This is a genomic window from Xanthomonas sp. 3058, from assembly GCF_014199765.1.
GTDB lineage: Bacteria > Pseudomonadota > Gammaproteobacteria > Xanthomonadales > Xanthomonadaceae > Xanthomonas > Xanthomonas campestris_B.
Genome location: NZ_JACHOF010000002.1, coordinates 173,015 through 389,896 on the forward strand (window position 1 = coordinate 173,015; position 216,882 = coordinate 389,896).

At 64.9% G+C, this 216,882-nt stretch carries 177 protein-coding genes, 2 tRNA genes and 1 pseudogene (1 of these 180 running past the window's edge); 85 read left to right on the plus strand and 95 right to left on the minus strand.

The window, feature by feature from the left end:
• The 3 genes in view from GGR61_RS04715 to GGR61_RS04725 are tightly spaced (at most 4 nt apart) and all read left to right on the plus strand, a layout consistent with a single transcriptional unit that may run on beyond the window.
• Positions 1-782, plus strand: partial view of a carbon-nitrogen hydrolase gene (locus GGR61_RS04715; protein ID WP_184408135.1) — the 3' portion only. Its footprint begins 103 nt before the window's first position; the window shows 782 of its 885 coding nt (coding positions 104-885); its start codon lies off the left edge, out of view; the stop codon is at positions 780-782.
• Positions 783-786: 4 nt separating this feature from the next.
• Positions 787-1,314 (plus strand): GNAT family N-acetyltransferase, encoded by a 528-nt coding sequence (locus tag GGR61_RS04720; protein ID WP_184408134.1) that lies wholly within the window; start codon positions 787-789, stop codon positions 1,312-1,314.
• 4 nt (positions 1,315-1,318) lie between these two features.
• Positions 1,319-2,539, plus strand: a complete 1,221-nt coding sequence (locus tag GGR61_RS04725) for a TraB/GumN family protein (protein WP_184620611.1) — start codon at positions 1,319-1,321, stop codon at positions 2,537-2,539.
• A gap of 140 nt (positions 2,540-2,679) precedes the next feature.
• On the opposite strand, the gene GGR61_RS04730 is transcribed toward GGR61_RS04725, so the two are convergent.
• From GGR61_RS04730 to GGR61_RS04775, 10 genes are all read right to left on the minus strand, one after another.
• The gene (locus tag GGR61_RS04730; RefSeq protein ID WP_184620612.1) at positions 2,680-3,570 is read right to left on the minus strand and encodes an endonuclease/exonuclease/phosphatase family protein; all 891 of its coding nucleotides are present in this window, start codon (positions 3,568-3,570) and stop codon (positions 2,680-2,682) included.
• On the minus strand, positions 3,567-6,707 hold the full coding sequence (locus tag GGR61_RS04735; RefSeq protein ID WP_184620613.1) for a discoidin domain-containing protein: 3,141 nt from the start codon (positions 6,705-6,707) through the stop codon (positions 3,567-3,569). The genes GGR61_RS04730 and GGR61_RS04735 overlap by 4 nt, the downstream gene beginning before the upstream one ends.
• A 26-nt stretch (positions 6,708-6,733) precedes the next feature.
• Positions 6,734-7,570: a carbohydrate ABC transporter permease gene (locus tag GGR61_RS04740; RefSeq protein ID WP_184620614.1), complete on the minus strand. Its 837-nt coding sequence runs from the start codon at positions 7,568-7,570 to the stop codon at positions 6,734-6,736.
• Entirely contained in the window at positions 7,567-8,451 is an 885-nt protein-coding gene (locus tag GGR61_RS04745; protein ID WP_184408130.1) for a sugar ABC transporter permease, read from the minus strand. Before GGR61_RS04745 ends, GGR61_RS04740 begins: the two co-directional genes overlap by 4 nt.
• Positions 8,448-9,788, minus strand: a complete 1,341-nt coding sequence (locus tag GGR61_RS04750) for a sugar ABC transporter substrate-binding protein (RefSeq protein WP_184620615.1) — start codon at positions 9,786-9,788, stop codon at positions 8,448-8,450. The genes GGR61_RS04745 and GGR61_RS04750 overlap by 4 nt, the downstream gene beginning before the upstream one ends.
• Before the next feature lie 3 nt (positions 9,789-9,791).
• Positions 9,792-11,429, minus strand: a complete 1,638-nt coding sequence (locus tag GGR61_RS04755; protein WP_184408128.1) for a glucoamylase family protein — start codon at positions 11,427-11,429, stop codon at positions 9,792-9,794.
• A 101-nt stretch (positions 11,430-11,530) separates the two neighbouring features.
• Positions 11,531-14,518 carry a TonB-dependent receptor gene (locus GGR61_RS04760; RefSeq protein WP_184620616.1) on the minus strand — a complete coding sequence of 996 codons (2,988 nt, stop codon included), beginning with the start codon at positions 14,516-14,518 and terminating at the stop codon, positions 11,531-11,533.
• 121 nt (positions 14,519-14,639) lie between these two features.
• Entirely contained in the window at positions 14,640-15,662 is a 1,023-nt protein-coding gene (locus tag GGR61_RS04765; RefSeq protein ID WP_184620617.1) for a LacI family DNA-binding transcriptional regulator, read from the minus strand.
• A 347-nt stretch (positions 15,663-16,009) separates the two neighbouring features.
• Positions 16,010-16,279 carry a BolA family protein gene (locus GGR61_RS04770; protein ID WP_184408125.1) on the minus strand — a complete coding sequence of 90 codons (270 nt, stop codon included), beginning with the start codon at positions 16,277-16,279 and terminating at the stop codon, positions 16,010-16,012.
• Complete coding sequence (locus tag GGR61_RS04775) at positions 16,276-16,575, minus strand: YciI family protein (protein WP_184620618.1); 300 nt, start codon at positions 16,573-16,575, stop codon at positions 16,276-16,278. The genes GGR61_RS04770 and GGR61_RS04775 overlap by 4 nt, the downstream gene beginning before the upstream one ends.
• Positions 16,576-16,939: 364 nt before the next feature.
• Here GGR61_RS04775 and GGR61_RS04780 point away from each other — a divergent pair, with 364 nt between their 5' ends.
• From GGR61_RS04780 to GGR61_RS04790, 3 genes are read left to right on the plus strand one after another with little or no spacing between them, the layout of a single operon-like run.
• Positions 16,940-17,845 carry a ScpA family protein gene (locus GGR61_RS04780; protein WP_184408123.1) on the plus strand — a complete coding sequence of 302 codons (906 nt, stop codon included), beginning with the start codon at positions 16,940-16,942 and terminating at the stop codon, positions 17,843-17,845.
• Positions 17,823-19,067, plus strand: a complete 1,245-nt coding sequence (gene scpB, locus GGR61_RS04785; protein ID WP_260286884.1) for an SMC-Scp complex subunit ScpB — start codon at positions 17,823-17,825, stop codon at positions 19,065-19,067. Before GGR61_RS04780 ends, scpB begins: the two co-directional genes overlap by 23 nt.
• Positions 19,060-20,709 carry a pseudouridine synthase gene (locus GGR61_RS04790; protein ID WP_184620620.1) on the plus strand — a complete coding sequence of 550 codons (1,650 nt, stop codon included), beginning with the start codon at positions 19,060-19,062 and terminating at the stop codon, positions 20,707-20,709. Before scpB ends, GGR61_RS04790 begins: the two co-directional genes overlap by 8 nt.
• Positions 20,710-21,037: 328 nt before the next feature.
• Here GGR61_RS04790 and GGR61_RS04795 read toward each other — a convergent pair whose 3' ends face one another.
• Complete coding sequence (locus GGR61_RS04795; protein ID WP_184408120.1) at positions 21,038-21,475, minus strand: hypothetical protein; 438 nt, start codon at positions 21,473-21,475, stop codon at positions 21,038-21,040.
• A 163-nt stretch (positions 21,476-21,638) separates the two neighbouring features.
• Here GGR61_RS04795 and GGR61_RS04800 point away from each other — a divergent pair, with 163 nt between their 5' ends.
• A complete protein-coding gene (locus GGR61_RS04800; protein ID WP_184620621.1) occupies positions 21,639-22,409 on the plus strand; it encodes a glutaminyl-peptide cyclotransferase in 771 nt (256 codons plus the stop codon).
• A 93-nt stretch (positions 22,410-22,502) separates the two neighbouring features.
• Here GGR61_RS04800 and GGR61_RS04805 read toward each other — a convergent pair whose 3' ends face one another.
• Positions 22,503-23,303 (minus strand): amidohydrolase, encoded by an 801-nt coding sequence (locus GGR61_RS04805; RefSeq protein ID WP_184620622.1) that lies wholly within the window; start codon positions 23,301-23,303, stop codon positions 22,503-22,505.
• A gap of 156 nt (positions 23,304-23,459) precedes the next feature.
• The gene (locus GGR61_RS04810; RefSeq protein ID WP_184620623.1) at positions 23,460-24,608 is read right to left on the minus strand and encodes a pyridoxal phosphate-dependent aminotransferase; all 1,149 of its coding nucleotides are present in this window, start codon (positions 24,606-24,608) and stop codon (positions 23,460-23,462) included.
• A gap of 227 nt (positions 24,609-24,835) precedes the next feature.
• On the opposite strand from GGR61_RS04810, the gene ccmA reads away from it, so the two are divergent.
• The 11 genes from ccmA (at position 24,836) to GGR61_RS04865 (ending at position 33,632) form a co-directional block, all read left to right on the plus strand.
• Positions 24,836-25,480: a heme ABC exporter ATP-binding protein CcmA gene (gene ccmA, locus GGR61_RS04815; RefSeq protein WP_184620624.1), complete on the plus strand. Its 645-nt coding sequence runs from the start codon at positions 24,836-24,838 to the stop codon at positions 25,478-25,480.
• Complete coding sequence (ccmB, locus tag GGR61_RS04820; RefSeq protein WP_184408115.1) at positions 25,477-26,172, plus strand: heme exporter protein CcmB; 696 nt, start codon at positions 25,477-25,479, stop codon at positions 26,170-26,172. Before ccmA ends, ccmB begins: the two co-directional genes overlap by 4 nt.
• A gap of 113 nt (positions 26,173-26,285) precedes the next feature.
• Complete coding sequence (gene ccmC / locus GGR61_RS04825; RefSeq protein WP_184620625.1) at positions 26,286-27,038, plus strand: heme ABC transporter permease CcmC; 753 nt, start codon at positions 26,286-26,288, stop codon at positions 27,036-27,038.
• Positions 27,035-27,205, plus strand: a complete 171-nt coding sequence (ccmD, locus tag GGR61_RS21050; RefSeq protein ID WP_184620626.1) for a heme exporter protein CcmD — start codon at positions 27,035-27,037, stop codon at positions 27,203-27,205. Before ccmC ends, ccmD begins: the two co-directional genes overlap by 4 nt.
• On the plus strand, positions 27,202-27,672 hold the full coding sequence (gene ccmE, locus GGR61_RS04835; protein WP_184620627.1) for a cytochrome c maturation protein CcmE: 471 nt from the start codon (positions 27,202-27,204) through the stop codon (positions 27,670-27,672). Before ccmD ends, ccmE begins: the two co-directional genes overlap by 4 nt.
• 165 nt (positions 27,673-27,837) lie before the next feature.
• Positions 27,838-29,775 carry a heme lyase CcmF/NrfE family subunit gene (locus GGR61_RS04840; protein ID WP_184620628.1) on the plus strand — a complete coding sequence of 646 codons (1,938 nt, stop codon included), beginning with the start codon at positions 27,838-27,840 and terminating at the stop codon, positions 29,773-29,775.
• Positions 29,768-30,370 (plus strand): DsbE family thiol:disulfide interchange protein, encoded by a 603-nt coding sequence (locus tag GGR61_RS04845; protein ID WP_184620629.1) that lies wholly within the window; start codon positions 29,768-29,770, stop codon positions 30,368-30,370. Before GGR61_RS04840 ends, GGR61_RS04845 begins: the two co-directional genes overlap by 8 nt.
• A complete protein-coding gene (locus GGR61_RS04850) occupies positions 30,367-30,801 on the plus strand; it encodes a cytochrome c-type biogenesis protein (protein WP_184408109.1) in 435 nt (144 codons plus the stop codon). The genes GGR61_RS04845 and GGR61_RS04850 overlap by 4 nt, the downstream gene beginning before the upstream one ends.
• On the plus strand, positions 30,801-31,802 hold the full coding sequence (locus GGR61_RS04855) for a tetratricopeptide repeat protein (protein ID WP_184620630.1): 1,002 nt from the start codon (positions 30,801-30,803) through the stop codon (positions 31,800-31,802). Before GGR61_RS04850 ends, GGR61_RS04855 begins: the two co-directional genes overlap by 1 nt.
• Positions 31,803-32,013: 211 nt before the next feature.
• Entirely contained in the window at positions 32,014-33,216 is a 1,203-nt protein-coding gene (locus GGR61_RS04860; RefSeq protein WP_184620631.1) for a homoserine O-acetyltransferase, read from the plus strand.
• A gap of 155 nt (positions 33,217-33,371) precedes the next feature.
• Positions 33,372-33,632, plus strand: a complete 261-nt coding sequence (locus GGR61_RS04865) for a DUF1294 domain-containing protein (RefSeq protein WP_260286885.1) — start codon at positions 33,372-33,374, stop codon at positions 33,630-33,632.
• Between the two features lie 55 nt (positions 33,633-33,687).
• On the opposite strand, the gene cydC is transcribed toward GGR61_RS04865, so the two are convergent.
• Both cydC and cydD read right to left on the minus strand, forming a co-directional pair.
• On the minus strand, positions 33,688-35,364 hold the full coding sequence (gene cydC / locus GGR61_RS04870) for a thiol reductant ABC exporter subunit CydC (RefSeq protein ID WP_184620633.1): 1,677 nt from the start codon (positions 35,362-35,364) through the stop codon (positions 33,688-33,690).
• A complete protein-coding gene (gene cydD / locus GGR61_RS04875; RefSeq protein WP_184620738.1) occupies positions 35,361-37,103 on the minus strand; it encodes a thiol reductant ABC exporter subunit CydD in 1,743 nt (580 codons plus the stop codon). Before cydD ends, cydC begins: the two co-directional genes overlap by 4 nt.
• A 148-nt stretch (positions 37,104-37,251) precedes the next feature.
• Here cydD and GGR61_RS04880 point away from each other — a divergent pair, with 148 nt between their 5' ends.
• The 5 genes from GGR61_RS04880 (at position 37,252) to GGR61_RS04900 (ending at position 41,716) form a co-directional block, all read left to right on the plus strand.
• On the plus strand, positions 37,252-38,859 hold the full coding sequence (locus GGR61_RS04880) for a cytochrome ubiquinol oxidase subunit I (protein ID WP_184620634.1): 1,608 nt from the start codon (positions 37,252-37,254) through the stop codon (positions 38,857-38,859).
• A gap of 15 nt (positions 38,860-38,874) precedes the next feature.
• Complete coding sequence (gene cydB / locus GGR61_RS04885; RefSeq protein WP_184620635.1) at positions 38,875-40,026, plus strand: cytochrome d ubiquinol oxidase subunit II; 1,152 nt, start codon at positions 38,875-38,877, stop codon at positions 40,024-40,026.
• 94 nt (positions 40,027-40,120) lie between these two features.
• Complete coding sequence (gene cydX / locus GGR61_RS04890; protein WP_184620636.1) at positions 40,121-40,231, plus strand: cytochrome bd-I oxidase subunit CydX; 111 nt, start codon at positions 40,121-40,123, stop codon at positions 40,229-40,231.
• Between the two features lie 59 nt (positions 40,232-40,290).
• Positions 40,291-40,367 (plus strand) — tRNA-Pro (locus GGR61_RS04895).
• An 83-nt stretch (positions 40,368-40,450) separates the two neighbouring features.
• Entirely contained in the window at positions 40,451-41,716 is a 1,266-nt protein-coding gene (locus GGR61_RS04900; protein ID WP_184620637.1) for an MFS transporter, read from the plus strand.
• On the opposite strand, the gene GGR61_RS04905 is transcribed toward GGR61_RS04900, so the two are convergent.
• The 13 genes from GGR61_RS04905 to GGR61_RS04965 form a co-directional block, all read right to left on the minus strand.
• On the minus strand, positions 41,697-43,610 hold the full coding sequence (locus tag GGR61_RS04905) for a CocE/NonD family hydrolase (RefSeq protein WP_184620638.1): 1,914 nt from the start codon (positions 43,608-43,610) through the stop codon (positions 41,697-41,699). The two genes, GGR61_RS04900 and GGR61_RS04905, sit on opposite strands and share 20 nt — an antisense overlap.
• Before the next feature lie 356 nt (positions 43,611-43,966).
• Positions 43,967-45,211: a glutamate-5-semialdehyde dehydrogenase gene (locus GGR61_RS04910; RefSeq protein ID WP_184620639.1), complete on the minus strand. Its 1,245-nt coding sequence runs from the start codon at positions 45,209-45,211 to the stop codon at positions 43,967-43,969.
• A gap of 159 nt (positions 45,212-45,370) precedes the next feature.
• Positions 45,371-46,525: a glutamate 5-kinase gene (proB, locus tag GGR61_RS04915; RefSeq protein WP_184620640.1), complete on the minus strand. Its 1,155-nt coding sequence runs from the start codon at positions 46,523-46,525 to the stop codon at positions 45,371-45,373.
• Between the two features lie 13 nt (positions 46,526-46,538).
• Complete coding sequence (locus GGR61_RS04920; RefSeq protein ID WP_184408097.1) at positions 46,539-46,799, minus strand: YciI family protein; 261 nt, start codon at positions 46,797-46,799, stop codon at positions 46,539-46,541.
• The gene (locus GGR61_RS04925; protein ID WP_184408096.1) at positions 46,799-47,161 is read right to left on the minus strand and encodes a cupin domain-containing protein; all 363 of its coding nucleotides are present in this window, start codon (positions 47,159-47,161) and stop codon (positions 46,799-46,801) included. Before GGR61_RS04925 ends, GGR61_RS04920 begins: the two co-directional genes overlap by 1 nt.
• Positions 47,161-48,456: an argininosuccinate lyase gene (locus GGR61_RS04930; RefSeq protein WP_184620641.1), complete on the minus strand. Its 1,296-nt coding sequence runs from the start codon at positions 48,454-48,456 to the stop codon at positions 47,161-47,163. The genes GGR61_RS04925 and GGR61_RS04930 overlap by 1 nt, the downstream gene beginning before the upstream one ends.
• A 148-nt stretch (positions 48,457-48,604) precedes the next feature.
• Positions 48,605-49,558, minus strand: a complete 954-nt coding sequence (argC, locus tag GGR61_RS04935) for an N-acetyl-gamma-glutamyl-phosphate reductase (RefSeq protein WP_184620642.1) — start codon at positions 49,556-49,558, stop codon at positions 48,605-48,607.
• Positions 49,555-50,166 (minus strand): GNAT family N-acetyltransferase, encoded by a 612-nt coding sequence (locus tag GGR61_RS04940; protein WP_184408093.1) that lies wholly within the window; start codon positions 50,164-50,166, stop codon positions 49,555-49,557. The genes argC and GGR61_RS04940 overlap by 4 nt, the downstream gene beginning before the upstream one ends.
• Positions 50,167-50,171: 5 nt before the next feature.
• Complete coding sequence (locus GGR61_RS04945; protein WP_184620643.1) at positions 50,172-51,515, minus strand: acetylglutamate kinase; 1,344 nt, start codon at positions 51,513-51,515, stop codon at positions 50,172-50,174.
• A gap of 48 nt (positions 51,516-51,563) precedes the next feature.
• Positions 51,564-52,664 (minus strand): acetylornithine deacetylase, encoded by a 1,101-nt coding sequence (locus GGR61_RS04950; RefSeq protein WP_184408091.1) that lies wholly within the window; start codon positions 52,662-52,664, stop codon positions 51,564-51,566.
• Between the two features lie 196 nt (positions 52,665-52,860).
• Complete coding sequence (locus tag GGR61_RS04955) at positions 52,861-54,102, minus strand: argininosuccinate synthase (RefSeq protein WP_184620644.1); 1,242 nt, start codon at positions 54,100-54,102, stop codon at positions 52,861-52,863.
• Between the two features lie 71 nt (positions 54,103-54,173).
• The gene (locus tag GGR61_RS04960; RefSeq protein WP_184620645.1) at positions 54,174-55,199 is read right to left on the minus strand and encodes an N-acetylornithine carbamoyltransferase; all 1,026 of its coding nucleotides are present in this window, start codon (positions 55,197-55,199) and stop codon (positions 54,174-54,176) included.
• A gap of 312 nt (positions 55,200-55,511) precedes the next feature.
• Complete coding sequence (locus GGR61_RS04965; protein WP_184408205.1) at positions 55,512-56,009, minus strand: hypothetical protein; 498 nt, start codon at positions 56,007-56,009, stop codon at positions 55,512-55,514.
• 178 nt (positions 56,010-56,187) lie between these two features.
• Between GGR61_RS04965 and cysS the strand changes: the two genes are divergently transcribed.
• From cysS to GGR61_RS04985, 3 genes are all read left to right on the plus strand, one after another.
• On the plus strand, positions 56,188-57,735 hold the full coding sequence (gene cysS, locus GGR61_RS04970; RefSeq protein WP_260286887.1) for a cysteine--tRNA ligase: 1,548 nt from the start codon (positions 56,188-56,190) through the stop codon (positions 57,733-57,735).
• Between the two features lie 300 nt (positions 57,736-58,035).
• Positions 58,036-58,473, plus strand: coding sequence for a SufE family protein (locus GGR61_RS04980; protein WP_184408087.1), 438 nt, complete (start codon positions 58,036-58,038; stop codon positions 58,471-58,473).
• Positions 58,470-59,720 carry an MFS transporter gene (locus GGR61_RS04985; protein ID WP_184620646.1) on the plus strand — a complete coding sequence of 417 codons (1,251 nt, stop codon included), beginning with the start codon at positions 58,470-58,472 and terminating at the stop codon, positions 59,718-59,720. Before GGR61_RS04980 ends, GGR61_RS04985 begins: the two co-directional genes overlap by 4 nt.
• 371 nt (positions 59,721-60,091) lie before the next feature.
• On the opposite strand, the gene dksA is transcribed toward GGR61_RS04985, so the two are convergent.
• Complete coding sequence (gene dksA / locus GGR61_RS21320) at positions 60,092-61,117, minus strand: RNA polymerase-binding protein DksA (protein ID WP_184620647.1); 1,026 nt, start codon at positions 61,115-61,117, stop codon at positions 60,092-60,094.
• Between the two features lie 89 nt (positions 61,118-61,206).
• Between dksA and yidD the strand changes: the two genes are divergently transcribed.
• The 6 genes from yidD to eutC all read left to right on the plus strand — a co-directional run bounded on the left by yidD (position 61,207) and on the right by eutC (position 67,990).
• Positions 61,207-61,500, plus strand: coding sequence for a membrane protein insertion efficiency factor YidD (yidD, locus tag GGR61_RS04995; RefSeq protein ID WP_184408084.1), 294 nt, complete (start codon positions 61,207-61,209; stop codon positions 61,498-61,500).
• Positions 61,497-62,846 (plus strand): dihydroorotase, encoded by a 1,350-nt coding sequence (locus tag GGR61_RS05000; RefSeq protein ID WP_184408083.1) that lies wholly within the window; start codon positions 61,497-61,499, stop codon positions 62,844-62,846. Before yidD ends, GGR61_RS05000 begins: the two co-directional genes overlap by 4 nt.
• Positions 62,846-63,691 carry a M23 family metallopeptidase gene (locus GGR61_RS05005; RefSeq protein WP_184620648.1) on the plus strand — a complete coding sequence of 282 codons (846 nt, stop codon included), beginning with the start codon at positions 62,846-62,848 and terminating at the stop codon, positions 63,689-63,691. The genes GGR61_RS05000 and GGR61_RS05005 overlap by 1 nt, the downstream gene beginning before the upstream one ends.
• Positions 63,692-64,401: 710 nt before the next feature.
• The gene (gene eat, locus GGR61_RS05010; protein WP_184620649.1) at positions 64,402-65,766 is read left to right on the plus strand and encodes an ethanolamine permease; all 1,365 of its coding nucleotides are present in this window, start codon (positions 64,402-64,404) and stop codon (positions 65,764-65,766) included.
• A complete protein-coding gene (locus GGR61_RS05015; protein WP_184620650.1) occupies positions 65,763-67,172 on the plus strand; it encodes an ethanolamine ammonia-lyase subunit EutB in 1,410 nt (469 codons plus the stop codon). Before eat ends, GGR61_RS05015 begins: the two co-directional genes overlap by 4 nt.
• Positions 67,169-67,990: an ethanolamine ammonia-lyase subunit EutC gene (gene eutC / locus GGR61_RS05020; RefSeq protein ID WP_184620651.1), complete on the plus strand. Its 822-nt coding sequence runs from the start codon at positions 67,169-67,171 to the stop codon at positions 67,988-67,990. Before GGR61_RS05015 ends, eutC begins: the two co-directional genes overlap by 4 nt.
• Positions 67,991-68,210: 220 nt before the next feature.
• On the opposite strand, the gene GGR61_RS05025 is transcribed toward eutC, so the two are convergent.
• The 3 genes from GGR61_RS05025 to GGR61_RS05035 form a co-directional block, all read right to left on the minus strand.
• A complete protein-coding gene (locus GGR61_RS05025) occupies positions 68,211-68,975 on the minus strand; it encodes a DUF4440 domain-containing protein (RefSeq protein ID WP_184620652.1) in 765 nt (254 codons plus the stop codon).
• Positions 68,976-69,265: 290 nt separating this feature from the next.
• Complete coding sequence (locus GGR61_RS05030; RefSeq protein ID WP_184620653.1) at positions 69,266-69,556, minus strand: hypothetical protein; 291 nt, start codon at positions 69,554-69,556, stop codon at positions 69,266-69,268.
• Between the two features lie 255 nt (positions 69,557-69,811).
• Positions 69,812-70,315, minus strand: a complete 504-nt coding sequence (locus GGR61_RS05035; RefSeq protein WP_184620739.1) for a pyridoxamine 5'-phosphate oxidase family protein — start codon at positions 70,313-70,315, stop codon at positions 69,812-69,814.
• Between the two features lie 452 nt (positions 70,316-70,767).
• Here GGR61_RS05035 and GGR61_RS05040 point away from each other — a divergent pair, with 452 nt between their 5' ends.
• Entirely contained in the window at positions 70,768-71,907 is a 1,140-nt protein-coding gene (locus GGR61_RS05040) for a putative acyl-CoA thioester hydrolase (protein ID WP_260286959.1), read from the plus strand.
• Between the two features lie 384 nt (positions 71,908-72,291).
• On the opposite strand, the gene GGR61_RS05045 is transcribed toward GGR61_RS05040, so the two are convergent.
• The 6 genes from GGR61_RS05045 to efp form a co-directional block, all read right to left on the minus strand.
• A complete protein-coding gene (locus GGR61_RS05045; protein WP_184408076.1) occupies positions 72,292-72,981 on the minus strand; it encodes a phytoene/squalene synthase family protein in 690 nt (229 codons plus the stop codon).
• Positions 72,982-73,006: 25 nt separating this feature from the next.
• A complete protein-coding gene (locus tag GGR61_RS05050; RefSeq protein WP_221237293.1) occupies positions 73,007-73,699 on the minus strand; it encodes a phosphoglycolate phosphatase in 693 nt (230 codons plus the stop codon).
• Between the two features lie 85 nt (positions 73,700-73,784).
• On the minus strand, positions 73,785-74,504 hold the full coding sequence (gene ubiG / locus GGR61_RS05055; RefSeq protein WP_184408074.1) for a bifunctional 2-polyprenyl-6-hydroxyphenol methylase/3-demethylubiquinol 3-O-methyltransferase UbiG: 720 nt from the start codon (positions 74,502-74,504) through the stop codon (positions 73,785-73,787).
• Between the two features lie 30 nt (positions 74,505-74,534).
• Complete coding sequence (locus GGR61_RS05060) at positions 74,535-75,872, minus strand: TRZ/ATZ family hydrolase (RefSeq protein ID WP_184620656.1); 1,338 nt, start codon at positions 75,870-75,872, stop codon at positions 74,535-74,537.
• A gap of 18 nt (positions 75,873-75,890) precedes the next feature.
• A complete protein-coding gene (locus GGR61_RS05065; RefSeq protein ID WP_184620740.1) occupies positions 75,891-76,694 on the minus strand; it encodes a hypothetical protein in 804 nt (267 codons plus the stop codon).
• 50 nt (positions 76,695-76,744) lie between these two features.
• Positions 76,745-77,311, minus strand: coding sequence for an elongation factor P (gene efp, locus GGR61_RS05070; RefSeq protein WP_002802373.1), 567 nt, complete (start codon positions 77,309-77,311; stop codon positions 76,745-76,747).
• Positions 77,312-77,414: 103 nt separating this feature from the next.
• Here efp and epmB point away from each other — a divergent pair, with 103 nt between their 5' ends.
• On the plus strand, positions 77,415-78,443 hold the full coding sequence (epmB, locus tag GGR61_RS05075; protein WP_184620657.1) for an EF-P beta-lysylation protein EpmB: 1,029 nt from the start codon (positions 77,415-77,417) through the stop codon (positions 78,441-78,443).
• Between the two features lie 19 nt (positions 78,444-78,462).
• Here the strand turns inward: epmB and GGR61_RS05080 are convergent, their stop codons facing one another.
• From GGR61_RS05080 to GGR61_RS05090, 3 genes are read right to left on the minus strand one after another with little or no spacing between them, the layout of a single operon-like run.
• Complete coding sequence (locus GGR61_RS05080; RefSeq protein WP_184408071.1) at positions 78,463-80,580, minus strand: GGDEF domain-containing phosphodiesterase; 2,118 nt, start codon at positions 80,578-80,580, stop codon at positions 78,463-78,465.
• Positions 80,577-81,506, minus strand: coding sequence for a phosphate/phosphite/phosphonate ABC transporter substrate-binding protein (locus tag GGR61_RS05085; protein ID WP_184620658.1), 930 nt, complete (start codon positions 81,504-81,506; stop codon positions 80,577-80,579). Before GGR61_RS05085 ends, GGR61_RS05080 begins: the two co-directional genes overlap by 4 nt.
• Positions 81,507-81,557: 51 nt before the next feature.
• The gene (locus tag GGR61_RS05090) at positions 81,558-82,325 is read right to left on the minus strand and encodes an RNA methyltransferase (RefSeq protein ID WP_184620659.1); all 768 of its coding nucleotides are present in this window, start codon (positions 82,323-82,325) and stop codon (positions 81,558-81,560) included.
• 117 nt (positions 82,326-82,442) lie between these two features.
• Between GGR61_RS05090 and GGR61_RS05095 the strand changes: the two genes are divergently transcribed.
• The gene (locus tag GGR61_RS05095) at positions 82,443-83,276 is read left to right on the plus strand and encodes an inositol monophosphatase family protein (RefSeq protein WP_184408068.1); all 834 of its coding nucleotides are present in this window, start codon (positions 82,443-82,445) and stop codon (positions 83,274-83,276) included.
• A gap of 150 nt (positions 83,277-83,426) precedes the next feature.
• On the opposite strand, the gene GGR61_RS05100 is transcribed toward GGR61_RS05095, so the two are convergent.
• Positions 83,427-84,038: a superoxide dismutase gene (locus GGR61_RS05100; RefSeq protein ID WP_184408067.1), complete on the minus strand. Its 612-nt coding sequence runs from the start codon at positions 84,036-84,038 to the stop codon at positions 83,427-83,429.
• Positions 84,039-84,297: 259 nt separating this feature from the next.
• Between GGR61_RS05100 and GGR61_RS05105 the strand changes: the two genes are divergently transcribed.
• Together GGR61_RS05105 and GGR61_RS05110 are read left to right on the plus strand one after the other, a co-directional pair.
• On the plus strand, positions 84,298-84,747 hold the full coding sequence (locus tag GGR61_RS05105) for a ribonuclease (protein WP_184620660.1): 450 nt from the start codon (positions 84,298-84,300) through the stop codon (positions 84,745-84,747).
• Entirely contained in the window at positions 84,744-85,169 is a 426-nt protein-coding gene (locus GGR61_RS05110; protein ID WP_184620661.1) for a barstar family protein, read from the plus strand. The genes GGR61_RS05105 and GGR61_RS05110 overlap by 4 nt, the downstream gene beginning before the upstream one ends.
• A 492-nt stretch (positions 85,170-85,661) precedes the next feature.
• On the opposite strand, the gene GGR61_RS05115 is transcribed toward GGR61_RS05110, so the two are convergent.
• Entirely contained in the window at positions 85,662-87,557 is a 1,896-nt protein-coding gene (locus tag GGR61_RS05115) for an ATP-binding cassette domain-containing protein (RefSeq protein WP_184620662.1), read from the minus strand.
• Between the two features lie 110 nt (positions 87,558-87,667).
• On the opposite strand from GGR61_RS05115, the gene dbpA reads away from it, so the two are divergent.
• A complete protein-coding gene (gene dbpA / locus GGR61_RS05120) occupies positions 87,668-89,044 on the plus strand; it encodes an ATP-dependent RNA helicase DbpA (RefSeq protein ID WP_184620663.1) in 1,377 nt (458 codons plus the stop codon).
• Here the strand turns inward: dbpA and GGR61_RS21065 are convergent.
• The 3 genes from GGR61_RS21065 to GGR61_RS05130 form a co-directional block, all read right to left on the minus strand.
• A complete protein-coding gene (locus GGR61_RS21065; RefSeq protein ID WP_260286903.1) occupies positions 89,031-89,159 on the minus strand; it encodes a hypothetical protein in 129 nt (42 codons plus the stop codon). The genes dbpA and GGR61_RS21065 overlap by 14 nt on opposite strands.
• A 26-nt stretch (positions 89,160-89,185) precedes the next feature.
• Entirely contained in the window at positions 89,186-89,746 is a 561-nt protein-coding gene (locus tag GGR61_RS05125; protein WP_184409246.1) for an adenine phosphoribosyltransferase, read from the minus strand.
• Positions 89,747-89,840: 94 nt separating this feature from the next.
• Positions 89,841-91,397 carry a YdiU family protein gene (locus GGR61_RS05130; RefSeq protein WP_184620664.1) on the minus strand — a complete coding sequence of 519 codons (1,557 nt, stop codon included), beginning with the start codon at positions 91,395-91,397 and terminating at the stop codon, positions 89,841-89,843.
• A 167-nt stretch (positions 91,398-91,564) separates the two neighbouring features.
• Here GGR61_RS05130 and GGR61_RS05135 point away from each other — a divergent pair, with 167 nt between their 5' ends.
• Positions 91,565-92,440 (plus strand): alpha/beta hydrolase, encoded by an 876-nt coding sequence (locus GGR61_RS05135; RefSeq protein ID WP_184620665.1) that lies wholly within the window; start codon positions 91,565-91,567, stop codon positions 92,438-92,440.
• 130 nt (positions 92,441-92,570) lie between these two features.
• Here GGR61_RS05135 and GGR61_RS05140 read toward each other — a convergent pair whose 3' ends face one another.
• Together GGR61_RS05140 and GGR61_RS05145 are read right to left on the minus strand one after the other, a co-directional pair.
• Positions 92,571-93,269, minus strand: a complete 699-nt coding sequence (locus tag GGR61_RS05140; RefSeq protein WP_184409243.1) for a glutathione S-transferase — start codon at positions 93,267-93,269, stop codon at positions 92,571-92,573.
• Positions 93,270-93,448: 179 nt separating this feature from the next.
• Positions 93,449-93,661, minus strand: a complete 213-nt coding sequence (locus GGR61_RS05145) for a cold-shock protein (RefSeq protein WP_184409242.1) — start codon at positions 93,659-93,661, stop codon at positions 93,449-93,451.
• A gap of 268 nt (positions 93,662-93,929) precedes the next feature.
• Between GGR61_RS05145 and GGR61_RS05150 the strand changes: the two genes are divergently transcribed.
• From GGR61_RS05150 to GGR61_RS05165, 4 genes are all read left to right on the plus strand, one after another.
• The gene (locus GGR61_RS05150) at positions 93,930-94,406 is read left to right on the plus strand and encodes a YaiI/YqxD family protein (protein ID WP_184620666.1); all 477 of its coding nucleotides are present in this window, start codon (positions 93,930-93,932) and stop codon (positions 94,404-94,406) included.
• 55 nt (positions 94,407-94,461) lie between these two features.
• On the plus strand, positions 94,462-95,010 hold the full coding sequence (locus GGR61_RS05155; RefSeq protein WP_184620667.1) for a YaeQ family protein: 549 nt from the start codon (positions 94,462-94,464) through the stop codon (positions 95,008-95,010).
• Positions 95,007-96,188, plus strand: coding sequence for an NAD(P)/FAD-dependent oxidoreductase (locus tag GGR61_RS05160; RefSeq protein WP_184409239.1), 1,182 nt, complete (start codon positions 95,007-95,009; stop codon positions 96,186-96,188). The genes GGR61_RS05155 and GGR61_RS05160 overlap by 4 nt, the downstream gene beginning before the upstream one ends.
• An 82-nt stretch (positions 96,189-96,270) precedes the next feature.
• Entirely contained in the window at positions 96,271-98,340 is a 2,070-nt protein-coding gene (locus GGR61_RS05165) for an EAL domain-containing protein (protein WP_184620668.1), read from the plus strand.
• 100 nt (positions 98,341-98,440) lie between these two features.
• On the opposite strand, the gene htpX is transcribed toward GGR61_RS05165, so the two are convergent.
• Entirely contained in the window at positions 98,441-99,319 is an 879-nt protein-coding gene (htpX, locus tag GGR61_RS05170) for a protease HtpX (RefSeq protein ID WP_184620669.1), read from the minus strand.
• A 97-nt stretch (positions 99,320-99,416) separates the two neighbouring features.
• Here htpX and gluQRS point away from each other — a divergent pair, with 97 nt between their 5' ends.
• From gluQRS to phaR, 3 genes are all read left to right on the plus strand, one after another.
• Positions 99,417-100,316, plus strand: a complete 900-nt coding sequence (gene gluQRS, locus GGR61_RS05175) for a tRNA glutamyl-Q(34) synthetase GluQRS (RefSeq protein WP_184620670.1) — start codon at positions 99,417-99,419, stop codon at positions 100,314-100,316.
• Positions 100,317-100,401: 85 nt separating this feature from the next.
• Complete coding sequence (locus GGR61_RS05180; protein ID WP_184409235.1) at positions 100,402-101,142, plus strand: beta-ketoacyl-ACP reductase; 741 nt, start codon at positions 100,402-100,404, stop codon at positions 101,140-101,142.
• Positions 101,143-101,301: 159 nt separating this feature from the next.
• Positions 101,302-101,868 (plus strand): polyhydroxyalkanoate synthesis repressor PhaR, encoded by a 567-nt coding sequence (gene phaR / locus GGR61_RS05185; protein WP_184409234.1) that lies wholly within the window; start codon positions 101,302-101,304, stop codon positions 101,866-101,868.
• 46 nt (positions 101,869-101,914) lie between these two features.
• Here phaR and GGR61_RS05190 read toward each other — a convergent pair whose 3' ends face one another.
• The 6 genes from GGR61_RS05190 to GGR61_RS05215 form a co-directional block, all read right to left on the minus strand.
• Positions 101,915-102,880, minus strand: coding sequence for a TraB/GumN family protein (locus GGR61_RS05190; protein ID WP_184620671.1), 966 nt, complete (start codon positions 102,878-102,880; stop codon positions 101,915-101,917).
• 31 nt (positions 102,881-102,911) lie between these two features.
• Positions 102,912-103,847 carry a DUF1684 domain-containing protein gene (locus GGR61_RS05195; protein WP_184409232.1) on the minus strand — a complete coding sequence of 312 codons (936 nt, stop codon included), beginning with the start codon at positions 103,845-103,847 and terminating at the stop codon, positions 102,912-102,914.
• A complete protein-coding gene (mutL, locus tag GGR61_RS05200; RefSeq protein WP_184620672.1) occupies positions 103,847-105,715 on the minus strand; it encodes a DNA mismatch repair endonuclease MutL in 1,869 nt (622 codons plus the stop codon). The genes GGR61_RS05195 and mutL overlap by 1 nt, the downstream gene beginning before the upstream one ends.
• 138 nt (positions 105,716-105,853) lie before the next feature.
• On the minus strand, positions 105,854-107,563 hold the full coding sequence (locus tag GGR61_RS05205; protein ID WP_184409230.1) for an N-acetylmuramoyl-L-alanine amidase: 1,710 nt from the start codon (positions 107,561-107,563) through the stop codon (positions 105,854-105,856).
• Positions 107,564-107,633: 70 nt separating this feature from the next.
• Positions 107,634-108,134: a tRNA (adenosine(37)-N6)-threonylcarbamoyltransferase complex ATPase subunit type 1 TsaE gene (tsaE, locus tag GGR61_RS05210; protein WP_184620673.1), complete on the minus strand. Its 501-nt coding sequence runs from the start codon at positions 108,132-108,134 to the stop codon at positions 107,634-107,636.
• Positions 108,131-109,618, minus strand: a complete 1,488-nt coding sequence (locus tag GGR61_RS05215) for an NAD(P)H-hydrate dehydratase (protein WP_184620674.1) — start codon at positions 109,616-109,618, stop codon at positions 108,131-108,133. The genes tsaE and GGR61_RS05215 overlap by 4 nt, the downstream gene beginning before the upstream one ends.
• A gap of 24 nt (positions 109,619-109,642) precedes the next feature.
• On the opposite strand from GGR61_RS05215, the gene queG reads away from it, so the two are divergent.
• On the plus strand, positions 109,643-110,719 hold the full coding sequence (gene queG, locus GGR61_RS05220) for a tRNA epoxyqueuosine(34) reductase QueG (protein ID WP_184620675.1): 1,077 nt from the start codon (positions 109,643-109,645) through the stop codon (positions 110,717-110,719).
• A 54-nt stretch (positions 110,720-110,773) separates the two neighbouring features.
• Entirely contained in the window at positions 110,774-112,111 is a 1,338-nt protein-coding gene (gene xseA, locus GGR61_RS05225) for an exodeoxyribonuclease VII large subunit (protein ID WP_184620676.1), read from the plus strand.
• Positions 112,112-112,424: 313 nt separating this feature from the next.
• On the opposite strand, the gene GGR61_RS05230 is transcribed toward xseA, so the two are convergent.
• Positions 112,425-113,672 (minus strand): AcvB/VirJ family lysyl-phosphatidylglycerol hydrolase, encoded by a 1,248-nt coding sequence (locus GGR61_RS05230; RefSeq protein WP_184620677.1) that lies wholly within the window; start codon positions 113,670-113,672, stop codon positions 112,425-112,427.
• Between the two features lie 327 nt (positions 113,673-113,999).
• Positions 114,000-115,814: a formylglycine-generating enzyme family protein gene (locus tag GGR61_RS05235; RefSeq protein WP_260286918.1), complete on the minus strand. Its 1,815-nt coding sequence runs from the start codon at positions 115,812-115,814 to the stop codon at positions 114,000-114,002.
• 148 nt (positions 115,815-115,962) lie between these two features.
• Here GGR61_RS05235 and rnd point away from each other — a divergent pair, with 148 nt between their 5' ends.
• The 5 genes from rnd to GGR61_RS05260 all read left to right on the plus strand — a co-directional run bounded on the left by rnd (position 115,963) and on the right by GGR61_RS05260 (position 119,642).
• The gene (gene rnd / locus GGR61_RS05240) at positions 115,963-117,054 is read left to right on the plus strand and encodes a ribonuclease D (RefSeq protein WP_184409223.1); all 1,092 of its coding nucleotides are present in this window, start codon (positions 115,963-115,965) and stop codon (positions 117,052-117,054) included.
• A gap of 396 nt (positions 117,055-117,450) precedes the next feature.
• A complete protein-coding gene (locus tag GGR61_RS05245) occupies positions 117,451-117,852 on the plus strand; it encodes an H-NS family nucleoid-associated regulatory protein (protein ID WP_184409222.1) in 402 nt (133 codons plus the stop codon).
• Positions 117,853-117,942: 90 nt separating this feature from the next.
• Positions 117,943-118,018, plus strand: a tRNA-Ala gene (locus tag GGR61_RS05250).
• A gap of 150 nt (positions 118,019-118,168) precedes the next feature.
• Positions 118,169-118,345: a hypothetical protein gene (locus GGR61_RS05255; protein ID WP_184620679.1), complete on the plus strand. Its 177-nt coding sequence runs from the start codon at positions 118,169-118,171 to the stop codon at positions 118,343-118,345.
• Positions 118,346-118,556: 211 nt separating this feature from the next.
• Positions 118,557-119,642, plus strand: a complete 1,086-nt coding sequence (locus GGR61_RS05260; protein ID WP_184620680.1) for a sensor domain-containing diguanylate cyclase — start codon at positions 118,557-118,559, stop codon at positions 119,640-119,642.
• 174 nt (positions 119,643-119,816) lie between these two features.
• Here the strand turns inward: GGR61_RS05260 and GGR61_RS05265 are convergent, their stop codons facing one another.
• Both GGR61_RS05265 and GGR61_RS05270 read right to left on the minus strand, forming a co-directional pair.
• Positions 119,817-120,326: a chemotaxis protein CheW gene (locus tag GGR61_RS05265; RefSeq protein WP_184409219.1), complete on the minus strand. Its 510-nt coding sequence runs from the start codon at positions 120,324-120,326 to the stop codon at positions 119,817-119,819.
• A gap of 11 nt (positions 120,327-120,337) precedes the next feature.
• Positions 120,338-121,996: a methyl-accepting chemotaxis protein gene (locus GGR61_RS05270; RefSeq protein ID WP_184409218.1), complete on the minus strand. Its 1,659-nt coding sequence runs from the start codon at positions 121,994-121,996 to the stop codon at positions 120,338-120,340.
• Between the two features lie 299 nt (positions 121,997-122,295).
• On the opposite strand from GGR61_RS05270, the pseudogene GGR61_RS05275 reads away from it, so the two are divergent.
• A pseudogene (locus GGR61_RS05275) lies at positions 122,296-122,895 on the plus strand (DNA-3-methyladenine glycosylase).
• Here the strand turns inward: GGR61_RS05275 and GGR61_RS05280 are convergent.
• Positions 122,835-127,247 (minus strand): DEAD/DEAH box helicase, encoded by a 4,413-nt coding sequence (locus GGR61_RS05280; protein WP_184620681.1) that lies wholly within the window; start codon positions 127,245-127,247, stop codon positions 122,835-122,837. The pseudogene GGR61_RS05275 and the gene GGR61_RS05280 overlap by 61 nt on opposite strands.
• A gap of 477 nt (positions 127,248-127,724) precedes the next feature.
• On the opposite strand from GGR61_RS05280, the gene GGR61_RS05285 reads away from it, so the two are divergent.
• Positions 127,725-128,105 (plus strand): DUF3301 domain-containing protein, encoded by a 381-nt coding sequence (locus GGR61_RS05285; RefSeq protein WP_184620682.1) that lies wholly within the window; start codon positions 127,725-127,727, stop codon positions 128,103-128,105.
• A 260-nt stretch (positions 128,106-128,365) separates the two neighbouring features.
• Here the strand turns inward: GGR61_RS05285 and GGR61_RS05290 are convergent, their stop codons facing one another.
• From GGR61_RS05290 to GGR61_RS05320, 7 genes are all read right to left on the minus strand, one after another.
• The gene (locus GGR61_RS05290; RefSeq protein WP_184620683.1) at positions 128,366-128,806 is read right to left on the minus strand and encodes a ClpXP protease specificity-enhancing factor; all 441 of its coding nucleotides are present in this window, start codon (positions 128,804-128,806) and stop codon (positions 128,366-128,368) included.
• A gap of 78 nt (positions 128,807-128,884) precedes the next feature.
• Entirely contained in the window at positions 128,885-129,520 is a 636-nt protein-coding gene (locus GGR61_RS05295) for a glutathione S-transferase N-terminal domain-containing protein (RefSeq protein ID WP_184409215.1), read from the minus strand.
• 564 nt (positions 129,521-130,084) lie between these two features.
• Positions 130,085-130,843 (minus strand): cytochrome c1, encoded by a 759-nt coding sequence (locus GGR61_RS05300; RefSeq protein ID WP_184620684.1) that lies wholly within the window; start codon positions 130,841-130,843, stop codon positions 130,085-130,087.
• Positions 130,836-132,095, minus strand: a complete 1,260-nt coding sequence (locus tag GGR61_RS05305) for a cytochrome bc complex cytochrome b subunit (RefSeq protein WP_184409213.1) — start codon at positions 132,093-132,095, stop codon at positions 130,836-130,838. The genes GGR61_RS05300 and GGR61_RS05305 overlap by 8 nt, the downstream gene beginning before the upstream one ends.
• Positions 132,095-132,739 carry a ubiquinol-cytochrome c reductase iron-sulfur subunit gene (gene petA / locus GGR61_RS05310; protein ID WP_184409212.1) on the minus strand — a complete coding sequence of 215 codons (645 nt, stop codon included), beginning with the start codon at positions 132,737-132,739 and terminating at the stop codon, positions 132,095-132,097. Before petA ends, GGR61_RS05305 begins: the two co-directional genes overlap by 1 nt.
• 368 nt (positions 132,740-133,107) lie before the next feature.
• Complete coding sequence (locus GGR61_RS05315) at positions 133,108-134,097, minus strand: lytic transglycosylase domain-containing protein (protein WP_184620685.1); 990 nt, start codon at positions 134,095-134,097, stop codon at positions 133,108-133,110.
• A gap of 49 nt (positions 134,098-134,146) precedes the next feature.
• Complete coding sequence (locus tag GGR61_RS05320; RefSeq protein ID WP_184620741.1) at positions 134,147-135,112, minus strand: WYL domain-containing protein; 966 nt, start codon at positions 135,110-135,112, stop codon at positions 134,147-134,149.
• Positions 135,113-135,207: 95 nt separating this feature from the next.
• Here GGR61_RS05320 and GGR61_RS05325 point away from each other — a divergent pair, with 95 nt between their 5' ends.
• The 9 genes from GGR61_RS05325 (at position 135,208) to GGR61_RS05365 (ending at position 143,997) form a co-directional block, all read left to right on the plus strand.
• Positions 135,208-135,819: a glutathione S-transferase family protein gene (locus tag GGR61_RS05325; protein WP_184620686.1), complete on the plus strand. Its 612-nt coding sequence runs from the start codon at positions 135,208-135,210 to the stop codon at positions 135,817-135,819.
• Positions 135,820-135,887: 68 nt separating this feature from the next.
• On the plus strand, positions 135,888-137,357 hold the full coding sequence (miaB, locus tag GGR61_RS05330) for a tRNA (N6-isopentenyl adenosine(37)-C2)-methylthiotransferase MiaB (RefSeq protein ID WP_184409208.1): 1,470 nt from the start codon (positions 135,888-135,890) through the stop codon (positions 137,355-137,357).
• Positions 137,358-138,082: 725 nt separating this feature from the next.
• Complete coding sequence (locus GGR61_RS05335; RefSeq protein ID WP_184620687.1) at positions 138,083-139,066, plus strand: PhoH family protein; 984 nt, start codon at positions 138,083-138,085, stop codon at positions 139,064-139,066.
• A gap of 2 nt (positions 139,067-139,068) precedes the next feature.
• Positions 139,069-139,614, plus strand: a complete 546-nt coding sequence (locus GGR61_RS05340; protein ID WP_184620688.1) for a hypothetical protein — start codon at positions 139,069-139,071, stop codon at positions 139,612-139,614.
• Between the two features lie 100 nt (positions 139,615-139,714).
• Positions 139,715-140,200 (plus strand): rRNA maturation RNase YbeY, encoded by a 486-nt coding sequence (gene ybeY / locus GGR61_RS05345; RefSeq protein ID WP_184620689.1) that lies wholly within the window; start codon positions 139,715-139,717, stop codon positions 140,198-140,200.
• Positions 140,200-140,736, plus strand: a complete 537-nt coding sequence (locus GGR61_RS05350; RefSeq protein ID WP_260286929.1) for a hypothetical protein — start codon at positions 140,200-140,202, stop codon at positions 140,734-140,736. Before ybeY ends, GGR61_RS05350 begins: the two co-directional genes overlap by 1 nt.
• Positions 140,737-140,834: 98 nt before the next feature.
• The gene (locus tag GGR61_RS05355; RefSeq protein WP_184409249.1) at positions 140,835-141,713 is read left to right on the plus strand and encodes a transporter associated domain-containing protein; all 879 of its coding nucleotides are present in this window, start codon (positions 140,835-140,837) and stop codon (positions 141,711-141,713) included.
• A complete protein-coding gene (locus tag GGR61_RS05360; protein ID WP_184620690.1) occupies positions 141,710-142,981 on the plus strand; it encodes a DUF4105 domain-containing protein in 1,272 nt (423 codons plus the stop codon). Before GGR61_RS05355 ends, GGR61_RS05360 begins: the two co-directional genes overlap by 4 nt.
• Positions 142,982-142,995: 14 nt before the next feature.
• Complete coding sequence (locus GGR61_RS05365) at positions 142,996-143,997, plus strand: magnesium and cobalt transport protein CorA (RefSeq protein WP_184409203.1); 1,002 nt, start codon at positions 142,996-142,998, stop codon at positions 143,995-143,997.
• Positions 143,998-144,264: 267 nt separating this feature from the next.
• Here GGR61_RS05365 and GGR61_RS05370 read toward each other — a convergent pair whose 3' ends face one another.
• Complete coding sequence (locus GGR61_RS05370; RefSeq protein WP_184620691.1) at positions 144,265-145,629, minus strand: NAD-dependent succinate-semialdehyde dehydrogenase; 1,365 nt, start codon at positions 145,627-145,629, stop codon at positions 144,265-144,267.
• 265 nt (positions 145,630-145,894) lie between these two features.
• On the opposite strand from GGR61_RS05370, the gene GGR61_RS05375 reads away from it, so the two are divergent.
• Positions 145,895-146,317 carry a hypothetical protein gene (locus GGR61_RS05375; RefSeq protein ID WP_184620692.1) on the plus strand — a complete coding sequence of 141 codons (423 nt, stop codon included), beginning with the start codon at positions 145,895-145,897 and terminating at the stop codon, positions 146,315-146,317.
• Positions 146,318-146,475: 158 nt separating this feature from the next.
• On the opposite strand, the gene GGR61_RS05380 is transcribed toward GGR61_RS05375, so the two are convergent.
• The 8 genes from GGR61_RS05380 to GGR61_RS05415 form a co-directional block, all read right to left on the minus strand.
• Positions 146,476-147,324, minus strand: a complete 849-nt coding sequence (locus GGR61_RS05380) for an ABC transporter permease subunit (protein ID WP_184620693.1) — start codon at positions 147,322-147,324, stop codon at positions 146,476-146,478.
• Complete coding sequence (locus GGR61_RS05385) at positions 147,321-148,232, minus strand: ABC transporter permease subunit (RefSeq protein ID WP_184620694.1); 912 nt, start codon at positions 148,230-148,232, stop codon at positions 147,321-147,323. The genes GGR61_RS05380 and GGR61_RS05385 overlap by 4 nt, the downstream gene beginning before the upstream one ends.
• Positions 148,229-149,362: a polyamine ABC transporter ATP-binding protein gene (potA, locus tag GGR61_RS05390; RefSeq protein WP_184620695.1), complete on the minus strand. Its 1,134-nt coding sequence runs from the start codon at positions 149,360-149,362 to the stop codon at positions 148,229-148,231. The genes GGR61_RS05385 and potA overlap by 4 nt, the downstream gene beginning before the upstream one ends.
• 106 nt (positions 149,363-149,468) lie before the next feature.
• The gene (locus GGR61_RS05395) at positions 149,469-150,959 is read right to left on the minus strand and encodes an efflux transporter outer membrane subunit (protein ID WP_184620696.1); all 1,491 of its coding nucleotides are present in this window, start codon (positions 150,957-150,959) and stop codon (positions 149,469-149,471) included.
• 4 nt (positions 150,960-150,963) lie between these two features.
• Positions 150,964-152,550: an MDR family MFS transporter gene (locus GGR61_RS05400; protein WP_184620697.1), complete on the minus strand. Its 1,587-nt coding sequence runs from the start codon at positions 152,548-152,550 to the stop codon at positions 150,964-150,966.
• Entirely contained in the window at positions 152,547-153,752 is a 1,206-nt protein-coding gene (locus tag GGR61_RS05405) for an HlyD family secretion protein (protein WP_184620698.1), read from the minus strand. Before GGR61_RS05405 ends, GGR61_RS05400 begins: the two co-directional genes overlap by 4 nt.
• A gap of 259 nt (positions 153,753-154,011) precedes the next feature.
• Positions 154,012-155,127 carry a polyamine ABC transporter substrate-binding protein gene (locus tag GGR61_RS05410; RefSeq protein ID WP_184409194.1) on the minus strand — a complete coding sequence of 372 codons (1,116 nt, stop codon included), beginning with the start codon at positions 155,125-155,127 and terminating at the stop codon, positions 154,012-154,014.
• 278 nt (positions 155,128-155,405) lie between these two features.
• Positions 155,406-156,782, minus strand: a complete 1,377-nt coding sequence (locus GGR61_RS05415) for an aspartate aminotransferase family protein (RefSeq protein WP_184620699.1) — start codon at positions 156,780-156,782, stop codon at positions 155,406-155,408.
• Positions 156,783-157,126: 344 nt separating this feature from the next.
• Between GGR61_RS05415 and GGR61_RS05420 the strand changes: the two genes are divergently transcribed.
• From GGR61_RS05420 to GGR61_RS05430, 3 genes are read left to right on the plus strand one after another with little or no spacing between them, the layout of a single operon-like run.
• A complete protein-coding gene (locus tag GGR61_RS05420; protein WP_184620700.1) occupies positions 157,127-158,218 on the plus strand; it encodes a hypothetical protein in 1,092 nt (363 codons plus the stop codon).
• Between the two features lie 25 nt (positions 158,219-158,243).
• Positions 158,244-158,654 carry a phosphate ABC transporter substrate-binding protein gene (locus GGR61_RS05425; RefSeq protein ID WP_184409408.1) on the plus strand — a complete coding sequence of 137 codons (411 nt, stop codon included), beginning with the start codon at positions 158,244-158,246 and terminating at the stop codon, positions 158,652-158,654.
• A gap of 57 nt (positions 158,655-158,711) precedes the next feature.
• Positions 158,712-160,922, plus strand: a complete 2,211-nt coding sequence (locus GGR61_RS05430) for a methyl-accepting chemotaxis protein (RefSeq protein WP_184409409.1) — start codon at positions 158,712-158,714, stop codon at positions 160,920-160,922.
• A gap of 138 nt (positions 160,923-161,060) precedes the next feature.
• Here the strand turns inward: GGR61_RS05430 and GGR61_RS05435 are convergent, their stop codons facing one another.
• Both GGR61_RS05435 and GGR61_RS05440 read right to left on the minus strand, forming a co-directional pair.
• Entirely contained in the window at positions 161,061-162,446 is a 1,386-nt protein-coding gene (locus GGR61_RS05435) for a glutamine synthetase family protein (RefSeq protein ID WP_184409410.1), read from the minus strand.
• A gap of 6 nt (positions 162,447-162,452) precedes the next feature.
• Complete coding sequence (locus GGR61_RS05440) at positions 162,453-163,208, minus strand: gamma-glutamyl-gamma-aminobutyrate hydrolase family protein (RefSeq protein WP_184620701.1); 756 nt, start codon at positions 163,206-163,208, stop codon at positions 162,453-162,455.
• A gap of 152 nt (positions 163,209-163,360) precedes the next feature.
• Between GGR61_RS05440 and GGR61_RS05445 the strand changes: the two genes are divergently transcribed.
• From GGR61_RS05445 to GGR61_RS05455, 3 genes are all read left to right on the plus strand, one after another.
• Positions 163,361-164,740 carry a glutamine synthetase family protein gene (locus GGR61_RS05445; protein WP_184620702.1) on the plus strand — a complete coding sequence of 460 codons (1,380 nt, stop codon included), beginning with the start codon at positions 163,361-163,363 and terminating at the stop codon, positions 164,738-164,740.
• A complete protein-coding gene (locus tag GGR61_RS05450; RefSeq protein ID WP_184620703.1) occupies positions 164,740-166,056 on the plus strand; it encodes an FAD-binding oxidoreductase in 1,317 nt (438 codons plus the stop codon). Before GGR61_RS05445 ends, GGR61_RS05450 begins: the two co-directional genes overlap by 1 nt.
• A 95-nt stretch (positions 166,057-166,151) precedes the next feature.
• Entirely contained in the window at positions 166,152-167,450 is a 1,299-nt protein-coding gene (locus tag GGR61_RS05455) for a diguanylate cyclase (RefSeq protein ID WP_184620704.1), read from the plus strand.
• A 109-nt stretch (positions 167,451-167,559) separates the two neighbouring features.
• Here GGR61_RS05455 and GGR61_RS05460 read toward each other — a convergent pair whose 3' ends face one another.
• The 5 genes from GGR61_RS05460 to GGR61_RS05480 all read right to left on the minus strand — a co-directional run bounded on the left by GGR61_RS05460 (position 167,560) and on the right by GGR61_RS05480 (position 174,870).
• Complete coding sequence (locus GGR61_RS05460; protein ID WP_184620705.1) at positions 167,560-168,870, minus strand: MFS transporter; 1,311 nt, start codon at positions 168,868-168,870, stop codon at positions 167,560-167,562.
• Between the two features lie 855 nt (positions 168,871-169,725).
• Positions 169,726-170,004, minus strand: a complete 279-nt coding sequence (locus tag GGR61_RS05465; RefSeq protein WP_184620706.1) for a hypothetical protein — start codon at positions 170,002-170,004, stop codon at positions 169,726-169,728.
• The gene (locus GGR61_RS05470) at positions 169,994-172,342 is read right to left on the minus strand and encodes an FdhF/YdeP family oxidoreductase (protein ID WP_184620707.1); all 2,349 of its coding nucleotides are present in this window, start codon (positions 172,340-172,342) and stop codon (positions 169,994-169,996) included. The genes GGR61_RS05465 and GGR61_RS05470 overlap by 11 nt, the downstream gene beginning before the upstream one ends.
• Complete coding sequence (gene fdhD, locus GGR61_RS05475) at positions 172,339-173,184, minus strand: formate dehydrogenase accessory sulfurtransferase FdhD (RefSeq protein ID WP_184620708.1); 846 nt, start codon at positions 173,182-173,184, stop codon at positions 172,339-172,341. Before fdhD ends, GGR61_RS05470 begins: the two co-directional genes overlap by 4 nt.
• A gap of 6 nt (positions 173,185-173,190) precedes the next feature.
• Positions 173,191-174,870: an OFA family MFS transporter gene (locus GGR61_RS05480; protein ID WP_184620709.1), complete on the minus strand. Its 1,680-nt coding sequence runs from the start codon at positions 174,868-174,870 to the stop codon at positions 173,191-173,193.
• Between the two features lie 362 nt (positions 174,871-175,232).
• On the opposite strand from GGR61_RS05480, the gene GGR61_RS05485 reads away from it, so the two are divergent.
• The 7 genes from GGR61_RS05485 to GGR61_RS05515 all read left to right on the plus strand — a co-directional run bounded on the left by GGR61_RS05485 (position 175,233) and on the right by GGR61_RS05515 (position 187,158).
• Positions 175,233-176,585: an aspartate aminotransferase family protein gene (locus GGR61_RS05485; RefSeq protein WP_184620710.1), complete on the plus strand. Its 1,353-nt coding sequence runs from the start codon at positions 175,233-175,235 to the stop codon at positions 176,583-176,585.
• A gap of 239 nt (positions 176,586-176,824) precedes the next feature.
• Positions 176,825-177,676 carry a plasmid replication/partition related protein gene (locus GGR61_RS05490; protein WP_184620711.1) on the plus strand — a complete coding sequence of 284 codons (852 nt, stop codon included), beginning with the start codon at positions 176,825-176,827 and terminating at the stop codon, positions 177,674-177,676.
• Between the two features lie 488 nt (positions 177,677-178,164).
• A complete protein-coding gene (locus tag GGR61_RS05495; protein ID WP_184409422.1) occupies positions 178,165-179,469 on the plus strand; it encodes a DUF445 family protein in 1,305 nt (434 codons plus the stop codon).
• A gap of 146 nt (positions 179,470-179,615) precedes the next feature.
• The gene (locus tag GGR61_RS05500; RefSeq protein ID WP_184620712.1) at positions 179,616-183,707 is read left to right on the plus strand and encodes a CHASE domain-containing protein; all 4,092 of its coding nucleotides are present in this window, start codon (positions 179,616-179,618) and stop codon (positions 183,705-183,707) included.
• Positions 183,708-183,738: 31 nt separating this feature from the next.
• The gene (locus GGR61_RS05505; RefSeq protein ID WP_184620713.1) at positions 183,739-184,725 is read left to right on the plus strand and encodes an HD domain-containing phosphohydrolase; all 987 of its coding nucleotides are present in this window, start codon (positions 183,739-183,741) and stop codon (positions 184,723-184,725) included.
• Positions 184,726-185,115: 390 nt separating this feature from the next.
• Positions 185,116-186,543 carry an MFS transporter gene (locus GGR61_RS05510; protein ID WP_184620714.1) on the plus strand — a complete coding sequence of 476 codons (1,428 nt, stop codon included), beginning with the start codon at positions 185,116-185,118 and terminating at the stop codon, positions 186,541-186,543.
• Positions 186,544-186,621: 78 nt separating this feature from the next.
• Positions 186,622-187,158: a hypothetical protein gene (locus tag GGR61_RS05515; protein ID WP_184620715.1), complete on the plus strand. Its 537-nt coding sequence runs from the start codon at positions 186,622-186,624 to the stop codon at positions 187,156-187,158.
• Between the two features lie 166 nt (positions 187,159-187,324).
• Here GGR61_RS05515 and GGR61_RS05520 read toward each other — a convergent pair whose 3' ends face one another.
• Positions 187,325-192,334 (minus strand): NAD-glutamate dehydrogenase domain-containing protein, encoded by a 5,010-nt coding sequence (locus tag GGR61_RS05520; RefSeq protein WP_184620716.1) that lies wholly within the window; start codon positions 192,332-192,334, stop codon positions 187,325-187,327.
• A 277-nt stretch (positions 192,335-192,611) separates the two neighbouring features.
• On the opposite strand from GGR61_RS05520, the gene GGR61_RS05525 reads away from it, so the two are divergent.
• Genes GGR61_RS05525 through GGR61_RS05535 form a run of 3 tightly spaced genes read left to right on the plus strand, consistent with a single transcriptional unit; the run spans position 192,612 to position 197,776 of the window.
• Positions 192,612-193,271: a TetR/AcrR family transcriptional regulator gene (locus tag GGR61_RS05525; protein WP_184620717.1), complete on the plus strand. Its 660-nt coding sequence runs from the start codon at positions 192,612-192,614 to the stop codon at positions 193,269-193,271.
• Between the two features lie 14 nt (positions 193,272-193,285).
• Positions 193,286-194,593: an efflux RND transporter periplasmic adaptor subunit gene (locus GGR61_RS05530; protein WP_184409431.1), complete on the plus strand. Its 1,308-nt coding sequence runs from the start codon at positions 193,286-193,288 to the stop codon at positions 194,591-194,593.
• A 12-nt stretch (positions 194,594-194,605) separates the two neighbouring features.
• A complete protein-coding gene (locus tag GGR61_RS05535) occupies positions 194,606-197,776 on the plus strand; it encodes a multidrug efflux RND transporter permease subunit (RefSeq protein WP_184409432.1) in 3,171 nt (1,056 codons plus the stop codon).
• A gap of 120 nt (positions 197,777-197,896) precedes the next feature.
• Here GGR61_RS05535 and GGR61_RS05540 read toward each other — a convergent pair whose 3' ends face one another.
• Positions 197,897-198,886, minus strand: coding sequence for a LacI family DNA-binding transcriptional regulator (locus tag GGR61_RS05540; RefSeq protein ID WP_184409433.1), 990 nt, complete (start codon positions 198,884-198,886; stop codon positions 197,897-197,899).
• Between the two features lie 160 nt (positions 198,887-199,046).
• Here GGR61_RS05540 and ptsP point away from each other — a divergent pair, with 160 nt between their 5' ends.
• From ptsP to GGR61_RS05560, 4 genes are all read left to right on the plus strand, one after another.
• Positions 199,047-201,563: a phosphoenolpyruvate--protein phosphotransferase gene (gene ptsP, locus GGR61_RS05545; RefSeq protein ID WP_184620718.1), complete on the plus strand. Its 2,517-nt coding sequence runs from the start codon at positions 199,047-199,049 to the stop codon at positions 201,561-201,563.
• Positions 201,560-202,516 (plus strand): 1-phosphofructokinase, encoded by a 957-nt coding sequence (gene pfkB, locus GGR61_RS05550; protein WP_184620719.1) that lies wholly within the window; start codon positions 201,560-201,562, stop codon positions 202,514-202,516. The genes ptsP and pfkB overlap by 4 nt, the downstream gene beginning before the upstream one ends.
• A 108-nt stretch (positions 202,517-202,624) precedes the next feature.
• The gene (locus tag GGR61_RS05555; protein ID WP_184620720.1) at positions 202,625-204,370 is read left to right on the plus strand and encodes a fructose-specific PTS transporter subunit EIIC; all 1,746 of its coding nucleotides are present in this window, start codon (positions 202,625-202,627) and stop codon (positions 204,368-204,370) included.
• A gap of 188 nt (positions 204,371-204,558) precedes the next feature.
• Positions 204,559-205,836 carry a carbohydrate porin gene (locus tag GGR61_RS05560; RefSeq protein ID WP_184620721.1) on the plus strand — a complete coding sequence of 426 codons (1,278 nt, stop codon included), beginning with the start codon at positions 204,559-204,561 and terminating at the stop codon, positions 205,834-205,836.
• 327 nt (positions 205,837-206,163) lie between these two features.
• Here the strand turns inward: GGR61_RS05560 and GGR61_RS05565 are convergent, their stop codons facing one another.
• The 10 genes from GGR61_RS05565 to GGR61_RS05610 all read right to left on the minus strand — a co-directional run bounded on the left by GGR61_RS05565 (position 206,164) and on the right by GGR61_RS05610 (position 214,603).
• On the minus strand, positions 206,164-206,907 hold the full coding sequence (locus tag GGR61_RS05565) for an abortive infection family protein (RefSeq protein ID WP_184620722.1): 744 nt from the start codon (positions 206,905-206,907) through the stop codon (positions 206,164-206,166).
• A gap of 404 nt (positions 206,908-207,311) precedes the next feature.
• On the minus strand, positions 207,312-207,533 hold the full coding sequence (locus GGR61_RS05570; RefSeq protein ID WP_184620723.1) for a hypothetical protein: 222 nt from the start codon (positions 207,531-207,533) through the stop codon (positions 207,312-207,314).
• A 1,326-nt stretch (positions 207,534-208,859) separates the two neighbouring features.
• A complete protein-coding gene (locus GGR61_RS05575) occupies positions 208,860-209,399 on the minus strand; it encodes an HAD family hydrolase (protein ID WP_184620724.1) in 540 nt (179 codons plus the stop codon).
• A gap of 120 nt (positions 209,400-209,519) precedes the next feature.
• Positions 209,520-209,897: a hypothetical protein gene (locus tag GGR61_RS05580; protein ID WP_184620725.1), complete on the minus strand. Its 378-nt coding sequence runs from the start codon at positions 209,895-209,897 to the stop codon at positions 209,520-209,522.
• 411 nt (positions 209,898-210,308) lie between these two features.
• Complete coding sequence (locus GGR61_RS05585; protein WP_184620726.1) at positions 210,309-210,848, minus strand: hypothetical protein; 540 nt, start codon at positions 210,846-210,848, stop codon at positions 210,309-210,311.
• Positions 210,849-210,905: 57 nt separating this feature from the next.
• Positions 210,906-211,169 carry a hypothetical protein gene (locus GGR61_RS05590; RefSeq protein ID WP_184620727.1) on the minus strand — a complete coding sequence of 88 codons (264 nt, stop codon included), beginning with the start codon at positions 211,167-211,169 and terminating at the stop codon, positions 210,906-210,908.
• Between the two features lie 73 nt (positions 211,170-211,242).
• Positions 211,243-211,887: a DUF6680 family protein gene (locus GGR61_RS05595; RefSeq protein WP_184620728.1), complete on the minus strand. Its 645-nt coding sequence runs from the start codon at positions 211,885-211,887 to the stop codon at positions 211,243-211,245.
• A gap of 443 nt (positions 211,888-212,330) precedes the next feature.
• Positions 212,331-212,693: a hypothetical protein gene (locus GGR61_RS05600; protein ID WP_184620729.1), complete on the minus strand. Its 363-nt coding sequence runs from the start codon at positions 212,691-212,693 to the stop codon at positions 212,331-212,333.
• A 407-nt stretch (positions 212,694-213,100) separates the two neighbouring features.
• Positions 213,101-213,484 carry a hypothetical protein gene (locus GGR61_RS05605; RefSeq protein WP_184620730.1) on the minus strand — a complete coding sequence of 128 codons (384 nt, stop codon included), beginning with the start codon at positions 213,482-213,484 and terminating at the stop codon, positions 213,101-213,103.
• A gap of 789 nt (positions 213,485-214,273) precedes the next feature.
• Positions 214,274-214,603 carry a hypothetical protein gene (locus GGR61_RS05610; RefSeq protein ID WP_184620731.1) on the minus strand — a complete coding sequence of 110 codons (330 nt, stop codon included), beginning with the start codon at positions 214,601-214,603 and terminating at the stop codon, positions 214,274-214,276.
• Positions 214,604-216,882 lie beyond the last annotated feature (2,279 nt).

Below are 216,882 nucleotides of genomic sequence, written 5' to 3' on the forward strand. Positions count from 1 at the left end.
CGCAGGGCGCCAAGCTGGTGCTGCTGCAGGAACTGCACAACGGTGCGTATTTCTGCCAGCACGAATCGGTGGACGAATTCGATCTGGCCGAGCCGATTCCCGGCCCCAGCACCGAGCGCCTGGGCGCGCTGGCCAAGCAGCATGGCGTGGTGCTGGTGGCCTCGTTGTTCGAGCGCCGCGCGGCCGGGCTGTATCACAACACCGCAGTGGTGTTCGAGAAGGACGGCCGCCTGCTCGGCAAGTACCGCAAGATGCATATACCGGACGATCCGGGCTTCTACGAGAAGTTCTATTTCACCCCGGGCGATCTGGGATTCACGCCGATCGACACCTCGGTGGGTCGTCTCGGCGTACTGGTGTGCTGGGACCAGTGGTACCCCGAGGCTGCGCGCCTGATGGCGCTGGCCGGTGCGGAACTGCTGCTCTACCCCACCGCGATCGGCTGGGATCCGGACGACCAGCAACCCGAGCAGGAACGCCAGCGCGATGCGTGGGTGCTCAGCCATCGCGGCCATGCGGTCGCCAATGGCGTGCCGGTGCTGTCGTGCAACCGCATCGGCCATGAGCCCTCGCCGCTGGGCGCTTCCGGCATCCAGTTCTGGGGCAACAGCCATGTGCTGGGACCGCAGGGCGAGTTCATCGCCGAGGCCGGACAGGATCCGACCGTGCTGGTGTGCGACGTCGACCTGCAGCGCAGCGAACACGTGCGCCGCATCTGGCCGTTCCTGCGCGACCGTCGCATCGATGCGTACGGCGACCTGCTCAAGCGTTACATCGACTGACCGCATGCCCGTCGAGCTGCGTGCAGTCCGCGATGCGGACATCCCGGCGATCACCGCGATTTATGCGGAGCAGATCGCCGGGTTCAACACTTACGAATACAGCGCGCCATCGAGCGCGGAACTGCACGCGCGCATGCGCGCGATCGTGGATGCCGGCTATCCGTATCTGGTGGCAGAACATGACGGCGCCGTTGTCGGCTACGCCTACGCCAGTGCCTATCGCGCACGTGCCGGCTACCGCTGGACGGTGGAGAATTCGATCTATCTCGCTGCCGACATGCAGGGCCGCGGGATCGGCAAGGCGCTGCTGGGCGAGCTGATCGCACGCTGCGAGCAGCGCGGTGATCGACAAATGATTGCGGTGATCGGCGATGCCAGTAACCAGGCATCGCTGCGACTGCATGAACGTTTTGGTTTTCGCACGGTCGGAGTGTTCACCGGTATCGGCCGCAAGCATGGTCGCTGGCTGGACGGCGTGCAGATGCAACGCGCGCTCGGCTCCGGCGACACCGCCCCTCCTTCTGATGAATGACCCCATGACCGAGCAGACTCCCCACCTTCTGGACGATGCATTGTCCGGCCAGCCGCACCGCATCGTCGAACGCGATGGCGTGCGCTACACCTTGCTCGGCACCGCGCACGTCTCGCTGGCGAGTGTGACCGCCGTGCAGCGGGCGATCGGCAGCGGTCGCTACGACGCGGTGGCGGTGGAACTGGACGCGCAACGGCTGCAGGCGCTCAGCGACCCCGACGCCCTCGCCCGCCTGGATCTGGTGCAGGTGATTCGCAAGGGGCGGGTGGCGTTGTTCGCGGCGAACCTGGCACTGGCGGCCTATCAGCGCCGGCTGGCCAAGCAGCTCGGCATCGAGCCGGGCGCGGAGTTGAAGGAGGCGGTGAATCTGGCGCGTGCGCAAGGTTTGCCGGTGCATCTGATCGATCGCGAGGTCGGCCTGACCTTCAAGCGCGCCTCCGGGCGGCTGGGATTCTTCGGCAAGATGAAGCTGGCGGGCGGCTTGCTGAGCGGCCTGTTCGCCGCCGATGAGGTGGGCGAAGAGGAAATCGAAAAGCTCAAGCAAGGCGACATGCTGGAGGCGAGCTTCGGCGATTTCGCCAGCGAAAGCCCGGAGCTGTACGAGACCGTGATTGCCGAGCGCGATCAATACATGGCCACGCGCCTGCGCGAGGAAGCCACGACAGAGCAGCGCGAGATATTGGCAGTGGTCGGTGCAGGACATCTGGCCGGTCTTGCGCGCCACCTCGAACAGGACACCGCCGCACCCGGCCCGTTGCGCGAGTCGCTGGAATACGTGCAGCAGCGCAAGCGCGTTCCGTGGATCACGCTTGGCATCCTGGCGATCATCATCGCCGGCATTGGGATCGGGTTCTGGCGCGGCGGCCTGAGCATGGGCGCCGACCTGTTGCTGCAGTGGGCGATGTATACCGGAGGAATGGCGGCACTGGGGTGTCTGCTGGCCGGCAGCCACCCGCTGAGCATTCTCACTGCAGCAGTGGTGGCGCCGTTCAAGCCGTTCCGTCTGAGCGTGCCGACCGGCGCGTTCGCTGCACTGGTCGAAGTGCACATGCGCAAGCCGGCCTACGGCGATTTCCTGACGCTACGCGACGATGCGCAGACCTTGCGCGGCTGGTATCGCAATCGCGTCTCAAGGGTGGTGCTGACCTTCCTGCTGACCAACTTCGGCAGCATGGCTGGTGTGTGGCTGGCCGGTGTGCAGATCTTCAATCGTCTGCATGGCTGAGCGGCGACGCCGGGGCGCGTTGTAACGCAGGTTGCGAACGACTGTTGAAGCGGTAGCGCTTGCTTGGGCAGCCTCATTGCGCTTGAAAACAGGCTCTCACGCTTCAATCGACGGACTGAGGCGGTCAAGCCTGCGCGCGGCTATGGGGCAGACGGTAGGTCCGGTGCCAATTGCAGGCGTACCCAGACACCGTAGTGGTCCGATGCCCAGCGGCCTTCGGCGTAAGGCGTGTCGAACAGGATGCGCGCCTCGCGAGCAAGCAAACGGCTCTGCTGGAAGAACACGTGATCGATGCGCGCGGGCTTGTCGAACACATGCAGATTCAAGGTGCTGACAGTGGCGTCGCTGTTGCGGTGCACGCTTCCGTAGCTATCGCCATAGCCCTTGCGTAGCGCTTCCAGATCGAGTGCATCGGCGGCGGTATTGAAGTCGCCGGCAATCACGACCGGCGCCTGATGGCTGTTGGAGGAAATGAAATCCAACAGGTCCGCGACCTGACGCGTGCGTGTGGCAGTGCCGCGTGCGTCGGCACGTTCGTTGAGATGAGTGACGTAAACGTTGATCGGCTGGCCGTCGAGCTCGACCTGTAGATGCGCAGCGACGCGGTAATCGTCCAACGGCTGCAGCAAGCGCTGGTGCTTGGCCAGCACCTTGCGCCGGCTCAGCAGCGCATTGCCGTAACGCTTGGGCGCACCCGCAGGATCGACCGAAGCAAAGGTGTAGTCATAGCCGAGCGTGCGCGCCAGCCAGGCGGCCTGATTTTCCAGGCTGTCGCGGCGTTCGATCACCTCCTGTAGCGCGATCACATCCGGCGACAGCTGCTTGAGCTCCTTGGCGATATGGATGCGACGTGTTGGCCAGTCTTCGCGGTCGTGATGCAGGTTGAGCGTGACCAGGGTCATCTCATGCCCAGGCACAGGCGATGCGGGTGTCTGCGCTGGCTGCGCCACTGCCCTGCAGGACAGCGCAAGCACCACCACATAGGCCAGCGCGCAACACGTCGCGTGGACGGTGGCGCGCTGGCCGCTCATTGGGTGGCGCGTTCGGCTCGCCGTACGGCGCTGGGCACATCGATCTGCACGTTGGCCGGGATCTGCTGGATGCGCAGCTCGCCGTCCTGCCATTGGACCGATTCGCCGTTGATGCTGGCCTTGCCAGGCGTGCCCTGATAAGGCCAGCGAAACACCACCCCGCCCGGCGGCAGGATCAGGCCGGGCTGCAACTGCAACAGCAATTGCTTGTCGGTGCGCTGCAAGGTGTAGTTGAGGCGCCCGTACGGGGTGCGCAGTTCGGCGATGCCGATGCCCTTGCCTTCGAACCAGCGCGTCGGCGTGCCGGCAGCGATGACCAGGCTGGCGTCGGATTCGCGCCCATAGGCGAACATGTCCAGTACCGAGCGCACGAAATCCGAGGCGACCCAGGCATGCGGCAGATCGCCGACGAAGAACGGCGTGCGCGGCGTGCGCGAGACCACTTCGGCCCATTGGTTCCAGGGTTGCGGCGCACGGTCCTTGAAGAAGAACGCAGTGGCATCCCAGGCGCGGTCGCGCCAGCCCAGGCGTACGAACGCGGCCACGTTGCGCCATTCGTACGGCGTGTAGTCCTTCCAGTCGCGCTTGCCGTCGCGGCGGTCGGAGAACTCTTTCCAATAGCGCTCGAAGGTATTGGCCAGCAGATCCTGCGGCAAGCGTTGCTGCTCGCCACCCGGTGCCAGTGCGATGGTGGTGGAGGTCGCATCGAAGTCGCCGAGCTCGGCCGAGCCAGGCAGGAAATCGAGATTGTGCTGGCGCACCGCCGCACCCAGCGACGCACTCAGGTCACCACTGAATTCATCGCGGGCAGCACTGAAGCGGGCGACCTCGTCCGGCTTGTCGAGCGCGCCGGCCAGCATCACCGCATCCTTGTAGCCCCGCAGCGCCCAGAAGTTGTCCCAGTACGAATGCACCGGCTTGGCCGAATAGCCTTCGTGGCTGATCGACACCGGCATCATTCCGTAGAAGGCCGGGTTGCGCATGAAGTTGTCTTCGGTGCGCTCGCTGGCGCGCAGCGTTTCCATGTAGTCATAGGCGCCGGTCACGTGCGGCCACATCTTTTCCAGGAACGCCTTGTCACCGGTGTAGCGGTAGTACTCGGCGATATTGAAGATCAGCTCGCCATGGCTGTCGTTCTCCGGCACCGGGTCGCTGCCGCGATCGTCCACACAGCACGGCACCATGCCGTTGTCGAATTGATACGGCGCGAACCAGTCGACGTACTCGCGCACCACGTCTTCGCGGCCGAGCCGCAACAGACCTTCGGAAATCATCGCGCCGTCGCGGATCCAGCTGCGCGAATACGAGCGCGTGCCCGGCTGCAGGCGCGGGCCGATGCGCGAGATCAACATATGCGCCAGCGCAGTGCGCAAGGTGTCCACCACCGGCTTGCCCTCGGCCGGCACGCTGATGCGCACGCGATCGAGCTTGCTGCGCCACTGTTGGGCCATCTGCTGCTGCGCCTGGTCGGCATCGAAACCGGCCGGCAGCTGCGCCGTGCCGGTCTGCGGAATCACCAGCGCCACTTCGCGGCGTTGGCCGGGTTCGAGCTTCCAGCGATACAGCAGCACACCCGATGCAAGGCCAGTCTCGTCCTTCTTCACCTGGGTGATCGTCGGCGGCGTTGCGGCGGTGAGATGACTCACATCCATGCCGCTGTCGAAGGCACTGGCAAAGCCGGCATCCGGCCGTTGCACGGCAAATACGCGCGGCTTGCCGTTGACGCTGACCTGCGCGCCGTCCACCGCGAGTTGCTCGATCCGGCTGACACCGCCCAGCGTGTTGAGGAACTGCGCCGGCGGGTTGACCTGGAACGGGCGCACCGCCAGTGCCAATGTGAACTCACGCGCCTCCTTGCCGGTGTTGTGCAGCTGATAACGCGCCACCAGTTGCGCCTGGTCGGGCGTGCCCTGCACGAATGCGGTGACACGCAGATTCATCAGGTCGTGGTGCCAATCGACGCTGGGAATCGGCAGATAATCGTCCTGCAGGCTCTGCTCGCTGCTGACGTCGGACCAATGCAGCACCTTGCCGCCGGTGACCACGAACGGCTCGATGCTGAAACCGCCCTTGCCCACTTCCACTGCGCCGTCTTCGCCGATCAGGCCCTGTTCGGTGCCGCCATCCAGACCCAGGATGGTCCAGTAGGGTTGCTCGCCGGAAAAGCCGCGCGGGTAGCTACCGCGCGGCATCTGCGCGGCCAGCGATTTGATGAAGTCATTGGGGGTGGCCGCAAACGCCAGTGGCTGCAGTTGCACTTCCTTGATGCCATAGCGCCAGTTGGGGCCGTCCTTGAGATCGAAACGCAGATAGCGCGCCTCGGTGTCCGGCAGTGCCAGCCAATCGGTGCCGCCGGCACCGGCGGTGACGGTGCGCAGATCGCGCCAGCCACGTCCGTCGCTCGATGCCCGCACGAGGTACTGCGAGGCCTGCAAACCCGGCACCCACTGCACCACCGCACCACCGAATTCGCGCACCTTGCCCAGATCCAGCGTCACCGTCTGTTGCTTGACCGCGCCGCTGAGCCAGAAGGTGTCCGGCTTGCCGTCGGCCAGCCGTTGTTCCAGCGCCGGCGCGGTGTCGGTGATGGCTTCGGCCTTCAACGGCGAGGTGTCTTCCGGCGGCAGCGGGGTCAGCGTCAGGCGGTCGAAGCAGACCGAGCCCTTGCCGCCCACCTTGTTGTAGATGGTGAATTCCACATCCGCACTGCTATGCAGTTGCTTGTCCTGGCCCGGGCCCCAGGCCTTTTCGATGTTGCGTTTGCGATAGCTGAAGGTGGTCCAGTTCTTCGGAAAATTGAAGCCCGGCCGGTTGACCCACCACACATTGTCGCCACTGGCATCGATCAGCTTGACCTGCAGATCGTTGGATGGCGAGTCGCCGCGCACCGCGACGCCGAGACGGTAATTGTCCGGATACTGGATCGGCAGATTGCGGCGGATGCCGACATACCCGGACACACCATTGAAGTTGTAGTCCAGGCACAGCGCATTCCCACCAGACGAGGTGGCCACCGGGCGCAGCGAACCGCTGACCTGGTTGGACACCACCAACCGCCAGGCGCCGATGTCGTTGAAGCCGTCGAGCACACGCTCCTGCGCCTGTGCCGCGCCCGCAGACGTGACGACAGCGGCCATGGCAAACAGTCGCAGGAACAGGAATCTCACCCCTTCACACTCCCCAGCAGAAGACCTTGGATGTAGTAGCGCTGCAGCGCCACGAACAATAGCAGCACCGGAATCACTGTCACCACCGCGCCGGCCATCATCAACTCCACGTCCATGATGTGCTCGCGTGACAACGCTGCCAGCGCCACCGGCAAGGTGTACTGCTCCTGGTCGGTCAGCACGATCAGCGGCCACATGAAGTCGTTCCACGAACCCATGAAGGTGAAGATGGTCAAGGTGACCAGCACCGGCTTGAGCATCGGCAGCACGATCTGGAAGAAGATCCGCATCTCGCTGGCGCCATCGATGCGCGCGGCTTCGATCAGCTCATCGGGAATGCTGCGCGCGTACTGGCGCACCAGGAAGATGCCGAACACCGTCGCCAGCGCCGGCACCACCACCCCGCCGATGTTGTTGACCAGATGCAGCTGCTTCATCAGCAGGAACAATGGCAGCATCGCCACCTGCGCCGGGATCACCAGCGCGGCCATCAGGATCTTGAAGATGCGCTCGCGGCCGACGAACTGCAGCTTGGCGAACGCATAGCCGGCCATGGTGTTGATCAGCAGCGAACCGAGCGTGATCAGCCCGGACACCATCAGGCTATTGGCGAAATTACGCGCCATGCCGGTGCGCGCGAACAGCTCGTGGTAGTTGGCCAGGGTGAACGCCGAGGGCAGCATCGGCGGCGGAAAACGACTGGCCTCGCCGGTGGGCATGAACGACACCGACAGCATCCACAGCAACGGTGCCAGGCTGACCAAGGCCAGCACCAGCAAGCCGCCGTTGATCAGCACGTCATTCCAGCGCGATTGGCCGACATCACGACTCATATCAAATCTCTCTTGCGGCCGAAGCGCAGCATCACGGTGGTCACCGCCAGGATGATCAGGAACAGCAGGAACGCCACCGCCGACGCGCGGCCGAGGTTCCACCACTTGAAGCCTTCCTCGAACATGAAATACAGCACGCTCACGGTGCTTTGCAGCGGGTCGCCGCGGGTCATCACGTACGGTTCGGCAAACAGCTGGAAATAGCCGGAGATGGTGATGACACCGACCACCATCAGTACCGGGCCGAGCATCGGCAAGGTGATGTGCAGGAACTGCTTCCAGCGCGAGGCGCCGTCGATGCGCGCGGCCTCGTAGAGATCTTGCGGAATCGCCTGCAGACCGGCCAGGAAGATCACCATGTTGTAGCCGAAGTTCTTCCACACCGCGAACAGCATGATGGTCGGCATCGCCCAGCGCGGATCGCCCAGCCAGTCGATCGGGGCGATGCCCAGATGGCTCAGGCCGAAGTTCACCAAGCCGTATTTGATATGGAACAGATAGCGCCAGATCACCGCCACCGCCACCAGCGTGGTCACCACCGGGGCGAACAAGGCGGTGCGGAACAACGCCTTGAAGCGCGAGGCCTTGGCGTTGAGCAGCAGTGCGGCGCCCAGCGACACACCGATCGACATCGGCACGCCCAGCAGCACGAAATACGTGGTGTTCCACAACGACTTCCAGAACAGCGGCGTCTGCAGCAACTCGATGTAATTGCCCAGGCCGACGAAACGCAGATGGCTGCTGTCGGCCAGCGCGTACAGGTCGAAGTCGGTGACGCTGAGCACCAGCGCGGCGAACACCGGCACGCCGAAGAACATGCCCAGCACCATGATCGACGGCGCGGCGAACACCCAGCCGGCGACGGAATTGCGCTTCATCATCGTGCCGCTCCCTTGCCATCAACTGGCGCTGCGGTCGGCGTCACCGCTTCGGCTGCCGGAACGACATGCCCCCCCTCCTGCTCGAAGATCCAGCGGCGCTTGGCCAGAATATCGTCCACGCGTTTATCCAGTTCCTGCACGGCGGCCTCGTGCGATTGCCCGCCACGCACCACGCGCTCGGTCACCAGGCGCATTTCCTGCACGATGCGCTCCCACTCCAGCACCTTGGGCGTGGCCTTGACCCGCTCCAACTGGTCGCCGAAGGCATGCGCCAGTTCGTCGTTGGCCAGCGACGGCAATTTCCAGGTACTGCGACGCGGCGGCAGGTCGCCGATGATGGCGTGGAAGCGCGCCTGCACCTGCGGCTGCGACAGGTACTCGATCAACTTCCAGCTGGCATCCTTGTGCTGCGACGCCTTGAAGATCACCAGGCTGGAACCGCCGGCGATGCCGGCACCCAGGCCGTTGGGCCCGGGTAACGCTGCGGTGCCCCACTTGCCCTCCATGCCCGGCGGCTGGCGCAGCTTGAACTCGCGTACGTTCCACGGGCCGGACAGATAGAACGCGTAAGAGCCGTTGAAGAATTCGTACCAGACGTTGGACACCTGGGTCTCGGAGACCTTCGGCGCCCAGCCTTGTTGAAACATGTTGTCGTAGAAGCCCAGCGCCTTGCGGAAGCCTTCGCCACGGAAGTTGCCGTAATTGTCGTGGTCGCGCAGCAGGCGGTCGTCCTGTTGCAGCGCGAACGACAGCTGCTGCTCGAACTCGTTGAGCGGCATCAAGATGGCGAAGCGGTCCGGGCCGACCTTGCGCTTGATCGCCGCCATCACCTGATCCATCTCGGCCCAGGTCTTGGGCATCTCGTTATAGCCGGCTTCGCGCAACAGATCCTTGCGATAGAACAGCAGCCGCGTGTCCACGTACCACGGCACCCCGTACAACGTGCCGTCGACCACATTGGTGTCCCACACGCCGGGGAAATAATCCTGCGGATCGACGATCTTGGAGCGCGCCACGTACGGCTGCATCGGCTCCAGCGTGTCGAGCAAGGCGAATTCCGGCAGCCAGGTGTTGCCGAGCTGGCACACGTCCGGCAGGCCGTCGGCGGCGAAGGCGGTCAACAGTTTCTCGTGCGCCGCGGTCATCGGGATGTTCTGCACATCGACCCGGATATCGGGGTTCTGCTTCTCGAACTCGGTCACCAACTCGGCGACCACTTCGGCTTCCTTGCCCATCGCCCAAAAGCGCACGGTGGTCTTGCCGGGGTCGGCGCGTTCGCATCCCGCCGCACCCATGCACAGGGCGGCGGCCACTATCAACAGTTTCAAAAGGCGCACGGATTACTCGGGTTTGGGGCGTTGCGTGGAGTTTTGCCGCTGCGACGGATCTTGCTGAGCCTGGGCAGCAGCGGCACGCGATTCGGCCATGCCCAGCGAGCGCGCGGCGGCGGCCTGCTCGTCCTTCTTCGGCAACGGCTGCGGCTCGCCTTCGGGGGTGAGCCAGCCGCCGGTGAAGCCGGCGCGTTCGAGACCGGCACGGATGTAGGGGTTCTTCTTCATCACGTTCCAGACGAATTCGTTCTGATAGTTGGAGATCATCGCCAGGATCGGGCCTTGATCGATGGCGATATAGTCGCTGGCCACCCAGCCGCGATCGGGCACCATGCGCCCGGTCTTGAGCGGGATGTCGTAGTTGAAGCTGGGGTTGAACGAATCCAGAAACCCGTAGCTCGAATACAGGAAGTCGCCGTAGCGCTTGTGCATTTCCTCGGTGGCGGGGATCACCACTTCCGGTGCGAACACGATCGAGGAGATCGCCGCGGTCGGGGCGATGGTGCCGTCGTCGAAATTTTCGCGCAGGCCGGCGCCACGCGAGGAGTAGTGCCGGAACTGGCGCTGCTCGCCGCGGTATTCCTGGCTGGTGTTCTGCGGGCCGTCGCCGGCGGTCAGGCCCCAGACGTTCTCGCCGTAGTCCTTCCACTTCATCGGGTTGTCGATGGCGTAGTCGCGCTGGGCCAGCGTGGCGCGGCGGCTGTTGAGGAAATAGTCGATGCCGCGTTCGCGCATGTACTGGTCCTGGATATCGCGGAAGTCGATCCAGACATGGCTGTATTGATGACCGAACATCGGGCCGAAGGACAGGTATTCCTGGCCCTGGTAGACGCCCCAGTCGTTGTTGTAAGTACGGGTCCAGCTTGTCCATGCATCCGCATCGACGCCGTGGGTGGGCGAACCGAGCGCAAGGATGTACAGCATCATCGCCTCGTTGTAGCCCATCCAGTCGTGGTCGATGAAGCCGCTCTCCGGGAACCAGCCCATCGAGATCAGCGGCGCACGCTGTTGCAACCAGCGCCAGTCCACGCGCTTGTACAGCATATCGGCAATCTGGCGGATCTCTTTTTCGCGCGGGTCGTCGCCGTCGTAATACGACTGGGTGAACAACACGCCCATCATCAGCAGCGCGGTATCCACGCTCGACAGCTCGACCCAGCTGTCGTACCGGTTGCCCTGCTGCATGTCCAGAAAGTGATAGTAGAAGCCCTTGTAGCCGGCCCTACCGGTCCGCTGCGGCCCCATTGGCGCATCGCGGAAGAATTTCAGTGTGGTCAAGGTGCGGTCGATCGCCTGATTGCGACTGACCCAGCCATTCTCTATCCCGATCGGGTACGCAGTCAGCGCAAACCCGACCGACGCGATGCTGGCGAACGGGCGCGACGGAAATCGATCCGGCGCCAGTCCATTGAGTTCGTTGGTGGTGTCCCAGAAAAACTGGAAAGTGCGCCGTTCGATATCCGAAAACAGCGGCGGTAATGGCGGTTTGACCGGCTTGGGCGGTAGTTGTGCTTCGATCAAGATCACTTTCACCGGGGCCTTCTTTTCAGCCACCTTGGGCTCCTCGGCCTGTTTACAGGATGACAGCGCCAGGACGCCTGCCATGAGTGAAATTACCAGCCAACGCGATGTCAGACCCCTATTCATCCGCCCCCCCACTTGTGTAATCGATTACATCCCGCACGCAAACCTACTCCATCTGCGCGCCAAGTACGACCGCCCTGGCAGCTGCCAGGGCGGTCGGTTGCTTACCAGTTCAAGCCGAAGGCCAGACGGAAGGTACGCATCGGCGACGCCAACACGCCGGTCGGCGTGCCGTACGCCGTATTCAAGTCTCCGAGTGTCCCAGTCTCGCCGTTAAAGTTGGCGTAGTTCACCCAATTGAAGACGTTGAGGATATCCGCACGCACATTGAATTTGACACCGCCACCGGTATCCCATTCTTTGTTGGCCGCGATGCTGAATTCCTTGTAGCCCAGCGTGCCGTCCGGCTTGAACTGGACGATGTAGCACTGGTCGTTGCCGGCCACGCAGTTCTGGCCGTAGCGCGCGGTCTGGCTGGCCAGCGACAGCTTGCCGGACAGCTTGACCTCGTAGGGCAGCTCGTAGATGCCGGTGACCACCAGGCGGTTCTTCGGAATGCCGCCGGCCTCACGCCAGCCGTAGTCCTGGACGCGTTCGCGATCCAGCGCGTAATGCTCGCCGAACTGGCGGTTTTCCTTGGCATCGGAATAGGTGTAGGCCACGGTCAGGCCCCAGCCGGATTCCTCGTCGAACGGCTTTTCCACCTGCAACGCGAGCTGGTTATTGCGTGTTTCCACACCATTGGTGCCGAGCACGATCGCGCTATAGCCGTCCGGGCCGTCGGTCGGCGAGCCGGAGGTGGTGCCCGGCTGGAAGAACGAGCCGTCCGGCAGACGGTTGCCGCGCACGAACGCGAAGCCATCGTGGCTTGCGATGCGGCTCAGGGTCACGTCGGTGAACCAGTCCTGGCCCCACAGCGGCACCATGTTGCGCATGCCGATGCTGAACTGGTCCGAGTACGGGGTCTTGATGTTGTTGTCGATCAGGTAGACCTCACGACCGCCGCCGCCACTGCTGCTCGCCGCCAGCGCGTCGAGACCTTCCTGGGTGTTGTAGGCCGGATTCCATGCCACGCACGGGTCGCCCAGGCAGGCCTGGCCGTTCTGGGTATTGGGGTTGCTGAAGTAGTAACTGTAGGACTTGAACGAGTTGTTGAGCTGTTCGAGTGCCAGGTAATCGAAGATGTTGCGGTCGTACGCACGGCCGGCGCCACCATAGATCACGTGGGCCTGGTCGCCGAACAGGTCGTAGGAGGCACCCAGGCGCGGCTGCCAGGCGTTCTTGAACGCCTTGCGGTTGTTACCGGTGCTGATGAAGTTGTTGATGTCGTAGTTGGCGTTCTGCAGGTTCGGCCAGTTCTGCAACGCACCGGCCACGTCGGACGGCGTGACGAAGTCCAGGAACGCCGGGGTTTCTTCGTAGTCGTAGCGCACGCCCAGGTTCAGGGTCCAGTGCTCGTTGACCTCCCAGTCGTCCTGCAGATAGATGCCGTACTGCTTGTTCTTGGACACCACCGACCCGCCGCCTTCGACCAGCGGCGCACCGAAGCGCACCCGGTACGGCGTTCCGAGATCGCCGAGGATGTTGTAGTAATACTGCGGATTGGCGGGGTTGAACTGGGTGGAATCCAGATCGATGCTCTTGAACTTCACGCCCATCTTGACGGTGTGCGCGCCGTGCCATTCCAGGCTGTTCAAGGTCAAATCGTCCTGGAAGGTCCAGCCCTTCTGGCCCTTGCGCTGGAAGCTGCCGCCGGCACCGGCGGAGAGCACTTCGTCCTCGATGCCGCGTACCGGCGCATAACTGAGCACGTAGCCGGTGCCGTTGTTGATCGGCGCCTGGTTCCAGAATGCACTTTCGTAGCTGAAGTTGGCTTCGTTGAGGAAGCTTTCACCGCTGTACTGCCAGCGCAGGTTGGCGCGCTTTTCTTCCTGGCCGTTGATGCTGCCGTGCTCGTAGGTCGAGGTGCCGCCGACGTCGTTGAGCTCGTCTTCCTTGCGGTACTTGCCGCTCAGCTCGAACAGGTTGTTGTCGCCGATGGTCCAGTCGATCTTGGCGAAGTACAGGTCTTCCTTGAACGGGGTGCTGTAGGTGGCCACCAGCGGCTGCAGCTGCGCAGGCAACTGGTCGACACGATCCGAGTAGATCGAGCCGGGAATCACCACGTTCGGGGTGGTGTATTCCTTGGCTTCATAGGCGACGAAGAAATGTGCCTTGTCCTTGAGGATCGGGCCGCTGAAGGTCGCGCCGTACTGGGTTTCCTCGAAGTCGTCGCGCACGCCGGCCTTCTTCTCCAGCGGGCTCTCCTCGCGCCATCCGTCGTTGCTGGTGTCCCAGAAGAAGCTGCCATGGAAATCGTTGGTGCCGGACTTGGACGAGGCCACGATGGCTGCGCCGCTGACCTGGTCGAACTCGGCCTTGTAGTTGGAGGTGATGACCTTGTATTCGCCGATCGCCGACTGCGGGAACGGGTTGCCGCGGCTGGAATCCTGGCCGCTGACGCCGCCGGTCAGCACATAGTTCTTCTGGCTCACGCCGTCGATGTAGACGTTGGTGCCTTCGGCCGAGGTGGCGCCGGTGCGCACCTTGGTGGTGCCGTTGGCTTCACGGGTGAACTGCACGTTCGGTACGGTGTCGGCCAGTTCCAGGAAGTTGCGCGTGGCACGCGGCAGGTTCTGGATCTGGACGTTGGAAATGTACGTGGCGTTTTCGGAGGTGCGGGTTTCCACCAGCACCGGCGGCGCCTTGACCTGCACTGCGTCCAGCGTGGTGGCGTTGCCACCGGCGGCCGTGGCCGGTTCGCCGCCGACGCCCAGGTTCAGGGTCGCGGTCTGGCCGACCTGCACGGTGACGTTCTGCGAGGTGGTCTGGCCGTTGGCAGTCACGTCCAGGCGATACGAACCCGGCGGCAGGCCGCCGAGCGAATAGCCGCCGTTGCTGACCTGCACGGTGCGGGTCAGGCCGGTGGCGAGGTTGGTCGCGGTGACCTGGGCCTGGCTGGCAGGTGCCGAATCGACGGTGACCTGGCCACGGATGGTCGCAGCAGCACTCTGCGCGAAGGCCGGTGCGGCGCCCAGCAGCAGGCAACTGGCCAGGGCGCAGCTGAGCAGCTTGCGCGCCGGACTGGCGGAATGGGGGTAGTGGTGGCGCATTGGTCCCTCCAGGGATCGGTACAGATTGTTGTTGTGGCGTTGCGACTTGCAGGAACGACCGCTGCGGGGGGCAGCGGGAGCGGACAGAACGTCCGCGAAAAAGGTCAGGGCGTTCGAACGATCAGGAGGCCAGCTCGGCGGCACCGCAGGACGCGCGGATCACCAATTCCGGCGTGAGCAGCTGGCGCATGCCGTCGTCGTGGCCGGGCTGCTCGACCAGCCGCATCAGCCGGGTCATCGCCTGCTCGCCCAGGCGCGCGATGCTGACCCGCATCGTGGTCAGCGCCGGGTGGACGAAACGGGCCAGCGGGATATCGTCGAAGCCAGCCAGCGCCACCTCGCCGGGCACCGATACGTCGGCCTGGACAAACGCGTACAGGCAGCCCAGCGCGGTCATGTCGTTGGCGGCAAACACCGCATCGGGCAAGGCCCCATCGGCCAGCATCGCCAGCCCGGCGCGATGGCCGGAGGCTTCATCGAAGTCGCCCGCGTATTCGATGCCCTGCGCCTGGGTGCCGTGCGCGGCAATCGCATCACGGAATCCGCGCAGGCGTTCGCGCGCATCGAAATTGAGCGCCGGTCCACCAATGAAGGCGATGCGCCGATGTCCGGCCGCCAACAGATGCTCGGTCATGGCCATGGCGCCGGCATGGTCGTCGATGCTCAGTACCGGGTAGTCGGCGCCCGGCAGGTGCGCGTTGATCAAGACCGTCGGCAGCGCCTGCGGCAGGTTGTCGGTGAGGAATCCCGGCTGTTCGGCATACGGCGACAGCACCAGCAGGCCATCCACGCGCCCGCGCATCGCGCGCAGTGCCCTGCCCTGCGCTTCCGGATCGCCGTGGTAACTGGACACCAACAGATGCTGGCCGGCCGCGCGCGCGGCGCCGTCGATGCCACGGATCAGCTCGGAAAAGAATTCGCCATACAGGTCGGGCAACACCACGCCCAGGGTCTGGGTGCGACGGCTGCTCAAGCTGCGCGCCGCTGCATGCGGGCTGTAGCGCAGGCGTTGCGCTACCTCCAGCACCTGCTGGCGCACCGGGCCGGCAACGTTCTCGTGCCCATTGAGCGCACGCGACACCGTTGCAACAGAGACCTGTGCTTCTCGAGCGACATCTTTGATGGTGACCGCACCATTGGCCATTCGTGTCGCCCTCCGCGACCGAGTTCCCAAAACTGGCGCGGACTGTAAGCGTTTTCATACAAGGGCGTAAACCCCTGTGAGAACGGCTGTGAAAACGCTTACAGATCAAGCATCTACGAATGATGGCGAAGTGAAATATTCTGCTGCGTCGCAACAATCACGCACGACTGCGTCCACAAACGAAGTACCACGGCGGTCACGCTTGATGCGGCGCCTGGCTCGTACGATGGCCGGCAGACACACAGGGACATCGGTATCGCGTCAGGTGCGGCGCCTGCTGGATGCCCACGCCGACCGTGGCGGTCGGCACGGTTGTGGTCGCAGCCCGCTCCGCGACATCGGCCGGCCTACCCCGCTTCGCCCGGCGCGAAGGCTTCGATCGACAACGCATGGATATCGGTCTGCATCATCTCGCCGACTGCGGCGTAGACCGCGCGGTGACGGGCCAACGGGGCTTTGCCGGCAAACGCGGCGCTGACCACGCGCACATTGAAGTGACCACGCCCATCGCGCGCGCCGGCATGCCCGGCATGCCGATGGCTATCGTCCACCACGTCCAGCTCGGTCGGCGCCAGCGCAGACTGCAGCGCGGTGCGGATCCGCTCGACCCGGCTCATGGCAGCACCTTGCGGAACGGGCGAACCTCGGTGCGCCCATACACGCCGGCTGCCACGTAGGGATCGGCATCGGCCCAGGCGCGCGCGTCTTCCAGGGCGTCGAATTCGGCGATGACCACACTGCCGCTGAAACCGGCCGGGCCCGGATCTTCGGCATTGATGGCCGGACATGGGCCGGCCACCAGCAACCGCCCGGCCGCCGCAAGCGCCTGCAAACGCGCCAGATGCGCCGGTCGCGCCTGCTGCCGCGCCGCCAACGCGTCGGCCCGGTCATACCCTTCGATTACGTACCACACATGCCACCTCGCCAAGACTTGAAGATCACTGCAGGGATTCTAGCCGCGTCAGCGCTGGACACCGCCCCCGCGCACGCATTACCCTTGACACCTACTGCACACGCAACCGGACGCAGCGGCGCGTCGGACCAGGCACACGCCTCACCCGACGACTGATTCGCTGCCCACCGCCGGCCCGCGTAGACGACCTCCTCGCTGTTCCGTCGCCGCATGCCACGTGGCGCCTGTTTTATGTGGATTGGCGTATGTGGATTTGTAAGATCGTGCCGGCACGGGCACGACATTGATCGCAATAACTCAAGGCAAAGCCCTGCAGGCGCGGCTCAGATCGCGGCCGGCGACCGTAACACCCGATGTCGACCTGATGAATTCCGAACTCGCGCACGACGCGAATCCGCCAGCCACGAGCGCGCCGCCACAACAGCAGGAAATGCCGCTGGCGGTGGTGCATGGGCAACCGGTGCTGCAGATCCCACAGGATCTGTATATCCCGCCGGATGCGCTGGAAGTCATCCTGGACGCCTTCGAAGGTCCGCTGGACCTGCTGCTGTATCTGATCCGCCGCCAGAACCTGGACATTCTGGATATCCCCGTCGCCGAAATCACCCGGCAGTACGTGGACTACATCAATGTGATGCAGGAGCTGCGCTTCGAACTGGCCGCTGAATATCTGGTGATGGCCGCGATCCTGGCCGAGATCAAATCGCGCATGCTGTTGCCGCGCCCCCCGAGCCAGGACGGCGAAGAGGACGACCCGCGCGCCGAGCTGGTGCGCCGGCTGCAGGAGTACGAGCGCTTCAAGCAGGCGGCCGAGGATCTGGACACCCTCCCCCGCATGGGCCGCGACAGTGCGCCGGTGCAGGCACATCTGCCCGAGCGCGCCGCAGTCAAGCTGCCGCCGCCGGTGGAATTGAAAGAAATGCTGATGGCGCTGTACGACGTGCTCAAGCGCGCCGAACTGTTCACCGGCCATGCGATCAAGCGCGAGGCGCTGAGTGTGCGCCAGCGCATGGGCGATGTGCTGAGCCGTCTGGACGATGGCAAGTTCTACCGTTTCGAATCGCTGTTCACTGCCGAAGAAGGCAAGCTCGGCGTGCTGGTCACCTTCCTGGCGCTGCTCGAATTGGCCAAGGAGCAGTTGCTGGACATCGTGCAGGAAGCGCCGCTGGCGCCGATCTATGTGAAGTCCCTGGCCTTGGGCAATACCAATGCGCCGTTGCAATTCTCCAGCGAATTCGACGACAGCGATGCCGCCAACGAACCTATCTGAAGCCGATCACCGAATGGATCAAGCGTTGATCACCCGCATTATCGAAGCCGCCCTGTTGGCCAGCAGCCAGCCGCTGACGCTGGCGCAGCTGCAGGGGCTGTTTCCCGAAGAAGAGCCGGCGCCGCCAGGCAGCGTCGAGCGCGCGCTGGAACTGCTGCGCGAGGGCTGCGCCGAACGCGGGGTGGAACTGGTCGAGGTGGCCTCGGGCTTCCGCTTCCAGGTCAAGGCCGACGTGCATGGCTGGGTCGCCCGGCTGTGGACCGAGCGCCGCACCAAGTACACCCGCGCCACGCTGGAGACCCTGGCGCTGATCGCATACCGCCAGCCGATCACCCGTGGCGAGATCGAACAGGTGCGCGGGGTGGCGGTCAGCAGCAACATCATCCAGGCGCTGGAAGAACGCGAGTGGATCCGCGTGGTCGGCCACCGCGACGTGCCCGGCAAGCCGGCGCTGTTCGGTACCACCAAGGGCTTTCTGGATTACTTCGGGCTCAAGCGATTGGACGAGCTGCCGCCATTGTCTGAGTTGAAGGACATCGCCGAGCTCGAACCGCAGCTGCCGCTGGACCGCGACGGGCAACTGGATGGCGCGGTGCCGGCATCGGCGGCGATGGATGCAGCAAGCGATGAAGCCGGCGCGGATTCGGACGCAGGTCCGCAGACGGCCGATGCAGACGGCGCCAATGCCGATGCAGCGGCGGCTGCGGCGACCGGCGCGAATACGGAGGCGAATGTTGGCGCTGACGCAGACGCTGACCAGGGCGACGATGCGCCGGAACACCGCGACGCCGACGCCTTGCCAGACCCGGACAGCACGACCGAAGCAACCAGCGACACCGATGACGAAACGCACGTCGATCCTGCTGTTGGAACGACTGTTGATGCCACTGCCGATGCTGACGATCACGCAGCCAGCACCGCGGCCGCATTGCGTGACCAACAAGACCACGATGACGGCCAGGTCGATGACCACGCCAGCGCCGATGCGTTGAGTAACGACACACCGCAGCACCCCGAGCATGCCTCGGCGCAGGACCCGAATACGTTGGACCCAGATGACGCCCGTGAGGGCGACCCCGACACCGCGCCGGGAACGCGCGCGGATGCAGTGAACGAAGACGAAGACAACGCCGTCGCGACGACGACCGTGGCTGTTGACGAAGCCGATTCCGACCCAGAGGCCGACCCAGAACGCGTCGGCCGGAGCCAGACACATGAGTGACACCCCCCGCAAGCTGTCGTTGAACAAGCTTTCCCTCAAGCGCGACAGCGCGCCCGAAGCGCCCAAGCTGGAAGAGCGCCTGCACAAGGTGCTGGCCCAGGCCGGCCTGGGCTCGCGCCGCGCGCTGGAACAGCGCATTGCCGATGGCCTGATCAAGGTCAATGGCGCCGTCGCGCAGACCGGCATGTCGGTGCGCAGTGGCGACAAGATCGAACTGGATGGCCGCAGCTTCGTGGCCAGCGCGCTGACCGAACCGGCGCGCGTGCTGATCTACAACAAGCCCGAAGGCGAAGTGACCACCCGCGAAGATCCCGAAGGCCGCCCGACCGTGTTCGAGTCGCTGCCGGCATTGAAGGGCTCGCGCTGGATCGCCATCGGCCGGCTGGACATCAACACCACCGGCCTGCTGCTGCTGACCACCGACGGTGAGTTGGCCAACGCGATGATGCATCCCTCCTACGAGGTCGAACGCGAATACGTGGTGCGCGTGCGTGCCCCGGAAGGCGAAGAAAAAGTGTCCGACGCCATTATCGAGCGGCTGTCGCGCGGCGTGCTGCTGGAAGACGGCGGTGCCAAGTTCGACGAGATCGAACGCATCGGCGGCACCGACTCGCACGACTGGTTCCGCGTGGTGGTCAAGGAAGGCCGCAACCGCGAAGTGCGTCGCCTGTGGGAATCGCAGGGCTGCCAGGTCAGTCGCCTCAAGCGCAGCCGCTACGGCAAGATCTCGCTGCCGCGCGAACTGCTGCGCGGGCAGTCGGTGGAAGTGGCGCAGGACAAGGTCGACGCCCTGCGCGCCGAACTGAAGCTGGAAGAAGGCGCGCCGTCGGCGCTGACGCTGCAGCCGGTGATCGGCCAGCGTCGCGCCGCCAAGTCCACCGTGCACGTCTCGCGCGATGGCCGCAGCAATGCCTACGTCAACGGCCAGACCTCCGGCGCCGACGAAGGCCGCGAACTGCGTCGCTTCGACAACCTGCGCGAAGACCGCGGCGGCCGTGGCCGTGGCAAGCCGGGCGGTTTCCGTGGCGGCCTGACCGTCAGCGGCGAAGCTGCGGCCAAGCAGTCGCAGCAGCGCCCGTTCAAGCCGCGCGCTCCCGGCAAGGGCGACCGTGCGCTGCCCGATGGCAACCCGGCCGCGTTCCGCAGCTGGTACGTGCCCGATGGCGTGAGCACCGGCCCCAGCGGCCACCGCAATGCCGGCCCCAGCGGTCCCGGCACCGGCCAGGCGCGTCCTTACGCCAAGAAGGGTCCAGGCGGTGCGCGTCCAGGTGCCGGTGGCCCGAGCAATGGCCGTCCCGGTGCAGGCGGCCCAGGGCGTGGCGGCGCCGGTGGCGGACAGGGTCAGTCGCAGGGTCAAAGCCAGGGTCAGCGCAAGCACCCGTATGGCCATCCGGGCAATGCACCGAGCTTTCCGTCCGATCATGCCAACCCGGGCTTCAGCCCGTATGGTGCGGCACGTCCGGCGGCCGGGCGCCCGACCGGCGCACGTGCAGGCGGCCCCGGTGGCAACCGTGCTCCGGGCGGTAATCGCGGTCCCGGTGGTCCGGGCGGCGCGCCGCGTGGTCCTGGCGGCCCCGGTGGTCGTCCCCCGGGCGGCGGCAATCGTCGCCCGCCAGGTGGCGGCGGTAATCGCGGCCGCTGAGGTGCGGCACGCGCAATAAAAAAACGGCCCTGCAAAGGGCCGTTTTTATGTGTGCAGCAAATCGCGTATGACGTGGCGGTTGGTTGCAGCGACGACGACGTTGTACACCACACCCATGCGATCAAACTCTCTGCGCGCATCGCGTCGAGGCACGCATCACGTGTCCGCAACGCGCCACGAACCCGCTGTTACGACTTGAAGCGGCCAACCGCACATGGCGGGCAATCGGTCGATGGGCGCAGACGGCGCAAAGAACCGCAGATCCATGCAGATTCCGTGCAGCTACCGCGCCTGCCTGCCAATGCGCGCAGTCGTGGTTCGGCTGCGCTTACTTGCGGCGTTCGATGACGAAGTTGCCGACGTTGACGCCCAGATCCACGCCCTCGCCCGTGCCGGCCAACGCCAGCGAAATATCGCCCTTGGTGACCACCTGAGCGGTGCTGGACTTGACCACGCCGGCATGCGCTTCGGCAGCCGCGTAAGTGCCCAACAGGTCGTTGAGGCTGTAAGCGCCGGAGAAGGTGCCGCGACCGCCGGTGATCTTGGACTTGCCGACCGTCAGACCGCCACCCTTGCTGGAAATCTTGACCGGAATCACCGCGCCGTTATCGCAGGTGATGGTGCCGGTGCCGCTGGCAGTCTTGTAGAACACCGACCAGCCCGACAGATTGAACGACAGCTTGCAGTCGATATTGCCTGCAGCCTGAGCCTGCGGAGCGAGGGTGGCGACGCCCAGCAGCGCGAGAAGAGAGAGCGACTTGATCATGTGAGCATTCCAGTGGTGAACGTGGCGCCGAGCCTAGCAGCGCCGCTGTGGCAGCCGCGACAATGTTTCGGCACCACCCAGGCGATCGTTCAGCCAATCATGGCCGACTGCGCCGACCCTCATCGAGACTGCAGCCAGGGCTTTGGCATGGGATGATCGCAGCATGCTACGTACCGCCCACGCCCTGCTCCTTGCCGCCCTGTTGCTGCCGTCCGCCGCCCACTGCCGCGAGACGATTCCGACCCAGGGCTATACCGTCGTTCGGACCTATCCACACGACACCGCCGCCTTCACCGAAGGCCTGTTCTATCGCGACGGACACCTGTACGAAAGTACCGGCGAACTGGGCCAATCCAGCGTGCGCAAGGTCGATCTGGACAGTGGTCGGGTGCTGCAACAGGTCGATATCCCACCGCCTTATTACGGCGAAGGCATCGTGGCCTGGCACGACCGCTTGATCCAGCTGACCTGGCGCAACCAGCGGGGATTCGTCTACGACCTGGCGACGCTGACGCCGCGCACGCAGTTCAGCTATCCCGGTGAGGGTTGGGCGCTGACCAGCGACGACACCAGCCTGTACATGAGCGATGGCACCGCCAGCATCCGCCGGCTGGACCCGCAGACACTGCAGCAGGTCGGCAGCATCCAGGTCACCGCGCGCGGCAAGCCGCTGGAGAACCTCAACGAACTGGAATGGGTCAAAGGCGAGCTATTGGCAAACGTCTGGCTGACCACCCGCATCGCACGCATCGACCCGGCCAGCGGCAAGGTGATCGCCTGGATCGACTTGAAGGCGCTGGTACCCGATGCCGACACGCTCACCGACTCCACCAACGATGTGCTCAACGGCATTGCCTACGACGCCAAGCGCGATCGGCTGTTTGTCACCGGCAAGCGCTGGCCGAAGATCTACGAGATCAAGCTGGCTGAGTAGCCGGGATTGGGGATTTGGGAGTGGGGATTCGCAACGGCGGGCGAGCGGACAGCTGGGGCTTTCCTGCTTGCACCAATCCCTAATCTCTAATCGCTAATCCCTGATTAAAAAGGCATCGGCATCCAGCATCGCCGGGAAGCGCGCGCGGTGTTCGGCCAGGGCCGAAGCCATGAGGGTGGTGGTGACCACTTGCGGCTGCTCGCGGATTTCCACCTGCGGCTGGCCAAGAAAATCGATCACCGCGCTGTCGCCGGCATAGTGCAACTGATTGCCATCGACACCGACGCGGTTGACCGCCGCCACAAAGCACAGGTTTTCGATCGCGCGTGCGCGCAGCAGCGTCTTCCACGCGTATGCGCGTGCGGACGGCCAGTTGGCGACGAACAGTTGCAGATCGAAATCCAGCTGGCCCGGCCGCTCGACATCGAAGCGGTTGCGGCAGAACACCGGAAAGCGCAGGTCGTAGCAGACCTGCGGATTGATCCGCCAGCCCTTCCATTCCACGCACAGGCGATCGCGCCCGGCCGCGTAACGCAGATGCTCGTTGCCGAAGCGGAACAGATGGCGCTTGTCGTAGTACTGCAGCGCGCCATCGGGCGTGGCCCACAGCAGGCGGTTGAACACGCCCTGTTCGGTGCGCACCTGCACGCTGCCGGTGATGGCGGCCCCGAGCGTTGCTGCCTGTGCACGGATCCACGCCACCGTGGGGCCGTCCATGCCTTCCGCCTTGAAGATGGCATCGTTGGAGAACCCACTGGTAAAGGTCTCCGGCAGGATCACCAGATCGGTCTGCCCGGCCAACGGCTCCAGCAACGCGCCGTAGTAATCGCGGTTGCCGGCCGGGTCATGCCAGCGGGTGTCGCCCTGGATGAGCGAGATGCGGAGGTCGTGCATATGGGACTCGGGAATGGGGAATGGAGAATCGGGATTCGGGAATCGGACGGCGAGTTTTCGTGCGGCTTCATGGCATCAGGCTTTCTGCGGATTCAGATCGAAAAGCGACCAACCGCCTTTTCGATTCCCGAATCCCCATTCCCGAATCCCAGCTCCTCAAAGCTGCTGCAAGCGCTCGATCGCCGCATCCAGCGTCGCATCGTTCTTGGCAAAGCACAGCCGCGCCAAACGTTGGCCGGCAGGTGCAGTCTCATAGAACGGCGACAGTGGAATCGCAGCCACGCCCTTCTCCACCGTCAGCCACTTCACGAACTCGGTGTCGGGCAGATCACTGATCGCCGAATAATCCACCAGCTGGAAATAGCCGCCGGGCACCGGCAGCGGTACCAGCCGCGTGGTCAACAGTTGCTCGCGGAAACGGTCGCGCTTGGCTTGATAGAACGCGCCCAGTTGCTCGTCGTGCTCGGGTTCGTCGCGGATCATCGCGGCGAAGGCGTGCTGGGCCGGGCCGAAGCTGGTGAAGGTGTTGTACTGGTGCACCTTGCGGAATTCGGCGCTCAATGCAGGCGGCGCGATCGCGTAGCCGATCTTCCAGCCGGTGCAGTGATAGGTCTTGCCGAAGCTGGAAATCACGAAGGCGCGCTCGCGCAGTTCCGGCCAGCGTAATACCGATTCGTGACGGTGGCCGTCGAACACGATGTGCTCGTAGACCTCGTCCGACAACAGCAAGATATCGGTGCCGCGCAGCAGCTCGGTCAGCGCCTGCATGTCGGCCGCCGACAGCATCGCCCCGGAGGGGTTATGCGGCGAGTTGATCATCAGCAGGCGCGTCTTCGGCGTGATCGCCGCGCGCAGCGCCTGCCAATCGACCGCGAAGGTCTGCGGATCCAGCGCCACGTGCACCGCACGCGCGCCAGCCAGGTCGATGGCCGGTTCGTAGCAATCGTAGGCCGGGTCGAGCACGATGACTTCCTCGCCGGCCCGCACCACCGCGTGGATGGCGTTGAAGATCGCCTCGGTAGCGCCGCTGGTGACGGTGATCTCGCTGTCGGCATCGACCTGCGCGCCATAGCAGCGCTGCGCCTTGCCGGCGATGGCCAGGCGCAACGCCGCCACGCCGGTCATCGGCGGGTACTGATTGTGGCCGGCGCGCATGGCGCGCTCGAGCTCGTCGACCAGCCGCGATGGCACTGCGAAATCGGGAAAACCCTGGCCCAGATTCACCGCGCCGTGTTCGGCCGCCAGCTGCGACATGACGGTGAAGATGGTGGTGCCCACCTTGGGCAGCTTGGTCGTGAGGGGCATCAGGCCTGTCCGGGCAACAAACGGGGGGACCGCGAGTGTACGCAAAGCCGCCAGGCGGTTGCGCCCGGCCGATGCAAAACAGCGTTCCCGGACACATCACGCCGCCTGCAACGCCGACGCACCCGCCCCGGCGTGCCACCATCGTCGCTACAATGCGCGCCCTGTCCGGGGCGTGTGCCGCCCTGGTCCTTCCCCATGCCGTCCGACGACGGGAGCCCGCTGCGCCGATGATCGATCCGCTGCACACTGCGCCACCGCTGCTGGCGGCCCGCGCGCTGGCCTTCAGCCGCAACGAGGAGCCGGTGTTCGGTCCGCTGGATTTCCACGTCGACGCCGGCGAGGCGCTGCTGGTGCAAGGCGACAACGGCGCCGGCAAGACCACGCTGCTGCGCGTACTGGCCGGGCTGCTGCATGTGGAGCATGGGCAGATCCAGATCGATGGCAAGACCGCCCGACGCGGCGACCGTAGCCGTTTCATGGCCTATCTGGGCCACCTGCCGGGCCTGAAGGCCGACCTCAGCACGTTGGAAAACCTGCATTTTCTGTGCGGCCTGCATGGCCGCCGCGCCAAGCAGATGCCTGGCAGCGCGCTGGCCATCGTCGGCCTGGCCGGCTACGAAGATGCGCTGGTGCGGCAACTGTCGGCCGGGCAGCGCAAGCGTCTGGCGCTGGCGCGGCTGTGGTTGTCGCCGGCTCCGCTGTGGCTGCTGGACGAGCCCTACGCCAACCTGGATCTGGACGGCATCACGTTGGTCAACCGGATGATCTCCGCGCATCTGCGCGGCGGCGGTGCGGCGCTGGTGACCACCCACGGCGCCTACGCGGCGCCGCCGGTGCGCACGCGCATGCTCACGCTGGAGGTGGCGGCATGAGCCTGGATTCGCCACAGCCCTCTCTTCTGCAGGCAAGTCGCGCCCTGCTGCGTCGCGACCTGCAACTGCTGTGGCGCCGCCGCAGCGATGCGCTGCAACCGGCATTATTCGCGCTCTTGATCGTGGTGCTGTTCGCGCTCGGCCTGGGCGGACGCCCGGACCTGCTGGCGCAGGCCGCGCCGGCGGTGCTGTGGCTGGCGGTATTGCTGGCCGGCTTGCTATCGCTGGATGCATTGTTCCGCAGCGATGTGGAAGACGGCTCGATGGAGCAATGGCTGCTGGCGCCGGTGCCGCTGGCATGGCTGATCGCGGTACGTGTCGTGCTGCATTGGGCGACCAGCGCCTTGCCGTTGATCGCAGTGACGCCGCTGCTGGGCGAATTGCTGCACCTGCCGCATGACCAACTCCCGGTATTGCTGGCATCGTTGGCGCTGGGAACACCGTTACTGAGCTTGCTCGGCGCCGTGGTTGCGGCGCTGACGGTGACGATGAAACGCTCTGGTATTCTCGTGGCGTTGCTGGCGTTGCCGCTGTATGTCCCGGTGCTGGTGTTCGGGGCCGGCAGCGTGGCGGCAAGCGGGCAAGGCCAGGATGCGGTGGGTGCGTTGTTGTTGTTGGGCGCCGGATTGGTGATCGGCATGGTGCTGGCACCGCTGGCTGCGGCTGCCGCGATCCGTATTTCGTTGAGTTGAGTCGTGCAGTCGATGCGCTGTCGGTAAGCCGCTCCCCTCACTGCGTTGTTGCTGTTTCGCTGCGTTGTTGCTGTTTCGAGAGCCAATGCCATTCCAAAGGCTACTGCCATCGCATGAACGTCGTCGTCCGCTGGTTCCATCAACTCGCCTCGCCTCCGATCTTCGACCGTTTCACCGCGCGCTGGGCGCCGTGGTGCTACGCGCTGGCTGCGGTGTTGCTGGGCGTGGGCATCTGGCAGGCCTTGTTCGCGGTGCCGGCCGATTACCAGCAGGGCGACAGTTTCCGCATTCTGTATATCCACGTGCCGAGCGCGTGGATGAGCCTGTTCGTGTTCGGCCTGATGGCGTTGTATGCGGCGATTGCGCTGATCTGGCGGATCAAGATCTGCGAGATTCTGGCAATGGCCTGCGCGCCGATCGGCGCCGCGTTCACCGTCATCACCTTGCTGACCGGCAGCATCTGGGGCAAGCCGATGTGGGGCGCCTGGTGGGATTGGGACCCGCGCCTGACCACCGAGCTGATCCTGTTGTTTCTGTATCTGGGTGTGATCGGGCTGTACCAGGCCATCGATGACCGCCGTCAGGCCGCACGCGCGGCCGCGTTGCTGGCGATTGTGGGCGTGGCGCTGCTGCCGGTGATCCGCTATTCGGTGGTGTGGTGGAACTCGCTGCATCAAGGCCAGAGCATTCGCCTGCTTGGCCCGTCGAGCATCGATGCGAGCATGTTGCTGCCGTTATGGCTGATGGTGATCGGCACCAAGTTCTGGTTCGCCGGATCGCTGCTGATGCGCGCGCGCGCCGACAACCTGCGCCGCGAGGCCGGCAAGGCCTGGATCGTGCGCGATGCGCAGGAGCGCGCGGCATGAACTACCTACCCTATGTCATCGCCGCCTACGCCGTGTTCGCGCTGGTGCTGCTGTGGGATCTGATCGCCGCCCGCTGGCAGGTGCGCCGTGCCTTGAAGATCGCGCAGGCACGCCGGTTACGCGAGCGCAAGCGCGCAGTGCCCAGCGATGCGGAGCTGATCCGGTGAACCCGCAACGGCGCCGCCGGATGTGGTTGGTGATCGCACTGGTGCTGGCCGGCGGCCTGGCGACTACGCTGGTGGCGATGGCCTTGCAGCGCAACGTCGCCTATCTGTACACACCGTCGGAAGTGCTGCGCGGCGACGCGGGCGAGCACGCGCGCTTCCGGCTCGGCGGCATGGTCGAAAAAGGCTCGTTCCGCCGTGCGTCCGGCTCGCTGGAAGCGCAGTTCCGCGTGACCGATGGCGACGCCCAGTTGCCGGTACGCTACGACCGCATCCTGCCGGACCTGTTCCGCGAAGGTCAGGCCGTGGTCGCCACCGGCCGCATGCAGCAAGGCGTGTTCGTGGCCGAGGATGTGCTGGCCAAACACGACGAAACCTATATGCCCAAGGAAGTCGCCGACAAGATGGGCAGCGCGCACCGCAAGCACGACGTGCCGGCTGCAGCCGATCAACCGGGAGAGCTGCGTTGATCGCAACTGCGGGTGCACGGCCGAGGTGGCAGCAGAGGCGTGGGTTAGCCGACGACAGCGCGGTGCGTCCCCCCTGCTCCACCGCAGTTGCACCGAGCGCGCATCGTCATCGCGTCATCGATCCCGGCACCGGGGCATCGCTGCCCCCCCATACGCCCCTCCCCGATGCTGCCTGAGCTCGGTACTTTCCTGCTGGTGCTGGCCTTGCTGGTGGCGTTGGTGCAGGCCGCGCTGCCGCTGGCCGGCGCGCAGCGTGCACGTGCCAGCTGGATGGCGGTCGCGCGGCCGGCCGCATTGGTGCAACTCGGGCTGATCGCGGCGGCCTTCGCGCTGCTGACGCATGCGTTTTTGGTGCAGGACTTTTCGGTGCGCTATGTCGCCGAGAATTCCAACAGTCTGTTGCCGGTGATCTACCGCTACTCGGCGGTGTGGGGCGCGCACGAGGGCTCGTTGCTGCTGTGGACGTTGGTGCTGGCGCTATGGACCGGTGCGGTCGCAGTGTGGTCGCGGCAGTTGCCGGCGCAGGTCATCGCACGCGTGCTCGGGGTGATGGCGCTGGTGAGCATTGGGTTCCTGGCGTTTCTGCTGTTCACCTCCAACCCGTTTGCGCGCGTGTTCCCGGTGCCGCTGGAAGGTGCCGATCTCAATCCGCTACTGCAGGACCCGGGGCTGATCATCCATCCGCCGATGTTGTATTGCGGCTACGTCGGCTTTGCGGTGCCGTTCGCCTTCGCCATCGCGGCGCTGCTGGAAGGCCGGATGGATGCGCGCTGGCTGCGCTGGACGCGGCCGTGGACGAATGTGGCGTGGTCGATGCTCACCGTGGGGATCGCGCTGGGCAGCTGGTGGGCGTATTACGAACTGGGCTGGGGCGGTTGGTGGTTCTGGGACCCGGTGGAAAACGCCAGTTTCATGCCGTGGCTGGTGGGTACCGCGTTGCTGCATTCGCAGGCGGTCACCGAAAAACGCGGCAGCTTTGCCAGCTGGACCTTGCTGCTGGCCATTGCCGCATTTGCGTTGTCGTTGCTGGGGACCTTTCTGGTGCGCTCGGGCGTGCTGACCAGCGTGCATTCGTTTGCCGCCGACCCGTCGCGTGGACTGTTCATCCTGGTATTCCTGCTGGTGGTGGTGGGCGGCGCGTTGCTGCTGTACGCGCTCCGCGCACCGGGCATGTCTGCCAGCAACGACCCGCGCCGCGCCTTTGCCGGCAGCTCGCGCGAAACCTTGCTGCTGTTGAACAACCTGCTGCTCACCTGCGCCTGCGCGATGGTGCTGCTGGGTACGCTGTATCCGTTGCTGGCCGACGCGCTGGGTCTGGGCAAGCTGTCGGTCGGCCCGCCCTACTTCGGCACCTTGTTCGTGGTGTTGATGGCGCCGCTGGTGGCGCTGCTGCCGTTCGGCCCGCTCACGCGCTGGCAGCGCGAACAGGCATCGCGGCCGCTGGCGCTGCTGGCACCGTGGGCAGGACTGGCACTTGCCGCAGGCGTGCTGGCCTGGTTCATAGCGCCGCAGGGCCAGCTGAAAGCCGCCGTCGGCGTGGCCGGCGCGGCATGGGTGCTGCTTGGCACGGCGCGCTTCCTGTGGACCCGCCGCGCAGCCAAGGGGCGCAAATTCACTGCCGAAATGCTGGGCATGGTGCTGGCGCATCTGGGTGTTGCGGTGTTTCTGGCCGGTGCCTTGCTGGTGGAGTCGCTGAGCCTGCAACGCGAAGTCGCGTTGGCACCGGGCCAGCAGGTGCAGATCGGCCGCTACGCACTGCACTTCGATACCGTGCAAGAACTGCGCGGCCCCAATTACGTCTCCGATCGTGCCAACCTGCAGGTATTCAAGGACGATGCGCCGGTGGGCGTGCTGCATGCAGAAAAACGGCGCTATGCCAGCGGCGGACAGACCTTGACCGAGGCGGCGATCCGCCCCGGTCCGTTCGGCGACCTGTATGTCGCGCTTGGCGAGCCGCTGGGCAATCAGGCCTGGGCGGTGCGCGTCCACCTCAAACCGTTCGTCCGCTGGATCTGGCTGGGGGCGTTGCTGATGGCGCTCGGCGGCATTGTCACTGCGGCCGACCGGCGTTTTCGTCGTTCTCCGGAGATCCAAGATGGTTGAGTCACGTTCGCCCCGCCTACCCACTGCCGTACTCGTGGGTGCCATCGTGCTGCTGCTCGCACTTGCAGCGCTGCTGGTCTACGCGGTGGTGCGCTCCGGTCAGGACGATCGCGATGCCCTGCCCTCTGCGCTGATCGGCAAGCCGGCGCCGGAGTTCGCGCTGCCATTGCTGCACGACCCGAGCATCGTGGTGCATGCGCGCGAGCTACGCGGCGCGCCGTACATCATCAACGTGTGGGGCAGCTGGTGCCCGGCCTGCCGCGAAGAACACCCGGTACTGAGCCGCTTTGCGCTGACCAAGCGCGTGCGCGTGATCGGCTACAACTGGAAGGACGAGCGCGCCGATGCCTTGCGCTGGCTCGAACAACTGGGCAATCCGTATCTGCTGGTCGTGGCGGACAAGGACGGGCGCACCGCCATCGACTTCGGCATCGCTGCCGCGCCGGAGACCTTTCTGGTCGATGGGCGCGGCGTGGTGCGCTGGAAATACAGCGGCATGCTCACGCAATCGATCATCGACACCCAGTTGATTCCGATGCTGAGCAAGATCGAGCGCTCGCCCAGCGCCGCACCGGATCTGCACACCAGCCGATGATGCGTGCCTGGCTGCTGACGCTGTTGCTGTTGCCCTGGCTGGCTCTGGCCCAGCCGGTCGGCGACCCGTCGCCGCTGCACTACCGCTCGGCGGCCGAAGAAGCGCGCTTTCATGCGCTGACCGCCGAGCTGCGTTGCGTGCAGTGTCAGAACCAGTCGCTGGCCGATTCCAATGCGCAGATTGCGCAGGACCTGCGCCGCGAGGTCTTGGCGTTGATGCACGAAGGCCGCAGCGATGCGCAGATCCGCCAGTTTCTGGTCGCCCGCTATGGCGAGTTCGTGCTGTATCGCCCGCGCGTCGAATCACGTACCTGGCTGTTGTGGTTCGGTCCGCTGCTGGTGTTGTTACTCGGTGGTGCCGCGGTTGCGTTGGTGGTGCGCCGACGCAGCGTTGCAGCGCCCGCCCTGCCCGCCGATGAGCAGGAGTGGTGATGGTCGGCTTCGTGGTTGCGGTGGTGGTGCTGGCCTTGCTCGCGTTCGCCGTGGCGCTGCGGCCGCTGTGGCGAGAGGCACGCGGCCTTACCGCCAGCGTCGCGGTGTTGCTGCTGGCCGCGAGTGCGGCACTGTATTGGTTGGTCGGCACGCCGAGCGCGATCGAGCAACCGGCCAATCGACCAGCCGCGCCACGCTCGTTGGACGAAGCCATCGTGCAACTGCGCGCGGCACTGGCGCGCAATCCCGAGCAAGCCGAAGGCTGGGTATTGCTGGGGCGCTCGTTGTCCAGCCAACAGAAATTTGCCGAAGCGCGTGATGCATTTGCGCGCGCGGTTGCGTTGCGTCCGGATGAGCCGGACGTGCTGGTGGCTGCCGCGCAATCGCGCATGCTGGCCGATGACAGCGGGCGCCCGGATCCTGAAGCCACGCGTCTGCTCGAACATGCGCTGGCGCTGCAACCGAATCATCAACGCGCACGCTGGTTTCTGGGCGTGGTGCAGCGCCAGGCGGGTCAGCCGGCAAAGGCCAGCGAGACCTGGACGCCGTTGCTGCGCGTGGTCGATGCCAACACCCGTCCGGGCTTGCTCGAACAGATCAACGCCGCACGTCGTGAGGCCAAGCTGGAACCGATCCAGGCACCGGCAGCAACGGCCAACGGAAAACGGATCCAGGTGCGCGTGACGCTGGACGCCGAATTCGCCAAACGCACCGGTTTGCCTGGCGACGCCAGTGTCTTCGTGATTGCGCGCGCCGCAGACACGCCGATGCCGGTAGCGGTGGAAAAACATGCGCTGAGCGCATTGCCGTTGACCATCACCCTGGACGACGACGACAGCCCGATGCCGACGCGCACGCTGTCGTCGCTGGACAAGGTGCAGGTGCTTGCCAGGGTGTCGCGCAGCGGCAATGCGATGCGCCAGGCCGACGACGTCGAGAGCGTGCCGGTGATGGTGGAACTGCCTGCCGCCGTGCCGGTGGAGCTGGTGATCGGCCGCTGATTGTCCGCCACCTGTCGTTGCTCGCCAGGGGCCAATGGACTAAGCGCGGCCAACAACACGCAGCGCCTAATCGCACGTCGGTGATGGACGGCGCGGCGGAGCCGCAGATACGCGGATCCGCGGCGGTAGCATCACACAGCACAAGGGCTCACACCGACGCCCCAGTCCCATCCTTGCACCCGGCGCATGCCATGGCAGATAGAATTGCCACATGACTGAATTCATTCCTCCCGGCACGCGCTTCCACGCCCTGCCCTCGCCGTTTCCGATGAAGCGCGGCGGCGTGCTGCATAACGCGCGTGTCGCCTATGAAACCTGGGGAACCTTGGCCGCCGATTGCAGCAACGCCGTATTGATCGTCACTGGCCTGTCTCCCAACGCGCACGCGGCGGCCAACCACGCCAATCCAGAGCCGGGTTGGTGGGAAGCAATGGTCGGGCCGGGCAAGCCGATCGATACCGATCGCTGGTTCGTGGTCTGCGTCAATTCGCTGGGCAGCTGCAAGGGCTCGACCGGCCCGGCGTCGATCGACCCTGCCACCGGCGCGCTGTATCGCCTCACTTTTCCAGAGTTATCGATCGAAGATGTGGCCGATGCCGCAGCCGACGTGGTGCGCGCGTTGGGCATCGAACAACTGGCGTGCCTGATCGGTAACTCGATGGGCGGCATGACTGCGTTGGCATTGCTGCTGCGCCACCCCGGCATCGCGCGCAGCCATATCAACATCTCCGGCAGCGCGCAGGCGTTGCCGTTCTCGATCGCCATCCGCTCGCTGCAGCGCGAAGCCATCCGCCTGGATCCGCACTGGAACGGCGGCCATTACGACGACACGCGTTACCCGGAATCGGGCATGCGCATGGCACGCAAGCTCGGCGTGATCACCTACCGCTCGGCACTGGAATGGGACGGCCGTTTCGGCCGGGTGCGGCTGGATTCGGAACAGGCTGCCGACGATCCGTTCGGGCTGGAATTCCAGGTCGAAAGCTATCTGGAAGGCCATGCGCGCCGCTTCGTGCGCTTCTTCGATCCCAATTGCTATCTGTATCTGAGCCGCTCGATGGATTGGTTCGATCTGGCCGAGTATGTCAACGACAGGCCGGCTATCGAGGCCCGTGTCGATGGCCGGCAAGCCGACGGCTCGCATATTGCCGCGCCCCCGGACACAGATGCTTCGACAGACGCCACGGTGCTGGCCGGCCTGGCGCAGATCCGCATCGCGCGTGCGTTGGCGATCGGTGCCAATACCGACATCCTGTTCCCGGTGCAGCAACAGGAACAGATCGCCGAAGGCCTGCGCGCCGGCGGCGCCGATGCGCAGTTCCTTGGACTGGATTCGCCCCAAGGCCATGATGCGTTTCTAGTCGATTTTGCCCGCTTCGGACCTGCGGTGCGCGACTTTCTGGACGCTAGCTGATTTCCAGAACCGCACAAAAGCGTCGTGACCTGTCGCAGCGTCGTGGCCCGCCGCGCAAGACGCTGGCCGCGCTGTTTCTGATCGGCATGGCAGCGATGGTGGTTGCAGGCGAACTGCCAGCGCTGCTGGCGCTGTGGTACGCAGTTGCAAGCGTGATGGCGATGATCGCCTACCGGGGCGACAAGCGGGCAGCCCAACGCGGCCGACAACGCACACCGGAAGCGACCCTGCACCTCATCGCGCTGCTCGGCGGGTGGCCGGGGGCGTTGCTGGCGCAGCAGCTGTTCCGACACAAATCCAGCAAGGCTACCTTCCAGCTACGATTCTGGATCACTGTCGTGTTGAACATCATTGCATTGTGTTGGTCATGCCAGCAGCCTGCGGTAATGGCTGCACTACGCGCATTGCTGGAGTGAGCGGCGGACCCGCGATGCACGCACCAACCAACGCGAACATCCAGAGCAGCAGGCTTCAGGCCAACGACTCCAGCACACCTGCGCGCATGCGATAACGCCGCTGCACCACGCCGTCGGGCACGCGGTCGTGGGTGATCATCACCAGGCTGCGGTCGCCCAGCGCAGCGGAGAGATCGAGCAACAATGCGTGCGCGGTATCCACATCCAGGCCGTCGGTGGGTTCGTCCAGCAACACGATCGCTGCGTCGCGCAGCAATGCGCGCGCCAATGCCAGCCGGCGCGCCTGGCCGGCCGAGAGCGTGGCGCCGTTTTCGCCCACCCAGGTGTCCAGGCCGTTCTGCGCGGTGGCCCATGCGCGCAAGCGCACCTGATCCAGCACGGTCCACAGGGCCGCATCGCTTGCGGCGGTATCGCCGATGAGCAGGTTATCGCGCACCGTGCCGGCAAACACCGGGGCGTTCTGCGGCAGCCAGGCAATGCGCTGATGCCATTGCGTCTGCGCAAAGTGGCGCAGATCGATATCGGCATACGTCACCTGCCCCGCCTGCGGATCCCATAAACGCAGCAGCAGTGCGGACAAGGTGCTCTTGCCACTGCCGCTGTCGCCGCTGATGGCGATACGCTCGCCAGGCGCCAGCGTCAGATCCAGCGCGTGCAGCACCGGACGTGCACTGCCCGGCCAGGCAAAGCCGACCTGATGCAGTTGCAGCGTGCCGCTGCGTGGTGCATCCGTGGCCTGCGCCGGATCGGCGACCGACGGTGCCTGATCGACGATGGCCTGCAAGCGCGTGGCCGCAACGCGCGCGCCCTGCAGCGCCTGCAACGCAAGCCCGGCGCCGGCCCACACCTCGAGCAGCGCCATGGTCAAAAATACCAAGCCGGCCGCCGTTTCAGCCGCAATCCATCCGTGTCCTGCGGCACCCAGTGCCAGCCAAAGCATACAAACCAGGCCGATACCGCCGCAGAGCGCGTGCAACAGATTGCCGCCGATCAGCCGACGGCGCTGGATGCGATCGCCATCGACCACCGCAGCAGCCGCCGCATCGACCTGGTGCAGCCAGGCACCTTGCGCATCGACGGCGGCGAGATCGGCAGCACCTTCCAGTCCCTCGAACGCCTGCGTACGCAATGCGGTGCGTTGCTGCGCGCGCACTTGTTCGCGTTGCGCACCGCCGCGCGCCACCTGCCACGGCACAAGCCCGCCGATGACCACGCCGAGCACCGCCAGCAACCACGCCGCAGGCGGATACATCAACGCGGCCGCAACCATACCCGCAAGCCAGATCCCCACCAGGGCGGTCAACGGCGCCAGTGCGCGCACGCTCAGGCCATCGACTTCGCCGATGTCCGACATCAGGCGCGCCAGCAGATCGCCGGTGCGCGTGGCCGATAACCGACCCGGCGCCAGCGGCAACGCGCGGCGGAAGAACCACACACGCAGATCGCGGGCGATGCGCAGCGTGGCATCGTGGCCGATCAACTTTTCGCCATAGCGCGAGACGATGCGCGCAAAGGTCAATGCGCGAATGCCGGCCGAGGGCGAGAAGAAATTGAAGCCGGTGCCCATGCCCACGACGCCGGCCAGCGCCGCAGCGGTCAAAAAGCTGCCGGACAGGCCGAGCAGGCCCACCCCGGCGAGCATCGTGACCAGCACCAGCAATGCGGACAGCAGCAGGCGCCAGGCATGCCGGCGAAAGACATCACGCAAGCGATCGGCCGGAGCGATATTCATCGCGCCTCCATTGCGACAGTTGCGCCACGCAGGTCGATCACCGTATCGGCCCAGCGCATCACCGCGGGGCTGTGCGTCGCCAGTACCACCGCACGACCGCGCGCAAATACCCCAAGCGTGCGCAACAGGTCCGCTTCGGTGTCCGGGTCGAGAAAGGCGGTCGGTTCGTCCAGCAGCAACAGGTCCGGCTCACGCAACAGCAGCCGTGCCAACGCCACCCGCCGCGCTTCGCCACCGGACAGGCCAAAGCCGCGCTCGCCGATCACCGTATCCAGGCCCGCAGGCAACTGCGCAGCAAAGCGCAGTACCTGCGCGGCGTCGGCCACCGCGTGCAGGCGCGCGTCGCTGGCCTGCGGATCGGCCAGGCGCAGGTTGTCGGCGATGCTGCCGTGAAACAGATACGGCCGCTGCGTGGCATAGCCGATGCGTGCACCCGGACGCAGCGCCACGCTGCCCGCCTCGGCTGCAAGCCAGCCGGCCAGACCTTCCAGCAAGGTGCTCTTGCCGCTACCGCTGGCACCGATCACGGCCACACGTTGCCCAGGCTGCAAGACCAGCGAAAAATGTTCGACCACCGTGTATGGAGCGCCTGGCGGCCGTAGCGCAAGATCGCGTGCCTGCAACAGCGGTCCGTGCGCCTGCGCAGGCTCTAGCGCGCGCGCCGGCACGGTCACCCGCACCGTTGCCGATGGCGGCTCGAATCCCTCCAACAGGCGTTCGGCTTCAGCCACCGCAGCCAATGCGTTGGCACGGTCGTGGTAATGCGCGGCCAGCCGCCGCAGTGGCGCAAAGAATTCCGGTGCCAGCAGCAGGCAGAACATGCCCGCGCCCAGGGTCGGCAAGCCATGCAGATCGAGCATACCCAGATAGCTCAGGCCGAAGTACAGCGCCACGATCGCCACGCTCACCGAAGCGAAGAACTCGAGCACCGTGGACGACAGGAAGGCGATCCGCAGCACCTTGAGCGATCGCTCGCGTACGCCTTCGGCGGCAGCGGCAATGCCGCTCAACTCTGCATCGCCGCGTCCGTACACGCGCAGCAACCCGAGGCCTTTCAAGCGATCGGCAAAGTGCCCGCCCATGCGTGCCAGTTCGCCCAGCTGATCGCGCCCGGCGGCTTCGGCGCCCCAGCCCACCAGCATCATGAAAAACGGGATCAGCGGCGCAGTCAGCAACAGCACCAGGCCCACCACCCAATCGACCGAAAACACCGCAATCAGGATCAGCGGCGGCACCAACGTCATCTCGGTGCGGGCGAGCTGGTAGCCGACGAAGTAGCCCTCCAGCGCATCGGTATGCGCCAGGCTCAATTCGCCCAGTTCGCCGCTGCGTTGCCGGCGCAACCACACCGGCCCGTGCTGCACCAGGCGGCGCGCGATGCGGGCACGCAATTCGCGCTTGGCCACATCGGCCACCTCGCCGGTCAACGACTGTGCCCAGGCGTTGAGCAGGGCGCGGCCCACCAGCGCACAGACCAGCCCCGCCCCCACCTCGCGCAACTGCGTCAGCGCCAGATGCTGCACCAGCACGGCCTGCAGCAACCAGGCGATCGCCGCCGATTGTGCGAGCAACAGCAGACCGGACAGCGCCACCGCCACGCCGGCCAGGCGCCGCGCGCGCCTGGCCGGGGCAGCCAGCGCATCCAGCCATTGGCCGCGTTGACGGCGCTGGGCTGGCGTTTCGCTGGCTCGCACGCTGGGCTGGCTCACATCGCTCTCTGGGAAGACATCGTGTTGCAGGCGATTGTAAGTCGCCACTTGCCGCTACGGGCTGCGCATTGTGCCGCACCCGCTCGCCACGGCATTGATTTGGATCAACGCGCATGTCGCGGCAAGCGCAGATGATCGGACGCATTCCTTCATCGACACCCAACCAGGCCCACCCGCCATGATCGACTCGACAGTTGTCGAACTGTCGCGGCTGCAGTTTGCAGTCACCGCGATGTACCACTTCATCTTCCCACCGCTCACCATGGGCCTGTCGTTCCTGCTCGGCATCATGGAGAGCGTCTATGTGATGACCGGCAAGGACATCTGGCGGCGCATGACGATGTTCTGGGGCGTGCTGTTCGGCATCAACTTCGCCATGGGCGTGGGCACCGGCATCGTGATGGAGTTCGAGTTCGGCATGAACTGGTCGTACTACAGCCATTACGTGGGCGATATCTTCGGCGCACCGCTGGCAATCGAGGGCCTGATGGCGTTCTTCCTGGAAGCGACCTTCCTGGGCCTGTTCTTCCTCGGCTGGAACCGGCTGAGCAAGGTGCAGCATCTGGCCACCACCTGGCTGGTGGCGCTGGGCAGCAACTTCTCGGCGTTGTGGATTTTGATCGCCAACGGCTGGATGCAGAATCCGACCGGCGCGGTGTTCAACCCGGACACCATGCGCATGGAAGTAGTCGACTTCATGGCGGTGCTGTTCAACCCGGTGGCGCAGGCCAAGTTCGTGCACACCGTCAGCGCGGGATATGTGCTCGGTGCGGTGTTCGTGATGTCGATCAGCGCGTTCTACCTGCTGCGCGGCAAGCATGTGGAGATGGCGCGGCGTTCGTTCGCGGTGGCTGCCGCGTTCGGCCTGCTGTCGTCGCTGTCGGTGGTGGTGCTCGGCGATGAGAGCGGCTATGCCGCCAACGAACATCAAAAAATGAAACTGGCGGCGATCGAAGCGATGTGGGAAACCGAAGCCGCGCCGGCCGACTTCACCGCCTTCGGCATTCCCAACCAGCAGACTCATACCAACGACTACGCGATCAAGATTCCGTATCTGATGGGGTTGATCGCCACGCGCTCGCTGGACCAGCCAATCCCCGGCATCCTGGAACTGGTCGGACGCGCCGAACACCGCATCCGCGGCGGTCAGATCGCCTACGGCGCGCTGCAGCGTATCCGCGCCAACAAGGACGACGCCGACGCGCGCAAGATCTTCGATGCGCATTGGCAGGATCTGGGCCACGGCCTGCTGCTCAAGCGCTATCGCGACGATATCGGCAATGCCACGCCGCAGCAGATCGCCCAGGCCGCCATGGACACGGTGCCGCGCGTGCTGCCGCTGTTCTGGACCTTCCGCATCATGGCCGCCATCGGCATCTATCTGATCGCCTTTTTCGCCGTCGCGTTCTGGTTCGCCTGCAAGCACAGCTTCCAGGAAAAGCGCTGGTTTCTGACCGTGGCGCTGTGGACCCTGCCGCTGCCGTGGATCGCGATCGAGTGCGGTTGGTTCGTGGCCGAATACGGCCGCCAGCCGTGGGCGGTGGAAGGCGTGCTGCCGACTTTCTATGCGGCATCGGGCCTGGATCTGTACGAAATCGTGTTGACCCTGGTCGGCTTCACCGCGCTGTACACCACGCTGCTGGTGATCGCGGTCAGGTTGTCGTTGAAGACGATCGGCAAAGGCCCGGACCTGCTGTTTCCGCCGAGCAACACCATCCCGTCACCGAACACCAGCTCGCCCCACGCGTCCACACCCAACGCCCCATTGCGCACCGGCGCACCGTAAGCCAGGAGAGACACCATGGATTTCATCTTGCTCGACTACACCACGCTGCGCCTGATCTGGTGGCTGCTGCTGGGCGTGTTGCTGTCCGGTTACGCGGTGATGGGCGGCTTCGATCTGGGCGTCAGCACGTTGTTGCCGCTGGTCGCCCGCAACGATACCGAACGGCGCCTGGTGATCAACACCATCGGCCCGGTCTGGGAAGGCAGCCAGGTGTGGCTGATCCTGGGAGGCGGTGCGATCTTCGCTGCATTCCCGCCGTTGTATGCGGTGAGTTTTCCCGGGTTCTATCTGGCGATGTTCCTGATCCTGTTCGCGCTGATCCTGCGCCCGGTCGGCTTCAAGTTCCGCAGCAAGCTGGCCGGGCCGCGCTGGCGCAACAACTGGGATTGGGCGTTGTTTGTCGGCGGCTGCATTCCGGCGCTGATCATGGGCGTGGCGGTCGGCAACGTGGTGCTCGGTGTGCCGTTCCACTTCGACGACAGCATGCGCACGTTCTACACCGGCAACCTGTTCGGGCTGCTGACGCCGTTCGCGCTGCTCGCCGGGCTGCTCAGCGTGGCGATGCTGATGGCGCACGGCGCGGCGATGCTGGTGCTCAAGACCGACGGACCGGTGGCCGCACGTGCGGCGCGGTTCGGCAGCATCGCCGCGCTCTGTGCAGTGGCAGTGTTTGTGGCCGCCGGCGCCTGGGTGTCACTGGGATTGCCAGGCTATGCGGTGACCTCGGCTCTGGCCACCGATGCACCCACCAATCCGCTGGCCAAGACCGTAGCACTCACGGCCGCCGGCGGTTGGTTGCACAACTACACCCGCATGCCGGCCACGTTGATCGCGCCGCTGGTGGGCCTGGTCGGGCTGGCGATGAATGCGCTGCTGTTGCGTGTACGTCGCGGCGGCCTGGCGTTCATCGCCTCGGGCTGCGCCATCGTCGGCATCATCTTCACTGTCGGCTTTGCGTTGTTTCCGTTTCTGCTGCCCTCTTCCACCGCACCCAGCGCAAGCCTGACGTTGTGGGATGCCTCCAGCAGCCGTTTGACGCTATGGATCATGTTGCTGGCAACCAGCGTGTTCCTGCCGATCGTGCTGGTCTACACGAGCTGGGTTTATCGCGTGCTCAAGGGCAAGGTCACTGCCGACGAAATGGCGGTCAATCCAAACGCATATTGAGTTCGTCTCGTCTCGTCGCCGCTGCGATGCGCATCGCAGCCGCAATGCCGCTTCACCCTTTCACGCTGATCGACGTCACTTGAGGAGAACACCGATGTGGTATTTCGCATGGATCCTGGGCACCGGCCTGGCGGCCTTGGCTGGCGTGCTCAACGGCATGTGGTTTGAAGCCCGCGAGCCCGGGCGTGGCCAATCGCAGCAGTAAAAATATTTCGCTGAATGCTTGCCGATTCCGCATTCCCTATGTAACATACGCGGCTCCTTCGGGGTGTAGCTCAGTCTGGTAGAGCGCTACGTTCGGGACGTAGAGGTCGCAGGTTCGAATCCTGTCTCCCCGACCAGTTTCAAAACACAAACCGGCCTCGTGCCGGTTTTGTGTTTTCAGGCGCCGTCGCACGGATGTGCACGGTGCGGATGGTCTGTCATGTCTGTTGTCACTGCCGCTGCATCCTCGTCCGCCCGCCTGCGTGGTCGCGGGTTGGTGCTGGCTGCGATCCTGTTGTCCGCGTTCAATCTACGCACTGCAGTGACGTCGCTGACGCCGCTGCTGGAACGCATCGCCGACGAGTACGCATTCGGCGCGCCCACCATGGGCGCGCTCGGCATGTTGCCGACCGCTGCGTTCGCACTCACCGGGGTTGCCACGCCTGCGCTGCTGCGCCGTTTCGGCCTGCCGCGCATCGCGCTGGTGTCGATGGCCCTGGCAACGCTCGGCTTGCTCTTGCGTCCGCTGCTGCCGGGCACTGCCGGGCTGCTGGTCGGATCGTTGGTCGCGCTGGCCGGCATGGGCATGGGCAATGTGGTGTTGCCGCCCTTGGTCAAACGCTACTTCGGCGACCGCGTCGGCGGTGTCAGCACGCTGTACATCACCGTGCTGCAGGTCGGCACCTTGCTGCCGGCGTTGCTGGCGGTACCGGTGGCCGATGCGCTCGGCTGGCGCAGCTCGATGGTGGTGTGGGTCCTGCCGGCGTTGCTGGCGTTGGCGGCGTGGGCGCTGGTGCAGGCCAACCATCGCCGTCTGCGCGCCACCGGGCCGGCGCCGGTCACGCCCACCCCGGAGGCCGAAGGCCGCGTGGCGCGTACCGCCTTGGGCTGGAGCATGGCGCTGACCTTCGGCATGACCTCGCTGATCACCTATTCGATGTTCACCTGGTTGCCGACGCTGCTGCGCGAAGCCGGCGCATCGCCTGCGTTCGGCGGGACCATGGTGGCGCTGTTCGCGGCACTGGGCATGATCGGCGCGTTGACGATGCCGGCACTGGCAGTGCGCATGCGCAACCCGTTTCCGATCGTGCTGCTATGCGCGGCCTGCGATGTGGCCGCATTCGCCGGCCTGTGGTGGGCACCGCTGGCCGCGCCGGTGCTGTGGGTGACGCTGCTCGGCCTGGGGCCGAGCACGTTTCCGCTGGCGCTGGTGCTGGTCAACCAGCGTTGCCGCACGGCCGCCGGCTCGGCGGCGCTGTCCGGGTTTTCGCAGGGTGTGGGCTACGCGGTGAGCTGTCTGGGGCCGTTCCTGTTCGGCTGGCTGCATGCGCACAATGGCGGCTGGACCGCGCCGTTCGGCTTTCTGCTGATCTGCCTGCTGGTGAAGCTGGCAAGCGCCTGGGTGGCCTGCCGCCCGCAGTTGCTGGAAGACGTGTGGGCGCCGCCAGCACGCGGCGCCCGCGCGGTCAACGGACCGGCAGACTGATGTAGCTGGGCTGCTCCGGGCTCACGTAGACCCGCTGGGTGGCCTTTTGATAATCCCCCGGCTTGGCGAAGAAGATGTTGTCCACGTAGGTCTGCGGATTGCGGTCGTACAGCGGGAACAGGCTGGACTGCACCTGCACCATCACCCGGTGGCCGGGCTGGAAGGTGTGGTTGGCGGTCGGCAAGCCGAACTGGAACGCCAGCGGTTGATTGGATGCCAGCGGCTTGGGCGCGCTGAAACTTTCGCGATAACGGCCGCGGAAGATCGCCAGCGACACCGGCAGCTCGTAGCCGCCCAGCTTGGGATTGGACGCCATCTCGTCCGGATAGACGTCGATCAGCTTCACCACCCAGTCGCTGTCGCTGCCGCTGGTGGACGCCTGCAGATGCACTTGCGGTGCGCCGGCGATCTGCAACGGTTCGGTCAGCGGCTCGGTGACGAAGGTCAGCACGTCCGGGCGGCCATCGACGAAGCGCTGGTCCTGCACCAGCCAGGTGGTCCACATGCTGCGATCGGCAAAATCCACCGGGCGCGGCACGAACGGCACCGGCTTGGCCGGATCGGCCACGTATTCCTCGAAACCCGGCTGCCCCACCGCCGGCCGCTGGAACGACAGCTTGCCGCCAGCCTGCAGATACAGCGGCTTGCTGGTCGACGCGCAGCCCTTGGCGCAGCTGCGCGGCCACGTCTGCAGACGGTCCCAGTGATTCTCGCCGGTGTTGTAGATGAACACCGGCGGCGTGCTCGCCTTGGGCGCGCCATCGACCAGGTATTGATCGAAGAACGGGCGCAGCACGTCGTGGCGGAACTGGCGCGCGGTATCGCCGTCGAACGTCAGTGCGCCCAACGCGCTGCCGTCGTAGTTCACCTGACTATGCCGCCACGGTCCCATCACCAGATAGTTGAGCGTGTTGCTCTTGTCGCGCGGTTCCATCGCCGCGTAGCTATGGATCGCACCCCACATGTCCTCCTGGTCCCACAGGCCCTGCAGCCACATGGTGGGCACTTTCAGCGGCGTGCGCGCCATGACGGTGTCCAGCGCCTGGTCCTGCCAGAACGCATCGTAGGCGGCGTGTTCGGTGAGCTTGTGCCACCACGGCAATTGCTCCAGACCCGCGGCCTTGGCAAAGTCGCCTGCCGAGCCGGCGCGCAGGAAATTGCTGTAGTCGTCATGCCCCTGGCGCGCGATGCCGGTGCCCTTGCCGCGCTGGGTGAGCTGACCGGTGAAGTAATCGAAATTGACCTGACGGAACGCGCCGTAATTGAACCAGTCGTCGCCCATCCAGCCATCGATCATCGGACTTTCCGGCACCGCGACCTTGAGCGCCGGATGCGGATTGGTCAGCGCCATCACCACGGTGAAGCCCTCGTAGGACGAGCCGATCATGCCGACCTTGCCGTTGGACTCCTTCACGTTTTTCACCAGCCAGTCGATGGTGTCCCAGGCATCGGTGGCATGGTCGACCTCGCTGGGATTGAGCATACCGCGCAACGGCCGGGTCATCACGTAATCGCCTTCCGAGCCGTACTTGCCGCGCACGTCCTGGATCACGCGGATATAGCCGCCCTCCACGAACACATCGTCGCCCTGCGCGAGCAGATCCTTCATATGCGGCGAGGCCATGCGCTCGGTGCGCCCGCTGGCGTTGTACGGCGTGCGCGTGAGCACCATCGGCGCGCTGCGCGCGCCCTTGGGCAGCACGATCACCGTATGCAGCTTGACCCCGTCGCGCATCGGGATCATCACCTCGCGCTTGATGTAGTCGTTGGCGGCGTCGGCCGCCAAGAACGGCTTGCCGGTGATATCCGGCGTCATCGGCGAGGTTTGCGCAATTGCGCTGCCGGTGGCGGCGGCAATGGCGGTGGCGAGCAGGCAGGCGGCAAAACGGCGCATGGAATCTCCGGCAACGACGGGGGGGGGCAGGATGGACAACCGCAGCAGGGTAGGGACAGGCGCCCCGCCTGCGGGAGTGTCGAAGGTACCGGGTAGGTCGCGCTGCGGTGCGGATTGGCTAAGAGGCATCGGCGCTTGCGATGTCGCGAAATGACCACGCCATGCTGCCTGCATGTTGCGAGTCGGTCTTCGCTTGGTCAGCGTAAGCCAGCCCGAAGCCAAGCAAACGTCAGTTGGCAGACCTGGAACCCTCACGCTTCCGCAGGAACTGCAGATGCCTTGCAACATTCGATCGCACGGTTACAGCGACTGAGCGCCTGCGAGATATCCGCTTCAGTGGCACGGCAGCGCCGGCTTCAGTGCCGTACCTGACCTTCGCCACGCACCACAAAACGCTCCACCGTGAGCGCTTCCAGCCCCATCGGGCCGTAGGAATGCAGCCGCGTGGTCGAGATGCCGATCTCGGCACCCAGGCCCAGCTCGCCGCCATCGGAAAACCGCGACGACGCGTTGACCATCACCACCGCCGAGCGCAGCGCCTGTACGAAGCGCTCCGCATTGGCGGCGTCCTGCGTGGCGATCACTTCGGTGTGGTCCGAGCCGTACTGGCGGATATGCGTCAGCGCCGTGTCCAGGTCCGGCACCACGCCGATCGCCAGGATCAGATCGAGGAATTCGGCGGCGTAATCGTCGTCGCTGGCAGGGGCGATATCCGGCAGCACGGCGCGCGTTGCCGCATCGCCACGCAGTTCCACGTTGCGCGCGCGCAAGGCCTGCGCAGCAAGCGGAAGAAACTGCGCGGCGATGTCCGCATGCACCAGCAAGGTCTCCAGCGCATTGCAGGCCGACGGCCGCGTTGCCTTGCCGTCGATCAGCAGGCGCACGGCAAGATCCACATCGGCCGACGCATCCACGAACAGGTGGCACACCCCCTTGTAATGCTTGATCACCGGCACGCGCGCGTGCTCGGCGACAAAACGGATCAGGCCTTCGCCACCACGCGGAATGGCCAGGTCGATAATGTCGCTGAGCTGCAGCAGTTCCAGCATGGTGTCGCGGCGCAGATCCTCCACCAGCGTCAATGCCGCCTCCGGCACCCCTGCCGCGCGCAAGGCGCGCTGCAGCGCACGCGCAATGGCGGTATTGGAATGGATCGCCTCCGAACCGCCGCGCAGAATCACCCCGTTGCCGGCCTTGATGCACAGCGCTGCCGCATCGGCGGTCACGTTGGGCCGCGCTTCGTAAATCATTGCGATCACGCCCAGCGGCACGCGCACCTTCTGCACGACGATGCCATTGGGACGCATGTCCTCGCGCGTGATCTGCCCGACCGGATCGGGCAACTGCGCAACCTCGCGCAACGCGGCCGCAATGCCGGCCAGACGCTGCGGATCGAGCGCCAACCGATCGAGCATCGCACTGCCCACCCCCTTCTCGCGCGCCGCCCCAAGATCCCGCGCATTTGCGGCGAGGATCAACGCGGCATCCTGCTCCAACGCAGCGGCCATGGCATCGAGCAACGCCTGCTTGGCGGACGAGGACAGTTGCGACAGCACTTGCGCGGCATCGCGGCATTGCAGGGCGAGAGTTTTGATGGTCATTGGGGGGCCGGGATTGGGGAGTCGGGATTGGGGATTGGCAAAAGCGGGCGATACCGTTTTATCACCACAGGGAATCAGGCGTTGAGACACAGAGGCAACGTTTGAGAGATGCAATGCACATGCTGTTACGAATCCCCAATCCCGAATCCCCAATCCCCGCTACAACAGCACCAAATCATCGCGATGCACCACATTCTCGCCATAACTGTAGCCGAGCACATGCTCGATCTCGCGCGAGTGGCGACCGGCGATGCGGCGGATATCGACGGCCGAATACTGGCTGACGCCGCGTGCCAGGCAACGCTCGCCATCGCCATCGCGCAGGCGGATTTCCACCATGTCGCCACGGCGGAAATCGCCTTCCGCGCCGGCCACGCCGCCGGGCAATAGCGAGGCGCCCTTGTCGATGAGCGCCGCCGCAGCGCCACCATCGACCAGGATCGCGCCCGCCTCCACAGGCGCGTGACGCAGCCAGTACTTGCGGGCGGCAACCCGCGTGCGCGCGGCGTGGATGCGCGTGCCACGCAGGCGATCCTGCGCCAGTGCGCGGACCACCTCGCCACTGCGGCCGTTGAACAGATAGGTTTCGATGCCGGCCGCGCCGGCCTTGGCCGCCGCCTCCAGCTTGGTGCGCATGCCGCCGGTACCCACGCCGCTGCCGCTGCCACCGGCCATCGCCAACACCTCTGCGGTGAGGTCGGGCACCACGTCGAGCGCACGCGCCATCGGATTGCTGCGCGGATCGGCGCTGTACAGTCCATCGATATCGGTGGCGATGAACAACGCATCGGCATCGACCAGTGCCGCCACGATCGCAGCGAGATTGTCGTTGTCGCCCAGCTTGAGCTCGTCCACCGACACGGTGTCGTTCTCGTTGATGACCGGCAACGCGCCCAGCCGCAACAACTCGCCCAGGGTGGCGCGCGCGTTGAGATAACGGCGACGGTTACGCAGGTCGTCGTGGGTGAGCAATACCTGCGCGACCGGTCGCTCGAAAAAGCGCTGCCACAGCGCGATCAACTGCGCCTGCCCCAGCGCCGCCAGCGCCTGCCGCGCGGCAATCGGAGCGCCCACAGCGGCGGCCTTGGGCAGGATCGCGCGACCCGCCGCCACCGCACCGGACGACACGATCACCAGCTCGCGCCCGACCGCCAGATTGGCCGAGACGAACTGCGCCAGCCCCAGTGCAAAGCGCGGCGACAAGCCACCGCCATCGGCGGCAAGCAGGCTGCTGCCGACCTTGAGCACCGCACGCCGCCACGGCGGCAGCGGCTGTTCGGTGAAGGGCGATGCCGTGCCGGTGGGCGTGCTCATGGCGGCGAGGTACTCAGAACGTGTTCCATTCGTAGACGCTCAGCGTGGACGCATCGCGCAGGACCAGAGGGTCGCGCGCGACGATCTGTTTGGCCTGGTCCAGGCTACTGACGTTGACCAGCACATACGCCCCACCCGAGCGATCGCTGAAACCACCGGTCAGCTCGAGCTGCCCTGCAGCTCGCAGTTCCTCCAGGAACGCCAGATGCGGCTCCACCACATCGGCGGGAAACTCGGCATTGCGGATCGCCACAACCAGGTAGCGCGTCTTCATCAGCCTACGTCCTTTGCGCGTGCGGCCGCTGGCGTGCGTTCGCGGCCATGCGGTGCAGAGATCACCAGAAAGCGCGCTTCGCCCTCCGACAGATTGTGCATTTGGTGGGTCGAACCCGGTGGCACGTGCAGGCCCTGCCCCACACGCAACACATGCTGGGTGCCATCGACCTGCAGCATCACTTCCCCGGCCAGCACGTAGAAGAAATGGCGTGCGCGGCTATGCCGATGGCGCAGCTCGGCAACGCCTGGTGGCATGTGTTCTTCGAGTACGCTCAGGGTTGGATCGCGCAACAGGTGCCAGCCTTCGCAGGACTCGCCCCAGGGATAGTGTTCTGCGGTGTCGGTACTGATCACGGCCATCAGCGCAGGGCCTCCCAGCGGGCACGCAGGACATCCAGCTGCAGATCCGCAGCGGCGCCCGGCGACACGCGTGCGGCGAGACTGCCTTCGGGCGTGCGTCCCTGCCCGGCGGTGTCGGCCGATTCCGCTGCAGCCTGGTAGGCCTCGCGGAACGGCACACCGGCCACGGCCGCTTCCACCGCCACATCGGTGGCGTACATGCCCGAATCGATCGCCGCACGCAACTTGTCCGGGCGCCATTCCAGATTGGCCAGCAAGGCCGGCAGCAATTCGAGCGCCGCCAATCCACGCCCGAAACCGTGCACGATCGCGCCCTTGCTGCTCTGCAGATCGCGGTGGTAACCGGACGGCAGCGACAGCAGCTGTTCGATCTCGGTACGCGCTGCCGCCACGCTGGCGTGGGTGGCACGCATCAGTTCGATCACGTCGGGGTTGCGCTTGTTGGGCATGATCGAACTGCCGGTGGTGTATTGCGCCGGCAACGCGACAAAGGCGAACTCGCCACTGGTGAACAACGATAGATCCCAGGCAATGCGGCGCAGGTCCAGGGTGGCGCTGCCCAGCGCTTCGAGCGCGGCCAGTTCGAATTTTCCGCGCGAGAGTTGCGCGTAGATCGGCGAGACCTGTAGCCGTGCGAAGCCCAGTTCGGCAGTGGTGTGCGCACGGTCCAGCGGCAGGTTGACGCCATAGCCGGCGGCGGTTCCCAGCGGATTGCTATCGACCAACCGGAAGGTGTCGTTGGCACGCACCGCATTGTCGATGAACGCCTCTGCCCAGCCCGCCCACCACATGCCAGCCGAGGACACCACCGCGCGTTGGATATGCGTATAGCCCGGCACCGGCAGCTCGGCTTCTGCGTGCGCGCGGTCCAATGCCACCTTGGCGATCTCCGTACTGAGCGCGGCCACGCGTTGCAGCTTGTCCTTCAACCACAGGCGCGTGGCAACCAGGATCTGGTCGTTGCGGCTGCGCCCGGTATGGATCTTGCGGCCGGCATCGCCCAACCGTTCGGTCAGGCGTGCTTCGATCGCCGAATGGCAATCCTCGTAGCGCTCGTCCAGCACGAACGCGCCGCTGCGGAAGTCCTCTGCCAGCAGATCGAGTTGTTCGCTCAGCCCGCCCAGTTCCTGCAACGACAGGATGCCGATGTGCTGCAAGCCCTGCGCATGCGCCTTGCTGGCCGCGATGTCGTGCAGGAAGAACTCGCGATCCAGGATCACGTCGTCGCCAGCCAGGAAAGACTGGATCTTGGCGTCCACCGCCACGCCGGGTTTTTGCCACAACAGATTGGTCATCGTGCAGATCCTTCAAAAAAATCCGCATGCAGCGCAGGCGGAGTCAAGCAATCGCATGTACGCGCCAGGCGCACCCAGCAAGCATTAGCACGTTTGCGCGACGCGCAGCGTGCGCGCTGCACGCAGCGCAGCGACGCAAGCCAGCCGATCAACGCGCAACTGCAGTCAATTCGTCCCAGCCAAACGCCCGATTGAGATTCTGCATCGCCTGCGTCGCCGCGCCCTTGAGCAGATTATCCAGCGTCGCCACCACCACCACGCGCTTGTTGCCCGGCGCCAGGGTCACGCCGCCGATCTGCACGCCGTGTTTGCCGGCAATGCGGCTCACCCACGGCGCCTCGTCGACAAGCTCGATCAGCGCCTCGTCGGCGTAGCGCTGCGCGTAACGCGCCTGGATCTGCTCGCGCGTGAGCGGTTGCTGCAACCACAGGTTGACGGTCATGGTGATGCCGCGAAAATGCGGCGCCACATGCGGCATGAATTCCACCGGCACACCGAGCTGCGCAGACACTTCGCGCTCGTGCATGTGGTTGGTCAGCGCATACGGCATCAGGTTATCGGCGAGCAGCTCGGGGTTGTTCTTGTCCGAGGGCGTGGTGCCGGCGCCAGAATAACCGGACACGCCAAAGCACTGCGGCGGGCCGGCCAGCTGATCGAGCAGCGGCGCGATCGTCAGCTGCATCGCGGTGGCGTAGCACCCCGGGTTGCTGATGCGCTTCTGCCCGGCGTAGCTGCCGCGGGTCAGTTCCGGCAGCCCGTAATACCAGGCCGGATCGAAGCGGTAATCGGCCGACAGATCGATCAACACCGTCTGCGGCCTGGCCGCATCGATCGCAGCGACGAAGGGTTCGGCCTTGCCGTTGGGCAACGCCAGGATCACCACGTCGGCGGCCTTGGCCGCCACTGCATCGGCATCCAGGCTCTCGTAGCACAACTCGCCCCGATAGGCAGCGTTGTGGTCGGCAACCGCTTGGCCAGCCAGTTCGCGCGAAGACACGAAACTCAGCTGCAGATGCGGATGTGCCATCACCAGCTTGATCAATTCCGATCCGGTATGCCCGCGCGCACCGACGATGCCGATGGTCGTTGTTTGAACAGTCATGCGTTTGCTTCCAGGCGGAACTGCAGGTGGCGTTTGACCCCGGCCCATTCCGTATCGATGATGGAGAACACCACGGTATCGCGCGGCGTGCCGTCAGGGTGGCGGGTGTGATTGCGCAGCACGCCGTCCTGTTTTGCACCGAGCCGCGCAATCGCCGCACGCGAGGTGTGGTTGAACCAGCTGGTCTCGAACACCACGCTCAAACAGCCCAGGGTTTCGAAGGCGTGCTGCAACAGCATCCGCTTGGTATCGGTATTGACGCCGCTGCGCTGCACGCGCGGCGCGTACCAGGTGTAGCCGATCGACAGCTTGGGCACTGTCGCATCCAGTCCGTAATAGCGCGTGCAACCGACGATCGCACCTGTCGTATCGCGCACCACGAACGGCAACATCGCTCCATCGGCCTGCGCGGTCAGCGCAGCGGCCACATACTCGTCGACCTGCGCAGGCTGTGGCACACCGGTGTACCACAGCCGCGACAGCGCGCCGTCGCCCAGCGCAGCACGCAGACCATCGGCATGCGCGGCCTGCAGCGGCTCCAGCGTCGCGTGCTGTCCGCGCAACGTCGGCGGCTCGCGCCAGTGCGATGGCAAGGCGATGGGCGTCATCGTGCTCAGCCCAGCAGCGTCGGCTGACGCGTGGCGCAATGCGCCACGCAGTGCTGGATCTGCTCGAAATTTTCCAGCCCGTACCAGAACACCTTCCACTTTTCCTGCTTGATGCAGCCGTCGGATTCGGCGTAGTAGAAGATGTTGACCTGGTTGTTGTGACGCGAGCGCCAGAACAGCTGCGGCGTCTCTTCGCGCATCACGTTCCACACTGCACGCCCCAGGCCTTCGCCCTGCGCATCGTCGAGCACGGCGAACTTGTCCAGATAGGTCAGCCTGCCTGCACCGAACTGGCCTTCGTCGGTGAGAATCACCGCAGCACGATAGTTCTCGCTGACGTAAGCGCGCAGCAACGTGGTGGTGGCGAAGTACTCCGGCACCAGGGTGCGGCCGAAGCTGGATTCGATCAGGGTCTTGAGCCGTGGCAGATCCAGTTCGTCCCACGAGGTCGCACGCAATACGCGCTCGCCGCGCCGCACCAGCGTGCCCGACCCCTTGTGCGTGAACAGTTCCTTGGCCAGATCCGCCGGCCGGGTGATCGACACCGACGATTCCAGCGGCAGGCGATCGAGCAAATCCTTGATCTGCTCGATCTTGACCCGCATGCCGCCGTTGATCCACGGCTGCTGCATCAGATGGTCGAACTCGGTGGACAGGTTGATCGAATCGATCAGCTTGCCATCGGCGTCCAGCAGCCCGCCGGTGCCGGTGAGGAAAATGATCTTGTACGGCTGCAGCTCCTGCACCAGCTCGTTGGCGGCAAAATCCGCGTTGACGTTGAGGATCTGTCCGCTCGGCGTCTCGCCCAGACTGGTGATCACCGGGATCGAGCCGGCCTGCAGGCTGGCTTCGATCGGCGCCAGATTCACCGCCTTGACCTCACCGACCAGGCCATAGGTGTCGCGGTCCAGATACTCTGCTTCGAACACGCCGCCGGTGATCGAGGTCGCACGCGCGCCGTTCTGTTGCAGCGCTTCGACCAGCTTGAGGTTGGAGGCCTGAAAGACCTTGCGCACGATCGCCAGCGCTTCCGGCGAAGTCACCCGCAGCCCGTTGACGGTGCGCTTTTCGATGCCCGCCGCAGCCAACTCTGCGTCCAGCTGCGGACCGGCGCCATGCAGCACGATCGGAGTCAACCCCACTTCCTGCAGGAACGACAGCGACGAGGTCAGCGCGTCCAGGTCGTCGCGCAGCACCGCGCCGCCCACCTTGACCACCGCAAAGCGCTTGGCATCGAGCTGCGAGAAACGCTTGAGGTACTGGCTGATTTCCTTGGCGCTGGCCATGCTCGAAAGCAGGCGCACGATGGTCTGGCGGGTCTGTTTGTGGGGCTGTGCGGAGAGGGACATTGCCGTGATCGAAAAGAGGAATGGCCGCGCCAGGCGCGGAACGCTTTTTTAGAGGGAGCCGTTGATGATGCGATGGACCGACGCGGCGTAACGCTGCAATTGCGCCAGCGTCACGAACTCGTCGGCGGTATGCGCTTGCGCGATGTCGCCAGGGCCATAGACCAGCGCGGTATAGCCACCGGCCGAAAACAACGAGGCCTCGGTCCAGAAATCCACCGCATTGCCGATCGGCAGGTCCAGCGCATCGGCCACGTCGCGTGCGGCCAGGCGGCGTTCTTCGGCACGCGCGATGTCTCCGGACGGCAGGCTCGGCCCACGGAAGGTTTCTTCGAAATGCGCTGCGTGTGGATCGGCAAACCCGGCGAAGGTTGCCAGCAATCCATCCACGTCCATCGACGGCAACGGCCGGAAACCAAAGCGCAGTTCCGCCGCCGGCGCGATCATGTTGGCCTTGATGCCACCGTCGACGCGACCGATGTTGAAGCGCAATCCGGTCAGGCCGCCGAAGCGCGCATGCGCCAGCGATTCGACATGATCCAGCGCCTTGCCGCCCCAGCGCATCGCCTGGTGCAACGCGCTTGCGGAAGGATCCTGCTTGCCCGACGCATGCCCGGCTCGGCCGGCAAAGCGCATCAACACCGAGCTGATGCCGCGATGCGCCAACACGGCTTCGCTCATCGTCGGCTCGGCAACCAGCACAGCGTCGTACGGCAATCCACGCGCCAGGAACGCGGCGATGCAGCGTGGGTCGTTGGCTTCTTCGTCGGAGGAAAACAGAAACGCCGCATCGCCCTGCCCGGCATTGGCCGCTGCCACCAAGGCCGCTGCCGCGCCCTTGATATCGCACACGCCCAGACCGATCACGCGATCGTCGGTGCGCCGCATCAGGTGCGGATCGGCACTCCACTGCGGCGAATCCGGCACCGTGTCCAGATGCACGTTGAACAGATACTTGGGCGTGCCGCGTACCGCGTACAAGCTCACCGCCCCGGCACCGTGATCGATCACCTCGACCTGGAACCCCGGCAGCTGCGCACGCAGATAATCGAAGATGCCGCCTTCGGCAGCGATCGCACGCGGCGGATTGCGGGTGTCGAAGGACACCAGCTCCTGTAGATGCGTCAGTGTGTTGTCGAGCAGTGTGGTCATTGATCGCGTCTTGATTGCGTCGGGCAGCATATGGTTGGTCGTTCTAACGCGCATCTAGCCCTTCCCCCGCCTGCGGGGGAAGGTGCCCGACAGGGCGGATGGGGGCACGCAGCAGGTCACCCTCATCCGGCGCTATGCGCCACCTTCTCCCGCACGCGGGAGAAGGAAGATGCGGGCTGCCTGCGGGACGCCCGCCTCAGCGGTTGACCTGCGCGTAGAGCGTCGAGCTCATCCCGAACAGCTTGATGAAGCCCTCGGCCTCTTCCACGCCCCAGTCGGCCGACTGCGCGTAAGTCGCGCCCTTGGTGTTGAGCAGGTGCGGAGAACGCACGGCCACCGCATCGACGCGGCCGCCACGGGTTTCCAGCGTCACTTCGCCGTTGACCTTGGACTGCGAGGACTTCAGGAACGCCTCGATGTCGGTCTTGAGCGGGTCGTGATAGAAGCCTTCGTACACCAGCTCCACCCACTTGCGCGCCACGTCCGGCTTGAAGCGGTTCTGCTGCTTGGTCAGCACCGCATCTTCCAGCGCACGGTGCGCGGTGAGCAGCGAGATCAGGCCCGGCGCTTCGAACACGATGCGGCCCTTCAGCCCGATCACGGTGTCGCCGGTATAGACGCCGCGGCCCACGCCGTATTGCGCGAACAAGGTATTGAGCTTGGCCAGGATCTTCGCGCCCGGCAGCGGCTTGCCATCCAGCTCCACCGCTTCGCCTTCGACGAACTTCAAGGTCACCGTCAACGCTTCGGTCGGCCAGGCGCTGCGCGGCGCGCACCAGCCACGCGCACCCTCGCCCGGTGCCTCCCACCGGTCGATCTCGCCGCCGGACATGGTCAGGCCCAGCAGGTTTTCGTTGATGGTGTAGGCCTGCTGCTTGGCACGCACGCCGAAGCCGCGCGCTTCCAGATACTTCTGCTCGTAGGCGCGGGTCTGAGTGTGTTCTTTCTGGATTTCGCGGATCGGCGCAACGATCTGGTAGTCGCCCAACGCCTTGACCGCCAGGTCGAAACGCACCTGGTCGTTGCCCATGCCGGTGCAGCCATGCGCGATGATGCGCGTGCCCAGTTCCTCGGCGCGCTTGAGCGCGGCATCGACGATCAGATAACGGTCCGACACCAGCAACGGATACTGGCCCTGATAGCCCTCGCCGGCCCATACGAACGGCTTGACGAAGCCTTCCCAGATCGCCGGACCGCCATCGACGGTGACATGGCTGGCCGCGCCCAACTCGGCGGCGCGCTTCTCGATGAAGTCGCGCTCTTCGGCGTCCACGCCACCGGTGTCGGCAAACACCGTGTGCACGGCGTAGCCGCGCTCCTGCAGATACGGAATGCAGAAGCTGGTGTCGAGGCCACCGGAGAAAGCGAGGACGATGTCCTTAGTGCCGGGATTGGAGCGTGGGGATTCGGGATTGGTGGAAGCGGTCTGCTGCGACATGGGGGTCTCTTTAGAAGTTGACTAAATTAGGTCGGGAGCGGAGTTCGCCGTTGCGAATCTCCAATCCCCAATCACGAATCCCGGCGGCCCTGGCCCACCAGGGCAGCCATGATCGCCTTCTGCACATGCAGGCGATTTTCCGCCTCGTCGATGGCGATGCAGTTGGGCGAATCCATCACCGCATCGGTGGCCTTGACGTTGCGACGCAGCGGCAAGCAGTGCGAGAACACGCCGTTGTTGGTCAGCGCCATCTTGGCTTCGTCGACGATGAAATGCTGGTACTGGTCGCGGATCGGCTTTTCCGGTTCCCAGTTGCCGAAGAACGGCAGCGCGCCCCAGCTCTTGGCGTAGACGACATCGGCACCGCTGTAGGCGCTGCGGATATCGTGGCTCACCTGCAGCGAGCCGCCGCTTTCGGCCACGTTCTGCGCCGCCCAGTCCATGTAGCGCTGATCCAGGATGTAGTCCGGCGTCGGGCACAACAAGGTCACGTCCATGCCCATGCGGGTGGCGATGGTGAGCGCGGAATTGGCCACCGCGGTGTTCAACGGCTTGGGGTGATAGGTCCAGGTCAGCACGTACTTCTTGCCGCGCAGATCCTGGGTGCCGAAGTGTTCCTGCAACGCCATGGCGTGCGCCAACTCCTGGCACGGGTGGGTGATCGTCTCCATGTTGATCACCGGCACCGGCGAATACTTGGCGAAGCTCTTGAGCACCTGGTCCTCGCGGTCCTTGGACCAGTCGACGAACTTCGGGAACGCGCGCACGCCGATCAGATCGACATAGCGGCCGAGCACGCGCGCCACTTCGGCGATGTGCTCTTCGGTATCGCCATCCATCACCGTGCCCAGATTGAACTCGATCGGCCAGGCGTCCTTGCCCGGCTGCAACACCACCGCATGCCCGCCCAGCTGAAACGCGCCCAGCTCGAAGCTGGTGCGGGTGCGCATGGACGGGTTGAAAAACACCAGCGCGATCGACTTGCCCTTCAGCTCGCTTCCCAGCTTGTTGCGTTTGAACAACGCGGCCTGGGTCAACAGCGCGTCCAGTTCGGCGCGGCTCCAGTCCTGGGTGTTCAAGAAGTGCTTCAGTGACATCGATCGATCCTTGTGCTGCGTGCTTCTGCTGCGTGGTCCGCCAGGAGCGACGGGGTGCGCGACATGCGCGTTTCTTGCGGTTGAAACTTTTGTGACACCGAAACGAAAAAACCCAGCCGGAAGGCTGGGTTTTCAACAACCGAACAGCAACGCGCTCCGGTTACCCAGCGAAAATGTGGGATTCCGGTCGGCGGGCACGCGAGGTCATGCCGGAGGCCATCCGGGCGGCGCTGGTGTCGTGCTGAAAGGGGTTTGCTTGCATAGGGCGCGAATCCTCGCATGCATGCGGGCACGGCGCAACCGATATGCGCCTCATCGCGGCGGCGCGACGATGGCGTCGGGAATATACGGGGTCACCGACACCCGGATCCGCAGCCGGTTGCCCGGGTCTTCCGGCAGCCGCGAGCGGTACTTGGTGCCCTTGTAGACGTAGTCCACGTCGAAGGCGATCGGGCGCCGGAACTCGCGCGGCACCTCCACCACCCGGCAGTTGCGCCGTGTACTGGTCGGCGGCACCGCGACTGGCGCAGTGGCCGGCTCGGGACGCCGCGAGAACATCTCCTTGACCGAATCCACCATCCGGTTGATGCGGCCTTCGTCATCGACCGGCGTGGCGACCACCGGTACCGCCTGCTCGGCCTCGCACTGCTCTTCGATCCGCGTGGCGCGCAAGGTCTGGTAGACCGGCTCCACGTTGAGCACCTGTGCATAGTCCAGTTTCACGTTCTCGATCACCACCACCCGGTTCTTGGGATCGGCTTCTGCCGCGTGCGCTGACGATGCCTGCCAGGCGCACACACACAGCAGCAGGAAGAACGGGAAAGGTCGCATCAGTACCGGAACGGCGCAGCTAGGCAGTACGTAAGTGTATGGAGCTTGCGAGCACCTGGGCTGAACGCAGCCCATCCGCTCGCGCTCATCTACAGATCGGTTCGCCATCCAGCCGCGAGGGGCTAGAATCGTGCGGTTACCCTTTATCCAGATGCCGATGAGCCTGCGCCTGCACAACAACCTGACGCGGCGGATCGAGCCGTTCGCGCCGCTCGATCCGTCCAGCCCCACCCTGTATGTGTGCGGCCCCACCGTCTACAACTACGCGCATATCGGCAACGCCCGCGGCCCGGTGGTGTTCGATGTGCTGGCCGCGCTGCTGCGGCGGCGCTTTGGGGCGCTGCGCTACGCGCGCAACATCACCGACGTGGACGACAAGATCAACGCCGCCGCGCAGGCGCAGGGCGTGCCGATTTCGACCATCACCGACCGCTTCGCCGCGATCTACCGCCAGGACATGGCCGCGCTCGGTGTGGTGCCGCCGGATATCGAACCGGCAGCCACCGCACATATCCCGCAGATCGTGGCGATGATCGAACAGCTGATCGCCAACGGGCATGCCTATGCCGCCGAGGGCCATGTGCTGTTTGCGGTGGCCAGCTTCGAGCACTACGGCAAGCTCTCGCGCCGCGACCCCGACGAAATGCTGGCCGGCGCACGCGTGGACGTGGCCCCGTACAAGCGCGACCCGGGCGACTTCGTGCTGTGGAAGCCATCCAGCGACGAGCTGCCCGGCTGGGAGTCGCCGTGGGGACGTGGCCGCCCTGGCTGGCATATCGAATGCTCGGCAATGGCCGCCGCGCACCTGGGCCCGACCATCGACATCCATGCCGGCGGCGTGGACCTGCAGTTCCCGCACCACGAGAACGAGATCGCGCAAAGCGAGTGCGCGCATGGCGGCGCCACCTTCGCGCGGTTCTGGCTGCACAACGGCATGCTCAATTTCAGCGGCGCCAAGATGAGCAAGTCGCTGGGCAATATCGAGACCGTGCACGACCTGATTGCCAGGCATCCGCCCGAAGCGCTGCGCTACGCCTTGCTGAGCGCGCACTACCGTCAGCCGCTGGATTGGTCGGACGGCTTGATCGAGCAGGCCAAGAACACGCTGGACCGGTTGTATGGCACCTTGCGCGATTTGCACGATGTGACGGCAACCGCGACGATACCTGCAGCGATTGAAGCAGCACTGGACGACGACCTCAACACGCCGCAAGCGCTGGCAGAAGTTGCGCACATCAATAGCTCGATTAGTTTCCTGAGAGCGCAACGCAATAGTGCTTCAAACTTGCGCACGAGGATTGGAAAACTGACAAGAAATGATGCAGAAGCGCTCGCTTCCCAGTGCCTGCCGCCCGAACTGGAAAATCCGTTCAGTCCACAGCGTTGGATTTTCGAAAAGGAAGTTACAGATAGAGACTGTTTTGAAGATTTCACAAGATTTATCAATCCGTTGATTAGTCCATTGAAGTCACAACTGCTTGGAGCGGGATTGGCGCTTGGACTGCTACAGCAAGACCCGGCCGCCTGGTTCTCGCGAGGCACCGATGCCGGCGACGATGCGCGCATCACCGCGCTGGTCGAAGAGCGCAATGCCGCCAAGAAAGCCAAGGACTTCGCCCGCGCCGACGCCATCCGCACGCAACTGGCCGACGAAGGCATCGTGCTGGAAGACACCCCGCAGGGCGTGCGCTGGAAACGCGCCTGACCGCCGCTTCTTCCCTGCCGGGGAGCCTGAGATCGTTTCCTTCTCCCCTGCAAGGAGAGAAGGTGCCCCGAAGGGGCGGATGAAGGCGCACCGCAGGGATGCATCGTCGTTCACGGCAAACGCGTCGCCACGCGTCCGCCAAGGCAAACCGCTACCAACTCGCCACCGATGTTCCGCGCCGTTGCATGGCGACAGCTTCACAGGCTGCAAGCGCTCACGTCGCTCGCGGCACACTCTCAGCCCGCCCCCTCGCCCGAGGGGAGGGGGCTTTCACCAAATGATTGGGATTCTGGATTTTCGATGACCACCACCCCCTTCCCGCTCGAACCCACCGCCGCCGACGCGCAAGCCGCCATCGCCGAAGAATTTGCCTTCTTCGGCGACTGGTCCGAGCGCTACCAGTACCTGATCGACCTGGGCCGCAAGCTGCCCAGCTTCCCCGAACAGTGGAAAACCGAAGAACACCGCCTGCTCGGTTGCCAATCGATGGTGTGGATCGTGCCGGACGGCAATGCGCAGCGGCTGGATTTCCACGCCGTCAGCGACTCGGCGATCGTCTCCGGGCTGATCTACCTCGCCTTGCGCGTGTACTCTGGGCGTAGCGCGCAGGAGATCCTGGCCACCGAGCCGGACTATATCGCCGGCATCGGGCTGGCCAAGCATCTGTCGCCGACCCGCAGCAACGGCGTGGCCGCGATGCTGGCCTTCATCCGCGACACCGCCCGCGCGCAGCAGTGAGCACCCCGACGCCTTCGCCTTCCGCGTCGCTGCGCACGCTGTTCGCCCATCCCGGCTTCGGCCTGGTGCTGCTGTATCGCGTGGCGGCGATGCTGTCGTACCAGATCGTCGCGGTCACGGTCGGCTGGCATATCTACGAAATCACCCGCAATCCGCTCTCGCTCGGGCTGATCGGCCTGGCGGAGATCCTGCCGTTCTTCTGCATCGCCCCGTTCGCCGGCTACCTGGTCGATCACCTGCCGCGCCGACGCTTAGGGATGGTCGCAGTGCTGGGCCTGGTCGCTACCGCGCTGCTGCTGTTGGCGATCACCCACGGCTGGCTGCCGGTGCAGGGCGTGTGGCCGATCTATGCGGCCATCGCGCTGACCGGTGCGGCGCGCTCGTTCCTGTCGCCGGTCTATAACGCGCTGTTCGCGCGTGCGTTACCGCGTGAAGCCTTCGCACGCGGCGCCAGCATCGGCAGCGTCACCTTCCAGGCCGGCATGGTGATCGGCCCGGCACTGGGCGGCGTGCTGGTCGGCTGGGGCGGCAAGGGTCTGGCCTACGGCGTGGCCGCGAGCGTGGCGTTGGTGGCGATCCTGGCGCTGGCCTTGTTGCGCGTCAGCGAGCCGGTTGCCGAAGGCCAGCGCGCACCGATCTTCCGCAGCATCGCCGAAGGCGCGCAGTTCGTACTGTCCAACCAGATCATGCTGGGCGCGATGGCGCTGGACATGTTTTCGGTGCTGCTGGGCGGCGCGGTGTCGATGCTGCCGGCCTTCATCCACGACATCCTGCACTACGGCCCGGAAGGCCTGGGCATCCTGCGCGGCGCGCCTGCGCTGGGCTCGATCGTGGTCGGGGTGTGGCTGGCGCGGCACCCGCTGCAGCGCAATGCCGGACGCATCCTGATGCTGTCGGTGGCCGGCTTCGGGCTGTGCACGATCGCGTTCGGGCTGTCGCGGCATTTCTGGCTGTCGGCGGCAATCCTGCTGGTGTACGGCATGTGCGACGGCGTGTCGGTGGTGGTGCGCCAGACCATCCTGCAGCTGGCCACGCCCGATGCGATGCGCGGCCGGGTGTCGTCGATCAACGGCATCTTCATCGGCTCGTCCAACGAGCTGGGCGCGTTCTACGACGGGGTGATGGCGCGCCTGGTCGGGCTGGTGCCGGCAGTGGTGATCGGCGGCTGCGTGACCCTGGGCGTGGTGGCCACGACGGCGTGGAAGGCGCCCAAGCTGCGCACGCTGGATCTGCGCGATTTGCAGTGAGGTCTGCGACGGCAACCTGCCGCTTGCGAACGCAACCGGAACCTGGTCCCGCTTCGAGTGCTGGCCTCAATGCGAACTCGACGCTGCCCGCGCGTCAGGGCGACTGCCCGACGCGCACAGCTGATGGGTCAAGTGCCTGAGGTACGAGCGCCTTTGTGGGATTGCATCGCGTTCCACACGCGTCGCACCGAACATCGCAGCTGACTTGCGCAGGTCTGATCGCGCATCGCTTAGCTGCGCCTGCCTGACCACACGACACGCACCAAGTGTATGCATAAACGCCTCGTCCACGTCCGCGACACGCACAAAAAACCCCGCACATGGCGGGGTTTTTTCAATCGACTGCTTACGATTCGACCTGCGTTGAACGATCAGTCGCCCTGCTGCTTCTGCAGGTGCTCCCAACGCTCCTGGGCGTCGATGGTGCGTTCGGCGGTCAGACGCGCATCCAGGCGGTCGATGCCGATCTCTTCGCCGGTGTCCACGCAATAGCCGTAGTCGCCGTCTTCCAGACGCTTGAGGGTGCTGTCGATCTTGCCGATCAGCTTGCGGTGACGGTCGCGGGTGCGCAGTTCCAGCGAGTTCTCGGTTTCACGCGTGGCACGCTCGGCTTCATCGCCGATATCGCGCACTTCTTCGCGCAGGTTTTCGATGGTCTGCTTGGATTCTTCGACCAGGTCGTTGCGCCAGCTCTGCAGACGCTGACGGAAGTACTCCTGCTGCAGCTTGCTCATGTACTCCTCATCGGCTGCAGGCTTGTAGCCCTGCGGCAGGATCGGACGACCGGTTGCTTCATCGGTCTTGTACTCGACCACCTTGTACTTGGTCTTGGGGGTCGGGCTGGACGGCTTGGAGGTCACGGCCACGGCCACCTTGCCGACCGGACGGGTCGCGGCGGGCTTGGCGGGGGATTCGGTTTTGGTTGGCGTTTTTGCTGAAGATTTCGAAACGGGCACGGGATTCTTAAGTGACGGGGTCGCAGGCTTTGCCGGCTTCGCAGGGACGGCCTTGGGGGCCGGTGCGGGCGCGGGCTTTTCAGCCTTGACCGGGACTGACTTGGCCGGAGCCGGCTTGGCGGCCGGCTTCGGTACGGACTTGGGCGCCGCCGGCTTGGTTGCCGGTTTGGCGGCAGCCAGAGCTGCCTTGTTCGCCGCCGGCTTGGCAGCACTCTTGGCGACGGGTTTCACCGACTTGGGGGTTGCAGCCTTGGAGGCCGGCGCCGGCTTGGCAGCGGTCTTGGTCGCAGGTGCCTTCTTGGCAGCGGGTTGCTTGACGGCCGGCGTTGCCTTCTTGGCGGCCGGTTTTGCAGCAGCAGGCGCCGCTGCCTTTTTCGCAACGGGTTTGGCGGACTTCTTGGCGGCCTCTACGGCCTTTTTTGCAGGTTTTTTAGCAGCCACGAAACGCTCATCCTTGGTTCCCCCGGGGCCCGGGAAAGCGGGCCTTTATAGCTTACCCCACGGACCCCGGCAACCACCTATTAATCTAAGTGGCATATCATTGGCAAGTGATCGGACGCCTGCTCATCGCGCTGCTGCGCTTCTACAAGCTGTTCATCAGCCCGCTGCTCGGGCCGCGCTGCCGTTTTGCGCCCAGTTGCTCGGAGTACGCGATGACCGCCATCGGCCGCTTCGGTCCGCTTCGCGGCTGCTGGCTGGCCGCGCGTCGGCTCGGCCGTTGCCATCCGTTTCATCCGGGCGGGTTCGACCCCGTCCCCGACGCACCCCCATCCGCGTCGTCCCCCTCTTCCACTTCCTGCAGTTGCAAAGGACCTCATCCATGAGCCGAACCCTCATCGTCAACGCCCGCCTGGTCAACGAAGGCAAGGAATTCGATGCCGATCTCCTGATCGAAGGTGGCCGCATCGCCAAGATTGCCGACAAGATCGCTCCCGGCGCCGGTGATACGGTGGTGGACGCGGCCGGGCGCTGGGTGCTGCCGGGCATGATCGACGACCAGGTGCACTTCCGCGAGCCGGGCCTGACCCACAAGGGCGATATCGCCACCGAATCCGGCGCTGCGGTAGCCGGCGGCCTGACCAGCTTCATGGACATGCCCAACACCAATCCGCCGACCCTGGATGCAGCCGCGCTGCAGTCCAAATACGACGCTGCGGCCGGGCGCGCCTGGGCCAACTATGGCTTCTATATGGGCGCCAGCAACGACAACCTGGCCGCGATCCAGACGCTGGATCCGAAGACCGCACCGGGCATCAAGGTGTTCATGGGCGCCTCCACCGGCAACATGCTGGTCGACAACCCCGAGACGCTGGACGCGATCTTCCGCGATGCGCCCACGCCGATCATCACCCACTGCGAAGACACCCCGACCATCGATGCGACGCTGGCGCAGTACAAGGAAAAATACGGCGACGCGTTGACCCCGGAGATGCATCCGGACATCCGTTCGCGCGAGGCGTGCCTGAAGTCCTCGCAGCTGGCGGTGTCGCTGGCGCGCAAGCACAACACCCGCCTGCATGTGCTGCACATCTCCACCGCCAACGAGTTGGCGTTGTTCGAAGCCGGCCCGTTGGTCGATGCCGATGGCAAGGTGCGCAAGCGCATCACGGCCGAGACCTGCATCCACTTCTTGCGCTTCGACCGCAGCGATTACGCGCGGCTGGGCAACCTCATCAAATGCAACCCTGCGATCAAGGACGCCGACGACCGCCTGGCGCTGATCGAGGCGCTGGCCGAAGACGTCATCGACGTGCTCGCCACCGACCACGCCCCGCATACCTGGGAAGAAAAACAAAAGCCCTACGCGCAGGCGCCATCGGGCCTGCCGCTGGTGCAGTACGCGCTGGTCGCTGCGCTGGAGCTGGTGCACGAAGGCAAGCTGCCGATCACCCGCATCGTGCAGAAGTTCGCGCATGCGCCGGCGCAGTTGTTCGATGTGGAAGAACGCGGCTTCCTGCGCGAAGGCTATTTCGCCGACCTGGTGATGATCGACAACACCCCGTTCACCGTGAAGCGCGAGCAGGTGCTGTCCAAGTGCGGCTGGTCGCCGTTCGAAGGCACCACGTTCCGCTCGCGCATCGCCGCGACCTGGGTCAACGGCCAGCAGGTATGGGATGGCGAACAGTTGCTCGGCAGTGCCGCCGGTCAGCGCCTGACCTTCGACCGCTGATGCGTGCAGCCCTGTTTGGCGCCTGGCTTGCGCTGGCGCCGCTCGCGTTCGCTGTCGCTGTCGGCAGTGCCGCTGCGCAATCTGCGGCCACTGCAGAGGTGGTGTTTCCGCAAAGCGCCTCGCAAGGCGCATTGGTGATCGGTAAGGTACCGGCCGGCAGCCAGGTGCAGTACGCCGGCCGCACGTTGCGCGTGAGCGGTTATGGCAGCGTGGTGTTCGGCATCGGCCGCGATGCCACCGGCCCGTTGCAGGTGCAGATCATCCGGCCCGATGGCAGCAAACAGACCGTCAGCATCGCGGTGACGCCACGCGATTGGCCGGTGGAACGCGTCAATGGCGTGCCTCCCAAGACAGTCAATCCGCCTGCGGCGATCGCCGAGCGGATCAAGCGCGAACAGGCGCAGGTCACCGCCGCGCGCGACCGCGACGATGCGCGCACCGATTTTGCGCAGCCCTTCATCTGGCCGGTGCAGGGCCGCATCAGCGGACGTTTCGGCAATGCGCGCGTCTACAACGGCCAGCCCGGCGCCGGCCATTCGGGCATGGACATCGCCGTGCCCACCGGCACGCCGGTCAAGGCACCGGCGGCCGGCGTGGTGACCTTCGCCGCACCGGACCTGTATCTGACCGGCGGCACCGTGCTGCTGGATCATGGCTTCGGGGTGAGCTCGAATTTCCTGCACCTGTCACGCATCGATGTGAAGGTAGGCGACCGGGTGGAGCAAGGCCAGGTAATTGCGGCGGTGGGTGCCACCGGGCGCGCGACTGGGCCGCATCTGCATTGGGGGATGAATTGGTTCGACGTGCGCATCGACCCACTGTTGGTGCTTGAGCGCAAACAATAGAGCGCGGGGGATCGATCGGGCCGGCGCGCGGCGGTGCGGGAACACTCCGGTTGCCCATCTTCACTGCGGCGCGGTTCGACGTGCGCATCGACCCACTGTTGGTGCTTGAGCGCAAACAATAGAGCACGAGGGATCGATCGGGGCCGGCGCGCGGCGGCGCGGGAACACTCCGGTTGCCCATCTTCACTGCGGCGCGGTTCGACGTGCGCATCGATCCGCTGTTGGTGCTTGGGCGCAAACAATAGAGCACGGGGGATCGATCGGGCCGGCGCGCGGCGGCGCGGGAACACTCCGGTTGCCCATCTTCACTGCGGCGCGGTTCGACGTGCGCATCGATCCGCTGTTGGTGCTTGAGCGCAAACAATAGAGCGCGGGGGATCGATCGGGCCGGCGCGCGGCGGCGCGGGGGACACTCCGGTTGCCCATCTTCACTGCGGCGCGGTTCGACATGCGCATCGACCCACTGTTGGTGCTTGAGCGCAAACAGTAGAGCGTGCTGGGTTTCGCCAGGGCCGCCGTGCAGTCAGGGTAGCGCGGCGCGCCGGTTCTGTTCGGCCCACCCGTCGCGCTTGTGTTCGCCGCAAAGGTTTGCGGTATAACCGGAACGGCCGTCGGCGGTTGCCCTGCATTCGCGCACGATCAGCCACAGACGGTCTGTCCAGCGCTGCGGCGTCGGACGTGCTTCATCTCCCCTCCCCCGACCGCAGGAGATGTGCGACATGCGCAACGAGCAACTCAAACCCACCCTGGGCACCTGGCAGCTGTGGGGGATCGCCGTAGGCCTGGTGATTTCCGGCGAGTATTTCGGCTGGAGCTACGGTTGGGGCACCGCCGGCACGCTGGGCTTTCTGGTGACCACCGTGTTGGTCGCGGTGATGTACACCTGCTTCATCTTCAGCTTCACCGAACTGACCACCGCCATCCCCAACGCGGGTGGGCCGTTCGCCTACAGCCTGCGCGCGTTCGGCACTTACGGCGGCATGCTGGCGGGCCTGGCCACGCTGATCGAGTTCGTGTTCGCGCCACCGGCCATTGCGATGGCGATCGGCGCCTATCTCAACGTGCAATTCCCGACCCTGGACCCGCGCATCGCCGCAATCGGGGCGTATGTCATTTTTATGAGCCTGAACATCGTCGGCGTAGCGATCGCTGCCACCTTCGAGTTGATCGTGACCTTGCTGGCGGTGATCGAGCTGCTGGTCTTCATGGGCGTGGTGGCGCCGGGTTTCAGCGTGGCGCGCTTCGCCGCCAATGGCTGGGCCGGCAGCGATGTATTCGGCCCGGCTGCGATTTCCGGCATTTTTGCCGCGATTCCGTTTGCGATCTGGTTCTTTCTGGCGATCGAGGGCGCGGCAATGGCGGCCGAAGAAGCCAAGGACCCCAAGCGCACGATTCCGCGCGCCTACATCGCCGGCATCCTCACCCTGGTGGTGCTGGCATTGGGAGTCATGGTGTTTGCCGGCGGGGTCGGCGACTGGCGTCAGCTCTCCAACATCAACGACCCGTTGCCGCAGGCGATGAAGGCGGTGGTCGGCAACAGTTCGACCTGGCTGCACATGCTGGTATGGATCGGCCTGTTCGGCCTGGTGGCCAGTTTCCACGGCATCATCCTGGGCTATTCGCGCCAGTTCTTTGCATTGGCGCGTGCCGGTTTCCTGCCGCACGGCCTGGCCAGGCTGTCGCGCTTTCGCACGCCGCATCGCGCGATTCTTGCCGGTGGCGCGATCGGCATCGCGGCGATCTGCAGCGACAGCGTGGTCAAGATCCAGGGCATGTCGCTGACCGCGGCGATGATCACCATGTCGGTGTTCGGTGCGATCGTGATGTATGTGATGAGCATGCTCAGCCTGTTCAAGTTGCGCCGCGCCGAGCCCGGACTTGAACGCAGTTTTCGCGCACCGGGTTATCCGGTGGTGCCGGCAATCGCGCTGCTGCTGGCGCTGGTGTGTCTGGTGGCGATGGTCTGGTTCAACCCGATCGTGGCGTTGATCTTCCTGGGGCTGCTGGGCGTCGGCGCGCTGTGTTGCGTGCTGAGTCTGCGTGGCCAGGGCGGCTACACGGCCAGCGTCAGATGAGCGGGTTTGCGTTCACTGCCGGCGGCGAACGCTTCCAGTTCGCCGATCTCAAGCAGTTGCTGGCCAAGGCCACTCCAGCACGCTCGGGCGATCAACTGGCCGGACTCGGCGCCGACTCCGGTTTGCAGCGGGTGGCGGCGCAGATGGCGCTGGCCGACCTGCCGCTGCGTCATTTCCTGGATGAAGCGGTAGTGCCGTACGAATCGGACGAAGTCACCCGCCTGATTGTCGACCAGCACGATGCGGCCGCATTCGCCGCCGTCGCGCATCTCACCGTCGGCGGCTTTCGCGACTGGCTGTTGAGTGCGCAGGCCGATGAAACAACGCTGGCGGCGCTGGCGCCCGGACTGACGCCCGAGATGGTGGCGGCAGTCTCGAAGTTGATGCGCGTACAGGACCTGGTCCTGGTCGCGCAGAAGACCCGCGTGGTCACGCGCTTTCGCAATACGCTGGGCTTGCGTGGACGTCTGTCCACGCGCCTGCAGCCCAACCACCCCACCGACGATGCCACCGGCATCGCCGCCAGCGTGCTAGACGGCTTGTTGTACGGCAACGGCGATGCGGTGATCGGCATCAACCCGGCCAGCGACAGCCTGGCCGCCACCACCGCGTTGCTGCGCATGCTGGATGCGGTGATCACCGGCTACCAGATCCCCACGCAGTCCTGCGTGCTGGCACACATCACCACCACCATCGAAGCGATCAACCGCGGCGTGCCGGTGGATCTGGTGTTCCAGTCCATCGCCGGCACCGAAGCAGCCAATGCCAGCTTCGGCATCAATCTGGCGCTCTTGCAGGAAGGCCATGACGCCGGGGTGGCGTTGCGGCGTGGCAGCGTCGGCGACAACGTAATGTATTTCGAGACCGGCCAGGGCAGCGCGTTGTCGGCCAATGCGCACCATGGCGTGGATCAGCAGACCTGCGAAGTGCGCGCCTATGCCGTGGCGCGGCAGTTCAAGCCGCTGCTGGTGAACACGGTGGTGGGCTTTATCGGCCCGGAATATCTCTACGACGGCAAGCAGATCATCCGTGCCGGGCTGGAGGATCATTTCTGCGGCAAGCTGCTCGGCGTTCCGATGGGTTGCGACATCTGCTACACCAACCATGCCGAGGCCGACCAGGACGACATGGACGTGCTGCTGACCCTGCTCGGCACCGCCGGCATCAACTTCATCATGGGCATTCCCGGCTCCGACGATGTGATGCTCAATTACCAGACCACCTCGTTCCACGATGCGCTGTATGCGCGCCAGGCGTTGGGCCTGCGCGCTGCGCCCGAGTTCGAGCATTGGCTGGAACAACAAGGCATCCTGCGCCTGCGCGACGGCCGCTTCGAACTCGGCAACGAGCTTCCGGCACCGTTCCGGCGTGCGCTGGAGCAGTTGAACACCGGCAGCGCGCCATGAGCAGCCCGACGACACCGCCACGCGATGCCTGGGCACAACTGCGCCAGCTCACGCCGGCGCGTATCGCGCTGGGGCGCGTCGGCACCAGCCTGCCGACAGGCGCGCATCTGGATTTCCAGCTTGCGCATGCGCAGGCACGCGATGCGGTACATCTGGCCTTCGATCCGCAGCCGCTGCAGGCAGCACTGCAACAACGCGGGCGGGAAAGCATCGTGTTGCACAGCGCGGCGGTGGATCGGCATACCTATCTGCAACGTCCGGATCTGGGCCGACGCCTGAGCGAAGACGCTGCCGCTCATTTGCGCGGGTTGACCGCCGTACATGGCGGCGGGCATGACGTGGCAGTCGTGGTCGCCGACGGGCTTTCTGCATTGGCCGTGCATCGGCATGCAACGCAGATGCTGGAGCATATCGATGCCCTGGCCGCGCACGAACACTGGTCGTTGGCGCCGGTGGTATTGATCGCGCAAGGCCGCGTCGCCATCGGAGACGAAGTCGGCGAACTGCTCGGGGCCAAAATGGTGATTGTCCTGATCGGCGAGCGCCCCGGCCTGAGCTCGCCCGATAGCCTGGGTCTGTATCTGACATACACCCCGCGCGTCGGCCTGACCGACGTTGCGCGTAACTGCATTTCCAATATCCGCACCGAGGGGCTGAGTTACGCAGAGGCAACTCACACGCTGGCTTACCTGCTGCGTGAATCGTTTCGCCGCAAGTTGTCCGGCGTACAACTCAAGGACGAAGCGGAGCAACCGGCACTGCCGTCGGCGGGCCCGCCTAATGCTGCGCCTCGCAACTTTTTGCTGCCCGATAGGTAGAGCCACTGCTCGCACCTGCTGCCTTGCCGCGAAGGCATTCAGCGCCATCTGAGACGAGGCCCGGGATCCGCGGCCCAATCGCAGCTGGATCCACACCGTGCGCGTCAAAGGACACCTCGCGTTGCCGTCACAGACCGTGACCACGCTGCGCATCGCATCCTGGCCGAGCGAATCGAACGCACGAATGCACGGCACACGGTGGCCACCAGCATCCATTTACCTAATCTTGGCGCGACGCGCGTTCACTGAGCACGCCATTCTCATACACCGCCAGCGATCCAGGCGCAGCGTGATCGCCACCTTCAAAATCGAACTGGAGATCGCGCTCCAAGGCAAAAAAGCGCCTGACCGATTGCGGCCGAAGCGTGGCCACGAAACTGCCTGCGGTAAGCACCAGATGGTCGCCGTCCACCGCGATCAGTATCATGCCGACGCGAGGCGCACGATAGCGGCCTGCGTAACGCGCAAGCGTGGCGGCGGGGAGTGTGATCACCTGGGTTGGCGGCGTATAGGACGCAGGCCCATGCGCATAACTGAAGACGCGATGCATGCGCCAGCGCCCATCCGCGAACTTCCACACGGTGGTGAAGTCGGCCTGCCCATCCAGGCGCTCGGCCGCATTGCGCTCGCGCACATAAAAGCGGTGGCGGCCCGACAAGATGGCGTAGCCGCCCTGAAGCGGATGAAACACAAACGTTTCGCCTAGCGCCTCGCGTCGAAGATGTAATGCGGCGTCACCGCAGGGACCGTTTTTCAACGACGCCACGACCGCTTCGCGCGGGGTCGTCAGGCCAGTCTTGTCGTGATAGAACTCGACGTCTGCAGTGAACGCCTCGGCAATGGCCTTCATATCGCAGGCGTTATAGGCGTTCCAGAAAGCCGCATCGGCAGAGCGAACCTGATCTTCGTCCTGTTGCGCAACTGCTCCGAAGGCGTTGCCCGCGACACACATCGATAACGCAACGATCAGCTTGGCGAATCTCATACCGCACCCCACTGTGTTGAATTGCACAGTAGAAGATCGGCAACCAAGCAACACGCCCCAAAGGTCACCCTGCCGCATGGCGGTGTCGACTAACAGATGCATGCAGAAACGCAGCCCGCGTTACCTAGACCTACCCCGCACTGATCGCGTTTGATAGTAGGAACATCGCGGCAGAATCACTGCGCAGCGGGCAGATGCATGCCCGCGCATCCCTGACCCAATGCGCGCGCACGCTGCGCGGGCGGTTCAGATCCGCTTGCCGGTCGCGCACGGCATGTTATCGGCCAAGATCAGCTGAGCGCCCCGTCCCGGGGATTACTGGCCGCATACGTGCTGGTACGCAACTCGTTGTCGTGCGGATGGCGCAACGCATCGCGTACGGCTTCAGGCAATGTATCGACATCCAGCATCACCTTGCACAAGTGCACATCACGCACGACCGAAGCCGGCAGGATGAAATCACCTCCGTTTTCGATATTGATGACGAGCTCGGCGCCATCGTTGCGAATATCACGGATTGCGCCCACGCCCACTTCGCCGTCGCGCAGGAACACCATTTGACCGATTTCGATCCGTTGCATGTCTTGCTCTCCTCGACAAAACCGTCGGTGTATCAGAGTACGCGGCACTGCACACCAGCTGACAAGCGCGCCACACATCAGCGCCTCAGGCGCGCACATCGCTGCGTGCATCACCCGCTGGAAATCCACTGATCCCGGGTTGCAAGCTGATGCCAGGGCAGCGAGCCATCCAGCGACCGACTCGCCGCATCCCAAAGCCAACCGCGGCCGCCAGCACGCAATACGCGCCGGTGAGCTCGCTCACCACATGCCGGTTTATCGCAGCGGAACGTCGGCCACTTTGTCTTGATAATCCTTCTTCGGATCCACACCGAACAGCACCTTGATACCGGCCAACAGGCTCGACCCATTGAGCCAGATCTGTGCGTGATCGGCGTCCAGACGCAGCAGCGCCAACTTGGGATCGTCCTTGCCGCCTTCGTACCAGGCAGCGACATGCGGATTCCACAAGCGCTCGACCACTGCCGGGTCAGTGTCCTCGCGCAATGAACCGCTGATGCTGGCGAACAGATCGTGGCCCTTGCTGCTGAAGGCGCCAATGACGCGACGGCCCTGCCCCAGCATCGCAATCAGCGCATTGTCCTTGGAGGTGAAAAACCAGATCGGCCCGCCGCTGTCGCCTTCAATCTGCGCGGTCATCGGGCGCGCATGACCATCCTCCACACCATCCAGTCCCAGCATCACGGTGCGATCGGATTTGAGCGCCTTCCAGAATTTGTCCTGCAGCTCTTTGGGGTCTGCCATTTCGATTCCTGCCATGCGTAGGTCTACGCGGGTAACCCAAGTGTGGAAGCCAGGCCGGCCACGACACGTGACGATGCGCACCGTTATCTGCACACGCCCGCAACACGCAGTGCGATTGCCAATGCTGCAAAAGCATGTGGCATCGCAGCACGCAACCCGCGTACACGACGAAAAGTTGGCGAAAACCGTGATGACACCGATGATCTCGAACATTGCACCGGCCTGGCTGATCAGAACAGGCGAACCCGGCAATACCATCGCGTCGATTCCTGCTCGATCATCCAAACGCCTTACCCCAAACGCAGCCGGCATTGCTGCCTGTGCCGTGCCGTGCCGTGTCGTCGCATGCCGTCTGTATCGCCTTACCTCCCGTGTCCAGCACGTATCCAACGATACGCACCCACTCCAAGAGAGAGCGTCATCCCATGTCCGCACTGTATCTCCGCACGACCTGCATCGCCGCTGCGCTGCTGAGCCTGGTCAGCATCGATGCCGTCGCATTGACCGGCACGGCCACCCGGCCTCAGCTCACCAGCAGCGAGGCAGGCACTTATACGATCACCAAGGCATTGGCCAAGGCGGGACCACTCAACGCATTGGTAACCGACAACTGGAATCCCACCGCTGGTGTCGCCCTGCTCAGCGCAGACTATGCGGTCGCCGCCGATGGCTCCACGCGCTATCGCACCGTGCAGTCGGCGATCAATGCAGCCGTGGCTGCAGGCGGCAGCACGCGTCGCTACATCAGCATCAAGGCAGGCACGTATACCGAGCTGGTCTGCGTCCCGCTCGAGGCTCCGCCGCTGACGGTCTTCGGCCTGGGTACCAATGCAGGTGACACCATCATTCGCTTCAACAACGCCAACCCCACCCCAAAGCCGGCGGGCACCGCAAGCCACCCGTGTGCCAGCAACGCATCCGCCACCACCGTTGGCACCTCCAACAGCGCGACGCTGACCGTCCAAGCAGCGGGCTTCCAGGCACGTCATCTGCGCGTGGACAACAATTATGTCGAAGGCACCTACGCCAATAACAACCAGTCGGCCGTAGCGCTGGCGGTGCGCGGCGACAAGGCCAGCTTCGAAGACGTCCTGTTGACCGGCAATCAGGACACCTTGCTGATCAGTGCCATCAGCGCAACCAGCCTGATCCGCGCCTATTTCAAAAGCAGCACGATCGAGGGCGATGTCGATTTCATCTTCGGCTCAGGCGTCGGCGTGTTCGACGGCGCCACCATTCGCTCGACCGGCGCGCGTCTGGGCAGCAGCCGTGGCGGCTACATCTTCGCGCCCAGCACACGGCCCGCCAGCAGCTACGGGTTTCTGGCGATCAACAGCAGCTTCGTCGGCGTGTCCGGTTCTCCCGACAACGCCACCTATCTTGGACGTGCCTGGGATGAGGGTGTGGGCAGCCTGAGCGCCTACGTCAACGGGACCTCGCCCAATGGGCAGGTGACGGTGCGCAACTCGACCCTCGGAAGCCATATCCGCAAGACCGCACCGTGGAATGCATCCACCGTCAGCCGTCCGTATTGCAGCAGCAACTGCGCCAATTCGCCAAACCGTTTTTATGAGTACAGCAATACCGGTGCCGGTAGTGCCGACTGAAGACGACGACGCAGTCAGAAGTCCAGATCAAACACTGAGTGGGTCGAATGCGCGGTGCCCTCACCGCTCGCGGGACACGCCGTGAATCCATCCCTGGAGGCTCGGTGGCGGCATCCATGCCGCCACACGGTCCCGGAAGCGGCGAGGACACCGCACCAGAGACTCCGCTGGTTGCTGTGTTTAAACCCATGCATGCCGGCCATCTCGACTGGCCCTTGCCCGCCCAGCGTCGCGGGACCTTACGCGGCATGGATGCCGCGTAAGCGCTTACAAGGACGTACTTGCAGCGTGTCCCGCGACGCTGGACGGGCAAGGGCCCTGCAGCCAGGCCGCAGATCAGCCGGCCTGCAGTAGGCTGACGCGAAGTCGTTTTGTTAGCCGCTCTTAATCCGCGCCGCTGGCCGCACGCCAGCTATGCCATAGCTGTTGCACTGGCGGCGGATAGGCCGACTTGCCACTGAGTTCGCGCTGCAGGCGCAACCGCGCCAGTCGCGACCACACCCGATGCGGCCGCGCCAACGCCGGCTTGCGCGGCCAGGCACGCAGCAATTGCGTACGCCACGCAGCGGTCGTCATGCCGCCCGGGGCCGCGCTGTCGCCGGCCACACGCTGCCGTGCATCCAGCCATTGCACTGCCACCACGGTGGCATCGCCAGGCTGGTTGCGTGCAAACAGTACCGCTTCGACTGCGAGCACGGCCTCGGCAAAGGCACGCAATGTCGCCAACGCCTGCTGCAGCGACTGCGGCTGCGCGCGGGCGTCCTGCATTGCCGGCAAGGTGTCGGCCAGTTGCGCCCACGGCGCACGCACCGGTTCGAGCACGCGCCCCAGCGGATGGCGCGAGCGCTGCTGTGACCAATCGCGCAGTTCCTGCTGCCACCAGGCCAGCTTGGCATCGGCCGGCAACGGGTCGCCGGCGATGTTCATGATGTCTTCCCACTCCTGCAGCAGCGCAAACCAGGCTGCGGTGAGGTGTCGCTGCGGTTCGGAAATGAAAGGCTCGGCAACCGACCATTCCGGCCAGCGGGTTCGCCACTTGTCGAGAAAACTGTCGAGGGCGCTGGATTGGCTCATGGCGGGTCCAGAAAAAGAAAGAAGATCAGGTGCGCGGCCACGCCGCCGCATCCCACAGCGTCTGCGGCTGTTCGACCAGCACGTCGGCCTGCCAGCTCGACGGCTCGTCGTCGTGCAGGCGATAGCCCCACAACACCGCCACCGATGGCATCGCCGCCGCGCGCGCGGCAAGAATGTCGCGCTCGTCGTCGCCGACGTAGACGCACTGGGCCGGCGCAACGCCGATGCGCTCGGCAGCTGCCAGCAACGGCAGCGGATGCGGCTTGCGCTCGGCCAGCGTATCGCCGCCGATCAACACCGCGCAGCGCTGCTGCCAGCCCAGTTGCGGCAGGATCAGCCGCCCCAGGTATTCGGGCTTGTTGGTGACGATGCCCCACACGCGGCCGGCGCGCTCCAGGCGCAACAGCAGTTCCTCGACACCGTCGAACAGCGTCGACTCGGTCCCGATCAAGCCTTCGTAGCGACGCAGGAATTCGGGGACCAAGGCGGTGCGCGCAGCATCATCGAGCTCGGCAAAGGCCACGCCGACCATCGCACGCGCCCCTTTCGACACCACCGGCCGCAACTGCTCCAGCGCAATCGGCGCGCGCGCGCGCGCGGCCAGCATTGCGTTGACCGTGGCCAGCATATCCGGCGCGCTGTCCAGCAAGGTGCCGTCCAGATCGAACAACACCGCACGCGGAAAACTCACGGACCCACCAACAGCGACCAACGACAAGCAGCGCGGCAGGAATCGGAAGACATCGAGATCGCAGCCAACGGATGTTGCCAATCCCGAATCCCGACTCCCAACTCCTCGCCCTTCATGGCCTCACCGCATACGCCAGATAATTGACCTCGGTGCGCGAGGACAACCGCGCACGATTGCGCCACGGCTCGTACAGCATGCCGCTGACGTCTTGCAGCTGCAGTTCGGCGCTACGCAACCAGGCCGCAAGCTCTGCCGGCTTGATGAAATCCTTGTAGTGATGCGTGCCCTTGGGCAGCAGCCGCGCGATGTATTCGGCGCCGACCACCGCCAGCGCGAACGCAGCCGGAGTGCGATTGAGCGTGGACAGGAACAGCTTGCCGCCCGGCTTGAGCAGGCTTGCGCAAGCGCGGATGATCGCGGTCGGGTCCGGCACGTGCTCGAGCATTTCCATGCAGGTCACCGCATCGAAACTGCCCGGTTGTTCGGCGGCCAGGTCTTCCACCGACTGCACGCGGTAATCCACCTGCACGCCCGATTCCAGGCTATGCAGGCGCGCCACCTTGACCAGCTCCGGCGCCAGATCGATCGCGGTGACCTGCGCGCCCAGACGCGCCATCGATTCGCTGAGCAAACCGCCGCCGCAACCGACGTCGAGCACGCGCGCACCGGCAAGATCCAGCCGCGCGGACACATAGTCCAGACGCACCGGATTGAGCGCATGCAGCGGCTTTTGCGGGCCGTCGGCATCCCACCAGCGGTTGGCCAGTGCAGCGAACTTGTCCAGCTCGCTCTGATGGAAGTTGCTGGAAGTGGATTGCGTATTCGGATTCATGCGGGGGCTCCGTGATGCGATGACGCGCGATCAGGCGCGGACGGTGCGGATGCGTTCGCGCCATTGCCGCGCATTGGCGACCAGGGCAGCGGTATCCATGTCGATCAGCTCGCGCTGCACCAGTTTGGGTTTGCCGGCGATCCACACATCGGTGACCTGATGACGGCCGGCGGCGTAGATCAATTGCGACAACACATGATGCAACGGCTGGGTCTCCAGCGCAGACAGGTCCACGCAGACCAGATCGGCCTGCTTGCCGATTTCGATCGAGCCGATCTTGTCGCCGAAGCCCAATGCGCGCGCGCCGCCCAGCGTGGCCGCGCGCAGCGTGGTGGCCGCATCCAGCGCGGTGGCGTCGTTGGCCACGGCCTTGGCCAGGATCGCGGCGGTACGGTTTTCGCTGAACATGTCCAGATCGTTGTTGCTGGCGCAGCCGTCGGTGCCGATGGCCAGGTTCACGCCCGCACGCTGCAAGGCGCAGGCCGGGCAGAAGCCCGACGCCAGCTTGAGGTTGGACTCGGGGCAATGCACCACGCTGACGCCGCGTTCGGCGCACAGATGGATTTCCGCCTCGGTGAGCTGGGTCATGTGCACGGCGATCAGGCGGTCGTTGACCAGGCCCAACCGATCCAGACGCGCCAGCGGGCGCTGGCCATATTGCTTGACCGAATCGGCCACTTCCTGCGCGGTTTCATGCGTATGCAGATGCACCGGCAGGTCCAGCTGGTCGGCAAGCATGCGTACGCGCTCGAAATTCGCGTCATTCACCGTATACGGCGCATGCGGTGCGAATGCGGTGCCGATCAACGGGTCGTCGCGCCATTGGTCGTGCAGCTCGCCGGCCCGCGCAAAGTATTCGTCGTCCGACGATGCCCAGGCGGTGGGGAAATCGATGATCACCGCGCCGACCAACGCACGGAAACCGTGCTGCTTGTAGACCGCCGCTTGCACGTCGGCGAAGAAGTAGTTTTCGTTGACGCAGGTGGTGCCGCCGCGCAGCATTTCGGCGATGGCGAGCGTGGTGCCGTCGGCCACGAACTCCGGCCCGATCACCGCCGCTTCCACCGGCCAGATGTGCTGCTGCAGCCACACCATCAGCGGCAGATCGTCGGCAATGCCGCGTAGCAGGGTCATCGGGTTATGCGTATGCGCATTGACCAGACCCGGCATCAGCGCCGCTTCCGGCCGCGAGACGGTCTGCTTCGGCGCAAACCGTGCGCGTGCTTCGGCAGTCGGCAGGATCGCCACGATGACGCCGTTGCTGACCGCCACCGCGTGGTTTTCCAGCACCACCGCATGCGGTTCGATCGGCACCACGTAACCGGCTTCGATCAACAGGTCGCACGCTTCGGGAGGGGCATTGGTCATCAGCGGATCCATAAGAGGTTAGTTGTCGAACGGCCAGCTGGCATCGCCACCGGCCACAGGCACATAGCGCTGGCCGTTGTAGCGCAGCACCTGGCGCACGCGACGGGACCGTTCGGTATCGGTGTCGCTGCCAGCTACGCTTTCCACGGTAGACACGTTGGCTGTCAGCACGATGTCCGCATAGCCGGCATGTCCCTGCGGCGCCATGCTCAGGTTCAGATTGGCGACTTCGGTGATCACATCGCCCTTCCCCACATTGCACGGCTCGCCTTTCACGCGTTGCCACGCATAGAGATCGCGTTGCAGTACCGGGCGCAAGCTGCGCCCTTCGCGCACCAGCAAGGTCAATGCCTGATTGCTGTAAAAATCCGGGCAGCTGGGCCCGCGCGCGGCGCTATGCACCACCACGCCGATCGCGCGCACGCCCTTGGCCAGGTCGTAGCGCGCGGTATCCAGACGCAGGCTGTCGGCCGCGAGTTCGAAGGCGGCGTCCTCACCCATGTCCTGCGCGTAAAACGCCAGCACCTTGCCGCTGGCGGCATCGAGCATGGCCACGCGCAACTCAATGTCGCGCTCGCCCGGCGCGGTCTGGGCGTCGCCAGCAAATGCGATTGCCGCCAGCCGGATCGCCGCATCGTTCGGCCACGGCTTGCAGGTCTGGGCCACCGCACGCTCGACCGGCACCGTAGCTGCAGCGCCGCCCACGACCCCGGAGGTTGCAATGGCTGCAACGGCGGCCACGTCACCGGCACCGCAGGTTGCGGCAGCCGATTGCGCAACGGCCGGGCACGCTGCGAGCGCCGCCCACAGCCCCACCACCACACCGGCACTGCGTAGCGTTCGACCAGGCCAGCGTCCCGGGCGCATCCGGCTTACTTGACGCGCGCCGAGTATTCGCCCGAACGCGTATCGACCTTGATGATTTCATCCTGGTTGACGAACAGCGGCACGCGCACCACCGCACCGGTTTCCAGCGTCGCCGGCTTGCCGCCGCCGCCGGAGGTATCGCCGCGCACGCCCGGGTCGGTCTCGGTGATCTTGAGCTCGACGAAATTCGGCGGCTGCACCCAGATCGGCGCGCCGTTCCACAACGTCACGATGCAGTCTTCCTCGCCCTTGAGCCACTTGTCGGCGCCGCCCATGCCGGCCTTGTCGGTCTGCACCTGCTCGAAGGTTTCCGGGTCCATGAAGTGCCAGTACTCGCCATCGCTGTACAGGTAACGCATGTCGGTATCGACCACGTCGGCCACTTCCACGTCGTCGGTCGCCTTCATGGTCATTTCGACCACGCGGCCGGACTTGATGAAGCGGTACTTCATGCGGGTGAAGGCCTGGCCCTTGCCCGGCTTGACGTATTCGGTCTCGGTGATGACCGCCGGCTCGTTGTTGACCAGGATCTTCATGCCGTTCTTGACGTCGTTCATGCCAACAGTGGCCATGGTGCAGCTCCTCGATAAGACCACGACCCGCCACAGGCCGTGGCGGGTCGGATTAGAATGGGGCGCCCGCCGCAACCGGCGGGCATTGGTTTTGTGACCGCATATGATACCCGCAGCCTCCCTCGCCTTACAGCCATCGCCGCCCCCCGCCCTGCAGCCGCCGCGCTGGCAGCAGCAGTGGCGTGATGCCGTGCGCGATGCGCGCACGCTGCTGACGCTGCTGGGCCTGGACGCGCAGGCGGACGGGATCAGCGATGCCGCCGCCGCCCAGTTCCCGCTGCGGGTGCCGCACGCGTTCGTCGCGCGCATGCGGCGCGGCGACCCGCACGACCCGTTGCTGCGCCAGGTGCTGCCGCTGGACGAAGAGATGCGGCCGGTGCCCGGCTTCGACCTGGATGCGGTCGGCGATGCCGCGGCCAAGACTGCAGAGGGGGTGATCCAGAAATACCGCGGACGCGCCCTGCTGATCGCCACCGGCAGCTGTGCGGTGCACTGCCGCTACTGCTTCCGCCGCCACTTTCCCTATGCCGAGGAAACCGCCGCGCGCGACGGCTGGCGCGCCGCAGTCGCCGCGATCGCGGCAGACCCCAGCATCGACGAAGTGCTGCTGTCCGGCGGCGACCCGCTATCGCTGGCCACCCCCAAGCTGGCCGAACTGACCGATGCACTCGCCGGCATCGGGCACATCAAGCGCCTTCGCATCCACAGCCGCCTTCCGGTGGTGCTGCCCGAACGCGTCGATGCGCCGCTGCTGGCGTGGCTAGGCGCCCTGCCCTGGCCGGTGGCCTTCGTGATCCATGCCAACCATGCCAACGAGTTCGATGCCGGCGTGGACACCGCCATGCGCGACCTGCGCGAGGCCGGTGCGCAACTGCTCAATCAGGCCGTGCTGCTGCGCGGCGTCAACGACAGCGTCGATGCGCTGGCGGCGCTGAGCGAGCGCAGCTTCGCCGCCGGCGTGTTGCCGTATTACCTGCATCAGCTCGACCGGGTTGCCGGGGTGGCGCATTTCGACGTGGACGATGCCCGCGCGCGCGCGCTGCATGCCGAACTGGCCACGCGTCTGTCCGGGTATCTGGTACCGCGTCTGGTGCGCGAAATCCCCGGCGATACCGGCAAGCGGCTGCTATGACGCTGCGCGATCCCGCCGCTCAGCCGGCCGCAATCAGCTTGACCATATCGGCCGCACTCAACGGGCGGCTGAACCAGTACCCCTGACCGAGGTCGCAGCCGCGCTCACGCAGCAGGTTGAACTGCGCTTCCTGCTCGATCCCCTCGGCCACCACGGTGATCCCCAACGAGTGGGCCATATTGATGATGGCGGTGGTCAACGCCAGATCGTCCGGGTCGCGCTGCAGATCGGCAATGAAACTCTTGTCGATCTTGACCCCGTCCACCGGCACCTGGCGCAGATGGCTCAGGCCGGAGAAGCCGGTACCGAAGTCGTCCAGCCACACCTTCACCCCGGTGCGGTGCAGCTGATCGAGCAGGCTTGCCGCCATCATCTCGTCGCCGATCACTGCCGTTTCGGTCAGTTCCAGATGCAGACGCGCGGCCGGCAGCCCGGACTCGGCCAGACACCGGGCCACGGTGTCGATCAGGGCGCCGCTGCGCAACTGGCGCGGCGAGACGTTGACCGACACGAACAGGCCCTCGCCCACCACCGGCCATTGCGCCGCTTCCAGGCAGGCCGCGCGCAGCACCTTGGGACCGATCACTTCGATCAGCCCGCTCTGCTCGGCGATGTCGATAAAGGTGGAGGGCGCAATCGTGCCCAGCGCCGGATGTTGCCAGCGCAGCAGCACTTCCACGCCGACCAGCATGCGGTCGCTGGTGCGATAGATCGGTTGGTAGACCAGCCGCAACTCATCGCGCTCCCAGGCACCGCGTAACTCGTGCTCCATGTGCACGCGGCGCTCGACCGCGTGATCGGCCGCGCGGCTGTAGAAGCGATAGCAGTTCTTGCCGGCCACCTTGGCCTGATACATGGCGATGTCGCCGTTCTTCAACAACGCAGTGGAATCACTGGCGTCGTCGGGAAACAGCGTGATGCCGATCGAGGTGCCCAGGAACACCTCGCGCCCCTGCACATTCAACGGGCCGCTCAACTCGTGCACCAGCCGGTCCGCCAGTTGCGCAGCCAGCAGGCTGATATCGCCGCTCTGCAGCAGGATCACGAACTCGTCGCCGCCGAAGCGCGCCAATATCGCGTCGTCGCCGCCCAACACCGCCACCGTGCGACTGATGCGGCTGGCGAACTGCAGCAGCGCTTCGTCGCCGGCCTCATGGCCGAGGGTGTCGTTGACGCGCTTGAAGTCGTCGATATCGGCAAACAGCAGCGCCAACTTGCTGCCGGAACTGCGCGCGGCGTTGATCTGGCAATCCAGACCTTCGCGAAAACCGAGCCGGTTGGTCAGCCCGGTCAAGGCGTCGGTGTAGGCCATGTGGCGCACTTCCCGATCATGCCGGGCGATGGCCTCGCTCATGCGGCCGAATGCGGACATCAACTCGCCGATCTCGTCGTTGCGCGGATGCGGCGGCAGCTGCACCGTGTAGTCGCCGCGCTCGATCTGCCGCGCTGCCGCTGCCAGCAGACGCACCGGCGCCACCAGCGTGCGCTGCACGTAGATGGCCAGCAACACCCCCAGCGCGACCAACGCCGCCAGCAACACCAGTAGCCAGCCCAGATCGCGCTTGCCGATCGCGTTGAGGTTTTCCACCAGGATCAGATTCGCCCCGGACTCCAGCTTGCGCGCGCGTTCGCGCGACAAGCCAACCCGCACGCCGCCGATGTACTGGTCGCCGATCTTGATCGGCATCGTCACATCCAGCACTTCGGACGATGACTGCAACAGCAAGGCCTGCGCGGCCACCGCCCTGGCCGCCAGCGGGTCGGTCATCGCTTGACCGTAGCGCTGCAGATTCACGCTGCCGTCGTGCACCAGACGGCCGTGTCGATCGAACACCAGCACATAGCTCACTACCTGCTGGCGCGTGACATTGCGCACCAGTGCGCCCACGGTGCCCAGATCGGCGTAATACAGCGGATTGGCCAGGCCAGTCGCCAGTTCGGTTGCCAGGGTTTCGCCGCGGTTACGCAGGCTGCGGTCGAACAGCTCGTGCAGGATCTGCGCGCTCAGCCCGCGCACTTCGCGCTGCATCGTGCTCTGGCGTTGCAGCAGCGAGGCCAGAATCGCACCGACCAGCAGCAACGTCAGTGCCATGACCAGCAGGAAGCGTGCCTGCAAACCGAAGCGTACCTGCGTCATTCCACTCGGCTCCTGACACGTTGCACCTCGGCGCTCAGCGCCTGCAGGCGCTGGCGACTGGCGTCATCCAACGGGTGGAACGCGGTGGTGTCGAAGAAGCGTTTCAACGCCGGGGCCGCCTTCGGATCGGAGGCGGCTTGCAACAGCACCGCGCGCAGGCGCCGCTCCACCGCCGGATCCATGCCCTCGCGCACCATCTCCACCGCGCGCGGCACCGACGCACTGCGGTGCACAATACGGAAATCGCGCTTGAACGCTGCCGGCAGATGACGCTCGTCGTCCCAATCCAGATTGCTGAAAGCACCGGCATCGATCATCCGCTTGTGCACGAGCGAGGCGATGTTCAATGTCGAACCGACCATCAGATAGCCCACAGAGCCGAGCACCCGGGTGTCGTCCGGCGACAGCAGCACGTCACAGGAGATGCCGCTGCGCATCAGTTCCAGCATTGGCATCAGATAGCCGGTGGTGGACGAAGCGTCCTGCAGCGCCAAGGTGTGCCCACGCAGCTGCCTGAGCGACTGAATCGGGCTGTCGCGGCGGACGAAGAACACGGTGTTGACCTCGCGCACACCGCCACGCTCGCTCATCACCAGCGGCCGCGCACTCCCGCGTTGCTCAAGCAACATCGCCGCTCCGGTGGTTTCGCTGACCCAATCGACCCGACCACGCCGCAAATAGCTGGACATCTGCCGCGCATCCGGCGCCATCAGGATTTCGCCCCGCCGGATACCGACCTCGCGCATGCGCGGGACCACATAATCCAGCAAAGGCTTGAGTTGGTCGTAATGTGTGGCAGGATCATCGCTGATCCGCCCGAGTACCAATACCGAGGAAGGTGCCTCAGCGGCCGTTGCGGCCAAGCTTGCCCCGGCCACCAGCCAGAGGGCAATCAGACACCAATGTAGACCGCGCAAAACGGACACTCCCCTAGAGCCGCCGACAGCCTAGCCGAATCTGTTCAGATGTGACAGACGTCAGCTTGCGTCGCGTTTTGCCAGCATTGCCATACGCTGCGCATCGGACAGGATGCCGCGAATCAGCCGCACCTCCTGCTCGGTCATCTCCGCACGCAGCAGCAGGCGTCGCAGTTTGCGCATCGCCGACTCAGGCGCCCGGCCCTTGTGGAAGTCGATATCGTCCAGGGTCTCGCCCAACTGGCCGAACATCCCTTCCAGTTGCGCATGGCTGGCCGGGCCCTCGCGCAGCCCGCCGGTGGCCGCGGCGGGCGAAGGGTCGCCCGCGCCCGCCGCCAGCTGCGCCAGCCGCACCTCATAGGCCAGCACCTGTACCGCCGCCGCCAGATTGAGCGAACTGAACGCCGGGTCGGACGGGATATGCACGGCGGCATGACAGAGCTGCAGCTCGTCGTTGGTCAACCCGGTGCGCTCGCGGCCGAACACGAACGCCACCTCGGCCGGCTCGCCGGCCTTGGCCCAGGCGCGCTGCGCACCCTCGTCCGGCGACAACTCTTCCAGCGCCACCCGCCGCGCACGCGCGGTGCAGCCGATCACCAAGGTGCAATCGGCCACCGCCTCGGCCAGGGTGGCGAAGATCGGCGCCTCGCCGAGCACGTCTTCGGCACCGGCCGAGCGCCGGTAGGCGTCTTCGTCGAGCGCGCGCTCGGGCGCCACCAACACCAGCCGCGACACGCCCATCGTCTTCATCGCGCGCGCGGCGGCGCCGATGTTGCCTGGATGCTGGGTGCCGACGAGAACAAAACGGATGCGCTGACTGACGGACATGAACAGAGAATTGGAGAGCGGCTTGGCCGTAGATGGTAAACTGCGCGGCCGGCTTTCGCGCCGGACCGCTCTTTTACCTTCGCCATTTCCGATTCTGCCTTCACGGGAGCTTTAACCATGCAGAAACCCGCCGTCACCGTCATGGTCAAAGCCGCCCGCCTCGCCGGCAATGTGCTGTTGCGCGGCATCAACAAGCTCGATTCGCTCAATGTGGTGCAGAAGGGCCGCATGGACTACGCCAGCGAAGTCGATGCCGACGCCGAGAAGGTCATCATCAAGGAACTCAAGCGCGGCTACCCCGAGTACGCCGTGTTCGGCGAAGAAGGTGGCGTGCAAGGCGGCAAGAGTGGCCGCTACACCTGGGTCATCGACCCGCTGGACGGCACCAGCAACTATCTGCGCGGGTTTCCGCACTACTGCGTGTCGATCGCGCTGGTGGAAAACGGCGAACCCACCGACGCGGTGATCTTCGACCCGTTGCGCAACGAGCTGTTCACTGCCAGCCGGGGCGCCGGTGCAGTGCTCAACGACCGTCGCATCCGCATCGCCGAACGCAAGGATCTGGAAGGCGCAATGGTCCACACCGGCTTCCCGCCGCGCGAGCGCGCACGCATCAGCGCGCAGCTGAAGTGCGTCGACGCGCTGCTGGTCCAGGCCGAAGATGTGCGTCGCACCGGCTCTGCCGCGCTGGATCTGGCCTATGTGGCCTGCGGCCGCGCCGACGCGTACTTCGAAGCCGGCGTCAAAGCCTGGGATATCGCTGCCGGCGTGTTGCTGGTGCGCGAAGCCGGTGGCCGCGTCTGCGACTACAAGGGCGCCACCCCGCCGCGCATGGACAACATGGGCCCGGAAACCCAGCAGATCGTCGCCGGCAACATCAAGATCAGCGACGCGCTGCAGAAGGTCATCGTCAATACCGGTTACGCGCGCGAGTTCGACGCCAAGCTCTGATCGACGGCGCGGGCGGACACGAGCCTGCGTGCTGGAGCTGAGTTTCGGCGCAGACCTGGCGACCGAGATCACTCAGTGCCACTGGCTCATGCAAACGAAGAAGGCCGGGATCGCTCCCGGCCTTCTTGCGTTACAGCGTCAGCTCAAGATTCAGGCGATCGCAGCGTGGTAGCGGCGCTCGACTTCTTCCCAGTTCACTGCGTTGTAGAACGCGCCGATGTATTCCGGGCGACGGTTCTGATATTTCAGGTAGTACGCGTGTTCCCACACGTCCAGGCCCAGGATCGGGGTGTTGCCCTCGAACAGCGGGCTGTCCTGGTTGGCAGTGCTTTCCACCACCAGCTTCTTGTCCGGGGTCACGCTCAACCAGGCCCAGCCGGAGCCGAAACGGCTGATGGCGGCCTTGGTGAAGGCTTCCTTGAATTTGTCGAAACCACCGATGTCCTTGTCGATCGCCTTGGCGACCTCGCCCTTGGGCTCGCCGCCGCCATTGGGCGAGAGCACGGTCCAGAACAGCGAATGGTTGGCATGGCCACCCCCGTTGTTGCGCACCGGGCCCTGCAGGTTTTCCGGCAGGCTCTTCAGCTTGGACACCAGCTCTTCCACGGGCAGGTCGGCGTATTCCGTTCCTTCCAGCGCCGCGTTGACGTTGTTGATGTAGGTCTGGTGATGCTTGGTGTGATGGATTTCCATCGTCTGCGCATCGATGTTCGGTTCCAGCGCGTCGTAGGCGTAGGGCAACTGCGGAAGGGTATAAGCCATGCGTGTCTCCTGGACTTGTCACCCGGCGAAGACCGGGCGTTGCGGATAGATGGTAGGGACGACGGGGGCGCTTCCCAAGGGTCTTGGTAGGGAAATTTCATTCCATCGCACGCCGTGCCCTGTGCGCTGCACACCTTGCACCATGCCCCGGTTACTTGGGCGTGAACCGTGCCCTCGCCCGGCCGCGTTCAAGCGCGACACAGTCGCGCAACGGCATACTTGCTCTGCCGTTTCCATGCCTTGTTTTTCGGACACCCTCATGCGCAAACCCGCTCTGCTGATCGTCGCCATCGTGCTGCTCGTCACCGGGTTATGGGGCATACGTGTGATGCAGACGCCCAAGCCGCAATTCGCGCCACAGCTCAACGCGCCGATCGCTGCCACGGCCCCGGTCGGACAGGTGCGTCAGCTACCGCGGCTGCCAGCCTTTTTGCCGACCGAAGCGCTGGCCACGATCGTGTTGATCCAGCGCGGCGGACCGTTCCCGCATCCGCAAGACGGTGGTGTGTTCGGCAATCGCGAGCAGCGTTTGCCGGAGCGTCCGCGCGGCTATTACCGCGAATACACCGTCGACACACCCGGCAGCGCCGATCGCGGCGCACGCCGCATCGTTACCGGCGGCACGCCGCCCGAAGCCTGGTATTACAGCGACGATCATTACGCCAGCTTCAAATCGTTCCAGGGTCCGACCCCAGAGCAGGCACCATGAACGCAGGCGACTTCGCACTGGATCTGTCCGACCCGCAGCAGTCCGGGGTGTATCAATCCGATACCGACGATCTGGACACCATGGCCGCGCTCGCCCGCGACGCCGGCCTGCGCATCCTGCGGGTGGATCTGGCCAGCTGCAGCGACAAGCACATGTTGCTGATGCGCCTGGCCATCCAACTGGATTTCCCGGCCAGCTTCGGTCGCAACTGGGACGCGCTCTCCGATGCCTTGCGCGACCTGGCCTGGCTGCCCGCATCACATGGCTATGCGCTGTTGATCAACGGCGCAGACGCACTCGCGCGCACTGCACCGAACGATCGCAACACCTTGCTGGATATTCTTGATGAAGCCGCAACCGCCTGGGCCGCTCGCGGGCTCACATTTGCGGCATTTGTGGCGCCTGCAAGTGCTTGCGACTGAGAGCGGCTAACAAAACCTCTCGAACGCTGTAGCGATGGCAGCAACGTCTTGGCCACAAATGACGCGATGTGGGAAATGGCAGCGACATTCAGATGCGATCAAAAGCGTGGTTAGTCGAGTGCGCGGTGCACTCACCGCACCAGAACGTTCGTAGGTCGCTTCGTTGAAAGCCTGCCTGTTATTCGCTCGCGTTGCGACGCTGATCGGACGCACCGTCATCCAAAAAACGCGCTGATTGCACTGCTTGCAACCATGCACACCGACGCTCTCGATTGGTCCTTGCCCGCCTACCGTCGCGGGACCTTACGCGGCATGGATGCCGCGTAAGAGCCTACAAGGACGTACTTGCGGCGTGTCCCGCGATGGTGGGCGGGCAAGGACCCTGCAACCAAGCCGCAGAGCAGCCGCTCTACAAGTCATCTATCAGCTCGCAATGCTTGTTTGCCGCGCCTAAAAAAAAGACCGGCACGCAGTCGTACGCCGGTTGAGCTATCAACTATCCAGTTCGCTCCAGCGCGCGAACGCCGCATCCAGCTGCGCCTGTGCATCGCCCAGCGCGGCGGTATGCGCGGCCATCGCGGCGCTGTCGCGCTGATAGAAGGCCGGGTCGTTCATCGCATTGGTGAGCGCTGCAACCTGCTGCTCCAGGCTGTCGATCAAGGCCGGCAACTGCTCCAGCTCGCGCGCCTCCTTGTAACTGAGCTTGCGCTTGGGCGCAGCTTCCGCCGGTGCGGCAGCAGGCGCCGCTGGCGTAGTCGCAGCCGCCGTCGCCGATGCCTTGGCCACCGCCATCGCGTTGGGCGCCGGGGTGCGACGCTGACGCAGCGAATCACTGTAACCACCGACGTAATCACCGACCAAGCCCTCGCCTTCCATCACCAGCGTGGAGGTCACCACGTTGTCGAGGAAGTCGCGGTCATGGCTGACCAGCAGCAAGGTGCCGGTGTATTCGCCGAGCAACTCTTCCAACAGTTCCAGCGTTTCCACGTCCAGATCGTTGGTGGGTTCGTCCATCACCAACAGGTTGGACGGCTGTGCGAACAGCCGCGCCAGCAGCAGACGATTGCGCTCGCCACCGGACAGCCGGGTGATCGGTGCGCGTGCGCGTTCGGGCGTAAACAGGAAGTCCTGCAGATACGCATGCACATGCTTGCGCTTGCCGTTGATCTCGAGGAAATCGCGGCCTTCGGCCACGTTTTCGATCGCACTCCAGTCCTCGCGCAGCGTGGAACGGTACTGGTCGAAGTAGGCGATCTGCAGATTGGTGCCGATGCGGATCTCGCCCTGCTGCGCCTGCAGGTCGCCCAGCAGCAACTTGAGCAAGGTGGTCTTGCCGCTGCCGTTGGGACCGATCAGGCCGATGCGGTCGCCACGCTGGATGATGGTCGAAAAGTCCTTGACCATCGTGCGTGCGCCGAATGCGAAGCCGACCTCCTTGGCTTCGATCACCTTCTTGCCGGAGGACTCGCCTTGCGAGACTTCCATACGTACATTGCCGGTCAGGTCGCGGCGCTGCACGCGCTCGTTGCGCATCGATTCCAGACGCCGCACACGGCCTTCGTCGCGGGTCCGTCGCGCCTTGATGCCCTGCCGGATCCAGATTTCTTCCTGCGCCAGCATCTTGTCAAAGCGCGCATTCTCCTGCGCCTGCGCATTGAGTCGTTCTTCGCGACGCCGCTCATAATTGGCCCAGTCGCCCGGCCAGCTGGTGACCTGACCACGGTCGATTTCGACGATGCGCGTCGCCAACGCACGCAAAAAACGCCGGTCATGGGTCACGAACAGCACGCTGCCGCTCCAGCCTTTCAGGAACGACTCCAGCCAGTCGATCGCCTCGATGTCCAGATGGTTGGTCGGCTCGTCCAGCAGCAGCACATCCGGCGAGGACACCAGCGAGCGCGCCAGCAGCACGCGGCGCTTCATCCCGCCGGACAGCCGCGCAAACTCCGCATCGCCGTCCAGTTCCAGCTTGGTCAGGGTCTCGGTGACGCGCTGATCCAGCGCCCACCCATCGGCCGCGTCGATCTTGGCCTGCACCTTGCCGAACGCATCGGCATCGAACACCTCGGCGTGGCTGAGCTGATGGAACTCGGCCAACCAGTGGCCCAGTTCGCCCAGGCCATCGGCCACCACGTCGAACACGCTGCCGCCGGTGCCCTGCGGCACCTCCTGCTCCAGCCGTGCAATGCGCACGCCCTGCTGCACGCGCACTTCGCCGTCATCGGGCCTGAGCTCGCCGGCGATCAGTTTCATCAAGGTCGATTTGCCGGCGCCGTTGCGGCCGATCAGGGCGATACGCTCGCCCGGCTCGATCGTGAGGTCGGTTTTTTCCAGCAACAGGGGGCCGCCGACGCTGTAGTCGACGCTTTGCAGAGTGATTAAAGGCATGGCGCAATTGTACGGGATTGGGGATTCGGGATTCGGGATTGGTACAAGCGCGGGCTGTCGCGGTGACGAATCCCGAATCCCCAATGCCCAATCCCGGGCTAAAATGCGCCATGAACGAATTCTCCGCGCTGCCGCTGTCGCCGGCCCTGGCCCCCGGCATCGACGCCCTTGGCTACACCGTCCTTACTCCCATCCAGGCGCAGAGCCTGCCGCCGATCCTGCAGGGGCTGGACGTCATCGCCCAGGCACCCACCGGCAGCGGCAAGACTGCCGCGTTCGGGCTGGGCCTGCTGCAGAAGCTCGACCCGGCGCTGACCCGCGCGCAGGCGCTGGTGCTGTGCCCCACCCGCGAACTGGCCGACCAGGTCGGCAAGCAGCTGCGCAAGCTGGCCACCGGCATTCCCAACATGAAGCTGGTGGTGCTCACCGGCGGCATGCCGCTGGGTCCGCAACTGGCCTCGCTGGAAGCGCACGACCCGCAAGTGGTGGTCGGCACGCCCGGCCGTATCCAGGAACTCGCCCGCAAGCGCGCCCTGCATCTGGGCGGCGTGCGCACGCTGGTGCTGGACGAGGCCGACCGCATGCTCGACATGGGCTTCGAAGAACCCATCCGCGAGATCGCCAGCCGCTGCGACAAACACCGTCAGAGCCTGCTGTTCTCGGCCACCTTCCCGGCCATCATCCGCACGCTGGCGCGCGAGATCCTGAAGGACCCTATCGAAATCACCGTCGAAGGCGCCGACAACGCGCCGGAAATCGACCAGCAGTTCTTCGAAGTCGACCCGACTTATCGACAGAAAGCCGTCGCCGGGCTGCTGCTGCGCTTCAATCCCGAATCCAGCGTGGTGTTCTGCAATACCCGCAAGGAAGTAGACGAAGTGGCCGGCTCGCTGCAGGAGTTCGGCTTCTCCGCGCTGGCCTTGCATGGCGACATGGAACAGCGCGACCGCGACGAGGTGCTGGTGCGCTTCGTCAATCGCAGCTGCAACGTGCTGGTGGCCAGCGACGTGGCCGCGCGCGGGCTGGACGTGGAAGACCTGTCGGCGGTGGTCAATTACGAGCTGCCCACCGACACCGAAACCTACCGCCACCGCATCGGCCGCACCGCGCGCGCCGGCAAGCGCGGCTTGGCACTCAGCCTGGTGGCCTCACGCGAGACGGGTCGCGCACAGGCACTGGAAGCCGAACAAGGCCAGCCGCTGAAGTGGTCGCGCGCACCATTGGCCACCGCCCGCCCCGCGCAGCTGCCGCAGGCGGCCATGACCACCTTGCGCATCGACGGCGGCAAGACCGACAAACTACGTGCCGGCGACATCCTCGGCGCGCTGACCGGCGAAGCCGGACTTTCCGGCGCGGCGATCGGCAAGATCGCGATCTACCCCACCCGCTCCTATGTCGCCATCGCCAACGCGCATGTCGCCAAGGCGCTGGCGCATCTGCACGCGGGCAAGATCAAGGGACGCCGGTTCCGGGTCAGCAAGCTGTAACCAGCAAGCGGTAGAGGCCGACGATCCGGTCGAGCGGCGGCTGCAACGCCTGCCGCTCGATCCACATGGATGCGGATTTTCGCGCATCCATGTCGCCAGAACGCTGGCTCGGCATGACGCTCGCTCAACCAGACGCCTGGATCAGTAGCTCAACGTCGCCAGCAACGGTACGTCATCGGCCCACTTCTCGCGGCCCTTCAGCGTCAGCAGCTCCACCAGCACCGCCGCGCCGACCACTTCCAGCTCCAGCTGTGCGGCCAGGCTCAACGCCGCGCGCAAGGTGCCGCCGGTGGCGAGTACGTCATCGACAATCAATACACGGGCACCGCGCGGCAAAGCGTCTTCGTGCATTTCGATGCGATCGGTACCGTATTCCAGTGCATATTCCTGCACCAGCGTGCGCCCGGGCAGCTTGCCCGGCTTGCGCACCGGCACGAAGCCTGTGCGCAGCTCGCGCGCCAGCGCAGCACCCAGGATGAAACCACGCGCCTCGATGCCCAACACCGCGTCCAGCGGCGTGGTCCGCCAGGGCTGCGCCATTTCGTCCAATGCGGAAGCGAAGTCCGGGCCATCGGACAGCAGCGGCGTGATGTCCTTGAAGACGATGCCCGGCTTGGGAAAATCGGCGATATCGCGGATCCGGCCTGCCCAGTGGTTGGGTCCGGAAGAAGTGGTGCCGGCGCAGCGGCTGCAATCGGTCATGGTGATGGTGGCGTCGTAGCCGGTGGGGACCCGGCTATTCTAGGCTGCGTAGGCGTGGCCCGCCGCGTTTACGACATACCTGCATCTGAGCGCGTCAGGAACTGCAGGACAGCATCGAGCAGCCGGCGCGATCGCGCGCCCAGTCCGGCCGCCGCGCGGCAAACGCCTCGCGGCCCGGCTGGTCGTCGTACGGATGACGCATGACCTCCAGCAACTCCTGCACCCCGGACGGATCGCCCTGCTCGGCCAGATCGATCGCCTGCTGCGCCAGATAGTTGCGCAGTACGTAGCGCGGATTGGCCAGGCGCATGCGTTCGCGCCGCAGGTCAGCCGGCAGGCTGTCGTGCAGCAACCGCACCGCGTAGCGCTGCAGCCATTCCTGCAGCTGCGCTGCGTGCGCGAGGCGCTTGGCCTCGTCGTAGAACGCTTCGCGCAACAGCTCCGGGGCGGGATGCTCTGGCGACAGATCGATCAGCCCGCGGAAGGTCAACGTCATATCCATCTCGGCGTCGTGCATCAGCGCGCGCAGGGAGTCGATCAACGCCAGATCCTCGTCACGGCACTCGGCAAGGCCCAGCTTGGCCGCAGTATCGCGGCGGTCGCAGGCCAGGTAGGTATCGCGGAAGCGGTCCAGCCCCTGCTGCAACAGCGCCTGGTCGGCGAACAGCGGCGCCAGCGCCTGCGCCAAACGGCCCAGGTTCCAATACGCCACCTGCGGCTGGGTGCCGAAACGGTAGCGACGGCCCTGGGCGTCGGTGGTGTTCGGCGTCCAGTCCGGGTCGTAATCGTCGACCCAGCCATACGGGCCGTAATCGATGGTCAGGCCCAGGATCGACATGTTGTCGGTGTTCATCACCCCATGCACGAACCCCACCCGCATCCAGTGCGCCACCATCACCGCGGTGCGTTCGCAGACCTGCGCAAACCAGGCGGCGTACACCTCCTCGCCGGCACCTTCCAGCTCCGGGAAATCGCGTGCAGTGGTGAAATCCGCCCACTGCCGCAACAGCGCGAGATCGCCGCGCGCATTGGGCAACTCGAAGTTGCCGAAGCGGATGAACGACGGTGCCACCCGGCACACGATCGCACCCGGCTCGCGTTGCGGGCGGCCGTCGTAGAACATGTCGCGCACCACCGCATCGCCGGTGGTCACCAGGCTCAGCGCGCGCGTGGTCGGCACGCCCAGATGGTGCATCGCTTCGCTGCATAGAAATTCGCGTATCGACGAGCGCAACACCGCACGACCATCGGCACCACGAGAGTAAGGCGTCGGGCCGGCGCCCTTGAGCTGCAGCTCGTAGCGACCGCCATCGACCCCGATCGCCTCGCCCAGCGAAATCGCCCGGCCATCGCCCAACTGGCCTGCCCAATGTCCGAACTGGTGCCCGCCATAGTTGACCGCCCACGGCTGCATGCCTGGATACAGCGCATTGCCGCCAACGACCTGGGCAAAGCGTGAACTGGCGATCTCCGCGGCGTCCAGCCCGAGCAGCTGGGCCACCTCCGCCGAATGCGCAAGCAGGCGCGGTGCGGCGACCGGCGTTGGCACGACCGTGGACCAGGCAGCGCGCACCTCGCGGCGTCGCGGACCTTCTTCGGCATCGCCGGGCAACTGCTGGCGCAGCCGGTTATCAAATCGCAACGTTGTCATGGCACAAGCCTAGGCCACCGGCAGTGAACCCGGCATGGTCCGGCCGCATCTGCAGTGGCGCCCGCACCGTATCCTTACTCGTTTTGCGCTGCCAAGCAGGCGCGTCCTGCACACCGTGGCGACGTACAAGCCGTTATCACTCCCTGCCCTCCGACCCGACATCGCCTATGCCCTCGCGCGTCTCTCGCTGGTTTCGTCCCGCCATTGTGCTACTCGGCTCGCTGACGCTGAGCGCCTGCAGCAGCGTGTTCTTCGGCGGCATCAATGCCGCGTCCAGCCGCGACGGCATGGTCGAACACCGCAACCAGGTCTTCGACCCGGCGCATGGGCTGGCGCTGGACGTGTATCAGCCACGTGGCGCGGTGAATGCGCCGGTCGTGGTGTTCTTCTATGGCGGCACCTGGAAGCACGGAACGCGCAGCAACTATCGCTGGGTCGGACGCGCGCTTGCCCGCCAGGGCGTGGTGGCGATGGTGGCGGACTATCGCAAGTTTCCGCAGGTCGGCCTGCAGGGCTTCATGTCCGACGCCGCCAGCGCCACCGCCTGGAGCTATCGGCATGCGCACACTTATGGCGGCGACCCCGGGCGACTGGCAGTGATGGGGCACTCGGCCGGCGCGCATATCGCGGCGCTGTTGGGCACCGACGCGCGCTGGTTGCAACGGCAGGACATGAAGCCACGCCAGCTTTGCGGCGTGGTGGGATTGGCCGGTCCGTACGACTTTCTGCCGATAGACGACCCGGAACTGATCGAAATCTTCGGCCAGGCGCCGGACGCGCAGCGGCAATCGCAGCCGGTGCACTACGTCGGCGGCGATGAGCCGCCGATGCTGCTGCTGCACGGCGACGCCGACCGCGTGGTCGAACTGCAGAACAGCATCTCGCTGCAGCATGCCTTGCAACGCAAGGGCGGCACGGCCGAGTTGAAGGTCTACCCGGGCATGGGCCATCTCGGCATCGTGCTGGCGCTGCGCAAATCGCCCGAGCGCTCGCCGGTGCTGCGCGACACGCTGCAGTTTCTGCGGCAGTGCCGGGCGCCTTAATGGCTGGGTGATGCAGTGCCGGGATTAGAGTGTCTGGATTGGGGAGTCGCCAATACAACGCTCAATGCCGGCGGCAGGTGGAGCGACCTGCGCCGGACTCGGCCTCACCCGCGCTCACCCGCCGCCGGCATCACGCGGCCGGTTTGCTACCCAACAGCTCGAACGGGCCACCCTTCTTCAGCGCCGCCTGGTATGCAGGGCGCGCCTGGATTTTCTCCAGGAAGCCGCGCAGACGCGGGTAGCTCTCCAACCCGCCTCCTCGCGCCGCCGCAGCCTGCACCGGAAAGCTCATCTGGATATCGGCAGCGGTAAAGCGCTCTCCGGCAAACCACTCGCGCGCCTGCAGCGACTGTTCCATCCAGTCCAGGTGCAGCTTGAGTTGCGGACCGACAAAACTCGACATCGCCTTGTCCACGATTGCGCGGGCAATGGGCTTGGCGAAGAACGGCATCGGCGCACTGCGGATGCGCCCGAAGATCAGCGTCATCAACAACGGCGGCATCGCCGAGCCCTCGGCATAGTGCATCCAGTAACGGAACTGCAAACGCTCGGGCGACTCCAACGGACGCGGCGGTGGCGACAGCGCGCATTCGGTGTCGTAGCGCTCGGTCAGGTAGTCCAGGATCGCGCCCGACTCGGCCACGGTCAGTTCGCCATCGACAATGACAGGAGATTTACCGAGCGGGTGGATGGCACGCAACGCGGCCGGCGCCAGCATGGTCTTGGGATCGCGCTCATGGCGCACCAGCTGGTAAGGCAATGCCAACTCTTCGAGCAGCCACAGCACGCGCTGGGAACGGGAATTGTTGAGATGGTGAACAGTGATCATGGCAGGGCTGCGCGCGTAAAGCGCTTATCCTACCTATTCAAGCGGCGATGCCGCACGCGCTTGCGACCGACACACCTCCACTTACGCCGACACCCACGGGTGGAAAAAATCCCACCCAATGAAAAAGGCCGGTCGCTTGCGCGACCGGCCTTTTTGGCAACCTTAAGGTTGCAGACGGATTAGACCGCCTGCACCTGGTCAGCCTGCATGCCCTTCTGGCCCTGCACGGCGACGAAGGTGACCTTCTGGCCTTCCTGCAGCGACTTGAAGCCGGTGCCCTGGATGGCACGGAAGTGCACAAACAGGTCCGGGCCGCTTTCCGGGGTGATGAAGCCGAAGCCCTTGGCATCGTTGAACCACTTCACGGTACCGGTCTGGCGTATTTCTGACATTTTACAAACTCCTGAACTATAGATGGATAAATCGCAGCGTCCGAAAAGCCGGAGCTGAGACTGAGTTGCAGGCGTTGGTAAAGCGGAACGATGAAGCGAGATCTGTAACGATCCGGCTGCACCAGGCCACGATTCACGGTGACCCTTGCAAACACAGTGCGTGCACAGTACTCGTGTTTTCACCAAAAAGCGACACCTAACGTCAAATCTTTTGCTGTCGGGCCGATTCCGACGGTCTGTCAGGCTCTTTCCCAGTCACAATTGCTGCATGAATAGGCCTCAAGACCAAACGCGACCGCAGATCTGGGTGGATGCCGATGCCTGCCCCACCGTCATCCGCGACATCCTTTTCCGTGCAGCTGCGCGCACCGGGGTCGCGGTGACACTGGTCGCCAACCACCATTTGCAGGCACCGGCCCTGCCGCACGTGCGCAATGTGCAGGTTCCCGGTGGACCGGACGTGGCCGACGATGCGATTGCCGAGCGGGTCGCCGCCGGCGACCTGGTCGTGACCCAGGACATCCCGCTGGCCGCGCGCGTGTTGCAAGCAGGCGCTAGCGCGGTCAGCCCGCGCGGCGAACCATTCACCAGCAACAGCATCAACGAGCGCCTGTCGGTGCGCAGTTTTCTGGAAGAGCTGCGCGGCGCAGGCGTTGCCACTGGCGGGCCGCCGGCTCTGCATGCACGCGACCGTCAGGCCTTCGCCGCCCAACTCGACCGCTGGCTGGCCCTGCAGTCCATGTAACTGACTGCGTGTGGACGGGGGCGTATCATAAGCGCCCTTTGCAATCGGCATCCTGATGGCTCTTACCGCCACCGTCCGCAGGGCGGAACTTCAGATCAGCGACATGGACCGCGGCTATTACGCCAACCATTCGCTGACTCTGGCCCAGCACCCCTCCGAAACCGACGAGCGCCTGATGGTGCGGCTGCTCGCGTTCGCGCTGTTTGCCGACGACCGCCTGGAATTCGGCCGCGGCCTCAGCAACGAGGACGAGCCCGACCTGTGGCGACGCGACTACACCGGCGACCCGGATCTGTGGATCGACCTCGGCCAGCCCGACGAGAGCCGCGTGCGCAAGGCCTGCAACCGCTCGCGCGAGGCGGTGGTCATCGGCTACGGCGGCCAGGCCACCGAAACCTGGTGGAAGAAGCAGGCCAATGCACTCGGCCGCCAGCGCAACCTGCGCGTGATCGAGCTCGACGCTCAGGCCACCGAGGCGCTGGGCGCGCTGATCCAGCGCGGCATGCGCTTCGATGTGATCATCCAGGACGGCGAGGTCCAGATGCTGGCCGACCAGGGCAACGTGACCCTGACTCCGATGGTGCGGCAAGCGCCGGCCGAATGAACACGCGTTGCGACGTGCTGGTCGTCGGCGCCGGCGCGGCAGGCCTGATGAGCGCCCTGACCGCCGGCCGGCGCGGCCGCCAGGTGCTGGTGATCGACCACGCCAACAAGGTCGGCAAGAAGATCCTGATGTCCGGCGGAGGGCGCTGCAACTTCACCAACACCGGCACCACGCCGGGCAACTTCCTGTCGGCCAACCGGCACTTCTGCAAGTCCGCCCTCGCCCGCTACAGCCCGGCCGATTTCGTGGAGATGGTCGAGCGCCACGGCATCGCCTATCACGAGAAAGAGCTGGGCCAGCTGTTCTGCGACATCTCGTCCAAGCAGATCGTGCGCATGTTGCTGGACGAATGCGACGCGGCGGGCGTGCAGATCCGCACCGACTGCAAGGTGCAATCGGTACAGCGCGGCAGCGACGGCTTCGCCGTGGAGACCAGCCAGGGACACGTGCAGGCGCAGTCACTGATCGTGGCGAGCGGCGGGCTGTCGATTCCGAGCATGGGCGCGAGCGGCTTCGGCTATACGCTGGCCCAGCAGTTCGGCCACACGCTGTTGCCGACGCGCGCCGGGCTGGTGCCGCTCACGCTGAGCGGCAAGCACCAGGAGCGGCTGCAGGATCTGTCCGGACTGGCGTTGCCGGTTGAGGCCAGCTGCAACGGGGTCAGCTTCCGCAACTTCATGCTGCTGACCCATCGCGGGGTCAGTGGCCCGGCGATTTTGCAGATTTCGTCGTACTGGCAACCGGGCGACGACCTGCGCCTGGATCTGCTGCCCGGCCACGATGCGACCGCTTGGTTGCGCGAACAGAAAACCCAACGCGGCGCCACCGAGTTGCGCAACGTGCTGGCCGATGTGCTGCCGCGTCGCCTTGCGCAGCGCCTGTGCGAGGTGTGGCTGCCGGACAAGCCGGTGCGCCAGCTGGACCCACCGCAATTGCAGAGCGCGGCCGAACTGCTCGGCGCCTTCTCGCTGATCGCCAGCGGAACCGAAGGCTACCGAACGGCTGAAGTAACCCTTGGCGGGGTCGATACTAACCAGGTCTCAAGTGCGACCATGGAGTCGCGTCTGGTGGCCGGGCTGTACTTCGTGGGCGAGGTACTGGATGTGACCGGATGGTTGGGCGGCTATAACTTCCAGTGGGCGTGGGCGTCCGGACATGCCGCCGGAAGCGTCGCCTAGTCTCCACCGTACATGCGTCCAATCCACTCTGGACGCAACCGGCTTTTAGTCGTTACAAAACGCAGTCTCCAGGAAGTAGCGCATGCAAAAAAGCAAAGATCTCACCCTCCGCTTGATGATCGTCGACGACAGTGTCGAAGGCGCGGAGGCGATCGTGACCGCGTTGCGCAACGGCGGCATTGCAGTGCGTCCGTCACGACCGCAAACACCAGAAGAACTGGTCGGCATGCTCTCCGGCCAGATCGACCTGGCCCTGCACGGACAGGCGCTGCAGATTCCGATGCCGGTGCTGCAGCAGCATATCGCCGGCAGCGGCAAGGACATCCCGATCATCCTGCTGGCCGAGCGGCTCGAAGAGAACGCGTTGATCGAAGCCGCTGCGCACGGCATCCGCGCGATCGCGCTGCGCCATCGCCCAGAACACCTGCTGGCGCTGGTGCGCTCGGAATGGGCCGACCTGCGTGCGCGGCGCGGATTGCGCCGCATCGAGGCACAGATGCGCGAGACCGAGCGCCGTTGCGACGCCTTGATCGCCTCCTCGCGCGACCCGATCGCCTACGTGCACGAAGGCATGCATATCCGTGCCAACGAGGCGTACCTGGAGATGTTCGGCTTCGAGTCGTTCGACGATGTCGAGGGCGTGTCGCTGCTGGACATGATCGCCGCGCAGTACGTCGACGATTTCAAGCAATTGCTCAAGTCCATGTCCAAGGGCGAGCCGCCACCGGCCCAGTACAAGGTGGATGCGCGCCGGCTGGAAGGCGACACCTTCCCGGCGACGCTGGAATTCGCCACGGCCACCTACGAAGGCGAGCCTTGCATCCAGGTGGTGTTCCGACGCCGCGAAGAGTTCGACCCGGAACTGGCGCGCGAGGTCGAAGACCTGCGTCAGCGTGACCAGGTCACTGGCCTGCTTAACCGACCCACCTTCATGGTGGCGCTGGAACAGGCGGTGGCACGGGCCGGTCGTAGCGAGGGCCAGTCCGGCTTTTTGCTGATCGAGCCGGATCATTACGCGCGCATCCTGCCCGAGATCGGACTGGATTCGGCCGACACCTTGATTGCTGCCCTGGCCACCCACTTGGCCAGCGTGCTGGATGCCAGCGTCGTTGCCGCCCGTTTCGGCGAGCACAGCTTTGCGCTGTTGATGGATGGCAATTACGCGCGTACGCATGCGTTGGCAGAGTTGCTGCGCGATGCCTTTGCCCAGCACGTCTTCAGCATCGGCGTGCGCTCGGCAACGGTCACGGTGAGTATTGGCGGGGTGCAGATCGGCGAAAAGATCGCCAGCATCGGCCAGGTGCTCAACCGCGGCACCGAGGCGGTGCGCACCATCACCGAACTCGGCGGCAACGCGATCAGCATCTACGACCCGGCCGCAGCCGACCGTGCCGAGGAAGAGCGTATCGAGCGCTGGGTGGAGCAATTACGCGAAGCGCTAGCGGGCGATGGTTTCGTGCTGCATTACCAGCCGGTGCTCAATCTGCAGGGCGAGCCGCTGGAGTTGTATCAGGCGTTCCTGCGCCTGGAACGCAACGGCGAGATGATGTCGCCGAACGCTTTCATGGCCATTGCCGAAGAGCACGACCTGATCACCGAGATCGATCGCTGGGTGGTCGCGCGCGCGATCCGCCAGCTGGGCGAGCGGCAACGCGCCGGGCACACGACCCACTTGCTGGTGCGGATCGGGCCCAACTCGTTCTCCGACCCGCAGATGATCGATACCATCCGCGAGCAGTTGGCGGTGTACGGCGTGCCTGGCGAACGGCTATGGCTGCAGACGCCCGAATCGAAGGTGTTCACGCATCTGCGCAATGCCCAGCAGTTCCTGGCGGCGGTGTCGGCGATGGGCTGCAAGGTCGGGCTGGAACAATTCGGCTCGGGCCTGGACTCGTTCCAGTTGCTGGCGCATTTCCAGCCGGCGTTCCTCAAGCTCGATCGCGGCATCACCGGCGAGGCTGGCTCGGCCCGCGAGAGCCAGGAAAAGATCCGCGAAATCACCTCACGCGCGCAGCCGGCCGGCATTCTGACCGTGGCCGAATTCGTGGCCGATGCGCAGTCGATGAGCAGTTTCTTCAGTGCCGGGGTGGACTATGTGCAGGGCGACTTCGTCGCGCCGACCGGCTTGGCGATGAACTACGAGTTCGGCTGAGGCCGCACTGGCAGGCAGTGAAGACCGGATGGAGTGAGCAACAAAAAACCCGCACGCAGCGGGTTTTTTGTTGCGATCGCGCATCGAGCAGGCAGCCGACTTACATCGCAGCACCGTTGCCCGCACGCAGCGCGGCGATACGCTCGGGCAACGGTGGGTGGCTCAGAAACAGCCGGCGCAAACCATCGCCCACACCACCTGAAATCCCGAAGGCCTGCACCTGCGAAGGCAAGGTGTTCTGGCCGTAATTGAGAGACAGCCGCTCCAGCGCCGCGATCATCTTGCTGCGCCCAGCCAGGTGCGCGCCACCGGCATCGGCGCGGAATTCGCGGTGACGCGAGAACCACATCGCGATCATCGTCGCAAACAGGCCGAACACCATCTCCAGCACGAACACGATGACGTAGTACGCGAAGCCGCGCCCGCCCTCACGGTTGCCCGACAGCGCGGCATCGATCACCCCGCCGACCACGCGCGCCAGCACGATGACGAAGGTATTGAGCACGCCCTGCAGCAACGCCATGGTCACCATGTCGCCATTGGCAATGTGCGCGACCTCGTGGCCCAGCACCGCCTCGGCCTCGTCCTGGCTCATGTTCTGCAGCAAACCGGTGGAGACCGCCACCAGTGCGTTGTTGCGGTTGGCACCGGTAGCGAAGGCGTTGATCTCCGGGCCCTCGTAGACCGCCACTTCCGGCATGCCGATACCGGCGGCCTGGGCCTGACGACGCACGGTGTCCAGCAGCCAGCGCTCGGTCGGCGTGCGTGGCTCGGTAATCACCTGCGCGCCGGTGCTGCGCTTGGCCAGGAACTTGGACAGCAGCAGCGAAATGAGCGAGCCGCCGAAACCGAAGATGGCGGCCATCACCAACAGGCCGGTCATCTGCGCGGGATTGACGCCCAGCACCGACATGACGACGCTGGCGAGCATCAACACCGCAAAGTTGGTCAACAGAAACAGGAAAATGCGGTTGAACATGGCGCACTGGCTCCACTGATGTGCAATCAACTGCAACGGATTTGCGGCCGTTGGCGCTTGAAATCAAGCAAGCACCTGACCGACGATTCAGTTGCCCATGCCATCGCCCACCTACCGCGGCCGCTTCGCGCCCTCCCCCACCGGCCCCCTGCACTTCGGCTCCCTGCTGGCAGCCTTCGGCAGCTGGCTGCTTGCCCGGCATGCCGGCGGGCAGTGGTGCGTGCGCATCGAGGATATCGACCCGCCCCGCGCCGAAGCGGGCGCCTCCGACCATCAACTGCGCACCCTGGCCGCATTCGGGCTGACCTCGGACCTTCCGGTCATCCGGCAGTCCGATCGGCACGCGCACTACACCGCCGCGCTCACCCAGCTGCTGGACGCAGGGCTGGCCTTCGAATGCAGTTGCAGCCGTGCCGACCTGGCAGGCATGGGCGGCATCCACCACGCCTGCGTGGCACCGCTCAGCGCCCGTCGCGCGGTGCGCCTGCGGGTGTCGCCACAGGCGCCGGTCGGCTTCGACGACGGGCTGCAAGGCCGCGTGGTGCAGGACGTCTACGCGCAGGTGGGCGACGTGGTGCTGCGCCGCGCCGATGGCTACTGGGCGTACCAGCTGGCGGTGGTGGTGGACGACGCCGCGCAGGCCGTCACCGATGTGGTGCGCGGCGCCGACCTGCTCGACTCCACGCCACGCCAGCTGGTGCTGCAGCGTGCGCTGGGCCTGCCGCAGCCGCACTACCTGCACCTGCCGCTGATCCTGGATGAGGAGGGCCGCAAGCTGTCCAAGTCGCACGCTGCGCCTGCGCTGGACCCTGCCGACCCGCTGCCGGCGCTGCACGCGGCCTGGGCCGCACTGGGCCAGCTGCCAGCCGCGCTGCCACGGCACGCCGGCATCGACACGGTGCTGCAGCATGCCGTGCAGCATTTTTCGCCCCAGCGGCTGCCGCGCAGGCACAGTCAGGACGCGAGCGGACGCGCATCACAGCGCGCGCGTGACTAGAATTGCCTCCCAGAACCGGCATCCGGGACGGCGCGTGCGCCAGCGCCCGGCGTGCTCCCAGGCTTTCTTTCGATTTGGAGTCGTCATGACATCTCGCGTCGCATTGGTCACCGGCGGCACCGGCGGTATCGGCACCGCCATCTGCAAGCGTCTGGCCGACCAGGGTCATCGGGTCGCCAGCAACTTCCGCAGCGAAGAAAAAGCGCAGGCGTGGCAGCAGCGCATGCAGGCGCAGGGCTATGAATTCGCCTTGTTTCGTGGCGATGTGGCCTCGTCGGACCATGCGCGCGCGCTGGTCGACGACGTCGAAGCCTCGCTGGGGCCGATCGAAGTGCTGGTCAACAACGCCGGCATCACCCGCGACACCACCTTCCACCGCATGACCGCCGAGCAGTGGCACGAGGTCATCAACACCAACCTCAATTCGGTGTTCAACGTCACCCGCCCGGTGATCGAAGGCATGCGCAAGCGCGGCTGGGGCCGGGTGATCCAGATCAGCTCCATCAACGGGCTCAAGGGGCAGTACGGCCAGGCCAACTACGCCGCAGCCAAGGCCGGCATGCATGGCTTCACCATTTCCCTGGCGCGCGAAAATGCAGCGTTCGGGGTGACCGTCAATACGGTCTCGCCCGGTTACGTGGCCACCGACATGGTGATGGCGGTGCCGGAGGAAGTCCGCGCCAAGATCGTCGCCGACATCCCCACCGGCCGGCTGGGGCGGCCGGAAGAGATCGCCTATGCGGTGGCGTTTCTGGTCGCCGAAGAGGCCGCCTGGATCACCGGCTCCAATCTGGATATCAACGGCGGCCATCACATGGGATGGTAGCGTTTGCTGCAACTTTGCATCGCAGCATGAAATTTCCTTAAAAATCATGCTGCGCAGCATTTTTTTGATGTCTGCTTAAGAAAATAAGGCCTTCTGGCTGTTGCAAGGGCTGCTGCGGTGCGCCATCCTGCGCGCACTATCGTTGTGAGTGAACGCTCCATGGCCGGACTTCGCATCATCAAGAAGTACCCCAACCGCCGTCTCTATGACACGGAAATTTCCAGCTACATCACCATCGAAGACGTGCGGCAACTGATCATCGACGGCGAAGAATTCGAAGTGCGCGACGCCAAGAGTGGCGAAGACCTCAGTCGCGCGGTGCTGCTCCAGATCATTGCCGACCGCGAACAGGACGGCGAGCCGATGCTGTCGACCCAGTTGCTGAGTCAGATCATCCGCTTCTACGGCGACTCGCTGCAGGGCTTCATGGGCAACTACCTGGAGCGCAGCATGCAGGTGTTCCTGGACCAGCAGCAACAGTTCCGCCAGCAGATGGGCAACCTGCTCGGGCAGACCCCCTGGGCGATGATGAACCAGCTGACCGAGCGCAACCTGGAGCTGTGGCAGGAATTCCAGCGCAATTTCGGTGCCGGCTTCGGACGTCCGGGCGGCCCCGGTACGCCACCGACCCCGCCGGGTTCGGGCGGCATGGGCAGCGGCCCGATGGGCACCGGCACGCATGGAACCTCTGGCAGCACCACCGGAAAGGCCCGCAATCGCGGATGAGCGACCGCTGCGCCCGGAGCGTGACGCGCTTCGGGCATGGCAGACCTCAGCGGCGGGCCGGTTTCTCGCAGGCCGAGCAGATACGCTCCACGTGGTAACCACGTGCACGCAGGCGCTCCACCACACCATCGCGCCCCAATAGATGCAGCGCACCGACCACCACCAGCGTGGTCCCGCTGCCCTTGCCGAGCCGTTGCTCAAGACGTGGAACCCAGCGCGCATTGCGCTCGACGTTGATGTCCTGATACAGCGCCGGATAGTGTCGCCGCATGTCCTCGGCCATCTGCGTGGACAGCGTCTGCACATCGCCGTTGCGCCACGCCGCATGCAGTTGGCGGAGCTGATCGCCGGCATCGGCCTCGTCCAGCGACTCTTCCAGCAGCTGATGCTGCTCGGTCGGCGACATGCCATCGAGCAAGGCGATCTGCTCGTCGGCACGCTCCAGCCCATCGGCCGGCTTGCCCCGGGCCTGTGCCTGATCCATCAGGTAATGGTCCAGCCCTGCGTTCGGATCCATGCCCTGCCGGCTCATCTGCGCCAGGCTGATGGTCAACGCCACAAACCAGGGTTCAAGCGGCTGCAGGTGGTCGATCGACATGCCGTATTTGCGCGCATACCTCGTCAAGGCCTGCCAGGTCTTCGCATCCAGCACGTCCTGCAGCCGGCGTCCGTCGGTGCGTCGCGCCGCCTGCAGCATGCGGCTGCCCAGTTCCGGCGACTGCGCGTCGGCTGGCGGCAATTCGAACACCAGCCGATCTGCCTTGGCGAAGGCCTGCATCACCTCCGGCGACAGCGGGTAATCACTGGGCTTGAGCAGATGGAACGAGCCGAGCAGATAGACCGTGCCACCCTTGCCATCGACCTTCCACAACAGCGGCACCGGCGGTCCGATGCCCGCGTCGCCGGCGCCACGTGCCCAGGCTGGCGCACTCGCCCCGCTCCATAACACCACGGCGATCAGTGCGCCGCTGCACCAGGTGGCAAAACGGGCGCGCCTCGTTGCATTCACCATGTCGGTTCTCAACCGTGTCGGTCCGGTCACGTCAGTGCGGCGCCTTGTAGGCTTTTTCGCCTGCGGTCACTGCCAGATCGATGCGGTTTTCCGGCGGCGGCAATGGGCAGGTCGCAAAAGGGGTGAACGCGCACGGTGGGTTGTAGGCGCGATTGAAATCGACCACCACCTGCCCCGCTGCATCGGCCACATCCAGGTCGAGAAAGCGCCCAGCAGGATAGCTGCCATGCCCGCTGGTGCGATCGGCGAAGACCACGAACATCGGCTGCCCCGGTGCGCCGATGGTTTCCAGCCGATACGACTTGCCGTCGCGCTCGAATACGATCGCTCCGGCATTGGCCTGCTCGCTGCTGATGCCGACGATGTCCACGATCGGAATGGTCTTTCCGACCGCGTTAGGCACATAGCGCGCCGTGATGCGCCAGGATGGATCGGCCGGCCAGTACTCCAGGCCGGCAAAGCGAGTCCGCGATGGCGCGTCGGCATGCTTGACCCGCAGCGCGTCACGATCGCCACGATGAATCAGGCTCAGCACACCGTTGCCGTCATCGAAACGGATGAAGGTCGGTTGCGGGTCGAGATCGGAGTGGAAACGGATCCTGCCGGTCAGCGGTTTGCCATCGACGGTCAGCGCAGCGCCACGCTCGGGCACGAACCACACCACGCCACCCTCGCTGGACACCATCCCCATCTTCGGCGGACCGACCGCCAGCCTGATGCCGCTATCGGCACTGCTGCCGATGTAATGCGCCTTCAACGACAACCAGTGCAGGCCGACCAGGCTGGTCCAGCCATCGGGCGCACGCAGTTCTTGCAGACGGCCATCGCGCCAGGCGGTGTTGTCGGCCAGGAATGTCTTGTCCGGCACGACCGGCGCGGCAGGCGGCGGCGCGTCGCGTCCGCACCCGGCCAGCGCCGTTGCCACCAGCATGCCAAGCAGCCACCACCGTTCCCTGCGCACGGCCATCAACGTCCCCTCAGGAACCAACGATCGATGTCGCTCAGCGTAAACCGTGCCCAGGTCGGCCGGCCATGGTTGCATTGACCCGAACGCTCGGTGATTTCCATATCGCGCAGCAACGCGTTCATTTCCGGCACGGTGAGGCGGCGATTTGCGCGCACCGCACCGTGACAGGCCATGGTGGAAAGCAGTTCGTCGCGCGCACTGGCGATGCGGCGGCTCTGGCCATGCTCGTGCAGATCGCCGAGCACATCGCGCAACAGCGCCTCCGGTTCGGCATTGGCGAGCAGCGCGGGAATGCTGCGCACATGCAGCGATTGCGGACCGGCGCGGGTGATCTCGAAGCCCAGGCTGGCCAGCGTGTCGGCTTCGCGCTCGGCGGTGTCGGCCTCGCGCTCGCCCACTGCCAGCGTCATCGGCACCAACAGCGGTTGCGCGTGCAGACCGATGCTGTCGTGCGCGTTCTTGAGCCGTTCGTAGCCGATCCGTTCGTGTGCGGCGTGCATGTCCACCACGATCAGGCCTTCGGCGTTCTCGGCCAGGATGTAGATGCCGTGCAATTGCGCGACCGCGTAGCCGAGCGGCGGCACACCACTGTCTGCAGCGGTCTGCGGCAGGCCGGTGCCGGAACCGTTGGGCATCGCTGTGGACTGCTGCTGCGCATCGCTGGACGAGGGCGCGTATAGCGCGCTGTAGGCGGCACGCGCTTCATCCACGCGCAGGCCCAGCGGGGTCTGCGATGGTGTCCAGGCTGCATAACCGCTCGCACCGCCTGCATGACCCCTTGCGGCGCCGTAGCCCGGGCTGTTGTTGCCCATGCCGATCTGCGGCGCTGTCGCATATCCCGCGCTTTCACTGCCAATGGCGTTCGGCGTCGCGCCGGCACGCGTGTGCGCCAGCGCGTCCTGCAAGGTGCGGTACACGAAGTCGTGGATCAGCCGCGCCTCACGGAAGCGCACCTCGTGCTTGGCCGGATGGACGTTGACGTCCACGCGCGCCGGGTCCAGTTCCAGAAACAGCACGTAGGCCGGCTGACGACCATGGAACAGCACATCGCCATAGGCCATCTTGACCGCATGCGCGACGCTGCGATCGCGCACCGAGCGGCCATTGACGTAGAGATACTGCTGGTCGGTGCTGGCGCGCGAATAATGCGGCTGCGCGACCCAGCCATGCAGACGCAGACCGGCGCCGCTGTGATCCACGCGCAAGGCCTGCCGCGCGAAGTCCTCGCCCAGCGTTTCGCCCAGTCGCGCATCCGAATACAGATCCCCCGGCTTGTAGCGACGCGAGGGTTTGCCGTTGTGCGAAACCCGCAACTCCACATCCGGCCGCGCCAGCGCCAACGAACGCAGCCACTCTTCGATATGCCCGAGTTCGGTGCGCTCGGCACGCAGGAACTTGCGCCGCGCCGGCACATTGAAGAACAACTCGCGTACTTCGACGGTGGTGCCGGGCGCGTGCGCACGTGGCATCACCTCGCCCAGGCGCCCGCCTTCGATCTCCAGCGCGGAGCCATGCTCGGCATCGTGGCGACGCGAGATCAGGGTGAAGCGGCTGACCGAAGCGATCGACGGCAGGGCTTCGCCACGAAAACCGAGCGTGGCGACGGTCTCCAGATCGTCCAGCGACGCGATCTTGCTGGTGGCATGCCGCGACACTGCCAGTGGCAATTCGTCCGGGGTGATGCCGCCACCGTTGTCGCGGATGCGGATCAGCCGCACGCCGCCTTCTTCCAGCTCGATATCCACGCGCGTGGCGCCGGCATCGAGTGCATTTTCGACCAGTTCCTTGACCACGGAAGCGGGCCGCTCGACGACTTCGCCGGCGGCAATCTGGTTGATCAGAATCTCGGGCAGCTGGCGGATCGCCATCAGCGCAGGCTCGCGCGGTGGACGCACAACATGCGACAGAGCGAGGGTGTAACAGGCAAGACAGACGTCGGCACGGCAATCCGGCGGCGCGCGAGCGCCGTCATCCAGGGAATCAATACGGAATGATAGCCGAGCGGCTTAGCGGCTGCCGCCGGCCACGGTGCCGGCGGCAGCATCGGCTTCGGCCTGCGCACGCGCGGCAAACAAGGTGCCCGGCGGCGGCTGGCGGGTGAAGAAGGTATCGATGCCATCCAGCACCGCCGAGGCGATCTTGCGCTGGTAGGCCGGATCGATCAGACGGCGTTCTTCATCCGGATTGGAGATAAACGCCGTTTCCACCAGCATCGCCGGCATGTCGGAGGTACGCAGCACCGCGAAGTTGGCGCGTTCCAGCTGCGGCTTGTGATTGTTGCCGATCCGCTTGAGGCCGCCGAGCACATGCCCTGCCGCGTCTTCGGACGCCTTCATGTGGCCGCTCTGCGCCAGATCGAGCAGCACATTGGCCAGCGTGCTTTCGGTCTGCTGCAAACGCACGCCGCCGACCAGGTCGGCGGCATTTTCCTTGTCGGCCAACCAACGTGCGCGCTGCGAGGAGGCGCCCTTGGTCGACAGCACATAGACCGACGAGCCGGTCGCGCTGCGATTCTCGGCTGCGTCGGCGTGGATGGAGATGAAGATATCGGCCTTGGCGGCGCGTGCCTTCTGCGCACGCATCGGCAGCGGAATGAACACGTCGCTGTCGCGGGTCAGGTAGGCCTTCATGCCGGGTGTGGCGTTGATCTGGCGCGCCAGCTCACGACCGACCGCCAGGGTCACGTCCTTTTCGCGCTTGCCGGTGGGGCCCATGGCGCCCGGATCCTGGCCGCCGTGACCGGGATCGATCGCCACGATCAGCGGCCGCATGCCAGCTGCCATCTTGACCCGCGCAGCCTCGCTGGGCAGCACCGGACGCGGCGGAATGTCGTCATCGTCCGCAGCGGCGATGTTTCCGGACGCGGTCGTCGGCGCAGCGGCGATCGGGGTTCCGTACGCAGCGCGAGACGGCGCATTGCCGCCATTCAAGATGGCCGCGGGCGATGCGGCATTGCCCGCCATCGCGGTGCCTGCCGAGGCGTTAGCCGTGGAGACGGTGACGCGATTCGGCGTGTTGCCGGCGGTGCTTGCCGGTGCGGCCGTGCTGGTCGTCACCGCAGTGGTCGCGGTACCCGGACGCGGTGTCGGCACGCCGGTGGCGACCGTGGTCGGCACCGCTGCCGGCGTGACGCTGGGCATTGCCGATGCGGGCACGTAAGGCGGTGGGGTCGGTGCAGGCGGCGCTGCGGATGCACGTTGCGCGGAAGCGGCCAGCGCGGCAGTGGCGCGCGCCGCTTCGGCTTGCGCATCCACCGGACGCGGTGCGGGCATCGCAGGTGCCATCGTGGTGGTGGCGATGCCATTGGAGGCGGGCGTCGGGTCGCCCGGCCACTCGATCACCAAGGTCGAGGCGCTACCCAGCGTCTGCATCTGCGGCTTCAGCGGCGTGACCGGCGTTGCCAACTCGAAGACCACCCGGAAGGTGCCGGGGACCGGTTGACCGGTACGCACCGATGTCACCAGACCAGCGGCAGCCGGCAGCTTGAGCCCACGCATCCCCGACGAATCGGGAAAATCCACCACCAATCGGTTGGGATTGGCGAGCGACAGTGTCTTGAAACCACCGCTGCCGGCGAGTTGAATTTCCGCACGCGTCCCGGTGGCACCGGTACTGACGCCAACGCCCTTGATTTCCCCGGCCCATGCAGCAAAAACCGCCAGGCTCAAGCTGGCGGTCAGGGCGGAAACACAAACTTGGCGGATCCCCGGTGTCATGGCGCTGGATTCAATCATCCAACAGCGTGAATTGCAAGGCAATTTCCCTTAATAATCCATAACCTGGCGTTCATTCCTCCTGTTGGCTCGCAAAAAGGGATCGCAACTGAGGCAGGCGCGACATGCGCGTCAGCCAGTCGCGGCCGGTGTCGCTGCGTCCCAGCAGTTGTACGCTGCGGCCATCGCCTTCGACGGCCAGTTCGATGTCCAGATCCGCCGGCGGCAGTGCGCCTGCGCCGCGTTCCGGCCATTCGACCAACCACAGGCTCGCGCTGCCTTCGTCCAGGCCGAGAAAATCCAGCTCGCCAGCGTGGCCGATGCGGTACAGGTCCAGATGCCAGGCTTCATCGCCGGTGCTGAGCGGATAACGCTCGACCAAGGTGTAGGTGGGGCTACGAATCGGCCCGGTGACCCCGAGTGCGCGCAACAGCGCGCGCGCCAGCGTGGATTTGCCCGCACCCAGATCACCGTGCAGTTGCACGACCGCACTGCCAGGCCGCACTGCAGCCAACGCCTGGCCGAGGGTTTCAGTGGCCTGCGCGTCGGCCAGGTGTGCGGCGAGTTGATTCATGCAATGGCTCCGGCGTTGGCGAGGCGACGTAATTCGGGCAGTAAATCGGTCGGCAGCAGGCCGCGCTCGCCCTCGCGCGCAGCCGCATCGCCGGCGCAGCCATGCAACAACGCGCCGAGGCTGGCGGCATCGAAGGGCGACCAGCCCTGCGCCAGCAGGGCCGCGATCACCCCTGTCAGCAGATCGCCCATACCGCCGACCGCCATGCCCGGATTGCCGGCGCCGATGATCCGCGGCAGCGCGTGCGGCGCAGCGACAACGCTGCCGGCGCCCTTCAGGACGACTACCGCGTCGAAGCGCTTGGCTAATGCATCTGCGGCGGCCAGGCGATCGCGCTGGACCTGTGCGGTGGACAGACCAAGCAGACGAGCGGCCTCGCCGGGGTGCGGAGTCAGGACGCGCGGGCCGCGCGTCGGCAGCGCGTTGGCGGCCAGCAGATTCAGGCCATCGGCATCGATGACAACGGCGGTGTCCGACGCCAACACGGCGCGCCACACCCCTTCCGCCCAGGCATCCTGCCCCAGGCCCGGCCCCAGTGCGACCACGTCGGCCTTATCGGCCCATGCAGTGATGTCGTCGTCGGCCTGCACCGCGCGCACCATCGCTTCCGGGCAGCGCGCCAGCAGCGGCGCCACGTGTTCGGCGCGGGTGGCGACCTGCACCAACCCTGCCCCGCTGCGCAACGCGGCTTCCGCGGCGAGCATGATTGCGCCGCCGCTGCCGACATTGCCACCGACACACAGCACACGCCCGGATTCGCCTTTATGCGTATTGCGCCGACGCGGGCGCAGCTGCGCGGCCAGGGCGTCGATGTCCCACCGCTGCGCAGCCGGCGCAAGCCCATCGAATGCGGCATCGGGGACATCCAGCGATGCGAGTGCGAGCGTGCCTGCATGCTCCAGCGCATCGCCGGTAGACAAGCCGACATGCGCCACGATGAACTGCAAGGTGGCGTCGGCACGTATCGCGGCGCCGAATGCCACACCGTGATCGGCATCGATCCCGCTGGGCACGTCCAGCGCGAACACCGGAACGCCGGCCGCATTGATGGCCTCGATCAGCCCGGAGGTCTCGCTATCCGGTGCGCGGTTGAGACCGATACCGAACAGCGCATCGACAATGACATCGGCCTGCGCCAGCGGATCCGGAAACAGCGCGATCGTCCCGCCTACAGCCAGATAATCGGTACAGGCGCGCTGCGCCAGGTCCGAGCCCGGGCCATGCTCGGGCAGATGCACCACGCGCACCTGACGCCCGGCCCGCTGCGCCAGGCGCGCCAGCACGTAGCCATCGCCACCGTTGTTACCAGTGCCGCAGACCACCACGATGCGGCGCGCCTGCGGCCAGCGTTGCAACAGGTCATGCCAGGCGGCCTGCCCGGCGCGTTGCATCAGGGTGTAGCCATCGCCACCGAGCAGCGTGGTGGCCTGCGCATCGAGCCTGCGCGCGGCGGCGGTGTCGTAAAGATCGAGCGGTGCATACATGCCGGGAATTCTATACTTGTCGCCATGTCTGCCGTTTCCGTCCGACCCGACCCCACCGACCCCACCGACGCCGCCGCGCGCATCCGTGCGCTTGCGCGCGAGGCCGGCTTTCAACGCTGCGGCATCACCGGCATCGAGCTGGGCGAGGACGAGGCGCATCTGCGCAGCTGGCTGGAAGAAGGTCTGTACGGAACCATGCACTGGATGGCCCAGCACGGCGACAAGCGTTCGCGCCCGCAGGAGCTGGTGCCCGGCACCTTGCGCGTGCTGTCGGTAGGCATGGATTACGGCCGCAAGGACGACAACGAAGCCTGGAACACCTTGCACGATGGTCGTCGCGCTTATGTGGCGCGGTATGCACTGGGGCGCGACTACCACAAGCTGATGCGCAACCGGCTGCAGAAACTGGCCGAGCGTATCCAGGGCGAGATCGGCGCATTCGGCTATCGGGTGTTCGTCGATTCCGCGCCGGTGCTGGAGCGCGCATTGGCGCGCAATGCCGGGTTGGGCTGGATCGGCAAACACACCTGCCTGATCGATCGCAATGGCGGCTCGTGGTTCTTTCTGGGCGAGATCTATCTTGATCTGCCGCTGCCCATCGACACTCCGGCCACCGCGCATTGCGGCAGCTGCACGCGCTGCATCGACATCTGCCCGACCCAGGCCATCATCGCCCCGTACCGGCTGGACGCACGTCGCTGCATCGCCTATCTCACCATCGAACACGAGGGTGCGATTCCCGAACAGATGCGCAAGCCGATCGGCAACCGCATCTTCGGCTGCGACGACTGCCAGTTGATCTGCCCCTGGAACAAGTTCGCCCAGCGCACCGACGAAGCCGACTTCCGCGCCCGCAACGACCTGGACGTGGCCACACTGCCGCAGCTGTTCGCCTGGGACCAGGACGAGTTCCTGCGCCGCACCGAAGGCAGCCCGATCCGTCGCAGCGGCCATCAGCGGTGGTTGCGCAATATCGCAGTGGGCCTGGGCAATGCGCCCGGCACGCCGGACGTCTTGGCGGCACTGGAAGCACGTCGCCACGATGCATCGGAGCTGGTGCGCGAGCATGTGGGCTGGGCGCTGGCGCAACACGGCCTGTGAGTTCCCGACCGATGCGCTCACGCACGCGCATCGCCGCTGCGGGATAATGCGGCGATGGCAGACCGCAACGAACAGATCCTCACCCCCAGCCAGCTCAACACGCTGGCGCGCGACCTGCTGGAGGGCAGTTTTCCGTTGGTCTGGGTGGAAGCGGAGTTGAGCAGTGTCACCCGCCCGTCCTCGGGCCACCTGTACTTCACGCTCAAGGACGCCCGCGCGCAGATCCGTTGCGCGATGTTCAAGCCCAAGAGCACCTGGCTGAAGTTCCAGCCGCGCGAAGGCTTGCGCGTGCTCGCGCGCGGACGCCTCACCCTGTATGAGGCACGCGGCGACTACCAGCTGGTGCTCGATCACATGGAAGAGGCCGGCGAAGGCGCCCTGCGTCGCGCCTTTGACGAACTGCGGGCGCGCCTGGCCGCCGAAGGGCTGTTCGATAGCGAACGCAAGCAGCCGTTACCGGCGCATGTGCGCCGCCTGGCCGTGATCACTTCGCCCAGCGGTGCGGCGGTGCGTGACGTGCTCAGTGTCCTGGCACGCCGCTTTCCGTTGCTGGAGGTGGACCTGCTGCCGTCGTTGGTGCAAGGCGACAGCGCAGCCGCGCAGATCACCTCGCTGCTGCAGCGTGCCGATGCATCCGGGCGCTACGACGTCATCCTGCTCACGCGCGGTGGCGGCTCGCTGGAAGATCTTTGGGCATTCAACGACGAGCGGCTGGCCCGCGCGATTGCCGCCGCGCAGACGCCGGTGGTGTCGGCAGTCGGGCACGAGACCGACGTCAGCCTCAGCGATTTCGTCGCCGACGTGCGTGCGCCCACGCCGTCGGTGGCAGCGGAACTGCTGGTGCCCGATCAGCGCGAGCTGGTCGCGCGCGTGCAGCGCGCGCATGCACGCATTGCCCAGCTGCAACAACACAGCTTGGGCAACGCGATGCAGCGCGCCGACCGGCTCGCCTTGCGCCTGCGTGCGCATCGCCCGCAGGCGCGGCTGCAGCTGCTGCACCGTCGTCAGGAAGATGCCGCCCGCCAGTTGCGTGCGCGCATGACCCAGGTGCTGGAGCGGCTGCAGGCACGCGTGCAGCGTGGGCAGGGCCAGCTGCAGGCGCATAACCCGCAGCGCAACCTGGCCAACTTTCAGCAGCGACTACGCGCACTGCATCCGCAGGCAGCGATGCAGCGGCGCCTGCAGCATGACCAGCTGCGTCTGCGCAGCGTGGCGCGCTCGCTGGAAGCGGTCAGCCCGCTGGCCACGGTGGCGCGTGGTTATGCCATCGTCACCCGCCCCGGCGATGGATGCGTGGTGCGCAGCGCCACCGATGTGGTGGCAGGCGAGCGCCTGCACGCGCAGCTGGCCGAAGGCAGCATCGACGTGCGAGTCGAACCAAGCGACGACTGACGGCGACGAATCACGTCTACACGGGTTTGCTGCGGACTACCGGACAAGAACACACCTGCGCGTTGCCGCGATGACAGCGGCACCGTATCGGGTCGCCATCGCCGCCACGCAGCTGTATCGGTGATCGACTTTGCGTTGTTCCCGCTGTATCGCAGTGAGAACTCCGACTGCGGCCGCCCGACGATCGCCGCGTGGCGTGACAGATGGCGCGCCGACGCTCCATTCAACGCCTCGCCCAGGCGGCCCGCCCGGGCGAGGGTTCAACAGACCGCGCGCACCGCTCAAGGTGCGTCAAAGGTGCATCACACGCGCTTTAGCCGTGACTGGGCGTCTGCGCCGCACGTTCCCAGCCCTGCATCAGCAGGCCTGCCAACGCCACTGGATCATGGTCGAAATGATGCCCGCCAGGACGCACTACCACCTCCACGCCACGCACACGTAGCTCCGGGCACAGCGTGTCTTTCTCCTGATCGCCATAGATGCATTGCAGACGATGCGGATCCAGCGACTGGATCGCCGGCTCCACGTCGCGCTCGGCATCGTTATGCCAGCCCAGCCAGCCACCGACGCGGACCTTGAAATCCGCCTCGTGGCCGAGGCCGAGCAAGCTCACGAACTGCACCGATGCGCGCTGTCGCGGTGACAGGTCCGGGTAGGCAAACGGCAGCACATCGGCACCGAACGAGTAGCCGACCAGCGCCACATGATGGATGTGCCAACGCTGCTGGTAGGTTGCGATCACCCGATCCAGATCCGCACCGACCTGCTGCGGCGTGCGGCTGGCCCAGAAGTAGCGCAGGCTGTTCCAGCCCACCACCGACACGCCCTGCTGCTGCAATTGCGCGGCAATGCCTTTATCCAGTTCACGCCAGCCACCATCACCGGACAGCATCACCACCAGCCGGTCGCTGCCCGGCGCGTGCAATTCGACCAGCGGTAGATCGCCCAAGCCTTCCGCCTGCGCTGCCAGGAAGTGGTCCCGGGTGGCGGCGGCGATCTGCATCGGGCTGGCATCGTCGACCAGATCATCGAGGAAGCCCTGATTGGCGTCGTGCACGTCGCGCGAGCAGGCCAGCCCGGGATCGTTGGTACCCGCATCGGCGACGACGGCACCACCCAGCACGTCGGGCGCCGCCGACGCCAACGCCTGGCGTGCCAGCACCGCACCATCGCCCTGCCCCACCAGCACCGGCGGCATGAACGCATCCACATGCTCGGCCCGCAGCAGCTTCTTGCCGAGCCGCTCGGCGTCGTCGGCCAGCGAACTGCACGCGGCGTGGTGGGAACGCACACGTTCGCGATACCTCGCGGTATCGACCACCGCCACCAACGCACCGTCGTTGCTGAGCATCTCGGCAAGCCGCTGGCCATCCTGGGCATGGCCGCTGTCGGGCAACAACACGACCATCGCCTTGGGCACGCCTTCCGGGCGAATCACCTCCACCGAACGATAATGCCCGGCGGTATTGCCGTCCTGCATATGCCGCGCCACCGCGTAGCCGCTGCCGCCAATGAGCAGCGCCGCCATCACCCAACGAAACATCTTGATCCCCAAGCCCATCGCGGCAGTCCTGTCAGAAGCGCACAAGCTTAGACCTGCGCACCCTCACCCGGTTCGGCCGCCTGTCAGCACGTGTTCGCTGCGGTTAAGCCTGCCGGCGCCGGTGGATCGGACCAGGCAGGTCCATGCGCGGCACATCGCAGGCAACATCGCTCAAGGCGCCGCACGCTGCCGACCGAACAGGCGCGGGCATTCACTGACTGACCAGCATTGCCGGTCACGCCCTGCCCGCACCCGGGGTGAGCACAGCGATAGATGGGCAGCACCGTCGGTCGCATCGCTGCCGGCGTCCGCGCCCGCCCCGTGCCTGGTCGCTTGATGGCTGCTTTAGATGCCGCGCGCCAGGCGAAAGCCGATGCGTGCGCTGGTGGTATCCGAATCCTGCGACTGCCGCCATGCCGCGCGCGTCTGCTGCGGGGAGTTGGCCCAGCTGCCGCCACGGATCATGCGCTGCCGGCAGCCGGGGTTGAACCACGCCGCACCGTCGGCGGGCGCGCGGCGGTAGCTGGCATGCCAGCAGTCGGCCACCCACTCGCTCAGGTTGCCGCCCATGTCGTGCAGGCCCCAGGCGTTGGCGCGGAAACTGCCAACCGGCGCCGGCCCCCAGAAGCCGTCGCCGTATCCGACGAAACCGTTGTTCCAGTGCCGGCCGCTGCGCGAGATATCGTTGCCACCGGTGAAGTTGCCCGCATTCAACGGCGGCGAGCCCGCATTGCCCCACGGATAGCGACCGGTGGTGCCGGCGCGCACCGCATATTCGAACTCGGCCTCGCTGGGCACGTGGTAATGGCGGCCGGTCTGTTCCGACAACCAGCTCGCATAGGCCTCGGCGTCGCGAACGCTGACGTGCATCACCGGGCTGTTGGGCGCGGCCTGCGCGCCGTTGTAGTCCGATTGCCAATCCACCCCACTGCGTCGGATGAAGTTACCGCTGCGCTCGTCGTACACCACCGAATGCCCGCGCCGGGTGGCACGCGGACGGGCGCCGGTGGCGCGGACGAATTGACGAAATTCATCGACTGTCACTTCGGTGATCGACAACGCGAAGCCGCGCGCGAAGCGCACGTAATGCGCGGGGCGCTCGTTGTCCGAAGCACCCGGTTCGGCGTCGCCTGCGCCCATCTGAAACGCACCGTGCGGCACCACGATCATCTGCGGCCCGCGACCGCCGACTTTCAGCCCATCGGTGAATACCTGCCCGGGCCGGAAGCTGCCGTAATGCGTGGCCAGCTCCAGGCGACGGCGCAGGTCGCCCGCCACCGGATCGCCCGGATCGGCGATACGCAGTACCTCGGCCAGTTTTTCGCCGGCAGCCTTGAGTCCACGCGGCGAATTCAGATCGTGCAGCCCGGCGTCGTGCAATGCGGTGATTTGCGCCCGACGCATGCGTTCGATGCGCGTGCGCGCATCGGCCATGGTGGGCGCGCGCTCGCGCACCTGGCCGGCCATCTGCAACCAATACCGCGCACCGATGAAGTCGCCCACCTCGGCCGCACGTTCGGCGCGCGCCAACAAGCCACTTTCCACTGCCGCCAGCCCCTGACGCGTGCGCGGGTTATCCGGATCCAGCTGCGCGGCATCGCGAAAATTCGCCAACGCGCCATTACCGTCTTCGCCCAGGCGCCCGGCGCGCAGGTCGTCCTCGCCGGCGCGATTGAACCCGAGCACGCGCTGCGCAGTTTCCACCTCGCGTTGCAGCCCACGCACCTTCGGATCCTGTGGGGCGAGCGCCAACGCCACGATCGCCAGTTCGCGCGCCTGTTCCAGCGCATCGTCCTGGCGCTCGGTCTGCGCGATCAAGGCATCGCCACGCTCGATCAACCGGCGCCGCGCCTGCTCCAGGCCGCGACGGCTGGCCGCATCCTGGCCACCGGCACGTTGCTGGATCGCCAGATACAGCGGAATCGCATCGTCGGCGTTGCGAAACAGCCGATTTTCCTTCAGCGCCTGGTCAGCACGTTTGCGCGCCTGCGCGAGCGACTCATCGCCAAGCTCTACCGCAGGCGGTTGCCATTGCGCCACGGTTTCGGCCGATTCTTCGCCGCCGATGGATACATTCGGCTTGCTTGGTGCAGCCTCCACTGCCGCCGGTTTTGGCGCAGCGGCAGGCGCAGGCGCCGGTGCGCGCGAACAGCCGCACATGCTGAGCGCGACCAAGGTCCACGCTGCGATCCGGTTACCGCACTCACCCACCACCTGCTCCTTCCAGTGCTCTGCCGCACGACAGGCGATCGCGACGTTAGGCTATTCTGCGCGTTCTGCGCAAACCCCTGCTGTCGACGGAAATCACGTGCCCCACTGGATCACCCACCCCTCCGAGCTCACTGAACGCCTGCAAGCGTCGCGTCCGGCCCGCATTGGCCTGGATACGGAATTCATCCGCGAACGCACCTACTGGCCACAACTGGCGCTGGTGCAGATGGCCATCGGCGAGGAGATCCTGCTGATCGACCCGTTGATTCCCGGCATGAACGAGGCACTCGGGGAGTGGTTGACCGCCACCGATATCGTCAAGGTGATGCACAGCGCCAGCGAAGACCTGGTGACCTTCAAGTGCGCCTGCGGCGTATTGCCTCGGCCGTTGTTCGACACCCAGATCGCTGCCGCACTGGCCGGCGTGGGCGGTGGCATGGGCTATCAGAAACTGGTGCAGGAAGTGACCGGCACCTTGCTGACCAAGGGCGAGACGCGCTCGGACTGGATGCGTCGTCCGCTGTCGCCGGCGCAGCTGGAATACGCCGCCGACGATGTGCGTTACCTGTTCGCCATCCACGACGAACTCACCCGCCGCCTGACGGAGCAGGATCGCCTGGGCTGGTTGGCCGAAGATGCCGAGCGCCTGCTCGCGACGGTCGAACACGACGATGGCGAGCGTTGGCCGCATGTGAGCCTGCGCACCGCACAGTTCCTGGAGCCTGCCGCGCAACGTCGGCTGCTGCGGCTGCTGCGTTGGCGCGACCTGCAGGCGCGTCAGAGCGATCGTCCGCGCAGCTGGATCCTGGACAACGAACTGGCCAGCCAGCTGGCGCGCTTTCCGCCCGCCGATCTGGACGCCTTGCTGCGCCAGTTCGACAAGTTCCCCAAGGCGCCGCGCAAGCTGGCCGCTGCGGTATGGGACGCACTCAACACGCCACTGCCCGACGAAGACAAGGCGCCGCTGGCGCAGGCCGCCACCGACGGCAACAAGGCCACGCTCAAGCGCCTGCAGGATGCGGTGGCCCAGCGCAGCCGCGAGCTGGAATTGCCCGACGGCATCCTGGCCTCGCGCCGACACCTGGAAACCCTGATCGAACAACGCAGCTGGCCTGCCGCACTCGGCCAATGGCGCCGCGAGGTGCTCGAAGCGCAGCTGACGCCTCTGCTGGACGACGCGACGGCGTAATGCCGGCAGATAGTCCGCGATCGAAGCGCGCAGCAATGCGGGCATTGGCGTCGCTGGTGCATACCGCCGATCCTGCGACGCCCGGCCCACGAAAGGCTGAAAGAGATTGATAGCGTCGGTGCGGCGCCGACGCCGGACTTGCAGCGACATACATCACCGGATGTCTGGCATCGCGTCCCTGCTGCTCCTGTATCGTTGCAGCAAGGATCGCGGCATGCCCAACCGGCGTTGCCGCCTCCGGCAGGACAATGCGACAGTGCGCCACCGGGCCTTGCAAAAGACCTGTTCGCCGCATGTGCAAGCAGTGCACACGCAGCGGTCGCCCCCGGACCGCATGCCATAATGACGCGCGCCCATTGGGCAGCGTCTCCACCCTTATTCCGAGGCCATACCTCTGTGAGCAATACTTCTTCGAAACTGGACTCCATCGCGCAAGCCAAAGCCAAGCTGCTGGACGAGCTGCAGAAGCTGGAAGAACAGGAGAAAACCGAGCGCGCGAGCGAGGCATCCTCTGCGCATGCCACCATCGTCTCGCTGCTTGAGCAGTTTGCCGGCCATTTCAACACCAAGCAGCGCAACGACATTGCCGCCTACCTGGGCACCACCGGTGCACGCAAGGAAGTGGTCAAGAGCGGCCGCAGCGAAGTGAAGCCCAAGTACGAACTGCCGCACACCGGCGAGACCTGGTCCGGCCGTGGCCGCACCCCGAAGGCCTTTGCGGCCTGGGAAGGCTCGGTGTCGTACAAGGAATGGAAGGCCAAGAACCCGGACCTCAAGTTCCCGCTGGTTCGCGAGTAACGTCTGCAGGGCCGCGCTGTGACGGCGCGGTCCGTCGGCGCCGGACGCCATTGGCGAACCGCGCGGCATGTGGTTAGAATCAAACCACGTGGGGCGGTAGCTCAGCTGGGAGAGCGTCGCGTTCGCATCGCGAAGGTCGAGGGTTCGATCCCCTTCCGCTCCACCATTGCATGATTCATCAAAGGCCTCGGAAACCACGTTTCCGGGGCTTTTTTGCGTAGGCACGGTACTGGTCGCCGGCGCCGCCTGCAGCCATGGCGCGGGGATCACACCGTGCGCGCTAACGTGTCTGCCACCTTCACAGCGGACGCACGCCATGAGCAACGACCAGCGCCAACCCGACAAGGCTGCCGACAACACCCACGGCGTCACCGAGAGTCAGCAAGACCGTCGACAGGACGATGTCGCCAAACAGCGTCCCGGGGTCGAGGACCTGAAAGTCGATAACGAACAGAACCGCCGTCCGAAAGGCAATGCCGGCCAGGGCAAGTAACGCCTGCCACGTCGCTGCAGCACCGGCATGCATCACGCACATTCCACGCCGTTGGCCGATATGGCACCATTCGATCACGCATCGGTTGCTGGATGGCTGACGCGTGCTGCTTCATCGTTTGGAGGCAGACCGGGCTGCGGCTTGGCGACATCGGCATCGCCGCTGCCAGACACTCATCGCGCTATCGGCGCCCTTTCCGGTTGTCCTTTGCATGCAGATTCCTGACGCGCCAGCGTTGAACCTGGTCCACGCCACGCTGTTGCCCGGCGGGATACATGCCGGCCTCGGTGCCCGCAAGCCGGCCAACGAAGACGACCGGCTTGCCGCGCTGCACGATTACCAGATCCTGGATACCGCACCGGAACCGGGCTACGACGCCTTCACCTCGATCGCCGCTGCGGTATGCCGGACCCCAATGGCGCTGATTTCGCTGGTGGATACCCAGCGTCAGTGGTTCAAGTCGAAGGTCGGCATGCAGCCGAGGCAGACGCCGCGCGAGTTGTCCTTCTGCGCCCACGCCATCCTGCAGCCCGATCAGGTGATGGAAGTCGGCGACACCCACCTGGACGCACGCTTTGCCGACAACGCACTGGTCACTGGCGAGCCGGAGATCCGTTTTTACGCCGGTGCCCCGCTGCTGACATCCAACGGCATCGCGCTGGGCACGCTATGCGTGCTCGACCGCACGCCGCGACGCCTGTCGGTGGCCGAACGCAATGCATTGCAAGCGCTGGCACGGCAGGTCGTCAGCACGATCGAATTGCAGCACGCGGCCAAGCTGGTCGAACTGGACACGCTGCGCGACGCGCTCACCGGGCTGTGGAATCGCGACGGCCTGGAGCATGCCATGCAGACGCTCGTACAGCCTTCGACCGCATCGTCACCGCTGCCGCTGAGCTTTGCGCTGATTGATCTGGACGGCTTCAAACGGCAGCAATTGCAGGCCGGTGCGGCCGCCGCAGACGCAACGCGTGTGCAGGCCGCCCGGATCCTCGAAGCACACCTGCCGCAGCACGCCACGGTGGCGCGCCTGGCGGGCGATCAGCTTTGCGTGGTGTTACCGCAGACCTCGGCGCCGGACGCGGCCAACACCATCGACGCGGTGCGCGGGGCAGTCGAAGCGGCCAGCTGGCCGACCGGCGCACTGACCATCAGCGCCGGCCTGGTTGAGGTCACGTCCAACGAGGCGCACGACAGCCATACCTTGCTGGCGCGCGCGCGGCATGCCCTGCAGACCGCGATTCGCGGCGGACGCAACCGCGTGCAGCGGTTCGATGGTTGGCAGCTGCACGACTGATTGGCCAATGTCGTCGTCTCCCTGACGACCTCTGCGACCTGGCGTTGCCATCCGCAGGCCTTCGCATGCCGAACAGCGTGGCCCCTGCCGGAAGGCGGCATGCACCGTGTCCGGTGTTGAGTGCCGCGCACATCTGCACGGCACAGGCTCTGCGCATTCCGTTGCCGGCCGCGCTCAGGCGGCCAGTGCGTCGCCGCCGCCCGCGATCTCATCCACCTGCAGCACCTGCTCCATGTCCAGCAACACGACGAAGCGTTCGCCGACCTTGCCCATGCCACGCAGCAGGTCGCGGCGGATATGCGTGCCGAACGACGGTGCCGCCTCGATATCCTGATCGGCCAACTCGATCACCGCGTTGACCGCATCGACCAGCACGCCGATCACCTGGGTTCCCTGCGCCTGCTCGGTCGCCAGGATCACGATGCAACTGCGCTTGCCGATTGTGCAATCGGCACGGCCCAGTCGTGACTGCAAATCCACCACCGGCACCACGGCACCGCGCAGATTGATGACGCCGCGCACGCAGGCAGGCATCGACGGCACCGGCGTCGGCGTGCGGTACTGGATGATTTCGCGAATACCAAGAATGCTGATGGCGAAGGTTTCGCCATCCAGTTGAAAGGTCAGGTACTGGGCCGCCGCATCGGCGTCGCCAGGCATCACATCGGGGGTCTGTGCAGTCATCGGTCGGTCTCTCAGAAGCGAGCGAATTGGCCTTCGTCCGGGCCCTCGGACATCGCATAGGCCGGCGCAGCCGCGTGACGCCAACCGCTGTTGGCCGCAGTGCGTGACGGGCGTGCGGCGGCGACCTTGCCCCGCTTCGGCGGCGTGCTGACCGGCCCCTGCCCGCCCAGGCGGAAGAACGCCATGCTCTGCTGCAGCTGTTCGGCCTGTGCGCTCATCTCTTCGGCAGTGGCGGCCAGCTCTTCGGACGCACTGGCGTTCTGCTGGGTGGTCTGGCTCAGCTGCACGACCGCCGAATTGATCTGGCTGACGCCGGAAGACTGTTCTTCGGACGCGGCCGAAATTTCCTGTACCAGATCGGAAGTGCGCTTGATGCTGGGCACGATGGAATCGAGCAGACGGCCGGCGCGATCGGCCAGCTCCACGCTGGAACTGGCAACCTCGCCAATCTCCTGGGCGGCGACCTGGCTGCGTTCGGCCAGCTTGCGCACTTCGGCAGCGACCACGGCAAAGCCCTTGCCATGTTCGCCGGCACGCGCCGCTTCGATCGCGGCATTGAGCGCGAGCAGATTGGTCTGATAGGCAATGTCGTCGATGATGCCGATCTTCTGCGCGATCTGCTTCATCGCCTGGGTGGTGGCGACCACGGCTTCGCCGCCTTCGATGGTTTCCTTTGCGGCCTGGGTGGCCATGCCATCGGTGACGCGCGCGTTCTCGGTGTTCTGGCTGATCGATGCGGTCATCTGCTCCAGCGACGCGCTGGTTTCTTCCACGCCGGCGGCCTGTTCGCTGGCGGCCTGCGACAGCGACTGCGCGGTGGCGCTGACTTCTTCCGAGGCGCTGGCCAGGGTTTCGGCGCTGGTATTGACCTCGCCCACTACCTGCGACAGCTTCTGCACCATGGTGCGCATCGCTTCGAGCAGCTGCGCGGTTTCGTCGCGGCCCTGCACCTCGATGCGCATGGTCAGGTCGCCTTCGGACAGACTGTTGGCCACCGCCACGGCGCGACGGATCGGGCCGGTAACGCTGCGGCTGATCACCACACCGAGGATGACGCCGAGGATGACGCCGCCGGCAATGATGGCGATCAACAGCTTGGAACTGTTGGTGTGGATGGCGTCGGTTTCCGCGTTGGCCGAAGCCGCGCTGCGCTCGCGCAGGCCGCCCAGGTCGGTCATCAGCGCATCCACTTCATCCGAGCTGGCACGCACCGCGTTGGACAGTGCCTCCAGGTCCGGATCGGCCTGGCGCAATGCTTCGCGGTTTGCGGCTTCGAGGAAGCGGCCGCGCTCGTCCAGATATTTCTGCCAGGCGCGGTCGAATTGCGCCAGCTTGTTCTTGCCTTCCTCGGTCTGGAAGCTGGACCGTGCGCGGGTCATGTAATCGACCACCTTGGCGGTGTATTTGTCGATGTTCTGCACGTGCGACTGGCGCTCTTCGGCGCTACTGGCCAGCAGGAGGTTGGCACGGGCACGGCCGGCGTAGATGAGGTTGATGTTGGCCTCCTTGACGTTCGACAAACCCAGCAACTCACGCTCGTACAGCGAGGTGGCCAGACTGTTGATGCGACCGGAGTTGGAATAGCCAACCCAGCCGATGCATACGCCGATCGCCGAGACGATCAGGAAGGCGGCAATGAGCCTGGTTCCGATTCTGAGGTTGCCTAACATGGGAAAGTTCTCTTAAGGAGGAGGTGCGCGACATGCGCTGCATGGAGGAAGATGGCGTGCTGCGCTACGCGATCGCTGCGATACGGCTTGTCTAACCAATCGCTTATGGCTATCGGCGACGGCAAAACCCGCTTGAGACATGAACGGTGGTGAAACCCCCATTCAGTGCAGTGGATATCTGCATCTGTGACAGATCACACACTCTTAACACTCTGTATTCAGAAAATCCCTACCCCTCGTGGCGATCCCCCACGCACCAGCCCGCTGCGGCCTCACCGCCCGATTGCCAGGCTTCACGCATGCCGCCCGCACCGCTCCCGCGCAGCGTCTACGCCACGACGCACGCGTGGTGGCGCCCCGATTGCTCAACAAGATGCTGGTCGGCATGGACGGACGACGCGGACGCATCAGCGAAGTCGAGGCGTATTGCGGCAGGGAGGATGCGGCCGCGCACTCGTTTCGTGGCATGACGCCGCGCACGCAGGTGATGTCCGCTGCGCATGGGCACCTGTATGTGTATTTCATCTACGGCATGCATTGGGCGATCAATACCGTCTGCGGCGGCGCGCCCGGTCATGCGGTGCTGATTCGCGCGCTGGAGCCGCTGGTCGGTATCGACCGCATGCAGGCAGCGCGCGGTGGTGTGCCGGACAAGCACCTGACCACCGGTCCAGGCCGTTTGACGCAGGCCTTCGGTGTGACGGCCGCCGACAACGGGCTGGATCTGACCGATGGCGGGGCACGCTTGTGGATCGAAGACGACGGCACTGGCAACACCGCGGGTCGGCATCCGCAAGGCGGTGGATGCGCCGTGGCGCTGGGTGGTCCCGGGTAGCCGCTATCTGTCGCGCCCGCTACCGCGGTTCAGCGATACACGGCGTGCGCTGCCAGGCGACTGAGCCAGCCACTGCTCCATCGGGGTTTGCTCTGCAGCCCCGGGGCCACGCTGCAACACCTGCAGCGCCTGCTCGGTGTGTTCGGCAGTAAGTTCCTGCAGCGGTTGCAAGCGCTCTGCGGCCCACACCGCCATCGGCATGCCATCGAGATACGCGACGCGATTGCCGGGCACGCGCGCCACGCGCTCGCCGGGCAGGAGGCTGCCCAGCAGATTGCTCGGGTCGCTGGCGCTGACGCATACCCACTGTTGCGGCAAGGCCTGTGCACGCACGCGGCGCAATGCCGCGATCGCATCCGGCAACGCGAACTGCTCTCCGGACAGGCCGGCGATGAATCGGCCACCACGGATGTCGCCACGCGCTTCAAGACGTTGATACATGCGCAGCAGTTCGCGCCACGGTGGCAGCCATGCGGCCTCGCGTTCGAGCAGACGCCAACACACCACCCCATAGCGCCGCAGCAAGCTGCGCGCGACATGTTCCAGCATGTCCTGGTGGCGCTCGCTGGCTTCGGCCAACGGCACCTCCGGCAACGCGCGCACCGGCGCCCAGCGGCCGGCATCGCGAATCCCCAGTGCATTGGCACGGCGACGGTGGCGCGATAGTGCGCTCGGTCGCTTGGAAGCCGGCACCAGCAGCGCGCGCAGCCCGGCATAGCTGTCGCAGTGCGCGCGGCCGCGCATCACCGCCTCGCTCAAGGCCTCTTCCAGTTCGGTTGTCATCAAGCCGGCGGCGTCGGCGATCTCGTCGAAGAACAGCGCACCTTGCTGCTGCAAGACCTCCACCACGCGTTGCGCGCGCGAGCCCAGGGGCGTGTCGTCGGCATCGCGTGCCAGGCTGCTCCAGCGTTGCGCCTCGCGACGTGGCAGCAACACGATCGGCGTGGTCCGCAGCGCCACACCGCTGCGTCCACCGCCGGGGCGTAACCGCGCCCACACGGTGCGACCGGCGGTGCACAACTCGTCCAGCCATGCCGGTCGATAGTCGCGCACGCGTGCAGGCAGCAACTCGCTCTCCCAGAGCACAGCTGGTGCCTCGAAGCCTTCCAGCTGCCCGACCACGCCGGCCAAGGCATCCGGCCCCGCCACCCGGCTGCTGCCGTCCACGTGCTGCCACTCGAACAGAAAGCGCGCGTAGTCGCGCTGCGCCACCGGCTCGATCTCGCGGCGCAATCGTCCCAGGGTATAGCGATGGATGCGCGCCAGCAGATGGCGTTCGCACCATTCTTCCGACTGCGCCTGCGCACTGAACCGCCCGGCCATGACATAGCCCTCGCGCTGCAAGGCGGCCAAGGCAACCAGGATCTCGGCCGCGGGCAACTGCAGTGCGCCGGCCAACGCCGGCACCTGCGCCGGGCCAACGGCAGACAAGCGTCCACGCAGCAGTTCGCGGATGGCCCACTCACGCGTCCATTCGTCAACACGACAATCGGCCGGCGCCTGTAACGGCGGCTGCGGCAACGCCTGCGGATACAGCGGCAGGAACCAGTCGATGCGCTCGGCACTGATCCACAGCGCCGGTGCGCCATCCAGGGCAAGACAACTGGCGCGGCCATCGCCAGCAAGTGCGGCCAGCCACACATGCCAGTGCGCATCGGCGGCTTCATCGACGGGAAGTACGCCCAGCCCGACCAAGGCCTCGTGCATTTCCTCGGCATCGCGTGGCTGCGGCCATGCCTGCTCGCGCACCGATGCGATGGCATCTGCATCGAGCTGCCCCAGGTCGTCGCTGCTCTGCGGCAGGTAGTGGCGGTTCTGCACGGCCTGGGTGCGGCGTTCTTCCAGTGGTGCGTCGTCCAGAAACGCATATGGCCGCGCGTTCAAGGCTTCGGCGGCCAGCGGCGACGGCGCAGCCAGATCGCGCGCCACCAGCGTGATCGCGCCCGATTCCAGCCCGCGCAGCACCTGCAGCCAGCCTTCGCTGTCCATGGCCTGATGCAGGCAATCGTCCAGTGTCTGCATCACCAGCGGGTGATCGGGCACTTCGCGCTCGCCGACCAGATTCTCCGCGCAGGCAACCTGATCGGGGAACACGGTCGCCAGCAGATCCTCCGACTTCATCCGTTGCAGTTGCGGTGCGACCTTGTTGCCGCCGCTAAAGCGCGGCAGCGCCATCGCGTTGGTCGCATTCCAGCGCCAGCGCACGCCGAACAGCGGCGCATCCAGCAAGGCCTGGATCAACACATGCTCGGCCGATGACGAATGCAGATAGCGGGCCACCTCCGCCAAGGCAAAGCTGTGGCTGGTGGACAGCGACAACACGATCGCATCCTCGGTGGCGGCAGCCTGCAGTTCGAAGTTGAAGGTGCGGCAGAAGCGCTTGCGCAACGCCAGTCCCCAGGCACGATTGATGCGGCTGCCATATGGCGAATGGATCACCAACTGGGTGCCGCCGGTGCCATCGAAGAAACGCTCCATCACCAGGCAATGCTGGGTCGGCATCGCGCCCAGCGCCACGCAGGCACTGGCGAGGTAATCCACCAGTTGCCGCGCCGCCTCCGCCGTCAGTCCCCGTTCGCCCACCAGCCATTCGCAGGCGGCCTGGTGCGGCGCTGTTTCGGACGGCACGGCGTCGAGCCGTGCCGCGATCTCGTCGCGCAAACGCGATACCGCCGCCGACAGTTCGTCGCTACGGCCTGGCGCCTCGCCCAGCCAGAACGGAATGTTCGGCGGCGCCCCCTTGGCGTCTTCCACCCGCACCCGCCCCGCTTCCACGCGCAGAATGCGGTAACTGGCGTTGCCCAGTTGAAACACGTCGCCGGTCAGGCTTTCGACGGCGAAATCCTCGTTCACCGTGCCGATCTTGTCTGCCTGCGGCTCCAGCACCACGCTGTAGTCGCCCGTCTCGGGAATGGTGCCGCCGGAGGTCAGTGCGGTCATGCGTGCGCCGCGGCGCGCATGCAGGCGCCGATGCACCGCATCGCGATGCAGATAGCCCGCACGCGGCCCGAGCCGGGTGCTGAAGCCGTCGCACAACATGCGCACCACGCGATCGAACGTGGTGCGGCTCAGTTGCGCGAACGGCCATGCGCGACGCACCAGCGCGAACAGCGCGTCCTCGTCCCAGTCTTCGCATGCGGCCTCGGCCACGATCTGCTGTGCGAGCACATCGATCGGTGCCAGCGGAATGCGCAAGGCATCCAGTTCGCCACGGCGCACGCTATCCAGCAGTGCGGCGCACTCGACCAACTCATCGCGGGTCTGCGGAAACAAGCGTGCCTTCGGCGTCCCACCGACCGCATGCCCGGAACGTCCGGCACGCTGCAGGAACGTGGCGATCGAACGCGGCGACCCGAGCTGGCAGACCAGATCCACATCGCCGATATCCAGCCCCAGTTCGAGCGAGGCGGTGGCCACCAGCACGGTGAGTTCGCCGGCCTTGAGTCGCCGCTCGGCCAGCAGACGGGTTTCGCGCGACAGGCTGCCGTGGTGCGCGGCGACGCGCTGCTTGCCGAGCAGATCGCCAAGATGGCGCGCTGCGCGCTCGGCCATGCGCCGCGTGTTGACGAACACCAGCGTGGTGCGATGTTGCTGCGCGAGTGCGGCCACGCCGGCATACACCTGTAGCCACTGATCGTTGGACATCACCACGCTCAGCGGCGTCGGCGGCAAGGCCAGTGCCAGATCGCGCCTGCGGGTGTAGCCGATATCCACGATCTCGCAGCGCGGCGCCAGCTGGCCGGCATCGCCCGTACCGACCAGGAACTGCGCCACGGTCTCGATCGGCTTCTGCGTCGCCGATAACCCGATACGGGTGATCGGACGCTCCGCCAGCCGCTGCAAGCGCTCCAACGTCAGCGCCAGATGACTGCCGCGCTTGTCCGCCGCCACCGCATGGATTTCATCGACGATGACGGTACGCACATGGCGCAATGCGCTGCGCCCGGAGGCCGAGCCCAACAGCACGTACAACGACTCCGGCGTGGTCACCAGAATATGCGGCGGCGTGCGGCGCGCGTGTGCCCGCTCGCGCTGCGGGGTATCGCCGGTACGCACTGCCGTGCGCACTGCCACATCCGGTAGACCGCTGGCGACCAGTGCGGTGCGGATCCCCTGCAGCGGCGCATCCAGGTTGAGATGGATGTCGTTGGACAGCGCCTTCAATGGCGACACGTAGACCACACGGGTTTCGTCCGGCAACGCACCGCCGTGGGCCAGGCCCTCGCGGATCAAGCCGTCGATGGCGGCGAAGAATGCGGTCAGCGTCTTGCCCGAGCCGGTCGGTGCGGCCACCAGCGTGTGGCGTCCGGCCTGGATTGTCGGCCACGCGGCGACCTGCGCCTGGGTCGGCGCGGCAAAGGTCTGCGCGAACCACGCAGCCACGACGGGATGAAACTGCGGCAGGACCGGATGCATAGGCGATAGCGCACACCGTCACGCCAAACCAGGGCGCGCGGCGCATCGATGCGATATGGCGGGAGTTCACTGGATGGGGTTGCGCTGTATCCGACACAAGCCGGCCGCGACGACGGCGGTGAATGGTTTAGAACTGCGATCGCGCTTGTTGCGCGGCGTCCAGGCGTGCATGGCCGGTGCCTGGACACGGCATGCCACTCATGCACTCGGGCGCGTTCGCCTGCTCCGCGCCCGGCCGACCGCCGCTTGCGCTCTGTCGTCAGCCACATCGGTGGAGACACTACGCTGCCGGGGTGATCGCTGGACTCGGTCAGCGCAGGTGTTCCCGGATGGCATGCGCTGACGTGGACAACCGCACATCTGGTCCTGATGCGTGCGCCGACGATCGATGCCCGCGTGTCGGCCGTGACCCTGCAAATGGCCGACGCTCGGCTGGCTGGATGCAAGCACCTCGGCATCGGAACGTAGCTGCGCCGATTGTCGATCGGCCGCAGGCCATGGCACATTGGCGGCATGCCCAGCCTTATTCTATTGATGATTGCCGGCGCCGCGCTGTACGCGTTCTGGAACTCCTCGCGCGCCGCTGCCGAACGCGCCGGTATCCTCGGCCGCAATGCCTGCCGCGCTGCCGATGTGCAGTGGCTGGATCAGAGCGTGCACTCCACCAGCATCCGCCTGTGCCGCAAGGCCAATGGCTGGCTGGGCTTCGAGCGAACGTTCCGCTTCGAGTATTCGCACGACGGCATCGACCGCCACAGTGGCCGCCTGGTGCTGCGCGGCGATCAGCTGATCGCCTTCACCGGCCCGCAAGTGGCCACGGTGACGCCGCTGAATCCCGAGCATCAGCGCCTGAATTGACGGCTAGCTGTTGCTGGGCGCGTCAGCATGGCGGTCGCGCGCATTGCGGTGGATCGAACGTCCCGACCATCGCTGGTTCCCGGCATCGCCGCACCGCCATCCTCGCTGGCGATGGCCTGACCGGCAGCAGGTAATGCGACGATGCACCACATGCAGCGCGACCCACCCCGTTGCGCGGGGGGAACAGGCGACATACCTGGATGCAACTGCACCCATGCAGACGTTAAAAGCACCGACGCGTTGCGCGCCGGGGCTCTTAGCTACTTGACCACGCGCAGATGCGGGCGCTTGCCACTGCTGGGTGGCTCGTCCGGCGCGGGCGCACCCGGCGGCGGCGCACCCGGATCCGGTGGCTCGCTGCTGGTCCCAGGAATGTCATCCGGCAACGCCATGCCCTGCCCGGTCTCACGCGCGTACACCGCCAACACCGCCGCCATCGGCACCATCACCGGATGGCTGACGCCGCCGAAGCGCGCGTTGAAACTGACGCTCTCATTGTCGACCTGCAAGCCGACCACGGCACGCTCGGCGATGTTCAACACAACGCGGCCGTCCTTGACGGCACTGGCAGGCACCTGCACACCTGGCAGCCCTGCGTCCACCAGAACGTGCGGCGTCATGCCGTTGTCGTTGATCCATTCAACCAAGGCCCGCAACAGGTACGGGCGATGGCTGGTCATGCGGGGGAAATCTTCGCTCATGGCGTCATTTTACCCGCACACGGCCCGCAGCGGCGGCTGCACAACAGGGCGTCGGTCTGTTGGCATACAGTCGGCGCATCAGCCCGGCATATCGCGCAGTTTCTTTTCCTGATCGGTCAGGCTGCGGATGAAGCCGGGGTTGCGGAAGATCCGGTTGCCATAGTCCTCGATCGCCTTGCCGTCCTTGGGCAGACCGATCTCCAATGCTTCCAGTCGCCAGATGATCGGCGCCATCGCGCAATCGGCCAGACTCATTTCCGGATTGAGGAAGAACTTGCTGGCCTTGAACAGCGGCACCGAGGCGGTGAGCAGTTCTTTCAGGCGCTTGCGGCCGGCCTCGGCCTGGGTCTTGTTGCCGAGCTGGATCGCCTGCACCTGCGGCACCCAGTCGTGCTCGATCCGCAGCATCGCCAGACGCAGGCGCGCGCGAGAGAGCGGGTCCACCGGCATCAACGGCGGATGCGGGTAGCGCTCATCCAGGTATTCGCTGACCACCGACGCGGCGTACAGCACCAGATCGCGTTCGACCAGGGTCGGAACCGAATGATAGGGATTGAGATCGATCAGATCTTCGGGGGGATTTTGCGGGTCGACCGGCACCAGGTCGTAGGTCACCCCTTTCGCCGCCAGGACCAAGCGGACCCGGTGGCACAACACGTCGTCGTTGGACGAAAACAAAGTCAAGGTATTCCGCATACGCACACTCGTCGCCATTCAAGGCTCTCCGACGACCGGAATCCGCCGGCCGCATCGGCGCGGCCGGCCCAACGCCGACCGTCACCACGGTCCTTCGAGTGTGCAATCACGTCACGCAAAAGCCAAGAGTGATAGACACCATTCGCCGGCGATTTGGCCATGTTTCTATCTCGAATGTGCGATGGCGCGAGCGAATGACGCCAAATACGCACGCAGTGAGCGGCTGGTCTGCACCCAGCCCGAACAGATGGCTGGCAGTCCAGGCCACGGATGACTGGCTGGGTGCAGGTAGCCGCACGCGACGCTGCCTATCGACACACCGGTCAAACACGCCCTGCCATCCACGGCCACATCGCCGACAAGGCCGGTGATCCGCGCCGAACGCAGCGGGACACCGCGCCGCACGAAAATTGACGCACACAATCGACAAGGACAGCGCAGATTTCCGTCAATGCAGGCCTTGCCGGCTTGTCGCCCTCGCCTACGTTGCGGCGAGGGGTTCTGTGCAGGTGTCCGATGTGGAAGGGCGACGCGGTAGTGCAGCCGCGCCCAGCGCTCAACCTGGCGTTACGCCAGAGGAAGTCAGTGCACGTCCTTCCAGTATTCCTGCTTGAGCAAGTAGGCCAGGAAGGTCAGCAGGACCAGAAACAGGATCACCCATACCCCCATGCTCTGTCGCTTCAACACGGCCGGCTCGCCGGCGTATTCCAGGAAATTGGTGATATCGCGCACGGTCTGATCGAACTCCACCGGCGTCTGGCGGCCCGGCTGACCAAGTTTCAGCCCCTGCACCGGTTTGTCGCCGGTGGCCTTGTCGGGCGGACCGAACTGCGCCTGTTGCAGGCCTTGCAGCTCCCACAAGGGATTGGGCATGGAGGCATTCGGGAACAACTGGTTGTTCCAGCCCAACGGACGGGTCTGATCCAGATAGAACGACTTGAGGTAGGTGTAAACCCAGCCGGTGCCGCGCACCCGCGCAATCAGCGTCAGATCCGGCGGTGCCTTGCCGAACCATTTGGTGGCCGCATCGTGCGGCATGGTGGTCTCGATGTGTTCGCCGACCTTGGCACCGGTGAAGTTGAGGTTGGTCATCACCTCTTCCTCGCTCAAGCCCAGATCGCTGGCCATGCGCGAGTAGCGCAAATATTTCAGCGAATGGCAGCCGGAGCAGTAGTTCATGAACAACTGCGCGCCACGCTGCAGCGATGCACGGTCGCTCAGGTCGTTGCCGGCTTGCTGCACCGCCCCGCCTTCGGCCGCGACCGCCCCGGCAGCAACGAGCAGGCCGCAGAGCAAGGCGGCAGCGCGCATCTTGCATGACCTCACGATGGACTTAGTCATGCATGGTCACCCGTTCCGGTACAGGTTTGGTCTGATCCAGCCACGTCCACAACGGCATGGTGATGAAGAACGCGAAGTACAGAAAGGTCAGCACGCGCCCCACATAGGTCTCATGCGCGTCGGTACCGGGACCGGAACCGATCACGCCCAGCCACACGAAGCACACCACCAGCACGCCAAGCGCGACCTTGGAGATCCAGCCGCGATAGCGGATCGAGCGGACCTTGGCGCGGTCCAGCCATGGCACCAGGAACAGGATGGCGATCGCCGAGAACATCACCAGCACGCCGCCGAGCTTGTTGGGCACCACGCGCAACATCGCGTAGTACGGCGTGTAGTACCACACCGGCTTGATGTGCTCCGGCGTCACCAGGCGATTGGCCTCGGTGAAGTTGTCGTGCTCCAGGAACAGGCCACCGAAGGCAGGCGCGAAGAAGATGATGAAGGCCGCGATCAGCAACAGGAAACCGACACCCACCAGATCCTTGACCGTGTAGTACGGATGGAATGGAATGCCGTCGGCCGGTTTGTGCGCGTCCCAGCGGTTGCCCTTGGGCCCCTTCTTGATGTCCACACCATCCGGGTTGTTGGATCCCACTTCATGCAGCGCGCCCAGGTGCAGCACCACCAGCAGCAACAGCACCAGCGGCAGCGCGATCACATGCAGTGCGAAGAAGCGGTTGAGGGTGGCATCGCCGGGCAGGTAGTCGCCCATGATCCACTCGGTCAACCCGTTGCCGATGACCGGGATCGCCCCGAACAGCGAGATGATCACCTTGGCGCCCCAGAACGACATCTGGCCCCAGGGCAACACATAGCCCATGAAGGCCTCGGCCATCAGCACCAGGTAGATCAGCATGCCCAGGATCCACACCAGCTCGCGTGGTTTCTGGTAGCTGCCGTACATCAGGCCGCGGAACATGTGCAGGTACACCACGATGAAGAACAGCGAGGCGCCGGTGCTGTGCATGTAGCGGATCAGCCAGCCCCACTCCACGTCGCGCATGATGTATTCGATCGAGGCGAACGCCTCGGCCGCGCTGGTCTTGTAGTGCATCGTCAGGAAGATGCCGGTGACGATCTGATTGACCAGCACCACCATCGCCAGCGAGCCGAAGTAGTACCAGATGTTGAAGTTCTTCGGTGCGTAGTACTCGCTGATGTGCTTGCGGTACGTGGGCATCAGCCCCGGTGCGCGTTCGTTGACCCACTCGAACACGCCGTTGGCGGTACGAACCAGGATATTGCTCATCAGGCAGCCCCCGTGCTTTTGGCCGACGTCCCGGCACCATCGGGATCGACACCGATCACCAGGGTGTTGTCGTCCACGTAATGGTGTGGGGGCACCAACAGGTTGATCGGTGCCGGCACGCCGTCGAAGACGCGGCCCGACATGTCGAAGCGCGACTTATGGCACGGGCAGAAGTAGCCGCCCTTCCATTGCGGGTCGTACGGCTCGGGGCGGATCTCGGCGACCATTTCCGGCGAGCAGCCCAGATGCGTGCACAGCCCGACCAGCACCGAGATATCGGACTTGATCGAGCGGTATTCGGGATTCTTCAGCACGTAGTCCGGCTGCTGGTCCTTGTTCTCGGACTTGGGGTCCTTGAGCCGGTCATCCAGGGACGGCAATGCGTCCAGCATCGCCTTGGAACGTTTGACGATCCAGATGGGCTGACCGCGCCATTCCAGAACCAGCCGTTGTCCTTCCTGCAATGCGCTGATGTCGGCGGTGACCGGTGCACCCGCCAACTTGGCGCGTGCGCTGGGATTCCACGACTTCACGAACGCAGCTGCGACAAATCCTGCTCCGACCACACCGACCACGGACGTTGTCGCGGTCAAAAACCGGCGACGCCCGAGATCAGCAGGTGCGTTTACCCCATCGTTGGCCATCCGGCTCTCCGATCTTGATTAGGTAGCGTGAGGCTGCCAACGGCTGGCGGGGGGTCCAGCCGCGATGAATCGACCGCAGTGTAGCGGAACGCTTAATACACACACAATGCAATGTACGCAGTCGGACCGGCGCAGTGCAAATGGTAGATGCCTGCATCGACGGATCGCATGCGTGAGAACACGCGCCGCGACGCAGCTGGCTGTGACCCAATGCGCAACACAGACCACGGGATGCCGGAGGTGGAGCGGATGGACGCACGCGCAGCGGATGCGGCCAGAACGCTGCGCGGAGGTCGGCCCATCTACGGATCGCATCGCACGGCACGCAACTGGATGCCGCCTGCAGGCGTTGCGTGGAGACGCAGCCCTCAATTGGCGGTGGTGGCCTGCCCACGATAGCGACCGGCCAGCAGCCCGACGCGTTGCACATAGCGCTGGGTCTCGCTGTAAGGCGGCACGCCGCCATAGCGATCCACTGCGCCTTCGCCTGCGTTGTAGCCGGCTGCGGCGAGCGTGAGATCGCCATTGAAGCGTTTCAGCAACCAGGAAAGATATTGCACGCCGCCGCGAATATTTTGCGTTGCATCATAGGCATCGCTGACACCGAAACGGCGTGCGGTGCCAGGCATCAACTGCATCAAGCCTTGGGCGCCGGCGCGACTGAGCGCCAGCGGGTTGTACGCCGACTCGGCATGGATGATCGCCCGCACGATGGCTTCTTCGACACCGAAATCGCGCGCGGCTGCGGTGATTTCCTGCTGGTAGGCATTGGTGTTGAGGCGGATCGCGCCAAAATTGACGCCAGGCTTGGCACCGCAGGCGTAACAGGTTTCGATGAAGCTGTAGTGGATGGTGCGCAGGCCTTCGATGCTGGCGACCTGGCGTGGGCGCGCGCTGGTGTAGTGGCGCACACCGTCCTTCATGTAGGAATAGACCTGCCCGCTGACCACGCGGCGTGGATTGACCGCTGCGGCGGCAGGCATGGGCGCGACCGACGTTTCCGACACCGGCTGCGTGCGCGGCACGATCACCGAAGCGACCTCGGCTGCGCGCGGCGCGCGCGCGCTGGCCGGCTGGCTGATGATCGTGGCCGGTGCCCCGCTATCGATGTTGGAGACGCTGCGCGTAGACCCCGCCACCGGAGCGGCGACCGGGCTCGCCACCCGTGGCGGCAGGCGACGCACAGAACGATCCGGGGTATAGCTGCTGATGACGCTGCAGCTCGCCCCACTCTGACGCTTGCTCAGATAACTGGTAATTCCATCGCCGCTGACGCATTTGTACAGGGTGCCGGCGCTGACCGGCGCCGCCGACAACGTGACAAGGACCACCCCCAGCAGTCTTGACATCCCCTTCATGTGGCGGAGTGTCCCAGCTTGCCCGGAGCTTGCCAAGTGCAGCCATCGGTTATCCGGGCAACGGGTCCAGTCGCACGCGCAACGCGTTCAGCGCCTGGCTCAACGGTTCGCGCACGCTGTCGGGACAGATCCGGTCGAACGGCAGATCGAGCAGCAACAGGTTGGCCGCCAGTGCCGGCATGCTCGGTGCCCCCAGGCCAAGCCAGCAATAGTCGGTGCCTTCCGCTTCCAGCGCCCCCAGCCAGGGCGGAATGCGGGCGGCGAGCACGTCGAGGGTGCCGCGCAGCCGCACTCGCGCCCGGCACGGGAACGGCGACTCGCCGATCGCCTTGCGCAGCAGCTGCAGCGGTTCTTCCGGCAACGCACGGGCGACGCATGGCCCCCCAGTCACGACAGCCTGGTCGATCCGGTCGGCCCGCAAGGTGCGCCAATCCTGGCGTTCGCAGTCCCACACCAGCAGGTACCAGCGTCGCCCGTAATTCACCAACAGCGCCGGCTCGACCCGCCGCGTGATGGGCTCGCCAGAATGACGGCGATAGTCCAGTTGCAGTGCGACGCGGTCGCGGCAGGCACTGGCCAAGTGCGCCAGCAGCGCTGCATCCACCAACGCCCCGGCTTCCACGATCGGCAGACTGGCCATGGCCGCATGCGCGCCACTGGCACGCTGACCACTGCGTCGCGGTATCAAGGGATCCAGCTTGGCCAATACGCGGGCGGCAGCGGCGTCCATATCGCCGATTGCCGGGGCGGCCGCACGCAAGGCGATCGCCACCGTCAGCGCTTCATCCTCTTCGAACAACAACGGCAACGTGGCTGCCCCCTGCCCCAGCCGGTAGCCACCGGCGGTTCCGGTCGCGGCATGCACCGGGTAACCCAGCTCGCGCAGGCGGTCGATATCGCGCCGCACGCTGCGCGGGTGAATCTCCAGCCGCTCGGCCAGGGCTGCGCCCGACCAACGACGACCGCCTTGCAGCAGCGAAAGCAGACGCAACAGGCGGGCGGCAGTGGAGGCCATCGCGCCACCGTATTGCGGACAGAAGATGTCCGCAATAGGTGCGTAGGATTTCCGCATCACCTCGTGTCGCCTTTCGCCTCCACCAAGGAACCGCAATGTCCGATCGTCACATCACCCTGTTCCACAACCCCCGCTCGCGTTCGCGTGGCGTGCTGGTGCTGCTGGAAGAACTCGGCGCCGACTACGATCTGCAGATCATCAACCTGGAAAAAGGCGAGCAGCGCACGCCGGACTACCTGGCGATCAACCCGATGGGCAAGATCCCCGCGATCCGTCATGGCGATGCGGTGGTCACCGAGCAGGTGGCGATCTATCAGTACCTGGCCGAGTTGTATCCGGAAGCCGGTCTGTCGCCGGGACCGGGCGATGCGGATCGCGGCGCCTACCTGCGCTGGATGGCCTTTTATGGCTCGGCGTTCGAGCCGGCGATCATCGACCGTGCGCTGAAGCGCGAGGCGCCGCCGCGCGGGATGTCGCCATATGCCGATTGCGACACGGTGCTGCAGGTGATCGATACGCAACTGGCCAAGGGCGACTATCTATTGGGCGAGCGCTGCAGCGCGGCCGACGTGCTGTGGGGTGGCGCGCTGGGCTGGATGGTCGATTTCAGCCTGATCGACCCACCGGCCACCACCCGCGCCTACATCGCCCGCATGGCCGACCGCCCGGCGTTCGCCCGCGCCGAGGCAACCAACGCCAAGGTCTGACCATCGGACGCAGCCGACACAAGCAGGTAAACTGCCCGGCTATCTTCTACCCGCCTGGAATAAGCGCCATGCCCGGGACGTCCGTTTCCGATCTGTCCGCAGCCACCGCCGTGGACGCACCTGCCCTGTTGCCGCTGCCGGTGGCTCGCCCGTCGGCGCCTGCCGTGGTACGCGGCAAGCTCTACATCAAGACCCACGGGTGCCAGATGAACGAGTACGACTCGGCCAAGATGGCCGACGTGCTCGCCGCCTCCGACGGCCTGGAGCTGACCGATAACCCCGAAGACGCCGACGTGGTGCTGGTCAACACCTGCTCCATCCGCGAGAAGGCGCAGGAAAAGGTGTTCAGCCAGCTGGGCCGCTGGCGCTTGCTCAAGGAAAACCGGGCCAAGGCCGGCGGTACGCCGGTGATCATCGGGGTGGGCGGTTGCGTGGCCTCGCAAGAGGGCGAAGCCATCGTCAAGCGCGCGCCCTACGTGGATCTGGTATTCGGCCCGCAGACCCTGCATCGCCTGCCGGAGCTGATCCGCGCACGGCGCGAATCGGGCAAGTCGCAGGTGGACATCAGCTTCCCGGAAATCGAGAAGTTCGATCGCCTGCCCGAGCCGCGCGCCGATGGCCCGTCGGCGTTCGTGTCGATCATGGAAGGCTGCTCCAAATATTGCTCGTTCTGCGTGGTGCCCTACACCCGTGGCGAAGAAGTCAGCCGGCCGTTCGAAGATGTGCTGGTGGAAGTGGCGCAACTGGCCGCGCAAGGCGTGCGCGAGATCAACCTGCTCGGCCAGAACGTCAACGCGTATCGCGGTGCGTATGGCGCCGACGCGGGCGAGGCGGCGCAGTATGCCGATCTGGGCTTGTTGATCCGCACCATCGCGCAGATCGACGGCATCGGCCGCATCCGTTTCACCACCTCGCACCCGCTGGAATTTTCCGACTCATTGGTCGATGCGTATCGCGACGTGCCGCAGTTGGCCAATTACCTGCACTTGCCGGTGCAGGCCGGCAGCGACCGCATCCTGTCGGCGATGAAGCGTGGCTACACCGCGCTGGAATTCAAGTCCAAGATCCGCAAGCTGCGCGCGGTGCGCCCGGATATTTCGATCAGTTCGGACTTTATCGTCGGTTTTCCCGGCGAGACCGAAGCGGATTTCGAAAAGACTATGAAGTTGATCGAAGACGTCGGTTTCGATCAGAGCTTTTCGTTCGTGTATTCGCGTCGCCCCGGCACGCCGGCCGCGGATCTGGAAGACGACACGCCCGATGCGCTCAAGCAAGCGCGCCTGGCCCGCTTGCAGGCGCACATCAGTGCGCATGCGGCGACCATTTCGCAGTCCATGGTCGGCAGCGTGCAGCGGGTGCTGGTGGAAGGCCCCTCGCGCCGCGATCCGAACGAATTGACCGGCAGGAGCGAGAACATGCGCCCGGTGAATTTTGCCGGCAATCCGCGCCTGATCGGGCACTTCGTGGACGTGCTGATCACCGAGGCGATGAGCAATTCGCTGCGTGGCGTCATCCAGGTGAGTGACAGCGCGAGTTGATACGACCCAGGCGCCGGATGCCTGGCGCCATGGTGCAGCATCGCGCGCCTCGCATATGCGCTGATCGGCGGATACGCGCCGACCGATCGAGACCTGCGCTGCGCTGCGGCCGGCTAATCGTTGCACCCCCTGAGTGCGACGGTACTTGCGTTGCATGGCTGGAACAGCAACGTCGCCGCGCGATCTTCCGCAATCACGCTGCTGGCAGGGCCATTGCGCTGCATCGGCTCAGTGTCGCTCGCGCTTGGGCGCGCTGCTGCGCCGTGGCCGGCCTGCGGGTCTACAACAGCGCGTATCGCTCGCACAGCGGTCTCGGTCGTGATCGCGCATGACACACGGCACCGACTCGCCTCGTTGCGCAGCACCCACAGCTGGTGATCAAAATTTCACCATCCATCTGCAACACCTTGCGGCGCAAGGCCTCACCATACTTACCCACAGGCTTTGCCGAATTCGATCCACACCGCTTGTGGACAACCGCCATCGCAGTGGTGATTTTTTCACCACCACCCTGCCAGACCTTGCGTCAGTAAGCGTCGCACTTTTTATCCACAGGTTAGTGATGCGTGACTCCACAGCGATTGTGGAAAACCCGCGCACGTCGCCCAGCGATCTCGGAGCCGCGCCATTGCGGCGCCCGGGCGTGTTGGTGGGATCACACGCTGCGCGCTACCCTCGTCTGCCGCCCAACCGATCAGCGCATGCGTGCGCGGTCCGATCCGACCATGAACTCATCTGCACACCGCGACTTCACCCTGGAACCCGACGATACCGAGCGCCTGGCCAATCTGGCCGGCCCGTTCGACGCGCACCTGCGCCAGATCGAGCTCAAGCTGGGTGTGGAGATCGCCAATCGCGGCAACATCTTTCGCGTCACCGGCCCGGAGCCGGCGATCACCGCCACGCAGACGCTGCTGACCGCGCTATACGACGAAGCCGCCTCCACCACTTTCGACAGTCACGCCATCCATCTGCGCTTGAACGATGCCAATGTCGAGCACGTGGTCGATCGTTCCTATGCAGCGCAAGAAGTGGCGATCAAGGTCAAGCGCGGCACGGTGCGTGGCCGCGGCGCCAACCAGGCCAAGTACCTGCACGCGATCACCACCCATGACATCAATTTCGGCATCGGCCCGGCCGGTACCGGCAAGACCTTCCTGGCGGTGGCCAGCGCGGTGGAAGCCTTGAACGAGTCGCGCGTGCAGCGGCTGATCCTGGTGCGCCCGGCAGTGGAAGCCGGCGAGAAGCTGGGTTTCCTGCCAGGCGACCTGAGCCAGAAGGTGGACCCGTACCTGCGCCCGCTGTACGACGCGCTGTACGAAATGCTGGGCGTGGAAAAGGTGGTCAAGCTGCTGGAGCGCAACGTGATCGAAATCGCACCGCTGGCGTACATGCGCGGCCGCACGCTCAACGATGCGTACGTGATCCTGGACGAGGCGCAGAACACCACCATCGAACAGATGAAGATGTTCCTGACCCGCCTGGGTTTCGGCTCCACCGCCGTGGTCACCGGCGACCTGACCCAGATCGACCTGCCCAAGCACGTCAAATCCGGCTTGCGCGATGCGATCGAGGTGCTGCACGAGGTCGACGGGGTCAGCTTCACGTTCTTCGAAGCGCGCGACGTGGTGCGGCATCCGTTGGTGGCGCGTATCGTCAATGCCTACGAAAAGCGCGAAAGCGCCTTGTCGCCGCCTGCAGCCGACTGACGATGCGCGGCACGGGCTTGCTGTGGGGAGTGTGGCTGATGCTGGCTTGCCAGGGCTCGGCGCAAGCGCAAGCATCCGAACAAACCGACACGACCACGCGCATCACCCTGCGACAGCAGCTTGCTGCCTCCTGCGTGTCGGTGGCCGGCGCGCAAACGACCATCCTGCTGGGCCGTGCCGAGCTGGAACGACTCGCGATGGGAAAGCCTGCAGCCGCTGCGGCAGTTGAGGACGATGCGCAGCGGCTGGCGCGGCTCGCAGGCGTGCGGGCGCAGGGAGTGCTTGCCTCCACTGGCAAGGCGCACGACCGCTTCGGCTGCGCGGTGGTTCAGGAGGGCAAGGGAAGCGCCGACACGCATTATCTGCTCGGTCAACTGCTGGAACGCGGCCGGGCAGCGGTCTGGACCCAGGCCCCGGCGGGCTTCGCCCCTGCCATCGAGGTCAGGCGGGTCGATCCGCATTGCCGGAACGGGCCGATGGGCAGTGCGTTTTATCGCGTCGCCGACGGCGGTCCGTTGATACTGGTGCTGGTGGAGTGCGTCCGCTGATGCCCGCTCACTCAAGCGCGGATGCGCGGACAGGCATCGCAGCAAGGCGCCACTCGCGCGATACTGTTACCTCTGTCTGATCTGACTTGTTGGTGTTGCCATGACCAAAGGCCCCATTCGCCTAGACGTCGCCGTCAGTTACGCGCTCCCGCGCGCCGGTTTGCCCTCGGCGGTGAGTTTTCGCAAGTGGGTGGCTGCGGCGCTGAAGGGACGCATCCGCGAGGCCGATCTGGCGGTGCGCCTGGTCGATGAGAAGGAAGGCTGCTCGCTCAATCATCATTACCGTGGCAAGGACTACGCCACCAATGTGCTGAGCTTTCCGGCCGAGTTGCCCGAAGGCCTGCCCAAGGGCATCAAGATGCCGCTGCTCGGCGATCTGGTGATCTGCGCGCCGGTGGTGGCGCGCGAGGCGGCCGAACAAGGCAAGTCGCTGGCCGCGCATTACGCCCATCTGACCGTGCACGGCACCTTGCATCTGCTGGGCTGGGATCACGAAGACGACAAGGAAGCCGACGCGATGGAGCAGCTGGAGCGCGAAATCCTGGCCGACCTAGGCATCGACGACCCGTACGCGGGAGAGCACTGATGCCAACCGGGCTATGGCTGCGGGCCAGCGGCATCACCGCTCTGCTGTGGCTGGGCGTGTCCGCGGCTTGGGCCCAGGGCGCGCCGGTGCGCCCGGACCTGCCGGCCCTGATCGAATGCCGCCAGCGCATTGGCGACTTCAACGCGCTGGCGCCGGTGCTGGCCGACCCGCTCAAGGCGGTCGCGCTGGGCTGGACGCCGCTGGAGCAGGCCAACCTGTTCATGACCGAATACACGCTCAACACGCCGATCAGCGTGTTCGGCCACCGCACCACCCATATCGCGTTCTCCGGCGCCAGCGTCATGGCGCTGCTGGACCTGCCCGATCCGCGCCCGTTGGCCAAGCAATTGAACCTGGAACTGGGCGTGGATAACGCCGACAAGGTCATGTACGGGCGCGAGCTGGTCAGCGAAGACACCACCAACCCCAAGACCGGCGAGGCGATGATCGAATCGATCGTGCTCAGCGTCTCCAACGTGAAGTCGCATCCGGGCAAGACCGTGGTCGGCTGCGGCTATAGCCTGGACCTGCCCTGAAGCACGGCGTCCGCCCCTGCCCCGTCCACAGCGCCTTGGCGGCTTCCTGCTAGACTGGCGCCTATCGCCTGGTTTGCCGGGTGCCGTCCCCCGTCACGATGTCCGAAGACGACAGTAGCCAATCCCAAGAAACACCCGAAAAACGCCGTAGCTGGCTCGAGCGCCTGAGCGCTGCCTTCTCCGGCGAGCCCCATACCCGCGACGAACTGGTCGCGTTGCTGCGGACCGCCGAACAGGACGGTCTCATCGCCGCAGACACCTTGCGCATGATGGAAGGCGCGATCTCCGTGTCCGAGCTCACCGTGGGCGATGTGATGATCTCGCGCTCGCAGATGGTCTCGTTGCCGGTGGAAGCACGTTTCATCGACCTGATGAAGCAGGTGGTCGAATCCGGCCATTCGCGCTTCCCCGTGCACGGCGAGAACAAGGACGAAGTGCTCGGCATCCTGCTGGCCAAGGACCTGTTGCGCGGCGTGGTCGCCGACAACGGGCCCGGCAACGTGCGCGAACTGTTGCGCCCGGCGGTGCTGATCCCCGAATCCAAGAAGCTCAACGTCCTGCTCAAGGAATTCCGCCTGTCGCGCAACCACATGGCGATCGTGGTGGACGAGTACGGCGGCGTCGCCGGCCTGGTCACCATCGAAGACGTGCTGGAGCAGATCGTCGGCCAGATCGACGACGAGCACGACGATGCCGAAGAAGAGAATTCGCTGATCGCCATCCAGGCCGACGGCCGCTATGTGGTCGATGCGCTGACGCCGATCGAAGACTTCAACGAACGCTTTGGTGCGCAATTTCCCGACGACGAATACGACACCGTCGGCGGCCTGGTCACCGATGCGATCGGGCATCTGCCGGAAACCGGCGAAGAGCTGACGCTGGGGCGCTTTGCGTTCCGCGTGGCCAAGGCCGACGCGCGACGCGTGCATGCCTTCCATGTGACCATTCTGCCGCCAGACTCGCAGGACGAGGCTTGAACCTGTCGCCTTGCATTGCCGCTGCAGCGTCCAACCGCAGCAGCGTTCGGCACTGGGCTGCGTGCTTGATCGTCCTGCTGTTGGCGCTCCTGGTCGCACCGGTGGCCATGGCTCAGGCTGCCAGCCAAGCCACCGTCCAGCCATCTGTACCGGCACCGCGTGTCGGTGTGGTCACCATGCAGCCGGGCGAGGTGTTCTTCGAACGCTTCGGTCACGATGCCATCGTGGTGGTCGATCCCGTCACCCAGCAGGCCACCTCGTACAACTTCGGCTTCTTCGATCCAAGCGAGCCGGATTTCGTCCCGCGTTTTGCGCGCGGCGAGATGATGTATTACCTGGTGGCGTTGCCGCTGGAAGAAGACCTGCAGCAATATCGCGCCGGCGGCCGCGGCGTCAGCATCCAATGGCTGGACCTGCCACCGGAACAGGCGCGCGCCCTGGCCGATGGGCTCGCCATCCGCAGCCAGCCGGAAAATGCGCGCTACCACTACGATTACTTCATGGCCAACTGCGCCACGATGGTCCGCGACACGCTGGACCGTGCCATGGGCGGCGCATTGAAATCGCAACTGGCCGGCCGCTCGCGTGGCAACACGTTCCGTAGCGAAGCAGTGCGCCTGGCCTCCCCTGCCCCGTGGATGTGGCTGGGCTTCGATCTGGGGCTGGGCCCTTACGCGGACCGCCCGCTATCGCGCTGGGAAGAAGCCTTCGTGCCGATGCGGCTGGCCGACAGCCTGACCCAGGTGCACAACAGTGCCGGCCGCCCGTTGGTGCAGTCCACCCAGGTCGTGCTGCCGCATCGCATCGCACCGGAGCCGGCCGAACAGCAGCGGCATTGGTGGCCCTGGCTGCTGACCGGGCTGATCGTCGCTGCCGGCGTGCTGGCACTCGGTCGCAGGCAACGTCTGCTGGCCGCGCTTGCACTGCCGTACTGGCTACTGTGCGCAATCGGCGGCGGCTTGCTGGTGTATCTGTGGGGCTTCACCGTGCATCAATCGGCATGGGCCAACCGCAACCTGTTGTTGGTCAACCCGCTATGCCTGCTGTTGCTGATCGGCGGCATCGCCGTGTGGCGTGGACGCCGGCCGGGACGCTGGTTCGATGTGGTGCGCTGGGTGGTCGCTGCCTCGGCGCTGCTGGCCTTGCTGATCCACTGGCTGTCGTTCCAGGCGCAGGGCAACCTGCAATGGGTGCTGCTGCTGTTGCCGATCCACACTGCGCTCGCCATCGCATTGCGGCGGCGTGACGTGCCCCCTCGCATGCGCTGACCCAGGATGCGCCCATGAATCACCACGGCAGCCATCCGGACAACCCCTCCTGCGTCATCACCTGCGCCTATTACGACGGCCAGGGCGAACGCCACGACATCAGCCTGGAGCAGATCAGCGATGTGCTGCAGCGCCCGGACGGGTTTGTCTGGGTAGGGCTGTACGAGCCGCAGGAATCGGTGCTGCACAAACTGCAGGACGAGTTCGGCCTGCACGATCTGGCGATCGAAGACGCGCTCAAGGCGCATCAACGCCCCAAGGCCGAGAGCTACGGCAATTCGTTGTTCGTGGTGGTCAACACCGCACAACTGGTCAACGAACGCATCCGCTATGGCGAGACGCATGCGTTTTTAGGTGCACGCTTTCTGTTGACCGTGCGCCATGGCGCGTCGCTATCGTATTCGCCCGTGCGGCACCGGGTCGAACGTGAGCCGGCGATGCTGCGCATGGGCGCTTCGTTCTGCCTGTATGGCGTGCTCGATTTCGTGGTCGACAACTACCTGCCGATCATGGACGAGTTCCGCGACACGCTGGAAGGCCTGGAAAAAGACATCTTCGCCGACGACTACAAACGCGAAACGGTGGTGCGCCTGTATGAGCTCAAGCGCGAACTCAACAAGATGCGGCTGGTGGTGGCGCCACTGCAGGACGTACTCTCGCATCTCAAGCGCAACCCTGGCTCGCTGATCCACGACGAGGTCGGCATCTACCTGCGCGACGTCCTCGATCACGCCGTGCGCAGTAACGACGCCATCGACACCTTGCGCGAAATGCTGGGCACCGCACTCAGCGTCAACCTGTCGATGGTGACGCTGGCACAGGGCGAAACCGTCAAGCGCCTGGGTGCCTGGGCCGCATTGCTGGCGGCCCCGACCCTGATCACCAGTTGGTACGGCATGAACTTCACCCACATGCCCGAGCTGGACAAACGCTACGCATACCCCTTGCTCGTGGCCGGCGTGGTTGGCTCATGCCTGGCGCTGTATCGCCTGTTCAAGCGCGCGCGGTGGCTGTAGGGCCGCTTTGCGGCCGGGAGTCGGGAGTCGGGAGTCGGGATTGGTTAGAGCGGGTTTGCTGATTGCTGATCCAGCTTGAGCCATGGGTGTGTTTTGATCGCTATTGCTTTAATCGGTTGACCAAGACTGTTTGATGTCTGGTGGTTTCTGTTGGCGTACGCGCGAGTCAACCAGCGCCTCATCCGCCCATCGGGCACCTTCTCCCGATGGAGAAGGGAGCGCCGTGGCCTTTACGAATCCCAACTCCCGAATCACCAATCCCCGCTCTCAAGCCACATAGATCGTCTTGATGTTCATAAACTCGTGGATGCCGTGCTCTGCCAGTTCGCGGCCGAATCCCGAGCGCTTGATACCGCCGAACGGCAGACGCACATCGCTCTTGACCACCGAATTGACGAACGCCGCACCGCACTGCAATTGTTGGGCGACGCGTTCGCCGCGTTTGGCATCGGCAGTCCACACGCTGCCGCCGAGGCCGAAGCTGGTGTCGTTGGCCACGCGCACCGCATCCGCTTCGTCCCTCACCCGGATCACCGAAGCGACCGGGCCGAACAGCTCTTCGTCATAGGCCGGCATGCCCGGCGCGACCTGATCGAGAATGGTGGCCGGGTAACCGGCATGCGAGCCGGGCACCGGTTCGCCACCGAGCAACACGATGGCGCCTTTCTGTACGCTGGCCCGCACCTGCGCATGCAGTTCGTCCCGCAGATCGGCCCGCGCCATTGGCGCGAGCGTGGTGCCGTCCTGCTGCGGGTCGCCGAGCACGCGCTCGGAAGCGGCCACGACGAAGCGTTCGATAAAGCGATCGGCGATCGCATCCACCACGATGAAGCGCTTGGCAGCGATGCAGGTCTGCCCGCTGTTGTCGAACCGCGATTGCACCGCCGACTGCACGGTGTGCTCCAGATCGGCGTCTTCCAGCACCACGAAGGCGTCGCTGCCGCCGAGCTCCATTACGCACTTCTTCAGCTGGTCGCCGGCGTTGGCAGCCAGCGAACGGCCCGCGCGTTCGCTACCGGTCAGCGTCACTGCGGCAATGCGCGCGTCGCGCAGCACCTCTGCCGCCTGGTCGTTGTCGATATGCAGCACGTCGAACACGCCTGGCGGGATACCGGCCGCGTCCAGCACCTGCTTCATCGCATCGGCGCAACGCGGTACGTTGCTGGCGTGCTTGAGCAATGCCACATTGCCCGCCATCAGGCCTGGCGCGAGAAAACGAAACGCTTGCCACAGCGGAAAATTCCACGGCATCACCGCGAAGACGCAACCTAGCGGCTCGTAACGCACATAGCTGGATCGCGCTTCGGTCGGGATATCACGCGACGCCAGGTACGCGGCCGCGTGCTCGGCGTAATAGGCACACGCCTGCGCGCACTTGTCGACCTCGGCCAGCGCTTCATGGCGCAGCTTGCCCATCTCGGCGGTCATGGTGCGCTGCAGGTCGTCGCGTCGTTTCGTCAGCTCCTCGCCGACGCGGCGCAGCCGTGCGCCGCGCTCGGCCAGTGGCAGCGCTGCCCAACCGGGGAACGCGTTGGCGGCGGCGGCAAGACGCGCCTCGATGGCGGCGGCGTCCAGGGTGTGCTGGGTGTGCTCGACCCGGCCGTTGGCCGGATTGATGGTGTCGTAGGACATGACGGTCTCCTGTTACAGGCAGGCCATGCTAGTACCCGGCAAGTTGGAGCCGCGTCACAACCGCTTCAACTCACTGCAACGCTGTGTTTGCCCACACCGCGACGCAATGCCGCATCTCCATCGGGCCGCTCGCCGACGAACGGCAGCTGGAATGACTCCCAAATCAAGATGACGAAGGCAGCACTGCCCTGTCCATGGTCCAACCGCACGGAATGCTCTAGCATCCCGCAATTGGCAGATTCGTTTATTCACGGAAGACCACAACATGCGCCGGGATCTCATTGCTCTAGTTGTAATTGGTGCCAGCGCATGCCTGCCCGGATGCGCCGCCATCCAGGACATGTTTCACGGCCCGCGTCCCAGCCCGAACGGATTTGTCACCGTGAGCTGCATAGATGCTGTGCCCAACCGCACGCAACCCTGCGAGGAAGAGGCGCTGCGTGCGTGCTCGGACACGGCGATCCGCCAATTCGTTACTGCGCAGTCGTCGCCGAACATGGTCACGATCTATCCGATCAGCAAAAAGTCCAAGGACGACGGCAAGGACGACGGCAAGAAAAATCGCAAGGATCACGACGACGAACAACCCAGAGTCGAGCAACAGGGCTACCAGATCAGCGCCGAGTATCAGTGCTACCTGACCAAACCGCAGCCCTGGGACAGCGGTTACACGCCTCCAGCCAGGTAAGAGCAGCCGATCGAACGGTTGCACTCACCGCCCGGCGCACGCGCGGAAGGCGTCCAGAATCGGCTTGCCAGCTTCGTACCAGTCGGTGGTTTCACCGTTGGCAGCTGTCTGGCAGCCGCTTGCTGCGGTTCATTCGCCTCACCAATGCTGGCAGGCGCTCAGGAAGCAGCCTGCAGCGCCAACCGTACGTCACGCTGACGGCGCTTCTCGCTGCGGGCGAGCAACCACCAGCCGATCACCGCGACGGCCGACACTGCCAGCACCATGACCGTCGCAAGAGCGTTGATCTTGGGGCTGATGCCCATCCGTACCGACGCGAATACCTTGATCGGCAATGTGGTGGAACTGGGCCCGGACAGAAAACTGGCGATCACCACATCGTCCAGCGACAGCGTGAATGCCAGCAACCAGGCCGCTGCCAATGCCGGCGCGATGATGGGCAACGTGATCAGCGCGAACACCTTCAACGGCGTCGCGCCCAGATCCATCGCCGCTTCTTCCAGCGAGCGATCCAGTTCCTGCAGGCGCGAGGACATCAGCACCGTGACGAAGGAGACAGTGAAGGTGACGTGCGCCATCCAGATGGCGACCATGCCGCGCGGTGCGATGCCCAGCACGCCCCCCATCGACACCAGCAACAGCAGGATCGACAGGCCGATGATCACTTCCGGCATCACCAGGGGCGCGGTGATCAACGCACCGAACAGGGTCTTGCCGGGAAAGCGTCGCATGCGCACCATCGCCATGGCCGCCATCGTGCCCAGCACCGTCGAGGCGCAGGCCGTCCAGAACGCAACCTTCAGGCTGACCCAGGCCGCCTCCAATAACTGACGATCGCCCAACAACGCGCCATACCAGCGGGTGGAAAAACCGCCCCATACCGTCGCCAGCCGCGAGGCGTTGAACGAGTAGACCATCAGCAACAGGATCGGCAGATACAGAAAGCCGAAACCCAGCGCGAGCACGCTGGCGCCCACCATGCGGCCACTGCGAGAGGTGCGCATCATGCCGGCCGCCCTTCCAGCTCGCGCTGCTGATAACGGTGGAAGATCACGATCGGCACCAGTAACAGCAGCAACATCACCGTGGCCACTGCGGCGGCCATTGGCCAGTCGCGGTTATTGAAGAACTCGCCCCACAGCACGCGGCCGATCATCAAGGTGTCCGGGCCGCCCAGCATTTCCGGGATCACGAACTCGCCCACTGCCGGAATCATCACCAGCATGCAGCCAGCCACGATCCCGTTGCGCGACAGCGGCAAGGTGATGCGCACGAACGCCTGCCACGGGCGTGCGCCCAGGTCGTAGGCCGCTTCGAGCAGGCGCTGATCGTGCTTGACCAGGTTGGCGTACAGCGGCAGCACCATGAACGGCAGATAGCAGTACACGATGCCGATATACGCGGCGAGCGGTGTGTACAGCAACTGCACTGGTTGCCGGATCACGCCCAACGCCAGCAGCGCCTGATTGAGCAAGCCATTGCCATCGAGAATGCCGATCCACGCGTACACACGGATCAAGAACGAGGTCCACGATGGCAGCACCACCAGCATCATCGCCACATGGCGCGTGGCCAGCGGCAGACGCGCGATGACGTAGGCCATCGGGTAACCGATCGACAACGCAAACACGGTCGACACCGCCGCGATCCTGATCGAATTCGCGTACGCCGCCACGTACTGGCTGTCGCGCAGCAAGGCCAGATAATTGTTCAGATGCAGCTTGACGTGCATCGCGCCGTCGGCCGCATGGGCGAACAGCGGCGTGTACGGCGGCATCGCCGTGGCGCGTTCGGCGAAGGAGATCTTCAGCACGATCAGAAACGGGATCGCAAAAAACACCAGCAGCCACAGATACGGCGCAGCGATCACGCCCCAGCGTGCACCCGGCAGTGCGCGCAGCAGGCGCCGCATCATGCGGTGAGCACCACGCCGTCCTGCTCGCCCCACCCTACCCATACCGTATCGCCCCAGGTCGGCGCCTGGCTACCCGCGCGCTGACGATTGGCAACGTGGACCATCAGCTTGAAACCGCTGGGCAGGCGCACGTGATACACCGAATGGCTGCCGAAATACGCGATGTCTTCGATCACGCCCTGCGCCTTGTTGCAGGCCTGTGCGGGTTCATCCTTGCCGATGGCGAGCTGTTCCGGGCGCAGCGCAAATGCCACTGCCTGCGCTTGCAACCCGGGGATGCCGTGGCCGATGCGGATACCGGCATCGAACGCAGAGGCCTGGAGGTTGACGGCATCCGGCTTGTTGTCGACGACGCGCGCATCGATCAAATTGACCGAGCCGATGAATTGGGCCGCAAAGCGATTGGCCGGTTGCTCGTAGATTTCGTCAGGGGTGCCGATCTGCTGGATCCGCCCCCGGTCCATCAACGCGATGCGGGTGGCCATGGTCATCGCCTCTTCCTGATCGTGGGTGACCATGACGCAGGTGACGCCGGAGGTCTCGATGATATTGACCAGTTCCAGCTGCATCTGCGAACGCAGTTTTTTGTCCAGCGCGCCCATCGGCTCGTCCAGCAACAACAGCTTGGGCCGCTTGGCGAGCGAGCGCGCCAACGCCACGCGCTGCTGCTGCCCACCGGAGAGCTGATGCGGTTTGCGCCTGGCCAAGTCGCCCAGCTGCACCAATTCCAGCATCTGGCCAACACGCGTGGCGATGGCCGCCTTGGACAAGGCTTCCTGCTTCAATCCGAACGCGATGTTCTGCTCCACGCTCATGTGCGGAAACAGCGCATACGACTGGAACATCATGTTGATCGGACGCTGGTACGGTGGCAGTGCGTCGAGCGGCTGCCCATCGAGCACGATGCGGCCCTTGGTCGGCCGCTCGAAGCCGGCCAGGCAACGCAGCAACGTGGACTTGCCGCTGCCCGACCCGCCCAGCAACGCGAAGAGTTCGCCCTTGCGGATCTGCAGACTGACGTCATCGACCGCGACGACACCGTCGAATTCCTTGCGCACCTCGCCGATGCGCAGATAGTCGGTATCGCCTGGAGCGTGTTGCAGCAACGGCGCGGGTTCGGGCAGTGCCATGAAACCTCTCGATTGCATCAGTGCCGGCGACACCATCGCCTCGGCCGGCACCCTCATGGAAAACAACGCCGGCCACCGCCGCGCTGCCGCCGACCGTGGCGAGGCGTCAGCGCGCTTCTTGTACCGGCGCGCTCCAGCCCAGGCCCAGGCTCTTCTGCAGCGCGACGTAGTTCACCAGCAACTGCACCTGCGCCTGTGCGGCGGCGTCCTGCGCAGACAGTTGCTGGCGTTGCACATCGAGCAGATCGATCGACGACGTGGCGCCGGCATCGCGGCGTTGCTGCATCAGTCCGGCCGAGCGCGTGGCCGAGGCTTCGGCCTGGCGCGCGACCACCAGTTGCTTGCGCGCCGAACCAAACCGCGACAACGCGGAATTGGCATCCTGCAACGCCGCCAGCACCGCACCCTCGTAGGCCGCCTCGCGGCCGGCGTTGCCGGCGCGCGCCTGCTCCACCTGCGCGCGGGTCTTGCCGAAATCGAAGATCGACCAGCGCAGCATCGGCACCGCCAGCTTGGTCAATGCATCGGAATTGAAATCGCTGGGCGAGCCGGCGATCCAGCTCAGCCCGCCCAGCAGGGTCACCTGCGGGAAATAGCCATTCAACGCTTCGCCGATCTGCGCGCTGGACGCGGCCAGCTCGCGCTCGGCCTTGCGCACATCCGGGCGGCGACGAATCAACGCGCCGGCATCGTCCACGCGTACCTGGGTCGGCAACATCGGCAACGGTTGCGGGCTGCTCAGTTGCGCGTCCAATGCACCGGGCGCGCGCCCGACCATCAATGCCAACTGGTCCAGCGCTTCCTGCGATTGCATCTCCAGCGGCAGGCGTTGCGCCTGCTGCTGCTGCACCTGGGTGGCGATCTGTTCGACCTGCAAGTCCGAGGCGGCGCCGCGCTCGCGGCGCTGCTGGGTCAGGCGCAAGGTTTGGCCGATCTTGTCGAGATTTGCATCGGCGATCGCCAACCGCGCCTGCAAGCCGCGGTAGTTGAGATACACCTGCCCCACTTCGGCCGCCAGCTGCACCTGCGCATCGGCCAGCTCGGCTTCGGAGGCCTGCGCCTGTGACAAGGCGCCTTCGGCGGCGCGACGGCGGCGACCGAAGAAATCCAGTTCCCAGCTGGCATCGAACCCGGCGCTGTAGAGCTGGGTTTTTTCCAGGTCCAGCGCTTCGCTGCCCTGTGCCGGCGGCTGACCGTTCTGGCCGTTCTGCAATCGGCCCAGGGTGTCGACGATGGCCTGCGGTGGCTCCGCATACACATACATGGCGCTGGCATTGAGCTTGGGCAGGCGCTCGGCACGGCGTTGGCGGGCCAATGCACGGTTGCCGCGCAGGCGCGCCTGCGCGGCACGCAGGTTGGGGCTGTCTGCCAGCGCCTGGGTGATCAGCTGGGTGAGCGTCGGGTCGTGCAGTTCCTCCCACCAGTGATTCAGCGGCGCAGCGGCGACCACCTCGGCACCGCTGGCGCGATGCAGTGCAGGTGCCTGCATGGCCGCCTCGGCCACCGCCGGTGGCTTGGTGTAATTGGGGCCCAGCATGCAGCCGCCGAGCAACAAGGCGCTCACCGCCGCGGCCAGCGGCATGCGGATCAGGCGCATGGAATCAGTGCATCGCAAGTTGCGTCCCCTTCGGTAACGGCTTGAGCAAAAAGGCCAGCGGAATCGTGCAGACCACGATCACGCCGAAGATCCAGAACAGATCGCTATAGGTCATCACCAGGGCTTGCTGCTGCACCAGCCGCGCCAGTTGCGCGACCGAGCGAATGGCTGCCTCGCCGCCGGCGCTGCCCTGCATCTGCGCGGTCAGGCCGGAAAGAAAATCCTGCGCGCGCGAGGAATTGGCAGTGATCGCGCTGCCGATGGTTTCGGTGTGGAAGGTCATGCGGCGCTCCTGGAAGGTGGAGATCAGCGCCAGACCCACCGAGCCGCCCAGGTTGCGGCCGGCGTTGAACAGGCCCGATGCGTCGCCCGCGAGTTCGGGCGGCACCGACGAAATCGCCGCCTGGTTGAGCGACATCATCGCCAGCGCCAGCCCGCAGCCCTGCAACAACTGGCCGGCGACAAAATGCATGCCGACCGTGTCGGCGGTCAGCGACAGATTGGCGAAACAGGCTGCGGCAAAACAGATCAGCCCGGCGATCACCAGGATGCGCACGTCCACCGTTTCAAGCAGTTTGGGCATCATTGGCATCAGCAGCACGGTCGGCAGGCCGGACAGCAACAGCACGTAACCGGCCTGCTCGGTGTTGTAGCCGGAGATCACCGCCAGAAACTGCGGGATCATGTACATGACTCCGAACAGGATCATGCCCACCGCCATCACCATGATGAAGACAGCGCCGAAGCTGCGCTGCATCAGCAACGACAGGCGGATCACCGGTGGCCGCTGGCGAAACTGCGACATCACCAGTGCGGCGAATCCGCTCAAGGCGATCACGCTCAGCGTATTGATCTCGCTGGATTCGAACCAGCGCTCGCGCTGGCCTTCTTCCAGCACCACGGTGAGTCCGCCCAGGCCGGCGGTCAGGCCGTAGATGCCCAGCCAGTCGGCCCTGAGCAGGCCTGCCCAATCGCCCTTGTCGTGTTTGAGGCCGAGCAGCAGCAAGGCCACCAGACCCACGCAGATCGGCACGTTGATGAAGAACGCATAGTGCCAGCTGACGTTTTCGGTGAGCCAGCCGCCCAGCAGCGGGCCGATCACCGGCCCCATGATCACGGTCATACCGAACAAGGCGGTACCCATGGTCTGCTGGCTGGGCGGCAGCCGCGTGGCGACGATGGTCAAGGCGGTGGGAATCAGCGCACCACCGGCCAGGCCCTGGCCGACGCGGCCGATGATCATCATCGTCAACGAGGTCGACAGCCCGCACACCACCGAAAACACGGTGAACATCACCGCGCAGATCAGCAGGAAGTTACGCAGGCCCAGCGTGCGCACGAACCAGCCGGTCAGCGGGATCATGATGATCTCGGCGACCAGATACGCGGTGGAAATCCAGGTGCCTTCGGTGCCGCTGGCACCGACTTCGCCCTGGATGGTGGGCAGCGCCGCGTTGACGATGGAGATGTCCAGCGTCGCCATGAACGAGCCGATGGTGCCGGCCAGCACCGCCAGCCAGGCACCCGGCTCGGCCTTCTCGCGTTGGGCGCTGCCGCCGGCACGGGGGCCGGTGGCTGCTGCTGCCGTCATTGCGCGCGCTCCTGCGCCTGCATGCGATCGGATTCCTCCTCGGCCCGTTGCTTGGCGTCCTTGGCCGAGCGCGTATCCACGGTGACTTCGACCGACATACCCGGCACCAGCACCTTGCGTGCCTCGTCACCGGCCAGCACGCGGATACGCACCGGGATGCGCTGCACCACCTTGGTGAAGTTGCCGGTGGCGTTCTCCGGTGGCAGCAAGGCGAACTGCGAGCCGGTGCCTGGCGAGAGGCTTTCGACCTTGCCGTGCAGCTTCACGCCCGACAACGCATCGACCTTGATCTCGGCCGGCTGACCCGGACGCATCAGGCCGACCTGGGTTTCCTTGAAGTTGGCCACCAGGTACAGCGATTGCTGCGGCACGATGGTCATGGTGCGGGTGCCGGCGGCCAGGAACTGGCCCACCTGCACGGTCTTGTCGCCCACACGGCCGTGGATGCGGCTGGTCAGCCGGGTGTCTTCCACCGCGACACGGGCCTGATCGGCATCGGCGGTGGCCTGCTTCAAGCCGGCCTGCGCCTGTTCCAGCTGCGCGTTGCTGGCCAGGATCTGGCTCTGCGCCCCCTTGGCCTGCGCCTGCGCCGCGTCGTACTGGGCGCGGGCGCGTGCCAGCTCGTGCTGCAGGCTTTCCTGATGTTCGTGGGTGTCAGCGCCCGAGGCGGCCAACGGGGCGAAGCGCTTCACTTCGGCCTGGGCGAATTTCAGGCTTGCCGCTGCCGAGGTCACCTGGCTACGCGCCTGCACCAGCGAGGACTCCTGCCCAGAGACATTGGCGGTGGCCGCGCCGATATCGGCCTGGCGCGCGGCGATTGCGGCCTCGGCCTGCTGCAGGTTCGCCTGATAGGTTCGATCGTCGATCTGCAGCAGCGGCTGGCCGGCATCCACGATCTGGTTGTCGCCCACCATCACCTTGGTCACATAGCCGCTGACACGCGGCGCCACGGCCACCGAATCGGCCTGCAGGTAGGCGTTATTGGTGTCCTGCATGTAGCGGCCCTTGATCAGGTAATAGGCCAGCCAGATCACCAGCAGGATCGCCACCAGTACGCCGACCACGATCAGCGTCCATTTGACCTTGGGATTCTTCAACGGCGAGGGCTTGGCCGGCTCCTGCTGGTTGCGGTGTGCGTCGGCACCGTGGGCTTCCGTGGCTGACGCATGGCCGTTGTTGGACTGCTGGTCGTTGTTGCTCAAAGTGAGGCGTCCTGTGTCGTGGGCGAGGCACGCGCGCCGACGGACCGCATCGGCGGCTCCGGCGAAGGCGGCGCAACGATACTATTATTTAAACCAGCCAGTACAGATTGTGTGATGAGCTCGCTTGCGCTAGGCCATGGATGGGCAGCAGTACCGCAGCAAGGGCCGGCGTTCATGCCGCTGTCGACCGTCTCGCTGCATCAATCCAGCCTTGGTTCTTCGAGGCGACGCATTTCAGCGCCGCATCCACTGCCCTGCCTCAGCGCCCTGTCTTGATCTCGGTCCACAGCCGCGTATACAAGCGATCCACCTCGGGCGAGTTGATCGCGTAGGTGAACATCTTGGCGGTCACCTCCGGCGGCGGGTAGATGGTGGGGTCGTGACGGATCGCCGCCTCCACCAGCGGTGTGGCGGTGCGCACCGGATTGGCGTAGTGGATGAAGTTGGTGTTGGCCGCAGCCACCTCCGGCTTCAACAGATAATTGATGAAGGCATAGGCGTTTTCCGGATGTTTGGCGTCTTTGGGGATGGCCAGCATGTCGAACCATTGCGGCGCGCCCTCCTTCGGAATCGCGTACGCCACCGTGATGCCGTTGCCGGCTTCCACCGCACGATCGCGCGCCTGGATGATATCGCCCGACCACCCTACCGCCAGGCAGGTATTGCCGTTGGCCAGCGAGGTCACGTACTGGCTGGAATGAAAGTTCTGCACATACGGGCGGATCGTCTTGAGCAGCGCAGCGGCCTTTTCGATCTCGGCGGGCTTGCTGCTGTGCGGATCCAGGCCGAGGTAATTGAGCGCGATCGGGATCATGTCCGAAGGCGTGTCCAGCATCGTGACACCGCAGTTCTTGAGCCTGGACAGATTCTCGGGCTTGAAGACCAGGTCCCAGCTGTTGGCGACCTCGGTGCTGCCAAAAATGGCCTTGAGCTTATCGACGTTGTAGCCGATGCCGGTGGTGCCGATCATGTACGGCACACCGTAGCGGTTGTCGGGATCCTGCGCGGCGATGCGACGCATGATGTCCGGATCCAGATTGGCCAGATTGGGGATCTTGCGCTTTTCCAACGGCAGGAAGACGCCGGCCTGGATCTGCCGCCCGAAGAAGTTGAGCGTGGGCACCACCACGTCGTAATCGCTGCCCCCGGCGAGCAACTTGGTCTCCACCATCTCGTCGCTGTCGAACACGTCGTAGGTGACCTTGATCCCGGTGCTTTTCTCGAACGCCGGAATGGTGTCTTCGGCAATGTAGTCCGAGTAGTTGTAGACGTTGAGTACCTTGGCTTGCGCCTCGGTCGTGTCCGGTGCGTTGCCGCTACCGCAGGAGGCTACCGAGAAGGTGCACAGCGTCAAGGCGAGCAGTCGCAGCGTCATAGGGATCTCCGGGACAGCGCGATGAGGGCAAGCCGGGGTGCGGCCCGTCGGAGCTCCAGACTACTTGCCATGATTGCGTTTGCCCAGGCACAGCGTGTGCCGTGCGTCGAAATGGGATGCATCGACCGCCAGGGTGCGGCCTGTCCCCGGCTTGGCCGGCGCCAACGCAAGCGACACGGCGCACGCTGCGTGCCGCTGACGGCAACCCCTGGAAACCTCCCTGTGGCACGCCGACGCTGCGGTAGGCGCACTGCCTCAACACGCACCCACAAGCAGCATCACACGCACGATTGCCCCAGCGCGTGTGCGGTGTCGTCCAGCGCCGCCCAGGCCTTGTCGAACAATTCGTCGACCTGTTCCGTGGTGATGATCAACGGCGGCGACAACAGCATGGCGTCGTAGGTGGCGCGCAGGATCAGCCCGCGCCGCAATGCGAAGTCGCGGCACATGGCCCCCACCCGCCCGCGCTGCGGGAAATACACGCCACGCCGGCGTTTGTCCGGCACCAGTTCCAGCGCGCCGACCAACCCGGCGATACGCGCCTCGCCCACCAGGCGATGTTCGCCCAGTTCTGTCCAGCGTTGCGCCAGATACGGTGCGATACGGGTGCGCGCGGTCTCCACGATGCCTTCGTCCTGCAACAGTCGCAGGTTCTCCAGCGCCACCGCCGCGCACACCGGATGCCCGGAATAGGTGCCGCCATGCGCCAACTCGCCGCCCTGGTCCTTGAGCACTGCGGCCACGCGATCGTTGAACATGGCCGCTGCCAGCGGGATGTAGCCGGAGGTGATGCCCTTGGCCAGCGTCATCACATCCGGCTGGAAGCCGAAATAGTCCGCGCCGAACCAGGCGCCCGTGCGCCCGAACCCGCAGATCACCTCGTCGGCGACCAGCAGCACGTCGTAGCGCCGACAGATACGTTCGATCTCGGGCCAGTAACTGCGCGGTGGGATATACACCCCGATCGCACCCATGATCGGTTCGCCGATGAACGCAGCGACACGTTCCGGTCCGAGCTGCAGAATTTTCTGTTCCAACCGACGCGCCGCCAGCAAGCCGTATTCCTCAGGGTCCATGTCCTCGCCGTCGCCGAAGTGATACGGCGGCGCGATGTGATGAATGTCCGGAATCGGCAAGCCACCCTGCTTGTGCATGCCTTTCATGCCACCCAGGCTGGCACCGGCCATGGTGGTGCCGTGATAGCCGTCGTGACGGCCGATGAAGATGCATTTTTGCGGTTGCCCCTGTACCGCCCAGAAATGCCGCACCAGGCGCAGGATGGTGTCGTTGGCCTCGGACCCGGAGTTGGCGAAGAACGCATGATTCAGATCGCCCGGCGTCAGTTCCGCCAGCTTGGCGGCAAGATGGATGGTCGGTTCGGTGGTGCACTGGAAAAAGCTGTTGTAGTACGCCAGCTGCTCCATCTGCCGCGCCGCAGCCTGCGCGAGTTCCTTGCGGCCGTAGCCCACGTTGACGCACCACAATCCGCCGAACGCATCCAGCAACTTGTTGCCCTGTGCATCCCAGACATACACGCCCTCGCCGCGCATCAGGATGCGCGTGCCCTTGTCGGCCAATGCGGCGTTGTCGTTGAACGGATGCAGATGATGCGCTGCGTCCAGCTGCTGCAGGGTCTTCAGGGCGTGCGGGTCCATAACCGTCTCACTGCGAGGTATGGGCGAGTTTACGATCCGTGGCGGTGAGTTTCGCTAAAGGGAGCACATGCAGGACCATCGGGCTTGCCGGCGGCATCGTCCGGATTCGGGCAGTCACGCGCTCGCAGCCTGCTTCGCGCCGATTCGCCGACGCCGCGCCTGCATCCTGCATCGCGGACATGGCGCGCAGGTGAACACACCACTCAACGCCGCTGTCAGGGCTTTTCCTATCCATTGTCGGGGTCCGCATATGCGGTTCTGCCCGCCTGCTTAAACTTTTGTTATACCGGCCGATACCCCTGATGCATGGCGGTGCACCTCGCCCCCGCCGCCCGGAGGGACTTATGACCAGTCGTCATCTTGCAAGCCGCTCGTTGTTGTTTACCGCATTCTCGCTGGCCGCATCGCAGGCCTTCGCCGCGATCCCCGTCGGAGAACACTTCTCGCTGAGTGGCTTCGGCACTGTCGCTGCGCTACGCACCGATACCGATGACGCTGCGTATATCCGCGAATCGCAGACCAAAGGCGCCACCGATTCCTTCAATCTCGGCACCGATTCCAACTTCGGCGTGCAGCTGACCGGCCGCGCCAACAGCTGGTTGTCGGCAACGGTGCAGACGCTGACCAAACGTCGCAGCGCGCTGTATGGCGCCACCCAGGTGGAATGGATGTTCGTCAAGATCGAGCCGTTCGAGGGCTTGGCAATCCGCGGCGGACGCATCGCCACCCCGACCTTCGCCATTTCCGATACACGCAACATCGGCTACGCCAATCCCTGGGTGCATGCGCCCAGCGAAGTCTATGGTCTTGCGGTGATCGATCAGCTACGCGGGGGCGACATCACCTACAGCCATGACCTTGGCGGCGGCACGCTGAAAGTGACGGGCCTGGCAGGCAAGAACTATTTCGCGGCCGACGTTGGAACAGGCCCTCTCGCCCTCAAGCAAGACAATGTTCTCGGCGTCAATGCCGTATGGGAGAACGACTGGCTGATGCTGCGCGCCGGGCAGGTCAAGGGAGACTTCGATTTACCAGCATTCGCCGACTACGGTGATCAATACACCTTCACCGGCTTTGGCGCGATCTTCAATCGCGACAACTGGCTGATACAGGGTGAGTACGTTACCCGTCGCGCCAAAAATATCGCTGAGCAGGCAGATATCGACGGCTGGTATGCGTTGGTCGGGCACAGGTTCGGCGCGGTCCAGCCGTTCGCCAGCTATGGGTCCAGCGAGCCGAAGTACAGCGCATCCAGGACCGGCAAGCAGACCACCGCATCGTTGGGCGTGCGCTGGGACTTTTACCAATCGATGGCCCTGAAAGCGCAGTGGGACAAGGTAGACACCAACGGCATCGGCAATAGCTTCAACCGCTTTCGCCCAGGCTTCGATGGCAATGTAAATGTGTTCGTCGTCGCGCTCGATTTTGTCTTCTAAACCGCCAGACACTCACGGAGTTCCCATGAAGAATATCTACCCACTCCTGGCGGTCTTGCTGTTGTCGGCACCGATGCATGCCATCGCTGGCGCCGTGGTCGTCGCCAAGGATTCGCCGGTCGCCGTGTCCAATGCGGAAGAAGCCAAGAAAGTATTTCTGGGCCGCCAGACCAGCAGCGGCGGCAAAGCGATCACCTTGCTGTATCAGAAGGATGCCGCAACGCGCGCCGAATTCGAAACCAAGGTACTCGGCAAGACCGGCGCCGATCTGACCGGCTACTGGTCGAAACTGATTTTCTCAGGCAAGGCCACCGCGCCGACCGAGGTCGCGAGCGATGCCGAAGTGAAGTCAAAGCTGAAAAGTAATCCCGGCGCAGTCGGTTATGTCAGCGACAAGGCAATCGACGACTCGGTCAAGGTGTTGTTGAAATACTGAGTCTGCCAAAGGCCCTGGCGCATGGGCGCCAGGGCTCACCTTCTTCAGGAGAGTCTCATGTCATCCAGTGCCGCACGCTTCTCACTCCCGCACTGGGGAGCGTTTTCGCGTGCAACCGGACGCCTGTCGCGACGGCTACGCTACGTGTCGATCCGCACCAAGATTCTGCTATTGCCCGGCATTGCACTGCTGGGCTTGCTGGTTTACAGCACCTATACCATTTCCTCGTCGCGCACCAACATCCACACATTGGAGCGCTTCGCCGCCAATACCTTGCCGGTGATGTCGCTGGCAGGACAGGCGAATCAGGGCCTGGTCGAGACCCAGGCCACCTTCACCCAGGCGCTCGGCGACAAGGACGAATTCCTGGTTGAGGATGCAGTGAAGCTGTCGCAGACAGCGCGCGCGAAGATCGAATCGATCAAGACCAAAGACCCCAGCTATACGCAACGCGTGGACCAACTTGTCGCGCTGTGGGACCGCTATGTGGACAAGAGCAAACTGGCGGTCGGCGGCATCATCAGCGGCGACGGCGACATGCAGTCGTTCCAGGCATTGGCAACCGAAAAACAGGCCGCCTACCAGCAGGTGCGCGAAGCGCTCAACAAACTGGGCACCGATAGCGAAAGCAGCTTCAAGAGCGCGCTGACAGAGGCGGCTGGGCAAGCCACGCGCGCATCGTGGATGGGCGCATCGGCAACGGTGATGCTGTTGCTGCTGACGGTACTGGCAGCCCTGCTGATCGACGCGGCCATCCGTCAGCCGATCGAGCGGCTCAATCAGGCAATCGGCCAGGTAGCACGCGGCGACTTCGATGCACACGTGGAAGACGAAGGCAAGGATGCGCTGAGCACCATGTGCCGCTCGTTCAACTCGCTGCTGATGGATCTGAAAGCGGCGATCAGCGAAACCAATCAGGTGCTGGGGGCAGTGGAACGCGGCGACTTCAGCCAACGCGTGGTTGCCGATCTTCCAGGAGATCTGGCAACGCTCAAACATGGCGTCAACGCCGGTGCCGACAGCGTGCAGCGCACCATGCGTGCGTTGGACGAAGTGATGGATGCGCTGGCCAGAGGCGACTTTGCTGCACGCATGAGCGAAGACGTGGAAGGCGACTCGCGCCTGAAGGTGGATCGCGCCATGCACCTGCTGCAGGAATCGCTGGAAGAGTTGAGCGCCAGCATGACCGCCACCGCCGAAGGTAACTTCAAGCGCCGCATCGATGCGGACCTACCAGGCGACCTGGGCGTGCTCAAGCAGGCGGTCAACCAGTCGTTGAATGCGCTGGATCTGGCGCTGACCGAAATCAGTGCCACCACCGACGCCCTGGCCAACGGCGACCTGACCCGGCGCGTCCAGGGCCGCTATGCAGGCACCCTCGGGACGCTCACGTCCACGCTCAACGGGTCACTGGACAGCTTGAGCGAGGTCATTGGCGAGGTGGCGACCACCGCCGAGGACGTGAGCAACGGCGCCGACGAAATTTCGTCTGGCAACAGCGACCTGTCCGGACGTACCGAACGCCAGGCTGCGGCGCTGGAACAGAGCGCGGCCAGCATCAAGTCCCTGCTGCAATCGGCGCAGCAGGCTGCGGAGAACAGTCGCCAGACCAGCGAGCTCACCGTGGGTGCACTGGAAAGTTCGCGCAGTGGTGCGGACGTGGTGGGCAAGGCCGGCGAATCGATGGCAGGCATCAACCAGTCGAGCCGGCGTATTGCCGATATCATCGGCTTGATCGATTCGGTTGCCTTCCAGACCAACCTGCTGGCGCTCAATGCGGCAGTGGAAGCTGCACGCGCAGGCGAACATGGCCGCGGGTTTGCGGTGGTTGCCAGCGAAGTCCGTAATCTTGCGCATCGCACCGCGTCGTCGGCCAAGGAAATTCGCGATCTCATCAGCGACTCCAACCGGCGCGTGCACGAAGGTACCGATCTGGTCACCGCCACGCGCGAACAGCTGCAGGCCATCAACGCCTCCAACGAACGCGTCGCACAGCTCTCCCGGGAGGCGGCCGTTGCCGCGCACGATCAATCCTCCGGCCTGCAGGATCTCAGCCGCGCGGTGGACGATCTGGAAAGCGTGAACCAGCAAAACAGCAGCCTGGTCGAAGAGGTCTCTGCGTCCAGCACCGCGCTACGCGACCGCGCGGTGCAGTTGCGGGCAACAGTCTCGCGGTTCCGCCTGCAGGGATCTGCCGAGACTGCACAGCAGACCTCTGCGGCGATTGCCAAACGCGCGCTGCAGCGTGCTGCAGGAACACCGGTCTGATCGCCGGTCCAGCACCGGCGGCTTGCCTTGGGCAAGCCGCCATCGGCCGGATCCGCGCTTGGCGGAGCACCTACGACCGATGCGTGGCATCCGATCGTCGATGAAGCGGCCAGCGGTTGTCGATGAAACCTGTTGGCCTCACACGTTCAACAGCAGGAACTCCCGTTCCCACGAACTGATCACCCGAAAGAACGTTTCGTATTCCTTGCGCTTGACCGAGATGTAGGCCCGCACGAAGCGGCGTCCCAGCATTTCCTGCAATGCCTCGCAGCCTTCCAGACCATCCAGCGCCTCGCCCAGCGAGCGTGGCAGATCGTAGCCCTGTTCCTTGCCGTTGCTGCTGATCGGCGCGGTCGGCTCCAGCTTCTCGCGGATGCCGAGCAACCCGCAGGCCAGGGTCGCCGCCATCGCCAGATACGGATTGGCGTCGGAGCCGGCAAAGCGGCTTTCCACCCGCATGTTCTGCGGCGCATCGATCGGCACGCGCAGCCCGCAGGTGCGATTGTCGAATCCCCACAACACGTTGCTCGGCGAGACTTCGCCGAACATCAGCCGTCGATACGAATTGACGTTGGGCGCCAGCAGCCCCATCGCCATCGGAATGTATTTCTGCAGGCCGCCCAGATAATGCGCGAAGGTGTCGCTGAAGCCGCCCTCGCGCTTGCCGCTGAACACGTTCTTGCCGGTCCCGGCATGCAGCAGGCTCTGGTGGATATGCATCGCACTGCCCGGCTCGGTTTCCATTGGCTTGGCCAGGAACGTCGCGTAGACGCCATGCCGCAGCGCCGCCTCGCGCATGGTGCGCTTGAACAGGAACACCTGATCGGCGCGCGAGAGCGCGTCGGCATGGGTGAAGTTGACCTCCAGCTGCGCGGCGCCGGATTCGTGGATCAGCGTGTCCACGTCCAGCTCCATCGCATCGCAGTAGTCGTACATCAGGTCCAGGATCGGGTCGAACTCGTTGACCGCGTCGATCGAATACGACTGCCGTGCGGTTTCCGGGCGCCCCGAGCGCCCGGCCGGCGGCAGCAACGGGAAATCCGGGTCGGTGTTCTTCTGCACCAGAAAGAATTCCAGCTCCGGCGCCACCACCGGTTGCAGCTTGACCTGGGCGTAGGCATCCAGCACGCGGCGCAGCACGTTGCGTGGCGCCAGCTCATGCGGCTGCCCATCCTTGGTGTAGCAATCGTGGATGACCTGCGCGGTGGGGTCGGCGGCCCACGGCACCATGCGGACGGTGGCGGCATCCGGGCGCAGGTGCATGTCCGAATCCGACGGCGAGGTCAGCTCGTAATAATCGTCCGGGAAATCGCCGGTGACGGTGGTGGCGAAGATGCCTTCTGGCAGGCGGGTACCGTAGTCATGCGAAAACTTGTCGGCGGGAATGATCTTGCCGCGTGCATTGCCGGTGATGTCCGGCACCAGGCACTCGACTTCGGTGATGTGACGCTCCTTGAGCCAGCGGCGCAGTGCGCTCTCGGGCTGTTTGGGCGTGGATGTGCGCGAACGTGTACGGATGGACATGCAACCTCACTGGCCGCGTTGAGCGGCGTACTGGCGACAGGCGTCGCCGAAGGCCTGAAAGATGGCACGGTAGAACGGATGCTGTGTGACATGCCACTCCGGATGCCATTGCACGGCGAGCAGAAACCCGGGCCCGGGGCCGCGAAAGGCCTCGATCAGGCCATCCGGCGCGGTGGCTTCGATCACCAACCCGTCGGCCAGGCGTGCAATGCCCTGCCCGTGCAGCGAGTTCACCGCGACCTGCGCGGTCTCGCTCATGCCGGCCAGCCATCCGCCGGCATGCAACTGCACCAGATGGGCCGGACCGTATTGCGTGTCCAGTGGCGCGGCATGGTCTTGACGATGGTCGGCCAGGCCTGGCACCTCCTGCACGCGTTGATGCAGGCGCCCGCCCAGCGCCACGTTGACCTCCTGCAGCCCGCGGCAGATCGCCAGCACCGGCAGGCCACGCGCAAGCGCTTGCGGGATCAGCCCAAGGCTGGTGGCATCGCGCGCCGGATCGTGCGGATTGCCCTCCCAGCTGGGCTCGTCGCCGTAGTGATGCGGCTCGACATTGCTTACCGCGCCGGTCAGTAACACGCCATCCAGTCGCTCCAGCCACACGCCGGCGTCCAGCGTGGGCCGCAGGCTCGGCAACAGCACCGGCATCGCGCCGGCCGCATCCACCACCGCGCGGATGTATTTCTCGCCGGCGGCCAGAAACGGGTGCGGCCCTTGCTGGATACGATCGGTCGACAGCCCGACCACTGGAACGACAGCCATGCACACACCCCGATGTCGCGCGTTGCGTTAACCCGCGTGTGCGGTCGAACTTACCGCGCGGCCGCAGGCCTTGCCAAGCGCGATCGGCGCTGCGGTTGCGATTGCTCACGTGCGCTTTGCTAATCTGCGCAGCGACTTCGCAGGTGGTGCCCATGGCTTCCGATAACCCCGTCGCGTCCTTGCCCACTGCCGATGCCGCCACGCTGGCGCGCATCGCCGGCTGCGAATCGATCGACCTGCTCTTGCCCGACACCAACGGCGTGCTCCGTGGCAAACGTGTGACAACCGAGGCGCTGGCCAAGATCTACCGCGATGGCGTGTGCCTGCCGATGTCGCTGATCGCCACCGACATCACCGGCAACACCGTGGAAGAGACCGGATTGGGTTATGCCATCGGCGATGCCGATCGCATCTGTCGGCCGATCGCCGGATCGCTGCGGCCGGTGCCATGGGCGCCACGGCCGATGGCGCAACTGCTGCTGGCGATGCACAACCCGGACGACAGCCTGTTCGAGGTCGCGCCACGCGCGGTGCTGCAACGCGTGCTGCACGGCTTTGCAACGCGCGGCCTGACCCCGGTGATCGCGGTGGAGCTGGAGTTCTATCTGTTCGACGCGGTACCCGATGCGCAGGGACGCCCGCAGACGCCGCGCGACCCGCTCACCGGCGCGCGCAGCGACAGCACCCAGGTGTATTCGCTGCAGGATCTGGACGACCAGCACGGCTTCACCGAGGCAGTCACCGCCGCCTGCCGCCAGCAAGGCATTCCGGCCGACACCGCAGTGGCCGAATACGCGCCCGGCCAGTTCGAAATCAATCTGCAGCATCGCGCCGATGCGGTGGCCGCCTGCGACGAGGCGATCCTGCTCAAGCGCACCATCAAGGCGATTGCGCAGCAGCAGGGCAAGCTCGCCAGCTTCATGGCAAAGCCGTTCCCCGACCAGGCCGGCAGTGGACTGCATCTGCATGTGAGCCTGCTCGATGCCGATGGGCACAACGTGTTTGCCGGCAGCGCCGATGCGCCGGCAGAGCACTTGCGCCACGCCATCGCCGGACTGCAGCGGCACGCCGATGCCTCGCTGCTGGTCTTCGCACCGCACGCCAACAGCTACCGGCGCTTCGTCAGCAATGCCTTCGTCCCATTGGATGCGAGCTGGGGCTTCAACAATCGCACCGTGGCGCTGCGTATTCCGCATAGCGATGCACGCAACACACGCATCGAACACCGCATCGCCGGTGCCGATGCCAATCCATATCTGGCCGCTGCCAGCGTGCTTGCTGCCATCCTGGACGGCCTGCAACACCCCGCCGAGCCCACCGCGCCGGTAACCGGCAATGCCTATGCGCAGTCGGTGTTCCAGCCGCGCACCTGGCAAGCGGCGGTGGATGCGTTTATTGGCAGCGACTTCATCGACGCACAGCTCGGCGCGCAGTTCCGGCATGTATTCGGCCAGCAGAAACAACGCGAGCTGCTCGACTATCAAGCCCTGGTACCGGACCTGGATTACGCCCGGTACCTGCGGACCGTGTGATGCCCATCCCCGCCGCAGCGACGCCCCACTCCACTACACCGGCCGACGGTTATCCCGACAGCTGGTACGCGCGCAGTACCCCGGCACTGCCGGCACAGCCGCGCCTGCAAGGCGTTGCGCAGGCCGATGTGTGCATCCTCGGCGCTGGCTACACCGGGCTGACCGCCGCGCTCGCCCTGGCCGAAGCCGGTTACAAGGTGATCGTGCTGGAAGCAAAGCGCATCGGCTGGGGCGCCTCCGGACGCAACGGCGGCCAGGCCATCGTCGGCTACGGCTGCGAGCAGGAGACGCTGGAAGCGCTGGTGGGCGATGCCGACGCGCGGCTGCTGTTCGATTTCTCGCGCGATGGCATGCGCCTGCTGCGCGCGCGTATCGAGCGCCACGCCATCGCCTGCGACTGGCGCGACGGCCACGCCCACGTGCCGCTGAAGCCGCGCCAGGTGCAGGCCCTGCAGCACGGCATCGTGCGCATGGCCGAGCGCTACGACTACCCGCTGGAATGGTGGGACCGCGCGCGCACGCGCCAGGTGCTGGACAGCCCGTTGTATCTGGGCGCGATGTTCGACCCGGCCAGCGGCCACCTGCACCCGCTGGCCTATGCACTGGGCCTGGCGCGCGCAGCGCTGGCCGCTGGCGTGCGCATCCACGAAGACGCGGCGGTCACCCGGTTGGAAGAAGGCACACGGGTGCGGATGCACACCGCCCACGGCAGCGTCGCCGCCGACTTTGGCGTGATCGCAGGCAATGCCTTGCTGCAGGGCATTTGCGCACCGCTGGAGCGCACCATCATGCCGGTGGGCACTTACGTCGGCGCCACCCCACCGCTGGGGCAGGCCCGCGCACGCGCGTTGATCGCCAACGACATGGCGGTGGCCGATACCAACTGGGCGCTGGACTATTACCGGCTCAGCGCCGACCACCGGTTGCTGTTTGGCGGGCGCGCCAGTTATTCCGCGCGCCCGCCACCCGGCCTGGACCGGCTGATGACCCGGCGCATGCATGCGGTGTTTCCGCAACTGCACGACGTGCCACTGGAGACGCTGTGGGGCGGCTACGTGGACATCTCGCGCAACCGTGCTCCGCACTGGGGTCGACTGGCGCCGAACGTGTATTTCGCACAGGGATTTTCCGGCCATGGCGTGGCCGCCACCGGGCTGGCCGGCCAGGTCATCGCCGAAGCCATCGCCGGTCAGAGCCGGCGCCTGGACGTGTTCGCGCGGATTCCGCACAGCCCCTTCCCCGGCGGACGGCGGCTGCGCACACCGCTGCTGGTGGCGGCAATGAGCTGGTACCGGCTGCGCGATGCGCTGTGGTGAGCCGAGGCATCGTCGCGTTTACCGCGCAAGGCGCTTAAGTTTTCGCAGCCAAGGCCGTTAGCTGCTCTGACGGTTTCAATCCGCGCGGCCAGCCGATGTCCCCAGGTACCTTACATCGCCATAGTGAAAGCGAAGTCCTGCCGCAACGCGTGTTGCTGGTGGAGAACTCGCGCACGTTCACCAGCATGCTGCGCGAAGCCATCGAGCAACGCGCGGAGCTGCCGGTCACGGTCGTATCGACCCTGGCCGAGGCGGCGCGCGTGCTGGACGAAGAAAACGGCTGGTTCCTGGTGTTGACCGGCCTGGTGCTGGTCGACGGCGACCGTGACAAGGTGGTGGAATTCTTCCTGTCGCGGCAACTGCCCACCGTGGTGGTCAGCGGCGTCTATGACGAAGATCTGCGCCAGCGCGTGCTGCAGCAACAGATCATCGACTACGTGCTCAAGAACGCACCGGGCAGCATCGAATACCTGGCGTGGCTGGTGCAGCGGCTGGAGCGCAACCGGCGCATCGCCGCGCTGGTGGTGGACGATTCGCTGTCTGCACGTACCTATGCCGCCGCGCTGCTGTCGATGTATGGCTACCGCGTGGTGCTCGCCCCCGATGGCCCGTCCGGCCTGCAGGCGATCGAACGCGACCCGGACATCCGCCTGACCATCGTCGATCAGGAAATGCCCGGCATGGAAGGCGTCGAATTCACCCGCCGGCTGCGTGCGATCCGCTCGCGCGACAAGGTGGCGGTGATCGGCATCTCCGGCAACAGCGATTCGTCGCTGATCCCGCGCTTTCTCAAGAACGGCGCCAACGACTTCCTGCGTAAACCCTTCTCGCGCGAAGAGTTCTTCTGCCGCGTTTCGCAGAACGTGGACCAGCTGGAGCTGATCGGCACCCTGCAGGATCTGGCCACCCGCGACTTCCTCACCGGCCTGCCCAACCGCCGCTATTTTCTGGAGCAGAGCCAACGCATGATCCCGGCATTACTGGCGCAGGATCAGACGGTGAGTGCGGCCATGGTGGATATCGATCACTTCAAACACATCAACGACACCTGGGGCCACGAAGCCGGCGACCAGGCGTTGCGTGCGGTGGCCGCATCGGTGTCCGGCCATGCCCGTCCGCAGGATCTGGTGGCACGGTTCGGCGGCGAGGAATTCTGCCTGCTGGTGCCGGGACTGGATGCCGCCAACGCCGCCGACTATTTCGAAAGCCTGCGCGAGCGCATCAGCGCCTTGCGCGTGCGCATCGGCAACGAAACGCTGAGCATGACCGTGAGCATCGGCGTCTGCGTCGCCGCCGAAGGTAGCCAGTCGCTGCATCATCTCCTCAACGAAGCGGACAAGCACCTGTATCTGGCCAAGGCCGGTGGCCGCAATCAGGTCCGCCTGACCTACTGATCCAGTCACCCTGCACCGGCCAGCCGAGCAACCAAACCACTGCGCCGCAGGCGATGGCCACCCCATCAGCGTCGCGCACGCACCAGCACGGCAGATCGCCGGAGCAAGTTCAAACGGCGTTTTCGTCCAGTGCCGCAGCACGGCGCCGCATCGCACGCGCCGCGATCAGGGCCAGCAGACTCAACACCGCGGTCACGCCGAGATACTGTCCGACCGCCTGCACGCCGTAACTTTCCGCCAGGCGGGCAGCGACATACGGGGCCGGCGCGGCGCCCAGGATGCTGGCCAGATTGAACGACAGCGAGGCACCGGTGTAGCGCACCTCGGTGGGATACAGCTCGGCCAGCAGCGTGCCGCAGGGACCGTAGGTCAGGCCCATGAAAAAGAAACCCAGTGACAGGAAGGCCAGCACCTGCAGCGGGTGATTGGCCTGAAGCAGCGGGGCAAACGCCAACCCGAACGCGATGATCGCGATGCTGGCCAACATCATCGCCAACGGCGCGCCGTGGCGATCGCCGAACTTGGCCGAGAGCGGAATGCCGATGGCGAAAAACACGATCCCGGCCATCTGTAGCAACAAGAACTCTTCCTTGTCGTAGCCCAAGGTCTTGGTGCCATAGCCCAACGCGAACACCGTCATCAGATAGAACAGCACGAAGGTGGCGAACGCCCCCAAGGTACCAATGATCAATGCCGGCCAGTGCTGCGCCATCACCGTGCCCAATGGCAACCGCACCCGCGTCCTGCGGTCCAGGGTCTTCTGGAAATCCGGCGTCTCGGTGATGCTCAGGCGCACCCACAAACCGACCAGCACCAGCAACGCACTGGCCAGGAACGGCACCCGCCAGCCCCATTGAATGAACTGGGTATCGTCCAGCAGCGCGCCCATGCCCAGAAAGGTGCCGGTGGACAGCAGAAACCCCAACGGCGCACCCAACTGCGGAAACATGCCGTACCACACGCGCTTGCCCGGCGGTGCGTTCTCGGTGGCAAGCAACACCGCCCCACCCCATTCGCCGCCCAGGCCCAATCCCTGGCCGAAGCGACACAAGGCCAGCAGCACGGGGGCGAAGACACCGATCTGCGCGTAACTGGGCAGCAGGCCGATCGCCACCGTGGATAACCCCATCGTCAGCAAGGCGGCCACCAAGGTGGCCTTGCGCCCGACCCGATCGCCGAAATGCCCGAACACCGCCGACCCTACCGGTCGAGCAATGAAAGCCACCGCGAAGGTCGCCAGCGACTGCAGCATCGCCGCGCTGCCATCGCCAGCCGGAAAGAATAGCGTGGGAAACACCAGCACCGCAGCGGTAGCGTAGATATAGAAATCGAAGAACTCGATGGTGGTGCCGATCAGACTGGCGAACAGCACGCGCGCAGGCGAATTGATGGGGGAAGCAAGCGGCGCGGCGGCAGTCATCGTTGATCGGCATCCAGACACAAGACGGCCGATTCTGGCAGATCACAGCAACGGTTTGCGCAGACCAACCGACCTGCAGAAAGTTACAGACGTGACGGCCTGGCTTGTAGACCATGTCACCCTCAGGCACGACAGTGCATGGCAAAACGTAGCGATCAGTTGTTAGCCGAGCATGGAAGACGCGCCCAGACTGGGTCGGTTGAAAGGCCGATGATCTGCGGCTTGGCTGCCGGGCCCTTGCCCGCCCACCAGCGCGGGACACGCCGTCAGCACGTCCTCGAACATCGCTATCCCTCAAGGTCTCGGTTGTCGGACAGTGCTGATAGATCACGAACAGAACTGCTGGCCTGCGGCTTGGCTGCAGGGCTCTTGCCCGCTCACCATCGCGGGACACGCTGCAAGGACGTCCTTGTAAGCCCTTACGCGGCATCCATGCCGCGTAAGGTCCCGCGACGGTGAGCGGGCAAGGGCCAGTCGAGATGGTCGGTGCACGGCTTTCAGTAAAACAGTCAGCACACTGTCTGGTGCGGTGTCCTCATCGATTGCGGGACCGTTGGCGGCATCGATGCCGCCATCGAGCCCCCAGGGATGGGTTCACGGCGTGTCCCGCAAGCGGTGAGGGCGCCGCGCGCTCGACCAAGCCGGTGTTTGATCCAAGCGCTTTTGACTGCATCCATGAGGACGCGATGATTGGAAATCACGGTTGTCCTGGCGTGCTAGACAGGGCTGATAGATCACCTGCAGCGCAGATGGTCTGCCGGGTGCAAGCAGCGCATGGCGCGTGTCGTTCGGATCACGGTGTGCCCGATCAGCTTCCACTGCAAGCCAGGCAGCGGGAACGCACCAGCAAGTTGCTCAGTCGCCGTGCGGCGCTTGTGCCATCGCACGCTGCGCATGCGCTGCCAGCCCGGCATCCGTCAGCACCGCGCACTGGCGCTCGCCACGCTCTTCCACGCGGATCCAGCCCGGGCCGGGCTGGCCATCCAGACTGGCGCTGCCTAGCCAAGCTAGCGTGCGCAGCAACACACTCATGCGCACGCCCAATTGCTTGCACAACCGCGCCAGCGACACGCCCTCCGGCGTCTCGGCCAACGCATGCAGCAACTGCGCAGTGAGCTGCGGATCAGCGGACAAGCACGGCTCCGATGTCGCGCGGCGCGGCATCGGCGGTCTCGGCGCGATGCGGCAACACGATCACAGGAATCGACTTGGAGGTCGGCGTGCGCGCTTCGTCGGCGAAGCTGGACAGCGGCACCAGCGCGTTGGTTTCCGGGTAATACGCCGCCAGACAGCCGCGTGGGATGTTGTAGTCCACCAGCAGGAAGCGGCGCGCCTCGCGATGCACACCGTCCTCGCACAGGCTTTCCAGATCCACCCAGTCGCCGGCCTTCATGTTCAGCGCCGCGATGTCCGCGCCGTTGATGAAGAGCACGCGGCGCTCGCCGAACACGCCGCGATAGCGGTCGTCCAGGCCGTAGATGGTGGTGTTGTACTGATCGTGCGAACGCGTGGTGGCCAGCGTAAACACCATCTGATCGCCACGCGAACGCCGCGCGCGATGGATCGGGTTGTCGGTGGGCACCGCGTGCGATTTGAACACCGCACGCTGCTCGGGCGTCACCCACTGGCGATCGCGCGCGGTGTTGGACAGACGGAAGCCGCCCGGCGTGCGCACACGCTGATTGAAGTCGGCAAAATCCGGGAACACCTGCGCGATCAGGTCGCGTACGCGGTCGTAATCGCCTACCAGCCAGCGCCAGCGGATCGCGCTGCGCGTCCCCAAGGTGGCCTCGGCCAGGCGCGCCACGATCGCCGGCTCGGACAACAGATCCGGCGAGGCCGGCGGATTGATGCCGGCCGACAGGTGCACCATGCTCATCGAATCTTCCACCGTCACGCCTTGCGAGCCGGCATCCTGGATGTCGATTTCGGTACGGCCCAGGCATGGCAGGATCAACGCATCGCGCCCGTGCACCAGGTGGCTGCGATTGAGCTTGGTGGTGACGTGGACGGTGAGCTCGCAATTTCGCAGCGCGCGGTGCGTGGCATCGGTATCCGGCGTGGCGGCGGCAAAATTGCCGCCCATTGCGAAGAACACCTTGCCGCGCCCATCCAGCATCGCTTCGATCGCACCAACGGTGTCGAAGCCGTCTTCGCGCGGCGGCGCAAAACCGAACACCGACTGCAACTTGTCCAGAAACGCGGCCGGCGGCTTTTCGTAGATCATCATCGTGCGGTCGCCCTGCACGTTGCTATGCCCGCGCACCGGGCACACGCCTGCGCCGGGGCGGCCCAGATGGCCGCGCAGCAGCAGCAGGTTGGTGATCATGTGGATGGTGGCCACCGAGTGCTTGTGCTGGGTGATGCCCATGCCCCAGCACGCGATCACACGCTCGGCCTTCAGATAGATCTCGCCGGCCTTACGCAGCGCCGCTTCGTCCAGCCCGGACTCTTCGACGATGGTGTCCCAGGCTTCTGCATGCACATCGGCAGCGAAGGCGTCGAAGTTGGCGGTGTGCTCGGCGATGAACTCCAGATCCAGCAAACGCGGCGCGCCATCGCGCTGCGCTTGCGCATCGCGCTCCAGCACATGCTTGATGATGCCCTTCACCGCCGCCAGATCGCCGCCGATCTTGAGCTGGAAGTAATCCGAGGCGATGCGCGTGGAGCCGTTGTGCAGCATCTCCAGCTTGTCCTGCGGGTCGGCGAACTTTTCCAGCCCGCGCTCGCGCAGCGGGTTGAACGCCGCAATCGCCGCGCCGCGCTTGGAGGCCTGGCGCAACTCGCCCAGCATGCGCGGGTGATTGGTACCCGGGTTCTGGCCGAAAATGAAGATGGCATCGGCCAGTTCGAAATCGTGCAGCGACACGGTGCCCTTGCCCACCCCGATCTGCGACCGCAGCGCGGTGCCGGAGGGCTCGTGGCACATGTTGGAGCAGTCCGGGAAGTTGTTGGTGCCGAACTCGCGCACGAACAACTGATACAGAAACGCCGCTTCGTTGCTGGTACGCCCGGAGGTGTAGAAGATCGCCTCGTCCGGCGATGCCAGGCCGTTGAGGTGACCGGCGATCTGTGCGAACGCGTCGTCCCAGCTCACCGGGACGTAATGGTCGGTGGCGGCGTCGTAGCGCATCGGATGGGTCAGGCGGCCCTGCCCTTCCAGCCAGTAGTCGCTGTACTGCGACAGCAGGCTGACGCTGTGCGCGGCAAACAATTCGTTGCCGGCGCGGCGCGCCGTGGATTCGGCAGCGACGGCCTTGGCGCCGTTTTCGCAGAATTCGAAGGTGGAGGTGTGATCGCGGTCGGGCCAGGCGCATCCGGGGCAGTCGAAGCCGTCCGGCTGGTTGGCGTGCAGCAGCGTCTTGGCGCCCTGCACCGCGATGTCCTGTTCCATCAGGTGCTTGGCCACCGAGCGCAGTGCGCCCCAGCCGCCAGCGGGATTGTCGTATTGCTGGATGGTCTTCTTGCTCATGCGGGCTCTCCCACGCCACCGCCCAGATCCAGGCGGTGCGGATGGCTGTAAACGACACAATCGTGATCGCGGGCAAACCCGATCAGGGTCAGTCCCGCACTGTCGGCCAGGCTGATCGCCAGCGCGGTCGGCGCCGAAATCGCTGCGAGCAGCGGAATCCGGGCCTGCGCGGCTTTCATGGCCATTTCGTAACTGGCGCGGCTGGTGACCACCGCAAATCCCTGCGATGCATCGACGCGTTCGTGCGCCAATGCACCAATCAACTTGTCGAGCGCGTTATGCCGCCCGACGTCTTCGCGCACGCAACGCACCACACCGTGCGCGTCGGCCCAGCCGGCGGCATGCACCGCACCGGTCTGCGCGGCAATCGGCTGCTGCGCATGCAGCGCATCCAGCGCACGCGCTAAGGCCTCCACATCGATCTGCAGCGACGACTGCACCACCGGCGGCACGCGCAGCACCGCTTCGATCGACTCGTTACCGCAGACCCCGCAGCCACTGCGTCCATCCAGATTGCGCCGCCGCTGGTCCAACGCGGCGGCACGCTCGGGCGGAATCTCGATCTGCAACGAAGCGCCTTCCAGAAACGTGTCCACCGCCAGCACGCGCAAGTCCTGCGCGTGCGCGACGATGCCCTCGCTCAACGAGAATCCGAGCGCGAAATCCTCCAGATCCTCCGGCGTGGCCATCATCACCGCGAATGGCACGCCGTTGTAGTTGAAGGCGACCGGCATTTCGGCCGCCACCATGTCCTGCAGCGTGGCGCTGCGGCCGCCACGATGGCGGACCACCGTACGGACCACACTGCCGGGCTGCATCGAACGGAAGGACGAACTGCTCATCTCACCTTAGTGGAACAACACGAAGGCTTTTTGCAGCGTGACCCAGATGCCCCAGCACATCGGCACACCCACCGCCAACCAAGCCAGTGCGACCAATGCCGGATTACCACCGTGGCCGATGCGCGCCAGTTGTTCCGGCGGCAGGACCGCCTTCCCACTGCGGTCCACCTTCTCGTGTGCCAGCTGCTTCTCGCGCGCCAATTCGTCCGGCGTCATGAAGTGACGCGCGGCCACCGGACGCACCAACAGATTGCAGATCAGACCAAGCACCAACATGCCGGCGAGGATGTACATGGTGGTGTTGTAGACCTGTGACGGCGGGCTGCCGTGCGCCAGCTGGTACTCGCGCATATAGCCCACGACCACCGGACCGAGAATGCCGGCGGTGGCCCAGGCGGTCAGCAGACGGCCGTGGATGGCGCCGACCATCTGGGTGCCGAACAGGTCGGCCAGATACGCGGGAATGGTGGCAAACCCGCCGCCGTACATCGACAGGATGATGCAGAAGATGCCAGCGAACAGCGCGATGCCGCCCACGCCACCGGCCGACGGCGCAGCCGCGTACAGGCAGATCCCCAACACGAAGAACAGCGTGTAGGTGTTCTTGCGGCCGAGCTTGTCGGACATGCTGGCCCAGAAAAAACGGCCGCCGATGTTGAACAGGCTCAACAGACCAGTGAAACCGGCCGCGATCGCCGCGATGCTGGCCAACTGCGTCGGATCCAGGCTACCGAAGCCGACATCCACCCCGATCAACCGGCCGCCGAACACTTCCTGCAACATCGGCGAGGACATGCCGATCACGCCGATACCGGCCGACACGTTCAGGCACAGCACACCCCACAGCAACCAGAACTGCGGGATGCCCCACACCTTTTTCACGTGCACGTGGTTGGCGGTGATCATGGCGTTGCTGCTGGCCACCGGGGCGGTCCAGCCAGCCGGCGTCCAGCCGCTCGGCGGGACGCGGTAACCGAAGGCGCCGGCCATCATGAAGACGAAATACAGCGCCGCCATCACCAGGAAGGTTTCCATCACGCCCACCGAGGTCGGCGTGGCGAAGTGGCGCATCAGCGCATCGGCCAGCGGGCTGCCGATCATCGCGCCGCCGCCGAAGCCCATGATCGCCATGCCGGTCGCCATGCCGCGACGGTCCGGGAACCACTTGATCAGGGTCGACACCGGCGAGATATAGCCCAGGCCCAGACCGATCCCGCCGATCACGCCCGAGCCCAGCCACAACATCCAGATCTGATGGAAGTGGATGCCCACCGCCGAAATCACCAGGCCACCGCACCAGCACAGCGCCGAGACCACACCGGCCTTGCGCGGACCGGCACGTTCCAGCCAACCGCCCCAGATCGCCGCCGAACAGCCCAGCAGCACGAAGAACAGCGTGTACATCCACTGCAGCTCGCTGATCTTCCAATCGCAGGTGGTGGCGACCATGCGCGCGAACAGGCCCATGTCGGCCGGGCACGCGATGGCCTCGGTGATGCCCAGCGCCTTGGACAGCGGCAACCAGAACACGCTGAAGCCATAGGCCATGCCGATACACAGATGGATCGCCAATGCAGCCGGCGGCACCAACCAACGATTGAACCCCGGACGCGCCACGATGCGCTCCTTGGACAGCAAGCCGGCGTCTGCGCCGTTGGCTGTCGCCACGGTGGACCCTAGTGTCATTCCCATTCCCCTAAAAAGTACGATTAACGTGTTAAATAACGATTGACAGCTGCGATCGATTGATCCGTTGCGATATAAGCAGCAGCAACTGCCGGGTCCGTCAGGCGGTTGTCTGGCGCATCATCGGCGATCCCTGCATCTTTGCAATGCTCCAGTGCGACCCCGCAACGCGCCAGGCTCGCCCACCGCCCGTACCGCAAGGCGTTCCAGAGGTTAGCGGCCGAGTCATCGACTAATTGACTAGCGCGTTGCGTGCCCCGCCACGCATGTCTCCAAACCGCTATGCAATCGGCGGCCGCCAGGGTGACGTCCGCGGCAATGGCTGCCGTACAGTCACCCAATCCTTGGTGACGGAGTCCGCAATGCACGACCACCTTCTGCCCGACGACACCCAGGCGCTGCAGGCCCCTGCACAGATGGACGCGTTCTGGATGCCGTTCACCGCCAACCGGCAGTTCAAGGCACGCCCGCGCCTGCTGGCCTCGGCCGCCGGCATGTACTACCGCGATGTGGACGGCCGCCAGATCCTGGATGGCACCGCCGGGCTCTGGTGCTGCAACGCCGGACATAGCCGCGAGCGCATCGTGGCGGCGATCCGCGAACAGGCCGGCACGCTGGATTTCGCCCCGACCTTCCAGATGGGCTCACCGCTGCCGTTCGTGCTGGCGCAGCGGCTGGCCGCGATCGCACCGCCCGGCCTGGGCCATGTGTTCTTCACTAATTCCGGCTCGGAGGCGGTGGATAGCGCAATGAAGATCGTGCTGGCCTATCACCGCCTGCGCGGCGAGGGCCAGCGCACCCGCTTCATCGGCCGCGAGAAGGCGTACCACGGGGTCGGCTTCGGCGGCATGTCGATCGGCGGGCTGCCCAACAACCGCAAGTGGTTCGGCCCGCTGCTGGCCGGCACCGATCATCTGCGCCACACGCTGGATCTCGAACGCAATGCCTATTCGCGCGGCCTGCCCACGCACGGAGTGGAACTGGCCGACGACTTGGAACGCCTGATCAGCCTGCACGACGCCTCCACGATAGCAGCTGTGTTCGTCGAACCGGTGTCCGGCTCGGCCGGGGTGATCCTGCCGCCGGAAGGCTACCTGCAACGGCTGCGCGCCATCTGCGACCGCCACGGCATCGTGCTGGTGTTCGACGAGGTCATCACCGGCTTCGGCCGGGTCGGCGAGGCGTTTGCCGCGCAGCGCTTCGGCGTCACGCCCGATCTCATCACCGCCGCCAAGGGGCTGACCAGCGGCAGCGTGCCGATGGGCGCGGTGCTGGTGGCCGATGCGATCTTTGATGCCTTCATGCACGGGCCGCAGAACGCGATCGAGCTCTTCCACGGCTATACCTATTCCGGCCACCCGCTGGCCTGCGCCGCGGCGATCGCCACGCTGGACGTCTACGCCGAAGAGGATCTGTTTTCGCGCGCGATCACGCTGGGCCCGCAATGGGAAGACGCGCTACACAGCCTGCGCGGACTGCCGCACGTCATCGACATCCGCAACATCGGCCTGATCGGCGCAATCGAGCTGGCACCGCGCGACGGCGCACCGGGCGCGCGCGGCTACGAGGTGTTCGAGCGCTGCTTCCACGACGGCGGCCTGCTGGTACGCGTCACCGGCGATGTCATCGCGTTGTCGCCGCCGCTGATCGTCACTGCCGAGCAGATTGGGCAGATGGTCGAGACCCTGGCCGGCATCCTGCGCCAGCTCGACTAGCGCGGCGCCCGGATTGGTTGCGCGGCAGGTGGTTGCAAGGGGAAGTGACTGGCGCTTGTACGGGAAGCGTCGCGTTGGCGCCAGCGCACGCGCCAATCGGCTGATCCAGCCCACGACGGCGCGCGTAGCCGCTTACCCGACGTTGCTCGCATGTCACGGGCGCAGGCACCACGTCAAGCGCGCAAAGCCGGAGCAGGCTCACTACAATGCCCGCCCCCGCACTCCCCCGCAGTTGCCGCATGAACATCGTTGTCAAAGAAGAACTCAAGGCCTACATCGACCCGCTGACGCCCGACGAGCACGAAGCGCTGGAACGCAGCCTGCTGGCCGAAGGTTGCCGCGACGCGCTGGTGCTGTGGGGCGATGTACTGGTGGACGGCCACAACCGCTACGGCATCTGCCAGAAGCACGGCTTGCCGTTCCAGACCGTGCAGAACCCGCGCTTCCAGTCGATGCAGGACGTGCATCTGTGGATGATCGAGCAGCACCTGGGCCGGCGCAGCGTATCGGACTTCCAGCGCGGCGTGCTGGCGCTGCGCAAGCGCGCGATCCTGGCCGCGCGCCAGCGCAGCCAACGCGATGCCGACGCCGCCGAAACGCCAGTGCTCGGCGACGCCCCGCCCGCGAACGGCATCGATCACGGCACCGCGCAGGCTGCCGCCGACAACGACAGCCCGCCGTGGGAAGAAAGCTCCACCCCGGTCAGCCGCGCCGAGCTGGCACGCGAAGCCCGGCTGAGCAGCAACCAGGTAGTGATGATCGAGCGCATCCACAAACAGGCCGCCCCGGAAGTGGTGCAGGCAGTCAAGGCCGGCGAGATTTCGATCAGTGCTGCAGCTGCCGTGGCCACCTTGTCCGAGGACGAGCAACGCACCGCCGCGCAGGCCGGCAAGGCCGAGCTCAAGCAGGCCGCCAAGCGGGTGCGCGACGCCAAGCGCAAACCCAAATCCGACGAGGCCGAAGGCGGCGAAGCCGAACGCCGCGATGTGAAAGCGCTGCAACGCCGCGTCACCGAACTGGAAACCGAAAACGCCGCGCTGCAGGCCAAGGTGGCCGCGCTGCAGTCGCAGCTGGAACGTCTGCGCGGTTAAGCCGGTGTCGGCGGTATGCGGCCAGGCGCCGTTGCCGTCGCGCCGCAACGGCGTGCGGTGGCGGAAGCACAGCGATCCGCACCGCAATGGGGCCGGCTCTGGCCCTGCATCGCGCATCCGTCGAGCCGCCGCCTCGCATCGCGCGCAGAGGCCGGTGTCGCTGCGCAGGCGCCCTGACCGACATTGCGGCACGACACACGAGGCCTTTGGCAACACGACGCTTCTGCAATGCGGACGTCGGCGTCAACACGCGTGCCGCGCCAACCGGCCGCCACCTGCATGGCCACACGGCCCTGACGACACGCCCGGCGTCCGCGCCCGTCAGTCGTGGCGATCGGCAACAACCGTGCAGTACCAAGGCATGCGCGCTTGCCAGGACCCGACGGCATTTCACCCGTCCTGACGATTGCCCGGCAGCGTCCCGCCAGCAGGCACAGCGGCAATCGCCGTGGACATGCCATCCGCACACGCTTGGGTACACTTCGATCATGGAACCCAGCGTCAGCACTCCCCGTCCCATCGATCCCCGTCGCGCCCAGCTGCAACGCATGAAGCTGTTGGCGGTGGCCCTGCTGCTGGCCATGTTTGCCGGCTTCGTCGTCAGTCACCTGATGGGCGAACAAGGCGTGTGGGCCTGGGTGTCTGCCTTCTGCGAGGCCGCCACGGTCGGTGCGCTGGCCGACTGGTTTGCGGTGGTGGCCTTGTTCCGCCGCCCGATGGGCCTGCCGATTCCGCATACCGCGATCCTGCCGCGCGGCAAGGACCGTCTGGCCGATGGCCTGGCGGTGTTCGTGCGCGACCAGTTCCTCGCCCCCGATGCGCTGATGGAAAAGCTACGGGTGTTCGACCCGGCCAGCCGTCTCGGCGAATGGCTGGCCAAACCCGAGCAGGCGCGCATGCTCGCGCAGATGGCGCGCAGCTGGATGCTGCAGGCGCTGGAGCTACTGGACGAAGCCGCGGTGCGGCGCGCGATCCAGCGCTTCGTGGTGGATCGCCTGCGCAAATGGAATGCCGCCGCCACGGTCGGCGATGTGTTGGCCCTGCTCACCACCGACGGGCGCCATCAGAAATTGCTGGACGAGGTGTTGCTGCGGCTGGGCGAATGGCTGGACCAGGAACAGGTCAAGACGCGTGCGTCGGCGCTGATCGTGCGCTATGCGCGGCGCGAGTGGCCCAAGCTGGTCGGCACGGTGAACTGGGTCAAGCCGATCGAAGAGATCGGCGACAGCCTGGCCGACCGCATGGCGCGGGCGGCGATCGAAGAATTGCAGGACATCCTCAAGACGCCCGAGCATCCAATCAGGCTCGACTATGAAGCATGGTTGCAGCGCTACATCGTGCGCCTGCGCGACGAACCGGACATGACCGCACGGGTCGAAGAGCTCAAGCAACGCGCGATCGAACACCCGGCGCTGCAGGATTACGTACAAGGGCTGTGGGGCGAGATTCGCGATGCCCTGCGTCACGACCTGGCGCGCGAGGAGTCCTCGATGGCCGCGCACATGGAACGCTCGATGCAGTCGCTGGGCCAGGCCTTGTCGCAAGACCCCTCGCTGCGCGAAGCGCTCAACCAGCACATGCTGCAGGCCGCCGACAAACTCACCACGCGTTTGCGCGCATCGGTGACCGAACATATTGCCTCGACGATGAAAAGTTGGGACGAACGTCACCTCGTCGAGCAATTGGAATTGGGAGTTGGACGCGATCTGCAATACATTCGGTTCAATGGAACCTTGGTTGGTGGATTGATCGGCCTTGCTCTTCACGCATTGTCGATCTGGCTATCGCTCTGATTGCATTGACATCGATCACCCGTCTGGATGGTTAATGGTATGGGGAATACCGCACGCAACCGGATGATCGTCACGCGGCACCACGAGGTAGGCGTTACCGTCGACCAGCATCTTGAGCACGCAACAGGCAAGGCAAAGGAAACGAAATGCCGCATGGCCGCTGGGATCTGCGCAGGAAATACGGGCGCCGCGCGTTTATCAGCGCACTGCTGATTCTCGCTGCAGGCCTGATCGCTTCCATCGTCACCGCAGTATCGCTGCAACGGCATAACGACCTGGAGCGTACGCAACGTTTCGATTATGTCGTGCGTGCGCTGACGCGCAATATCAGCGAGCGCATGTATACCTTCGAGCACGGCCTGCGCGGTGCGCGCGGCGCTGTGATCGGCGCAGGTAGCGGGATCATCAGTCGAGATCGCTTCACCTTGTACAGCCGCTCGCGGGATTATTCGCGCGAATTTCCCGGCGTGTTGGGGTATGGCTATATCCATCGTGTTCGGCCCGCCGAAGAAGCCGCCTTTCTGCAGGCCGCCCGTGCCGATGGCGCGCCAGACATTCACCGGCGTCCGCTGGCGCCATGGGATGGCGAGCGCTACATGGTGCTGTATTTCGAACCGGAGTCATCCGGAAACCGTCCACTCGGAATCGATATCGCATCCGAACCCCGTCGCCGCGCCGCCGCCTTGCAGGCCTCGCGCAGCGGCGAGCCGGTGATGACCTCGCCGGTCTCGCTTTCCGGCTACCGGATTCCTTCCGAAAGCGGCTTTCTGGTGTTGCTGCCGGTCTATCGCGAAGGCATGCCGCTGCAGACGCCGCAGCAGCGCATGGAAGCGACCAATGGCTGGGTGTACGCGCCTTTCAGCGTCGAACAGATGGTGCAGAGCGCGCTGGGCGAGCGCGATGACGTGGCACTGGATCTGTCCGACCGGAACGAGCCCACCCACAATTTCTATCGCAGCGGCACGCCGGCCAGCGAAAGTGCGCGGCATCTTCCGGTCGTGCGCCTGCTATCGATCTACGGCCGCACCTGGATCATCACCGCGCAGCCCACCGCCAGTTTCCTTGGCTCGCTCAACCAGACCTCACCATGGCTGATGGGCGGTCTGGTAATGGCGGTATCGGTGTTGCTGGCGACCTTGCTGGTGCTGTATTTCAGCAACGGATTGCGGCGCGAGGAAGTGCTGCGCAAGCAGATGGAGCTGGCCGCCCTGGTCGGCAACTCGAGCGAGGCGATCGTCGCCGAAACCCCGGATGGGCGGATCACCCACTGGAATCCCGCCGCCGAGGCGATGTTCGGCTTCACCGCCAAGGAAGCCATCGGACAGAACCTGACGCGACTGCTGTCGCCGCAACCGTATGCGATGCCGGAGATCGACCCCACCGATGCACAGCCGGCCAACGCCTCGGTCGCGCACAGCATGCGTCATCGCGATGGGCATCACGTCCACGTGCTGGCCAGCAAGGCGCCGATCATCGAAAGCGAAGGCACGCTCGGCGGCCACTCGCACTTCTTCCGCGACATCTCCGAGCGCGTGCGCTCGCATCAGCGCATCGTCGATCTCAACGCTTCGCTCGAACATCAGGTAGCCGAGCGCACCAGCGAACTGGTGAAGTTCTCGGCGCTGCAACGCGCGATCCTGGCGCATGCCGGCTACGCCATCATCGCCACCGACTCCAGCGGCTTTGTCACCCTGTTCAATCCTGCTGCAGAAAAGCTGTTGGGTTACAGCACCGAGGACGTCATCGGCCGCCGCAAGGCCAGCCAGTTCGTCGAACCGGAGGAATTGCAGGAGCGCGCGCACATGCTCTCCGAGCAGACCGGTACACCGGTGGCACCCACGCTCGAGGCGGTTGCCGCGCTGACCAGCCTCGGCCGCAGCGACACCAACGAGTGGACCTATGTCAGCCACGATGGTCGTCGCCTGCCGGTGCTACTGACGCTGAGCACCTTGCGCGACGACAACGACCAGGTGATCGGCTACCTGGGCGTCGCGGTGGATCTGACCGAACAGAAGCTGCACGAAAAACAGCTGCGCCTGGCGATGGATGCGGCCAAGAGCGCCAACCAGTCCAAGTCCGATTTCCTGGCCAACATGAGCCACGAGATCCGCACGCCGATGAACGCGATTCTGGGCATGCTGTATCTGCTCCAGCGCAGCGAGCTGCCCGCCGCCGCGCAGGACATGGTGACCAAGATCGATCGCTCGGCGCGCACGCTGCTGGAGATCATCAACGACATCCTGGACTTCTCCAAGATCGAGGCCGGGCGCATCGATCTGGAATGTGCGCCGTTCGACCTCAATCAATTGTTCGACAACATCGCCGACCTGATGCGCTCCTCGCTGAGCGCCAAGCCGGTGGAAATGATCGTCGAGCCGCTGCCGCGCGATTGCCGCTGGTTGCTCGGCGATGCATTGCGCATCAACCAGGTGCTGGTCAACCTGGTCGGCAATGCCATCAAGTTCACCGAGCAGGGCGAAGTGGTGCTGTCGGTACGGCGCTTCCCCAGCGGCGACCCGAACAAGCTCAAGCTGCTGTTCTCGGTACGCGACACCGGCATCGGTATTTCCAAGGAAAAGCAGAGCCTGATCTTCTCGCCGTTTCTGCAGGCAGACACCTCCACCAGCCGGCGTTATGGCGGCAGCGGTCTGGGACTGACCATCAGCCGGCGCCTGATCGAATTGATGGGCGGCGAGCTGGAAGTGGAAAGCGTGCCCGGCCGCGGGAGCGAGTTCTATTTCGTGGTGACGCTGGAAAAATCCGCCGTCCCGCAGACGCAGCACGAGCCGCCCGTGCTATCGCCCGAAGCGATGCCGCGCGTGTTGATCGCCGACGATCACGACGCGGCGTTGAACAATCTGGCGCGTATCGCCAGCGAGCTCGGCTGGCGCGTGGAAGCGGTGTCCAGCGGCCAGGCCGCCCTGGAAGCGATCGAGCAGGCCAGCGAGCCATACGACATTTTTCTGCTCGACTGGCGCATGCCCGACATCGATGGCGTGGCCATCGCGCGCCATGTCCGCGCGCGCGCCGCACCCGGCCCGCATCCGGTGATCGTGATGGTCACCGCGTACGAGCGCCGGCTGCTGGAGCAGAACCCCGAGCAACAGGATCTGGATGCGGTGATGACCAAGCCGGTGACCAGTGCGGCGCTGCACCGGCTGGTGGAGCAGCTGTTCGACGACCGCCCTGGCGCACGCCCGGCAACGCCCTCGTTTGTCGCGCGCCGGCTGGAAGGTGCGCATCTATTGCTGGTGGACGACAGCGACATCAATTGCGAGGTGGCGCAGCGCATTCTCGAAGGCGAAGGCGCGATGGTCACCGTTGCCCATGACGGCGAGCAGGCAGTGGACACGCTCAAGCGCGCGCCGGGGCTGTTCCATCTGGTGCTGATGGACGTGCAGATGCCGGTGGTGGACGGCTACGAGGCCACGCGACGGCTGCGTCAGAACCCTGCCCTGGCCAATCTGCCGGTGATCGCGCTGACCGCCGGCGCGTTCCGCCCGCAACAGGAAAAAGCGCTGGAAGCCGGCATGAACGGATTTATTGCCAAGCCGTTCAACGTCGAAGAACTGGTCACTGCGATTCGCCACTTCCTGCAACCGGGCGTGCGCCGCATCCCCTCGCTGCCGCACGAGGGCGCAACCGAGACCGGCCCGGCATGGGACCACGCCGACCCGGACGTGCTGGACGCCGCGCGTGCTCGCAGCCTGTGGCGTGAGCGCGAGCCCTACGCGCGATACCTGCGCAAGTTGCTGCGCGACAACCCTGACCCGGCCGCGCTGGCTGCCGAGCATCTGCGCAACAACGACCTGGCCGCCCTCGGTGCGATGGCGCACAAGCTGCGCGGCGCCGCCGGATCGCTGGCGCTGCCGGCGTTGGGCGGAGCTGCCGGCGAGCTGGAAATGCGTATCGATGAAGGTCACGACATCACCGCCTCGCTGATCGCGCTCAAAGACACCATGCAACGGACCGTCGAGGCCATCCACGCGTTCCTGCAAGGCAGCGATGGCGACGATGCAGTGGAACACGAAGGCCTCGCGCTGGACGAAGACAGCGCGGAGATTCTCGAAGCCGCCCTGGCCAGCGACGATGCCGACCAGATCGACCACGCGCTGCTGATTTGCGCCCCCCGTCTGCCGCACACGCTGCAGGAAGAACTGCAACGCGCGGTCGAAGATTTCGACTTCCGTCGTGCCGAAGCCACCTTGCGCGACTGGCAAGCCACTCACCCGCGCTGAGCGATCCGCGTCTGTCTGCAAGGATGCCCCCATGCTGTCCCGCCCCCTGCTCTGCGTCGACGACGAATCCAGCAACCTGGCAACGCTGCGCCAGCTGCTGCGTGAGGATTTCCCGCTGGTCTTCGCAAAGTCCGGCAGCGAAGCGCTGGATGCGGTGGCACGGCACGCGCCGGTGCTGATCCTGCTGGATGTCGGGTTGCCGGACATGGATGGCTACGCTGTGGCGCGTGCGCTGAAGCAGCAGCCGTCCAGCAGCGCCATCCCGATCCTGTTCGTGACCTCGCGCAACAGCGAACACGACGAACGCGCCGGGCTGGAGGCGGGCGCGGCCGATTACGTCAGCAGGCCCTACTCGCCCGCCCTGCTCAAGGCGCGCATCGCCACCCAACTGAAGCTGGCCGAAAACGCACGCCTGGCGCAGCAATACCGCGATGCGATCCATTTGCTCGGCACCGCCGGCCAGGGCCAGGACGCCGACACCGCTGCGCATATCTGGCGCATGGCCGGCTATGCGCGCGTGCTGGCCGAGGCGGTGGGGTGGTCGCCACAGTGCGCGCAGATGCTGCAGGACGCCGCGCCCCTGCACGACGCCGGCAAGATCGCAGTGCCCGGCAACATCCTGCACAAGCCCGACTCGCTGGACGAACACGAACGCTCGGTGGTGCGACAGCATCCTCAGGTCGGCCACGATCTGCTGCGGCACGGGCGCGGCGCAGTCTTCCAGCTGGCGGCGGAGATCGCGCTGCATCACCACGAATGCTGGGACGGCAGCGGCTACCCGCAGGGCCTGGCCGGCGATGCCATACCGGAATCGGCGCGCATCGTGGCCGTGGCCGATGTCTTCGACGCCCTGTGCGGGCGGCGTGCGTACAAGGCGCCATGGACGGTGGACGATGCCATCCGCAAGCTCGACAGCATGGCCGGCAAGCAACTGGAACCGCGCCTGGTGCAGCATTTTCGCCAGGCCTTGCCGCAGCTTCTGCAGATCAAGGACGCCTGGGATAGCCCTGCCGCGTAGTGCCGAACCGAAAGCGACCAACGGCAGCGGACACAACAATGACCCTGGGTTTGTCGGGCAGATGCAAGTGTGCGCAATAGGCACAACGGCCTGTGCTCTTTTACCGAGCGAAGCGAGTGCGCAGCGCCGGATGCGGGTACCGCCAGTCCGTGCACCGTCACCGCGTCCTGCGCATCCTCAGGCGCCCTTGCAGCAGATCGCCGCTGATTGATCCACCACATCCAGACCATTGGCTCTACCGCAAGACACACGCAGTGTTGCCGCCATGCGCTTGAACCGCGCTTGCTGCATGCGGACAATATGCATGTTGCGCCGCACAACATCGTGCGACGCGGGCCGATGCTGTTGCCGTGCGGGCATGGCTGCGTCGGCCCCGCAACCGAGAGTCCGATGTCCTCCAGTGTGCCCGAGGCCGGCGTCACGCCGCCGCGTTATCCCGATTACCGCATCATCTCGCTGATCCTGGCCTGCGCCATTTTCATGGAGCAGATGGATGCCACCGTGCTGGCGACCGCACTTCCCACCCTGGCGCGCGATTTCGGCGTCGCCGCGCCGGCCATGAGCATCGCCATGACCAGCTATCTGCTGGCGCTGGCGGTGCTGATCCCGGCCAGCGGCGCCATCGCCGACCGCTTCGGCCTGCGCCGCGTCTTCGGCGCATCGATCTGGGTGTTCGTCGGCGGCTCGATCCTGTGCTCGCTGGCCGACAGCCTGCCCACCATGGTTGCCGCGCGCGTGCTGCAAGGCACCGGTGGCGCGATGATGGCACCGCTCGGCCGGCTGATTCTGCTGCGCACCGTCGAGCGCCGCCACCTGGTGTCGGCGATGGCCTGGACGCTGGTACCGGCCTTTATCGGCCCGATGCTCGGCCCACCGTTGGGCGGATTTTTCGTCTCGTATCTGGACTGGCGCTGGATCTTCTACATCAACGTGCCGATCGGCATCGCCGGTTTTCTGCTGGTGCGCCGATTCATCCCGGATATCCCCACCGAATCGGCCCCGGCACGCTTCGATCTGCGCGGCTTCGTGCTGTGCGGCACCGCGTTGGGCTGCCTGTTGTTCGGCCTGGAAATGGTCAGCCAGCAGGATGGTCTCGGCACGGCGAGCTGGTTGCTGGCCATCGGCGGCGGCGCCGCGCTGGGGTATCTGTGGCATGCGCGCCACCACCCTGCGCCGCTGCTGGATCTGAGCTTGCTGTGCATCGATTCGTTCCGGCTGTCGGTGATTGGCGGCGCGCTGATGCGCATCACCCAGGGCGCGCAACCGTTCCTGCTGCCGCTGCTGTTCCAGATCGGCTTCGGCATGAGCGCCGCGCACAGCGGGCGCCTGATTCTGGCCACGGCGCTGGGCGCGCTGCTGATGCGCAGCATCACCCCGCAGTTGCTGCGCCGCTTCGGCTACCGCAACAGCCTGATCGGCAACGGCGTGCTCGCCAGCCTCGGCTACATGGTGTGCGCGCTGTTCCGGCCCGGCTGGCCACCGGCACTGATGTTCGGCCTGCTGCTGTGCTGCGGCGCCTTCATGTCGTTCCAGTTCGCCGCCTACAACACCATCGCCTACGAAAACGTCCCGTCCGCGCGCATGAGCCGCGCCAGTAGCCTGTACACCACCATGCAGCAACTCATGCTGTCGGTGGGTGTGTGCGCCGGCGCGATGATCCTCAAACTGGCGATGCTGGCCGGCGATCACGCACAGCCGGCACAACGCGATTTCTCGCTGGCGTTCTGCGTGGTTAGCCTGATTTCGCTCAGCGCCACCTGGTGGCACCTACGCTTCGACAAGCATGCCGGGCAGGAGATGAGCGGGCATCGGGCCTAGGCATTCCGCCGGCAAGTCCGCAATCAAAACCGCGCATACGCCCCAATGAGCCGGCTTGAAACTCCGGTAATATCGAGTATGAAAATTTTTATATACATCGACTCATGCGCCTGGAATTACATTGTCGAGCATGGGATAGATCTTGAAGAAGAGCTACCCGCGCAACGCTACCAGCTATGCGTAACCCCCGAGATCGACAATGAGCTGGCAGCGATTCCCAACCAAAAAAGCGAGCTGAAAAATTCGATCCAGAAAATCAGAGAGCGGAACTCTGTAAATATCACTCGCTCTTTCGGATTCGTAGCACCCTACGTAGGCTTCGGACAAGGCAGTTTTCAGTCTCCATCAGAAAAGGAGTGGCACAAAAACTATTACCGAGCAGATCCACCACGCAGCCTCAAAGGCTCGGGCCTACCAAGTGGAGTGACCGATGCAGACCTAGCTAGGCGATCGAGTGATACAGTCGTTCTCACTGCAGAAAGCGCACGAAAGTCAGGCCCTCTTAAATCTGCGGCGAATGAAGGTAAGCTCGTAATATTCTTAGGTACGGACTTTAAACCTGGTGACATGAGCCTCGGGAAATACATCGAGCACAGACTGAAAACACTGACGTAAAGCTGCACTCTTCGCCGTTACTGATTACTTTAGATGGCTAGCACGCGCTTGGCTCGGCGTATGAAAGATGGCGCCGCACAAAAAGGGCGCCAAAGGCGGCATTTTTCAAGACACCGTGACCAACGCGGTGACGAAGCTTAGCTTCGCCACCGCGTTGCCGTACCGCTTACATCCCGTGTGCAGCCAGCTGCCCCAACCGCTGCACCGCAACCGACACGGTCGGGTAGTCGAGCGTCTTCTGCTCGGCCACGTCGGCGAGCATCGCCAGGGTGAAGCGCAGGCTGGAATCGTCGCGTGCCAGCCACTTGGCTACCTTGTCCTCGGCACTGCTGCCGGACATGCTCAGCACCTGGCCTACCAGCGCACGCTGATGCGCGGCCAGTTCATCACGCAATACGCCGCGTGCCACGGCGTGCCAGCGGCCGTTGACCTCCAGCGCGTCGATCTGCTCGAACAGCCACGGCAGGCGCAGCGCTTCGCCCAGACGGAAATGCACCTTGGACACGTCCACCGGCTTGAGCTTGCGGGTACGTGCGGTTTCGATGATGTCGAACGCAGGCTCCAGATACCGCAGCTCGCACAACTGCTGCGCCAGCGCCGGGGTCAGGCCCTTTTCCTGCCATTCCTTGACGCTGCCTTCGTACTGCGGACGTTGCGCATCCGACAGCACGCCGGAGGCGACACGGATGTCGTTGAACGGGCCGTGGTAACGCTCCACCGCCGCAGTGATGCCCGGCATCTGGCCCGGACGCAACAGCAGCCAGCGCACGAACGAACGTTGCAGGCGCCAGATCACTTCCAGTGCATCGATCTGCACCGATTCTGGCACCTTGCCGTCCAATGCATCGATCTGCGTCCACAGCGCGCGCGCATCCAGCGTTTCGCGGCTGATGGTGTAGGCCTTGGCAACCTCGGCGATGCTGCGGCCGGTGTCTTCCTGCATGCGCATCAGGAAGGTGGCGCCCATGCGGTTGATGGTGGTATTGGTCACCGCCGTGGCGATGATTTCGCGCTTGAGGCGGTGACGCTCCATCGCATCGGCATACTTCTTCTGTAACGGTTGCGGGAAGTAGCGTTGCAATTCCTTGGACAGGTACGGGTCTTCCGGGATATCCGATTCCACCAGCTGCTGGAACGCCACCAGCTTGGAATACGACAGCAGCACCGACAGTTCCGGACGCGTCATGCCCTGTCCGCGCGCCTTGCGTGCGGACAGTTCGGCATCGGACGGCAGGTATTCGATCTGGCGATCGAGCAGGCCCTGCAATTCCAGCGTGCGGATGAAGTGCTGCTTGGAGCCGAGGCGCTTGACGCTCATCCGCTCCATCAGGCTGATCGCCTGGTTCTGGCGGTAGTTGTCCCACAGCACCAGGTCGGCCACTTCGTCGGTCATCGACGCCAGCAGTTTGTTGCGCGCGTCGTAGGTGAGCTTCTTGGCCTGCACCATGTCGTTGAGCAGGATCTTGATGTTCACCTCGTGATCGGAGGTGTCCACGCCGGCCGAGTTGTCGATGAAGTCGGTGTTGAGCAGCACGCCGGTCTGCGCGGCTTCGATACGACCGAGCTGGGTCAGGCCCAGATTGCCGCCCTCGCCCACCACCTTGCAGCGCAGTTCGCCGCCATTGACGCGCAGGCCGTTGTTGGCGCGATCGCCCACATCGGTGTGCGACTCGCTGGAGGCCTTGACGTAGGTGCCGATGCCGCCGTTCCAGAACAGATCCACCGGGGCCTTGAGGATGGCGTTCATCAGTTCGTTGGGCGAAAGCTGCTTGACGTTGGATTCCAGGCCCAATACCTCGCGCACCGGCGCACTGATGTCGATGGACTTGAGCGTGCGCGGATAGATGCCGCCGCCAGCGCTGATCAGCTTGGCGTCGTAATCGGCCCAGCTGGAACGCGGCAGCTTGAACAGGCGCTCGCGCTCGGCGAACGAGGCGGCCGCATCCGGGTTCGGGTCGAGAAAGATATGCCGATGGTCGAACGCGGCCAGCAAACGGATATGCCGCGACAACAGCATGCCGTTGCCGAACACGTCGCCAGACATGTCGCCGATGCCGACCACGCTGAAATCCTCGCTCTGGCAATCGCGCCCCATTGCGCGGAAGTGGCGCTTGACCGACTCCCACGCGCCGCGCGCGGTGATGCCCATGCCCTTGTGGTCGTAGCCCACCGAACCGCCGGAAGCGAACGCATCGCCCAGCCAGAAGCCGTGGTCCAGCGCCAGCCCGTTGGCGATGTCGGAGAACGTGGCAGTGCCCTTGTCGGCGGCAACCACCAGATACGGGTCGTCGTGATCGTGACGCACCACCTGCGGCGGCGGCACGATCTTGCCGCCGACGATGTTGTCGGTGATATCGAGCAGCCCCTGGATGAACAGCTTGTAGCAGGCGATGCCCTCGGCCTGGATCGCGTCACGGTCGCCGCCCACCGGCGAACGCTTGACGTAGAAACCGCCCTTGGCGCCGACCGGCACGATGACGGTGTTCTTGACCATCTGCGCCTTGACCAGACCCAACACCTCGGTGCGGAAGTCTTCGCGGCGATCGGACCAACGCAGCCCGCCACGCGCCACCGCGCCGAAGCGCAGATGCACGCCTTCCACACGCGGGCTGTAGACGAAGATTTCGCGGTACGGACGCGGCTTGGGCAGGTCCGGCACGATCGCCGAATCCAGCTTGAAGCTGATGCAATGCCCGTACTTGCCGCTCTTGTCGGTCTGGTAATAGCTGGTGCGCAGGGTGGCGTCGATCACGCCGATGAAGCTGCGCAGGATGCGATCCTCGTCGAGGCTGGAAACGCGATCCATCAACTTCAATAGCGCGGTGCGGGTCGCCTCCTGCTGCGCGTCGCGATCGCCGCCACGCGCCTGCAACACCGACTCCAGCGCCTTGAGCGTGGCTTCGTCGCCGCCGGCCAGTGCCGACAGCTCTTCGCGCAGGCGTTCCTGTCCGGCGAAGATCTGCGCCTTGGTCTCGCTACCGGTGGCCGGGTCGAAGCGCGCTTCGAACAGCTCCACCAGCAAACGTGCCAGCAGCGGATAACGGGTGAACGTGGTTTCGACATACGCCTGCGAGAACGGCACACCGGTCTGCAGCAGATACTTGCAATAGCCGCGCAACAGCGCGACCTGGCGCCAATGCAGGCCGGCAGCCAGGATCAGGCGGTTGAAGCCGTCGTTCTCGGCATCGCCGCTCCAGATGCGCTCGAACGCTTCGCCGAAGCCGGCATCGGCATGGGCGGCGTTGATCTTGCCGGCGGTCGATTCGACTTCGAAATCCTGGATATAGACCGGCGTCTCGCCCACCTGCAGCCGGTACGGCCGCTCGGAGATCACCCGCAGGCCCATGTTTTCCATCATCGGCATCGCATCCGACAACGGGATGTCGTCCAGCTGACGGTACAGCTTCAGGCGCAGGCCTTCGCCGGCATCGAGCCGCACACCGTCGTCGCGGCGGATCTCCTGCAGGCTCAGATGCAGATCGTCCGGGCCATCCAGCGCGGCCAGATGTTCGACATCGGACACCGCCGATTCGATCGACGATTCTTCGATGTAACCGGCCGGCAAGGCGCGACCGAAATTGGCCGCCATGCGCAGGCCATTGGCCTCGCCATGCCGCGCCACCAGCGCTTCGCGCAGGGCATCGCGCCAGTTGCGCAGCAGATGCGCCAGCCGCGCCTCGAGTTCGGTGGTGTTGAATTCCAGCGCCTCGCCACTCTTGGGCCGCACGATCAGGTGCAGCTGCGCCAGCGGCGACTCGCCCAGCACCACGCTGGAATCGATGTATTCGCCGTGCAGCGCTTCCTTGAGCAAGGCTTCGATGCGCAGGCGCACATCGGTGTTGAAGCGCTCGCGCGGGATATAGACCAGGGCGGAGATGAAGCGGCTGTACTTGTCGCGGCGCAGGAACATGCGGCTACGCACACGCTCCTGCAGCCCGAGGATGCCGATCGCGGTGCGATACAGCTCTTCTTCGTTGGACTGGAACAGCTCTTCGCGCGGCAGCGTCTCGAGGATATGCCGCAGGGCCTTGCCGCTGTGGCTGCTCGGGGTCAGCCCGGACTTGCTCATCACGTATTCGTGGCGCTGACGCACCAGCGGGATTTCCCACGGACGGCGGTTGTAGGCGCTGGAGGTGAACAGGCCCAGGAAGCGCTGCTCGCCGACGATACGGCCCTTGGCATCGAATTCCAGGATGCCGATGTAATCCATGTAGCCGACCCGGTGCACCCGCGAGCGCGCATTGGTCTTGGTCAGGATCAGCGCATCCTTGAGCTTGTCCGAGGTGTTCAGGCCGTGCGCCGCCAGCGTGGTCACCGGGCGCGCCGGCGAGGTGTCGTGGCCGCGCATCAGACCCAGGCCGGTTTCTTCCACCGGCGCCAGCACCGCCTGGCCGTCCTGCTTCTCCACGCGGTATTCGCGATAACCGAAGAAGGTGAAGTGGTCGGCCGCCGCCCAGCGCAGGAATTCCTGCGCCTCATGGCGGCTGATGTCGTCCATCGGCAGCCGGCGGGTGGCCAGGTCGTCGGCCAGCATCACCATCTTTTCGCGCATCGCCGCCCAGTCGTGCACGATCGCGCGCACTTCGGCCAGCACCTTGCGAATGGCCGCTTCCACCTTGGGCATTTCTTCCGGCGGCTGGCGATCGATCTCCAGCACCATCAGCGATTCGCTCTTGCCCTCGCCCACTGCGGTCAGCTTGCCGGACTTGTCGCGCGCGATACGCAGCACCGGGTGGCCGAGCACATGGACGCCGATACCCAGGTCCGCCAAGGTCATGCTCACCGAGTCCACCAGGAACGGCATGTCGTCGTTGACGATCTGCAGCAGCGTGTGCGGCGACTCGTAGCCGTGGCTCTTCAGGGTCGGGTTGAACACCCGCACATTGACCGTGGCGGCCTTGCGCGTACGCGCAAATTCCAGCATGTCGGCCGCCAGCGCTGCCCACTGCTCTGGCGGGTGGTTGGGGAACTCGTCCTCCTCCATGCGCCGGTAGAAACCGGCTGCAAACAGCTGCACTTCGGACTGCCTGGCAGCCGGATAACGCTTGCGCAATGCGGCAAGCACCGGCTCCAGGGTGACTGCCTGCGGCGCGGTGGCGAGCACGGGGACGGCACGTTCGGCGACCGGTTTGACCGACGTCGTGGACGATTTCGAAGCGGCTTTCTTGGCTGTCATGAGTAGAGCTGGGCTGCTCGGTGGAAAACTGAATTGTACCGGTGCCCGATGACCGCGCCTTGCTGCATAGCGCAATTTCCCTGGGCACAAGCGGGCTGTGCAGGGCGCAAAAGCACGACAGCTGCGCACTTTCGGCATGTGCGTCACGCCGCGAGGGCTGTGGAACCGCCAAGACAGGCAACCTCGGGCCAAGGCGTGCCGCAGCAGGTGTTGTGCAGAGCGCACGGCGTGCGTCAAGGCTGTTTAAAAACTAAACTGGACGGTATAGTCTACCGCCATGACCCCTCGTCCCCCCCGTGCTGCCCGGCGTTCGGACTGCGATCGCCGCATCCATGCTGCCGTGCATACCCTGCTTGCCGAGCGCGGCATGCGGCTGAGCATGGACGCGGTGGCCGAGCGCGCCGGTTGCTCCAAGCAGACGCTCTACAGCTATTACGGCTGCAAGGAGAACCTGCTGCGCGATGTGCTGCAGGACCACGTGCACCTGGCCACGGTGCCGCTGGGCACGGCAAGCGGCGATCTGCGCGAGGATCTGCTCGCATTCGCCCTGGCCCATCTCGATCGTTTGAACCGCCCCGATGTGTTACAGACCTGCCGGTTGGTGGAAGCCGAATCGCACCGGTTTCCCGAGCGCTCGCAACAGATCTTCCATGATGGCGTCGTCGGTATGCAGCAGCGCCTGGCGCAGCGCTTCGCTCAGGCGATGGATGCCGGCCAGCTGCGCCATGACGATCCGCACTGTATGGCCGAGCTGCTGTTGAGCATGATCGTCGGTCTGGATTTCGATCGGCAACGCTTTCAGGTTCCCCACCGCGCCGGCCTTCCCGCCAGGCAGCAGTGGGCACAGTTCGCCATCGACACCTTCCTGCGCGCATTTGCCCCGACCGCCGCGCCCCCTTCGCTGTCCCCGCTTTCTTTTCTTACTTCAAGACCCTAACGGAGTTCCTCCTGATGATTGCCCCGCTCCGCACATTCGGCCTGGCCTGTGCCATTACCCTGGCGCTGGCTGCCTGCAGCAAGCCCGAACAACAGCAGGCTCCGCCGCCGCCGGAAGTGTCGGTGCTGGAAATGAAACCGCAGACGCTGCCGCTGGAACGCGACCTGGTTGGCCGCCTGTCGGCGTTCCGCTCGGCCGACGTGCGTGCCCGCGTGAACGGTGTGCTGCTCAAGCGCCTGTACACCGAAGGCACCGACGTCAAGGAAGGCCAGCCGCTGTTCGAGATCGACCCGATGCCGCTGCGCGCGACGTTGTTGCAGGCCCAGGGCCAGCTGGCCGCGGCCGAGGCGACCTACACCAATGCGCAGGTCGCCGCCAAGCGCGCGCGTAGCCTGGCACCGCAGCAGTATGTCTCCCGTGCCGATATCGACAACGCCGAGGCCACCGAGCGCTCGTCCCGCGCCAACGTGCAGCAGGCACGCGGCGTGGTCGACGCCGCCCGCATCCAGCTCAGCTTTGCCAGGGTCACCTCGCCGATCAGCGGCCGCGCGGGCATCCAGCGCGTCACCGAAGGCGCCTTGGTGGGCTCGGGTGAGGCCACCCTGCTGACCACGGTGGACCAGATCGACCCGCTGTACGTGAACTTCGCGATGAGCAGCGAAGAGCTGGCCGCATTGCGCCAGGCGCAGAGCAGCGGCAACGTGCAGCTCAGCGGCGACGGCAAGTCCACCGTCAATGTCGAGCTGGGCGACGGCAGCCAGTATCCGCATCCCGGTACGCTGGATGTGTCGGCGGTGACGGTGGACCCGAGCACCGGTGCGGTGTCGCTGCGCGCGACCCTGCCCAACCCGGAACAGGCGCTGCTGCCGGGTGCATTCGTGACCTTCAAGGCCAGCCTGGGCCAGCGCAACAACGCCTATCTCATGCCGCAGCAGGCGGTGCAGCGCGATGCCACCGGCGCCTATGCCCTGATGCTGGGCAAGGACGGCAAGGTAGTGCGCAAGAACCTCACCGTCGACGGCCAGCAAAAGGGCCAGTGGATCGTCACTGCGGGCGTGGCTCCCGGCGATCAGGTCATTGTCGATGGCGTACAGAAGGCCAAGGAAGGCCAACCGGCCACCGGCAAACCGTGGGATCCGAGCAAGCCGACGCAAGGCGGCCAGCCGGGCGCCCCGGGTGCCGCTCCGGCAGCAGGCCAGGCCGGCGATGCACAAGGCACTCCGGCCGCAGACAAGGCCGATGCAGCCGCGCCGGCCGCGCAGCAACAGCCCAAGCCCGACGCTGCGGCGCAGCCGGCCGACTCCCAGTCCAAGCAGCAGTAACGGAACCCGGACATGCCTAAGTTTTTTATCGAACACCCGATCTTTGCCTGGGTGGTGGCGATCCTGATCTCGCTTGCGGGCGTGATCTCGATCCTGAATCTGGGTATCGAGTCGTATCCCACGATCGCCCCGCCGCAGGTCACCGTCACCGCCACCTTCCCCGGCGCCAGTGCCGACACCGCCGAAAAAGCGGTGACCCAGGTCATCGAGCAGCAGCTCACCGGTATCGACCATCTGCTGTACTTCAACTCGTCCTCGGCCGCCAACGGCCGCGTGACCATCACCCTGACCTTCGAAACCGGCACCGACGCGGATATCGCCCAGGTGCAGGTGCAGAACAAGGTGTCGCTGGCCACGCCGCGCCTGCCCTCGGAAGTGACCCAGCAGGGTGTGGTGGTGGCCAAGGCCAACGCTGGCTTCCTGATGGTGGCCGCGCTGCGGTCGGATAACCCGTCGATCAATCGCGACGCGCTCAACGACATCGTCGGTTCGCGCGTGCTCGAGCAGATCTCGCGCGTTCCCGGCGTGGGTAGCACCAACCAGTTCGGCGCCGAGTACGCGATGAACATCTGGTTGAACCCGGAGAAGCTGCAGGGCTACAACCTGTCGGCCACCCAGGTGCTGACTGCGGTGCGCAACCAGAACGTGCAGTTCGCTGCCGGTTCGGTCGGCGCCGACCCGACGCCCGAGGGCATCACGTTCACCGCCACGGTCTCGGCCGAAGGCCGCTTCAGCTCGCCCGAGCAGTTCGAGAACATCATCCTGCGCACCGACAACAACGGTGCCACGGTGCGGTTGAAGGATGTCGCACGCGTCAGCGTGGGGCCGAGCAACTACGGCTTCGACACCCAGTACAACGGCAAGCCCACCGGCGCGTTCGGTATCCAGCTGTTGCCGGGTGCCAACGCCTTGAACGTGTCAGAGGCGGTCGGTGCCAAGCTCGACGAACTGCAGCCGACCTTTCCGCAGGGCGTGACCTGGTTTGCGCCGTACGAGTCGACCACCTTCGTGCGCATCTCCATCGAGGAAGTGATCCACACGCTGGTGGAAGCCATCGTGCTGGTGTTCCTGGTGATGCTGCTGTTCCTGCAGAACTTCCGCGCCACGGTCATTCCGACGTTGGTGATTCCGGTTGCGTTGCTGGGCACGTTCTTCGGCATGTACGTGATCGGCTTCACCATCAACCAGCTGACCCTGTTTGCGATGGTGCTGGCGATCGGCATCGTGGTCGATGACGCGATCGTGGTGATCGAGAACGTCGAACGCATCATGACCGACGAGCATCTGGAGCCGAAGGCGGCCACCCAGAAGGCGATGACCCAGATCACCGGCGCGGTGGTGGCCATCACCGTGGTGCTGGCAGCAGTGTTCATCCCCTCCTCGCTGCAGCCGGGTGCCTCCGGTGCGATCTACAAACAGTTCGCGCTGACCATCGCCATGTCGATGGGCTTCTCGGCGTTCCTGGCGTTGAGCTTCACCCCGGCGTTGTGCGCGACGTTCCTCAAGCCCACCCATGCGGACAAGAAGAACTGGATCTACCGCAACTTCGACAAGTACTACGACAAGCTGGCACACCGCTACGTCGGTGTGGTCGGGAACACCCTGAAGCGCTCGCCGCCCTGGATGATCGTGTTCGTGGTGCTGGTGGTGCTGTGCGGCTTCCTGTTCACGCGCATGCCGGGCAGCTTCCTGCCGGAAGAGGACCAGGGCTTTGCGTTGGCCGTCGTGCAGTTGCCGCCGGGCGCGACCAAGCTGCGCACCAACGAGGTGTTCGCGCAGATGCGTGGCGTGCTGGAGAAGGAGCCTGCAGTCGAAGGCATGCTGCAGATCGCCGGCTTCAGCTTCCTCGGTTCGGGCGAGAACGTGGGCATGGGCTTCATTCGGCTCAAGCCCTGGGAAGACCGTGACGCCACTGCCGAACAGGTGATCCAGCAACTCAACGGCATGTTCTATGGCATCAAGGGTGCGCAGATCTTCGTGGTCAACCTGCCGACCGTGCAGGGCCTGGGCCAGTTCGGCGGCTTCGACATGTGGCTGCAGGATCGCTCCGGTGCCGGCCAGGAGGCCCTGACCCAGGCGCGCAACATCGTGCTCGGCAAGGCGGCGGAAAAGCAGGACACCCTGGTCGGCGTGCGTCCGAACGGGCTGGAAAACGCACCGCAGCTGCAGCTGAGCGTTGACCGCGTGCAGGCGCAGTCGATGGGCCTGGACGTCAGCGACATCTACAGCTCGATCCAGCTGATGCTGGCGCCGGTCTACGTCAACGACTACTTCGCCGAAGGCCGCATCAAGCGCGTCAATATCCGTGCCGACGACCAGTTCCGTACCGGTCCGGAGTCACTGCGCAACTTCTTCACCCCCAGCACCACGGCCCTCGGTGCCGACGGTCAGCCGGGGATGATTCCGCTGAGCAACGTGGTCAAGGCCGAATGGACCTATGCCTCGCCGGCGTTGAACCGCTACAACGGCTATTCGGCAGTCAATATCGTCGGTAATCCGGCACCGGGCGGCAGCTCCGGCCAGGCGATGCAGGCGATGGAGGAGATCGTCAACAACGACCTGCCGCCGGGCTTCGGTTTCGACTGGACCGGCATGTCCTACCAGGAAATCATCGCCGGTAACGCAGCCACGCTGTTGCTCGTGTTGTCGGTGGTGGTGGTATTCCTCTGCCTTGCCGCGCTGTACGAGAGCTGGTCGATTCCGGTAGCGGTGCTGATGGTGGTGCCGATCGGCGTGCTGGGTGCGATCACCTTCTCGATGCTGCGTGGCCTGCCCAACGATCTGTACTTCAAGATCGGCATGATCACGGTCATTGGTCTGGCGGCGAAGAACGCGATCCTGATCGTGGAATTCGCGGTGGAGCAGCGCGCGGCGGGCAAGACCCTGCGCGATGCGGCACTGGAAGCGGCGCATCTGCGTTTCCGGCCGATCCTGATGACCTCGTTCGCCTTCATCCTGGGCGTGCTGCCGCTGGCCATCTCCAGCGGTGCCGGCGCCAACTCGCGTCACTCCATCGGTACCGGCGTGATCGGCGGCATGGTGTTCGCCACCGTGCTTGGCGTGATCTTCATCCCGCTGTTCTTCGTGGTGGTGCGCCGCATGCTCGGCGACAAGCTGGACGAGCAGTCCAAGGAATACCTGCTCGCACAGAACGACTCGGGCACGCATCGTCCGGATCGTTGATCCGACGCTCGGCGTAAAACGAAAAGCCCCGGCATTGCCGGGGCTTTTTTTTTGGGCTGCGCTGCAACGATGTAGGCGCTGGCATCATCCACCCGCGCGCTGCCATGCCCTCGCAGGCGGCTAGATGCGCGTGCGTGCGCCGGTGGAGCCGCGCACTACGCAACGGCCGGTCATCACCAGGCGCCGGATCGGCAACTGCGGCGATTTGAGCCGTTCCAGCAGCAACGACATCGCTGCGCGGCCCATGTCTTCGACCGGCTGCTCGACCACGGTGATGCCTGGTTCGACCAGATCGGTCCAGCGTTCGTTGTCGAACCCGGCAAGAGCCAGATCGTCGGGGATGCGCAGACCGGCGGTGCGTGCGGCCTTGAGCGCGCCCATCAACAGCAGGCTATTACTGGTGACGATGGCTTCGGGTCTGTCTGCGGCTGCGAGCCACTGGCCGACTTCGGCAATCGCTGCCTCGGCGGTGGGCGCCACCTCGCGATACGCAGGCGTGAGTCCTTGCGCGCCCATCGCGGCCAGATAGCCGTTGCGACGCTCGGTCGCGGTGGTGCTGGTGCCGAACAGCCCACCGATGTGGCGGTAGCCCTTCGCCTGCAGATGCATGACCAGCTCGCCCATGGCGGCGGCATTGTCGAGCACCACGCAGTCATAGCGGCTGCCGGGGCCGGCGCGGTCCACCAGCACGGTCGGGTACTCCAGCGTCAGTTCGTGCATGCGCCCCACCGTGCTGCGGGTCGGGGCGAAGATCAGCCCGGTGATGCGTTCTTCCTGCATCAGTTGCAGGTACAACGCCTCGCGCTCGGGATCTTCGTCGGTATTGCACAGCGTCACGCGCATGCCCGCCTTGTAGGCGACCTCTTCCACCGAACGGATCAACGCGGTGAAGTACGGGTTGCGGATGTCGGCAACGATCACCCCCAGAATGCCGGACTGCTGCGAGCGCAACCGCCGCGCCATCAGGTTGGGCCGGTAGCCGGTCTGGCGTACCGCCGCCTCCACCTTGGCGCGCACGTCGTCGCTGACCGGGCCACTGCCCAGCGCGCGCGAGACCGTGGATTTGGACACACCGGCCACGCGGGCCACGTCATTGATGCTGATACTCACTGGGACCGTTCCCGCTCCATTTGCGCACCTGGAGCCAGGCGCGACGTCGTTTCGATGCTAACCCGAAAGCATTGCAAGGGTTTTGTGCAGCGCACATTGACCTGGAACGTGGGAACGTTCCCACTATACTGCCCAGCCCGTTCTCACCCCGGAGTCCGTCTTGTCCTCTCCGTCGATTGCCCCCGTGACCCCCGACCTCGTGCGCCTGCGCGCGCATGCCCGCGACAAGGACGATGCGATCGCCCAGGCCGCCCAACTGCTGGTCGCGGCCGGCTGCGTCGCGCCGGGCTACGACGCCAGCATGCGTCGCCGCGAGGGCCTGGCCAATACCTTCCTCGGGCACGGCCTGGCAATTCCGCACGGCGTGGGCGAAGACCGTCACCTGGTGCGGCGCGACGGCATCGCGGTGCTGCAGTTGCCTGAAGGCGTGGAGTGGAATCCCGGCCAGACCACACGACTGGTGGTCGGCATCGCGGCGCAATCGGATACCCACATCACCCTGCTACGCCGCCTGACCCGCTTGATCCAGGACCCGGCGCAGCTGGAAGCGCTGTTCACCACCGACGACCCCGCTGTCATCGTGGCGGCCCTGACCGGCGACCGCGCCCCAGACACCAGCGCCGCGCCGGCCACCGATCTGGCCGAAACATTCGAATGGACCATCGCCTACCCCAGCGGCCTGCATGCGCGCCCGGCCACCCGCTGGGCCGAGACCGCACGCGGCTTCTCGGCGCGTGCGCAGGTGCGCGCCGGTGAGCAGGCGGCCGATGCCAAGAGCCTGGTCGGCCTGCTGCAACTGGGCCTGCGTGCCGGCGACAGCATCACCGTCTCGGCCGAAGGCAACGATGCCGCCGCGCTGCTCAAGCGTCTGCGCGCGGTGATGGACAGCCTGACCGCCCAGGAAAAAGCCGATGCCGAACGCGCCGCGCAACGCCGCGCCGCCCCGGTGGTCGGCTGGACGCCGCCGCAGGCGCAGCCGACCATCGTCGGCATCGGCGCCAGCCCCGGCGTGGCGATCGGCATCGTGCATCGCCTGCGCGCGGCGCAGACCGAGGTGGCCGACCAACCGGTCGGCCTGGGCGACGGCGGCGCGCAGTTGCACGACGCCCTCACCCGCACCCGCCAGCAACTGGCGGCGATCCAGGACGACACCCAGCGCCGTCTCGGCGCCTCGGATGCGGCGATCTTCAAGGCCCAGGCCGAGCTGCTCAACGACACCGACCTGATCACCCGCACCTGCCAGCTGATGGTGGAAGGCCACGGCGTGGCGTGGTCGTGGCATCAGGCGGTGGAACAGATCGCCTCCGGCCTGGCCGCGCTCGGCAACCCGGTGCTGGCCGGCCGCGCCGCCGACCTGCGCGATGTCGGCCGCCGCGTGCTGGCCCAGCTCGACCCAGCCGCCGCCGGCGCCGGCCTCACCGACCTGCCGGAGCAGCCCTGCATCCTGCTCGCCGGCGACCTGTCGCCGTCGGACACCGCCAACCTGGACACTGCGCGCGTGCTCGGCCTGGCTACCGCGCAGGGTGGGCCGACCTCGCACACCGCGATCCTCTCGCGCACGCTCGGCCTGCCGGCGCTGGTCGCTGCCGGCGGCCAGTTGCTGGATATCGAAGACGGCGTCACCGCCATCATCGACGGCAGCAGCGGGCGGCTGTACGTCAATCCATCGGACGTGGATCTGGATGCGGCACGTACGCACATCGCCGAACAACAGGCCATCCGCGAGCGCGAGGCCGCGCAACGCGCCTTGCCGGCCGACACCACCGACGGCCACCACATCGACATCGGCGCCAACGTCAACCTGCCCGACCAGGTCGCCATGGCACTGACGCAAGGCGCCGAAGGCGTTGGCTTGATGCGCACCGAATTCCTGTTCCTGGAAAGCGGCCGCACGCCCACCGAAGACGAGCAGTACGCCACCTACCTGGCGATGGCGCAGGCGCTGGATGGCCGCCCGCTGATCGTGCGTGCACTGGATATCGGCGGCGATAAACAAGTGGCCCATCTGGAACTGCCGCACGAGGAAAACCCGTTCCTGGGCGTGCGTGGCGCGCGTTTGCTGCTGCGTCGCCCCGACCTGCTCGAACCGCAACTACGTGCGCTGTACCGCGCCGCCAAGGACAGTGCGCGGCTGTCGATCATGTTCCCGATGATCACCTCGGTGCCGGAGTTGATCACCCTGCGCGAGATCTGCGCACGCATCCGCGCCGACCTCGACGCGCCCGAGGTCCCGATCGGCATCATGATCGAAGTGCCCGCCGCCGCCGCGCAGGCCGATGTGCTGGCGCGCCATGCCGATTTCTTCTCGATCGGCACCAACGACCTCACCCAATACGTGCTGGCGATCGACCGCCAGAACCCGGAGCTGGCCGCCGAAGCCGACAGCCTGCATCCGGCAGTGCTGCGCATGATCCGCAGCACCATCGAAGGTGCGCGCAAACACGACCGCTGGGTCGGCGTATGCGGCGGTCTGGCCGGCGATCCGTTCGGCGCCAGCCTGCTGGCCGGTCTGGGCGTGCAGGAGTTGTCGATGACGCCCAACGACATCCCGGCCGTCAAGGCGCGCTTGCGCAGTGCCGCGCTGAGCCAGTTGCAGCAGTTGGCCGAACAGGCGCTGGACTGCGAAACCGCAGAGCAAGTGCGCGCGCTTGAAGTAAAACGCGAGGGCCAGCCATGAGCCTGCAGGCCATCACGGTCACGCTGAACCCGGCGATCGACCAGACCATCCAGCTCGACAACCTGCAGCCCGGCGCGGTGCATCGGGCCAGCAGCGTGCGCAACGATGCCGGCGGCAAGGGCATCAACGTGGCCGCCTGCCTGGCCGACTGGGGCAGCCAGGTCGCCGCACTCGGCGTGCTCGGGGCCGGCAATGCCGGCGTGTTCGAGGCGCTGTTCCGCGAACGCGGCATTGCCGATCACTGCCAGCGCGTGGCCGGCGAAACCCGCACCAATCTCAAGCTGGTCGACGCGCGCAGCAACGACACCACCGATATCAATCTGCCCGGTCTGCAACTGAGCACGGCGCATCTGCAAGGCGTCGCCGATCAGCTAGCGCCACTACTGCGTCCCGGCCTGCCGGTGGTGCTGTCGGGCAGCCTGCCAGCCGGCCTGCCGGAGGACAGCTGGGCGCAGTTGCAGGCCCAGGCCAGCGCCGCCGGTGCCCGCGTGCTGCTGGACACCAGTGGTGCCCCGCTGGTGGCCGCGCTCGGCGCCGCGCGCGACGCGCTGCCTTACGCGGTCAAACCGAACCGGCACGAACTGGAAGCCTGGACTGGCCGCCCGTTGACCGATCGCGCCGCGCTGAGCGCGGCTGCGCACGAACTGATCGCACGCGGCATCCAGCTGGTGGTCATTTCAATGGGCACCGAAGGCGCCTTGTTCGTGCAGCGCGACCAGCGCCTGATCGCACGGCCGCCGCGGTTGGCGCAAGGCAGCAGCGTGGGCGCGGGCGACGCGATGGTGGCCGGCCTGGCCGCCGCGCTGCTGGACGCGTCCGGCGACCTGGAACGCTGCGCACGGCTGGCGACCGCGTTCTCGGTCAGCCGGCTGGAAAGCGGCGATGCGCGACGCCTGCTGCCCCAGCAGGTACGCACGCTCGCCACCGAAATCGCCATCGACCACCTCTCGTAGCACCCGCTCGGCGCGAACGATGGATCGAGCATCGCCGCGCACCGGATTGCCACACACGCAGCTACACCGCCGGGTTGATCCGGCGACCGAACAACGCAGGAGATTCGCATGTCCTCTTCCATCGTGGTCATCGCCGCAGGCGAACGCAGTACCGAAGCGGTCCTGGCGGCCGAGGCGCTGCGCCGCGCGGCCACCGCCGCCGGGCGCAGCGTGACGATCGAAATCCGTAGCGACCAGGGCGTCCTTGGCGCTTTGCCGAACGAACTTGCTGGCGCCGCCGCCCAGGTCTTGGTGGTCGGCGACGCCGATGCCGACACCGCACGTTTCGGCGACGCCAATGTGCTGCGCCTGAGCCTGGACGCCGTACTCCACGATCCGTCCGCCGCACTGAACCAGCTCACCGCGCCCGATGCGGCAGGCGCCGCACCCGCTGCAACCGGCACCTCCGGTTCGGACAGCAAGCGCATCGTCGCCATCACCTCCTGCCCCACCGGCATCGCACACACCTTCATGGCCGCCGAAGGCCTGCAGCAGGCCGCCAAGAAACTCGGCTACCAGATCCGCGTGGAAACCCAGGGCTCGGTCGGCGCACAGGACGCATTGACCGACGACGAAATCCGCGATGCCGACCTGGTGCTGATCGCCGCCGATCGTGAAGTCGACCTGGCCCGCTTCGGCGGCAAACGCCTGTTCAAGAGCGGCACCAAGCCGGCGATCAACGATGGCCCGGCATTGATCCAGAAGGCGCTGGCAGAAGCCAGCGTGCATGGTGGCGCGGCGCCGGTTGCCGGCAGCGGCACTGCCAAGTCCGACAGCAAGGGCGGCGGCCGCACCGGGGCCTACAAACACCTGATGACCGGCGTGTCGTTCATGCTGCCGTTCGTCACTGCCGGCGGCTTGCTGATCGCACTGGCGTTTGCGCTCGGCGGCATCTATGCCGGCGACGACGCGCATCAGGGCACCCTGGCCTGGTCGCTGTTCCAGATCGGCGCCAAGGCCGGTTTCACCTTGATGGTGCCGGCGCTGGCCGGCTATATCGCCTACTCCATCGCCGACCGCCCCGGCATCGCGCCCGGCATGATCGGCGGCCTGGTGGCGGCCAATCTCAACGCCGGCTTCCTCGGCGGCATCATCGCCGGCTTCATCGCCGGCTACGGTGTGGCCGCGCTCAACCGCTACATCCGCCTGCCGCGCACGCTGGAAGGACTCAAGCCGGTCTTGATCCTGCCGGTGCTGGGCACCCTGCTGGTCGGCCTGGCAATGATGTATGTGTTCGGCCAGCCGGTGGCCGACCTGTTGGCCTGGCTCACCGCCTGGCTGCGCGGCATGCAGGGCAGCAGCGCGCTGCTGCTGGGCCTGCTGCTCGGCGGCATGATGGCCTTCGACATGGGCGGGCCGGTGAACAAGGCCGCCTACGCGTTCTCCACCGGCCTGATCGCCAGCCAGGTCTACACCCCGATGGCCGCTGCGATGGTCGCCGGCATGACCCCGCCGCTGGGCATCGCACTGGCGACCTGGGTGTTCCGCAACCGCTTCACCGTCGAAGAACGCGGCTCGGCCACCGCCGCCGGCGTCCTGGGTCTGGCCTTCGTCACCGAAGGCGCCATCCCGTATGCGGCGCGCGACCCGTTGCGCACCATCCCGGCGCTGATGATCGGTTCGGCCGTGGCCGGCGCGATCTCGATGACCGCCGGCGCCGAATTGAAGGCACCGCATGGCGGCATCTTCGTGCTGCTGATCCCCAACGCGGTGACCCACCTGGCCAACTACGTGCTGGCACTGGTGGTCGGCGTGGTGGTCACTGCGGTGGCGCTGCGCCTGCTCAAGAAGCCGGTTGCCGACGTCGTCGCCTGAAGCTCGGCGCGTCCCCGCCGCTATCGGTTCCAGACCAGGTCTCTGGATCGTCCGATCGCTGATCCGGGTTACCGCTGATTCGTCATTACCGCTGCGCTGTGCACCTTTGGTGCGCGGCCAGCGGCTTACCCACTTACTCGCCGCCGCGTTCGCCACTCGCTACGCCCTCTTTGCCCGGAGCCCCTGCCATGACCGCACTCGCCCCTCACCTTTTCAACCGCCGCCTGCTGTGCCTGTCGCTGACACTGGCGCTCACCCCGCTGGCCCAGGCCCAGGACGCCGCCGACGCCTTCAAGCTCAAACTGGGCTATACCGGCGAAGCGGCGTCGATGATCGACGGCGGCCGCAAGAACGGCGACGCCTACGCCGGCCAGTTGATGGTCGGCACCGACGTGGACATGGACCGCCTGTTCGGCTGGGGCGGCGCCACGGTCAAGCTGTATGTCTCCAACCGCCACGGCACCAACCTGGCCAACAGCAGCATCGGCAACAGCACCTCGGTGCAGGAAATCTACGGCGGCCAGGGAACCCGCCTGGCCAACTTCACCCTGCTGCAGAAACTCTTCAACGACCGTCTGGAACTGGAAGCCGGCCGCAGCGTGGCCAACATCCACTTCCTCGGCTCTGACCTGTGCCAGTACTTCCAGGGCAACTCGGCCTGCGGCAACCCCACCTTCGTGTTCCGCACCAGCAACTTCACCTACTGGCCGGTCTCCAGCTGGGCCGCGCATGCCACCGCCTGGGTCACGCCCAAGGTCTATGTGCATGTCGGCGCGTACGAAGTGAACCCGGTGCAGGCGCAGGACGGCCAGCACGGCCTGAAGTGGAGCACCGACGACACCACCGGCGTGGTCGTGCCGTATGCGGTCGGCTACAAGAACAAGGGCGGCGACGGCACGCTGGCGGCGATGTACGAACTCGGCGGCTGGCAGGACAACTCCGACTACACCGACCCGCTGCGCGACCGCAATGGCAATCCGGCCGTGCTCAGCGGCCTGGGCTATGAAAACAAGCAGGGCCGCTCGGGCCTGTTCGGCCGCTTCGAACAACAGGTCACCAACCCCGACCCGTCCGGCACCCGCGGCCTGACCGTGTTCGGCGCCATGCTCAAGAGCACCGGCGGCCAGGCGATCGAAGACCACTTCGTGCAACTGGGCCTGGTGCAGAAAGGCACCTTCGCCAGCCGCCCGCAGGACAACATTGCGTTTGTGATCACCCAGCAGAAATACAGCGACGAGGCGATCGAAAACCTGCGCCTGGCCCGCGCCTCAGCCGGCGGCACCGGCACCCCGGCCGACAACCAGATCATGATGGAGCTGAGCTACGGCATCCAGGTCACCAAGCGCCTGCGCATCGCGCCCAACCTGCATTACGTGATCAACCCGGACCAGTTCAACGAACCCACCCGCACCAACGATCTGAAGAACGCGCTGATTGCAGGCATGCGGATCGACTGGAACCTGTGACCCGTCGAGAAGCTGCGCGCGTTGCGCGCATGCTTGGCGGGCACCACTGCCTGAAGTGAGTGGCGGGTGCGTTGCATCTGACTGCAGTGCAACGCATTGCGTCGACTCGGTTGGCCTGGGCAGTTGCCGGTAGCCGACGGAGTTCGATGAACCGCGGAGGAGCGCGACCGCACTCGATGAGGCTTTGTCGGCCGCCCCTGTCGCGCGCAAGCCAGTCGCTGGACACGCAAGGTCACGCGACGGCGGATGCCGAAGCTATAATTACCCGCTACTGCCTAACGCTTGAATTAAGCCGAGTTGCGAAGCAACTTCGGCTTGAATGAGTTGTTAGGCTGCGGCCTCATTGCGTGCCTCCCATGTTGCTAGCAGATAAGTAGCAAAAGCTCCTGCGAGGTTGACAGCCAGTTCTGCATGACGCGATGCAGGCTTGCTGCCGACCTTACCCTTGCCATGTGCGTCACTAAGACGGTTACGAATAGCGCCTAGACCCTCGACCACGGCAGTGCAACCACCCAAGATCTGCTTAAACACCTGTTCTGTGTGCTGAGATGGGGCAAGGTTGACCGTCTCTGCGGCTTGCTTGTAGAGCTTAGGCAGGTCTGCAGCATCGTCGTAAGTTGCGCCGGACTCATCAAGAATGTGCTTACAGACCGACTCAATCAGAGTCCGAGCAGAGGTGATAGCTCCTTCAGGATCAGAAGACCTACGATCAAGCGCTTTTGACCAGGCTGCCTGAACATGTGCCGCATCAAACTTTTCTAAGGTTTGGCTCACCACCTGATCTGAAGGCGCCAAAACACCATGTTCAAGTGCCTCTAAAGTAGGGCGGAGCTCGTCCCAAATATACTGACGCCGTTCGGCATAGGTAGGAAACTTGCATTTAATGAACTGCCAAAATTGAGCAAGACTGCGACATGTCCGAATGAATTTAGGCAGTAACAACTCTAAGGCAGGATTAGACATAAGCATCTGTCGCAATCGTACGTACTCAGCGTCGTCCTCGGCTCCTCCAGTCGCTTGCGCGATTAGCAGGTTTTGAAGTGCCTCCGCTTGGTCGAGAAGATCGTTCATTGATTCCGCAGCCTAACGCTTGAATTAAGCCGCGTTGCGAAGCAACGTCGGCTTGAATGAGTTGTTAGGCAGTGAGTGGCCGAAACGGTTGAGACCGCAACCGTGCTCCCCAGCACTGCCCGCCTGAGCTGAGTGTGCCACAGCTTGCGGGATGAAGCTTGCGCCGCAATGCCACGGGGCCTGTTGGCTCCGAAACTAGGCGCAATGACTGCCGCGCGGCAGTGACACGAAATGACGAAGCGGCGGACTGTCCGATGCCAGTTACGGTGAGAACCACTGTCCGGAGCCGACCGCGTGCGCGCCATTGAACTGGTCGAAGATGCGAGCACCGATGCTGTTGCTCCACCACGGCCTAACGCCTGAATTAAGCCGACTGGCGAAGCCAGTTCGGCTTGAATGAATTGTTAGGCCTGCACCCGTGCATGCTTGGCCTGCACGAACCGACCGATCGCATAGACGACAGCGCCAGAAAGCAGCACCACGCCACCGATGTTGCGAACAATAGCCTGGAGATCTCTGTCCGGAAGAAAGAACGAGGTAAAAGCTATCGCTACTAGGGCGACCATGACCAGCGATCTGCCGATCTTTAAGTAGGGGTTGGAAAGGCCAAATCCGTAGTCGCTCATGATCTTTGCCTCAAATGCCATTTTGCGAAAAAGCAGGCCTAATGCTTGAATGAGTTGTTAGGCAGTGAGTGGCCGCGAAGGTTGGATGGTGCAACCATGCTCCCCAGCACTGCCGCCTGGACCGAGTTTGCCACAGCTTGCGGGATGGAGCTTGCCCAGCAATGCAGAGGCGCGTGATGCCACCGAAGCCAACTGCACCGAGTGCAGCGCGGGAACGACGTGGCAAGGCGAAGCACCCAACTTACCGCAACCAGCAACGGTGATGACTGCTGTCCGGAGCCAACCGCATGCACGCCTGCGAACCCACCGAAGCGGCAACCACCAACGCATTTGCTCCACCACGGCCTAACGCCTGAATTAAGCCGACCCGCGAAGCGGGTTCGGCTTGAATGAATTGTTAGCCCTCACTGCGATGACCTGACTAGCACGCGGTCGCTGCAGACCCCAACAAACCGAGGTTGTAAGAGTGCCGAAAGCACAAGGTTTTCACCAAGGAAACTTGCGCTGTAGCAGCACCGCTCGGTGCCCGCTTGAATGTATAGGTTTCCTTGCTCGGGGCCGACAGAGCAACTTTTGGGGCCAGCAGTCCAGATACCTTTCTCTATCGTCCCCGGGTCGTTCGTGTAGCCGGGGTTGGCCGCTCGGCGATACTCGAAGTTGTAGCCGTCAGCGAACTCGTAGCTTGCAGGTCCTCTCTTCTCGTGCCAGTTGCCCACAGGGTTGAACTTATAAGTGATCGTTCTAATGTTGGTCGCCCCTGGCGGGGCAGGCTTTGCGCTGTAATGTCTTACGCCATCTTTGGTGTAAGAGTAAACAGTGCCGGGCTCACGGTCTTGCGCGATGGTTGGCTCCAAGTGTATGGCAAACCAAATTGCAGCAAGCGCAGCATACTTCATGACGATCCTGTGGAAGTCGGTTGAGGGCTAACACCTGAGTTAAGCCGACCCGCGAAGCGGGCTCGGCTTGAATGAATTGTTAGCCGTAGCAACCGGATCGACCATTGCCATAGTCAACAGTGATTTGCGCTGAACGAAGTGTGGATGTGAGTAAAAGTGCCTTGATGGGATCGGCGCCTTCGCATCTCCGAACCTTAAGTGGCGTGTGCTTGTTCCTTGCAGCATAGACAAAAACGTCCTCAGTAGACGAAACGCGACTCCCAAGACGAATCGTGCCGTCCGAACGGAGGTACACAGTGTCAGGAGCGGGGCGTTGCCAGAAGAAAGCAATGGCGGCGATCACTACAAGTAAGAAGGCAGTCGAACGTTTCATAAGGGCTAACGCCTGTATTAAGCCGACCCGCGAAGCGGGTTCGGCTTGAATGAATTGTTAGGGCTCACTAGCGGATTTGCGCCAGAAACGCTTTTCAATCTTCCTGACATTTGGTGCCTTTGCTAGTGTGGGCAAGTACTCACCTAACTGGAACAGTTCCTGGTCCGCCAGATCACCAAAGAACGGCTTTACCCTGACGAGGTTTCCGTAGTGTTTGGCTAGTTTGGCGGGAGTGTCATCTACCATCAGCACCTGTTCAAGCCGATAACCCCGGCGCTTTATCTTGCCAAGATTCTTTGCCCACTCATAGTCTTGATGCTCTGGATCAAAGCGCATCGTGCAGCGCTCGCGGGACCATATGAACTTGAGGTCGATGTCGGGTGGGAAGATGGCTGCGACAACCGGCGCCGCGTAAAGACGAGTAGAAGAAGTCCAAACCGCTAGGTCAAAGTGCGAACTTACCGTAGACAGAAACGAGTCAAGGCCCGGTCGCCTGTACACAGCGTACGGCCCAACCTCGAAGTCGGGATCACGATCCAGGCAACCTTCGGTTGCATGGATGAGCGTCTCGTCGAGATCTAGAACCAAGAGTGTCATGAAATGCGTGTGGGCCCTAACACCTGAGTTAAGCCGCCCCGCAGCGGGGCGGCGGACGCGTGCTAGCGTAGCGCAGGCACGTGGCCGACACCACGATGCGGGGTCGGCTTGAACGAATTGTTAGGTGCCAACCCCGTTTAACAACTCCAGCAACAAAGGAGGAGTGGGCGCGTCATGTACGACGATTTGATGCAGTTGCGATTGATCTATTTGAAAAAAAAGACCGACGGGTGTGTTCCATAAGTAATTGTCTGTACTACCTATTGAGGCGCGACGAGGATCTTCAAATTGGATTTCAACCTGCGTTGAACGCAATCCACAAAAAGCGCAATGGAATTGACTCCTGACAGGCATAGATGCAAAGAAAGGTTGCCGCTTTTCACGACAAAGCGCGATCAACCTGTCTTGCTGTTCATAGCTGTCTAAAGGCACGCCAAGTGATGCTATGCCTAGCGTGTCTATGAACAAGCTCATTTTTTCGAGTGCTAGTGAGTTCACTATTGGCACCTAACGCTTGAATTAAGCCGCGTTGCGAAGCAACGTCGGCTTGAATGAGTTGTTAGGCAGTGAGTGGCCGAAACGGTTGAGATCGCAACCGTGCTCCCCAGCATTGCCCGCCTGAGCCGAGTGTGCCACAGCTTGTGGGATGAAGCTTGCGCCGCAATGCCACGGGACCTGTTGGCTCCGAAGCCAGGCGCAATGAGTGCCGCGCGGCAGTGACGCGAAATGACGAAGCGGCGGACTGCCCGATGCCAGTTACGGTGAGAACCACTGTCCGGAGCCGACTGCGTGCGCGCCAATGAACTGGTCGAAGATGCGAGCACCGATGCTGCTGTTCCACCACGGCCTAACACCAGAATTAAGCCGAGCCGCGAAGCGGCTTCGGCTTGAATGAATTGTTAGGCAGCATTAGTCGGATATCCAAGTGTGCTGCCACTTGCCGGCTTTGTAGCAGTAAGCCACACCAGAAGACTCTGCTGCACCGAATACCACCACCGAGTGTGGACACACGAAGCTACTAACTTCTCCGGGCTCGTATGGACCGTCGAACAAGCTGTCGTAGGTGCCTGGCTTCTCTGCGCCGACGTAGAGTCGAGAACGACCCTCTGGCCATTCGGCAAGCTTGTGCAGCTGCCAGCTGTCGCCGCGTGTGAGTGCAACAATGACCGAGGAGCCGGTCCCCGCCTTTGCTGTGAGGCCGAGGAGCCAGTCCTTGGTACCGTCACCGTCGAAGTCTGCTGAGGCAGCCCCGAGGCACTCATTCCCGCTCTGCTCTTTGCTCCACGCCACATCTTCTGCAAGGTTATCGGTCACAGCCGGCAAACGAAAGGACGGAAAACGTTCCGTCACTTGGCTGATCAAGACGCCCGGTAGCAGCGCATGGCATGCATCGCCTGCGGCGGCAGACGGCGCGACTAGTAGACTGAGAACCGCGAGGACTTTTCTCATGCTGCCTAACACCAGAATTAAGCCGACTGGCAAAGCCAGTTCGGCTTGAATGAATTGTTAGGCCGCACTAATTGCAATGATGCGACCGACCAAAAACCCGGCACCCAACCCCAAAAAGCCTGCGGGGAAAACGTTGCCAAAGAACGTAAAGCCAACGACTGCGCCTAGCACTAGGCCGATTAAGCCGAATACGCCAGCGCGCCGCTGAGCGTTACGTTTGAAGAGCCGAGCCTCTTTGCCTCGTTGCGCTGTTTCTTGAACTTTGCGGGCAGGTGAAAGCAATGCCTCAGCAGCCGCTTCCGCTTGGTCTTTTCTCAACACGCCAGTCTCCCTGTGTGCGGCCTAACGCCGGAATTAAGCCGACCCGCGAAGCGGATTCGGCTTGAATGAGTTGTTAGGCGGCAGCTGTAGGCGCTGCCACGTTAACCGACAGGGATGTCTCGCCCGCCAGCGCAGCACGGATGGCCTGCTGAAGCCTTAGCTGCTCTGCGAGGGCGTCAGGGTCAACTGCAAGACTAGTCACATCCATTTTTAGCGCGGTCTCCCCAGAGAGGACAGACATGGCGAGTTGCCGAACCCTCTCCTGCTCTTCCTCGAGCCTGCTATGGGCAACGGGAGAGTAGACGCCCTTTTTGAGTTGGACACGATCGAACGCAAAGTCGACGTCGAGTGCGATTGTGTGCAGAAGGTTTACGAACAGTTCCTGTCCTCGCGAGGACCAGTTCTGCAACCCGTTCTCATCGAACTGGGTTGTGAGGTGATCCAAGTACTCGCGCCAGGAATCTAGAACCGCCTGTTCACGTCTTGTGCGGCGATTATTCCCGAGAAATCGGCTGCCGTAGAAGGCGAGATCAATCATGTTCAGCGCCTGCACGTGTTCCGGAGAAAGACGAGCTGCGCGTGTTGCCATGAGGGTGTGGAACACCAATGCCTTCCGTTGCCTCCGCTCTCGTAGCACCTCAATCCATTTTTGGGCCTGCACCGCAAGGATGGGCCCCAGCAAGGTAGCCAAGATGATGAGCGCATCACTAATGGTCATACTTAAACTCCCGAAAACTTCCCCTGCCGCCTAACACCTGAATTAAGCCGACCCGCGAAGCGGGTTCGGCTTGAATGAATTGTTAGGCAGCAGCCCGTGTCTTTAGCTGTAGCCACTCATCTGCCACAGTGAACATGTAGTTGCCTATTGGAGCAAGGTTTGGATCTGTGTGCGCGAAGGGATTGGTGCCAATCCACTCTACAACCACCGAGCCCGGTGCTAGAACTTTGGCAGATTGCACCCAGTCTATGAACTCGGCGCTTAGCCCTTGATGCTCGAGGGTATCGCCGAGCATCACTACACGAGCCAGAGCTTCGCCGGCAGGTACAGGGAGACTCACTGTGTCTCCTAGTTGGATTGGCGAACCGTCGCTGTAATACATGTCTGCTTCCTAACGCCTGAATTAAGCCGTGCCGTGAAGCGGCGTCGGCTTGAATGAATTGTTAGGCCTCAGCCCACTCTCCATCCTGTGGATTGAACAAGGCCATATGCTCGGGCTCAGCAAGCTCGCTTGCGTCTTGCAGAGCTTCAAATATGGCCTGCTGGGAATTTTGCCAATACGGAATTGAGAACGCTATCTCCGTCGCAAACACAGCCACTTGGACGGGACAGCTAGAGATGTTCTTTACGAACTCATGGCAGCGCGGTGTCGTGGCCTCAAGGCTGTACCCGTACTTGGCGAGCTTGCCTATGAATCTTTCAACGGCGGATTGATCAAGAGGCGGGTGATCAAACTCGTCGATTTCCTTCCCTTGTTCGGTGTGCTCACGAACGACGGGATGGAAGAGCTGGAAACCATAGCTCATTGTGTCTCCTGAGGCCTAACGCCTGAATTAAGCAGAGTTGCGAAGCAACTTCGGCTTGAATGAGTTGTTAGGCAGTGAGTGGCCGCGAAGGTTGGATGGTGCAACCAGGCTCCCCAGCACTGCCGCCTGGACCGAGTTTGCCACAGCTTGCGGGATGGGGCTTGCCCAGCAATGCAGAGGCGCGTGATGCCACCGAAGCCAACTGCACCGAGCGCAGCGCGGGAACGACGTGCCAAAGCGAAGCACCGAACTTACCGCAACCAGCAACGGTGATGACTGCTGTCCGGAGCCAACCGCATGCACGCCTGCGAACTCACCGAAGCGGCGACCACCAACGCATTTGCTCCACCACGGCCTAACGCTTGAATTAAGCCGAGCCGCGAAGCGGCTTCGGCTTGAATGAACTGTTAGGCCCCGCGCCGGAAACGGTCAAGCCCAAGTGCGATAAGTATTGCAAGCCAGACGGTGAACGTGGCAATTACTACAGAGGCAATCGCCGTGGCGAGCAGTTTTGGCTCCATTACGACAAAGGGTGCTGCCCACCAGTAACCAGCGTTCCCAATTTGGACAGGTGTCAAGAATGCACACACTACAGCCGTCCGGATCAATAACTTGAGCCAAATGGCAGAAATGGAGCGTGTGAGGAGCCAAGCGAAGAAAAAGGTGATTGCTAGGCCAGCAACGAGGACACCATAGAGCAGTACGATCAGGCCGGTGGGGTCCGATGCAAACGCAGGAAGCGGCTGCAGAAACAGCGCGGCGAGAAGAAGGCGATGTTGGGCATGTTTCATACGGGCCTAACGCTTGAATTAAGCCGCGTTGCGAAGCAACGTCGGCTGTTAGGCAGTGAGTGGCCGAAACGGTTGAGATCGCAACCGTGCTCCCCAGCATTGCCCGCCTGCGCCGAGTGTGCCACAGCTTGCAGGATGAAGCTTGCGCCGCAATGCCACGGGGCATGTTGGCTCCGAAGCCAGGCGCAATGAGTGCCGCGCGGCAGTGACGCGAAATGACGAAGCGGCGGACTGCCCGATGCCAGTTACGGTGAGAACCACTGTCCCGAGCCGACCGCGTGCGCGTCAGTGAACTGGTCGAAGATGCGAGCACCGATGCTGCTGTTCCACCACGGCCTAACGCCTGAGTTAAGCCGACCCGCGAAGCGGGTTCGGCTTGAATGAATTGTTAGAGCTCACTGGCAGTGCAGCGGGAGCTCTGATTTTGAAACGAACCCAGTCTCCAATGGATCGTCCGATGTTTGGCGGAAGGCATGGCTTGGCATGAGGATAACGAACAGATGATCCTCCGGAGCCAGCGGCGCTTGCGCTGCGTAGCTACTCCGGCGGTGCGGGTGCTCGGATACGAGAAGCGACTCCGCTCGTTTGGAAATCTGGAAAGCAGTGCACTTTGGGCAGTCAAAGTACTTACGGTTGCTCGAATCGACAAAGCAGTACTCAGCAGCGGTACCGCAGAGTGGGCAGTCTTGCTTGTAATAAGTCGCCATCCGATTGGCTCCTGTGAGCTCTAACGCCTGAAATAAGCCGACTGGCGAAGCCAGTTCGGCTTGATTGAATTGTTAGACGTGCTCACGCGGACCAGCAATAAAGTGGGCTGCCGAACACGCCATGAGCGCCAAGGTTGCTCGACTCTAAGCCCCAGAAGCAACAGAACCGATCTTGCTCTGACTGATAGACAAGCCAATAGCCATTCGCGTGAGCGACACACTCGCCGTAGATCATGCTACCAACCGATGCGTCCGGGAAGCCAGGCTCCTTGACCACGGCAGTGACAGTAAAAGGCTCGCACTGATTTTGCCGGATGTTGTCCGCCAGTCGCGCGTAGTAGGCCGATGCGTCAGTCCCGGCATTGACGTACACCTCTGACGTGTCCGATAGCGCAGCTTCGAGTTTGGCCAATGGCGAGATTGTGTCTTGCACGTCTAACGCTTGAATTAAGCCGAGTTGCGAAGCAACGTCGGCTTGAATGAGTTGTTAGGCAGTGAGTGGCCGCGAAGGTTGGATGGTGCAACCATGCTCCCCAGCACTGCCGCCTGTTAAGAGTTTGCCACAGGTTGCGGGATGGAGCTTGCCCAGTGATGCAGCGGGGCGTGATGCCACCAAAGCCAACTGCACCGAGCGCAGCGCAGGAACGACGTGCCAAGGCGAAGTGCCAAACTTACCGCAACCAGCAACGGTGATGACTGCTGTCCGGAGCCAACCGCATGCATGCCTGCGAACCCACCGAAGCGGCAACCACCAACGCATTTGCTCCACCACGGCCTAACGCCTGAATTAAGCCGACCCGCGAAGCGGGTTCGGCTTGAATGAATTGTTAGGCATATGGACTACCACCACCAGTACTTTCGGGCAAGGCGATCAATCTCTTGTTGCTCTGATGGTGTCAGTCTCTTGCCACTAAATCGGCGCTTGTTCTTGAGTTGTTGATAGCGCTCAAGATCGCCTTTGTTGGACAGGCTAGCGCCGATAATTCCTACGAGGAAGATTGCCCCAATGATGAATCCAATCATAGTGCCCCCCCGCCTAACGCTTGAATTAAGCCGAGTTGCGAAGCAACTTCGGCTTGAATGAGTTGTTAGGCAGTGAGTGGCCGCGAAGGTTGGATGGTGCAACCATGCTCCCCAGCACTGCCGCCTGGACCGAGTTTGCCACAGCTTGCGGGATGGAGCTTGCCCAGCGATGCAGCGGCGCGTGATGCCACCGAAGCCAACTGCAACGAGCGCAGCGCGGGAACGACGTGCCAAGGCGAAGCGCCGAACTTACCGCAACCAGCAACGGTGATGACTGCTGTCCGGAGCCAACCGCATGCATGCCTGCGAACTCACCGAAGCGGCAACCACCAACGCATTTGCTCCACCACGGCCTAACGCTTGAATTAAGCCGAGTTGCGAAGCAACTTCGGCTTGAATGAGTTGTTAGGCAGTGAGTGGCCGCGAAGGTTGGATGGTGCAACCATGCTCCCCAGCACTGCCGCCTGGACCGAGTGTGCCACAGCTTGCGGGATGGAGCTTGCCCAGCGATGCAGCGGCGCGTGATGCCACCGAAGCCAACTGCACCGAGCGCAGCGCAGGAACGACGTACCAAGGCGAAGTACCGAACCTACCGCAACCAGCAACGGTGATGACTGCTGTCCGGAGCCAAGCGCATGTATGCCTGCGAACTCACCGAAGCGGCAACCACCAACGCATTTGCTCCACTACGGCCTAACGCCTGAATTAAGCCGAGCCGCGAAGCGGCTTCGGCTTGAATGAATTGTTAGGCTCCGACTCTGGGACCAACTCCCCGCTTGCCGCTGGACGCACGAAACGAGCGCCCGAGTGTGCGAAGCACTTATCCGACAGAGCGGAAAAATCACCCTTCGCGCGAGAAATGTCGAGTGAAGACACGACCGTATTGCCGCGGACAAACACCAGCGCAGAAACACCGTCGCTCGCCCATGCCGATGAATTATCACGCAGAGACCAGGGTGCGCCCACCAACACGGCAGCATCTTGATCTGTTGAGTATGGGCCAAGGATGCACACACGATCCCAGACGCCCGGCATGATGCGAGCAAGATCGACTCGCTGCGTTCGTGCCAGCTCCGACTCAATTGCCGAGGCCTTTCGTGTTGAATCGCATGCGACGAGTGAGACTAGAAGAAGAGTCCAAAGGCCAAGACGTTTCATGAGGGGCCTAACGCCTGAATTAAGCCAACCCGCGAAGCGGGTTCGGCTTGAATGAATTGTTAGGCGCCAACCTACGGCACAAACCCGGCAGGAAGCAACCTGACCTCCGTGGCCATGCAAATGCCGTTGCCGCCGGACAGCGGTCGCACTCCCAAGATGGTGCCGTGAGGCGCAAGCTCTGCTTGGACAATGACCACAGGTTGCTCGGAGCCATCCTCAAGTGACTGGATTGCACAGCAAGGCAGGGCCATTGGGGCGGCGGCGGAATCACCCTGTACGTAGAAGACTGCGGAGCCAGCAGCGACGTCGGCCTCCGTAGCCGGACGGCCGACAACACAGGGCGTGTTGTGCCACTCACTTTCTGCGATTGAACCCCAAAGATCGGCCATGTTTGTTGTGGCGCCTAACGCTTGAGTTAAGCGGCGGCGAAGCCGTCCGCCTTGAACGAGATGTTAGACGCACATCCAGAGGTAGAGCGACTTGCCGTTTTGTTGTGCATTGCGCGCCAAT

What these genes read in the sequence shown, in the direction of transcription:
- GGR61_RS04720 (WP_184408134.1), top strand. Translation starts at nt 787, where the DNA reads ATGCCCGTCGAGCTGCGTGCAGTCCGCGATGCGGACATCCCGGCGATC.
- GGR61_RS04725 (WP_184620611.1), top strand. Translation starts at nt 1,319, where the DNA reads ATGACCGAGCAGACTCCCCACCTTCTGGACGATGCATTGTCCGGCCAG.
- GGR61_RS04730 (WP_184620612.1), bottom strand. Translation starts at nt 3,570, where the DNA reads ATGAGCGGCCAGCGCGCCACCGTCCACGCGACGTGTTGCGCGCTGGCC.
- GGR61_RS04735 (WP_184620613.1), bottom strand. Translation starts at nt 6,707, where the DNA reads ATGGCCGCTGTCGTCACGTCTGCGGGCGCGGCACAGGCGCAGGAGCGT.
- GGR61_RS04740 (WP_184620614.1), bottom strand. Translation starts at nt 7,570, where the DNA reads ATGAGTCGTGATGTCGGCCAATCGCGCTGGAATGACGTGCTGATCAAC.
- GGR61_RS04745 (WP_184408130.1), bottom strand. Translation starts at nt 8,451, where the DNA reads ATGATGAAGCGCAATTCCGTCGCCGGCTGGGTGTTCGCCGCGCCGTCG.
- GGR61_RS04755 (WP_184408128.1), bottom strand. Translation starts at nt 11,429, where the DNA reads ATGAATAGGGGTCTGACATCGCGTTGGCTGGTAATTTCACTCATGGCA.
- GGR61_RS04760 (WP_184620616.1), bottom strand. Translation starts at nt 14,518, where the DNA reads ATGCGCCACCACTACCCCCATTCCGCCAGTCCGGCGCGCAAGCTGCTC.
- GGR61_RS04765 (WP_184620617.1), bottom strand. Translation starts at nt 15,662, where the DNA reads ATGGCCAATGGTGCGGTCACCATCAAAGATGTCGCTCGAGAAGCACAG.
- GGR61_RS04770 (WP_184408125.1), bottom strand. Translation starts at nt 16,279, where the DNA reads ATGAGCCGGGTCGAGCGGATCCGCACCGCGCTGCAGTCTGCGCTGGCG.
- GGR61_RS04780 (WP_184408123.1), top strand. Translation starts at nt 16,940, where the DNA reads ATGAATTCCGAACTCGCGCACGACGCGAATCCGCCAGCCACGAGCGCG.
- scpB (WP_260286884.1), top strand. Translation starts at nt 17,823, where the DNA reads ATGCCGCCAACGAACCTATCTGAAGCCGATCACCGAATGGATCAAGCG.
- GGR61_RS04790 (WP_184620620.1), top strand. Translation starts at nt 19,060, where the DNA reads ATGAGTGACACCCCCCGCAAGCTGTCGTTGAACAAGCTTTCCCTCAAG.
- GGR61_RS04795 (WP_184408120.1), bottom strand. Translation starts at nt 21,475, where the DNA reads ATGATCAAGTCGCTCTCTCTTCTCGCGCTGCTGGGCGTCGCCACCCTC.
- GGR61_RS04800 (WP_184620621.1), top strand. Translation starts at nt 21,639, where the DNA reads ATGCTACGTACCGCCCACGCCCTGCTCCTTGCCGCCCTGTTGCTGCCG.
- GGR61_RS04805 (WP_184620622.1), bottom strand. Translation starts at nt 23,303, where the DNA reads ATGCACGACCTCCGCATCTCGCTCATCCAGGGCGACACCCGCTGGCAT.
- GGR61_RS04810 (WP_184620623.1), bottom strand. Translation starts at nt 24,608, where the DNA reads ATGCCCCTCACGACCAAGCTGCCCAAGGTGGGCACCACCATCTTCACC.
- ccmA (WP_184620624.1), top strand. Translation starts at nt 24,836, where the DNA reads ATGATCGATCCGCTGCACACTGCGCCACCGCTGCTGGCGGCCCGCGCG.
- ccmB (WP_184408115.1), top strand. Translation starts at nt 25,477, where the DNA reads ATGAGCCTGGATTCGCCACAGCCCTCTCTTCTGCAGGCAAGTCGCGCC.
- ccmC (WP_184620625.1), top strand. Translation starts at nt 26,286, where the DNA reads ATGAACGTCGTCGTCCGCTGGTTCCATCAACTCGCCTCGCCTCCGATC.
- ccmD (WP_184620626.1), top strand. Translation starts at nt 27,035, where the DNA reads ATGAACTACCTACCCTATGTCATCGCCGCCTACGCCGTGTTCGCGCTG.
- GGR61_RS04840 (WP_184620628.1), top strand. Translation starts at nt 27,838, where the DNA reads ATGCTGCCTGAGCTCGGTACTTTCCTGCTGGTGCTGGCCTTGCTGGTG.
- GGR61_RS04845 (WP_184620629.1), top strand. Translation starts at nt 29,768, where the DNA reads ATGGTTGAGTCACGTTCGCCCCGCCTACCCACTGCCGTACTCGTGGGT.
- GGR61_RS04850 (WP_184408109.1), top strand. Translation starts at nt 30,367, where the DNA reads ATGATGCGTGCCTGGCTGCTGACGCTGTTGCTGTTGCCCTGGCTGGCT.
- GGR61_RS04855 (WP_184620630.1), top strand. Translation starts at nt 30,801, where the DNA reads ATGGTCGGCTTCGTGGTTGCGGTGGTGGTGCTGGCCTTGCTCGCGTTC.
- GGR61_RS04860 (WP_184620631.1), top strand. Translation starts at nt 32,014, where the DNA reads ATGACTGAATTCATTCCTCCCGGCACGCGCTTCCACGCCCTGCCCTCG.
- GGR61_RS04865 (WP_260286885.1), top strand. Translation starts at nt 33,372, where the DNA reads ATGGCGATGATCGCCTACCGGGGCGACAAGCGGGCAGCCCAACGCGGC.
- cydC (WP_184620633.1), bottom strand. Translation starts at nt 35,364, where the DNA reads ATGAATATCGCTCCGGCCGATCGCTTGCGTGATGTCTTTCGCCGGCAT.
- GGR61_RS04880 (WP_184620634.1), top strand. Translation starts at nt 37,252, where the DNA reads ATGATCGACTCGACAGTTGTCGAACTGTCGCGGCTGCAGTTTGCAGTC.
- cydB (WP_184620635.1), top strand. Translation starts at nt 38,875, where the DNA reads ATGGATTTCATCTTGCTCGACTACACCACGCTGCGCCTGATCTGGTGG.
- cydX (WP_184620636.1), top strand. Translation starts at nt 40,121, where the DNA reads ATGTGGTATTTCGCATGGATCCTGGGCACCGGCCTGGCGGCCTTGGCT.
- GGR61_RS04900 (WP_184620637.1), top strand. Translation starts at nt 40,451, where the DNA reads ATGTCTGTTGTCACTGCCGCTGCATCCTCGTCCGCCCGCCTGCGTGGT.
- GGR61_RS04905 (WP_184620638.1), bottom strand. Translation starts at nt 43,610, where the DNA reads ATGCGCCGTTTTGCCGCCTGCCTGCTCGCCACCGCCATTGCCGCCGCC.
- GGR61_RS04910 (WP_184620639.1), bottom strand. Translation starts at nt 45,211, where the DNA reads ATGACCATCAAAACTCTCGCCCTGCAATGCCGCGATGCCGCGCAAGTG.
- proB (WP_184620640.1), bottom strand. Translation starts at nt 46,525, where the DNA reads ATGAGCACGCCCACCGGCACGGCATCGCCCTTCACCGAACAGCCGCTG.
- GGR61_RS04920 (WP_184408097.1), bottom strand. Translation starts at nt 46,799, where the DNA reads ATGAAGACGCGCTACCTGGTTGTGGCGATCCGCAATGCCGAGTTTCCC.
- GGR61_RS04925 (WP_184408096.1), bottom strand. Translation starts at nt 47,161, where the DNA reads ATGGCCGTGATCAGTACCGACACCGCAGAACACTATCCCTGGGGCGAG.
- GGR61_RS04930 (WP_184620641.1), bottom strand. Translation starts at nt 48,456, where the DNA reads ATGACCAATCTGTTGTGGCAAAAACCCGGCGTGGCGGTGGACGCCAAG.
- argC (WP_184620642.1), bottom strand. Translation starts at nt 49,558, where the DNA reads ATGACTGTTCAAACAACGACCATCGGCATCGTCGGTGCGCGCGGGCAT.
- GGR61_RS04940 (WP_184408093.1), bottom strand. Translation starts at nt 50,166, where the DNA reads ATGACGCCCATCGCCTTGCCATCGCACTGGCGCGAGCCGCCGACGTTG.
- GGR61_RS04945 (WP_184620643.1), bottom strand. Translation starts at nt 51,515, where the DNA reads ATGTCCCTCTCCGCACAGCCCCACAAACAGACCCGCCAGACCATCGTG.
- GGR61_RS04950 (WP_184408091.1), bottom strand. Translation starts at nt 52,664, where the DNA reads ATGACCACACTGCTCGACAACACACTGACGCATCTACAGGAGCTGGTG.
- GGR61_RS04955 (WP_184620644.1), bottom strand. Translation starts at nt 54,102, where the DNA reads ATGTCGCAGCAGACCGCTTCCACCAATCCCGAATCCCCACGCTCCAAT.
- GGR61_RS04960 (WP_184620645.1), bottom strand. Translation starts at nt 55,199, where the DNA reads ATGTCACTGAAGCACTTCTTGAACACCCAGGACTGGAGCCGCGCCGAA.
- cysS (WP_260286887.1), top strand. Translation starts at nt 56,188, where the DNA reads ATGAGCCTGCGCCTGCACAACAACCTGACGCGGCGGATCGAGCCGTTC.
- GGR61_RS04980 (WP_184408087.1), top strand. Translation starts at nt 58,036, where the DNA reads ATGACCACCACCCCCTTCCCGCTCGAACCCACCGCCGCCGACGCGCAA.
- GGR61_RS05000 (WP_184408083.1), top strand. Translation starts at nt 61,497, where the DNA reads ATGAGCCGAACCCTCATCGTCAACGCCCGCCTGGTCAACGAAGGCAAG.
- GGR61_RS05005 (WP_184620648.1), top strand. Translation starts at nt 62,846, where the DNA reads ATGCGTGCAGCCCTGTTTGGCGCCTGGCTTGCGCTGGCGCCGCTCGCG.
- eat (WP_184620649.1), top strand. Translation starts at nt 64,402, where the DNA reads ATGTGCGACATGCGCAACGAGCAACTCAAACCCACCCTGGGCACCTGG.
- GGR61_RS05015 (WP_184620650.1), top strand. Translation starts at nt 65,763, where the DNA reads ATGAGCGGGTTTGCGTTCACTGCCGGCGGCGAACGCTTCCAGTTCGCC.
- eutC (WP_184620651.1), top strand. Translation starts at nt 67,169, where the DNA reads ATGAGCAGCCCGACGACACCGCCACGCGATGCCTGGGCACAACTGCGC.
- GGR61_RS05025 (WP_184620652.1), bottom strand. Translation starts at nt 68,975, where the DNA reads ATGAGATTCGCCAAGCTGATCGTTGCGTTATCGATGTGTGTCGCGGGC.
- GGR61_RS05030 (WP_184620653.1), bottom strand. Translation starts at nt 69,556, where the DNA reads ATGCAACGGATCGAAATCGGTCAAATGGTGTTCCTGCGCGACGGCGAA.
- GGR61_RS05035 (WP_184620739.1), bottom strand. Translation starts at nt 70,315, where the DNA reads ATGGCAGGAATCGAAATGGCAGACCCCAAAGAGCTGCAGGACAAATTC.
- GGR61_RS05045 (WP_184408076.1), bottom strand. Translation starts at nt 72,981, where the DNA reads ATGAGCCAATCCAGCGCCCTCGACAGTTTTCTCGACAAGTGGCGAACC.
- ubiG (WP_184408074.1), bottom strand. Translation starts at nt 74,504, where the DNA reads ATGAATCCGAATACGCAATCCACTTCCAGCAACTTCCATCAGAGCGAG.
- GGR61_RS05060 (WP_184620656.1), bottom strand. Translation starts at nt 75,872, where the DNA reads ATGACCAATGCCCCTCCCGAAGCGTGCGACCTGTTGATCGAAGCCGGT.
- efp (WP_002802373.1), bottom strand. Translation starts at nt 77,311, where the DNA reads ATGGCCACTGTTGGCATGAACGACGTCAAGAACGGCATGAAGATCCTG.
- epmB (WP_184620657.1), top strand. Translation starts at nt 77,415, where the DNA reads ATGATACCCGCAGCCTCCCTCGCCTTACAGCCATCGCCGCCCCCCGCC.
- GGR61_RS05080 (WP_184408071.1), bottom strand. Translation starts at nt 80,580, where the DNA reads ATGACGCAGGTACGCTTCGGTTTGCAGGCACGCTTCCTGCTGGTCATG.
- GGR61_RS05090 (WP_184620659.1), bottom strand. Translation starts at nt 82,325, where the DNA reads ATGTCCGTCAGTCAGCGCATCCGTTTTGTTCTCGTCGGCACCCAGCAT.
- GGR61_RS05095 (WP_184408068.1), top strand. Translation starts at nt 82,443, where the DNA reads ATGCAGAAACCCGCCGTCACCGTCATGGTCAAAGCCGCCCGCCTCGCC.
- GGR61_RS05100 (WP_184408067.1), bottom strand. Translation starts at nt 84,038, where the DNA reads ATGGCTTATACCCTTCCGCAGTTGCCCTACGCCTACGACGCGCTGGAA.
- GGR61_RS05105 (WP_184620660.1), top strand. Translation starts at nt 84,298, where the DNA reads ATGCGCAAACCCGCTCTGCTGATCGTCGCCATCGTGCTGCTCGTCACC.
- GGR61_RS05110 (WP_184620661.1), top strand. Translation starts at nt 84,744, where the DNA reads ATGAACGCAGGCGACTTCGCACTGGATCTGTCCGACCCGCAGCAGTCC.
- GGR61_RS05115 (WP_184620662.1), bottom strand. Translation starts at nt 87,557, where the DNA reads ATGCCTTTAATCACTCTGCAAAGCGTCGACTACAGCGTCGGCGGCCCC.
- dbpA (WP_184620663.1), top strand. Translation starts at nt 87,668, where the DNA reads ATGAACGAATTCTCCGCGCTGCCGCTGTCGCCGGCCCTGGCCCCCGGC.
- GGR61_RS21065 (WP_260286903.1), bottom strand. Translation starts at nt 89,159, where the DNA reads ATGCCGAGCCAGCGTTCTGGCGACATGGATGCGCGAAAATCCGCATCC.
- GGR61_RS05125 (WP_184409246.1), bottom strand. Translation starts at nt 89,746, where the DNA reads ATGACCGATTGCAGCCGCTGCGCCGGCACCACTTCTTCCGGACCCAAC.
- GGR61_RS05130 (WP_184620664.1), bottom strand. Translation starts at nt 91,397, where the DNA reads ATGACAACGTTGCGATTTGATAACCGGCTGCGCCAGCAGTTGCCCGGC.
- GGR61_RS05135 (WP_184620665.1), top strand. Translation starts at nt 91,565, where the DNA reads ATGCCCTCGCGCGTCTCTCGCTGGTTTCGTCCCGCCATTGTGCTACTC.
- GGR61_RS05140 (WP_184409243.1), bottom strand. Translation starts at nt 93,269, where the DNA reads ATGATCACTGTTCACCATCTCAACAATTCCCGTTCCCAGCGCGTGCTG.
- GGR61_RS05145 (WP_184409242.1), bottom strand. Translation starts at nt 93,661, where the DNA reads ATGTCAGAAATACGCCAGACCGGTACCGTGAAGTGGTTCAACGATGCC.
- GGR61_RS05150 (WP_184620666.1), top strand. Translation starts at nt 93,930, where the DNA reads ATGAATAGGCCTCAAGACCAAACGCGACCGCAGATCTGGGTGGATGCC.
- GGR61_RS05155 (WP_184620667.1), top strand. Translation starts at nt 94,462, where the DNA reads ATGGCTCTTACCGCCACCGTCCGCAGGGCGGAACTTCAGATCAGCGAC.
- GGR61_RS05160 (WP_184409239.1), top strand. Translation starts at nt 95,007, where the DNA reads ATGAACACGCGTTGCGACGTGCTGGTCGTCGGCGCCGGCGCGGCAGGC.
- GGR61_RS05165 (WP_184620668.1), top strand. Translation starts at nt 96,271, where the DNA reads ATGCAAAAAAGCAAAGATCTCACCCTCCGCTTGATGATCGTCGACGAC.
- htpX (WP_184620669.1), bottom strand. Translation starts at nt 99,319, where the DNA reads ATGTTCAACCGCATTTTCCTGTTTCTGTTGACCAACTTTGCGGTGTTG.
- gluQRS (WP_184620670.1), top strand. Translation starts at nt 99,417, where the DNA reads ATGCCATCGCCCACCTACCGCGGCCGCTTCGCGCCCTCCCCCACCGGC.
- GGR61_RS05180 (WP_184409235.1), top strand. Translation starts at nt 100,402, where the DNA reads ATGACATCTCGCGTCGCATTGGTCACCGGCGGCACCGGCGGTATCGGC.
- phaR (WP_184409234.1), top strand. Translation starts at nt 101,302, where the DNA reads ATGGCCGGACTTCGCATCATCAAGAAGTACCCCAACCGCCGTCTCTAT.
- GGR61_RS05190 (WP_184620671.1), bottom strand. Translation starts at nt 102,880, where the DNA reads ATGGTGAATGCAACGAGGCGCGCCCGTTTTGCCACCTGGTGCAGCGGC.
- GGR61_RS05195 (WP_184409232.1), bottom strand. Translation starts at nt 103,847, where the DNA reads ATGGCCGTGCGCAGGGAACGGTGGTGGCTGCTTGGCATGCTGGTGGCA.
- mutL (WP_184620672.1), bottom strand. Translation starts at nt 105,715, where the DNA reads ATGGCGATCCGCCAGCTGCCCGAGATTCTGATCAACCAGATTGCCGCC.
- GGR61_RS05205 (WP_184409230.1), bottom strand. Translation starts at nt 107,563, where the DNA reads ATGACACCGGGGATCCGCCAAGTTTGTGTTTCCGCCCTGACCGCCAGC.
- tsaE (WP_184620673.1), bottom strand. Translation starts at nt 108,134, where the DNA reads ATGAATCAACTCGCCGCACACCTGGCCGACGCGCAGGCCACTGAAACC.
- GGR61_RS05215 (WP_184620674.1), bottom strand. Translation starts at nt 109,618, where the DNA reads ATGTATGCACCGCTCGATCTTTACGACACCGCCGCCGCGCGCAGGCTC.
- queG (WP_184620675.1), top strand. Translation starts at nt 109,643, where the DNA reads ATGTCTGCCGTTTCCGTCCGACCCGACCCCACCGACCCCACCGACGCC.
- xseA (WP_184620676.1), top strand. Translation starts at nt 110,774, where the DNA reads ATGGCAGACCGCAACGAACAGATCCTCACCCCCAGCCAGCTCAACACG.
- GGR61_RS05230 (WP_184620677.1), bottom strand. Translation starts at nt 113,672, where the DNA reads ATGGGCTTGGGGATCAAGATGTTTCGTTGGGTGATGGCGGCGCTGCTC.
- GGR61_RS05235 (WP_260286918.1), bottom strand. Translation starts at nt 115,814, where the DNA reads ATGTGCGGCTGTTCGCGCGCACCGGCGCCTGCGCCTGCCGCTGCGCCA.
- GGR61_RS05255 (WP_184620679.1), top strand. Translation starts at nt 118,169, where the DNA reads ATGAGCAACGACCAGCGCCAACCCGACAAGGCTGCCGACAACACCCAC.
- GGR61_RS05260 (WP_184620680.1), top strand. Translation starts at nt 118,557, where the DNA reads ATGCAGATTCCTGACGCGCCAGCGTTGAACCTGGTCCACGCCACGCTG.
- GGR61_RS05265 (WP_184409219.1), bottom strand. Translation starts at nt 120,326, where the DNA reads ATGACTGCACAGACCCCCGATGTGATGCCTGGCGACGCCGATGCGGCG.
- GGR61_RS05270 (WP_184409218.1), bottom strand. Translation starts at nt 121,996, where the DNA reads ATGTTAGGCAACCTCAGAATCGGAACCAGGCTCATTGCCGCCTTCCTG.
- GGR61_RS05280 (WP_184620681.1), bottom strand. Translation starts at nt 127,247, where the DNA reads ATGCATCCGGTCCTGCCGCAGTTTCATCCCGTCGTGGCTGCGTGGTTC.
- GGR61_RS05290 (WP_184620683.1), bottom strand. Translation starts at nt 128,806, where the DNA reads ATGAGCGAAGATTTCCCCCGCATGACCAGCCATCGCCCGTACCTGTTG.
- GGR61_RS05295 (WP_184409215.1), bottom strand. Translation starts at nt 129,520, where the DNA reads ATGGCGACGAGTGTGCGTATGCGGAATACCTTGACTTTGTTTTCGTCC.
- GGR61_RS05300 (WP_184620684.1), bottom strand. Translation starts at nt 130,843, where the DNA reads ATGACTAAGTCCATCGTGAGGTCATGCAAGATGCGCGCTGCCGCCTTG.
- GGR61_RS05305 (WP_184409213.1), bottom strand. Translation starts at nt 132,095, where the DNA reads ATGAGCAATATCCTGGTTCGTACCGCCAACGGCGTGTTCGAGTGGGTC.
- petA (WP_184409212.1), bottom strand. Translation starts at nt 132,739, where the DNA reads ATGGCCAACGATGGGGTAAACGCACCTGCTGATCTCGGGCGTCGCCGG.
- GGR61_RS05315 (WP_184620685.1), bottom strand. Translation starts at nt 134,097, where the DNA reads ATGAAGGGGATGTCAAGACTGCTGGGGGTGGTCCTTGTCACGTTGTCG.
- GGR61_RS05320 (WP_184620741.1), bottom strand. Translation starts at nt 135,112, where the DNA reads ATGGCCTCCACTGCCGCCCGCCTGTTGCGTCTGCTTTCGCTGCTGCAA.
- GGR61_RS05325 (WP_184620686.1), top strand. Translation starts at nt 135,208, where the DNA reads ATGTCCGATCGTCACATCACCCTGTTCCACAACCCCCGCTCGCGTTCG.
- miaB (WP_184409208.1), top strand. Translation starts at nt 135,888, where the DNA reads ATGCCCGGGACGTCCGTTTCCGATCTGTCCGCAGCCACCGCCGTGGAC.
- GGR61_RS05335 (WP_184620687.1), top strand. Translation starts at nt 138,083, where the DNA reads ATGAACTCATCTGCACACCGCGACTTCACCCTGGAACCCGACGATACC.
- GGR61_RS05340 (WP_184620688.1), top strand. Translation starts at nt 139,069, where the DNA reads ATGCGCGGCACGGGCTTGCTGTGGGGAGTGTGGCTGATGCTGGCTTGC.
- ybeY (WP_184620689.1), top strand. Translation starts at nt 139,715, where the DNA reads ATGACCAAAGGCCCCATTCGCCTAGACGTCGCCGTCAGTTACGCGCTC.
- GGR61_RS05350 (WP_260286929.1), top strand. Translation starts at nt 140,200, where the DNA reads ATGCCAACCGGGCTATGGCTGCGGGCCAGCGGCATCACCGCTCTGCTG.
- GGR61_RS05355 (WP_184409249.1), top strand. Translation starts at nt 140,835, where the DNA reads ATGTCCGAAGACGACAGTAGCCAATCCCAAGAAACACCCGAAAAACGC.
- GGR61_RS05365 (WP_184409203.1), top strand. Translation starts at nt 142,996, where the DNA reads ATGAATCACCACGGCAGCCATCCGGACAACCCCTCCTGCGTCATCACC.
- GGR61_RS05370 (WP_184620691.1), bottom strand. Translation starts at nt 145,629, where the DNA reads ATGTCCTACGACACCATCAATCCGGCCAACGGCCGGGTCGAGCACACC.
- GGR61_RS05375 (WP_184620692.1), top strand. Translation starts at nt 145,895, where the DNA reads ATGCGCCGGGATCTCATTGCTCTAGTTGTAATTGGTGCCAGCGCATGC.
- GGR61_RS05380 (WP_184620693.1), bottom strand. Translation starts at nt 147,324, where the DNA reads ATGATGCGCACCTCTCGCAGTGGCCGCATGGTGGGCGCCAGCGTGCTC.
- GGR61_RS05385 (WP_184620694.1), bottom strand. Translation starts at nt 148,232, where the DNA reads ATGATGCGGCGCCTGCTGCGCGCACTGCCGGGTGCACGCTGGGGCGTG.
- potA (WP_184620695.1), bottom strand. Translation starts at nt 149,362, where the DNA reads ATGGCACTGCCCGAACCCGCGCCGTTGCTGCAACACGCTCCAGGCGAT.
- GGR61_RS05395 (WP_184620696.1), bottom strand. Translation starts at nt 150,959, where the DNA reads ATGCGCCTGATCCGCATGCCGCTGGCCGCGGCGGTGAGCGCCTTGTTG.
- GGR61_RS05400 (WP_184620697.1), bottom strand. Translation starts at nt 152,550, where the DNA reads ATGACGGCAGCAGCAGCCACCGGCCCCCGTGCCGGCGGCAGCGCCCAA.
- GGR61_RS05410 (WP_184409194.1), bottom strand. Translation starts at nt 155,127, where the DNA reads ATGACGCTGCGACTGCTCGCCTTGACGCTGTGCACCTTCTCGGTAGCC.
- GGR61_RS05415 (WP_184620699.1), bottom strand. Translation starts at nt 156,782, where the DNA reads ATGGACCCGCACGCCCTGAAGACCCTGCAGCAGCTGGACGCAGCGCAT.
- GGR61_RS05420 (WP_184620700.1), top strand. Translation starts at nt 157,127, where the DNA reads ATGACCAGTCGTCATCTTGCAAGCCGCTCGTTGTTGTTTACCGCATTC.
- GGR61_RS05425 (WP_184409408.1), top strand. Translation starts at nt 158,244, where the DNA reads ATGAAGAATATCTACCCACTCCTGGCGGTCTTGCTGTTGTCGGCACCG.
- GGR61_RS05430 (WP_184409409.1), top strand. Translation starts at nt 158,712, where the DNA reads ATGTCATCCAGTGCCGCACGCTTCTCACTCCCGCACTGGGGAGCGTTT.
- GGR61_RS05435 (WP_184409410.1), bottom strand. Translation starts at nt 162,446, where the DNA reads ATGTCCATCCGTACACGTTCGCGCACATCCACGCCCAAACAGCCCGAG.
- GGR61_RS05440 (WP_184620701.1), bottom strand. Translation starts at nt 163,208, where the DNA reads ATGGCTGTCGTTCCAGTGGTCGGGCTGTCGACCGATCGTATCCAGCAA.
- GGR61_RS05445 (WP_184620702.1), top strand. Translation starts at nt 163,361, where the DNA reads ATGGCTTCCGATAACCCCGTCGCGTCCTTGCCCACTGCCGATGCCGCC.
- GGR61_RS05450 (WP_184620703.1), top strand. Translation starts at nt 164,740, where the DNA reads ATGCCCATCCCCGCCGCAGCGACGCCCCACTCCACTACACCGGCCGAC.
- GGR61_RS05455 (WP_184620704.1), top strand. Translation starts at nt 166,152, where the DNA reads ATGTCCCCAGGTACCTTACATCGCCATAGTGAAAGCGAAGTCCTGCCG.
- GGR61_RS05460 (WP_184620705.1), bottom strand. Translation starts at nt 168,870, where the DNA reads ATGACTGCCGCCGCGCCGCTTGCTTCCCCCATCAATTCGCCTGCGCGC.
- GGR61_RS05470 (WP_184620707.1), bottom strand. Translation starts at nt 172,342, where the DNA reads ATGAGCAAGAAGACCATCCAGCAATACGACAATCCCGCTGGCGGCTGG.
- fdhD (WP_184620708.1), bottom strand. Translation starts at nt 173,184, where the DNA reads ATGAGCAGTTCGTCCTTCCGTTCGATGCAGCCCGGCAGTGTGGTCCGT.
- GGR61_RS05480 (WP_184620709.1), bottom strand. Translation starts at nt 174,870, where the DNA reads ATGACACTAGGGTCCACCGTGGCGACAGCCAACGGCGCAGACGCCGGC.
- GGR61_RS05485 (WP_184620710.1), top strand. Translation starts at nt 175,233, where the DNA reads ATGCACGACCACCTTCTGCCCGACGACACCCAGGCGCTGCAGGCCCCT.
- GGR61_RS05490 (WP_184620711.1), top strand. Translation starts at nt 176,825, where the DNA reads ATGAACATCGTTGTCAAAGAAGAACTCAAGGCCTACATCGACCCGCTG.
- GGR61_RS05495 (WP_184409422.1), top strand. Translation starts at nt 178,165, where the DNA reads ATGGAACCCAGCGTCAGCACTCCCCGTCCCATCGATCCCCGTCGCGCC.
- GGR61_RS05500 (WP_184620712.1), top strand. Translation starts at nt 179,616, where the DNA reads ATGCCGCATGGCCGCTGGGATCTGCGCAGGAAATACGGGCGCCGCGCG.
- GGR61_RS05505 (WP_184620713.1), top strand. Translation starts at nt 183,739, where the DNA reads ATGCTGTCCCGCCCCCTGCTCTGCGTCGACGACGAATCCAGCAACCTG.
- GGR61_RS05510 (WP_184620714.1), top strand. Translation starts at nt 185,116, where the DNA reads ATGTCCTCCAGTGTGCCCGAGGCCGGCGTCACGCCGCCGCGTTATCCC.
- GGR61_RS05515 (WP_184620715.1), top strand. Translation starts at nt 186,622, where the DNA reads ATGAAAATTTTTATATACATCGACTCATGCGCCTGGAATTACATTGTC.
- GGR61_RS05520 (WP_184620716.1), bottom strand. Translation starts at nt 192,334, where the DNA reads ATGACAGCCAAGAAAGCCGCTTCGAAATCGTCCACGACGTCGGTCAAA.
- GGR61_RS05525 (WP_184620717.1), top strand. Translation starts at nt 192,612, where the DNA reads ATGACCCCTCGTCCCCCCCGTGCTGCCCGGCGTTCGGACTGCGATCGC.
- GGR61_RS05530 (WP_184409431.1), top strand. Translation starts at nt 193,286, where the DNA reads ATGATTGCCCCGCTCCGCACATTCGGCCTGGCCTGTGCCATTACCCTG.
- GGR61_RS05535 (WP_184409432.1), top strand. Translation starts at nt 194,606, where the DNA reads ATGCCTAAGTTTTTTATCGAACACCCGATCTTTGCCTGGGTGGTGGCG.
- pfkB (WP_184620719.1), top strand. Translation starts at nt 201,560, where the DNA reads ATGAGCCTGCAGGCCATCACGGTCACGCTGAACCCGGCGATCGACCAG.
- GGR61_RS05555 (WP_184620720.1), top strand. Translation starts at nt 202,625, where the DNA reads ATGTCCTCTTCCATCGTGGTCATCGCCGCAGGCGAACGCAGTACCGAA.
- GGR61_RS05560 (WP_184620721.1), top strand. Translation starts at nt 204,559, where the DNA reads ATGACCGCACTCGCCCCTCACCTTTTCAACCGCCGCCTGCTGTGCCTG.
- GGR61_RS05565 (WP_184620722.1), bottom strand. Translation starts at nt 206,907, where the DNA reads ATGAACGATCTTCTCGACCAAGCGGAGGCACTTCAAAACCTGCTAATC.
- GGR61_RS05570 (WP_184620723.1), bottom strand. Translation starts at nt 207,533, where the DNA reads ATGAGCGACTACGGATTTGGCCTTTCCAACCCCTACTTAAAGATCGGC.
- GGR61_RS05575 (WP_184620724.1), bottom strand. Translation starts at nt 209,399, where the DNA reads ATGACACTCTTGGTTCTAGATCTCGACGAGACGCTCATCCATGCAACC.
- GGR61_RS05585 (WP_184620726.1), bottom strand. Translation starts at nt 210,848, where the DNA reads ATGAGAAAAGTCCTCGCGGTTCTCAGTCTACTAGTCGCGCCGTCTGCC.
- GGR61_RS05595 (WP_184620728.1), bottom strand. Translation starts at nt 211,887, where the DNA reads ATGACCATTAGTGATGCGCTCATCATCTTGGCTACCTTGCTGGGGCCC.
- GGR61_RS05600 (WP_184620729.1), bottom strand. Translation starts at nt 212,693, where the DNA reads ATGAGCTATGGTTTCCAGCTCTTCCATCCCGTCGTTCGTGAGCACACC.
- GGR61_RS05605 (WP_184620730.1), bottom strand. Translation starts at nt 213,484, where the DNA reads ATGAAACATGCCCAACATCGCCTTCTTCTCGCCGCGCTGTTTCTGCAG.